General features: G+C 71.6%; 187 protein-coding genes, 6 pseudogenes and 1 riboswitch. Of the genes and pseudogenes, 109 read left to right on the top strand and 84 right to left on the bottom strand.

From position 1 onward, the window contains the following. Positions 1-66: 66 nt before the first annotated feature. The 4 genes from ACFWPQ_RS21480 to ACFWPQ_RS21465 all read left to right on the top strand — a co-directional run bounded on the left by ACFWPQ_RS21480 (position 67) and on the right by ACFWPQ_RS21465 (position 7,680). Positions 67-1,881, top strand: a complete 1,815-nt coding sequence (locus ACFWPQ_RS21480; protein WP_384036860.1) for a fatty acyl-AMP ligase — start codon at positions 67-69, stop codon at positions 1,879-1,881. Beyond that, positions 1,878-5,351 carry an alpha/beta fold hydrolase gene (locus ACFWPQ_RS21475; RefSeq protein ID WP_384036857.1) on the top strand — a complete coding sequence of 1,158 codons (3,474 nt, stop codon included), beginning with the start codon at positions 1,878-1,880 and terminating at the stop codon, positions 5,349-5,351. Before ACFWPQ_RS21480 ends, ACFWPQ_RS21475 begins: the two co-directional genes overlap by 4 nt. Then, the gene (locus ACFWPQ_RS21470; RefSeq protein ID WP_384036855.1) at positions 5,348-6,577 is read left to right on the top strand and encodes a cytochrome P450; all 1,230 of its coding nucleotides are present in this window, start codon (positions 5,348-5,350) and stop codon (positions 6,575-6,577) included. The genes ACFWPQ_RS21475 and ACFWPQ_RS21470 overlap by 4 nt, the downstream gene beginning before the upstream one ends. 266 nt (positions 6,578-6,843) lie before the next feature. After that, positions 6,844-7,680 carry a LuxR C-terminal-related transcriptional regulator gene (locus tag ACFWPQ_RS21465; protein WP_384036852.1) on the top strand — a complete coding sequence of 279 codons (837 nt, stop codon included), beginning with the start codon at positions 6,844-6,846 and terminating at the stop codon, positions 7,678-7,680. A 20-nt stretch (positions 7,681-7,700) separates the two neighbouring features. On the opposite strand, the gene ACFWPQ_RS21460 is transcribed toward ACFWPQ_RS21465, so the two are convergent. Together ACFWPQ_RS21460 and ACFWPQ_RS21455 are read right to left on the bottom strand one after the other, a co-directional pair. Continuing rightward, the gene (locus tag ACFWPQ_RS21460) at positions 7,701-8,576 is read right to left on the bottom strand and encodes an amidohydrolase family protein (protein WP_384036849.1); all 876 of its coding nucleotides are present in this window, start codon (positions 8,574-8,576) and stop codon (positions 7,701-7,703) included. Continuing rightward, positions 8,573-9,529, bottom strand: a complete 957-nt coding sequence (locus ACFWPQ_RS21455) for a hypothetical protein (protein WP_384036846.1) — start codon at positions 9,527-9,529, stop codon at positions 8,573-8,575. Before ACFWPQ_RS21455 ends, ACFWPQ_RS21460 begins: the two co-directional genes overlap by 4 nt. Positions 9,530-9,761: 232 nt before the next feature. Between ACFWPQ_RS21455 and ACFWPQ_RS21450 the strand changes: the two genes are divergently transcribed. From ACFWPQ_RS21450 to ACFWPQ_RS21440, 3 genes are all read left to right on the top strand, one after another. Beyond that, positions 9,762-10,625: a DUF1932 domain-containing protein gene (locus ACFWPQ_RS21450; protein ID WP_384036843.1), complete on the top strand. Its 864-nt coding sequence runs from the start codon at positions 9,762-9,764 to the stop codon at positions 10,623-10,625. Next, on the top strand, positions 10,622-12,550 hold the full coding sequence (locus ACFWPQ_RS21445; RefSeq protein ID WP_384036841.1) for an NAD(P)/FAD-dependent oxidoreductase: 1,929 nt from the start codon (positions 10,622-10,624) through the stop codon (positions 12,548-12,550). Before ACFWPQ_RS21450 ends, ACFWPQ_RS21445 begins: the two co-directional genes overlap by 4 nt. Before the next feature lie 76 nt (positions 12,551-12,626). Next, the gene (locus tag ACFWPQ_RS21440) at positions 12,627-14,006 is read left to right on the top strand and encodes a cation:proton antiporter (protein ID WP_384036838.1); all 1,380 of its coding nucleotides are present in this window, start codon (positions 12,627-12,629) and stop codon (positions 14,004-14,006) included. Positions 14,007-14,088: 82 nt separating this feature from the next. On the opposite strand, the gene ACFWPQ_RS21435 is transcribed toward ACFWPQ_RS21440, so the two are convergent. After that, on the bottom strand, positions 14,089-16,614 hold the full coding sequence (locus ACFWPQ_RS21435) for a zinc-binding dehydrogenase (protein WP_384036835.1): 2,526 nt from the start codon (positions 16,612-16,614) through the stop codon (positions 14,089-14,091). Between the two features lie 83 nt (positions 16,615-16,697). Between ACFWPQ_RS21435 and ACFWPQ_RS21430 the strand changes: the two genes are divergently transcribed. After that, positions 16,698-17,072, top strand: coding sequence for a helix-turn-helix transcriptional regulator (locus ACFWPQ_RS21430; protein WP_384036833.1), 375 nt, complete (start codon positions 16,698-16,700; stop codon positions 17,070-17,072). On the opposite strand, the gene ACFWPQ_RS21425 is transcribed toward ACFWPQ_RS21430, so the two are convergent. Genes ACFWPQ_RS21425 through ACFWPQ_RS21415 form a run of 3 tightly spaced genes read right to left on the bottom strand, consistent with a single transcriptional unit; the run spans position 17,021 to position 20,734 of the window. Then, positions 17,021-17,800, bottom strand: a complete 780-nt coding sequence (locus tag ACFWPQ_RS21425) for an SDR family NAD(P)-dependent oxidoreductase (RefSeq protein ID WP_384036830.1) — start codon at positions 17,798-17,800, stop codon at positions 17,021-17,023. The two genes, ACFWPQ_RS21430 and ACFWPQ_RS21425, sit on opposite strands and share 52 nt — an antisense overlap. A 32-nt stretch (positions 17,801-17,832) precedes the next feature. Further along, entirely contained in the window at positions 17,833-19,197 is a 1,365-nt protein-coding gene (locus ACFWPQ_RS21420) for a cytochrome P450 (protein ID WP_384036827.1), read from the bottom strand. 1 nt (position 19,198) lies between these two features. Beyond that, entirely contained in the window at positions 19,199-20,734 is a 1,536-nt protein-coding gene (locus ACFWPQ_RS21415) for a prenyltransferase/squalene oxidase repeat-containing protein (RefSeq protein ID WP_384036824.1), read from the bottom strand. 1,055 nt (positions 20,735-21,789) lie between these two features. Between ACFWPQ_RS21415 and ACFWPQ_RS21410 the strand changes: the two genes are divergently transcribed. Further along, positions 21,790-23,121 (top strand): MFS transporter, encoded by a 1,332-nt coding sequence (locus ACFWPQ_RS21410; protein WP_384036821.1) that lies wholly within the window; start codon positions 21,790-21,792, stop codon positions 23,119-23,121. Positions 23,122-23,248: 127 nt separating this feature from the next. Here the strand turns inward: ACFWPQ_RS21410 and ACFWPQ_RS21405 are convergent, their stop codons facing one another. Further along, a complete protein-coding gene (locus tag ACFWPQ_RS21405; RefSeq protein WP_384036818.1) occupies positions 23,249-24,244 on the bottom strand; it encodes a LysR family transcriptional regulator in 996 nt (331 codons plus the stop codon). Positions 24,245-24,366: 122 nt separating this feature from the next. On the opposite strand from ACFWPQ_RS21405, the gene ACFWPQ_RS21400 reads away from it, so the two are divergent. The 6 genes from ACFWPQ_RS21400 (at position 24,367) to ACFWPQ_RS21375 (ending at position 30,642) form a co-directional block, all read left to right on the top strand. Continuing rightward, a complete protein-coding gene (locus tag ACFWPQ_RS21400) occupies positions 24,367-25,350 on the top strand; it encodes a fumarylacetoacetate hydrolase family protein (RefSeq protein ID WP_384036815.1) in 984 nt (327 codons plus the stop codon). Next, positions 25,347-26,309: a cyclase family protein gene (locus ACFWPQ_RS21395; RefSeq protein ID WP_384036812.1), complete on the top strand. Its 963-nt coding sequence runs from the start codon at positions 25,347-25,349 to the stop codon at positions 26,307-26,309. The genes ACFWPQ_RS21400 and ACFWPQ_RS21395 overlap by 4 nt, the downstream gene beginning before the upstream one ends. Before the next feature lie 180 nt (positions 26,310-26,489). Next, on the top strand, positions 26,490-27,653 hold the full coding sequence (locus tag ACFWPQ_RS21390; protein WP_384036809.1) for an FAD-dependent oxidoreductase: 1,164 nt from the start codon (positions 26,490-26,492) through the stop codon (positions 27,651-27,653). Further along, positions 27,650-28,669: an amidohydrolase family protein gene (locus tag ACFWPQ_RS21385; protein ID WP_384036806.1), complete on the top strand. Its 1,020-nt coding sequence runs from the start codon at positions 27,650-27,652 to the stop codon at positions 28,667-28,669. Before ACFWPQ_RS21390 ends, ACFWPQ_RS21385 begins: the two co-directional genes overlap by 4 nt. Positions 28,670-28,684: 15 nt before the next feature. Further along, entirely contained in the window at positions 28,685-29,623 is a 939-nt protein-coding gene (locus ACFWPQ_RS21380; RefSeq protein WP_384036802.1) for a VOC family protein, read from the top strand. A 47-nt stretch (positions 29,624-29,670) separates the two neighbouring features. Further along, positions 29,671-30,642: a fumarylacetoacetate hydrolase family protein gene (locus ACFWPQ_RS21375; protein ID WP_384036799.1), complete on the top strand. Its 972-nt coding sequence runs from the start codon at positions 29,671-29,673 to the stop codon at positions 30,640-30,642. A gap of 68 nt (positions 30,643-30,710) precedes the next feature. Here the strand turns inward: ACFWPQ_RS21375 and ACFWPQ_RS21370 are convergent, their stop codons facing one another. Next, positions 30,711-31,661 carry a helix-turn-helix transcriptional regulator gene (locus ACFWPQ_RS21370; RefSeq protein ID WP_384036796.1) on the bottom strand — a complete coding sequence of 317 codons (951 nt, stop codon included), beginning with the start codon at positions 31,659-31,661 and terminating at the stop codon, positions 30,711-30,713. Between the two features lie 273 nt (positions 31,662-31,934). Here ACFWPQ_RS21370 and ACFWPQ_RS21365 point away from each other — a divergent pair, with 273 nt between their 5' ends. Beyond that, positions 31,935-32,963 (top strand): MBL fold metallo-hydrolase, encoded by a 1,029-nt coding sequence (locus ACFWPQ_RS21365; protein ID WP_384036793.1) that lies wholly within the window; start codon positions 31,935-31,937, stop codon positions 32,961-32,963. 92 nt (positions 32,964-33,055) lie between these two features. Beyond that, positions 33,056-33,469, top strand: coding sequence for a DUF6069 family protein (locus ACFWPQ_RS21360; protein ID WP_384036790.1), 414 nt, complete (start codon positions 33,056-33,058; stop codon positions 33,467-33,469). Between the two features lie 249 nt (positions 33,470-33,718). Here the strand turns inward: ACFWPQ_RS21360 and ACFWPQ_RS21355 are convergent, their stop codons facing one another. Beyond that, complete coding sequence (locus tag ACFWPQ_RS21355) at positions 33,719-34,207, bottom strand: winged helix-turn-helix transcriptional regulator (RefSeq protein WP_384036787.1); 489 nt, start codon at positions 34,205-34,207, stop codon at positions 33,719-33,721. Between the two features lie 63 nt (positions 34,208-34,270). Between ACFWPQ_RS21355 and ACFWPQ_RS21350 the strand changes: the two genes are divergently transcribed. Further along, positions 34,271-34,849, top strand: a complete 579-nt coding sequence (locus ACFWPQ_RS21350; protein WP_384036784.1) for a nuclear transport factor 2 family protein — start codon at positions 34,271-34,273, stop codon at positions 34,847-34,849. A gap of 131 nt (positions 34,850-34,980) precedes the next feature. Here the strand turns inward: ACFWPQ_RS21350 and ACFWPQ_RS21345 are convergent, their stop codons facing one another. Beyond that, positions 34,981-36,054, bottom strand: a complete 1,074-nt coding sequence (locus ACFWPQ_RS21345; RefSeq protein WP_384036781.1) for a hypothetical protein — start codon at positions 36,052-36,054, stop codon at positions 34,981-34,983. A 627-nt stretch (positions 36,055-36,681) separates the two neighbouring features. Between ACFWPQ_RS21345 and ACFWPQ_RS21340 the strand changes: the two genes are divergently transcribed. Both ACFWPQ_RS21340 and ACFWPQ_RS21335 read left to right on the top strand, forming a co-directional pair. After that, entirely contained in the window at positions 36,682-37,647 is a 966-nt protein-coding gene (locus ACFWPQ_RS21340) for a DUF1152 domain-containing protein (protein WP_384036778.1), read from the top strand. A gap of 93 nt (positions 37,648-37,740) precedes the next feature. Then, positions 37,741-37,995: a Smr/MutS family protein gene (locus ACFWPQ_RS21335; RefSeq protein WP_384036776.1), complete on the top strand. Its 255-nt coding sequence runs from the start codon at positions 37,741-37,743 to the stop codon at positions 37,993-37,995. Between the two features lie 74 nt (positions 37,996-38,069). On the opposite strand, the gene ACFWPQ_RS21330 is transcribed toward ACFWPQ_RS21335, so the two are convergent. Continuing rightward, on the bottom strand, positions 38,070-39,575 hold the full coding sequence (locus ACFWPQ_RS21330; RefSeq protein ID WP_384036773.1) for a subtype B tannase: 1,506 nt from the start codon (positions 39,573-39,575) through the stop codon (positions 38,070-38,072). Positions 39,576-40,122: 547 nt separating this feature from the next. Here ACFWPQ_RS21330 and ACFWPQ_RS21325 point away from each other — a divergent pair. Continuing rightward, the gene (locus ACFWPQ_RS21325) at positions 40,123-41,325 is read left to right on the top strand and encodes a sensor histidine kinase (RefSeq protein WP_384036770.1); all 1,203 of its coding nucleotides are present in this window, start codon (positions 40,123-40,125) and stop codon (positions 41,323-41,325) included. A 35-nt stretch (positions 41,326-41,360) separates the two neighbouring features. Here ACFWPQ_RS21325 and ACFWPQ_RS21320 read toward each other — a convergent pair whose 3' ends face one another. The 5 genes from ACFWPQ_RS21320 to ACFWPQ_RS21300 form a co-directional block, all read right to left on the bottom strand. Continuing rightward, positions 41,361-42,047 carry a response regulator gene (locus tag ACFWPQ_RS21320; RefSeq protein WP_384036767.1) on the bottom strand — a complete coding sequence of 229 codons (687 nt, stop codon included), beginning with the start codon at positions 42,045-42,047 and terminating at the stop codon, positions 41,361-41,363. A gap of 448 nt (positions 42,048-42,495) precedes the next feature. Then, on the bottom strand, positions 42,496-43,332 hold the full coding sequence (locus ACFWPQ_RS21315) for an ABC transporter ATP-binding protein (RefSeq protein WP_384036763.1): 837 nt from the start codon (positions 43,330-43,332) through the stop codon (positions 42,496-42,498). A 25-nt stretch (positions 43,333-43,357) separates the two neighbouring features. After that, positions 43,358-44,167 (bottom strand): ABC transporter permease, encoded by an 810-nt coding sequence (locus tag ACFWPQ_RS21310; RefSeq protein WP_384036761.1) that lies wholly within the window; start codon positions 44,165-44,167, stop codon positions 43,358-43,360. Continuing rightward, positions 44,131-44,904, bottom strand: coding sequence for an ABC transporter permease (locus ACFWPQ_RS21305; protein WP_384036757.1), 774 nt, complete (start codon positions 44,902-44,904; stop codon positions 44,131-44,133). The genes ACFWPQ_RS21310 and ACFWPQ_RS21305 overlap by 37 nt, the downstream gene beginning before the upstream one ends. After that, on the bottom strand, positions 44,901-45,866 hold the full coding sequence (locus ACFWPQ_RS21300) for an ABC transporter substrate-binding protein (RefSeq protein ID WP_384036753.1): 966 nt from the start codon (positions 45,864-45,866) through the stop codon (positions 44,901-44,903). The genes ACFWPQ_RS21305 and ACFWPQ_RS21300 overlap by 4 nt, the downstream gene beginning before the upstream one ends. A 241-nt stretch (positions 45,867-46,107) precedes the next feature. Between ACFWPQ_RS21300 and ACFWPQ_RS21295 the strand changes: the two are divergent. The 4 genes and pseudogenes from ACFWPQ_RS21295 to ACFWPQ_RS21280 all read left to right on the top strand — a co-directional run. Beyond that, positions 46,108-46,653 (top strand): annotated as a pseudogene (locus ACFWPQ_RS21295) (SMI1/KNR4 family protein); the annotation flags it as partial. A gap of 84 nt (positions 46,654-46,737) precedes the next feature. Then, a complete protein-coding gene (locus tag ACFWPQ_RS21290; protein ID WP_384036913.1) occupies positions 46,738-46,863 on the top strand; it encodes a histone-like nucleoid-structuring protein Lsr2 in 126 nt (41 codons plus the stop codon). A gap of 136 nt (positions 46,864-46,999) precedes the next feature. Next, complete coding sequence (locus ACFWPQ_RS21285; RefSeq protein WP_384036911.1) at positions 47,000-47,575, top strand: RNA polymerase sigma factor; 576 nt, start codon at positions 47,000-47,002, stop codon at positions 47,573-47,575. Positions 47,576-47,670: 95 nt separating this feature from the next. Beyond that, positions 47,671-48,195, top strand: a complete 525-nt coding sequence (locus ACFWPQ_RS21280) for a hypothetical protein (RefSeq protein ID WP_384036750.1) — start codon at positions 47,671-47,673, stop codon at positions 48,193-48,195. Between the two features lie 195 nt (positions 48,196-48,390). On the opposite strand, the gene ACFWPQ_RS21275 is transcribed toward ACFWPQ_RS21280, so the two are convergent. After that, positions 48,391-49,788, bottom strand: coding sequence for an MFS transporter (locus ACFWPQ_RS21275; RefSeq protein ID WP_384036747.1), 1,398 nt, complete (start codon positions 49,786-49,788; stop codon positions 48,391-48,393). Between the two features lie 167 nt (positions 49,789-49,955). After that, on the bottom strand, positions 49,956-50,693 hold the full coding sequence (locus tag ACFWPQ_RS21270; RefSeq protein WP_384036744.1) for a TetR/AcrR family transcriptional regulator: 738 nt from the start codon (positions 50,691-50,693) through the stop codon (positions 49,956-49,958). Positions 50,694-51,138: 445 nt separating this feature from the next. Between ACFWPQ_RS21270 and ACFWPQ_RS21265 the strand changes: the two genes are divergently transcribed. After that, positions 51,139-52,197 (top strand): prolyl oligopeptidase family serine peptidase, encoded by a 1,059-nt coding sequence (locus ACFWPQ_RS21265; protein ID WP_384036741.1) that lies wholly within the window; start codon positions 51,139-51,141, stop codon positions 52,195-52,197. A 95-nt stretch (positions 52,198-52,292) separates the two neighbouring features. Here the strand turns inward: ACFWPQ_RS21265 and ACFWPQ_RS21260 are convergent, their stop codons facing one another. The 3 genes from ACFWPQ_RS21260 to ACFWPQ_RS21250 all read right to left on the bottom strand — a co-directional run bounded on the left by ACFWPQ_RS21260 (position 52,293) and on the right by ACFWPQ_RS21250 (position 56,478). Continuing rightward, positions 52,293-53,183 carry an NAD(P)/FAD-dependent oxidoreductase gene (locus tag ACFWPQ_RS21260; protein WP_384036739.1) on the bottom strand — a complete coding sequence of 297 codons (891 nt, stop codon included), beginning with the start codon at positions 53,181-53,183 and terminating at the stop codon, positions 52,293-52,295. 29 nt (positions 53,184-53,212) lie between these two features. Beyond that, on the bottom strand, positions 53,213-53,644 hold the full coding sequence (locus ACFWPQ_RS21255) for a hypothetical protein (protein WP_384036736.1): 432 nt from the start codon (positions 53,642-53,644) through the stop codon (positions 53,213-53,215). Positions 53,645-53,808: 164 nt separating this feature from the next. Continuing rightward, the gene (locus ACFWPQ_RS21250; RefSeq protein WP_384036734.1) at positions 53,809-56,478 is read right to left on the bottom strand and encodes an Ig-like domain-containing protein; all 2,670 of its coding nucleotides are present in this window, start codon (positions 56,476-56,478) and stop codon (positions 53,809-53,811) included. A 277-nt stretch (positions 56,479-56,755) separates the two neighbouring features. Here ACFWPQ_RS21250 and ACFWPQ_RS21245 point away from each other — a divergent pair, with 277 nt between their 5' ends. Then, the gene (locus ACFWPQ_RS21245; RefSeq protein ID WP_384036731.1) at positions 56,756-57,097 is read left to right on the top strand and encodes an acetyl-CoA synthetase; all 342 of its coding nucleotides are present in this window, start codon (positions 56,756-56,758) and stop codon (positions 57,095-57,097) included. A gap of 38 nt (positions 57,098-57,135) precedes the next feature. Here the strand turns inward: ACFWPQ_RS21245 and ACFWPQ_RS21240 are convergent, their stop codons facing one another. Beyond that, positions 57,136-59,781 carry a glycosyl hydrolase gene (locus tag ACFWPQ_RS21240; protein WP_384036728.1) on the bottom strand — a complete coding sequence of 882 codons (2,646 nt, stop codon included), beginning with the start codon at positions 59,779-59,781 and terminating at the stop codon, positions 57,136-57,138. 219 nt (positions 59,782-60,000) lie between these two features. Between ACFWPQ_RS21240 and ACFWPQ_RS21235 the strand changes: the two genes are divergently transcribed. Next, the gene (locus ACFWPQ_RS21235; protein ID WP_384036725.1) at positions 60,001-61,218 is read left to right on the top strand and encodes an MFS transporter; all 1,218 of its coding nucleotides are present in this window, start codon (positions 60,001-60,003) and stop codon (positions 61,216-61,218) included. Positions 61,219-61,225: 7 nt separating this feature from the next. Here the strand turns inward: ACFWPQ_RS21235 and ACFWPQ_RS21230 are convergent, their stop codons facing one another. Next, on the bottom strand, positions 61,226-61,585 hold the full coding sequence (locus ACFWPQ_RS21230) for an ArsR/SmtB family transcription factor (protein ID WP_384036722.1): 360 nt from the start codon (positions 61,583-61,585) through the stop codon (positions 61,226-61,228). Positions 61,586-61,665: 80 nt separating this feature from the next. Next, positions 61,666-61,884: riboswitch (cobalamin riboswitch) on the top strand. A gap of 27 nt (positions 61,885-61,911) precedes the next feature. Between ACFWPQ_RS21230 and ACFWPQ_RS21225 the strand changes: the two genes are divergently transcribed. The 20 genes from ACFWPQ_RS21225 to ACFWPQ_RS21130 all read left to right on the top strand — a co-directional run bounded on the left by ACFWPQ_RS21225 (position 61,912) and on the right by ACFWPQ_RS21130 (position 85,742). Then, positions 61,912-63,006, top strand: coding sequence for a HoxN/HupN/NixA family nickel/cobalt transporter (locus ACFWPQ_RS21225; RefSeq protein ID WP_384036719.1), 1,095 nt, complete (start codon positions 61,912-61,914; stop codon positions 63,004-63,006). Positions 63,007-63,147: 141 nt separating this feature from the next. After that, positions 63,148-63,423 carry a hypothetical protein gene (locus tag ACFWPQ_RS21220; protein WP_384036717.1) on the top strand — a complete coding sequence of 92 codons (276 nt, stop codon included), beginning with the start codon at positions 63,148-63,150 and terminating at the stop codon, positions 63,421-63,423. A gap of 53 nt (positions 63,424-63,476) precedes the next feature. Next, a complete protein-coding gene (locus ACFWPQ_RS21215; RefSeq protein WP_384036909.1) occupies positions 63,477-65,738 on the top strand; it encodes a heavy metal translocating P-type ATPase in 2,262 nt (753 codons plus the stop codon). Then, entirely contained in the window at positions 65,735-66,256 is a 522-nt protein-coding gene (locus tag ACFWPQ_RS21210; protein ID WP_384036714.1) for a copper chaperone PCu(A)C, read from the top strand. Before ACFWPQ_RS21215 ends, ACFWPQ_RS21210 begins: the two co-directional genes overlap by 4 nt. Positions 66,257-66,520: 264 nt before the next feature. Beyond that, positions 66,521-67,273 (top strand): aspartyl/asparaginyl beta-hydroxylase domain-containing protein, encoded by a 753-nt coding sequence (locus ACFWPQ_RS21205; protein WP_384036711.1) that lies wholly within the window; start codon positions 66,521-66,523, stop codon positions 67,271-67,273. Between the two features lie 233 nt (positions 67,274-67,506). Beyond that, entirely contained in the window at positions 67,507-68,871 is a 1,365-nt protein-coding gene (locus ACFWPQ_RS21200; protein ID WP_384036708.1) for an MFS transporter, read from the top strand. 88 nt (positions 68,872-68,959) lie between these two features. Continuing rightward, positions 68,960-70,009 (top strand): beta-ketoacyl-ACP synthase III, encoded by a 1,050-nt coding sequence (locus ACFWPQ_RS21195; RefSeq protein WP_384036705.1) that lies wholly within the window; start codon positions 68,960-68,962, stop codon positions 70,007-70,009. Beyond that, complete coding sequence (locus ACFWPQ_RS21190; RefSeq protein ID WP_384036702.1) at positions 70,006-70,248, top strand: acyl carrier protein; 243 nt, start codon at positions 70,006-70,008, stop codon at positions 70,246-70,248. Before ACFWPQ_RS21195 ends, ACFWPQ_RS21190 begins: the two co-directional genes overlap by 4 nt. A 47-nt stretch (positions 70,249-70,295) precedes the next feature. After that, positions 70,296-71,186, top strand: coding sequence for a TauD/TfdA dioxygenase family protein (locus tag ACFWPQ_RS21185; protein ID WP_384036699.1), 891 nt, complete (start codon positions 70,296-70,298; stop codon positions 71,184-71,186). Continuing rightward, complete coding sequence (locus ACFWPQ_RS21180) at positions 71,183-71,680, top strand: FcoT family thioesterase (RefSeq protein WP_384036696.1); 498 nt, start codon at positions 71,183-71,185, stop codon at positions 71,678-71,680. Before ACFWPQ_RS21185 ends, ACFWPQ_RS21180 begins: the two co-directional genes overlap by 4 nt. A gap of 15 nt (positions 71,681-71,695) precedes the next feature. Beyond that, a complete protein-coding gene (locus ACFWPQ_RS21175; protein ID WP_384036693.1) occupies positions 71,696-73,261 on the top strand; it encodes a long-chain-fatty-acid--CoA ligase in 1,566 nt (521 codons plus the stop codon). Between the two features lie 36 nt (positions 73,262-73,297). After that, a complete protein-coding gene (locus ACFWPQ_RS21170) occupies positions 73,298-73,543 on the top strand; it encodes a phosphopantetheine-binding protein (protein WP_384036690.1) in 246 nt (81 codons plus the stop codon). After that, positions 73,540-77,784, top strand: a complete 4,245-nt coding sequence (locus ACFWPQ_RS21165) for an amino acid adenylation domain-containing protein (RefSeq protein ID WP_384036688.1) — start codon at positions 73,540-73,542, stop codon at positions 77,782-77,784. The genes ACFWPQ_RS21170 and ACFWPQ_RS21165 overlap by 4 nt, the downstream gene beginning before the upstream one ends. Positions 77,785-77,874: 90 nt before the next feature. Continuing rightward, positions 77,875-78,915, top strand: a complete 1,041-nt coding sequence (locus ACFWPQ_RS21160; RefSeq protein ID WP_384036685.1) for an ABC transporter substrate-binding protein — start codon at positions 77,875-77,877, stop codon at positions 78,913-78,915. A gap of 62 nt (positions 78,916-78,977) precedes the next feature. Continuing rightward, a complete protein-coding gene (locus ACFWPQ_RS21155) occupies positions 78,978-79,952 on the top strand; it encodes a FecCD family ABC transporter permease (RefSeq protein ID WP_384036906.1) in 975 nt (324 codons plus the stop codon). A gap of 13 nt (positions 79,953-79,965) precedes the next feature. Continuing rightward, complete coding sequence (locus ACFWPQ_RS21150) at positions 79,966-80,760, top strand: ABC transporter ATP-binding protein (protein ID WP_384036682.1); 795 nt, start codon at positions 79,966-79,968, stop codon at positions 80,758-80,760. Between the two features lie 174 nt (positions 80,761-80,934). After that, positions 80,935-82,281, top strand: coding sequence for a flavin-containing monooxygenase (locus tag ACFWPQ_RS21145; RefSeq protein WP_384036680.1), 1,347 nt, complete (start codon positions 80,935-80,937; stop codon positions 82,279-82,281). Beyond that, entirely contained in the window at positions 82,278-83,156 is an 879-nt protein-coding gene (locus tag ACFWPQ_RS21140; protein WP_384036677.1) for an SDR family NAD(P)-dependent oxidoreductase, read from the top strand. Before ACFWPQ_RS21145 ends, ACFWPQ_RS21140 begins: the two co-directional genes overlap by 4 nt. Before the next feature lie 20 nt (positions 83,157-83,176). Further along, on the top strand, positions 83,177-84,604 hold the full coding sequence (locus ACFWPQ_RS21135; protein WP_384036674.1) for an aldehyde dehydrogenase family protein: 1,428 nt from the start codon (positions 83,177-83,179) through the stop codon (positions 84,602-84,604). A 61-nt stretch (positions 84,605-84,665) separates the two neighbouring features. Then, positions 84,666-85,742 carry an AraC family transcriptional regulator gene (locus tag ACFWPQ_RS21130; protein WP_384036672.1) on the top strand — a complete coding sequence of 359 codons (1,077 nt, stop codon included), beginning with the start codon at positions 84,666-84,668 and terminating at the stop codon, positions 85,740-85,742. 36 nt (positions 85,743-85,778) lie between these two features. Here the strand turns inward: ACFWPQ_RS21130 and ACFWPQ_RS21125 are convergent, their stop codons facing one another. From ACFWPQ_RS21125 to ACFWPQ_RS21110, 4 genes are all read right to left on the bottom strand, one after another. Further along, complete coding sequence (locus ACFWPQ_RS21125) at positions 85,779-86,414, bottom strand: hypothetical protein (RefSeq protein ID WP_384036669.1); 636 nt, start codon at positions 86,412-86,414, stop codon at positions 85,779-85,781. A gap of 243 nt (positions 86,415-86,657) precedes the next feature. Further along, complete coding sequence (dacB, locus tag ACFWPQ_RS21120; RefSeq protein WP_384036666.1) at positions 86,658-87,986, bottom strand: D-alanyl-D-alanine carboxypeptidase/D-alanyl-D-alanine-endopeptidase; 1,329 nt, start codon at positions 87,984-87,986, stop codon at positions 86,658-86,660. A 205-nt stretch (positions 87,987-88,191) separates the two neighbouring features. Then, on the bottom strand, positions 88,192-88,947 hold the full coding sequence (locus ACFWPQ_RS21115; RefSeq protein ID WP_384036663.1) for an SDR family oxidoreductase: 756 nt from the start codon (positions 88,945-88,947) through the stop codon (positions 88,192-88,194). 13 nt (positions 88,948-88,960) lie between these two features. After that, positions 88,961-90,439, bottom strand: coding sequence for an FAD-dependent monooxygenase (locus ACFWPQ_RS21110; RefSeq protein ID WP_384036661.1), 1,479 nt, complete (start codon positions 90,437-90,439; stop codon positions 88,961-88,963). Positions 90,440-90,534: 95 nt separating this feature from the next. Here ACFWPQ_RS21110 and ACFWPQ_RS21105 point away from each other — a divergent pair, with 95 nt between their 5' ends. From ACFWPQ_RS21105 to ACFWPQ_RS21095, 3 genes are all read left to right on the top strand, one after another. Next, positions 90,535-91,161 (top strand): TetR/AcrR family transcriptional regulator C-terminal domain-containing protein, encoded by a 627-nt coding sequence (locus ACFWPQ_RS21105; protein ID WP_384036659.1) that lies wholly within the window; start codon positions 90,535-90,537, stop codon positions 91,159-91,161. A gap of 254 nt (positions 91,162-91,415) precedes the next feature. Further along, a complete protein-coding gene (locus ACFWPQ_RS21100) occupies positions 91,416-92,111 on the top strand; it encodes an alpha/beta fold hydrolase (RefSeq protein ID WP_384036656.1) in 696 nt (231 codons plus the stop codon). A 92-nt stretch (positions 92,112-92,203) separates the two neighbouring features. After that, positions 92,204-92,806, top strand: coding sequence for a helix-turn-helix domain-containing protein (locus tag ACFWPQ_RS21095; RefSeq protein ID WP_384036654.1), 603 nt, complete (start codon positions 92,204-92,206; stop codon positions 92,804-92,806). On the opposite strand, the gene ACFWPQ_RS21090 is transcribed toward ACFWPQ_RS21095, so the two are convergent. The 4 genes from ACFWPQ_RS21090 to ACFWPQ_RS21075 form a co-directional block, all read right to left on the bottom strand. Next, the gene (locus ACFWPQ_RS21090; protein ID WP_384036651.1) at positions 92,758-93,108 is read right to left on the bottom strand and encodes an alpha/beta hydrolase; all 351 of its coding nucleotides are present in this window, start codon (positions 93,106-93,108) and stop codon (positions 92,758-92,760) included. The two genes, ACFWPQ_RS21095 and ACFWPQ_RS21090, sit on opposite strands and share 49 nt — an antisense overlap. Then, the gene (locus ACFWPQ_RS21085; protein WP_384036648.1) at positions 93,069-93,476 is read right to left on the bottom strand and encodes a RidA family protein; all 408 of its coding nucleotides are present in this window, start codon (positions 93,474-93,476) and stop codon (positions 93,069-93,071) included. The genes ACFWPQ_RS21090 and ACFWPQ_RS21085 overlap by 40 nt, the downstream gene beginning before the upstream one ends. 49 nt (positions 93,477-93,525) lie before the next feature. Next, positions 93,526-94,335, bottom strand: a complete 810-nt coding sequence (locus ACFWPQ_RS21080) for a class II aldolase/adducin family protein (RefSeq protein WP_384036646.1) — start codon at positions 94,333-94,335, stop codon at positions 93,526-93,528. Between the two features lie 117 nt (positions 94,336-94,452). After that, positions 94,453-94,902, bottom strand: coding sequence for an Lrp/AsnC family transcriptional regulator (locus ACFWPQ_RS21075; RefSeq protein WP_384036643.1), 450 nt, complete (start codon positions 94,900-94,902; stop codon positions 94,453-94,455). 174 nt (positions 94,903-95,076) lie between these two features. Between ACFWPQ_RS21075 and ACFWPQ_RS21070 the strand changes: the two genes are divergently transcribed. The 6 genes from ACFWPQ_RS21070 to ACFWPQ_RS21045 all read left to right on the top strand — a co-directional run bounded on the left by ACFWPQ_RS21070 (position 95,077) and on the right by ACFWPQ_RS21045 (position 100,976). Then, a complete protein-coding gene (locus ACFWPQ_RS21070; protein WP_384036640.1) occupies positions 95,077-96,228 on the top strand; it encodes an acyl-CoA dehydrogenase family protein in 1,152 nt (383 codons plus the stop codon). Positions 96,229-96,292: 64 nt separating this feature from the next. Then, a complete protein-coding gene (locus ACFWPQ_RS21065) occupies positions 96,293-97,489 on the top strand; it encodes a thiamine pyrophosphate-dependent enzyme (protein ID WP_384036638.1) in 1,197 nt (398 codons plus the stop codon). Then, positions 97,486-98,463 (top strand): alpha-ketoacid dehydrogenase subunit beta, encoded by a 978-nt coding sequence (locus ACFWPQ_RS21060; protein ID WP_384036635.1) that lies wholly within the window; start codon positions 97,486-97,488, stop codon positions 98,461-98,463. The genes ACFWPQ_RS21065 and ACFWPQ_RS21060 overlap by 4 nt, the downstream gene beginning before the upstream one ends. 11 nt (positions 98,464-98,474) lie before the next feature. Continuing rightward, positions 98,475-99,878: a dihydrolipoamide acetyltransferase family protein gene (locus ACFWPQ_RS21055; RefSeq protein ID WP_384036633.1), complete on the top strand. Its 1,404-nt coding sequence runs from the start codon at positions 98,475-98,477 to the stop codon at positions 99,876-99,878. A 78-nt stretch (positions 99,879-99,956) separates the two neighbouring features. Then, entirely contained in the window at positions 99,957-100,613 is a 657-nt protein-coding gene (locus ACFWPQ_RS21050) for a maleylpyruvate isomerase N-terminal domain-containing protein (protein WP_384036630.1), read from the top strand. A gap of 183 nt (positions 100,614-100,796) precedes the next feature. Then, positions 100,797-100,976, top strand: coding sequence for a hypothetical protein (locus ACFWPQ_RS21045; RefSeq protein ID WP_384036628.1), 180 nt, complete (start codon positions 100,797-100,799; stop codon positions 100,974-100,976). Between the two features lie 28 nt (positions 100,977-101,004). On the opposite strand, the gene ACFWPQ_RS21040 is transcribed toward ACFWPQ_RS21045, so the two are convergent. Both ACFWPQ_RS21040 and ACFWPQ_RS21035 read right to left on the bottom strand, forming a co-directional pair. Next, a complete protein-coding gene (locus tag ACFWPQ_RS21040) occupies positions 101,005-102,261 on the bottom strand; it encodes a glucuronyl hydrolase (protein ID WP_384036625.1) in 1,257 nt (418 codons plus the stop codon). Positions 102,262-102,429: 168 nt separating this feature from the next. After that, entirely contained in the window at positions 102,430-103,215 is a 786-nt protein-coding gene (locus tag ACFWPQ_RS21035) for a DUF1932 domain-containing protein (protein WP_384036622.1), read from the bottom strand. A 113-nt stretch (positions 103,216-103,328) separates the two neighbouring features. Between ACFWPQ_RS21035 and ACFWPQ_RS21030 the strand changes: the two genes are divergently transcribed. From ACFWPQ_RS21030 to ACFWPQ_RS21005, 6 genes are all read left to right on the top strand, one after another. Then, positions 103,329-104,000 carry a GntR family transcriptional regulator gene (locus ACFWPQ_RS21030; protein WP_384036620.1) on the top strand — a complete coding sequence of 224 codons (672 nt, stop codon included), beginning with the start codon at positions 103,329-103,331 and terminating at the stop codon, positions 103,998-104,000. Between the two features lie 135 nt (positions 104,001-104,135). Continuing rightward, positions 104,136-105,077, top strand: coding sequence for a DUF6282 family protein (locus ACFWPQ_RS21025; RefSeq protein WP_384036618.1), 942 nt, complete (start codon positions 104,136-104,138; stop codon positions 105,075-105,077). After that, a complete protein-coding gene (locus ACFWPQ_RS21020) occupies positions 105,074-105,835 on the top strand; it encodes an ABC transporter ATP-binding protein (RefSeq protein WP_384036616.1) in 762 nt (253 codons plus the stop codon). The genes ACFWPQ_RS21025 and ACFWPQ_RS21020 overlap by 4 nt, the downstream gene beginning before the upstream one ends. Next, entirely contained in the window at positions 105,832-106,698 is an 867-nt protein-coding gene (locus ACFWPQ_RS21015) for an ABC transporter permease (protein ID WP_384036614.1), read from the top strand. The genes ACFWPQ_RS21020 and ACFWPQ_RS21015 overlap by 4 nt, the downstream gene beginning before the upstream one ends. Further along, positions 106,695-107,738: an ABC transporter substrate-binding protein gene (locus ACFWPQ_RS21010; RefSeq protein ID WP_384036611.1), complete on the top strand. Its 1,044-nt coding sequence runs from the start codon at positions 106,695-106,697 to the stop codon at positions 107,736-107,738. Before ACFWPQ_RS21015 ends, ACFWPQ_RS21010 begins: the two co-directional genes overlap by 4 nt. Before the next feature lie 71 nt (positions 107,739-107,809). After that, a complete protein-coding gene (locus ACFWPQ_RS21005) occupies positions 107,810-109,399 on the top strand; it encodes a thiamine pyrophosphate-binding protein (protein WP_384036608.1) in 1,590 nt (529 codons plus the stop codon). A gap of 60 nt (positions 109,400-109,459) precedes the next feature. On the opposite strand, the gene ACFWPQ_RS21000 is transcribed toward ACFWPQ_RS21005, so the two are convergent. Further along, positions 109,460-111,226, bottom strand: coding sequence for a tannase/feruloyl esterase family alpha/beta hydrolase (locus tag ACFWPQ_RS21000; RefSeq protein WP_384036605.1), 1,767 nt, complete (start codon positions 111,224-111,226; stop codon positions 109,460-109,462). 463 nt (positions 111,227-111,689) lie between these two features. Between ACFWPQ_RS21000 and ACFWPQ_RS20995 the strand changes: the two genes are divergently transcribed. The 5 genes from ACFWPQ_RS20995 (at position 111,690) to ACFWPQ_RS20975 (ending at position 116,339) form a co-directional block, all read left to right on the top strand. After that, complete coding sequence (locus tag ACFWPQ_RS20995) at positions 111,690-112,766, top strand: DUF3500 domain-containing protein (RefSeq protein WP_384036603.1); 1,077 nt, start codon at positions 111,690-111,692, stop codon at positions 112,764-112,766. A gap of 30 nt (positions 112,767-112,796) precedes the next feature. After that, positions 112,797-113,132, top strand: a complete 336-nt coding sequence (locus ACFWPQ_RS20990) for a hypothetical protein (RefSeq protein ID WP_384036916.1) — start codon at positions 112,797-112,799, stop codon at positions 113,130-113,132. Beyond that, complete coding sequence (locus ACFWPQ_RS20985; protein WP_384036903.1) at positions 113,099-113,581, top strand: HupE/UreJ family protein; 483 nt, start codon at positions 113,099-113,101, stop codon at positions 113,579-113,581. The genes ACFWPQ_RS20990 and ACFWPQ_RS20985 overlap by 34 nt, the downstream gene beginning before the upstream one ends. 86 nt (positions 113,582-113,667) lie before the next feature. Next, the gene (locus ACFWPQ_RS20980; RefSeq protein WP_384036601.1) at positions 113,668-115,086 is read left to right on the top strand and encodes a lamin tail domain-containing protein; all 1,419 of its coding nucleotides are present in this window, start codon (positions 113,668-113,670) and stop codon (positions 115,084-115,086) included. Positions 115,087-115,253: 167 nt separating this feature from the next. Continuing rightward, positions 115,254-116,339 carry a hypothetical protein gene (locus ACFWPQ_RS20975; protein ID WP_384036598.1) on the top strand — a complete coding sequence of 362 codons (1,086 nt, stop codon included), beginning with the start codon at positions 115,254-115,256 and terminating at the stop codon, positions 116,337-116,339. Here the strand turns inward: ACFWPQ_RS20975 and ACFWPQ_RS20970 are convergent, their stop codons facing one another. Beyond that, the gene (locus ACFWPQ_RS20970) at positions 116,340-116,957 is read right to left on the bottom strand and encodes a helix-turn-helix domain-containing protein (protein ID WP_384036596.1); all 618 of its coding nucleotides are present in this window, start codon (positions 116,955-116,957) and stop codon (positions 116,340-116,342) included. 111 nt (positions 116,958-117,068) lie between these two features. Between ACFWPQ_RS20970 and ACFWPQ_RS20965 the strand changes: the two genes are divergently transcribed. Further along, entirely contained in the window at positions 117,069-117,860 is a 792-nt protein-coding gene (locus ACFWPQ_RS20965) for an IclR family transcriptional regulator (protein WP_384036593.1), read from the top strand. Positions 117,861-117,933: 73 nt separating this feature from the next. On the opposite strand, the gene ACFWPQ_RS20960 is transcribed toward ACFWPQ_RS20965, so the two are convergent. Together ACFWPQ_RS20960 and ACFWPQ_RS20955 are read right to left on the bottom strand one after the other, a co-directional pair. Beyond that, positions 117,934-118,872 (bottom strand): 3-carboxyethylcatechol 2,3-dioxygenase, encoded by a 939-nt coding sequence (locus ACFWPQ_RS20960; protein WP_384036591.1) that lies wholly within the window; start codon positions 118,870-118,872, stop codon positions 117,934-117,936. Further along, on the bottom strand, positions 118,869-119,852 hold the full coding sequence (locus ACFWPQ_RS20955; protein WP_384036588.1) for a zinc-binding dehydrogenase: 984 nt from the start codon (positions 119,850-119,852) through the stop codon (positions 118,869-118,871). The genes ACFWPQ_RS20960 and ACFWPQ_RS20955 overlap by 4 nt, the downstream gene beginning before the upstream one ends. Positions 119,853-119,953: 101 nt before the next feature. On the opposite strand from ACFWPQ_RS20955, the gene ACFWPQ_RS20950 reads away from it, so the two are divergent. The 9 genes from ACFWPQ_RS20950 (at position 119,954) to ACFWPQ_RS20910 (ending at position 128,379) form a co-directional block, all read left to right on the top strand. Then, positions 119,954-121,306 carry an SRPBCC family protein gene (locus tag ACFWPQ_RS20950; RefSeq protein ID WP_384036586.1) on the top strand — a complete coding sequence of 451 codons (1,353 nt, stop codon included), beginning with the start codon at positions 119,954-119,956 and terminating at the stop codon, positions 121,304-121,306. Further along, a complete protein-coding gene (locus ACFWPQ_RS20945; RefSeq protein ID WP_384036584.1) occupies positions 121,303-121,644 on the top strand; it encodes a non-heme iron oxygenase ferredoxin subunit in 342 nt (113 codons plus the stop codon). Before ACFWPQ_RS20950 ends, ACFWPQ_RS20945 begins: the two co-directional genes overlap by 4 nt. Next, positions 121,641-122,843 carry an NAD(P)/FAD-dependent oxidoreductase gene (locus ACFWPQ_RS20940; RefSeq protein WP_384036582.1) on the top strand — a complete coding sequence of 401 codons (1,203 nt, stop codon included), beginning with the start codon at positions 121,641-121,643 and terminating at the stop codon, positions 122,841-122,843. Before ACFWPQ_RS20945 ends, ACFWPQ_RS20940 begins: the two co-directional genes overlap by 4 nt. A 4-nt stretch (positions 122,844-122,847) precedes the next feature. Then, the gene (locus ACFWPQ_RS20935; RefSeq protein WP_384036579.1) at positions 122,848-123,399 is read left to right on the top strand and encodes an aromatic-ring-hydroxylating dioxygenase subunit beta; all 552 of its coding nucleotides are present in this window, start codon (positions 122,848-122,850) and stop codon (positions 123,397-123,399) included. A 17-nt stretch (positions 123,400-123,416) separates the two neighbouring features. Continuing rightward, positions 123,417-124,265: an alpha/beta fold hydrolase gene (locus tag ACFWPQ_RS20930; RefSeq protein ID WP_384036576.1), complete on the top strand. Its 849-nt coding sequence runs from the start codon at positions 123,417-123,419 to the stop codon at positions 124,263-124,265. Beyond that, complete coding sequence (hcaB, locus tag ACFWPQ_RS20925; protein ID WP_384036573.1) at positions 124,265-125,086, top strand: 3-(cis-5,6-dihydroxycyclohexa-1,3-dien-1-yl)propanoate dehydrogenase; 822 nt, start codon at positions 124,265-124,267, stop codon at positions 125,084-125,086. The genes ACFWPQ_RS20930 and hcaB overlap by 1 nt, the downstream gene beginning before the upstream one ends. A gap of 78 nt (positions 125,087-125,164) precedes the next feature. Further along, positions 125,165-126,757, top strand: a complete 1,593-nt coding sequence (locus ACFWPQ_RS20920) for a long-chain-fatty-acid--CoA ligase (RefSeq protein WP_384036571.1) — start codon at positions 125,165-125,167, stop codon at positions 126,755-126,757. 1 nt (position 126,758) lies between these two features. Continuing rightward, a complete protein-coding gene (locus tag ACFWPQ_RS20915; RefSeq protein ID WP_384036568.1) occupies positions 126,759-127,220 on the top strand; it encodes a hypothetical protein in 462 nt (153 codons plus the stop codon). 133 nt (positions 127,221-127,353) lie between these two features. Then, positions 127,354-128,379, top strand: coding sequence for an alcohol dehydrogenase (locus ACFWPQ_RS20910; RefSeq protein ID WP_384036565.1), 1,026 nt, complete (start codon positions 127,354-127,356; stop codon positions 128,377-128,379). A 121-nt stretch (positions 128,380-128,500) separates the two neighbouring features. On the opposite strand, the gene ACFWPQ_RS20905 is transcribed toward ACFWPQ_RS20910, so the two are convergent. Both ACFWPQ_RS20905 and ACFWPQ_RS20900 read right to left on the bottom strand, forming a co-directional pair. Next, positions 128,501-129,445 carry a polyprenyl synthetase family protein gene (locus tag ACFWPQ_RS20905; RefSeq protein ID WP_384036562.1) on the bottom strand — a complete coding sequence of 315 codons (945 nt, stop codon included), beginning with the start codon at positions 129,443-129,445 and terminating at the stop codon, positions 128,501-128,503. A gap of 112 nt (positions 129,446-129,557) precedes the next feature. Continuing rightward, a complete protein-coding gene (locus ACFWPQ_RS20900) occupies positions 129,558-131,225 on the bottom strand; it encodes a SpoIIE family protein phosphatase (RefSeq protein WP_384036559.1) in 1,668 nt (555 codons plus the stop codon). A gap of 571 nt (positions 131,226-131,796) precedes the next feature. Between ACFWPQ_RS20900 and ACFWPQ_RS20895 the strand changes: the two genes are divergently transcribed. Beyond that, positions 131,797-135,879 carry a molybdopterin-dependent oxidoreductase gene (locus ACFWPQ_RS20895; RefSeq protein WP_384036900.1) on the top strand — a complete coding sequence of 1,361 codons (4,083 nt, stop codon included), beginning with the start codon at positions 131,797-131,799 and terminating at the stop codon, positions 135,877-135,879. Between the two features lie 37 nt (positions 135,880-135,916). Here the strand turns inward: ACFWPQ_RS20895 and ACFWPQ_RS20890 are convergent, their stop codons facing one another. After that, positions 135,917-136,933, bottom strand: coding sequence for a helix-turn-helix domain-containing protein (locus ACFWPQ_RS20890; protein ID WP_384036556.1), 1,017 nt, complete (start codon positions 136,931-136,933; stop codon positions 135,917-135,919). A 231-nt stretch (positions 136,934-137,164) separates the two neighbouring features. Here ACFWPQ_RS20890 and ACFWPQ_RS20885 point away from each other — a divergent pair, with 231 nt between their 5' ends. From ACFWPQ_RS20885 to ACFWPQ_RS20875, 3 genes are all read left to right on the top strand, one after another. Then, entirely contained in the window at positions 137,165-139,219 is a 2,055-nt protein-coding gene (locus tag ACFWPQ_RS20885) for a molybdopterin cofactor-binding domain-containing protein (RefSeq protein ID WP_384036897.1), read from the top strand. A gap of 32 nt (positions 139,220-139,251) precedes the next feature. Then, complete coding sequence (locus ACFWPQ_RS20880; RefSeq protein ID WP_384036553.1) at positions 139,252-139,710, top strand: (2Fe-2S)-binding protein; 459 nt, start codon at positions 139,252-139,254, stop codon at positions 139,708-139,710. Positions 139,711-139,914: 204 nt separating this feature from the next. Then, positions 139,915-141,945 carry a TerD family protein gene (locus ACFWPQ_RS20875; RefSeq protein ID WP_384036550.1) on the top strand — a complete coding sequence of 677 codons (2,031 nt, stop codon included), beginning with the start codon at positions 139,915-139,917 and terminating at the stop codon, positions 141,943-141,945. A gap of 7 nt (positions 141,946-141,952) precedes the next feature. Here the strand turns inward: ACFWPQ_RS20875 and ACFWPQ_RS20870 are convergent, their stop codons facing one another. Continuing rightward, positions 141,953-142,927, bottom strand: a complete 975-nt coding sequence (locus tag ACFWPQ_RS20870) for an alpha/beta hydrolase (RefSeq protein ID WP_384036547.1) — start codon at positions 142,925-142,927, stop codon at positions 141,953-141,955. A gap of 248 nt (positions 142,928-143,175) precedes the next feature. On the opposite strand from ACFWPQ_RS20870, the gene ACFWPQ_RS20865 reads away from it, so the two are divergent. Continuing rightward, positions 143,176-144,057 (top strand): LLM class F420-dependent oxidoreductase, encoded by an 882-nt coding sequence (locus ACFWPQ_RS20865; protein WP_384036545.1) that lies wholly within the window; start codon positions 143,176-143,178, stop codon positions 144,055-144,057. A 121-nt stretch (positions 144,058-144,178) separates the two neighbouring features. Here ACFWPQ_RS20865 and ACFWPQ_RS20860 read toward each other — a convergent pair whose 3' ends face one another. Next, on the bottom strand, positions 144,179-144,736 hold the full coding sequence (locus tag ACFWPQ_RS20860; protein ID WP_361292488.1) for an NADPH-dependent FMN reductase: 558 nt from the start codon (positions 144,734-144,736) through the stop codon (positions 144,179-144,181). A gap of 101 nt (positions 144,737-144,837) precedes the next feature. Here ACFWPQ_RS20860 and ACFWPQ_RS20855 point away from each other — a divergent pair, with 101 nt between their 5' ends. Next, a complete protein-coding gene (locus ACFWPQ_RS20855; protein WP_384036542.1) occupies positions 144,838-145,518 on the top strand; it encodes a TetR/AcrR family transcriptional regulator in 681 nt (226 codons plus the stop codon). A 1-nt stretch (position 145,519) separates the two neighbouring features. Here ACFWPQ_RS20855 and ACFWPQ_RS20850 read toward each other — a convergent pair whose 3' ends face one another. Together ACFWPQ_RS20850 and ACFWPQ_RS20845 are read right to left on the bottom strand one after the other, a co-directional pair. Then, positions 145,520-146,695 carry an FAD-dependent oxidoreductase gene (locus ACFWPQ_RS20850; protein ID WP_384036894.1) on the bottom strand — a complete coding sequence of 392 codons (1,176 nt, stop codon included), beginning with the start codon at positions 146,693-146,695 and terminating at the stop codon, positions 145,520-145,522. 18 nt (positions 146,696-146,713) lie between these two features. Then, positions 146,714-147,385, bottom strand: coding sequence for a TetR/AcrR family transcriptional regulator (locus ACFWPQ_RS20845; protein ID WP_384036539.1), 672 nt, complete (start codon positions 147,383-147,385; stop codon positions 146,714-146,716). 225 nt (positions 147,386-147,610) lie between these two features. Here ACFWPQ_RS20845 and ACFWPQ_RS20840 point away from each other — a divergent pair, with 225 nt between their 5' ends. Further along, the gene (locus ACFWPQ_RS20840) at positions 147,611-148,657 is read left to right on the top strand and encodes a LacI family DNA-binding transcriptional regulator (protein WP_384036536.1); all 1,047 of its coding nucleotides are present in this window, start codon (positions 147,611-147,613) and stop codon (positions 148,655-148,657) included. A gap of 125 nt (positions 148,658-148,782) precedes the next feature. Continuing rightward, positions 148,783-150,219: an aldehyde dehydrogenase family protein gene (locus ACFWPQ_RS20835; protein ID WP_384036533.1), complete on the top strand. Its 1,437-nt coding sequence runs from the start codon at positions 148,783-148,785 to the stop codon at positions 150,217-150,219. A 52-nt stretch (positions 150,220-150,271) separates the two neighbouring features. Here ACFWPQ_RS20835 and trxA read toward each other — a convergent pair whose 3' ends face one another. Further along, on the bottom strand, positions 150,272-150,652 hold the full coding sequence (gene trxA / locus ACFWPQ_RS20830; protein WP_384036530.1) for a thioredoxin: 381 nt from the start codon (positions 150,650-150,652) through the stop codon (positions 150,272-150,274). 134 nt (positions 150,653-150,786) lie between these two features. Between trxA and ACFWPQ_RS20825 the strand changes: the two genes are divergently transcribed. Then, positions 150,787-152,214 (top strand): dihydrolipoyl dehydrogenase family protein, encoded by a 1,428-nt coding sequence (locus ACFWPQ_RS20825; RefSeq protein WP_384036527.1) that lies wholly within the window; start codon positions 150,787-150,789, stop codon positions 152,212-152,214. Between the two features lie 94 nt (positions 152,215-152,308). On the opposite strand, the gene ACFWPQ_RS20820 is transcribed toward ACFWPQ_RS20825, so the two are convergent. After that, on the bottom strand, positions 152,309-152,953 hold the full coding sequence (locus tag ACFWPQ_RS20820) for a peptide deformylase (RefSeq protein WP_384036524.1): 645 nt from the start codon (positions 152,951-152,953) through the stop codon (positions 152,309-152,311). A gap of 124 nt (positions 152,954-153,077) precedes the next feature. Between ACFWPQ_RS20820 and ACFWPQ_RS20815 the strand changes: the two genes are divergently transcribed. From ACFWPQ_RS20815 to ACFWPQ_RS20805, 3 genes are read left to right on the top strand one after another with little or no spacing between them, the layout of a single operon-like run. After that, the gene (locus ACFWPQ_RS20815; protein ID WP_384036521.1) at positions 153,078-154,529 is read left to right on the top strand and encodes a PepSY-associated TM helix domain-containing protein; all 1,452 of its coding nucleotides are present in this window, start codon (positions 153,078-153,080) and stop codon (positions 154,527-154,529) included. A 39-nt stretch (positions 154,530-154,568) separates the two neighbouring features. After that, positions 154,569-154,985 (top strand): BlaI/MecI/CopY family transcriptional regulator, encoded by a 417-nt coding sequence (locus tag ACFWPQ_RS20810; RefSeq protein ID WP_384036518.1) that lies wholly within the window; start codon positions 154,569-154,571, stop codon positions 154,983-154,985. A 50-nt stretch (positions 154,986-155,035) separates the two neighbouring features. After that, positions 155,036-155,191, top strand: a complete 156-nt coding sequence (locus ACFWPQ_RS20805) for a hypothetical protein (protein ID WP_384036516.1) — start codon at positions 155,036-155,038, stop codon at positions 155,189-155,191. Positions 155,192-155,237: 46 nt separating this feature from the next. On the opposite strand, the gene ACFWPQ_RS20800 is transcribed toward ACFWPQ_RS20805, so the two are convergent. After that, positions 155,238-155,609, bottom strand: a complete 372-nt coding sequence (locus ACFWPQ_RS20800) for a tetratricopeptide repeat protein (protein ID WP_384036513.1) — start codon at positions 155,607-155,609, stop codon at positions 155,238-155,240. Between the two features lie 168 nt (positions 155,610-155,777). On the opposite strand from ACFWPQ_RS20800, the gene ACFWPQ_RS20795 reads away from it, so the two are divergent. After that, positions 155,778-156,350 carry a dihydrofolate reductase family protein gene (locus ACFWPQ_RS20795; protein ID WP_384036510.1) on the top strand — a complete coding sequence of 191 codons (573 nt, stop codon included), beginning with the start codon at positions 155,778-155,780 and terminating at the stop codon, positions 156,348-156,350. An 18-nt stretch (positions 156,351-156,368) separates the two neighbouring features. Here ACFWPQ_RS20795 and ACFWPQ_RS20790 read toward each other — a convergent pair whose 3' ends face one another. From ACFWPQ_RS20790 to ACFWPQ_RS20750, 9 genes are all read right to left on the bottom strand, one after another. Beyond that, positions 156,369-157,202: an endo alpha-1,4 polygalactosaminidase gene (locus tag ACFWPQ_RS20790; RefSeq protein WP_384036508.1), complete on the bottom strand. Its 834-nt coding sequence runs from the start codon at positions 157,200-157,202 to the stop codon at positions 156,369-156,371. Beyond that, positions 157,199-157,867 (bottom strand): spherulation-specific family 4 protein, encoded by a 669-nt coding sequence (locus ACFWPQ_RS20785; RefSeq protein WP_384036505.1) that lies wholly within the window; start codon positions 157,865-157,867, stop codon positions 157,199-157,201. The genes ACFWPQ_RS20790 and ACFWPQ_RS20785 overlap by 4 nt, the downstream gene beginning before the upstream one ends. Continuing rightward, positions 157,864-158,769, bottom strand: coding sequence for an NAD-dependent epimerase/dehydratase family protein (locus tag ACFWPQ_RS20780; protein ID WP_384036502.1), 906 nt, complete (start codon positions 158,767-158,769; stop codon positions 157,864-157,866). The genes ACFWPQ_RS20785 and ACFWPQ_RS20780 overlap by 4 nt, the downstream gene beginning before the upstream one ends. A gap of 7 nt (positions 158,770-158,776) precedes the next feature. Next, a complete protein-coding gene (locus ACFWPQ_RS20775; RefSeq protein WP_384036500.1) occupies positions 158,777-159,490 on the bottom strand; it encodes an NDP-sugar synthase in 714 nt (237 codons plus the stop codon). A 43-nt stretch (positions 159,491-159,533) separates the two neighbouring features. Next, positions 159,534-160,535: a GDP-mannose 4,6-dehydratase gene (locus tag ACFWPQ_RS20770; protein WP_384036497.1), complete on the bottom strand. Its 1,002-nt coding sequence runs from the start codon at positions 160,533-160,535 to the stop codon at positions 159,534-159,536. Positions 160,536-160,575: 40 nt separating this feature from the next. Continuing rightward, complete coding sequence (locus tag ACFWPQ_RS20765) at positions 160,576-162,003, bottom strand: hypothetical protein (RefSeq protein ID WP_384036495.1); 1,428 nt, start codon at positions 162,001-162,003, stop codon at positions 160,576-160,578. Further along, positions 162,000-163,514 carry a GT4 family glycosyltransferase PelF gene (gene pelF, locus ACFWPQ_RS20760; protein ID WP_384036492.1) on the bottom strand — a complete coding sequence of 505 codons (1,515 nt, stop codon included), beginning with the start codon at positions 163,512-163,514 and terminating at the stop codon, positions 162,000-162,002. The genes ACFWPQ_RS20765 and pelF overlap by 4 nt, the downstream gene beginning before the upstream one ends. A gap of 114 nt (positions 163,515-163,628) precedes the next feature. Beyond that, positions 163,629-165,773 carry a hypothetical protein gene (locus ACFWPQ_RS20755; RefSeq protein WP_384036490.1) on the bottom strand — a complete coding sequence of 715 codons (2,145 nt, stop codon included), beginning with the start codon at positions 165,771-165,773 and terminating at the stop codon, positions 163,629-163,631. Between the two features lie 316 nt (positions 165,774-166,089). Then, on the bottom strand, positions 166,090-166,617 hold the full coding sequence (locus ACFWPQ_RS20750) for a hypothetical protein (RefSeq protein ID WP_384036487.1): 528 nt from the start codon (positions 166,615-166,617) through the stop codon (positions 166,090-166,092). Positions 166,618-167,031: 414 nt separating this feature from the next. Between ACFWPQ_RS20750 and ACFWPQ_RS20745 the strand changes: the two genes are divergently transcribed. Further along, positions 167,032-167,232 (top strand): hypothetical protein, encoded by a 201-nt coding sequence (locus tag ACFWPQ_RS20745; protein WP_150135979.1) that lies wholly within the window; start codon positions 167,032-167,034, stop codon positions 167,230-167,232. Positions 167,233-167,370: 138 nt separating this feature from the next. After that, positions 167,371-168,228, top strand: a complete 858-nt coding sequence (locus ACFWPQ_RS20740; protein ID WP_384036484.1) for a chitosanase — start codon at positions 167,371-167,373, stop codon at positions 168,226-168,228. Positions 168,229-168,301: 73 nt separating this feature from the next. Here ACFWPQ_RS20740 and ACFWPQ_RS20735 read toward each other — a convergent pair whose 3' ends face one another. From ACFWPQ_RS20735 to ACFWPQ_RS20725, 3 genes are read right to left on the bottom strand one after another with little or no spacing between them, the layout of a single operon-like run. Continuing rightward, a complete protein-coding gene (locus tag ACFWPQ_RS20735) occupies positions 168,302-169,108 on the bottom strand; it encodes an SAM-dependent methyltransferase (RefSeq protein WP_384036481.1) in 807 nt (268 codons plus the stop codon). Between the two features lie 35 nt (positions 169,109-169,143). Continuing rightward, positions 169,144-169,428 (bottom strand): DUF397 domain-containing protein, encoded by a 285-nt coding sequence (locus ACFWPQ_RS20730; protein ID WP_384036478.1) that lies wholly within the window; start codon positions 169,426-169,428, stop codon positions 169,144-169,146. Next, on the bottom strand, positions 169,425-170,300 hold the full coding sequence (locus ACFWPQ_RS20725; protein WP_384036475.1) for a helix-turn-helix domain-containing protein: 876 nt from the start codon (positions 170,298-170,300) through the stop codon (positions 169,425-169,427). Before ACFWPQ_RS20725 ends, ACFWPQ_RS20730 begins: the two co-directional genes overlap by 4 nt. 267 nt (positions 170,301-170,567) lie before the next feature. Between ACFWPQ_RS20725 and ACFWPQ_RS20720 the strand changes: the two genes are divergently transcribed. The 7 genes from ACFWPQ_RS20720 (at position 170,568) to sbnA (ending at position 180,788) form a co-directional block, all read left to right on the top strand. Further along, positions 170,568-171,008: an ATP-binding protein gene (locus ACFWPQ_RS20720; protein WP_384036472.1), complete on the top strand. Its 441-nt coding sequence runs from the start codon at positions 170,568-170,570 to the stop codon at positions 171,006-171,008. 91 nt (positions 171,009-171,099) lie between these two features. Beyond that, positions 171,100-171,378 carry a hypothetical protein gene (locus tag ACFWPQ_RS20715; protein ID WP_384036469.1) on the top strand — a complete coding sequence of 93 codons (279 nt, stop codon included), beginning with the start codon at positions 171,100-171,102 and terminating at the stop codon, positions 171,376-171,378. 287 nt (positions 171,379-171,665) lie between these two features. Continuing rightward, the gene (locus ACFWPQ_RS20710) at positions 171,666-174,245 is read left to right on the top strand and encodes a Pls/PosA family non-ribosomal peptide synthetase (RefSeq protein ID WP_384036467.1); all 2,580 of its coding nucleotides are present in this window, start codon (positions 171,666-171,668) and stop codon (positions 174,243-174,245) included. A gap of 13 nt (positions 174,246-174,258) precedes the next feature. Then, positions 174,259-177,543, top strand: a complete 3,285-nt coding sequence (locus tag ACFWPQ_RS20705) for an amino acid adenylation domain-containing protein (RefSeq protein WP_384036464.1) — start codon at positions 174,259-174,261, stop codon at positions 177,541-177,543. A gap of 39 nt (positions 177,544-177,582) precedes the next feature. Further along, positions 177,583-178,587, top strand: coding sequence for a TauD/TfdA family dioxygenase (locus ACFWPQ_RS20700; protein ID WP_384036461.1), 1,005 nt, complete (start codon positions 177,583-177,585; stop codon positions 178,585-178,587). Next, on the top strand, positions 178,584-179,654 hold the full coding sequence (gene sbnB, locus ACFWPQ_RS20695; protein WP_384036458.1) for a 2,3-diaminopropionate biosynthesis protein SbnB: 1,071 nt from the start codon (positions 178,584-178,586) through the stop codon (positions 179,652-179,654). Before ACFWPQ_RS20700 ends, sbnB begins: the two co-directional genes overlap by 4 nt. A gap of 36 nt (positions 179,655-179,690) precedes the next feature. Next, positions 179,691-180,788 (top strand): 2,3-diaminopropionate biosynthesis protein SbnA, encoded by a 1,098-nt coding sequence (sbnA, locus tag ACFWPQ_RS20690; RefSeq protein ID WP_361292445.1) that lies wholly within the window; start codon positions 179,691-179,693, stop codon positions 180,786-180,788. Between the two features lie 86 nt (positions 180,789-180,874). On the opposite strand, the gene ACFWPQ_RS20685 is transcribed toward sbnA, so the two are convergent. The 4 genes and pseudogenes from ACFWPQ_RS20685 to ACFWPQ_RS20670 form a co-directional block, all read right to left on the bottom strand. Next, positions 180,875-182,080 carry a cytochrome P450 gene (locus tag ACFWPQ_RS20685; protein ID WP_384036455.1) on the bottom strand — a complete coding sequence of 402 codons (1,206 nt, stop codon included), beginning with the start codon at positions 182,078-182,080 and terminating at the stop codon, positions 180,875-180,877. Positions 182,081-182,119: 39 nt separating this feature from the next. Next, positions 182,120-182,887, bottom strand: coding sequence for a hypothetical protein (locus ACFWPQ_RS20680; protein ID WP_384036452.1), 768 nt, complete (start codon positions 182,885-182,887; stop codon positions 182,120-182,122). A gap of 86 nt (positions 182,888-182,973) precedes the next feature. After that, positions 182,974-183,228 (bottom strand): annotated as a pseudogene (locus ACFWPQ_RS20675) (hypothetical protein); the annotation flags it as partial. 105 nt (positions 183,229-183,333) lie between these two features. Further along, positions 183,334-183,696 carry a winged helix-turn-helix transcriptional regulator gene (locus tag ACFWPQ_RS20670; protein WP_384036449.1) on the bottom strand — a complete coding sequence of 121 codons (363 nt, stop codon included), beginning with the start codon at positions 183,694-183,696 and terminating at the stop codon, positions 183,334-183,336. Between the two features lie 228 nt (positions 183,697-183,924). Here ACFWPQ_RS20670 and ACFWPQ_RS20665 point away from each other — a divergent pair, with 228 nt between their 5' ends. From ACFWPQ_RS20665 to ACFWPQ_RS20650, 4 genes are all read left to right on the top strand, one after another. Beyond that, positions 183,925-184,935 (top strand): zinc-binding alcohol dehydrogenase family protein, encoded by a 1,011-nt coding sequence (locus ACFWPQ_RS20665; protein ID WP_384036891.1) that lies wholly within the window; start codon positions 183,925-183,927, stop codon positions 184,933-184,935. 167 nt (positions 184,936-185,102) lie between these two features. Beyond that, on the top strand, positions 185,103-185,306 hold the full coding sequence (locus ACFWPQ_RS20660) for a hypothetical protein (protein ID WP_384036447.1): 204 nt from the start codon (positions 185,103-185,105) through the stop codon (positions 185,304-185,306). A 247-nt stretch (positions 185,307-185,553) separates the two neighbouring features. Then, positions 185,554-186,471, top strand: a complete 918-nt coding sequence (locus tag ACFWPQ_RS20655; protein ID WP_384036444.1) for an SGNH/GDSL hydrolase family protein — start codon at positions 185,554-185,556, stop codon at positions 186,469-186,471. A gap of 400 nt (positions 186,472-186,871) precedes the next feature. Next, a complete protein-coding gene (locus ACFWPQ_RS20650) occupies positions 186,872-187,972 on the top strand; it encodes an MBL fold metallo-hydrolase (RefSeq protein ID WP_384036441.1) in 1,101 nt (366 codons plus the stop codon). Positions 187,973-188,070: 98 nt separating this feature from the next. Here ACFWPQ_RS20650 and ACFWPQ_RS20645 read toward each other — a convergent pair whose 3' ends face one another. From ACFWPQ_RS20645 to ACFWPQ_RS20605, 9 genes are all read right to left on the bottom strand, one after another. Further along, the gene (locus tag ACFWPQ_RS20645) at positions 188,071-188,970 is read right to left on the bottom strand and encodes a hypothetical protein (RefSeq protein WP_384036438.1); all 900 of its coding nucleotides are present in this window, start codon (positions 188,968-188,970) and stop codon (positions 188,071-188,073) included. 143 nt (positions 188,971-189,113) lie between these two features. Next, a complete protein-coding gene (locus ACFWPQ_RS20640; protein WP_384036435.1) occupies positions 189,114-189,566 on the bottom strand; it encodes a peptidoglycan-binding protein in 453 nt (150 codons plus the stop codon). A 175-nt stretch (positions 189,567-189,741) separates the two neighbouring features. Further along, entirely contained in the window at positions 189,742-190,644 is a 903-nt protein-coding gene (locus ACFWPQ_RS20635; protein ID WP_384036433.1) for a carbohydrate ABC transporter permease, read from the bottom strand. Further along, positions 190,641-191,564 carry a carbohydrate ABC transporter permease gene (locus ACFWPQ_RS20630; RefSeq protein ID WP_384036430.1) on the bottom strand — a complete coding sequence of 308 codons (924 nt, stop codon included), beginning with the start codon at positions 191,562-191,564 and terminating at the stop codon, positions 190,641-190,643. Before ACFWPQ_RS20630 ends, ACFWPQ_RS20635 begins: the two co-directional genes overlap by 4 nt. A 164-nt stretch (positions 191,565-191,728) precedes the next feature. Next, a complete protein-coding gene (locus tag ACFWPQ_RS20625; protein ID WP_384036427.1) occupies positions 191,729-193,036 on the bottom strand; it encodes an ABC transporter substrate-binding protein in 1,308 nt (435 codons plus the stop codon). 526 nt (positions 193,037-193,562) lie between these two features. Then, entirely contained in the window at positions 193,563-194,225 is a 663-nt protein-coding gene (locus ACFWPQ_RS20620; RefSeq protein WP_384036424.1) for a ThuA domain-containing protein, read from the bottom strand. After that, positions 194,225-195,661, bottom strand: a complete 1,437-nt coding sequence (locus ACFWPQ_RS20615) for an aldehyde dehydrogenase family protein (protein WP_384036422.1) — start codon at positions 195,659-195,661, stop codon at positions 194,225-194,227. The genes ACFWPQ_RS20620 and ACFWPQ_RS20615 overlap by 1 nt, the downstream gene beginning before the upstream one ends. 128 nt (positions 195,662-195,789) lie before the next feature. Then, the gene (locus tag ACFWPQ_RS20610; RefSeq protein WP_384036419.1) at positions 195,790-197,085 is read right to left on the bottom strand and encodes an ROK family protein; all 1,296 of its coding nucleotides are present in this window, start codon (positions 197,083-197,085) and stop codon (positions 195,790-195,792) included. A 230-nt stretch (positions 197,086-197,315) separates the two neighbouring features. Next, positions 197,316-198,041: an alpha/beta fold hydrolase gene (locus tag ACFWPQ_RS20605; protein WP_384036416.1), complete on the bottom strand. Its 726-nt coding sequence runs from the start codon at positions 198,039-198,041 to the stop codon at positions 197,316-197,318. Positions 198,042-198,195: 154 nt separating this feature from the next. Between ACFWPQ_RS20605 and ACFWPQ_RS20600 the strand changes: the two genes are divergently transcribed. The 3 genes from ACFWPQ_RS20600 to ACFWPQ_RS20590 all read left to right on the top strand — a co-directional run bounded on the left by ACFWPQ_RS20600 (position 198,196) and on the right by ACFWPQ_RS20590 (position 201,085). Beyond that, on the top strand, positions 198,196-199,170 hold the full coding sequence (locus tag ACFWPQ_RS20600; RefSeq protein WP_384036414.1) for an AraC family transcriptional regulator: 975 nt from the start codon (positions 198,196-198,198) through the stop codon (positions 199,168-199,170). 161 nt (positions 199,171-199,331) lie between these two features. Next, positions 199,332-200,126: a maleylpyruvate isomerase N-terminal domain-containing protein gene (locus ACFWPQ_RS20595; protein ID WP_384036411.1), complete on the top strand. Its 795-nt coding sequence runs from the start codon at positions 199,332-199,334 to the stop codon at positions 200,124-200,126. Positions 200,127-200,221: 95 nt separating this feature from the next. Then, positions 200,222-201,085 (top strand): menaquinone biosynthetic enzyme MqnA/MqnD family protein, encoded by an 864-nt coding sequence (locus ACFWPQ_RS20590; protein ID WP_384036888.1) that lies wholly within the window; start codon positions 200,222-200,224, stop codon positions 201,083-201,085. A gap of 130 nt (positions 201,086-201,215) precedes the next feature. On the opposite strand, the pseudogene ACFWPQ_RS20585 reads toward ACFWPQ_RS20590, so the two are convergent. The 3 genes and pseudogenes from ACFWPQ_RS20585 to ACFWPQ_RS20575 form a co-directional block, all read right to left on the bottom strand. Continuing rightward, positions 201,216-201,959: pseudogene (locus tag ACFWPQ_RS20585) on the bottom strand (aldo/keto reductase); the annotation flags it as partial. Between the two features lie 3 nt (positions 201,960-201,962). Further along, the gene (locus tag ACFWPQ_RS20580; protein ID WP_384036408.1) at positions 201,963-202,412 is read right to left on the bottom strand and encodes a pyridoxamine 5'-phosphate oxidase family protein; all 450 of its coding nucleotides are present in this window, start codon (positions 202,410-202,412) and stop codon (positions 201,963-201,965) included. 4 nt (positions 202,413-202,416) lie between these two features. After that, positions 202,417-202,865, bottom strand: a pseudogene (locus tag ACFWPQ_RS20575) (PP2C family protein-serine/threonine phosphatase). A 385-nt stretch (positions 202,866-203,250) separates the two neighbouring features. Here ACFWPQ_RS20575 and ACFWPQ_RS20570 point away from each other — a divergent pair. After that, complete coding sequence (locus ACFWPQ_RS20570; RefSeq protein WP_384036405.1) at positions 203,251-204,081, top strand: universal stress protein; 831 nt, start codon at positions 203,251-203,253, stop codon at positions 204,079-204,081. A 122-nt stretch (positions 204,082-204,203) separates the two neighbouring features. On the opposite strand, the gene ACFWPQ_RS20565 is transcribed toward ACFWPQ_RS20570, so the two are convergent. The 6 genes from ACFWPQ_RS20565 to ACFWPQ_RS20540 all read right to left on the bottom strand — a co-directional run bounded on the left by ACFWPQ_RS20565 (position 204,204) and on the right by ACFWPQ_RS20540 (position 212,843). After that, a complete protein-coding gene (locus ACFWPQ_RS20565; protein ID WP_384036402.1) occupies positions 204,204-204,626 on the bottom strand; it encodes a hypothetical protein in 423 nt (140 codons plus the stop codon). Between the two features lie 70 nt (positions 204,627-204,696). Continuing rightward, a complete protein-coding gene (locus tag ACFWPQ_RS20560) occupies positions 204,697-205,911 on the bottom strand; it encodes a globin domain-containing protein (RefSeq protein ID WP_384036399.1) in 1,215 nt (404 codons plus the stop codon). A gap of 96 nt (positions 205,912-206,007) precedes the next feature. Then, the gene (gene adhE / locus ACFWPQ_RS20555) at positions 206,008-208,695 is read right to left on the bottom strand and encodes a bifunctional acetaldehyde-CoA/alcohol dehydrogenase (protein WP_384036397.1); all 2,688 of its coding nucleotides are present in this window, start codon (positions 208,693-208,695) and stop codon (positions 206,008-206,010) included. 194 nt (positions 208,696-208,889) lie between these two features. After that, positions 208,890-209,600, bottom strand: coding sequence for a CBS domain-containing protein (locus tag ACFWPQ_RS20550; RefSeq protein WP_384036394.1), 711 nt, complete (start codon positions 209,598-209,600; stop codon positions 208,890-208,892). Between the two features lie 59 nt (positions 209,601-209,659). After that, positions 209,660-212,344, bottom strand: coding sequence for a pyruvate, phosphate dikinase (gene ppdK, locus ACFWPQ_RS20545; protein ID WP_384036391.1), 2,685 nt, complete (start codon positions 212,342-212,344; stop codon positions 209,660-209,662). Positions 212,345-212,603: 259 nt separating this feature from the next. Further along, positions 212,604-212,843 (bottom strand): hypothetical protein, encoded by a 240-nt coding sequence (locus ACFWPQ_RS20540; protein ID WP_384036389.1) that lies wholly within the window; start codon positions 212,841-212,843, stop codon positions 212,604-212,606. A gap of 135 nt (positions 212,844-212,978) precedes the next feature. Between ACFWPQ_RS20540 and ACFWPQ_RS20535 the strand changes: the two genes are divergently transcribed. Beyond that, positions 212,979-213,125: a hypothetical protein gene (locus tag ACFWPQ_RS20535; RefSeq protein ID WP_384036387.1), complete on the top strand. Its 147-nt coding sequence runs from the start codon at positions 212,979-212,981 to the stop codon at positions 213,123-213,125. A 145-nt stretch (positions 213,126-213,270) separates the two neighbouring features. On the opposite strand, the gene ACFWPQ_RS20530 is transcribed toward ACFWPQ_RS20535, so the two are convergent. The 3 genes and pseudogenes from ACFWPQ_RS20530 to ACFWPQ_RS20520 form a co-directional block, all read right to left on the bottom strand. Next, positions 213,271-213,432: an SHOCT domain-containing protein gene (locus tag ACFWPQ_RS20530; protein WP_384036384.1), complete on the bottom strand. Its 162-nt coding sequence runs from the start codon at positions 213,430-213,432 to the stop codon at positions 213,271-213,273. A 355-nt stretch (positions 213,433-213,787) separates the two neighbouring features. Further along, positions 213,788-215,374 (bottom strand): annotated as a pseudogene (locus tag ACFWPQ_RS20525) (oleate hydratase); the annotation flags it as partial. A gap of 583 nt (positions 215,375-215,957) precedes the next feature. Then, positions 215,958-216,076: pseudogene (locus ACFWPQ_RS20520) on the bottom strand (DNA-binding response regulator); the annotation flags it as partial.

Genomic DNA, 216,076 nt, shown 5'->3' with positions numbered 1-216,076 from the left:
TGGGTGTTCTACGTGGTTTTGTTTTTTAATAATTATTTTTTGTGCGCCGTATTCTCAGCACTTTGGGTGACGACAGGGGGTGTCGGCCTCCCCCTCCGGGCCTCGGAACTCGCCGAAGCGGTCGACGACGTCGCCCGCTCCCTGTCCTTATGGGGACTGGCCCCCGGAGACCGGGCGGTGCTGGTCTATCCGCCCTCGCTCGACTTCGTGAAGGCCTTCATGGGCTGCCTCGCGGCCGGCGTGCTGCCCGTGCCCGTCTACCCCCCGAACCCCTTCCGGCTCAGCCGGGATCTGGCCGGCTTCACCGCGATCGCCGAGAGCTCCGGTGCCAAGGCCGCCCTCACCAACGGCCTCTTCGACCGCACCCGCCGGACCGCCTCGGTCGGCCGCCTGCTCGGCCGCTCCGAGCAGGCCTGGCCCGGCATCCCCTGGTACCGCACCGACCGCCGCCCCGCCCGCCGGAACCGCGCCGCCTGCGACCCCGACGCCTGGTACCGGCCCGCCGACCCGGGCGAGACCGCCTTCCTCCAGTACACCTCCGGCTCCACCGGCACCCCCAAGGGCGTGATGGTCACCCACGGCAACCTCGTCCACGAGATCGCCGCCAACGTCACCGACCTGCGTCTCGACGACGACACCAGGGGCGTGTTCTGGCTCCCCCAGTACCACGACATGGGCCTGATCAACGTCATCCTCAGCACCGCCGTCGGCAACTCGGCGACCCACATCCTGTCGCCGCTCACCTTCCTCCAGCGGCCCTGGATCTGGCTCGACGTCATGTCCCGGGTCCGCGCCACGATCACCTCGGCGCCGAACTTCGCCTACGAACTGGCGGTCCGGAAGACCACCCCCGAGATGCGCGCCGGCTGGGACCTCTCCGCCCTGGAGATGGCCGTCACCGCAGCCGAGCCGATCCGCACCCGCACCGTCCGCGCCTTCCTCGACGCCTTCGCCGTCACCGGGATCCGTCCCGACGTCTTCTACGGCGCCTACGGCCTGGCCGAGAACACGGCGAGCGTCACCAACCGCGGCCAGGGCGTGCTGCGGCTCGACAAACAGGCCCTCGCCCGGGGCGACGTGGTTCCAGTCGAGAGCGGTATGGTCCCGGTCGAGGGCGACGTGGTCCCCGTCGAGGAGAGTCCGTACGACCCCGGGCGGTCCGTCGAGTACTACGGCTGCGGCTTCTCCAGCAAGCCGGGGGACCGGATCCGGATCGTCGACCCCGAGACCGGCGCCCCCTGCCCGCCCGCGCGGGTCGGCGAGATCTGGGTGCGGTCCTCGACCACCGCCGCCGGTTACTGGAACCGGCCCGAGGCGACCCGCGAGACCTTCCACGCCACCGTCACCGGCGACGACGACCCGACCGGGTACCTGCGCACCGGCGACCTCGGCTTCCTGTGCGAAGGCCAGCTGTTCATGACCGGCCGGATCAAGGACCTCATCATCATCCGGGGCCGCAACGTCTACCCCTCCGACATAGAGGACAGCGTCCGGGAGTGCCATCCGGACGTGCGTCCCGGCGGCGTCGTGGCCTTCGCCCTCGCCCCGGACGAGACCTTCCCCGGGGACGTCCCCGGCGACGGCGTCACCGAACGCCTCGTCGTGTTCGCCGAGACCGGCCGCAAGCGGATCGACGCCGACCTCGCCGCCGAGATCTGCGCCACCGTCCGCAAGTTCGTGTACGCCGACCACCAACTCGACTGCCACACCGTCGTGCTGGGCCGCCCCGGCCTGGTCCGCAAGACCACCAGCGGCAAGGTACGCCGCCGGGTGTGCAAGGCGGCCCTGCTGAGCGGCGAGATCGACCGCGAGACCGGCACCCTCCTGGTGTCGGTACAGGAGGCCGGCACCGCCGGCCGGCCCACCGAGGAACCCTCATGAACCCCGAGCGCGGCCTGGTCCTCGCGACCGGCCCCCACGACCCGCGCCTGTACGACGTCGACGACGACTTCCGGCGCGTCCTGATCGACCTGTCCGCGCTCACCGTGGCCTCCGCCGGCCGCCGCGACCGCTTCTTCCACGCCACGTCGACCGCGGCCCGCGGCACCCTCACCGTGCTCGACGCCCCCCGCCTGCCCGCCCACGGCTTCCTCCGTCCCGGCCGCCGCTTCCCGGTACTCGCCCGCTACAGCAACTCCGTCGGCACCGACGACGTGAAGCCGACCGTCCGGGGCCTCACCCTCCGCCTCCTGGAGGACGGCACCGGCCACACCGGACTCCTCGACCTCACCTTCAACACCGGCCCCACCTTCTTCGCCTCCACCGCCGAGATCTTCCGCCGCACCTTCGGCACCCCCGAGGAACGCGCCGCCGTCATCGGCGAGCGGCCCGCGGTCCGCTCGGTCATCTGGAACAACATCCGCACGGCTCAGTGCTATGTCACATACGACTTCTACTCCCAGGTGCCGCAGGGCTTCGTCGCCGCGGACGGCCGTCAGTGGCTCATCCGCTTCCGGGTGCACCCGGTCCAGGAGCCCCTGGCGCGGGGCGACTTCGACCACGGCGACCTGTGGTGGCCGCCGGACGCCCCGAACGAGATCCCCCGCCCGGCCGGCGACACCCGCGAACCCGCCCTCCTTCGTGACGAGCTGCAGACGCGCCTGCGCACCACCGGCGTCCGCAACGTCGTCCAGGCCCAGCTCCACCCCCTGGACGGCGACCCCGGCACCACGGAGACCGCCCTCGACCCGGCCCGCGCCTGGCCCGAGGACCGCTGCCCCTGGTTCGACCTCGCCGACCTGCGCCTGGACACCCCCGCCGACGCCGAGGACGTCGACCGGACCGCCTTCGACCCCGCCCTGGCCCCGCCCGACCTGGGCATCGCCCTCGCCCGCTCCCCGCACACCACCGCCTCCCTGAACCACCTGCGCGCGCTGGTCTACCGGGCCGCCTCCCACGCCCGCCGCGGCGAACCACAACCACCTGAGCTGGCAGCGCTGTTGAGGCCTGTCCGGCCGAACCCCACGGGCCCCCGCCGGGTCGTGGTGGTGGGCGCCGGACCGAGCGGCCTGACCGTCGCCCGCGAACTGGAGCGGGCCGGACACCGGGTCACCGTCCTGGAGGCCGCCGACGCGGTGGCCGGAAAGTGCGAGAGCGTGGCGATCGACGGCCACGCCTACGACCTCGGCGGCCACATCTGCACCAACCGGTACGAGCGGGTCGCCGAACTCGTCACAGAACTGGGCGTGGCCACCGAACCGACCACGCCCTACCGGATCCTCGACGTCCCCAGCGCCACGACCACCCCGCAGGACACCTCCTTCTTCCGCAGGGACACCTTCCGCCGCTACCAGGCGCTGCGCGCCCGCGAGTTCCCGCACATCGGCGAACCCGGCCTCGCGCACTCCGCGAAGGCCCTCGCCGCCCCCGTGCGGGAGTGGCTCGCCGAACACGGTCTGGAAGCCATGGCCGCGTCCTTCGGCACCGGCTGCACGGCGGCCGGCTACGGCTACCTCGACGACGACCTGCCCGCCCTCTACTTCGTCAAGTACGCCGAGATGACCGGGCTGCTCGGCAACAAGCCCGAACTCCTCGGCCACCCGGGCGCGTTCACCGTCAAGGGCGGCTTCGCCACCCTGTGGCGGCGGGCCGCCGAGGAACTGCGGGACCTGCGGCTCGGGGCGCGCGTCGAGTCCGTCCAACGGCATCCGGGCGGTGTACGGGTGTGCACGGCAACGGAGTCGATCGAGGCGGACGACCTGGTGCTCACCGTCTCCCTGGACCGGGCCCTGCCGTTCCTGGACGCCACCGACGAGGAGCGCGCGCTCGCCGCCCGGATCCGGGACCGCGCGTACCACACCACCGTCGCCACCGCCTCCGGCCTGCCCGACGCAGCCTTCCACTTCCTGAAACAGCACAACGACAGCCGTGCCGCCACCGGCCACTGCGTCGCCTACCACCACCGCCACGAGGACAGCGACATCCGCACCTTCTACTCCTACGGCCGCCCCGACGACGTAGCCGCACTGCTGCGCGAGGACGTCGCGGCCCTGGGCGGCCGCCTGGAGGAGGTGCACCTGCGGCGTGCGTGGGCGTTCATGCCGTACTTCGGTACCGACGACCTGCGGGACGGCGCCCTGGACCGCCTGGAGGCGCTGCAGGGCCGTCACCACACCTACTACGCGGGCGGCCTGCCCTCCTTCGAACTGGTCGAGTGCGTGGTCGCCCAGGCCCAGGAGCTGGCCCGCCGGCACTTCGCGGCCCCGGCCCGCACCCGCACCGCCCCCGACAGCGCCGCGACCGCCGCCGAGTCCGCCGCCGGGCCGTCCGTGACCGCCGTACGCGACTGGCTGGTCACCCACATCGCAGCCGAACTTCGAGTGAGCGCAGCCGAGTTGGACGCCAGTCGGCCGCTGGAGGAGTACGCCCTGGCATCGCTGTCCGTGGCGGCCCTGCAGGCCCGGCTCTCCGACTGGCTGGGCTACCGCATCCCGCACACCCTCTTCCTGGAGGTTCCCACCATCGACGCCGCGGCCCGGTTCCTCGCGGAACCCGAACCCCACACAGCGGACGACATCCCGCCCGCCACCCACCTCGTCCCCCTCAACACCCCCCGGCCCTTCTTCTGCGTCGGCGGACTCGGCGGCTCCTCGCTCTACCTGACCTCGCTGGCCCGCGCGCTCGGCGACGGCCGTGCCTGCCACGCCTTCGAGATCCCGGGCCTGGACGGCAAGGAGGAGCCCCTGGACGACATGGAGGAACTCGCGGCCCTCTTCGCCGACGAGATCCAGCGCGTCCAGCCGCACGGCCCGTACCTCCTCGGCGGGCACTCCTTCGGCGGGATGGTCGCCTACGAAGCGGCCCGGCTGCTGCGCGAACGCGGCGAGCCGGTCCACCGGGTCGTCCTCTACGACACCTACGTCCCGCTGCCCGGCCGGGGCGCCCCCGCCGACGACGACCTGCGGGCCGTCGAGGAACTCCTCGCCCTGCGGCACATGGTCTGCCTCGCCCTGGACACCTGCGGATGCGGCGTCGACCGGTCCCGGCCGCTCGGCGACCAGGGCGCGCGGATCGCCCGCGCACTCGGCGCCCGCGACCCGGAGACGTACGAGTCGCACCTCGTCAACCTGGTCGCCACCTACCAGGCCGGCCTGCGCGCCTTCGCCCTGTACGAGCCCGGGCCCTCGGACCTCTCGGTGGTCCTGGTGAAACCGGAGGCCGGATTCGCCCCGCTGGCCCGGGAGGACCACCGCGTCCCGATGCACTTCGAGGCGCCGAACGGCTGGGACACCGTCGAACTCGGCGACCTGAGCGTCATCACGGTCACCGGCAACCACTTCACCCTCTTCATGCGCCCGCACCTGGCGGCCGTCGCCGAGGCCACCCGGATCGGTCTGGGGCGGGCCGGATGAGCACGGGACAGCGGACGGCCACCGTCCTCCACTACGACCCGAGCGACCCCGCCGTCCAGGCCGACCCGTATCCGCTCTACCGCGCCCTGCGCGAGACCGATCCCCTGCACTGGAACCCACCGGGCTTCTGGTTCCTCACCCGCCACCGGGACGTGCACGCACTGCTGCGCGATCCCCGGCTCGGCGCGGACGACGGGACCGGCGGTGGGGCGGAGGAGAGCGGGAGAACGGGCGGGGCGCAGACCGAGCGGATGGCCGGCGGCGACACCCCCTCCATGATCCTCATGGACCCGCCCGGCCACACCAGGCTGCGCGCGCTGGTCAACAAGGTCTTCACCCCGCGTTCCATCGCCCACCTCCACGGTCGGATCGAGCGGATCACCGACCGGCTCCTCGACCGGTGGGCGCCGGGGGAGGAGGGCGACTTCGTCGCGGACTTCGCCTATCCGCTGCCCCTGGAGGTCATCTGCGAGATGCTCGGCGTGCCCGAGGACGACCGCGACGACGTCCGGGACTGGTCGGAGGACATGGCCCACCTCGTCGACCCCGTCGTCACCCCGCAGACGGTGGCGAGGGGACTGCGCGGGCGGCGGCGGATCGTGGAGTACTTCAGCGGCCTGGCCGCCGAGCGCCGGCGCGCCCCGGGCGACGACATCCTCAGCGGGCTGATCCGCGCCGAGGCCGAGGGCGACCGACTGACCTCCGACGAACTGCTCTCCACCGCCGCCCTCCTGGTGGTCGCCGGACACGAGACCACCGCCAACATGATCGCCAACGGCATGCTCGCGCTGCTGCGCCACCCCGGCCAGCTGGAGTTGCTGCGGTCCTCCTCCGGGACCGCCCTGGTGCCGTCGGCGGTCGAGGAGATGCTGCGCTACGACGGCCCCGCCCAGGCCGTGGGCAGGCGTGCGCTGACCGAACTGGAAGTACACGGGGTACGGGTGCCGCGCGGCAGCCGCCTGGTGCTGAGCCTGGGCGCGGCGAACCGGGACCCGGAGAGGTTCCCGGACCCGGACCGGTTCGACGTCACGCGCCGGGACAACCGGCATCTGGCGCTGAGCGGCGGCGCGCACTTCTGCGTCGGCGCACCGCTCGCCCGTATGGAAGCGACCATCGCCTTCACCGCCCTGCTGCGCCGCCACCGACGCCCCGAACTCGCCGCAGAGCCCCGCTGGCGTCGGCGCACGGGCCTGCGTGGCATGCGTGAACTGCGCGTCCGGGTCTGAGCCGTGACCGGGAGAAGGGCCGCCGACGGCAGACTGACGCCGGCCCAGAACGCCCACCACGCGGACCGGGGGCGGAAATCGTGCCCTTCCGACCGAACCGATCTCGTGTTCCGGCCGTGTCGACAGCGGGACCCGCATCGGGCGGTGCCCCGGTGATCACGATGTCCGTGACCCACGCATCGAGGTACGTCCCGTTCGAGCGGGCAGAGACCGGCAGCGCCGCCGGGAGCGCTGTCCGGCGCACCATGCGTTCGTGAGGAGTCGACATGGCACAACCTCTGCCCCGGACCGAGTGGCCGTTCAGCCCGGTCAACGTCACGAGGCCGGCCACCGTCCGGGACGTCCGGACCACCGCCCCCGCCGCTCGGCGGGCGGCGCCGTCCCCCGGCGTACCGGCCGACGGCATCGTCCCGGGCGCCGAAGCCGCAGTCGTGGTCGGTATAGCCGACCACGAGGTCCTGGTACGCGGCGGCATCCGGGCGGCGCTCGAACGGGCCCACGGAATCAACGTCGTCGCGGACACGGGTGACGCGGGCGCCGTGATCGAGATGACACTGCGCCACCAGCTCGGCGTGCTGCTCATCGACAGCGGCATGGCGGGCACGCACGGGGCCCGGGTCACGCGCGCCGTGCGCCGGCTCTCCCCTTCGACGGCCGTGGTGGTGCTCGCGTCCTCGCCCGGCGGCAGCCACCTCGACCGCATCCTGCGGGCCGGAGTCGCAGGCTGCCTGCTCAAGAGCGGCAACCCGCAGGACCTGGTCGCAGCGGTACGGGTGGCGGCGACGGGCGGAGCGGTCCTGTACCCGGAGGCCGCCAAGCGCGTCCTCGACAGCGTCGCCCGAATCGACACCGAGCGGGTCGAGCGGGCGCGTGAACTCATCCGTGGCCTCACCCACCGGGAGTGCGAGGTCCTGGCGCTGGTGGCCCAGGGGATGGCGAACAGTGAGATCGGACGCGCGCTGCACCTGAGCGAAGGGGGCGTGAAGGCTCACATCAGCCGTCTGCTGACCAAGCTCGACTGCGGGAACCGGGTGCGTGCCGCTCTCATCGCCCAGGACGCCGGACTCACCCAGGGCCTCGCGGCCGACCCGGTCTGCCCATGAGCCATGCGGCTCCATCCCCGTCAAGCCCGGTCTTCCGGCGCGGGCGGCGCACTCCCGAGCGGACCGGCCGGCCAGTCCAGCCATTCCAGGACCGCGTCTCCCATGACCCATCGGAGGTCGGCCGTGCTCAGGAACGGCAGGGCGTCGGTGAACAGCTCGATGTTCTCGCGGTAGGGGCACGGCAGGCGGGTCCAGTCGCTGCCCCAGAACACCCGGCGCGGGCCGAACGCGTCGAACACCCGCTCCAAGGGCGCGTGGAGGTCGCGGAACGGGAACGGCAGCCGGGAATGGCAGGGCACCGCCGTCGCCTTGACCGCGACCCGCGGATGCCGCGCGAGCGCGATCAGGTCCGTCAGGTGTGCGAACGCCTCGGGGGCTTTGGCGTCCACCGGCACGGCCAGATGGTCGACGACCAGGCGCAGGTCCGGGAAGCGCCGGGCGACCTCGCCCAGCGCGGTGCTCATGCCGGGCGCGTAGACCATGACCGGCAGCGCGGCGGCGTTCGCGGCGGTCCAGAACCAGTCCAGGTCGCCGGCCCGGAACCGGGTCCGCCACGGGTCGCGGTGCAGCGTGAGGCGGATGCCCAGACTGCCCGGGCGGTCCCGCCAGCGGGCCAGCGCCGCCGCGTTCGCGGGGCCGGTCAGTGGGATCCGGCCCATCACCGCCAGCCGGTCGGGATGCCGCTCCGCGGCCGCCCAGGCCAGATCGTTGCGGTCGCCTTCCCAGGACGGCGGCACGAGAACCGCACGGTGGATCCCGGCGGCGTCCAGCACCGCGAGGGTCTCGCGTACCGTGACCGGAGTGGCGCGGTGGGCGGCCGCCGCACCACCGGCCGGCCACGGCCGGGTTGGTGTGTCGGCGCCCCAGATGTGGACCTGCGCGTCGACCAGCCTCATACCGGTGCGGGCACGCAGCGCTGCGGTGACAGGTCGCTGATGTACTTCGCCTCGATCCCCGACTTGGCCAGGTACTCCAGGCACAGCGCGACGCGCTGGACGCGCTGGCGGATGGTGTTCTCGTTGACCGGGTCGTGCGGGTGGGACTGGGCGCTCGCCCCGATCTTCAGCATCATCGGCGAGCAGATCTGCACCAGTTCGGGCACCTCGTAGAAGCGGATGAAGCCGCCCTTGCTGCCGTAGACGTCCGTCGGCAGATCGATGGTCAGCCGCGGGGAGCCCTGCCGGATCTCCTGGAGCACCCCGAGCCCGAGGTCATGGGTCGTGGTGACGCTGTCCGCGCCGTTCTCCGCGTATATCCGCGAGGTCATGGGGTTCGACACGATGCAGTGCGAGGACGCCTTGAGCATGAGGTCGGCGGGCAGTTCACCGGCGGCGCGCATGTCCGACAGCAGCCTGATGACCCCGAGGTCGTACGCGATCAGGCCTCGGCAGCCCAGCTCGGTCAGCCGGTACGCCTCCTCGACGCTCTGCGCGATCGCGTCGTTGTTGTTGATCCGCCGGCCCTGGGAGGCACCGAATCCGCCGCGGTAGAAGGCCGCCTTGCGGTCGTACTCCGGGCGCGGGCCGAGCGCGAACAGCATCCCGACGCCGTTCTCCCGGCACAGGTCGAGCATGTCCGTGACCTCGGAGTCGGACAGCAGCATCGCGCCGAGCGTCTCGTTGAACCGGGTGACCGGCAACTCCTCGGCCTGCAGCATGCGGAGCGTCGCGTCGAGCACCTTGAAACTGTTGACGACAGGGATCTCGACGCCGTAGTGCCCGCCGTCCGCGAACTCCACTCCGGACGCCTTGAGTTCGATCTCGTCGCTGTAAGGCAGGCCGTTGTCGACGAGGTACCGGCGGGCCCGTGACGCACCGCGGGTGAGGGTGGATCCGAAGTCGTTCGACATGTTCTCCCCTTCTGAATCCTGGAGTAACTCGAGCTGCTGTCACGTTCGTGGGCAGCTGACGCGATTCGAGGCTAGCGGCGGCGTCGGGCCCGGCCAGGGATCCCCCGAATCTGTGGCCGAATTTCCGGTCCGCGCGCGCTTTCGGGTATCCGAAAGTTGCAGTTTCTCGAATTCTGTATTCACGTCATGTACAGCTGGCTGCAAGGGATTTCAGCCCCGAAGGAGGTCACGGATGAGCCATGCCGAAGCCGCGACGGTCGGCCTGCTGCACCCCGGCCGGATGGGCGGCGGGTTCGGTGGCGCGCTGGCCGGAGCGGGCCACCAGGTGCTCTGGTGCCGAGCGGGCCGAAGCGCCGCCACGGCGCGGCGGGCCGAGGAGTTCGGCCTGGCAGCGGTGGACGACCTCGCGCAGCTCACGGCCCGGAGTGACGTGATCGTCTCGATCTGCCCGCCGCACGGTGCGCAGCAGGTCGCCGCGGCGGTCGCCGAGTCCGGATTCCGGGGACTGTTCCTGGACGCCAACGGCACGACCCGCGCGGTGCTGCTCGAACTGGCCGGAAAACTCTCGGCGGCGGACATCCGCGTCGTGGACGGCAGCGTCATCGGCCCCTGCCTCCAGGACGCTCCGGGCGCCCGGCTGCACCTCGCCGGCGAAAGGGACGATGTCACGCGGATCATCTCGCTTTTCGACGGAACAGGGATTCGAGTGCTGGACACCGGCGGTTCGCTCGGTGCCGCCTCGGCCCTCAAGACGTCCTATGCCACGTATCAGAAAGTCGCATACGTGTTGGCAGGTATCGCATTCGCATACGCAGACGCCCACGGCGTCATCGAACCCCTTGTCAGGGAGGCATCGTTGATAACCCGTTCACCTCTGACCGAAGTACTCGAAGACGGAATGCTGTCCAGCGTCGCGTCCCGCGCCTGGCGGTGGGGGCCCGAGCTCACGCAGTGTGCCGACGCCCTGCGCGAGGAAGGTCTCCCGGGCGACCTCGCCGACGCCGCGGTGCGCGCGCTGGAGCGCTGGTTGCCGGTCCGTGACGCCTTCGACGGGGACACCCGCCGTGCCCTCGACCTCCTGGGCGGTCGGCTGTGAGCGCGCCGCAGGCGCCCGAGCGGGCGGAGGCCGTGGTCGTCGGGGCCGGGCTGATCGGCATGTTCACCGCCCTGTCACTGGCCCAACGCGGCATCGACGTCGTGCTGATCGACGACATCGTCCACCAGAAACGCAGCTTCAAGGTCGGCGAGTCGTTCCTGGTCTCCACGGCGCTGCCACGCACCATCGGCCGGCTCGACACCTTCCTCGACGAGGAGTGCTTCGTCAAACTCGGCGTCTGGTTCACCGAGGGCATGGAAGGCGCCGAGACCTTCGCCCCGCGCAGCGAATGGAGCATCGCGCCCCTCAGCGAGCACACCCTCACCCGGCAGTCGGAGGACCACCGGGACCACTACCTCTTCCAGAGCGCCGAGGACAAGCTGTGGTTCCGCTGCCTGGCCGTGGACCAGCAGATCGTCCGGCCCGAAGCCGAGGACGAGATCCGCGCCACGGTACGTGCGCACCCGCACATCCGCTTCCTCGACAGCGCGCGCGTCGTGGACGTACACGTCGAGGCCGATGCTCCGAACACCGTGTCCTGGGCCGACCACGACGCCTCGAACACCGGGGAGGTCGTCGCCGACTGGATCGTGGACTGCTCGGGACGCAACCGGATGCTCGCCCGCAAGTTCGGCCACGCCGTCGAGAAGGAGGTCATCGCCGCGGACGGATTCCAGACCACCTCGATCTGGGGCCAGTTCAACGACATCACCGACGAGCAGTTCGCACCGGTCTGGGAGTACCGAGACCCGAACGGCGGATCGACCCCGCGTGACAAGTACACCGTCCACCTCTGGGGCGAGGGCTACTGGATCTGGGTCATCCGCCTCTCCAAGGACCGCATCAGCGTCGGCGTGATCTTCGACCAGCGCACCCCGCTGCCGGGCGGGACGCCCCGCGAGAAGTTCTTCGGCCTGATCGACCGCTACCCGGTGCTGCGCGAGGTGCTCACCGAGGAGCGGCTGCTGGAGTTCCGGATGTACCGCAACACCCAGTACCTGACCGACACGTTCGTCCACCCGCACGGCTACGGCATGGTGGGGGACTCCTCCTCGATCATCGACGCCTACTACAGCCAGGGCATCGGCCTGTCCTGCCAGCAGCTGTGGCACCTCACGAACGTCATCGAGGCGGACGTGCACGACGGCACACTCGATCACGCGTACATCGACCGGATCAACCGCAACGCGCGGCAGGACTGGCTGATGATCCGCAACATGCTGCGTGAGAAGTTCACGCCCGCCATCCAGGACCCGCGCTACTTCCTGCTCACGCATCTGATGGACCTGGTCGTGCTCTGGTCGACCGGAACCGCGCGCTCGGACTTCGCGACCTGGCTCGTGCGCACCGACGGCGAGACGAAGCGCGAGGGCCCGCGCGAACGGCGGTTGCGCCAGCGGCTGAGCAAGCGCCTCTTCTACAGCAGGTCCCAGCCGTGGGCCTGGCTGCCGCCGGAGACGGTGCAACGCGTCCAGTCACACCTGCAACGGAAGATCGCCGAGCGGGCGCGGTGGCGGCTGGAGCACGGCAGCGAGGTCCCCGGCTTCCACTGCCAGATCTCGATCGCGCGTCCGCTGCCGCGGCTGTGGCGCGTTTTCACGGCCGGTGCGAAAGGCGTCGTGGACGTCTCCCCGCTCGACCAGATCGCGCCCGCGGCGCTGCGGCGCCCCTCGGCCCGGCGCCCCCTCGTGCACCGGATCCCGATGAGCGTCAACACCCGCCTCAAGTGGGTGCTCAACCTGCGTACGCACGGGGTCATCGGCATTCTCGCGTACGGATACGCACTGGACGCGGCGGACACGGCGGTACGCAAGGTCCGCCACCGTTTCTCAGGCCGCCGCCCGGTGCCGGTGCCGGTCCCCGACGGCGGCGCGGCCGAGGTATCCGCCGAGGCACTCCCGCCCACCGCCACCACGCCGTCATGACGGACTGACCCCACCGGTTCCGGCGGCCGGGCCGGCGACGACATGCGCGGTACCCACCGAAGGAGGCAGGACCAGGATGCCCGACGACTCGACGACTGCCGCTGTTCTCGCCGCGATCGCCGTGGCGGCGTTCACGTGCGCGCTGTTCGGCGCGGCGGCACGCGCACTGCGGCAGCCCCCGGTGATCGGACAGATCCTGGCCGGGATCGCGCTCGGCCCGAGCCTGCTGGGCCGACTGCCCGGTGATCCGGCCGCGAGCCTGTTCCCGGCGCACGTCCTGCCGTTCCTCGCCATGCTCGGGCAGGTCGCGGTGACGGTCTTCATGTTCTCCGTCGGACACGAACTGACCGCGCATCGCCGCCAGGCGGCCGGCCGCGCCGTGGTCACGGTCACGGTCGGCGCACTGGCGGTGCCGATGGGCCTCGGCGCCGCCACGGCCGTGCTGGGGCGCACCGGGTTCGGCTCCGCCGGGGAAACGGCTGCCGGCAGTGGCACGTTCGTCCTCTTCATGGCGCTGGCCGTCGCCATCACCGCGCTTCCGGTGCTCGCCGCGATCGTCCGGGACCGCGGTCTCGACGGCACGCGCGCGGGCACCGTGGCGCTGGCCTCGGCGGGCCTGATGGACGCGGTGGCCTGGTTCGCCCTCGCGGCGATCACGCTCGGCGCCGGAACCACGGCCGGCCGGCACTCGGGCGCAAAGGAGGTGGGCCTGCGGATCGTCCTGCTGCTCGCGCTCGCCGCTGCGCTGCTCGGCGTCGTCCGGCCCCTGCTGCGCCGTTGGATGCGCAGCTCCGTCACGGTGCCGTATCACCTGCCCGTCGCGTTCGCCCTCGCCGCGGGGGCGGCAGCGGCTACCACGGCCCTCGGGCTGCACGCCGTCTTCGGCGGCCTGCTCGCCGGTGCCGCCATGCCCCACCTGCACGAAGGCCCCGAGCCGGACTCGGTTCCGAGCTCCGGTCGCGCCCCCGTCCCCTTCCTGACCGCCGCCATCCACGCGGTCGAACACCTCTTCCTCCCCCTGTTCTTCGTCACCACCGGCCTCGCCCTCGACGTCGGATCACTGCGCCTCGACGACTTCGTGCTCCTCGCCGTGCTCTGCGCCGTCGCCTGCGCGGGCAAGCTCGGCGGCGGATACCTCGGTGCCCGCGTCGGCGGCCTGCCCAGGCAGGCGAGCGCGACCGTCGCCGTCCTGCTCAACACGCGCGGCCTGACCGAACTCATCGCCCTCAACCTCGGCCTGGCCTCGGGCATCATCCACAAGCGCCTGTTCACCGTCCTGGTGCTGATGGCCGTCATCACGACGCTGATGACCAGTCCGCTTCTGTCCGCCCTCGGCCACCGCGCGAACTCCCGGCGAAGCCGCGGGTCAGGCCCCGGCGAGCCCGCCACCGCGTCGGCGTCCACGGACGCGGATCCGGCGGCGGTCCGGAGAGTTCAGGCTCGGCAGGTGTCCTGACACCACGCTCGCGCTCCCTGGCTCACGGGTGAACAGGATCGAGTCCGAGTTCGCCACGCCGCGCCACGGCGTGCTGTTCGCCCTAGGGGACCAGGACGGGCTTGACGACCCGGCCCGCCAGCATGTCCTGCTCGGCTTCGTCGATCCTGCTCAGTGGGTAGGTCCTGATCAGCCGGTCGAACGGGAAGCGGCCCTGCTGCCAGAGGGCGATCAGCTCGGGGACGAAGTCCTGCGGCACCGAGTCGCCCTCGACGATGCCCATCAGCGTCTTGCCGGTGCCGAGCGCCAGGGCGTCGAGTTCCAGGAGGCCGTTCAGCACGCCGACCAGCCCCATGGTGCCGGTGGTCCGCAGGGCGGCGATCCCGGCGGAGATGACCGACGGGACCCCGGTGGTGTCCAGGCCGAACTGGACGCCGCCGCCGGCCGCCTTCTGGATCTGCTCGGTCAGGTCCGGCACGTCGCCGCGCACGGTGTCGGTGGCGCCGAACTCGCGGGCCAGGGAAAGCCGTTCGTCGTTGAGGTCGACGGCGATGACCCTCGCGGCGCCCGCCACCCGGGCCGCCATCACCGCGGACAGACCGACCGACCCGACGCCGAGCACCACGAGGCCCGACCCCGCCCCGACCCGCAGTGCGCGCAGCACCGCGCCCGCGCCGGTCTGCACGCCGCACGCCAGAGGTCCGAGCTTCTCCAGCGGCAGCGCGGGATCGACGACGACCGTGTTGCGGGCCGTGGCGATGGCGTGCGTGGCGAGGGAGGACTGGCCGAACCAGCGTGCGGCGATCGGCTTCCCCTCGCTGTCGCGCATCGTCGTGGAGCCGTCCGGACGGGCCCCGAGCATGTTGCGCGCAGTGAAGGTGTCACAGCAGGACGGGTGCCCCGCACGGCAGTTGGCGCAGGCGCCGCAGGAGTCGAAGGAGAGCACCACGTGGTCGCCGGGCCTGATGCCGGTCACTCCCTCGCCGACCTCCTCCACCACTCCGGCGCCCTCGTGCCCGAGCACCATCGGCAGCACCGCCGCGTACATCTCGGAGCGGGCCATCTGCTCCGTGTGGCACAGCCCCACCCCGGCGATCTTCACCCGCAGTTCGCCGGGGCCGGGCTCGGCCAGTCGGACCTCCTCCAGCGAGTAGTCGCCGTCGGCGGAGCGGAGCACCGCGGCGGTCGCGGTGGTCCCGGTGGTCGCGGCGGTCGCGTCACCGGTGGGGTCGGGGACCCGGGTGAGGTGGAAGTAGAAGTCCGTCGGATCCCCCTTCTTGTCCATGACCGCGAGCATCACGTCGTCGGTGAGCCGGCGGAAGTGGTCCACGATCGGCAGCTGGTCGTAGACCATCGCCGCCGACGGCTCGCCGCGGAAGACGACCTGACGGATGGTCGCGAGCCCCATCTCCTCGAAGGAGTAGACGGTCCCGTCCTCGCGGGTGCACAGCAGGGGCTCCACGTGCTCCTCGCTCACGAAGCGCTTCCCGTACCACCGCATCTGCTCCATGAGACCGGCGTTCTCCGTGCCCCGCTCGAACCAGCCGCCTTTCCATGTTCCCCTGAGGAAGCCCGCGTCGACCGGCTGCAGCCGGTCGAAGATCCGTTCCAGGGTGGCGTTGTCGCACTCACCGCCGGCGGCGATGACGTCCAGGATCTGCTCTTCTGCAACCATCTCTCGGGTTCTCCTCGTTGTGGGCTTCTCTGCCGTGAGCGACTCGGTGCCCTCCTGCCGTGGGCGGACCGGGTCGAAGTGCTCGTACATGCGGGTGTGCCAGAGCAGCACCCGTTCCAGTGCCACGGCCGGGCCGTACGCGGTCGCGGTGAGCGGGGCCAGTTCCAGGCGGCAGTCCTCGAAGCTCTCGGCGGCGGCGCGGCGCGCCTGGTCCTCGCTGAGGCCGATGGCCAGGGCGTCCACCTGCCCGTCGGCCCGCTCGCGCCGGTGGCCGCGGAGATCGTTGACGAGCCGGACGGCCTTCGCGGCGTGCCGCAGCGCGCCGCGCAGGACGGGGAGCCGCCGGGGCAGGTCGGGCTCGTCCATCAGCGCCCACATAGCGGCCAGTTGCTGCTCCACGCCGATGGACCAGGAGCCGTAGAGCAGGTAGCTGTCGAGCCGCGGGAGTTCACCGCGGCCGGCCGCCTCGGCGGCCTCTCGTTCGAGCCACATGCCGGTCAGGGTCTGGTGCATGCTGTCCCGCCAGAACGCCAGCAGGTCGGGGCGCCCGGCGCGATGCAGGTTCGCGCTGATCTCCGTCAGGGCGACCTCCATCGGATCCCCCGAACCGGCGGGACCGCCCTCGACGATCCGGCGCCAGTCGTCGACCCGGGAGGCGAGTCGGCCGGGGTCCGCGCCGGGATCGTCCAGCACGTTGTCCAACGCCATGAGCCACATGGTGAGTTGGGAGACCTGGTAGCAGTGTCCGGTGGGCAGCCACGGGGTGAAGAACGCGGTCTGGAGGCACATCAACGGCACGAGAGCCGGATCCACCGGCAGTTCGAGTCCGCGTACCCAGGTGTCGAGAACGGTCATGTTCCGCATGGCGGCGGAGCAGTTGTCCGCGATGCGAAGGATCTCCTGCGGCGGATGGCCGGCGGCGGCGCCCACCCGGGGCGAGGTCCCGGTGCTCATCCGGCCACGTGCTCGGCGCCGATGACGAGGACGCCGGGAAGGTCGGGTGTCGATCCCACGGGCTGGTCTCCCTTGCTGCGGACATGGTGTGTGTCATCGGCGGGCGGTCTTCTCCCCGGACGTACGGGACGGTGACGGGTGGCCCGGCCCCGCGGGAGCGGGAGGTGCCGGCGGTCGTCGCGCAGGGTCTGACGAACATCGAGATCGGGCGTGCCCTGCATCTGAGCGAGGGAGGGGGCCGAGCCCACATCGGTCGGCTGCTCACCGAGCTCGCCTGCGGCGACCGGGTGCGTGCCGTACGTCCGGCCGTCGCCGCCCGTCCCGCCGCTGAGTCCCACTTCGCGTCTCCCGTCCACTCCTGCTGCGGTCTCTCGTTTCCGTCTCCTGCGGCCAGGCAGCCGCCTTCTCACTTGGCCAGGTATCCGCCGTCGATGACGTGGTCGCTCCCGGTGAGGTAGGCGGCTTCGTCGGAGGCCAGGTAGGCGATCAGGCGGGCGACCTCGTCGGGTCGTGCCGGCCGCCGCAGCGGGACGGCGTCGAGCAGGCCGTCCGTGGCCCCCGCGGGGAGGGCGGCCACCAGCGGTGTCTCCACCAGGCCCGGAGAGACGGAGAGCACCCGGATGCCCGAGCCGGCGTACTCCCGTGCCGCGGTGCGGGTCAGCGCGAGGACGCCCTGCTTGGCGGCGGAGTACGCCCCGTGACCGCGGAACCCCGAGTGGGCGGCGATCGACGCCAGGTTGACGATCACACCGCCGCCCGCCGCGGCCATCGCCGGGAGCTGGTGGCGCAGCGCGTGGAAGACGCCGTGGAGGTTCACCTTGAGTACGGCGTCGAACTCCGCGAGGGGGTATTCCGCGAGCGGTCTGAGCGCGCCGTTGATGCCCGCGCTGTTGACGGCGATCCGCAGTCCGCCGCCCAGGTCCGTCGCCTCGGAGACCGCCTGCCCCACCGCGTCGGGGTCGGTGACGTCCAGTCGCCGTGCCCGTGCCCGGCCGCCGGCGGCGGTGATCTCCTCGGCGACCCGGACCGCACCCTTCTCGTCCAGATCGGTGACCAGGACCGGGGCGCCCCGTGCGGCCAGCAGCCGGGCGCAGGCGGCCCCGATGCCCGAAGCCCCTCCCGTCACCATGGCCACGCGGCCGTGGAGGGGGACGTCGCCCGTCGCTTCGTCCACGCTGTCCCTCATCCCTGCCGGTCCTTCCTTCGCGTGGGTCGGATTCACGGCCGGCCGGCCCGGCGCGGGGTGAGCGTCACGAGGACCCGGTCCGGGCGGATCACGGTGCCGACCAGGGTCCGCACGGGTTGCCCGGGGGCCGGTGCCCACTGCCAGCGGCTCGCGAAGCAGGCCAGGGCGATGGTGAGTTCGGCCCAGGCGAACTCCTCGCCGACGCAGAGGCGGTTGCCCGCGCCGAAGGGCAGGTAGGTACCGCGTGCCGGTCTGGGGGCGCCGCCCGTCCAGCGCTCGGGGGCGAAGCGGTCGGGGTCCTCGTACAGTTCGGCGTCGCGGTGCAGTGCGTAGGGGGAGAAGAACACGTCCGTTCCGGCGGGCAGTTGCGCGCCGCCGAGGGTGAGCGGCTGGATCGTGCGGCGCATGGAGAGCCAGGAGACCGGGTACAGGCGCAGCGTCTCCGTGAGGATCTGCCGGGTGTACGGCAAGGAGCGCAGATCCTTGAAGCCGGGTGGGCGTTCCCCCAGAACGGTGTCCACCTCGTCCTGCAGCCGGGTCTGGACCTCGGGACGGCGCGAGACCTCGTGGGCCGCGTAGGCCATGGCGGCGCTGATCGTGCCGGTGCCGCTGAGGAAGAGGGTGATCAGCTCGTCGGCGACCTGGGCGTCGGTCATGGAGCCGTCCGGGCCGTCCGCCAGCAGCAGCATCGACAGCAGGTCGCCCCGGTCGTCGCCGTCGGCCCGGTAGTCGTCGATGATCCGTTGCTGGGCGGCCCGCAGCCGGTCGAGCGGCCCGCCGTCCGGCGGACGCCAGCGCGGCAGCAGGGGGATGCGTTCCGCCCACGCCTGCAACGGTGAGAGGGCCAGCTTCATCGACCGGTACTTGACGGAGAGCCAGTCCTTGACGGCGGCGTGCAGTTCGGGTCCGGGGTCGGCGGCGAACAGGGTGCGCAGCAGGATGTCCATGGTGAGGCGGTTGATCTCCGGCACCAGATCGAGGACCGTGCCGGGTCGCCAGGCGGCGGCCCGTACGGCGGACCGCTCGGACATGATGTCCGTGTAGCGCTCGATCCGTTCGTGGTGGAAGCCGGGCTGGATCAGCCGGCGCTGGCGGCGGTGGAAGTCCGCGGCGGAGGTGGTGAGCCCGTCGCCGAGCGGCCCCCGTAGGGTGTCGAACATCGCCCCTTTGTCGAATCCCCGGGCCTGGGTGGCGAGCACCTCGCGGATGAGTTCGGGCGAGTTGACCACGTAGACCGGGCGCGGACCGACGGAGATCCGCACCATGGGGCCGTACGCGCGCAGGTGCCGCATGAAGGTGAGTGCGTCGGAGTTGAGCTGTCGGCCGTGGCCGGTCAGCGGACGGTGGCCGCGCGCCACGGGCACGACCAACGCGGCGTTCGGGGAGGCGAGGCCCATCTCAGATGTCTCCCTGGGTGCGCAGGTAGCGGCGGCCGGCGAACAGACCCATGGCGGCGAACGCCTGGGTGTGGGTCTGGTAGTGGGTGAGCAGCGGCCGGGGACCGTACATCATCGGCTGCCCCGGCCAGGTCCCGTCGGGGCGCTGCGAGGTGGTGAGGTGGTCGAGACCGGCCGCCCAGCGCTCCCTGTCCAGGACGCCCCCGGTCTCCAGAGCGGCCAGCGCCAGACCGGTCGCGGCCGGGGAACTGGTCTCGCCGGCCTCGGCAGGCCAGCCGCCGTCCGGGTTCTGTGTCTCGGCCAGTGCCAGGGCCGCGTCGTGCGGATCGTCGCCCTGGGGCGCGAGTGCGGCCAGCACCTCGGCGGTGGCGTAGGGCAATCCGTGGTACCAGGAGGCGTGCCAGCGTCCGTCGCGCCGGTATCTCTCCTCCAGCCAGCCGCGGGCCTCGTCCCGGGCGATGACATGCCTGTCCGCGTGCAGGTCCAGGGCGGTGACCACATGGGCGACGACATCCTCGACGGGCGGGTCTCCGGCGGACTGCCAAGTGCGCCACAGCCCGTCGGCCAGTCGCTGTTCGGCCAGGTGGTTCAGGCCGCCACCGAGTGTCTTCGCGGGGACGGCGGTGTTCCGCAGCGCGATCAGGGCCGCGCTGGTGGTGTCGTTGTCGGACTCGACACGGGCGCGGAACGGCCAGCCGCCGTCGGGATTCTGCGCCGCGACGAGGAAGGCCACCGCGCGCGGCAGGGCATGGCGGTCGAAGACCGGCTCGCCCCGGAAGACCCGCATCATCAGGGTGGTGTCCCAGACGTCGCTGGAGGCGAAGCGCCAGGTGCCGTCGGGGAACTGGCTGTTCAGCAGGTACTCGGTGCAGCGCCGGGCCGCCGCGCCCTCGGGATCACCCGCCCGCAGGGCCAGCAGGGCGAGCCCGGTACTGACCGGGTTGCCGAAGAAGTCGCCGGCGGGTGACTGTTCCCCGGCGATGCGGTGGGCCGCCTGCCTGGCCCGTTCCCCGTTGTCGAAGTGGGCCTCCACCAGGGCGTGCGCGGACCAGAGTTCCACTCGGGTCCAGCGCTTGAGGCGGCCGGTGTGCGCCCAGCCGTCGTTCAGTGACGCCCGCAGCCGGGCCGGGGCACCGCCGACGGTTTCCCGGCCGGTGTGCAGGGCCACCACCTCCAGCAGGCGGGCCCGCGCCGCGTGCGCGGGCTGGGCGAAGGAGGGGTGACGCAGGTCGACGGGGGCTCCGTCGCCCAGTGCCAGCGACCGCAGGGCGGTTTCGACCGCCAGGGCGGCGGGGTGGTGCGCCTGGGGTTCGGCACCGCGCAGCCAGCCGAGGGCCGCGGTCGTGGCGTCGGGGGCGCCGGGGTGCGCGGCGCGGGCGAGCGAGAGGGCCACGAGCGCGGTCTCGGTGATCCGGGGGTCCGGGTCCGAGACCCAGGAACCGTCGCCCCGCTGGGAGGAGAGGGCCTGCCAGGCGGCGAGGACCACTGCCCTGTTGACCCGTTCGGAGGTGAGTGCTGTTGCGAGCCCTGAGGTCATGACTGCTCTCTCCGTGAACGCAGCCGATGCTGCCGGTTGACGGTGATCAGGAGGGTGGCCGCTGCGGGTTCGTGCACCTGTCGCCCGGTGGCCAAGGGCCGTTCCGCCGCGCCGCGGGCCCGGGCTCCGTACCGCGCCATGCTGAGGAACCAGGCGCAGCAGGCGTGCGTCCACCGACCGATGACCCGGGCCCGGACCACGTGCGGGCAGTCGCAGTCGCAGTCGCCGTCGAGGCGGCCGGCAGCGCGTCGTGCCGGCACGCAGGGAGGCCGGCGACGCCGGTACGACGGGAACGGCGTCGTACGGGGCGATGCCGTACCCGTCCGCCGGCACCCGGCAGGCGTTGGGCGCGCGGGCCCACGCGCAGGACGATGGCCGGGCCCCTGGCACCGGCGCCGTGGACTGTCGGCACGTCCCGCTCCGGAATGCGTCGCCACCCGCGCGGCGAAGGCCTCGCGGAGGCTGAAGGTGCGAACAGGTTGCTGTTCACGATCGTCCTTCCGGGCGTTACGTCAGGAAGAGCAGGCAGAGCAGAGCGAAGGGGGACATGCGGGGGAGGCGGCGGTCCCGTCCAGGCCATGGGCCCGTGCCCGAGCGCAGGCCTGGCCGGGTGGCCGGCTGCCGCTTCGTCTCGGCGACGCCGGGTGCCGCGGGGGCGTTCACCGTCATCGTGGAGATCCGCCGGACGCCACGCCAACGATCCGGGCGAGATGCGGATGGTCGATTCCCCCAGGCCCGGCTGAGCGTGGCCGATCGGCCCGGTGCCCCGGTGCCGCATGTGACCGATCGGCCAGGATGACCGGTACCGGGTTGACCGAGTACCTGCTGCCGGTCGGGGATCGGGTCGGCGGCTCATCCATGCCGTGGATGAGCCGGATACGTGATTCGGATCGCGTGGAGGATGGCGAGCGGGCCTCCCGGCCGCCCATAGTCGTCCCTACCCGCACGCCGCTGTCCGGACCAGCCGCCGACGTGCGGTCGTCCGCGGCATGCTGTGCGCCACAGGCGCCCGTGAACGGTATGCCCGCTCCCTCGCACCGTCCCCTGGAGTCGCCATGCCTGGTTCCGTTCCCTCGCCCTCGCCGTCGCCGTCGCCGTCGCCGTCGCCCTCGCCGTCGCCGTCGTCGCCCTCGCCGACCGCGATCGACGACACCCTCCAGTCGTCCGTGGCCGTCTCGGGCCCCGCGCACGTGCTGCGTGTGACCCTGCTGATGGCGGGCAGCTGTCTGCCGATCCTGGGGGCCGTGCTGATCGCCCCGGTGCTGCCGAAGATGCAGGACCATTTCGCGTCGGTGCCCGGGGCCAAGGCGCTGGTGCCCCTAGCGCTGACCGTTCCGGCCCTCTCACTGGCGCTGCTGGCCCCGTTCGCGGGTGCGCTCGTGGACCGGCTGGGACGCAAACGCCTGCTGATAGCGGCGACCCTGTTGTACGCCGTGTTCGGCACCGCTCCGCTCTGGCTGGATTCGCTGGTGGCCGTCATCGCCGGCCGGGCCCTGGTCGGGGTCACCGAAGCCGTGATCATGACATGCTGCACCACGTTGATCGGCGACTACTACAGCGGTGCTCGGCGGGTGAAGTACCTCGCCCTGCAGACGATGTGCGCGTCCGCGTCCGCCACCGTCTTCTTCGTGGTCGGCGGCGCCGCGGGATCGGCGGGCTGGCGGGTGCCCTTCTGGATCTATGCCGTGAGCCTGGTGCTCGCCCCCCTGATGGCCGCTTCCCTGGCCGACCCGGCGACGGGCGCGGCGGCCGCCGGGACGTCGGCCGCCGGGACGTCGGTCGCCGAGGTGCGACGCCCCTTTCCCTGGCGGCAGATGAGCGGTGTCTGCGCTCTCACTTTCTTCGGGGCGGTGGTCTTCTACACCGTGCCGGTCGAGATGTCCTACCTGCTCGACGACCTCGGGGTGAAGAACTCCGGAGTGATCGGTCTGGCCGCCGCGGTCGCCAGTGCCGCCACCGTGGGCGGGGCGGTCACCTTCGCCCGTCTCAAGCGCTCTCCGGACCCGTTGCTGCCCGTCGCGCTCGGGCTCGGCGCGATCGGTTTCGGAGTGATCTTCCTTGCCGGGAACGCTCCGCTGCTGGTCGTCGGCGCGGTCGTGAACTGCCTGGGCACCGGCATGCTGCTGCCCGCCCTGCTCACGAGCGCCATGTCCCGGCTGGCGTTCGAGGACCGCGGCCGTGGCACGGGACTGTGGATGGCGGCCTTCTTCGGCGGTGAGTTCGTCTGCCCGCTCGTGCTGCTCGCCGGGGAGTCGGCGGTCGGCACGCTCGCGGGTGCGGTGGGGGCGCTGGGGCTGGCTGCCGCGGCCGCCGCGGCAGGGCTGTGGGCGGCCCGCCGCCGGGTGGGCGCCGTGGATCCGCGGCCGCTGCCGGAGCAACTGGTCTGAGGCCGCTGAAGTCCACGGGCCGGGAGTGCGAGGCGTCCCGGCCCGTTCGGCGGGGATGCCGTCGTGTCGGACGGCGACACCATCGTCGCGGGGCGGACACTGCGTGCCGTGTGCGGTGTCCTGCCGGTCATCGGCCGACGTGGGGTGCGTGGGGCCGGGACGGCGGGACACCCGGCCCCTCGCCCGACGCGGTGGCGGACCCGGGTACCCCGGGGCCGTTGCCCGTCAGGGTCGCGCCCACCTCGGCGGCCTTGCGCCGCAGCCAGATGTGGGCCGCGTCCTGCGTGTGCACGGGGTGCCACCACATCGCCTCCCGGACCGGTACCGCCTCGAACGGGCAGGGCAGGACGCGTACCCCGGCGGACAGAACCGCTCTGCGGGCCAGCCGCTCCTGGATCATCGCGACCCGGCGGGTGCCCTCGACCATGTGCGGCAGCAGCTGGAAGGTCTGCACCGAGACCTCCACCCGGGGACTGATGCCGATCATGCTCAGCTGACGGGCGACCGGGGCGTCGTAGGGGCGCTGGTAGACGACCCAGGGCAGGCCGGCCAGCTGGTCGAGGGTGAGTGCGTCACCCACCTCCGGGTGGTCGTCGGCGATCATGCACAGCCAGCGGTCCGTGTAGAGGTCGACGGCGGGGAAACCGTCGATGACACCGTGCGGCATCAGGAGGCCGTCGACGGTGCTCAGGAGCGCCGCAGTGTTCTCCTGGACGGAAGGCGCCGGGTGCTGGAAGGTGAGCCGGATGCCGGGCGCCTCGTGGTGCAGGGCACGGGCGAGGGCGGCACCGAAGACGGCCGCGCCGTAGTCCGACGCGAGCAGGGTGAACTCGCGGATCTCGGCGGCCGGATCGAAGTCGGCCTGGCTGGCGAAGACACGCTCCAGCAGGTCGCAGGCGGTGGCGCTGCGGTCGCGCAGGGCGACGCCGAGCGGGGTCAGTTCGTAGGTGTTGCCGGTGCGGGCGAGCAGTTCGTCGTCGAAATGGCGGCGCAGCCGGGACAGCGCCGCGCTCATCGCGGGCTGGCTCAGTCCGACGCGCTCGCCGGCCCGGGTCACGTTGCGCTCCTCGAGCAGTGCGCGCAGGGCGAGGACCAGATTGAGATCGAGTCGGGACAGGTTCACCGAGCACCATCCAAGGCAAGGGAAAGCCATCCACGCCATGGATGAGGCGCATCCACAGGATTGATTTCCATGATTGACGGATCGAGGTCAGAGTAGACCCCATCCCAGCGGGAGGACATCTGATGGCAACACTCGTGCAACCTGCCGGCCCGTTCGGGCTCGGCACGTTCTCTGCTCCGGACGGACGGCCGTTCCCCGGCATCCTGGCGAAGGGCCGTGTACTCGATCTCGGCCGAGCGCTCGCCTGGGCACCGTCCGAGGTGCGGGACGTGGTGGAGCGCTGGGCGGAATCCCTCCCCGTCCTGCACGTCCTGGCAGACGAGGACGCCCTCGACTGGCAGCCCCTGGAGAGCCTCCGGGTGCACGCCCCGCTGCAGCCGCGACAGATCTTCCAGTCGGGTGCCAACTACCGGCAGCACGTCATCGACCTGGAGGTCGCCCACCGCGCCTCCGACGACCCGCGCACGGTCGAGGAGGCACGGGCGGAGATCGCCGCGGTGATGGACCGGCGGGCGGCGGAGGACCTGCCGTACGTGTTCGTCGGTCTGCCGAGCACGGTCACCGGGCCCTACGACGACGTCGAACTTCCGTCCTGGGCCGAACAGCCGGACTGGGAACTGGAGTTGGCGGCCGTCATCGGCAGGACGGCCCATCGGGTGTCCGTCGAGGAGGCCCTGGACCACGTGGCCGGGTACACGATCGCCAACGACCTCACCGACCGGGCCACCGTCTTCCGGCGGGACATGAAGGCGATCGGCACGGACTGGCTGCGCTGCAAGAACGCGCCCGGTTTCACCCCGCTCGGCCCGTGGCTCGTCCCGGCCGGGTCGGTCGCCGACCCGGGTGACCTGCGGGTCACCCTGAAGCTCAACGGCGAGACCATGCAGGACGAGTCCACCAAGGACATGCTCTTCGGCGTGGCACGGTTGGTGTCGTACATCTCGCAGACGGCCCGGCTCCTGCCGGGCGACCTGGTGCTGACGGGCAGTCCGGCGGGCAACGGCATCCACTGGGGGCGGCTGCTGCGGGAGGGCGATGTCATGGAAGGGGCCATCACCGGTCTGGGCGTGCAGCGCACCCGCTGTGTGGCGGAGACGTCGGCATGAGCCTGGACCGTCACGATCCCGAGGGCGCCGTCGCCGAGGCCGCCAAGTCGTACTCCAACTGGGGGCGTTGGGGCGCGGACGACGTGCTCGGCACCCTCAACTTCCTGGACGAGGCCAAGCGGCGCGAGGGCGCTGCGCTCGTCCGGCGCGGGGTGAGCTTCTCGCTGTCGCAGCGGTTCGACATGGAGGGGCCGCAGAAGGGCTGGCGGCGCCGGACCAACCCCGTGCACACCATGCTGGACACCGGCACCGACGCGGCCCTCGGCAACCAGGGCTTCCCGCACGGCATCGGCGGCGCCGACGACGTGATCGCGATGCCCCTGCAGTGCTCCACCCAGTGGGACGGGCTCGGGCACATCTTCGACCACGGCAAGGCGTGGAACGGCCGGGACGCCGCGACCACGGTGACCTCCGACGGCGACCTGGTCACCGGCATCGAGCACATGGCGCCGTACGTCGCCGGGCGCGGGGTGCTCCTCGACGTCGGCCATGTCATCGGTGCGGACGGCGAGTTGCCGGACGGCTTCGCCATCACCGAGGAGCACCTGACCGCGACCGCCGAGGCCCACGGCGTGAGCGTCGGACGCGGTGACATCGTCGCGGTACGCACCGGACGGCTCGCCCGTGCCCGCCGCGACGGCTGGGGCGACTACGCCGGCGGCGACTCGCCCGGGCTGTCCTTCACCGCCGCCGGCTGGCTGCACCGCACCGAGATCGCCGCGATCGCCACCGACACCTGGGGCTTCGAGGTGCGGCCCAACGAGTTCGAGCACGCCTTCCAGCCGCTGCACCAGGTCGCCATCCCGCATCTGGGCCTGCTCATCGGTGAGATGTGGGACCTCGACGCCCTCGCCGCGGACTGCGCCGCCGACGGTGTGTACGAGTTCTGGCTCACCGCGGCGCCGCTGCCCATCACCGGAGCCGTCGGCTCACCCGTCAACCCGATCGCCGTCAAGTAGCCCGCCCAGGACGCCGGTTCGGTCGTCGGACGCGCCGTATCCGGACAGCGACGGCACCTCCGGCCGGCACCTCCGGCCCGCACCGCCGTCCCCACTCCTGGCCCGCGTTCGCAGCGGGCGAGCCAGCCGCACCCCAGCCGCCCGAAGCCGCGCGGCCCGACCCCGGGAGGTATCCCCGACATGGCCGACAGCCGCACTCCTGCCCAGCCGCCGACCCGCAGGACCCCCACCGTCCTGGTCATCGGCGGCGGCGCCTCGGGCAACGCCGTCACCGTCCTGCTGCGCCGCGCCGGGATCGCCGTCGACCTGGTCGAGGCCCGTCCCGACTGGAACGCCGGCACCGGCTCCGGCATCACCCTCCAGGGCAACGCCCTGCGGGTCCTGCGCGAACTGGGCGTGTGGGACCAGGTGGCGGCCTCCGGATACGCCTTCGGCTCGCTCGGCGTGACCGCCCCGGACGGCACCGTCCTGTTCGTCGCCGAGGACCTCCGGACCGGCGGCGAAGACCTGCCCGCCACCCTCGGCATGCAGCGCCCCCGGTTGCAGCAGATCCTCATCGACGCCGTCCGGGCCTCCGGTGCCGGCGTACGCCTGGGCACCACCGCCGAGACCCTCGACCAGGACGCCGACGGTGTCTCGGTGCGCTTCAGCGACGGCACCACCGGCCGCTACGACCTGGTGATCGGCGCCGACGGCCTGAACTCGGCCACCCGCGCCGCGATCGGGATCACGGACAAGCCGGAGCCCACCGGCATGGCCATCTGGCGCATCGCCGCCCCACGGCCCGCGAGCGTGACACGTACCGACCTGGCGTACGGCGGCCCCGCCTACATCGCCGGCTACTGCCCCACCAGCGAGAACACCCTCTACGCCTACGTCGTCGAGGCGTGCCGGGACCGCGCGGCCATCGAGCCTGCCGCCTACGCCGACGAGATGCGCCGCCTGGCGCAGGGTTACGGCGGCGCCTGGCCGGAGATCACCGAGCACATCACCGACCCGGAGAGGGTCAACTACACCTGGTTCGACCGCCTGCTGGTCGAAGGTTCCTGGCACCGCGGCCGGGTCGTGCTCGTCGGCGACGCCGCCCACTGCTGTCCGCCGACCATGGCCCAGGGCGCGGCGATGTCCCTGGAGGACGCCCTCGTCCTCGCCGAACTGCTCACCGGCGGACGGGACTGGGACGACGAACTGCTGCAGAGCTACCACGACCGCCGCATCCCCCGGGTACGCACTGTGGTCGAGGCCTCCGTGCAGATCGGCCGGTGGCAGCTGGACGGCGTGCGCGACGCCGACATGGCCGGGCTGGTCGGCCGCACCATGAACCTCCTCAAGGAACTCCCGTGACCGCCACCGCGTCCACGGCGTCCATCGCGCCGACGATCGACGTCCACGCCCACCTCCTGCTGCCGGAGGTCGAGGACGCCGTCGCCGGCCGGCCCGGCCTCGCCGAGGCCCGCGAACTCGACGCCCGCCGCAACGGCCCGGCGGCCCTCACCGTCAACGGTCCGATGGTCGGGGCGCGCGTGCCGAGGCTGACGGACGCCGCCGTACGCCTGGCGGCCATGGACGCGCAGGGCGTGGACGTCCAGCTGGTCAGCCCGTCCCCGTCGCACTACCACTACTGGGCCGGGTCCCGACTGGCCGAGAACGTCTGCCGGTTGGCCAACGAGGGCACCGCCGCACACTGTGCGAAGGCTCCCGACCGGCTGCACGGGCTCGGCCTGGTCCCTCTCCAATGCCCCGACCTCACCGTGGAGTTGCTCGACCACGCACTGGACCAGGGCCTCAAGGGCGTGGAGATCTCCTCGCACGCCCCCGGCCGCGAGTTGTCGGATCCCGGGTACGAACCCTTCTGGACCCGCGCCGAGGAAACGGGCGCCCTGGTCTTCCTGCACCCGTTCGGCTGCACCCTCGACGAGCGTCTGGACCAGTGGTACCTGTCCAACACCGTCGGCCAGCCCGTCGAGAACGCCGTCGCCCTCTCCCACCTCGTCTTCTCCGGTGTCCTGGACCGCCACCCGGACCTGAAGCTGATCGCGGCACACGGCGGCGGCTACCTGCCCACCCACCTCGGCCGCTCCGACCACGCCTGGCGGGTCCGTCCGGACGCGCGGAGCTGTGCACGGGAGCCGAGCAGCTACCTGAAGCAGCTGTACTTCGACTCCCTCGTCCACGACCCGTTCGTACTGAGGGAGTTGCTGCGCGCCGCGGGCGCGCGGCGGGTCCTGCTCGGCTCCGACTTCCCCTTCGACATGGGCACCGAGGACCCGCTGTCCGCGCTGCGCGCGGCGGACCTGCCCGACGACGACTTCCACGCGGTGCGGGGCGGCAACGCGGCCGCCCTGCTCGACCTCGACTGAGAAGGAACCCCCACGATGAGCGACCGTCTGCTCACCCATCTGCGCCACGTCGACCTCGCCGTGCCCGACTACGACAGGCAGCTCGACTTCTACTCCGGTGTCTGGGGCCTGACCAAGGTCGCCGAGGACACCGGGCTCTCGTTCCTCGCCGCCGAGGGCAGCCCCGAGCAGTACGTCGTACGGCTGCGGAAGGCCGACGAGAAGCGCCTCGACCTGGTCTCGTACGGTGCCGCCTCGGCCGCCGATGTCGACACCCTCGCCGAGCAACTGTCGTCCGGTGGTGTTCAGTTGATCTCCCAGCCGGGCAAGGTCGACACCCCCGGCGGCGGCTACGGCTTCCGCTTCTTCGACATCGACGGCCGCACCGTCGAGGTCTCGGCCGACGTCGAGGTCCGCCGGCACCGCCGGATCGAGGAGAAGGAGTCGATTCCGGTCAAGCTGTCGCACGTCGTCCTCAACTCACCGGACCTCGACAGGACCCGCGCGTGGTACGAACGCCACCTCGGCTTCCGGCTGTCCGACACGCTCGGCCACCCGCACATTGGCGACGTCATGCACTTCATGCGGATCAGCAGCCAGCACCACTCCATGGCCATCGCGAAGGGCCCGCACACCTCCCTGCACCATGTCTCCTTCGAGATGCGGGGCATCGACGAGTACATGCGCGGCTCCGGCCGTGTCATACGGGCCGGCTTCAAGAAGATCTGGGGTCCGGGCCGGCACATGGCGGGCGACAACACCTTCACCTACTTCCTGGACCCGCACGGCAACACCGTCGAGTACACGACCGAACTGGAAGTCCTCGACGAGGACACCTGGCACCCTCATGTCTACGACTTCTCCCGGCCCGAGGTCACCGACCAGTGGGGCACCGCCAACCCCATGAACGAACTGGTCACCAAGGAGTCCTTCAACGACGTGGACCGCGGCTGCTTCGTCGCCCCGCCGGTCTGATCCCCGGTCCTGTACTCCCTCCTCCTCCCGTCGACAGGACCTCCAGCATGCGTTTCGCCACGTACGAACACCGCGATCGACGCCAGGTGGCCGTCGTCGAAGAGGACGGCACGCTCTACCCCCTGCCCGGCGTCAGCTCGCTGACCGGCCTGCTCGCCGAGGGCGGCGGTCTGCCCGGACTGCTCGACGCGGGCTCCGTCACCCTCGACGTCCCGGCCGGCCCCCACGTCTCCGACGTACGGCTGCTGCCGCCGCTCCAGCCGCCCACCGTGCGGGACTTCGTCACCTTCGAGGAGCATGTCGAGGGCGTACGGCGGTCCGTGGACGGTGCTTCCGGCGTGCCGGAGCAGTGGTATGCGGCTCCGACGTTCTACTTCACCAACCCCTACGCGGTGTACGGCCCTTACGACGACGTCCCGGTGCCGCCGGGGTCGGGACTGCTCGACTTCGAGCTGGAGGTCGCCGCCGTGATCGGGAAGGAGGGCCGTGACCTCACCGTGCGGCAGGCCCGTGACCACATCGTCGGCTACACCGTCCTCAACGACTGGTCCGCCCGCGATCTGCAGTCCGCCGAGATGAGGGTGGGCCTCGGTCCGTGCAAGGGCAAGGACACCGCCACCACCCTGGGCCCGTACCTGGTCACCGCCGATGAACTGGACGAGTACCGCGACCCGGACGGCTTCCTGCGCCTGGCACTGACCGCCGAGATCAACGGCGAGGTGGTCGGCAGGGACCTGCTGTCCAACATGAGCTGGACCTTCGAGGAGATGGTCGCCTACGCCTCGCGCGGTACCGTCGTCCGTCCCGGCGACGTCCTCGGCTCCGGAACCTGCGGCAACGGCGGTTGCCTGGCCGAGCTGTGGGGCCTGCGAGGCAGGCAGGATCCGGCGCCGCTCAAGCCCGGCGACACGGTCGCCCTCACCGTCGAGGGCATCGGTACCGTCTCCAACACCGTGGTGGCCGGTCCCGACCCCGTCCCGGTCGCCGCCGCTCGCCGTCGCCTCCGAGCGAGGCCGTGACCGAGCGGCTGCCGGGCAAGGTGGTCGTGGTCACGCCGACCCGGGCCGGTGACGAGCACATCGAGAAGTCACCAGGCCGTGTCGGACGCCTGAGGGTCCTTGAGCAGGGTCGGGCTCTCGCGCGTGTGCTGCCGGTAGTCGAGGGGAGGCTCGCCGTACTGCCGCTTGAACGCGCGGGAGAGGTAGAGGCGGTCGTCGATGCCGACACGGGTGGCGATCTCGCCGACGGTGAGGTCGGTGAAGCGCAGCAGTCGCGCTGCCTCGGTCATGACCCGTTCGGTGATGAGAGCGCGGGTGGAGCGGCCGGTCACCCGTGACAACACCCGCCACAACGTGGCCGGTGACACGTTGAGCTGCCGCGCGTAGTGGCTCACGTCGCGATGGCGTGCGAAGTCACGTTCGAGCAGTTCACCGAAGCGCCTCGACAACTGGAGATCGGTCTGCCCCTGCCCGTGCGGCGTGTCACGGTCGTGCCAGCGAGCTGTCCAGGACAGCAGTGTCATGAGCAGATGACGTTGGATGTCGACGCTGTGGACCTCGGGAGACCTTCCCGCCTCCGCGGCGAGCGTCCTCACGACGGCGTCGACCCGAGCCGTGTCGCCGTCCGGCACCTCGGCCGACATCACGCCGGTACCGGCGAGCAGCGTGCCGACGACCGAGCGTGCCGCCGGCTCGTCGTGCAGCAGCTCGTCACCGAATCGGACGACCGCCCCGGACAGCTCCTGTCCGCGCTCCAGCTGGTGGACACCGCGACGGCCGATCAACAGCAGCGTGTTCGCGCTCTGCAGCCGGCGCTCGTCGTCGATCAGATGCGAGCAGTCGCCCTCGCGCGCCCAGACCAACTCGTAGAACTCGTGCCGGTGCGGGCCGCTCACGGGGCACTGCGGGTCGCCGAACGTCTCGTTCTCGAAGAGGTGGACGAAGACCGCGGACCGGGCCTCCGGGAGGCGTACGACGGCCAGATCGCCGATGCGTGGGCCCGGGGCCGTCGGGAAGGTCACCAGCCGGGTGTCGGACATGGACTCTCTTCGCTCGGCAGCACACATGCGTGACAAGAACCGTGACAAGAACATCGTAGGCGGCATCTCGCACGGTCGTCACACGAGAACCCCCGAACCCTCGAACCCTCGAACTGGCCGATGGGGAACGTCCATACATCGGAGAGGTGCGTCCATACCGAGCCCGGGTGGTCCTGGACAACATTTGAGGCGAGCGCTTCCGCGGTGTCACCCGAGTACCTCGCGGAGTGGCGCCGTCCACGTGACCCATGGTCAGCAAACTCAGGAGCCACCGTGATCAACCGTCGTCATGTCCTGCGCGGCAGCGGTATCGCTGCCGGTGCCGCCGCCCTCGGCCTCGCCGGCGCCGGCATCTCCCCTGCGAGTGCCGCCGGACAACCCTCGCCGCCGACCTTCCTGCCGCTGCCCGACAGCGTGAAGCCCCTGCCGGTCAACGCGGACGGCTACCGTCTGGAACGGGTGGGCCGCAACGGGTACGTCCTGATCTACCAGTACGTCCAGTCCGTGTTCGTGGTGACCCGTACCGGTGTCGTACTCGTCGACGCACCGCCTCTGACCAGTGAGGTCCTCCCGGCCGCCATAGCGTCCGTGACCAACAAGCCGGTCACGCACTTCTTCTACACCCACAGCCACGCCGACCATGTCGCCGGCGTCACCAACTACCCCAGGGCGACCCGGATCGCGCACCGTGACACCGCGACACTGCTGACCCTGCACAACGATCCCTCCCGGCCGAAGCCGCAAGTCGTGATCAACGAGGATCACAAGGTGCTGTACATCGGCGGTGAGGAGATCCACGTGGTCTACCCGGGAGCCAATCACGAGTCCGGGAACATCCTCGTGCACTTCCCCGCGCAGGGGCTGACGGCGATGTCCGACGTCGTCATGCCGGGCTGGGCGCCGTACCGGGCCTGGGGCAACGCCGACTACCTGCCCGGCATCCTCGCCGCGCACGACGCGATTCTCGGCACCGACTTCACCACCTATGTCGGCGGCCACATCTACCGCACCGGCACCCGCGCGGAGGTCAAGCAGTCACGTGAGTTCTTCCTGGACTTCTGGACCACGACACAGAAGACCCTGGGGAACATCTCGCTGCCGGAGATCCAGGCGAGCCTGGCCGAGCCCCTGAACGGATGGGCGGCCCAGAAGGTCTGGATCGACAGGATCGCGCAGTCCGTGATGTCCGAGATGATCGACCGCTGGGGCACGAAGATCGCCGCGGTGGACACCTTCACGGCCGACTGCGCCGGTGCCGCCGCCGTCTCCATCCTCACGGACGCTCCGGTCGACTTTCCCTGAGCCGCCCGGAATAACGCTTGAAATCTCAAGCAAACAGCGAGACGCTTGGGTTTGATATTTCAAACCGATCTCCGACGTCCCTGGGAGCTGTCGTGTCCGTCACCTCACCCGTAGTCGCTGTCCGCCGTGGTCCGCTCGTCGTCGCGGGAGGGGTGCTCGGCGCGATCGTCGTCTCCTCCGTCGCGAACACGTTGATCGCGCTCGTCGCCCATGCCGCCGGGGCGCCCGACGACTTCCAGCCGTTGAAGGCGTCCTCGTACGTCTTCCTGACGGCGGTCGGGGTCGTGCTCGGCTCAGCCGGATGGGCCGTCGTACGCAAGGCGGCGAAGGACCCCGGGGCGCTGGTGCGCCGGCTGGTGCCGACGGTCGTGGTGGTCTCCTTCGTGCCGGATTTCCTGCTCTTCGGGGACGGCGGAGCCATGGGTGTCCTCGCCCTGCTCCTGATGCACGTGATCGTCGCGGTGATCGCGGTGTTCGCCTACCGCAGGGTGATGCCTCTGTCGTGACGGGGGTGGCGAGGGCGAAGTGCTCCGAGTCCGTGGTGTACCACTTGCCGCCCAAGTGGACCCGGAGGTCCAGGCGCTCCTTGCGGCCCTTGCCGTCCCGGCGCCGGTCGGGCTCGGTCGGAGGTCGGACACCTGGGGCGGGCCGGTGAGCGAAGGCCGGGTCGGAGCTCTGACATCCCGCGCGGCGCCCTCGGTTCTGTGCGGGCAGGCACCTGCCTCCGCCTTCGGGGCCAGAGAGCCCCAGGCCCTCTATTCGGCGACTTCGGCAGCTTCGGTGACTCCGGCGATGACGGGTGGATGGGTTCCGCCCGTGACGGTGAGGTCTTCGAACCGGACGATCTCGCCGCAGGAGGCGCAGGTGCTGTCGACGTGCAGGAGGGAGCCGCACACATGGGTGAACTCGGCGGTCTGCGCGCCGTCGCGACTCCAACGGTCGCCCCACTGCTTGAGTGCGAGCAGTACGGGAGCGAGGTCGCGCCCCGCGGGAGTGAGGAGGTACTCCTCGCGCGGCGGGCGCTCGCTGTACTGGCGCCGTGACACGACGCCGGCGTCGACGAGTCTGGTGAGTCGAGCGGAGAGCACGCTGCGGGGCGCGCCGAGCTGTGCCGCCAGGTCGACGAACCGGTGGTTTCCGTAGAAGAGCTCGCGGACCAGCTCAAGGGTGTAGCGATCGCCGACGACGGTGAGGGCGTCGGTGACCGAGCACTCGCGGGGGGTTGGTTTGACTTTTGGACTCACGTGGCTAGGGTACCTGCAGGAGTCGGTCCAGATTTCATACCAACTATCCTGACGGAGGCGTCCATGTCCACTGAGACCTCCCACCGCATCGTGCGCCGGGTGCTGGCAGAGGGCGACTTCGTCGTCAACCATTCGATCGTGGTCGGTGACTCCGGACCCGCCGCGGTCCGCTTCGACCTGTGGCGAAACCCCGAGGGCGGAACGGTCGAACACTGGTCCGACGAGGAGGCCTGGGTGCCGGCGACGGTCAACGGGTACTCGCAGATCGACGGCGTCACGGCCGTCGACCACTCCGCAGACCCCGAGGAGACGCGGCGCATCGCCACCGAGACGGTCCAGAACATCCTGGTCGAGGGCAAGACGGCCGTGCTGGGTGACTACCTCGCCGGGGAGGACTACGTCCAGCACAACCCCCGTTTCGCCGACGGAGTCAGCGGGTTGGTCGCGGCGCTCACGGCGCTGGCCGAGCAGGGCGTCACCATGTCGTACGACGGGATCCGCCAGGTCGTCGTCGAGGGCGACTTCGCCTACCTGCGCTCGGAGGGTTCGTTCGCCGGGACGCCGTTCGTGTTCCACGACCTGTTCCGGGTCGCCGGCGGCAAGTGCGTCGAGCACTGGGACGTCATGGTTCCCCGCTCCTGACTCTTCCGTGGCCTCGGCTCCCGCGGGAGGAGTCCGAAGAGCCGCATGTCCCGGCTCTGCAGCCCCGCTGCCCCCTGGTCCGCTCGTGCCGGAGCAGCCGACGGGCGAACCCGCTGCCCGGGCAGGCGGCCTCAGCTGGGCAGTTGCTCGACCCCGGTCCGCAGTGCCTCCCCCCAGGGGGCGATGAAGGTGTGGGGGTTGGCCTGGGTGAGCACGCCGCGCAGCCAGTCGCCGCAGTCGCCGGCGAGCCGGGTGTGGCCGGCGCGGAGGGCGTCTTTGCCCAGGGCGAGCAGGAGACCGCCCCAGTATTCGGCGTGGTCGCCGAGGATGTAGCGCAGTTCGCCGCGGCCGGAGGCCACCGAGTAGCACATGTGGATCTCGCGGCCGGTCAGGCGCCAGCCGTCCGCGGCCGTGCCCGTGGCATCGCCGAGGGCGCGGGTGACGGCCTCGGCGGCGCCGGGCAGGAAGACGAGATGGCTACCGCGCAGGGTGGGCGACCAGTCCTCAACCTTGCTGCCGCCGTCCACGGTCAGCGCGTCGGCGAGATGGATCGCCCAACCCTGCTTCTCGGCACCGGTGGCGCGCAGGGCCTCGGCCAGGGTGTGCGGGCCCGGGGGCTCCAGGTACTCCGCCACGGCCCAGGTGGCTTCGCGCAGGGTGTCCTGCGGGGGCAGCAGGGAAAGGACCCCGGGGTCCAGCACATCGTCGGTGGGCTGTCCGGTGCGCTGCAGGACTGCGACCCGGCGGCCGAGGAGCTGGGAGGCGGAGGAGGTCAGTCTGTTGTGGGCGAGGAACTCGGCGAAGAGGCGTCCCACGTCGAAGGCGGAGTCCGCCAGCCTGCCGCGGCCCTGGCGGTGGTGGAGCAGCATGGCCCGCCCCGCGCAGTCCACCAGGGTGGCGAGCCCCGTGACGGCATCGGCGCCGTGGCCCATGTTGCGGGAGTTGTCGTTGTACAGACGGACCGCCTGGTCGTAGGCGGCGACGGCGAGTTCGGCGTCGCCGCTCTTCTCCTGGGTCCGGCCGAGGACGGCGGCGCTCCTGGCGAGGGCGTACCAGTCGTCGTACGCGGCGTCCACCGCGTCATTGGCCTGGTCCACTGCGCTGAGCAGGGCCCCGCTCCGCAGAGTGGCGAGTGGTTCGGTGCCGGGCTGCCCTTCGAGCGGGTCGTAGGTGGAGCCGGACTGCGGGGCAGAGGACCCGGGCAACGGCGTCCCCGGTAAGTGCGGTCGCGCGGTGCCCGATGCGCCGTCGTGCTGGTTTCTGTGCCGCCAGAACGCCATCCCGTGTTCCCCTTCCGAGACCTCTCGCGAGCAACAAGCCTGCGCTGAACGAATGTTCGCAGCGTGGTACGACCCCGACAAGGCCCGGTCGGTCCTCTCGCGCTGCGTTCGCTGGGGCCACGTCAACCGGATCAAGCTGCTCAAGCGCCAGGTGCGTCCGGCCGTGCCGACTTCGCGCTGTCGACGAGGAGAGTCCTGCTGCCGTGACGCACGCGGAACATCAGCAAGCGGGCAGATCGGCCGGACGGCCCACGGCATAGACCGTGACAGGCCCTTCGGCCGGAGGGCCGGGGACTCGGCCGGGCCCCAGCCGTAGCCCCAGCCGCGGGCCGTGGCGAGATCCAGGGCGCCGTAGTCGGTGCTGACCGCGGTGGCGACGACGGGGTCGCCGGGGTGGCGGGGGTCGAGCGGGAAGTTCCGGTGGCCGTCACGACACCCAGTCGCCACCCCCGCCTTGTCATGCGAGGGATGCCAGTGGGCGGCGCGTAGCGGTGTTCGATCAGGCGGCATCGGTCGGCCCATGCCGGCTCGCCTTCCTGCTAGCGTCCTGCGGTGATCTCTCTGGGGGAACCCGCGTTCTTCACCTGCCTGCGCGACGCGCGACGGGTGCTCGTCGCCGGTGCGGGCGGCGGCTTCGACGTGTACGCCGGGCTGCCGCTCGCACTCGCGTTGCGGTCGGCCGGCAAGGAGGTGCACCTCGCCAACCTGTCCTTCGCCGACCTGTACGGCCTGGACCTCGATGTGTGGGTGGACCAGGACGTCGCGGCCGTCGGGCCCGACACCCCCCTGCGCGGCGACTACTTCCCCGAACGGACGCTCGCCCAGTGGCTCGCGACGCAGGATCTGCCGTCGACCGTGTACGCGTTCCCGAGCATCGGGGTCGCTCCGCTGCGGGCGGCCTACCGGACGCTGATCACGCATCTCGGCGGTGTCGACGCGGTCGTGCTGGTGGACGGCGGGACCGACATCCTGATGCGCGGCGACGAACACGGTCTCGGCACCCCGGAGGAGGACATGGCGAGCCTGGCCGCCGTGAGCGGGCTCGACGAGGTCCCGCACCGGCTGGTGGCCTGCCTCGGCTTCGGGGTGGACGCGTATCACGGCGTGAACCACTCGCTCGTACTGGAGAACCTGGCCGCCCTGGACCGGGACGGCGCCTATCTCGGGGCGTTCTCGCTGCTGGGGGCGGCGCGGGAGGGCGCGCTGTATCTCGACGCGGTGGCGCACGCCCAGCGCCACACCGCGAGCCACCCGAGCATCGTGCACGGATCCGTCGCCGCCGCAGTGCGCGGTGACTTCGGCGACGTCCGGTTCACGGAGCGGACCAAGGGCGGCGAGTTGTTCGTCAACCCGCTGATGGCACTGTACTTCTGTGTGGACCTGCCCGGACTGGCCCGCCGCAACCTCTACCTCGGTCTGCTGGAACGGACTTCGCTGATGCGGCAGGTGAGTTCCGTGATCGAGGAGTTCCGCACCACGCTGCCCCGCCAGCGTCCGCCGCGGGCATTCCCGCACTGAGCCGTCCCCCGGTGCGGGCCGGGGTCCTGGCAGGGGCTCGCATGACACACTCGGTCCGGGTCGTCACAGGTGGCGGCGACGGGAGGTAGCACCTTGCTGACATTGGATTTGCACCCGATCTTCCGGAACAACCGCGACATCGAACTCGCGCTGCGGCAGATCGTCTTCCAGGCGAAAAGCACGGGGGAGCCCGTCGTGCAGATCATTCACGGAAAGGGCACCGGGCAGCTCAAGGGGCGCGTCCTCGCGTTCCTCGGCCAGAAGCACATCAGGAAGCTGTACGACCGCGTGGAGATCGACACGGTCAACACGGGGCGGATCCTGGTCCACTTCACGGCACGCCCCTGAGCTCTCTCCCGCCGGCGAAAGGGCCCGGCGAGCAGCAGTACGCTCGCCGGGCCCTCGGAGTCGAGGCGTCGGTGCTACCCGATGCCGTAGCCGGTGATCTCGCCCATCCACTTGATCAGGTCGCCCGGGTCCTCGTTGGCGCCGTGGCCGCCGTCCCAGTACATCTTGAGATTGACGTCGTCGCCGAGGTTCTGTGTCCTGAGGGCGAGGTTGGTGATCGCGGTCAGGGAGTGCGTGGTGTCACTGGTGCCGATCCGCAGCCACCAGTGCCTGGCCCGCCGGGGGTTGCGCTTCTCCAGGTAGTGCATCGGGTTGGCCAGCATGACCTTGTGCGGGATGTCGCTGTCGACCGTGGCGGTCCTGTCACCGGTCGCGTACCGAAGGCCGAAGTCGGTGAAGTGCCGGGCGTTGTGGGTCTCGTCGCCGAAGTAACCCGGCTCCGGCTCCGACAGGGCCTTGTCGTCGAAGGCGGGCACGGGACGGGACCGGCCGATGTGTGCGATGTAGCCGTCCCAGGAGAAGGACGCCTCGTCGCCCGACCACGTGATGAAGGGGTTGGCGGTCAGGTACGTCGTCCGGTCGGTGTCCGAGAGGGCCCGCAGGTGGCTGGTCGCGGCCGGCCGCACGTAGTTCTCCAGCAGGTAGCGGTCGTAGTTGGCGGCCGTCACCCGGCCGAACCCGCCCACGCCATGGAGACCGAGGGACGTCTGATAGGACGCGAACTGCGAGGTCAGCTCCTTCGAAGCCGTCTGGTCGACCAGCTCGCCGTCCAGCTCGGCCGAGCCGAACATCCACTCGTAGGCCTTGTCGGCGTTGCCGAGGTCGATGATGGGGCAGAAGACGGCGGAGGCGAACACCGCGTCGCTCGCCTCGGCCGCGCCGATCTCCCGGAGATAGGGCTCGAACAGCGAGCTGCCCACCGAGGCGCCCATCATCGAGGAGAAGTTGCCGCCGGCGCTGCCGCCGTTGGTGATGATCCTGCTGGGATCGCCCGGCAGCACGCCCCTGTTCTTGTGGACGTACCGCAGGGCCGCCTTCAGGTCGACGAGGGCGGCGGGGGCCTTGCCGTAGTACTTGCCGTCCTTGACGTTCTCCCGGCCGCGGGCACCCGAAGTCACCACGACATAGCCGGCGGCGAGGGCCAGCGCCGAGTTGTCGCCCTGGTCGCCCGCCCCGGGCGGCAGCGGGGCCGCGGACGTGGAGGTCGTGGTCGGAGCGGTGCTGGGGAAACCGCCGCCGGGGTTCGTGCCGCCGGTGGGTGTGCCGGAGAGGAAACCACCGAGCGGGATGGAGAAGAAGATCGGAGCACGGGAGGCGTCGAGGGCCCTCCCGTCGATCTCGACCGGCTCCTCGACGTTGAGGCACTGGTACGTCGCGTCCACGGGGTCGGCGACGTAGACGATGTTCTCCCAGAACCGGTAGGTGACGGTCTTGTCGGTGCCGTCGGCCGTCGTGACGGTCTTGGTCTCCGTCGTGTAGGAGTCCCTGGGAAACGTCAGCGAGTTTCCGGTCGACGCCGCAGCGCCCTGCGTTCCGCCGTAGTACCAGGCGGTTGCCGCGCCCGCCGCGGTGGCTGCCATACCGGAAAGGAAAATTCGGCGCTTCACATCATCACCTTTGTCGGAGTGCGGGTTCGGGATGACCTTTCGACCGCGGGCGACGCTCCTTGGCACGGTCGAGCGGTTGATGCTGTGCCTTTCCTGCGAAGGAGAGTCGCGCCGGGTCGATATCGGGTCATTCGGTCGCGCTTCCCCGGCACGGTCGGGTGAGACCGAAGTGGACACGAGGGCCGCGTCGTGTGGGGGGTGCGACGTGTTCAAACTGCCTTCTGAAAACCGGTTCGCGCGTCCCCTGAATGCCGTCTCTCGCGCATACGGTGAGCGCCGTATCGTGCCCCGCGGCATACGTGGGCCGGCGTAGGGCGAACCGGTGCCCGAACCCCTGGGCGACCGCACCGAGACCGCGAAGGTGCAGGTCGCGCCGTGTGTGCGGGCGGCCGCCGCCGGAAAGGCGGCAGCGGTGCGGCGCGACGGGCGGGGTGTCCCCGCCGGTTGCGGCGCGTACCGTGAACGGCGTGAACCGTGTGTGCGCACGCTGTTGCGAGAAAAGACCGGCCGGAGTCCGGCGATGGTGAGTGTGCCGGACGGAATCCGGAGCCGGGCGCTCGCCGACCCGTTCCTCGTCGACGGCTCGCTCGCCGTTCTCTGTGCGGCCCTCGTTTTCCCGGGGTTCCTGGGGAAGGGCGCCCCGGTGTGGCTCGCGATGCTGCTCGCCCTGTTCTCGGCCGGGCCCCTGACGGCGCGACGGAGCATGCCGCTGGCCGTGCTCGCGGCGACGACCGTCGTCTTTCTGGCGGCCCTCCTGTGGATGCGGGAGCCGGGCCCGGGAATGGTGTGCTGTCTCGTGGCCCTGTACTCCGCGGCCGTGGCGGCCCCCCGCACCCGTGCTCTCATCATCGGCGCGGTCACCGCGGTCGTGGTCCCGGTCATCACGCTTCTTGTGACAGGGCGTCACCTCCTCGACCCGGGCAACCTCGTGCTGATCGCCCTGCTCGGCGCGACCACCGCCATCGGGGATGCCACCAGGAACCGCCGCGCCTACATCCAGGCCATCAAGGACCGCGCCCTGCGCGCCGAGCGAACCCGGGAGGTGGAGGCACGCCGACGGGTGGCCGAGGAGCGTCTGCGCCTCGCCCGCGACCTGCACGACATCGTGGCCCACAGCATCACGGTGATCAACTTCCAGGCCGGGGCGGCCGTCCACCTGCTGCGCCGGCAGCCCGAAGCGGCCGAAGCGGCCATCGAGCACGTCATCGCGGCGAGCGGCAGCACGCTGGCCGAACTCGGCACCATGCTGACCGTCCTGCGCCAGCCCGACGGCGAACCGCTCCCTCCGGAGCCCATGCCCACCCTCGACCGCCTCGACGATCTCCTCGACGGCTTCCGGGCCGCCGGCCTGACGATCGACATCCAGCGCGGCGGACGGAACCTCGGCCTGAGCCCGGCCGTCAGCATGGCCGGCTACCGCATCATCCAGGAGTCGCTGACCAACGCACTCAAGTACGCCACGCCCCGGACCGCGACGGTCCGCCTGTCCTTCGCCGCGCATCGGCTGCGGATCACGGTGGTCAACCCGGTGGCCCGCGACGAGGTCCGGCCGAGCTCCTCCGCCACGCCCGCGGTACCGTCCGCGGCGCGCTGGGGCACCGGTCGTGGCCTGCTGGGCCTGCGCGAGCGGGCCGCCTCCGTCGGCGGTCGCCTCGACGTCGAGGCGGGCCCCGAGGAGTTCAGCGTGGACGCCTTCCTTCCCGCATCCCGGACGAAGCCCTGAGCCGCGGGCTCCGGCTTCCGGCTTCCGGTTTCCCGCTACCGGTCCGCGGCCGCGGGGCGCACCAGGCCCGTCTGGTACGCGATCACCACGAGCTGTGCCCGGTCCCGGGCCCGGAGTTTGGCCATGGCGCGATGGACATGGGTGCGGACGGTCTGGCGGGAGATGATCAGGTGGTCGGCGATCGCCTCGTTGGACAGCCCCTCGGCCACCAGCGCCACGATCTCCCGCTCACGGTCGGTGAGTCCGGACAGTTCCCCGGACCGGACGGGCGGCGGTCCGTCGGGGAGCGCGAGGTACCTCGTGATCAACGTCTGCGTGGCCCTGGGCGACAGCAGAGCCTCGCCGCGCGCCGCGACCCGGATGGCCTCCGGCAGTTCCGCGGGGCGCATTCCCTTCCCCAGAAAGCCGCACGCCCCGGCCCGCAGTGCCTGCAGGACGTACTCGTCCACCTCGTAGGTGGTGAGGATGACGATGCGGACGTCGTCCAGGTCGGGATCCGCGGCGATCTCCCGCGTGGCCGCCAGGCCGTCCAGCTCCGGCATGCGGATGTCCATCAGCACGACGTCAGGTGTGGTGCGGCGGACGATCTCGATGGCCTCGCGGCCGGTCTCGGCCTCTCCCACCACCTCCAGATCGTCGGCCGAGTCGATCAGAATGCGGAACCCGCCCCGCAACAGAGCTTGGTCGTCGGCGATGACCACCCGGATCGAGGCGTCGTTCATGCCGTCACCCTACGGCAAAACGGAGACTTCGTCTCCGGCTACGAAGGGGGCGGTCACGGCGGTGCCCCACAGGGCGGGCGTCGGCCCGTGGGACGCGCGGGTGGCGTGGCGTGGCGGGGCGGGGCGTGGCGAGGCGAGGCGTGGCGTGGCGTGGCGGGGCGCGGCACGGCCAGGTACGGCGCGGGGTGCAGCGAGGTGCGGCGCCTCCTGCCGCCCGCGGTCCGCAGGCCGCCTCGCCACGTGGACCGTCGCACGCAGCCGCGCTCCGGTCTGCCGACCCGCGCCGCCTCCGCCCGCCCCGGTGCCGGGACGGTGACGGGGGCAGCGACCGGGAGGGGCATCGGCCGGGCCCGGCCACGCAACCATGGCCGCAGCCGCAGCCGCAGCCGCAGCCGCAGCCGGATGGCCGTCCGCCGGGCTCAACCGTCCGGATGGCCGCCCGCCGGGCTCAGCCGTCCGGATGGCCGCCGGCGGCCGATGTGGCCGACGCATCCGGCACCGTGGACGTGTCCGCCCGGACGGCTCGCTTCGCCGCCTGGATCTGCTCGTAGACATGCGTCCGCAGTTCGGTGAAACGGGGCGCGACCCGGGTGTGCAGTTGATCCCGTTCGTCGGGCAGATCGATCCGGAGCTCGTCCTGCACGACGGTCGGCGAGGCGGAGAGGACGATCACCCGCTCGCCGAGGTAGACCGCCTCGTCGATGTCGTGCGTGACGAACAGGACGGTGATCCCGCGCTCCCGCCACAGCGCCCGCACCAGGTCCTCCAGGTCGGCGCGGGTCTGCGCGTCGACCGCCGCGAACGGCTCGTCCATCAGCAGGACCTGGGGCTCGTAGGCCAGCGCCCGGGCGATCGCCACGCGCTGCTGCATCCCCCCGGACAACTGCCAGGGATACGCGTCGGCGGCGTCCGGCAGCCCCACCGACCGCAGGGCGTCGGTGACCAGTTCCCGGCGTCTAGCCTTCGGTGTCCCCTTCTCCTTCAGGGGGAGTTCGACATTGTCGGCGACCCTCATCCAGGGGAAAAGGCTGCGCCCGTACTCCTGGAAGACGATCGCCATGCCGCGCGGCGGGCCGGTCACCGGCACGCCGTCGAGGAGCACCTGTCCCGCCGACGGACTGAGCAGTCCGCCCATGCACTTCAGCAAGGTCGTCTTGCCGCAGCCCGACGGGCCCACCAGACAGACGAGTTCACCGGCCTTCACCGTGAAGGTGAGATCGCGGACCGCCTCCACCTGCCGGCCGGACCCCTGATAGATCTTCCTCAGGCCACGTACGTCGAGCATGGTTTCGCCCTTTCGGAATGTTCACTCATGACCGCCGGGTGGACGCGCGCAGCCCGTGGTACCAGCCGAGCACCCGGCGCTCGACGACCTGGAAGGCGAGGGAGAGCAGGAATCCGAGCAGGCCCAGGAGCAGGATTCCGGTCCACATGTCGGGGATGGCGAAACTGCGCTGGAACTGCACGACGGTGAAGCCGATGCCGTTGTTCGCAGCGAACATCTCGCTGATGACCATGAGGATGATGCCGACGGAGAGGGCCTGGCGCAGACCGGCGACGATCTGCGGACTCGCCGCGCGCAGCACCAGGTGGCGCAGCCGTCCGACGCCATGGATGTGATACGAGCGCGCCGTCTCCAGCATGACCGAGTCGACCGCGCGCACGCCCTCCACCGTGTTGAGCAGGATCGGCCAGACACAGCCGCTCGCGATCACCAGGATCTTCATCGTGTCGCCGATGCCCGCGAACAGCATGAGCACCGGCACCAGTACCGGGGGCGGCACGGCACGCAGGAACTCCAGCACGGGCTCGCAGAAGGCCCGCACCCCACGGTGGGAACCGATGAGCGTGCCCAGGCCGACGCCCACGACACCCGCGAGCGCGCAGCCGGCGGCCAGCCGCAGCAGGCTGGGCACCAGGTCGGTGCGCAGACGCTCGCCGGTCCACACCGAGGGAAAGGTCCGGAAGATCGTGCGCAGCGGCGGCCAGAACGGGTCGGTGCTGCCGCTCGACGCGACCCACCACAGCGCCAGCAGCACCGCGGGCAGGCCGACCGCGAACAGCACCTGCCGGGTCAGCGCCCTCACAGGACGGCCTCCCCGCGTACGGACTGGTGCCATGCCAGCGCCCGCCGCTCCACCGCCCGGGCCCCCAGGTTGATCAGGAGCCCCAGGACTCCGGTCACCGTGATCAGCGCGTACATGTCGGGCACGGCCTGCGACGCCTGGGCCACCGCGATCAGCGAACCCAACCCCGGTGCCCCGATGACCAGTTCGGCCGTGATGGCCAGCACCAGGGCGACCGCCGCGGCGAGCCGGATCCCGGTCATGACGTAGGGCAGGGCCGTCGGCCAGATCACGTGCCGGATGCGCGCCCGGGTCCCGAGTCCGTACGACCGTGCCGTCTCGTCGGCGACGGGGTCGACGTCCTGGACGCCGTACAGCACCTGGACGAGCACCTGCCAGAACGACGCGTACACCACCAGCAGGAGCACCGAGCGCAGTTCGGTGCCGTACAGCAGCACCGCCAGCGGGATCAGTGCCACGGACGGGATGGGACGCAGGAACTCGATCGTCGACGCCGTCACCTGGCGGAGAAACGGCACGACGGTGATGAGTAGGCCGCAGAGGACGGCCGCGCCCGCCGCGATCGCCAGGCCGATCACCCAGCCGGTCAGCGTGTCCCCGAGCGCCGACCAGAAGGCGCCGTCGCCGAGTTCCCCGCCCAGCGCGCCGGCGATCCTGCTCGGCGGCGCGAAGTAGTCGGCGTCGACCAGGCCGAGCCGTGGCACGGCCTCGCCGAGGGCGAGGAAGGTCGCGAGCCCCGCCGCTCCGAGTGCGATGTCCGGACTTCTCACGGCAGCAGCTCGTCCAGGTCCGGGGCGGTCTTGAACAGGCCGTCCTGCTCGCCGAGTTGCTCCAGCGTCTCCACCGAGGACCGGCTGATGTCCTGCGGCCACTTCGGCAGGGTCATCTTCGAGACGACGGAGGACGGGATCTGCGTGTACGTGGAGACCACGTCGCGGACCTCGTCCGGGTGGCCGTTCGCGTAGGCCAGCGCCTCCGCCGTGGCCTTCTGGAACTTGCTCACCACCTGGGGGTTCTGCTTCGCGTACTTCTGCGAGGTGAAGTACATGGCGACGGTGAGATCCTTGGCCACGTCCACGTAAGGTGACGCGATCTCCACGCCTCCCTGGTTCAGTACGGTGGTCAGCGCGGGCTCGACCGTCATCGCGGCGTCCACCTGTCCCTTCTCCAGGGCTGCGGGCATCTGGTCGAAGGCCAGCTCCACGAACTTCACCTTCGACGCGTCACCTCCGGCCTTGCGCACGGACTCGCGGACCGAGGTGTCGAGGATGTTGTTCAGCGTGTTGACGGCGACCGTCCTGCCCTCCAGGTCCTTCGCGGACTTGAGGGAGCTGCCCTTCTTCACGACCAGCGCGCCGTAGTCGTGGCCCTCCACACCGGTGGATGCCGCGCCGTTGGAGACCGCCTTCACCTGGACGTCGTTGCTCTGCGCGATCATCAGCGAAGTCGTGTTGCTGAAACCGAACTGGAACTGGCCGCTGACCACGCCCGGCACGATGGCCGAGCCGCCCTGCGCCGTGGTCATCGAGACGCTGAGACCGTATTTCTTGTAGATCCCCTTCTTCTGGCCGAGATAGACGGGGGCCACATCGACGATCGGAATGACTCCGACCTTGACGTTGGTGATACCGCCGCTGTCCGACGCGGAGCCGTCGGAATTGCCGGACGAACCACAGGCCGTGGCCCCGAGCAGAAGCGAGGCGGCGACGATGCCGACGAATAGGCGTTGCATTTTCTGTCCTCCCGCGGCCGCATCGGAAATGTTCCGGCCGGTCCGCGCGCAATGAGATGTGGCAGGGAGAAAGACGAAGGGTCAGGACATGGCGTCGAGTTCGACGTGCCAAAGGTGTCGCCCGCGGCTCACCCGCACATCCCCCGGACACCGTCACTGGCCCGTACGACGTCTGCCGTACGACGGGTGAGGGATACGTTCACAGCCGTAGCGAGCCCATTGTCAGTGGCCCCGCATACGGTTGCCCCATGGATCGACAGCGGTCGTCGCCTCGCCGAGAGGACAACAGCGGAACCCCGACGCACGGGGCAGGAGCGGTCGAGAGGCATGGGGCCGGGTAATCGCCTGGCTTGAACGGAACGACCCTGAAACTCTGGCCGCGCTCGGCGGCCCGGGGAGCCACGCCGCCATCAGAGAAGCCGAACTGCGCATGGGCCTGGACCTGCCGGCCGATATGCGGCAGTGGCTGCTGGCGAACGACATCGACGCCGGCAGGCAACCCGAAGATCAGTCCTGTCTGGTGGCGCTGGGGTGCCAGATGGACATCCCCGGCGGCCATCTCCTTCTCGGGCTGACGGACATTCAGCGGGTCTACCTCAGCCGCACGGGCTTGGAGGAGATGCAGCCGTCCGCAGACCCCGACCACCCGTTCTGGCGTCGTGAGTGGGTGCCCATCGCCGCGGAGAGCGACGGTCTCTACGGGACGTTCCTGGACACGCTCAGCGGAACCATCGGTACCTGGGACGAGGCATACGGTCCCGAGGAGGGCGTGTACGCCTCGTTGTCCGCCTTCTTCCAGGAGACGGCGGACCGACTGGAGGGGGTGTCCTCGGGAGACTGGAGAGGCCCTGGCGGGTCTGCCAGGCACCGTATGCTCGATCCCCGTCCCGAGGACGAACCGGTACGCCTGTGGGCACGCGCCAACGGTTATCTCGTCAATGATCGTGGACGTGTCCCCGCGTCCGTCCGCGAGGCCTACGAGATGTCACAGAGGTGAGTACCGGCTCCGGCCGCGCCGGCCGACGACCAGCGGTTGGGCCGCCCTGCCCGCCGTCACCGCCTGGTTCGTACGGCTGACACGGTGCTGATGAAAGGAACGGGGCGCTGCCGGACACGGACAGGTCGTGGAATCCATGACGGAACAGGAGACGCGTCGGCAGCGGCGCGCGCGCTTCGAAAGTCTGGCGCACGTGGTGACGGAACCCCTGCACCGGTATCTGTTGCGGCGAACTGCCCCTGACATGGTCGAGGACGTCCTGTCCGAGACGATGCTGGTGCTGTGGCGTCGCATCGACCATGTACCCGGGCTGGGAACCGGTTCCCTGCCCGACCGCGATGACGTGCTCCCCTGGTGTTACGGGGTGGCACGGGGCTGCCTGGCCAACGCCCGCCGGGCGGACGGCCGCAGGCTCCGCCTGGTGGAACGGCTGACGCACGCTCAGCAGGCGCCCGCGGAAGCGGCCGCCGACCACAGCGACCTGCACTCCGCGCTGAACGCGCTCGGGGAGCTGGATCGTGAGGTGGTGCGGCTGTGGGCGTGGGAGGGGCTGGCACCGCGGCAGATCGCGGAGGTGACCGGGCTGACGTCCAATGCGGTGAGCATGCGGCTTCACCGGGCGAAAAAGAAACTCGCCGATCGGCTGCAGCCGGGGCGAAAGAATTCCGAGCGCCCCGGACACAAGGTGAATGAAGAAAGGAGCAGTCAGTGAATGACGACGAGTTGCTGGCCCTGTTGAGGGCCGGGGATCCGGCACTGACCTCACGAGCTCCGCTGCCCGACATCGATCGCCTTGTGGAGGCTGCCTTGAACACCGATTCCGCGCTCCGACCGGAGAACACCGCCACCGACACCACGCCCACGGCAAAGGCCACCGCGCGAAGGGGACGCCGGAGTCTCCTCGGGCTCGCAGCGGCTGCCGCACTGCTTCTCGGAGGTGGAATCACCGCGGGAATTGCGGCGAATTCCGGCAACGGCCACTCGACCACGGCCGGCGCCTCGCTGAACCTGACCCTCCCCGGCAGCAGCGCCCAGGGCAAGTGCCAGGCGCCGGTCCCCGACCAGCTGGCCGGATACCCGACGCTCTTCTACGGGACGGCCACCTCCGTGAAGGGCCCCCTGGTCACCTTCCACGTCGATCACTGGCTGCGCGGGGGCGGCACGCACACGGTCGTGGTGAGCAGCGACCCCGACTTCCCGGAGAGTCTGACCTTCACGGTCGGGGAGCACTACATCGTGGCCGCCGACAAGGACGGCACCATTCCCTCGTGCGGCGCGAACTGGGCCTCGGACGAGACCTGGAAGGAATTCCGCCAGGCCTTGGCGAACTGATGGCGAACTGAGGCCACGACCTCGGATCTCTCCTGCGCCGAAGTAACGAGGCGACGAGGGCGTTCCCGGGCACCGCGACGAGATGGTCGTGGTGCCCGGGAACACCTGCCGAGCGATGCGGGCCGGGCCGGGCCGTGAAAGCTTCGACGTGCCCTCGCCGCCGGTCGGTGTCGGCCTGGGCGGCGGCGGCCGGACCTAGCTCCGGTCGTCGGCCTCCAGTACCGGCCGGCTCACTGTCCCGGTGACCGGGGGAGCGGGGGCGAGGCCGGCTCCCCGGGTCGCTCGTCGGGCGAGCGGTACGAGGGAGACGGCGATCGCGCCGCCCACTCCGGCCAGGGCGAAGACGGTGAAGCCCCAGCTGTCGTGGCCGTTGTCGGCCAGCGCGCCGACCAGCCAGGGGCCGAGCACCGCGCCGCTGCGGCCGACCCCGGTCACCCAGCCCAGCCCGGTGGCCCGTGCCCTCTCCGGGTAGACGGTGCTGGTGGCGGCGTAGACCATGACCTGCGCGCTGAAGAGCCAGATCCCGGTGACGGCCACCACGACATAGGTGACGGCCAGCGACAAGTGCGTCTGGAGCAGCAGTGCGCCGACCGCCGTGAGGACGAACCAGATCGCCGAGACCCGTACCGCGCCGTAGCGGTCGGCGGTGCGGCCGGCGATCAGCATGCCGACGATTCCGCCCGCGTTGATCACGAGCAGGAAGCTGACCGAGGAGGTCATGCCGTAGCCGGAGGCCAGCATCATCTGCGGCAGCCAGGTGCTGACGCCGTAGACCAGGAGCAGACCGCAGAAGGACGCGAGCCACAGGAGCGGCGTCGCGAAGCGGGACTCGGGGGCGAACAGGGCGCGTACCGCATCCAGGCGACCCTTCGCACCCGCAACCGGTGCTGTGGCCGGGACGGCCCGCGGCAGCCCGTACCGGTCGGTGATCGCGTCGGCACGGTCCCGCCGTCCCTGCGCGAGCAGGACCCCGGGCGACTCCGGCATCAGCTTCAGCAGCAGCGGTACGGCGATCACGGCGGGGATCACGCCGGCCCAGAACACCCAGCGCCAGCCCGCCGCCGGGGCGAGCGTCAGACCGAGGCCGGTGGCGGCCATTCCGCCCACGTGGTAACTGGTCATCAGCAGGCCGGTTGCCAGGGCGATTCGGCGGGGCGGGGCGAACTCCATGACGATGGCGAGGCACAGCGGCATCAGCCCGCCGAGCCCGAGGCCGGCCAGGAACCGGCCGGTGCCGAACAGCGCGGGGTCCGCGGCCGCGGCGCACACGGCCGAGCCGGCGGAGAAGAGGCTCACGCTGGCCACGAGCACGGGCCTGCGTCCGACCCAGTCGGTGATGTTTCCGGCGGTGAGCGCTCCCACGAGCATGCCGAACGTGGTCCAGCTGCCGATGGTTCCGGCGGTGGCTTTGCTGAGGCCGAGATTGCTGTCCTCGAGCAAATGCGGCAGGACGGCGCCGTAGATGTTGACGTCCATGCCGTCGAAGAAGACGGCGAGCCAGCACAGGGCGAGGACCGGGGCGACGGTACGCAGGGTGCGGGCGGCCCGGGGAGGCGTGTCGGGCGGAGACATGGCTGTGCCGAAGGCGGGCATGGAGGCTCCAGAGGGGGTTCGTGCGCGGCTCGGTCGCAGCCTTCGGGCGGACCTGCCCACGGCTGCCGGCGCGAATGTTCGGACAGTGAAGATTTCTTCAGCGACCGGGCCCTGAGTGTGTGGGGGTCGATCGAGCCGCGTCAAGAGCCGGAGCCGTGGATTTTCCTTCAGTCGCGTGGTGCGCCCGAGGCGTCCGGATCCGGCGACGGCGGGTCGATCCAGTGCGATCCCCGCAGGTCGAAGCGCCTGCCGTAGTCCTCTCCGGGGAGCGGTTCCGTGTGCTCGGGACCGGCTCGCAGGCCGTCCAGCAACAGCCGCAGATAGCGGCGCCACAGATCCGGCTGCCCGGTCCGTTCGGTCACCGCGGCCAGCATCTGCTGGATCACGACCAGGTCCCAGGGCTCCGCGTCCGCACGCAGCGCGCCCTGCTCCTTGGCCCGTTCGACCGCGAGGTCGACATTGCGCCTGATCTGCTCCTGGTGCCGCAGTCCCGCCGGCATCGCGCGGTCACTGTGGAGCACGACCTCGCGCAGGCCGCGGTCGAGCGCCTGCAGTGCGGCCACCCGCTCCAGGCTGACCGTCAGCCCGCGCCAGGCGTCGGCGTCCTCCGCCCCCTCCCGGGTGGCCTCCTCGACGCGCGCGAACATGTCGTCGACCAGCTCGTCGATCAGGGCCTGCTTGTTGGCGAAATGGCGATAGGCCGTGCCCACCCCCAGCCCGGCATGGCGGGCGACGTCGTCCAGGGTCGCCTTCAGGCCGTGATCGCGGAACACCTCGCGGGCGGCGGCGAGGAGCTTGCGCCGGTTCAGTTCACGGTCGCGCCGCGGCCTGGACGCACGCGCCCCGCCGGAACCGCCGGAACCGCCGGAACCGCCGGCCTCGCCGGATGCGGAGTGTGCCGCCATGCAGAGGTCTCACTTTCGGGGCGCGCGATCGTCCTGGCACATCGTACGACCGCGCCCTCCACGCCTCTGGCAGCGCGGACAGGCGGCCGGCCCATGCACCCGGATGAAATGGAGATTGAATCTCCGTTTCGTGTTACGGTGGCGGCGCAACGAAACGGAGATTCAATCTCCGGATGTGTTTCCGTCCGATACGGCAGGAGAAGGCGCGATGGATCGACACGATGCGGTTGCAGGCCACGGTGCGCGGGGGCAGTGGCGATGGCCTGGGCGCCCGGGGCGGATCGCCGCCCTGGTGGCGGTCACCGGCGTGATGTGTGTCGGTCTGGCCGGATGCGGGGGCGACGACTCCTCGGCCGGATCGTCCGCCGCGTCGGCATCGGCATCGGCCTCCGCATGTCCGACCGCCGCCTCGGGAACGTCGGCAGGGGGCGGCGCACCCGCGGGGATGCCCAGCGGCGTACCGTCCGGAGCCTCGGGCGGCGGGGGTGCGGGCTTCGTTCAGGCGAAGACGATCAAGAAGACCGACAACAGCACCAGCACGGTCATCAACCCCACGGGCCCGGAGATCACCTGCGACACGTCGGCGGTCACGGCGACCGACGACATCACCTACTCCTCGCCGACCACCCAGGGCAAGAAGACCGACCTGAAGCTCGACATCCAGGTGCCCAAGTCCGCCGGCAAGAAGCCGCTGGTGGTCTACGTCACCGGCGGTGGCTGGATGCTGTCGGACCGGACCGCCAACCTCGATCAGCGCACCTACGTCGCCGACCAGGGCTATGTGGTCGCCAGCATCCAGTACCGCACCACGACCAGCGGCGCCACCTACAAGGACGCCCTCGCCGATGTGAAGTCCGCGATCCGCTACCTGCGGGCCAACGCCGACACGTACGGCATCGACACCGACCACGTCTTCGTGTGGGGTCAGTCGGCCGGGGGCTATCTGGCGGCCATGACCGGTGTCACCAACGGCGACAAGACGTACGACGCCGGCGACCACCTCGACCAGAGCAGCCAGGTCCAGGGCGTGGTCGACGAGTTCGGCCCGGCCGACCTGTCGGAGCTCGCCGCCGACTACGACCAGGCCGCCAAGGACTTCAACTACGCCGCGGGCAACGCGGCCGCGCAGTGGGTCTACGGCCCCGGGACCACCAAGTCCATCAAGCAGTACACCAGCCAGATGGCCGCCGCCTCCCCGGCCACCCACATCTCCTCCTCGACGCCCCCCTTCCTCCTCCTCCACGGCACCGCCGACCCCCTGGTCTCGCCCAGCCAGACGCTGAATCTGTTCACCGCCCTCAAGGACAAGGGCGTCGACGCCAAGCGCGTGGTGCTCACGGGGGCCGGCCACGGCGACACCACCGTCACGGCGGCGATCTCCCAGAGCTCGTCGAGCACCCCTTCCGGGTCGGCCGGTTCGTCCGCCGACGGCGGAGCGAAGCCGTGGTCCACGAAGAAGACGATGAGCTACATCACGGACTTCCTGGCCGGGCACGCCGACTAGTCCGTCACCGCAAGCGGGACGGAAGGTGCTGATGCGCCGGTGCCGGGACTGCGCCGGCGCATCACCGGCGCGCCGCGCCTCGCGCTCCCGGAAGGTCAGCCCCGGGGGGCGAGTGCGGTGGACAGGACCTTCAGGGCCACGGCGGGGTGGAACAGCACCGCGGGGGAGGCCACCATGTTCACCACCCGCACGAACCTCGACCAGACGGCCGGGTCCTGCACGGCGACCTGGAAGAGCCTCGTGTTGTACCAGTGCGCGAACCGCGCCCCCAGGGGCTGGGGGTCCGGGTTCCACATCAGGTCCGAGTTGGTGGAGAGCGTCCACGGGCCGAGCAGCAGCCGGCCCACCCGCTTCTGGTAGCCGCCGGCCAGCCCGTCCAGCTGCTTGCCGGACGCGCTGCGGTGGGCCAGCAGCCGCTGCAGCAGCTCCGCCTCCATCGCGGCCACGGTCAGCCCCTGGCCGTAGACCGGGTTGAAGACGCACACCGCGTCCCCGACGGCGATGAGCCGGTCCGGCCAGTTCCTGACGGCGTGATAGGGCCGCCACTGGTTGTCGACGTTGGTGTAGCGATGGGTCGGCTCCTGGACCGTACGGCGCCCGATCTGCCGGGCGAGGTGCGGGTTGTCCAGGCTCTCGGCGAACCGCAGGTAGCCCGTGTCGTCGGCCGGCGGCGGGTCCTGGAAGCCCAGCAGGGAGCACGTCCACCGGTTCCGTTCCACGGCCAGCAGGACCCCGGCCCGGGGCACGCGGGGAGCGAACAGCATCTGGTAGGCGATGTAGAAGTCCGGGTGGCCCGGGTCGCCCTCCGCGGGCCGGTCGAAGTTCATCGACGTGTAGGTGACCTTCGCCTTCACGGTCCGCTTCGGGGGGACCGCGACACCGGCCGCGCCCAGCCAGTCCTCCAGTGAGCTGGACCGCCCGGAGGCGTCGACGACCAGATCGGCGGTGAGGTCGACCGCTTCCGCGTCCTGCTGTCGGCACGTCACACCGGTCACCCGTCCCGAGGCGTCCCGGGTCAGCCCCGAGCACTGCGTGGCGGCCAGCAGGTGACCTCGGAGCGGGCGAGCACCTTGCGCCGCAGCCGGCGCTCCAGCTCGTCGCGGGTGAACGTCTGGATCTGCACCCCCGTCCGGGCCCGGGGTGCGAGTCCGGTCGGCAGCAGGAAGTCGATCCCCTGCCCGTAGTCGAACACCGGCGCACCGGCTTCCCGCAGCTCGTCCCGGAGCCCGGGAAACAGCCGCTCCAGGATCTCGCCGCCCTTGGCCAGCATCGCGTGCGCGTGATAGCCCTGCGGCGCACCCTGGTGAGCACCGGTGTCCTCGTCCACGGCGTCCCGCTCCACGAGGACGACTTCCGCGAAGAAGTCGGCGAGCACCCGCGCGGTCACCAGCCCCGCGTAACTCCCGCCGATGACAACGGCTTTGCCCCAGGTGCGGTTCGTCTGCATGTCGTCTCCCACGCTTGCCGGTGCCGGGCGCATCACGCGGATCAACGACGGCACTGATCAGTGCGACACGGCCGGCCGACCTCCCCCAAGTGCTCGGCCCGGTCCCCGGGATGGACCGGGGCCGGGCCGAACACCGTTGGCGGAGGACTCACTTCACCCGATGCCTACCGGGGATGCGGGAGCAGACGGTGACAGCCACCTGAGCGACAGTGGTGAGCGGGTTTCGGGCGGTGCGCGTCGGCATGAGCCGGGGACTTGGCGATCTCCACCTTGAGGACCGGTGATGCCGGGCTCACATTGCCCGCGAGGTCTTCGAGGCGTACCGCGAAGCCGTACTTCCCCAGATCGAGCGGGGCGCTGACGACTTCGTAGGAGCCGCCCGAGGTGACGGTGTCCTTGCCGACCACGGCCGGGCCGACGGGTCCCTTCGGATCGGCGGTCAGCCGCACCAGCGCGTTGGACTCGACGGACCGGCCCTGGAAGGCGGGTTTGGTGATCGACGTGATGTCGTCCCTGCGGTTGCCGGTGTCGCTCGACGGCAGCAGGTCCGGGGCGGCCGGACGCCTCGGTGCGGTGGTGTCGAGTGTGATCAACAGCCGGTGCGCGCTCTCCCTGCCCGAACCGACGACGTGGGACACCCCGGGGATGCCCGGGTCGTCGGACCGGTCGACGATCACCACCTCCGCGGTGATCTGGTTCTCGCCCTCCACCAGGACGGGGTTCAGACGGATCCGGTACAGCCCCGGTCTGGCGACCGGGTCCACCGGCTGGGCGAAGCCGACGCGCCGTCCGTCGCGTTCCACGGCCACCTTGTAGCCGGGGATGTCGTCCGCGAGCGTGGCCGTGGAGTTCTGCGGCGACAGCGGGATGCCCGCGGCCCGCAGTTCCGAGTCGTCGACCCGCAGGAAGAGCTGCGGACCGCGGATCCTGGTGACGTCGTCGTTGTCGTACCGGCCCGAGTCCGACTTGTGCGCGAGGTCGAGGCCGTAGGGCTCGGGGGCCGCGCGGTTGAGGACGGTGAGGTCGTAGGTGGCCTGCGGCGGGTCGGTCGGCGAGGCGTCACCCGGTCTGGTCGGGTCGGCGATGCCGGCGTCGCTCACCGCGACGAAGTACGGCTGGTCCGCGACGACCGGGATGGCGAGTCTGCTGGTCGAACTGCCCGGCCTGGTCGTGGCGGTGGTCCCGGTGGCCACCTGGTTGCCGAACTTGTCGTACGCGCGGACCTGGAGCCGGGAGATCACCTCGTTGAAGGCGATCTCGGCCCGCAGGTGCCCGGTGTGCCGGGGCTCGACCCTGAAGAAATCGACGTCGGTCGCGCTGTGCAGGGTGAGGCGCGGCCTGGTGACCCTGTTCCTCGTGCCGAGCGCGGTGGCGACGGCGGTGTCGATCGACTCGTTCGGTTCGAAGGCGTCCGGGAAGGCGCCGAGCATCGAGAACACGTCGAAGTAGGTGGTCTGACTGCCCTGGGCCGACGCGGTGGCCGTCGGCGGGGTGGTGTTGCCGGTCCAGGTCGCGTAACCGATCCCGTCGGCCGACCACAGTCCGTTGTACTCCCCGATGCGCAGGGTCTGCTGGGTGGAGCCGGCGCCGCAGGCGAAACGGCAGGGGGCGTTGCGGTCGGGGTCGAAGGGGGAGTCGCTGACCCGGAAGTCCTGCGCCCAGGTCTGCCCGCCGTCGCGGCTCGTCGTGCCGTAGAGCTCCAGCAGGAAGTTGTTGGTGCCGTTCGGCCCGGTGCCGAAGTTGCGTCGGCCGCTGCGGTTGTCGTACCAGGTGACGACCGCGTTGCCGTCCTGGTCGATGTGGGCGGTGGGCATCACGGCGAAGGTGTGGCCCGGCCCGTGGTCGACCCGGCCCCGGGTGAACGTCTGCCCGTTGTCCGTGGAGCGGGCGATGACGACGTCGGCGTCGTCTCCGTTCCCGAAGACGTTGTTCGGGTCGTCGTTGGCGACGACGTAGACGTTCCCCGGCCGTGCCGGGTCGGGCAGGATCCACGGCTGCATGCTGCCCTGGAGCCAGAAGTCGGTCCCGGGGATGTCACCGCCCGGGGTGTTCACCACGTTGCAGGTGATGGTGGCCTGTCCCGGTCCGAACGCCGCTGTCTTCTGCTCGACCGTGCCGGCGGCGAAGTCGGCGCCCCCGGAGCCGTCGCGGAGGAGCTGTGTGGTGCCCAGGCCGGGCAGTCCGTCGGCTCCCTCGTTGCAGCCGTTGGCGTGGTAGGCGACGTAGAGGTCGCCGTTCGGGCCGACCGCCGCGTGGGAAGGCCACACGTTCCCCTCGCCGGCCGCGGAGAGAACCCTCGGCGTCGACCATGTCGTGCTCCCGCTCACGAGGCGGGAGAACTGGATCTGCCACGGGGTGCCGAGGTGCGACCAGACGATGTAGAGGTTGTCCCGGTACGGGCTGGTGGGGTTGGTGTCGGCCACCAGCCAGGGCTTGTCGTCGTTGACGGCACTGTTCGCGCTCACCTGGGTCGCCGTGTACGTCTGGGTCCCCGGCGTCGTCAGGTCGTTGATCCGGGCGACGCCCACCCCGAAGCTGGGGGCGGTGTTGAAACTCGTGGAGAGATGGGCGACGAACAGACGCCCCTGCGAGTCGAAGGCGAGGGACGGGTCCCCCGAGCAGGGGAGGGTCGACGTCCGCGTGATCGGGAAGCCGTCCTTGCCGAAGTTGTTGTCGATCCGGACGGTGCATCCCTGCATGACGGCTACCTGGCTCGGCCTGCGGGGATTGACGGTGGCGTTGTGCGGCTCGTTGCCGTTGGTGGCGAGACTCCGGTCGTCGCCCGCCCACGCGGGTGCGGCGGCGGGACCCATGACCACGAGTGACTGCAGCATGAGAAGAGTGCTGCCGACAACGGTGAGGACGCGCCGTTGAATGTGGCTGTTCAACGTCGTTCCCCCTCTCTGATCCTGCTCATCCCTCTCCTTCTGGTCCGGCCGGGGTACGGTCATCCTGAAGATCTGTTCATCGGGCCAGATGACTGTGACACCGCGTTACTGCTCACCCCGTGAGCGCCCGACCGGGACACGCTGAATTCACCAAGACCCCCACCACGACCATCCGTACGGAGCACCTCGCCCGCCCGCGCGCGCCCGGACCCCGTCGGCCGGGGTGGGGACGGTCGCCGGACACGCGGAGGTCGCCGTGGCGCCGGGGGACGCGCCCCGGCGGGAGCTGTGCGTGCGGCCCGGAACCGTGGTGTCGCTCCTCCTGGAGCCCCGTGTCGACGACAAGCGCTGGACAGGTGTGCGGAGTTCGGCGCCCGCCTTCGCCGTGGCCTCCGGATGGCGGCTGGACGCGGACGGCACCGCCCATGCCTCGCTGCGCTGCGCCGGCACCCGGGGCGGCAGGACCGTGGTCACCGTGACGGCGAAGGCGCCGGACGTGGCGGGCGCGGCGCGGGTCGCCTTCACGCTCGACGTGAACGTGGTGCCGTACCCGGAGCGGGGGTGACCCGGAGGAGTCCGGGTCACCCCCGTCGTGCCGCTGCGTCAGCCGCGGCCGCGCATCTTGATCGTGTAGATGCCGCGGCCGTGGGTGGCGGCGTACAGGGTGCTGCCGTCGGGGCCCGGCTTCAGCTGGAGCACGGCGACCGCGGGGAGCGAACCGACGCGCTCCCACTGCGTGCGCCCCGGGGCGCGGTAGACGACGCCGAGGTCGGTGGCGACGGCGAGGCCGCCGTTCGGGGTGACGACCGCGGAGTTCGCCGGTACGTCGGGGAGGTTCTCGGAGATGTCCTTCCAGGTGGTGCCGCCGTCGGTGGACTCGAAGACATGGCCGACGCCCGCGCCGGGGCCCTCCGTCCAGTGCCGGGAGAAGCCGTTGACGGCGAGGTAGACGTGGTCGGCGTTCTTCGGGTCGATCGCGAAGCCGCTCAGGTAGCGGTTCGGTACCGTCCCGTCCACGGGGAGGGTGATGTCGTGCCAGCCGCTCCCGTCCGCATTACCCACTGAGATGCCGCGGGCGAAGCCCTGGTTGTTGCAGGGGCCGCACCAGGCCGCGTAGACCTTGCCGCCCGAGGCCGCGACGGCGGTGGCGGTGCGGCCGGCACCGAGGTCGTACACGCTCTTCCACTCGTCACCGCTGCGGATGGCATAGCCATGGGTCTGCACCCAGATGTGCCGGCCGCCGGCGACCCAGGTCGCGGGGTTCTTCGCGTCGGCCGCGAGCGGGGCGATGAAGCGGGCCTCGCCGGTGGCGTTGTCCGCGGGGGCGACGTCGTAGGAGGTGGCCTTGGTGGCATCCGTGATCCAACTGCCGTCGTTGACCGCGCAGTTCTGGGTCACCTGGATCGCCAGGTAGACGTACTCCTCCGCGAGGTTGCAGCCGTTGGCCGGGTCGGTGAGGGTGTCGCCGCCGTCGCCGCCGAAGTCGGAGCCCATCACGGTGTCGTTGCTGCGCAGGATCGACTGGCCGTTGTCCTGCAGGCCGCCGGTGACCGAGACACCGCCGTAGGTCAGGTCCTTGCCGACGCCCACCGAGTAGTACTGGAGCGTGTCGATCGTGCCGTCGTTCAGGGAGGTCCAGTCGGTGGCGTGTCCCGAGGCGTCCTGGGAGCCGTCGACCGGGCGCTTGTAGACGCCGCCGTCGTTGCCGACGTAGACGAAGCTCCTGCCGTGGTAGCTGCCGATCGCCACGCCGTGCTGGTCGGAGTGGGTGGTCTGGCTGCAGTCGCCGGTCTGCTTCGCCGGGTCGATGGACCAGCAGGGGAAGGAGAAGTTCCAGTACGGGCCGACGGTGGACCAGGTGGAGCCGCCGTCCTTGGTCTCGTAGACCTCCTCCAGGCCCGCGTAGACGTGGTCGGCGTTCGCCGGGTCGACGGTGAGGAACTGGTTGTACCAGGCCTGCACGCCCGGCATGTAGCCACTGGTCGTCAGCGCCGAGCCGTCGGCGGCCAGGCCCTGGTAGTCGGCGATCTTCGTCCAGGGGCCGGTGGGGGAGCCGGACTTGGAGACGTAGATGCCCTCCAGGCCGCTGTCCGGGTTGGTGTTCAGCTGCTCCGGCGACTGGTCGACGGCGTAATAGCGCGAGCCGTCGGCGGAGCGGGCGAAGGTGACGTTGCCGACGTCGTCCGGGTCGGCCGGCAGGTCGCCCAGTCCGCTGGTGATACGCGTCCAGGTGCCGCCGGCGTCCTTGGTGTAGAAGCCGTTGTAGTCGTCACCGCTGCGCCAGCCGACCGCGAGGACCACCCTGCCCGGGTCCTTCGGGTCGATCGCGATGTCGTTGGCGATGTTCTTGTACGCGGCCGAGGGGTCGCTCGCGAGCGAACCGCCCGGCAGATAGTCGGGGTTGGGCGCGAACTCCAGCTTCCAGGCGCCCTTGAGCGTCTTCGTGGAGTGGCTCCAGACCCCCTCGCTGGTCGCCGCCCACACCTTGCCGCCGCCGAAGCGCAGCTCGTGGACGGTGGTGGACTCCAGCTCGTCGCCGCCGACCCGGCTGCGGGCGGAGAAGGTGCCGTGGTGCGGGTCGGACAGGACGTAGACGCCGCTGCCGAGGTAGGCGTCCGCGTTGGTGGTGGCCTCGCCGGTGCCCAGCCACAGCCGGCCGGCCCCGTCCAGCGCCAGCGCGCCGGTGGACTGGGAGGACAGCCGGTCGCTGATCGGCTGCCAGTGCCCGCCGCCGGACCGGGACCGCCACACGCCGCCGCCCGCGCTGCCCGCGTAGACGTATCCGTGGTCGTCCGCGGCCATGGCCGCCATCCGGCCCGTGACCTTGCCCGAGCCCCCGCTGGAGTTGGAGTCGATGTCGCGGTAGCGGGCGTCGTCGGAGTTGTACGGCAGGTCCGTGATGTTCCGCCAACTGCCGCCCGTGCTGGGCAGGTTGCTCAGATCCGTCCAGGCGGCGCCGTAGGCGCCGGGGGCGACGATGCCGGGCGAGGTGCGGGCCTCGGCGTACTGGTCCGCGCCTTCGGCTATCTCGTCGGCCTCGTTGCCGTCGTCATCGTCCTCGGCTGTCACCTTGGGGGCGACGGACCCCACCGACTGCGTGCGTTCGGCGGCGAGCCGGGCGAGTGCGCGGGCGCCGAACGGGGTGTTGTTCTGGCCGGACGCGGCGCCTGCGGGGAGCGCGACGAGTGCGGCGGTTGCGGTGATGGCACAGGTCGTGAGCCATCGTCTTCTTCGGGTTGGTGCTGACACCGGATCCTCCCAAACGGGCTTTCGTACGGCCGTCGCTGGGACCCGATCACGGGCGGGAGGGCGTGTCCGGAACTTGGGCAGGCCTTGACTGGAACCTGTCATTTCAGGTCCCCGGGGGGGGGGAGGAGGGCCGGCCGCCGCCGGGAAACGGGTCGGAGGATGATGGGCGGCACGGACGTACCGGAACCGGTGGCGTCCGCGACGAGGAGACGTACGCCCATGACAGCCCCGAAGCCCCCGGCGGCCCACCCGGCAGCACCGGCCCGGATGCGGCCCTGGCGGTTCGTGGTGTGGTTCGGCACGGTCAGTCTGCTCGCGGACTTCGTGTACGAGGGCGCCCGCTCGATCACCGGACCGCTGTTGGCCTCGCTGGGGGCGTCGGCACTGGTGGTGGGTGTGGTGACGGGTGCGGGCGAGGCGGCGGCGCTCGGACTGCGGCTGGTCTCGGGGCCGTTGGCGGACCGCACGCACCGCTTCTGGGGGCTGACGATCGCCGGGTACGCGCTGACGGTGATCTCCGTACCGCTGCTGGGCGCGGTCGGTGTGCTCTGGGCCGCCTGCGCGCTGGTGATCGCCGAGAGGGTGGGCAAGGCGGTGCGCTCACCCGCCAAGGACACCCTGCTGTCGCACGCGACCGCCGCCACCGGGCGCGGGCGCGGCTTCGCCGTCCACGAGGCGATGGACCAGGTCGGCGCACTGATCGGCCCGCTCGTCGTGGCCGGCGTGCTCGCGCTCACCGGCGACGACTACGGGCCGGCGCTCGGCGTGCTCGCCGTCCCGGGAGTCGCGGTGCTGGGTGTGCTGGTGTGGCTGCGGGCCCGCGTGCCCGATCCGGCGGCGTACGAGCGGGAGGCCGCCGTCTCCGCGGACGAGCCCGCGCCCCAGGGCCGCCTGCCCCGCGCGTTCTGGACGTACGCGGCGTTCACCGCCGCCACCACCGCCGGCTTCGCCACCTTCGGCGTGCTCTCCTACCACCTCGTCCAGCACCACCTGATGACGGCGGCCTGGGTACCCGTGCTGTACGCCGCCGCGATGGCCGTCGACGCCCTCGCCGCGCTGGCGACCGGCTGGCTGTACGACCGGGTCGGCGCGCGGGTGCTGGTCGCCCTGCCGGTGCTGGCCGCCGCCGTCCCGATGCTGGCGTTCGCGGACACCGTGACGGTGGCCGTGCTCGGCTCCCTGGTGTGGGGCGCGGCCATGGGCATCCAGGAGTCCACGCTGCGGGCGACGGTCGCCGACCTGGTGCCGCCCGGGCGTCGCGCGACGGCCTACGGCGTCTTCGCGGGGGTGGTCGGCGCGGCGAGCCTCGCGGGTGGCGCGCTGATCGGCGCCCTCTACGGGGTGTCGATCCCGGCGCTGATCGCGGTGGTCGTGACGGTTCAGGTGCTGGCCCTCGTCCTGCTGACGGTCGGCGGGCCGGCGAAGGCGCGACCCTGATCGTGGCTCAGCCGGGGTCGGGGGCGCAGTGCTTGAGCAGGTCGGCGGCGACCGGGTCGACGAGGCGATACCGCACGACCCGGCCCTCCTTCTCGCCCGCGACGACGCCGGCGGCGCGCAGCAGGCGCAGGGCCTGGGAGACGGCCGGGTCGTTCATGCCGGTCGCGACGGCGAGGTCCGAGACGGCCAGGGGGCCGGTCCCGTGCAGGGCCAGCAGGAGGGCGAGGCGTCCGGGGTCGGCCAGCAGGGAGAACCGCTCGGCCCACGCGTGGACGTGGCTCGGTTCGCCGATGGCGGCGATCGCGTCGCAGACCCGGTGGCCGTCGATGGTGCGGCGGTCGGCGCGCTCGGCGGGGACGAGGTGCATGGGGTCATCCTCGCAGGTGACCGGATGTGATCTTGGATACCTGCGCGGCTGCGCAGCTTTGCAGGGACGGGCGGGCGCACCTACGGTGGGCAGGCCGTGGTGTTCGGGAAGACCGGTGACGGCCCTCGCAGTTCAGGGGGGCTCAGGCCGGAGCGGCCCTCGCCACTGTGATCGGGGAGTCTCCGTCCCAGCTGGGCACGTTGTGCACGGTCACTGTCCGCCCACGGGCGGATGGGAAGGCCGGACGGACACGCACCACCCCGTAAGCCAGGAGACCGGCCACGGCATCTCACGAAGTGATCCACGAGGTGCTGGAGCGTGACCGTATGACCCTGCCCGAGACCAGGCCTGCCGCCTTCCGCTGGCGGCGGGAGGACACCCTGAGGACCGCCGGGCTGATGGCGGTGATCGCCGCCCTGCACGTCGCCGCCTTCGGCATCCTCTTCCTGCTCGTCGTCCCCGGGCACTACGAGATCGGCTCCAAGGCGTTCGGCATCGGGCTCGGCGTCACCGCCTACACGCTCGGCATGCGGCACGCCTTCGACGCCGACCACATCGCCGCGATCGACAACACCACCCGCAAGCTGATGGCGGACGGCAGGCGGCCGGTGTCGGTGGGGTTCTGGTTCGCCCTCGGGCACTCCAGCGTGGTCGTCGCGATGGCCGCGCTGGTGGCGGGCGGCGCCCAGGTCGCCGGCACCCTCATGAACGACGACTCCCGAACGCACCAGACGCTCGGGGTCATCGGTACGACCGTCTCCGGCTCCTTCCTCTACGTCATCGCCGCACTCAACCTCGTGGCCCTGGCGGGCATCCTGAGGGTGTTCCGGGCGATGCGGGCCGGGACGTACGACGAGCGGGCGCTCGAACAGCACCTGGACTCCCGGGGGTTCATGAACCGCATCCTCGGGCGCCTCACCAGGTCCATCACCCGCCCGGGGCAGATGTACCCGCTCGGCTTCCTCTTCGGCCTCGGCTTCGACACGGCCACCGAGGTCACGCTGATGGTGATGGCCGGCTCGGGGGCGGCGGCCGGGCTGCCCTGGTACGCCGTGCTCTGCCTGCCGCTGCTGTTCGCGGCCGGGATGAGCCTGTTCGACACCCTCGACGGCACCTTCATGAACTTCGCCTACCAGTGGGCGTTCTCCAACCCGGTCCGCAAGGTGTTCTACAACCTCACCATCACCGGTCTGTCCATCGCCGTCGCCTTCCTGATCGGCACCATCGAGCTCGTGGGCGTGCTGCACGAGAAGCTGGACCTGACCGACGCCGTGACCGGCTGGATCGCCGGGCTCGACCTGGACAACGTGGGCTATCTCATCGTCGGCCTGTTCGTGGCGGTGTGGGCGGCGGCGGTCGCGTACTGGCGGCTGGCCAAGGTGGAGCAGCGGTGGGCGGCCCGGCCGGCCGAGGGCGGCTGACGCCCGGCCGCGTGAACCGGTGACGTGCGTCACGGCACGGCCTCGTCCGTTCCGGGAACTCACCTCCCGTCCCGACCGACCTCTGATGCAGCACGGCTCGATTCGGCCGAAGCCGTGCCCTGCGACCTGGAGACACGGTTGATGAACGAGTCCCGGCAATCCCCCTCAGGGGCAGGTGCGGTGGTGCGAAGGTCCGCGCCACCGCCCGCGCTCTGCGGCTTCCTTCTGCTGCTGGCGCTGATGTTCACGGTGTCGTACGCCGTCGGAACGGCCTCCGGCCCGGTGGCGCCCGGTATGCACGGCACCGGAGCGGGCGCCGGCGGAACGGACGGCGTCGGTGGTGGCGGTGGCGACGGGGGAGACGGCACGGGCATGGACGACATGAACATGGGCGGCGGACACGGGAGCGGTCGGTGACGGGCGCGGAGTCCGTCACCGTTCTGGTGACCACGGACCTGGCCGTCGGCGGCATGACCTGCGCGGCCTGTGTGAGGCGCGTCGAGAAGAAGCTGGGCGGGCTGGACGGCGTCACGGCGACCGTCAATCTCGCCACCGGGCGCGCCCGGGTGAGCCACCCGGTGGAGATCAGCCCGCAGGAGCTGGTGGCGACGGTCGAGAAGGCCGGGTACACCGCTGCCCTGCCCGAGCGGCCGAAGGAGCGACGGCGCGCGGAGACGGGTGGCGGGGAGGCGGCGGATCTGGGGGCGGGGGACGCAGAGGCCGCGGGCGGGGAGGCCGCGGACGCCCGGCGGGAGCGGGAGCGGCTGCTGATCACGGCGCTGCTCGCCGTGCCCGTCCTGGTGCTGTCGATGGTCCCGGCATGGCAGTTCCGCAACTGGCAGTGGCTGTGCTTCGTGCTGGCCGCGCCGGTCGCGGTGTGGGGCGCGTGGCCGTTCCACACGAGGGCGGTGCGAGGGCTGCGGCACTCCGCGGCGACCATGGACACCCTGGTGTCGCTGGGGGTGGTGGCCTCCTTCTCGTGGTCGGCGTACGCGCTGTTCTTCGGTGGCGCCGGCGATCCGGGGATGCGGATGCCGTTCAGTCTCGTGCCCGCCGCCTCGGACGGCGTCGCGCACATCTACCTCGAAGCGGCTGTCGGCGTACCGCTGTTCGTCCTGGCCGGCCGGTACCTGGAGGCACGGGCCCGGCGCGGGACCGGGGCGGCGCTGCGGTCGCTGGCCCGGCTGGCCGCCAGGGAGGTGGCGGTGCGCACGGACGACGGCACCGAACTGCTCGTCCCCGTGGAGCAGTTGGGGGTGGGGCAGGTCTTCGTCGTACGGCCGGGCGAGCGGGTGGCGACCGACGGCCTGGTGGTGGAGGGCAGTTCGGCGGTGGATCTGTCCCTGGTCACCGGGGAGAGCGAACCGGTCGAGGTCGGGCCGGGCTCGGCGGTGGTCGGCGGGGCCGTCAACGCCGGCGGGCTGCTGCTCGTACGGGCCACCGCCGTCGGGGCGGACACCCAACTCGCGCGCATCACGCGGCTGGTGACCGAGGCGCAGGCCGGGAAGGCGAAGGCGCAGCGGCTGGCCGACTCGGTCGCGGGCGTCTTCGTGCCGGTCGTGCTCGCGCTGGCCGTCACGGTGCTGGGGTTCTGGCTCGGTGCCGGGGCCGATCCGCAGTCCGCGATCACGGCGTGCGTGGCCGTCCTCGTCGTCGCCTGCCCGTGCGCGCTGGGACTGGCGACGCCGACCGCGCTCATGGCCGCCACCGGGCGCGGCGCCCAACTGGGCGTCCTGGTCCGGGGGCCGCAGGCCCTGGAGGGGCTGCAGCACCTGGACGTCGTCGTCCTCGACAAGACCGGCACCCTCACCTCCGGCCGCATGACCGTCGCCCGGGTCACCGCCGTACCGGGCGGGCTGGGCCGGGACGCGGTGCTGCGGCTGGCGGGGGCGGTCGAGCGGGGGTCGGAGCATCCGCTGGGGCGGGCCGTCGCCGCGTACGCCCGGCGGGAGCTGCCCGAGGTCCCGCTCCCCGCCGCCGACGGCTTCCGTGCCCTGCCGGGAACCGGGGTGCGTGGCCGGGTCGAGGGGCAGCTGGTCGAAGTCCTCGCCCCGGACGAGGAGTTGCCCGCCGCTCTGGCGGAGGCGCTGGCGGTCGCGGAGGCCGCCGCGCACACGCCGGTCCTGGTCCGCGTGGACGGCGTCGCGGAGGCGCTGATCGAGGTCGGTGACGTCGTACGACCCGGTGGCCACCGGGCCGTGGACCAGCTGCGGCGCCTGGGCGTACGGCCCGTGCTCGCCACCGGTGACCGGGAGGCGCCCGCCCGGGCCGTGGCCGCCGTCCTGGGCATCGACGAGGTGCACGCCCGCCGCACCCCCGAGGACAAGGCAGCCCTCGTGCGCGACCTCCAGGAGGCGGGCCACCGGGTCGCGGTGATCGGCGACGGAGTGAACGACGCCGCGGCCCTGGCCGGTGCCGACCTCGGCATCGCCATGGGCAGCGGCACCGACGTGGCCATCGGCGCCGCCGACGTGACCCTCGTCCGCGGGGACATCGAGGCCCTGGCCGACGCGGTACGGCTGGCCCGCCGCACGCTGGGCACCATCCGGGCCAATCTCGTCTGGGCGTTCGGCTACAACCTCGTCACCGTGCCGCTCGCCATGGTCGGCCTGCTCAACCCCATGCTCGCCGCCGCCGCGATGTCGGCCAGCTCGGTGCTGGTCGTCGCCAACAGCCTGCGGCTGCGCGGATGGCAACCCGCGCCCGCGGCCCGAAGGAGGTCCACCCGATGACCACGGCCGACGGCCTCTGGCGGCCGACCCGGCGCCGGCTCACCGACACCCTGCTCGCCGCGCTCGCGCCCGTGGCCGTGTGCGTCCTCGCCCTGGCGGGGCTGAGCGCGTGGACCGTCCACGGCAACGCCGGCAGCCCGGCCCGGATCACGGTCGCCGAAGGGCGCGTCCAGCTGCCGTCCGCCGGTGCCGCGGAGACGGCGGCCTTCTTCCGGATCACCAACAGCGGGGGCTCCGCGGACCGGTTGGTGAAGGTGGCGTCCGCCGAGGTCGACGGAGCCGTCACCCTCAGCCGGCACCGCATGACCGGCAGCCGCTCGGCCTACGCGCAGACGGTGGGGTCGGTGGCCGTCGAGGCCGGCGACAGCCTCGCGATGTCCCCGGACGGCCTTGACGTGATCGTTCCGGCGAACACGGACTGGCAGCCGGGCGACCTCGTGCCGTTCACCCTGTACTTCGAGCACAGCGGGGCCGTGCGGACGCTCACGGTGGTGGTCGGCCCCGGACAGAGCGGATAGCCCGGGAGAGCCGGCGCCGAGCGGGTCACCCGCCCCGCCGGGAGGCACCCGACTTCGGCCGCGCAGAAGGAAATTGACCGAACGGCCGGGAACTCGACGCCGTCCGCGTCCGACTACTGGTTCGACAGCGCAGCCCGGCACCTGCCGACCACCGTGTGGGGTCGGCGGGCCGGGGCGCGGAACTTCGGGCGAAGGTGGTTCGGCACACGTGGAACGCAGAGACACGTCCTGGACGCAGCCGGCCGACCGTCTCCGGCGGCCCGCATGACACCGGAGATGGCGAACGCCTTCGCCGCGATCAGGGCCGAGTACGGCGCGGACTCGCTTGCCCGGGTCGAGCGGATGCTGGAGCCGGGCGGGAGCGAACGGCACCCGTCGCAGAAGGCCGCCAAGTGGATCCTGCCGGGGCTCTCGCCCACACCCTGGCACGATCCGTACGTCCACGCCGAACTCGCTCCGGTCGTCTCAGCGCTCGAGGCGGACCATCGGGCGATCAAGGAGGAACTGAATTTCGCATGGGCGGAGCGCCGGGAGGTCTTCTCGGACTACGAGCACTATCTGACCCGCCAGGACAACTGGCAGGCCCTCTACCTCTTTCGCGGCGGAGGTCTCGTGGCGGAGTCCGCCACCACCGCTCCCACCGCTTATCGCGTGGTGAAGGAAACCGCTGTCGACACGGATAAGATATGCCCCCTCCTTGAATGCCATTTCTCCACCCTGTTGCCAGGTGCCGTCATCGACCCGCACTGCGATCTGTGGAACTTCAGCATCAACCTGCATCTCGCGGTGGACATCCCCGACGGGTGCAGCATCACGGTCGCCGGACAGACCCGTTCCTGGGAAGAGGGAAAGTGCCTGCTCTTCGACTACTCCTTCGAGCATGAGGCCCGCAACCTGGGCATTCGCCCACGGACCTGCCTGCTCATCGACCTCTGGCATCCGGAGACCACCCTTCCGGAGCGCCGGGCGCTGGTCGCGCTGATCACCGGGATCCGGCGGTCGATGGGGGAGGGCTGAATCGGATTCTGGAATTCCGTCCGGTAATTCCTTTGTCTGGCGTACCCGGCAGTCGTCGACTGTCGGTTCCCAGCGCTGCCCCGATAATCCGGAAGAGGGAATCTCTCATAGAAAAGTCGGGGATTCACAAGCCGGATCCGGGCTGCTAGGTTACGGACCGAAAATGATCGGCCCAGTGGAATTCCCGGCCGTGGGAATTTCATTGTTTCCGTCTCCCGAGGAGGTGATCGGCGATGGCCCTGCTGGTTCTCGCACTGGCGCAGCTCGTCATCTCCCTCGACTACAACATCGTGTACGTCGCCCTGCCCGGCATCGGCGCCGGCCTCGGTTTCTCCGACCACGACCTGCAATGGGTGGTCAGTGCCTATGTCGTGGCCACGGGAGGCTTCCTGCTGCTGGGCGGCCGGGCCGCGGATCTGCTCGGCCGGCGCCGGACGTTCGTCGCCGGGGCGCTGCTGTACGCGAGCTCGTCCCTCGTGGGCGGTCTGTCCGGGACGCCCGGCGTCCTGGTCGCCGTCCGGGCGGTCCAGGGCATCGGCGGCTCCCTGCTCTTTCCGGCGACCCTGTCCCTGATCAACACCCTCTACGACGAGGGGCCCGCCCGGAACCGGGCCCTGGCGGTGTGGGGCGCGGCGGGAGCAGGCGGACTCTGCTTCGGCTCCCTCCTCGGCGGAGTCCTGGTCGAGGCGTTCGGCTGGCCCTCGGTGTTCTTCGTCAACGTGCCGGTGGCAGCGGCCCTCGCGGTGGCGGCCGTGCCGCTCTTCCCGGCGGACGGACCGCGGGACCGCGCCCGGCGCTTCGACGTGGCGGGCGCGCTCACCGCCACCGGTGGAGTCACCCTCGTGGTGTTCCTCCTGGTGCACGCGCCGGCGGAGGGCTGGGACACGCCCACGGCCGTGGCGAGCGCGGTGCTGTCCGCCGTGCTGCTGACCCTCTTCTCCTTCGTGGAGCGGCGGGCACGTGATCCGCTCGTGCCGGCACGGCTGTTCGCCCACCGCGGCCTGCTCGGGGCGATGGGGGTGACCGCTCTGTTCAGCGCGACGTTCAGCTCCGTGCCGTACTTCCTGACGCTGTACTTCCAGACGGTCCACGGTTACAGCGCCGTCGCGACCGGGTTCGCGTTCCTCGTGCCCGCCGTCGTGGTGGCTGTCGGTACCCAGGCCGGAGAGCGGGCCGTGGCCGTGTTCGGCATGCGCCGCATGCTGCTGGGCGGCATGGCGTCGGGGGCGGCCGGAGCCGCGGCTCTCGCCCTGGCGTTCACCTCGGACGGCTCGTACGCCCGGCTCCTGCCCGGGATCGTGCTGCTGGGGCTCGGCCAGGGGGCGGCATGGACCGGGATGTGGATCGCCGCGGCCGCCGGGGTGGCCCCCGGCGACCAGGGCGTGGCCTCCGGCATGGCGTCGACCACCCTCCAGGTGGGCGGCGCGGTGGGCCTCGCCGTACTGGTCGCGGTCGCGGGCGGCGTCGGGCAGAGCGCCTCCGGCCCAGGGCTCCTCGACGGCCTCCGAACCGCCGTCCTCGTCATAGCGGGCGGGATCGGATGCGGTGCGCTGGCGCTGCTCGCTCTGCACAGAACCAGCAGGCCCAGTAGTTCCTAGGCCTCTGCCCCCAGGTTCCCCTCGCAGTTCCCTTCCTCTCCGCGTCCGGGTCGCCCGGCCCGTCCTCTGCCATGCCAGGAGAATCCCCATGTCCCCCACCGCCGCCGGTTCCTGCGCCCCTCCGGCCGCCGTCCTGTGCGGGCTCGCCGGTCTGGTGCCGTCCCGTGTGGTCACCAACGAGCACCTCGCACGGCGGCTCGACACCTCCGACGCATGGATTCGCACCCGGACCGGGATCCGGCAACGGCACGTCATCGACCCGGGACAGGCCACCTCCGACCTGGCCGTCGAAGCCGGCCGCCGGGCCCTCGCCTCGGCCTCGGCCGCGGTCGACGGCGTCGACGCCGTCGTCGTCGCCACCACGACCCCGGACCACATCTGCCCGGCCACCGCGCCCGCGGTCGCCGCACGTCTGGGGCTGGCGGGGGCCGCCGCCTTCGACGTCGGTGCTGTGTGCACCGGCTTCGTCTACGGCCTCGCCTCGGCCGCCGGTCTGATCGCGGCCCGCGTCGCCGAACGGGTCCTGCTCATCGGCGCGGACACCTACTCCACGATCGTGGACCCGCTGGACCGTGCCAACGCGATCATCTTCGGGGACGGCGCCGGGGCCGTCGTGCTGCGCGCCGGGCATCCCGACGAGCCCGGCGCGGTCGGGCACTTCGACCTCGGCAGCGACGGCGGTCAGGAGGACCTGATCAGGGTCGCGGCCGGCGGCTCCAGACAGCGGTCCAGCCCGGGCCAACCCGGCCGCGGGGAACGGCACTTCGCCATGCGCGGCAAGGAGGTCTACCGGCACGCGGTGACCCGGATGGCGGAGTCGGCGCGCGCCACGCTGTCCCGGGCCGGCTGGAAGACCGACGACGTCGACCACTTCGTACCCCACCAGGCCAATCTGCGGATCCTGCACTCGGTGGCCGACGACCTCGGGCTGCCCCGGGAGCGCTGCGTGACCCACGTCGAGTCCGTCGGCAACACGGGTGCCGCGTCCATACCGCTCGCCCTCGCCGACGCTGCCGACAGTCAGGTGCTCAAGCCCGGTGACCGGCTCCTGCTCACCGCCTTCGGAGGCGGTCTCACCTGGGGTTCCTGCCTCCTGACCTGGCCCATGCTCCCCCGACCAGAACGGACCACGCCATGAGCGACACGACCTACGGGCGACTCGTCGAGATCCTGCGCAAGGTGCATGACGCTCCCGCCGACCGGATCCGGCCCGGGGCGACCCTCGGTGCGTTGGACGTCGACTCGCTGACGACGGTCGAGATCAGCATCCGCATCGAACGCGACCTCGGAGTGCCGGTCGGCGACGACGAACTCCAGCCCGACCGCACGCTCGCCGACATCGCCGGACTCATCGACGCCCGGCAGGCGGCTGTCTGAACCCGTTCCACGAAGGACCGCCCCGCCCCACGAAAGGAAGCACAGCCGTGCAGATCAAGGAACAACTCGGCAAGTCCATCGGTGCCACGGTCGAGGGTTTCGACCACACGACCGCCTCGGCCGCCGACATCGACGCGCTCAAGAACACCGTCTACACGAAGAAGATCGCCGTACTGAAGGGCCAGGACCTCTCTCCCCAGGAGTTCCTCGAACTCGGCAAGCTGCTGGGCCGCCCGGAGACCTACTACGAGCCGATGTACAAGCATCCGGAGGTCCCGGAGATATTCGTCTCCTCCAACGTGCCGGAGAACGGCAGGCAGATAGGCGTACCGAAGACCGGGAAATTCTGGCACGCCGACTACCAGTTCATGCCGGACCCCTTCGGCATCACCCTGATCCACCCCCAGGTCATTCCGGAGAAGAACCGCGGCACGTACTTCATCGACATGGGCCGGGCGTACGAGCAGCTGCCCGGGGAACTGAGGAAGGAGATCGTCGGCACGTACTGCCGGCACTCCGTGCGCAAGTACTTCAAGATCCGGCCGCACGACGTCTACCGCCCCCTCTCCGAGGTCATCGACGAGGTCGAGCGCAAGACCCCGGCCGTCCGCCAGCCGACCACCTTCACCCACCCCATGACCGGCGAGACCGTCCTCTACGTCAGCGAGGGGTTCACCGTCGGCATCGAGGACGAGGACGGCCATCCGCTCGACGAGGAGCTGCTCAAGCGACTGTTCGACGCCACCGGCCAGCTCGACGAGACCTTCGAGCACGACAACATCCACCTGCAGGGCTTCGAGCAGGGCGACCTGCTGGTCTGGGACAACCGCAGTCTCATCCACCGGGCCCGGCACACCACCACACCCGAGCCGACCGTCTCGTTCCGCGTCACCGTGCACGACGAACGCAGGCTGCACGACGGGATCAGGGCGGCATGACGGACGAACCTCTGCTGGCGCAGGTACTGGCGCCGTACAAGGACCACTGCAAGTACCTGCGTTCCGCCCTCGTGACGGAGACGGACGACCGGGCCTCCGCCCGCTGCGAGTTCGCGATTCCCGAGTCGTGCTACATCGACGACACCGGCCACCTGAATTCCGTCGAGGTGAACATCTGCTACAACCAGATGATGTATTACCTCGTCGCCAAGTCCGTGAAAGACGGGCTGGGCACGGGATTCGCCGACTGGACGCTGGACGACTTCTTCGGGCACCAGCTGCCGGACATTCTCATCGCGCGCTTCGCCTCGAACTTCCGGCGGCCCGTCAACCCCCGGGCATTCTCGGGGGAGATGGAGTTCCGGTCCGTCACCCGGCGCGCCCCGGCCGGCGGCAGCCCCTTCCTGCGCGCCGAGACCGTCTTCCGCTACTGGGACGCGGAATCGGGCCGCTGTGACGGCGAGGCGACTCTGGCGATCGTCAACATCCCCTGACCTGAGGCGAGTTACATGACCACGGACCGGCTCTACCACCCGGAGCTCCGGACACTCGTCCAGACCACGGGTTTCCACGCCGCACACCGGCCCACCACCCCCGCGGTCCGCTGCGAGGGCCGCACCCTGACGTACGCGCAACTGCACCACGAGAGCAACCGCATCGCCCACGCCCTCCAGGCCGCCGGACTCGTGCCGGGCGACCGGGTCGCCTACCTCGGCAAGGAGTCCGAGCACTACTACGAGATCCTCTTCGGCTGCGCCAAGAGCGGCACCGTCCTCGTACCCGTGAACTGGCGGCTCACCGCACCCGAGGTCAGCCACATCCTCCAGGACTCCGGCACCCGACTGCTGTTCCTGGAGGACGAGTTCGCGCCGATCGTCGAGAAGATGCCGACCGCGCCTCCGAAGACGATCGTCACGCTCGGGGAGTCCTTCGCCGCCTGGAAGGCACCTCACCCGGAGACGGACCTGCCGGACGGCGTCGCCACCCCGGACACCCCCGTCGCCCAGCTCTACACCAGCGGCACCACCGGCCTGCCCAAGGGCGTCGTCCTCGCCCACCGCAGCTTCTTCGCGATCCGCGACGCCCTGGCGAGCGAGAACCTGGACTGGATCGACTGGCGGGTCGGCGACATCGCGCTCGTCGGCATCCCCGGCTTCCACATCGGCGGCCTGTGGTGGGCCACCCAGAACCTCAACGCCGGCACCACCGTCGTCGCGATGCGCGCCTTCGCCGCCCGTCAGGCCGTCGACCTCATCCGCGACCTCGGCATCACCACCGCCTGCGTCGTCCCGGCCATGCTCCGCATGATGCTGACCGAACCCGGGGTCACCGCCGAGGACTTCACCACCCTCCGCAAGACGGTCTACGGCGGCTCCCCGATCTCCGAGGCCCTGCTGGAGGAGAGCCTCGCCGTCCTGGACTGCGAGTTCGCCCAGATCTACGGCCTCACCGAGACCGGCAACACCGCCGTCTGTCTGCCCCCGGCCGCCCACGTTCCCGGCGGGCCCCTCATGCAGGCCGCGGGGCACCCGTATCCGGGCGTGCGCAGCAAGGTGATCGACGCCGAGGGGCACGAACTGCCGCCCGGCGCGGTCGGTGAGGTCTGCCTGGCCACGCCCGCCCGCATGGTCGAGTACTGGGGGCTGCCCGAGAGGACCGCCGAGACCCTCGTCGACGGCTGGATCCACACCGGAGACGCCGGTTTCGTCGACGAGGACGGCTATGTCTTCATCCGCGACCGCATCAAGGACGCCATCCTCGTCGCCGGGGAGAACGTCTACCCGGCCGAGATCGAGAACGTACTCGAAGGCCATCCCGGCGTCGCGGAGGCCGTCGTCGTCGGCGCCCCCGACGAACGCTGGGGCGAGTACGTGCACGCCTTCGTCGTCCCGGACCCCGGACAGCGGCCCAGCCCCCGGGACCTGCACACCTACCTCGTGCCACGGCTCGCGGGCTTCAAGCTGCCCGCCCGCTACGAGTTCATCGACAGCGTCCCGCGCAACCCCAGCGGAAAGATCCTGCGCCGCGAACTGCGCGACTGCTTCTGGAGCGACACCGCGCGCAAGGTCAACTGACCGCCCCCACCGGAGAGATACCGGAGAGATGACGACATGACCGCTCCCCTCACGCTGGAGGGCTTCCGCGCGGACCTGGCGGAGTTCCTGTACCAGCAGCCCCACGAAGTCGACCTCGAAGAGCACCCCCTCCACGCGGGACTGGACTCCCTGCGCGTCACCACCCTCGTGGAACGCTGGCGGGCGGCCGGCGTGGACGTGACCTTCCTCGAGCTCGCCGAGTGCACCTCGTTCGCCCAGTGGTGGCGGCTCCTCTCCGCAGGGCAGGAGGCGACCCCGTGACCGTGCGCCGTCCGCTGCTGGCCGCCCAGGAGGGCATCTGGACCGGCCAGCTGCTCGACCCGGACAGCCCCGCCTACAACACGGCCGAGTACGTCCACATCGACGGGCCGGTGGACACCGCCGTCTTCGCCGCCGCCCTGCACCGGGTGGTCGCGGAGACGGAGGCCCTGAACGTCGCCTACGTCGTGGACGCGGAGGGCCGCCCCTGGGAGACGCCCGCCCCGGCCGACGGCCGGCACCCGCACCTCGCGGACCTCACCTCCCGACCCGACCCGCGCGCGGCGGCCCTGGCCTGGATGGACCAGGACCTCGCCCGCCCGGTCGACCTCACCCGCGACCCCGTCTTCGGCCACGCCCTGCTGCGCATCGCACCGCAGGAGTACCTCTGGTACCACCGCGTCCACCACATCGCCCTCGACGGCTTCGGCCTGTCGCTGGTCGCCCACCGGGTCGCGCAGGTCTACACGGCCCTGGCGGAAGGGGAACCGGTACCGGGACACGGCTTCGGCACCCTGGCCTCCGTCCGGGAGGAGGAACGCGCCTACCGGGAGTCGCCCCGCTTCGCCGAGGACCGCGCCCACTGGGCCGACCGGTACGCGGACCGGCCGCCGGTGGCGACCCCGGCCGGTCGAACCGCCCTGCCCGCGCGCACCTCTCACCGGCGGGTGGTCGACCTGGACCCGGCGGAGACCGAGTCCCTGCGCGCGGTCGCCCATGAACTCAGGGCCACCTGGTCCGAGGTCGTCCTCGCCGTCACCGCCGCCCGTCTGCACCACCTGACCGGCGCACCGGAGATCGTCCTCAGCCTGCCCGCGATGGGCCGCCTCGGCTCGGTCTCCCTGCGCGTCCCCTGCATGGTCCGCAACATCCTGCCCCTGCGCGTCGGTGTCACCGCGTCGGACACCCCGCGCACCCTCACGGCCCGGGTCTCGGCCGAGCTCCGCGCCGGGCTGCCCCACCAGCGCTACCGCTACGAGCAACTGCGCCGGGACCTCAGGCTCCTCGGCGGACAGCGACGCCTGTCCGGACCCGGCGTCAACATCATGCCGTTCGCGTACGACCTGCGGTTCGCCGGACACCGCAGTACCGTCCACAACGTCTCCGCCGGACCCGTCGACGACCTGGCCGTCAACGTCTACGACCGCTCCGAGGGCGCGGGACTGCGCATCGCCGTGGACGCCAACCCCGACCTCTACGACGAGGCCGACGTCGGTGAGTTCCAGGAGGGGCTCCTCGCCCTGCTCCGGGCGGCCGTCGCGGCACCCGACCGCCCGCTCGGCGACCTGCGTGCGCGTGCGACCGTGCCGGTCCTGGACGGAGGACCGCTGCCGCGCCCCGCCCGCCCGGTCCTCGACCTGATCGCCGCCCAGGCCGCCCGGCGCGGCGGATCCGTGGCCGTCGAACACGACGGGCGCAGCGTGACGTACGCCGAACTCCTCGGCTCGGCACGCCACCTCGCCCGCCGACTGGCCGCCCGAGGAGCCGGTCCCGGGGACCTGGTGGCCGTGGACCTGCCCCGCGGCATCGAAGCGGTCACCATCGTCCTCGGCGTCCTGCTCTCCGGCGCCGCCTACTGCCCGCTCGACCCGACGGCACCCCCGGCACGCAGGTCGGAGCTGCTGGCGGACGCCCGGCCCTCGCTCGTCCTCACGCCCGCCGACCTCCACACCCCTGACCCCGGACCGGACACCGTCCACCCGGCCTCACCGGCACCCGGCGACCTCGCCTACGTCCTGTACACCTCGGGCTCCACCGGACGCCCCAAGGGCGTCGAGATCGACCACCGCGCCCTCGCCCACTTCGTCGCCGCCGCCACCCACCGCTACGGCCTCCAACAGGCCGACCGAGTCCTGCAGTTCGCCCCCCTGCACTTCGACACCAGCGTCGAGGAGATCTTCCTCACGCTGTGCGCGGGCGCCACGCTGGTCGTCCGCACCGACGACATGACCGACTCCGTCCCCGCCTTCCTGGACGCCTGCGCACGGCTGCGGATCAGCCTCCTCGACCTTCCCACCGCCTACTGGCACGAACTGGCCTACGCCGTCTCGACCGGCACCGCCACCCTGCCGACGCGAGTGCGGACCGTCGTGATCGGAGGCGAGGCGGCCCTCCCGGAACGCGTCGACCGCTGGCGCGGGTCCGTCGGCACCTCGGTGCGGCTGCTGAACACCTACGGCCCGACCGAGGCCACCGTGGTCGCCACCGTCGCCGACCTCCACGACCCCGCCCTCGCGCCGGGAGACGTCCCGATCGGCCTGCCCCTCCCCGGCACCCGCGCCGCCGTCGTCGACGGCGAACTCCACCTCCTGGGCGACAACCTGGCCGTCGGCTACCGGGGCCCCGACCTCCCGGACACCGCCCGCTTCGCCCCCCTCGACGCACTCCCCGGAGCACCCCGCGCCTACCGCACCGGCGACCTCGTACGCATCGGTGACGACGGGCAACTGCGCCACCTCGGGCGCTCGGACACCGAGTTCAAGATCAGCGGGCATCGGGTGCATCCGGCCGAGGTCGAGAGCGCGCTGCTGGCCCATCCGGGGATCGGCGCCGCCGCCGTCGTAGGACAGGTATTGGAGGACGGGACGCGGCGGCTGGCCGCATACGTCGTCCCGGCCGAGGCCACCCCTGCCGTGGCCTTGATCAGGGAGCACCTCCGGTCGACGCTTCCGGCCGCGATGATCCCGGCGGCCGTCGAGTTCCTGGACCGGCTGCCCCTGACCAGCTCGGGCAAGACCGACAGGAAGGCGCTCGCCGTTCTTGCGCCCCGTGCGGAGACGACGACCGGTCCGACGTCCGACGGCGGGCTGGAGCGCACCATCGCCGCCGTCTGGCGACAGGTGCTCGGCGTGCCCGCCGTCTCCGCCCGCGACGACGTCTTCGACCTGGGCGCCCAGTCCCTCCAGGCCATCCAGGTCGCCAACCGCCTCGGCGTGGAACTGCGCCGTGACGTGAAGGTCGCCTGGCTCTTCCAGCACCCGACGCCGGCCGGGCTGGCCCGCCACCTGGAGCAGCAGGACGACCCGGCCGCCCCCGGTCTCCCGGCCGCCCTGATCGCCGACTCCGTCCTCGACCCCGACATCCGCCCCGGCGACGGCCCCCGCGCGACCGGGGCACCGGACAGGATCCTGCTCACCGGTGCCACCGGCTTCGTCGGCGTCCACCTGCTGGCCGAACTCCTCACGACCACCGACGCGGAGGTCGTCTGCCCGGTCCGGGCCGCGAGCCCCGCCGAGGCCGCCGCACGCCTCGACCGGGCCCTGTACACACACCTGATCGACCTTCCGGCCACGGCACGTACTCGCGTCAAGGCGCTCCCCGCCGACCTCGCCCGCCCCCGACTCGGCCTGGACGAGGCGCGGTTCACGGACCTCGCCCGCACCTGCGGTGCGATCCTCCACAACGGCGCGACGGTCAGCATCATGCGCGAGTACGCCACCCTCCGCGCCGCCAACACCGAGTCCACCAGGACCCTGCTGCGCATGGCGGCCGTACGGTCGACGCCCCTGCACCTCGTGTCGACCCTGTCCGTGGCCCAACCGCTCACCCTCGGCCCCGAGGTACCGGAGGCGTTCCTGCCGCCCCACCCGGGACTGCGGTTCGGCTACCAGCAGTCCAAGTGGGCCGCCGAACGCCTGCTGGAACAGGCCGCCGAGCGGGGCCTGCCGGTCACCGTGCACCGGCTCGGCCGGATCGTCGGCCCGGCCGCCACCGGATACGTCAACGAGCGGGACTTCCTGTGGAGCGTGCTGCGCGCCGGGATCCCCGCCGGCATCGTCCCCGAGCTGCTCGAGGAGGAGATCTGGACGCCGGTCGACCACGTCGCCCGGGCCCTGGTCCACCTCTGCCTCGGCAGGCGGCCCACGGGCGCCACCGTCTTCAACCACGCGGCCACCGCCCCGGTGCGGCTGAGCGACGTGTACGACTGGCTCGGGGAGTACGGCTACGAGCTGCGTCGCCTGCCGCTGGCCCGGTGGCGGACCGAACTACCGCGCTCGGGCCCCTCCGACGCGGCACGGAGCATCCTCGCCTTCTTCGAGGCCTGGGACACGACGACCGACGTCGACCTTCGTCTGGGACACATCCGTGCCGAGCACGTCGCCGACGGCCTGCGCGGCAGCGGCATCAGCTGCCCGCCCGCCGACCGGGACCTCGTCTTCCGCTACCTCGACCACTGCGTCAGCAGCGGGGCGCTCCCCGCGCCCGCCCGGGGACATGACCATCTCGCCGTCCACGCACCGTAGTCGGGAATCTCAGGGAACTCGCCGACGGCGCCCTCCGACTACTGCAACAGAACCCGACACCTCACGAACGCCCCGCAACAAGGAGTCTGCATGTCGAAGAAACGGCCGGCCGCGATCGCCCTGGCCGGCGCCCTCTGTCTGGTCACCGCGGCATGCGGCTCCTCGACCGGCACAGCGGACGGCGCCGTGGGCGACGCGTCCGCCGCGGCCGCCGAGTCCGGCTATCCGGTGACCCTCACGAACTGCGGCGAGTCCGAGAAGTTCAGCAAGGAACCCGGCCGCGTCGTCGTCATGAACGGCGCCTCCGTCGCCGAGGTCTCCACCCTGCTCGCCCTCGGCCTCGGCGACCGCATCGTCGCCAACCAGCAGAGCTACGGGATGTCCGAGGTCGCGGGCCGCGCCGCCGCCATCAAGAAGCTGCCCACCGGCGACGTGAAGCTCAACGACGCCTACGACATCCCCCGCGAGGCGATGATCGGGCTGCGCCCGGACCTGGTCCTGTCGACGACGTCGTACGGCTTCGACGAGAAGAACGGCTTCGCCACCCGGGACCAGCTCCAGCAGGTCGGCGCCAACACTTATGTCTCGCCGCAGGGTTGCGACCAGGACACCTCGAAGATGACCATCGCGGACAGCTACACGCTGCTGCGCGACATGGGGAAGGTCTTCGACCGGAGCGCCCGGGCCGAGAAGCTCGTCGCCGCGTCGGAGAAGCACATCGACGAGGTCGCCGCCAAGGTCGCGGGCGAGAGGCAGCCCAAGGTCATGGTCCTGTTCTCCAACATGGCCATGGGCGGCAACGACTTCAGCTCGGTCGTCGCCAAGGGCATCTACAACGACATCCTCGCCAAGGCCGGCGGCACCAACGCCTTCGAGAACGCCTCCACGACCTCCTTCGCCGACCTGAGCAAGGAGAAGGCGGCCGCCACCGACGTCGACGCGCTCGTCGTCATCGGCTACAACGACCCCGACCCGGCGGCCTACGCCAGGAAACTGCTGAAGGAGTTCCCCCAGTGGCCGGCCGCGAAGAACAACACGTACGCAGCGCTCTCGGACTCGATGTACCTCGGCCCGAGCAACGACCTGGCCGTGCAGAAGATCGCCGAGATGCTGCACCCCGACAAGTTCTGAAGGCGCCGAAGGTCCTGAGCGGGCTGGGACTCGCCGTCCTGCCGGTCGTGCTCGTCGCCGTCATGGTGGTGGCGGTGAGCATCGGCGCGGTGAACATCCCGGTCGGTGATGTGTGGGGCATCCTCCTGCACCACGTCACCGGACGGGGCGCCACCGGCGATCCCGCCCTGGACCAGATCGTGTGGACCTTCCGGGCACCCCGCGTCGCCCTGGCCGCCCTCGTCGGCGCGGGCCTCGCCGTCGCCGGGGCCGTGCTGCAGACCCTGGTCTCCAACCCCCTCGCCGACCCCGTCGTCCTCGGCTTCTCCTACGGCGCCTCGCTCGGCGCCGTCCTGGTCATCACCCTCGGCGGTGCCGCGCTCGCCGGGCTGGGCGGACTCGGCGTCTCGGGTGCGGCGTTCGTGGGCGCGCTCGCCGCCGGGGCGCTGGTCTTCGCCCTGGGACAGCGGGGCGGCCGGCTCGCCCCGACCCGGCTGGTGCTGGCCGGCGTGGCGGTCGGCTACGTCCTGCTGTCGATGACCAGCTTCGTCCAGTTGCTCGCCACCCCCACCGAGCTGCGGACGGTGATGTTCTGGATGCTCGGCAGCGTCGCGGGCGCCCAGTGGAGCCAACTGCCCGCCGTCACGGTCGTCGTCCTGACCAGCACGGTCCTGCTGACCCTGTTCGGCCGGCGCCTCAACGCCCTGCTGGCCGGCGACGAGTCCGCGACCGCGCTCGGCGTGGACGTCCACCGGCTCCGGGCCGTCCTGCTCGTCATCAGCGCACTGCTCACCGGCACCGTCATCGCCGTCGCGGGCGGGGTCGGCTTCGTCGGCCTGATGATTCCCCACCTGATCCGGCTGACCGTGGGCGCCGACCACCGCCGCCTGCTGCCCCTGACCGCCCTGCTGGGCGCGATCTACCTGGTCCTGGTGGACCTCCTCTCCCGCACCCTCACCCGCCCCGACGAACTCCCGCTCGGCATCCTCACCGCCCTTCTGGGCGCCCCCTTCTTCCTGTGGCTGCTGCGCCGCAACAAGGGCCTGGACACCATATGAAACAGACCACCGCATGAAACTGACCGTCGACCAGCTGGCCGTGACACTTGACCGCAAGCCGATCCTCCGCGACGTCACCCTGGAAGCCGCCGAGGGAGACGTCGTCGGACTCGTCGGCCCCAACGGCAGCGGAAAGTCCACCCTGCTCCGCACGGTCTACCGCTCCCTGCGCCCGGCCGGGGGAGTGGTCCGGGTGGGCGGCGACGACGTGTGGGACCTCTCCGCGCGCACCGCCGCCCGCCGCACCGCGGCCGTCCTCCAGGACGCTGGTACGACGACCGGTCTGAGCGTCACCGAGATCGTCGCCCTCGGCCGCACTCCCCACCACGGCCTGATGGGCCGGGACGGCACCGAGGACCGCGAGGCCGTGGCCGAGGCGGTCACCCGCTGCGGAGTCGGCCCGTTCGCGGACCGCGACTACACCACCCTCTCCGGCGGCGAACGCCAACGCGTCCTGCTCGCCCGCGCCCTGGCCCAACGGCCCCGGCTCCTCGTCCTCGACGAACTCACCAACCACCTCGACATCCGCGCCCGGTTCGAGCTCCTGGCCCTGATCCGCAGCACGGGCATCACCACCCTGGCGGTCCTCCACGACCTCGACCTGGCCGCCCGGCTCTGCGACCACCTGGTCGTCCTCCACGAGGGCGCGGTGGCGGCGGCCGGTCCCGTCCTGGACGTCCTGACCCCGGATCTCCTCCGCGACGTCTTCGGCGTCCGAGGCGGTACGGAACGCCATGCGGACGGTGTCGTGCGCATCACCTACGCGGCCGAGCCGCTGGCCCGGGAGCGAGCACCGGTGGAGGCGTGACGCACGGGGGCGGGCGCCGGGCGGCCAGGAGCCGACGGCCCGGGCCGCGCCCCAGGAGGTCAGCGGGCTGGCCGCTGCGGCCCCCTATGTGGCCGCACGGGCCAGTCCGCCGGTGCCCGCCCGCTGCCTAAGTTCCTCCCACGCCGAAACGTGGCGACGAGAGGAGGTGGACTCGTGACGGAGTCCGAATTCGACATATGTGTCATCGGTGCGGGTCCCGCGGGGCTGGCAGTGGCACGGGCGCTCGGTGAGCGACGGCTTCCCTACACGCACATCGAGCGTCACACGGGGCCGGGAGGTCTGTGGGACATCGACAACCCGGGCAGCCCGATGTACGAGTCGGCGCATTTCATCTCCAGCAGGACCCTCTCGGGTTTCGGCGGCCGGCCGATGCCCGACCACTTCGCCGACTACCCCTCGCGGCGGCAGATCCTGTCGTACCTGACGTCCTTCGCCGACGCGTACGGGCTGACGGAGCGGATCGAGTTCGGCACCGAGGTCCGTGACGTGGCCAAGAACCCGGACGGCACCTGGACGGTCACCCGGTCCGACGGACGGACCAGCCGGCACGGGCAGGTCGTGGTCTGCACCGGCGCGCAGTGGCACCCCAACATCCCCGAGATCCCGGGTGACTTCAGCGGCGAGATCCGGCACACGGTCGGCTACCGCAGCAGCGACGAACTGCGCGGCAAGCGGGTCCTGGTGGTGGGCGCCGGCAACTCCGGCTGCGACATCGCCTGCGACGCGGCCCGGGCCGCCGACCACGCGGAGATCAGCATGCGCCGCGGCTACTGGTTCATCCCCAAGCACGTGTTCGGCAGGCCCGTGGACACCCTCGAAGGCGTCGGTCCCCGGATGCCGAAGTGGCTGGAGCAGAAGCTGTTCGGCGCACTCCTGCGGATCATCAACGGCGATCCGCGCCGCCTCGGCCTGCAGAAACCGGACCACAAGCTCTTCGAGACCCATCCGACGGTCAACTCGATGCTGCTCCACCACCTGCAGCACGGCGACATCACCGCACGACCGGGCATCGCACGGGCCGAGGGCCGTACCGTCCACTTCACCGACGGCACCAGCAACGACTTCGACCTGATCCTGCTGGCCACCGGCTACGTCCACAAAGTGCCCGTCGCGCAGCGCTACTTCGGCGACGAGCAGCACCCCGACCTGTACCTGTCGTCGTTCTCCCGCGAGCACGAAGGGCTGTTCGGCGTCGGCTTCATCGAGACCAACTCCGGCGCCTACCAACTGTTCGACACGCAAGCGCAGTTGATCGCGGGCTTCGTCCAGGACACCCGCCGCGGCCTGCCGAACGCCGAGCGGTTCGCCCGCATGATCCGGGATGACCGCCCCGACCTGACCGGCGGCCTGAGGTTCGTGGACTCCCCGCGCCACACCGGCTATGTCGACAGCGCCGCGTACACCAAGTACCTCAAGAAGGTCGCAGCCGCCATGGGCTGGCCCACCGAGGGGCGCCCCCCGGCCGTGCCGACCCTCCGCAGCAGGGAGACGGTGGCATGAGCGGCTACGACTGCACCGGCAAGGTGATGCTGGTGACCGGCGGCGCGGGCGGCATCGGCAGCGCGCTGTGCCGGCGGTTCGCGACCGGCGGCGCCGTGTGCGTTGTCGTCGACATCGACGGTGAGCGCGCGCGGCGGGTCGCGGACGCCCTGCCCGGCGCCGGTCACCTGGGCCTCGGCTGCGACCTGCTGGACCGGGCCGGGGTGGCGGCCCTCTTCGAGCACGTCGCCTCCGCCTTCGGCCGCCTCGACGTACTGGTCAACAACGTCGGCATGACCAGCACCGAGCGCTTCGACGTGCGGGCGGTGGAGAGCATCGAGCGGGAGATCGACCTCAACATGATCTCGCCGCTGGTGGCGACCCGGCTCGCCATTCCCCTGCTCAGGGCCTCCGCCGACCCGCGCATCATCACCACCGTGTCACTCGCCGGGATCTTCCCCCAGGGGGAGACCCCCATCTACGCGGCGTCGAAGTTCGGGCTGCGCGGCGCAATGCTGTCCATCGCCCTCGACCTGGGTGCCAAAGGCATCCACGTCGGCTCGGTCCTGCCGTCGGCCACCGACACCCCGATGCTGCGCCGGGAGGCCGTCGACGGCGGCAACTCCCTCCAGTTCCAGGACCCGCCGCAGCAGCCGTCCGACGTCGTCGCCGCCGTGGTCAGCCTGCTCGACCGGCCGCGCTTCGAGGCGTATCCACGCGTCGGCGAATCGCTCCTGGTCCGCTTCTCCATGCTTGCCCCGAACCTCCTCCCCCGGCTGCTCCCGCTCTTCCGCAGGCGCGGCGAACGCGGCCTGGCCCGCTATCTGGAGGACCTGCGGCGCAGGGGGCTGGCCCGTCAGGTCGACGGCCACTGGGAACTGGTGAGGGACGCATGACCGGGACTGGTGAAAGAGAGATGACCGTGATCACCGAAACGAACGTCCGTCTGCTCAGGATCGTCAACCCGGCGACCGGAGAGACCCTGGACACCCTGCCCGCCGCCACCCCGGGCGAGGTGGACGCAGCCGTGGAGCGGGCCCACCGTGTCTTCGACAGCGGGGTCTGGTCGGGCCGACCGCCCCGGGAGCGGGCCACCGTACTCCTGCGCCTCGCGGACCTGATGGAACGCGACGCCGAGATCCTGGCCCGCCTGGACTGCGAGGACGCGGGCAAACCGATCACGGACTGCCGTACGGGCGACGTGCCCGGCGCGATCGAGTCGATCCGCTGGTTCGCGGAGGCCGCCGACAAGGTCTTCGGGCGCGTCGCGCCCACCGGCCACGACCACCTCGGCCTGATGAGCCGGGAACCCGTCGGAGTGGCCGCCGCGGTCCTCCCGTGGAACTACCCCCTCGCCATGGCCGCCTGGAAGGTCGGGCCCGCCCTCGCCGCGGGCAACAGCCTGCTGCTCAAGCCGGCCGAGGCGACACCCCGCTCGGCCCTCCACCTGGCCCGACTGGCCGCCGAAGCGGGGCTGCCGGACGGGACGCTCACCGTCCTGCCCGGCCACGGGGCGGAGGCCGGCCGGGCGCTCGCCCGCCATCCCGGGGTGGACGCCCTGTCCTTCACCGGCTCGACGGCGACCGGACGGAGGATCCTGGCGGATGCCGCGGAGACCAACTTCAAACGGGTCTCCCTGGAGATGGGCGGCAAGAGCCCCCAGGTCCTGATGCCGGACGCGCTCGACTTCGGTGCCGAACTCGTCGACGACATGATCGAGGCCGCGTTCCTGACGGCGGGCCAGAACTGCACGGCCGGCTCCCGCGTCCTGGTCCACGAGGACATCGCCGCCGAGGTCGTCGCCCGGTTCACGGCCGCCGCCGGGGCGCTGGCCGTCGGGGACCCCGCCGACCCGGACACCCGCATGGGACCGCTCATCAGCGCTGCCGCGCGGGACCGGGTCGCCGGCGCCGTGGCCGAGGCGGTCGCCGCCGGCGCCGTGGCGCACGCACCCCGGCTGCCGGAAGGCCTCCACCCACGCGGCGCCTACTACCCGCCCACCGTCGTGGTCGGCGCCCCCGCCGGGAGCAGGGTCCTCACCGAGGAACTGTTCGGTCCCGTGGTCACCGTCCAGAGCTTCACCTCCGAGCAGGAGGCGATCCGGACGGCGAACGGGACCGACTACGGCCTCGCCGCCTCCGTATGGACCCGCGACCTCGACACCGCCGTCCGTCTCGCCCGCGGCATCCAGGCCGGAGTGGTCTCCGTCAACGCCTACAGCGAGGGCGACATCACCTCCCCCTTCGGCGGCTGGAAGCAGTCCGGATTCGGCGGGGCGGAGCGGTCCACCAACGCCTTCGACCAGTGGACCAGGGAGAAGACGGTGTGGATCCGCACGCGCTGACAAGGCGGAAAGCGGACGCGACTGCCTAAAGTGGTCGCCAGTACGGCCCTGGAGAGAAGCCATGCCCGAGCCACCCCGTCCGGAGAACGGCACCACGCGCAGCACGTCGGCGACGATCTCGCCGAACATCCTGCGCTATCTCGGCCAGATCACCGGGGAGTACGGCGTCGACCTGCGCCCGGAGCTGACCCAGGTGGGCCTCACCGAGGCCCTGCTGGGATCGGCGGCCCTGCGGGTCTCCTACCGCCAGGGCAGTGCCGTCATCCGGCGCGCCATCGAACTCACCGGGGACGAGAACCTGGGCCTGCGAGTGGGAGCGGCGCAGCACCTCACCGCCTGGGGGCTGCTGGGCTTCGCCATGCTCGCCAGTGACACCCTCCGGGCGGCCATCGACGCGGGCGTGCGCTTCCAGAACGTGTCAGGGGCCATGACGGTCTGGTCGGCCGGCCCGGAAGGCCCCGACTACGTGGTGCGGGCCGACCTGCCGGATCCGGAGGTCGACCCGCTCGTCGCCGTCTTCCTCGTCGAGGAGGCGTTCTCCAGCGTCGTCACGCTGGGCCGCCTCGCCGCCGGCGCCGGCCTCACACCGCAGGACATCCACTTCGCCTTCCCCGCCCCACAGGACGTCCAGCCGTTCCGCGACCTCTTCCGCTGCCCCCTCCACTTCGGCGCGTCCCGCAACCGCCTGGTGGTACCGCAGACATGGATCAACCGACCCATGCCGGGCCGTGATCCGGTCACCTACGCCGCGACCCTCGAACTCCTCGAAGCACAGATGGCCTCACGTCGCCGCCAGCAGGACCTCCTGGAGGTACTGGAGATCTCCGTCGCGCAGAGCCTTCCGGAGGTCCCCTCCTTCGCCGAACAGGCCCGCCGACACGCGTCGAGCGAACGCACGCTGCGCCGCCGCCTGGCCGGCTGCGGGACCTCCTACGAGGCGATCGTCGAGGGGGTACGGCGTGAACGCGTCGAACACCTCCTGCACCGCCCCCACCTCACCCTCCGCGAGGTGGCCCGCCAGGCGGGCTTCTCCGACGAACGTGCCCTCCGCCGAGCGGTCCACCGCTGGCACGGCATGGCGCCGCTGCAACTCCGCGCGGCGTTCCTCTCGGACACCGGCGGAGACAGCGCCCCGTGAGGCGATCCGGGAGACCGCGGTGCCGGTCCGGGCGGTTCACCGCTGGATGAAGACGGTGATCCACTCCGCTTCCCGGGGCCGGTACCCGTAGCGGTCCCACAGTCCCGACACGATCGCCGGGACGTGGCCTGCCCCGTAGACGACGGCCACCCGGATCGCCTCGTGGCCGCGCTCCGCGTGGATCCGGCCGAGCGCGTCGAGCAACCGCTGGTCCCGCCGGCCGGTCATCGCCTGCTCCACGGGATTGTCGGCCAGCATCTCCGCCCGCAGTGTCGACGGCAGGTCCTCGACCGCCAGGTCCTCGTCGAGGAAGGCGCTCGGACCGCGCAGCGCGAACACCAGGCCCATCACCGGGGCCGCGATCATGAGCAGCAGGTACATCCACCGCGGCAGTGTCTTGAGGTCCTCGATCGCCTCGGCCGCGGTCACGTCCGGGTTGATGACCGGCACGTCCTTGGGAAGGAGGGTGTCTGCGCGCTGTTCCTGAAGGCCGTTGCGCCTTCGGCGGGGAGCGAACCGGTAGGCCAGCGTGAGGGCGCTCACTCCGGCCGACTTCCCCCGGATTCCCTCGAGCACGATGAGGTCGCATTCCTTGAGCCTGAGGCGGACCTGGGAGTAGAACGTGGGCGAGGCCACGTGCAGCATCGGGAAGATCACGAATTCCAGTGGCATCCCCGTCCGCCTCATCGTGATCGCGGCAGATCTGACGGAGTATCCGGTCACCTCGATGATCTGCATGATTCCCCCGCGGACTTCGTCTGGTTCGCCTTCCTTCTGTACCTGGACACGAACCTGGCCGGAGCGGCGGTTCCCTCTGACACGGCGGTGGCCGACGCTCGGGCCCGGGCGGCAGCGGCTCCGTCGCCGCCCGCGGCTCGGCGTCGACCACCGCGGAGATCATTTCCTGGGGATCGGTTACGCCCAGCAGCCGTTGACCGTGGCCGCCAGCCCGTCCAGGGCGTCCTTGATGGCGGCCGGGTCGGCGGTGGAGTTGTTCTCGATGAAGGAGAAGATCTTCCAGCGGCCGTCCCCGGCCTTGGTCAGCCCGCTCAGCGCGATCGCACCGGTGAGGGTGCCCGTCTTCGCCATGACCTTGCCGACGGCGCACTGCGAGTCCGCCGTGTCGAACCGGCCCCACTCGGGACCCAGGGTGGAGCCGGCCTCTCCCGCCACGGGCAGGCCGTCGATGATGGAGCCGAGGATCTGCGCGTTGCTGGGGGCGTCGGCCACGTCGAGGATGTCGGCGATGGTCTGTGCCGGGATGCGGTTGGCACGGGACAGACCGCTGCCGTCGTGGATCTCGTAGTTGTCGAGCGAGACGCCGTACCGGGCGAGCACCTCGCGTACGACGGCCGTGCCGTCCTCGAAGGTGGGCGGGCGGTCGGCGCCGATCGCGGTCATCCGCAGCAGTGTCTCGGCGATATCGTTGTCACTCACCTTGAGCATGTGCTTCACGATGGTGGACAGTGCGTCGGACTGGTGCTGGGCGACCGGCACGTCACCCGTGCCGGCGGTCCCGTGGGCGACGGTGCCCGTGACGGTGACGCCCTGCGCGGCGAGGAGCTTGGCGAAGGTCTGGCCCGCGTCGAGGGACGTGTCCGTGACGTGGTGACCGTCGACCACCAACGCCCGTACCGGCGCGACGGAGTCCGGGTAGTAGCCGTCGTTCCAGCCGGTCGCGAGCGTGGGCGCGGGGAAGAGGCTGTCGTCCACCTTCACCGCGACCGAGGTGAGACCCGCGCTCTTGAGGCCCGCGACGGCGCTCTTCGCCATCGTGGCGAGGTCGGCGCTGGTCAGGGTGCGGTCGCCGCCGCCGACGAGGGTGAGCGTGCCGTTGCCGTAGACCGCCCTGGTGGTGAACCGGTGGTCGGGGCCGAGCACCGTCAACGCGGCGGTGGCGGTGCCGAGTTTGGTGTTGGACGCGGGCATCAGCGCGGTGGCCGCGTCGTGGCCCCAGACGACCTTCTGGGACTCGGCGTCGATGACGACTCCGCTGAGGGTGGTGCCGAGACGGGTGTCCTGGACGCGGGTGCCGAGATCGTCCGCGATCTTCTGCTCGGCGGGGTCGAGTGCCGTGGCCGTGGAGACGGTGTTGCCGGCGGCGAAGGCGGTCGTACCGAAGAGGATCGTCCCGGCGACGGGGACGGTCACCGCGACGACGGCGACGCGGCGCAGTGCGGGGTGCAGGGTCTTCGCCTTGCGGTGACGAGCGGTCGTCAGAGCGGGGGATGGGGGGTTGGACATACCGGCCTCTCGGCGAAGTGCTGCGGCGGAAAGGGGAGTTGACAGGGAGAACCTGGGTTCTCAAGAGTGAAAGTTACAGGCATGATCCCGATTCCTGGGCGGTTCCTGTGGACGTTCACACCCGCGCCGCCGGCGAGGTGCTCCCGACCGAGGCCGAGGAACACCTCCCCGCATCGCCGCACACGCCGTGCGCCGCCGCGCACCGTCAGAAGCCGTGCCGCGCGCCGCCGTCCACCTGGAGCATGAGCCCCGTCAGGTACGAGGCCGCCGGGGACAGCAGGAACGCGCCCGCGCGTCCGAACTCCTCCGGTGTGCCGTACCGCCGCAGCGGGATCCGGGACTCGTTGGCGGCCCGCGTGGCCTCGGGGTCGGCGGACAGCCCGTCCAGCTCACGCATGCGATCGGTGCCGATCCGTCCCGGCAGCAGTCCGAAGACGCGGATGCCGCGCGGCCCCAGCTCGTCCGCGAGCGACTTGGCCAGACCGGCGAGGCCGGGCCGCAGCCCGTTGGAGAGAATCATCCCGGGGGCCGGCTCGTACGCCGTGATCGACAGGACGAACCCGATGGAGCCCCCGGTCGACAGCTCCGCGGCGGCCGTGCGAGCGAGCCGCACCGTACCCAGGAACACCGACTCGAAGGCCGCCTGCCACTGTGCGTCGGTGTGGTCCGCGATGCGGCCGGCGGGCGGTCCGCCGACGCTGACGAGGATGCCGTCGAAGCCGCCGAACCGCTCCCGTGCGGTGGCGATCAGCTGTTCCGGTGCCCGCGGGTCCGCGTTGTCGACGCCGACGCCGGCCGCGTTCGGACCGAGCTCCGCCGCCGCCTCGGCCGCACGCTTCCCGTCGCGGCCGGCGACGACCACCCGGGCCCCGTCGGCGACCAGTTCGCGGGCGACGGCGAAGCCCAGACCGCGGGTGGCACCGGTGAGGACGTACACCCTGTCCTTGAGTTCGAGATCCATGGTCCGCCTCCCCTCAGTGACCCAGAGCTGCGGCGATGCCGTCGTCCACGGCCGCGCCGAGCTTGGCGTCGTCCTGTTCCGTCCAGGCGCGGGCGACATGCCCGTCGGGCCGGATCAGGGCGGCGCGCACATCGTCCCAGCCGTCGTGGGCCCGGTCCGGCGACCCGCCGTGCACGGTGATCCGCTCCTGCGCGCGATCGGCGAGGACGCCGTCGGCGGTCAGGTCGAGGAGGAGGTACGCGTTCGCCCGCAGCAGGCCGAAGAGGGTGAAGTCGGTGCCGGTGAAGGTGAGTCCGGGGGTGCGGGTGCCCGTCAGCGGGTGGGCCGCCGGGTCGTCACTGGGGTAGCCGATGCCGATCGCGCTGATCTTTCCGGCCAGAATCCGGCCGAACTCCGGTACAGCGGCGATCAGTTGGGCGGTGAGGGAGCGCATGGCGAGCGCCTCGGGGGTGAAGGTGGTCAGCAGGAGGGTCTGGGCGCGGCTGTGCTCCTCCAACTGGGCCCCGACCAGGTGCCGTTCGGTGTGGTAGGTGTCCAGCAGGCCTTCGGAGGCCCAGCCGTCGATGGTGGCGGCGAGCTTCCAGCCCAGGTTGTGGGCGTCCTGCATGCCGTAGTTCATGCCGACGCCGCCGGTGGGGAAGTGCTGGTGGGCGGCGTCGCCCGCGAGCAGGACACGTCCGCGTCGGTACTCGGTGGCCAGCCTGGTCGTGTTGCTGTACCGGGAGAGCCAGGACGGGTCGCGCATGCCGAAGTCGTCACCGGTGATGGCGACGGTCTTCTGCCGCAGCTCGTCCATGGTGAGATCGCCGGGCCACTCCGTCGTGCCCCCGTCGGGGCTGGTGCCGGCGAGCCGCCACCGGTTGCCGGGCAGCGGTGCGACCAGTACACCGCCGTGCTCGTTGAACCGGTTGAAGGCGAGCGGGGGCGGGTTGTCGAGTGCCACGTCGCCCAGCCAGCCGAGGAAGTTGAACGGGGTGCCCGGGAAGTCGATTCCGGCGCTCTCGCGCACGGTGCTGCGGGTGCCGTCGCAGCCGACGAGGTAGCCGGCCTCGATCGCGTAGGACCCCTCTTCCCCCGCCACCTGCACGGTCACCGAGTCCGCCTGCTCGGTGAAGCCGGTGACACGGTGGCCGCGCCGTACGGTGGCGCCGAGCCCGCGGGCGTACTCCTCGAAGAGCTCCTCGGTGCGGGCCTGCGGCAGGAAGATCGTGTACGGGAACGGGGTGTCCAGCAGCGAGAAGTCCAGCCGGCTGTGCAGGTTGGCGAAGTGGCCGGTGGGGATCTTCGGTGCCTCGTCGTGGAACCGCTGGTGGATCCCGCGGGAGGCCAGCAGTTCGATGCTCCGCGGGTGCATGGTGAGCGCCTTGGAGCGCTGGTCGATCTCGGTGCGCTCCTCCAGGACCATGACGGAGATGTCGTTCAGCCGCAGCTCGGCGGCGAGCCAGAGCCCGACGGGCCCGCCGCCGGCGATGACGACCTGCTGCTTCTCCATGCGATCACCTTTCCTTGGGTCTGTGGCCAGGTTCTGAGACCGCCAACTTTCTTGGTCGATGACCAAGAGTCTGGCGCGGTCAGTAAACTAGGTCAATGACCAACAGGCAACAAGGCGACCGCCTGGATCCGGCCGCCGTGATCGGTGCGGCACTGGAGCTGCTGGACGAGAACGGCCTGGACGCGCTGTCCACCCGGGCGGTCGCCGACCGTCTCGGCGTCCGCATGAACACCGTGCTGTGGCATGTGAAGACCAAGGCCCGGATGCTGGAGCTGATGGCGGACGCCGTGCTCGGCGAGATCCGGCTGGACGAGCTGCCGTCGGCCCCCGACGAACGCGCCCGCGAACTGGCCCGCCGCTACCGCCGTGCGCTCCTCGCCCACCGTGACGGCGCCGCGCTCGTCGTCGGCACGTACGGCGTCGAACCGCACACCCTGCGCTTCGCGGACACCCTGGTGGGAGCACTGATCGAGTGCGGCCTCGAAGACCGCGAGGTCGCCTGGACCGCGTGGGCGCTCATCTACTTCACCCTGGGCCTCGCCCAGGAGCAGCAGGCGGCCGGAGACCGCCCCCTCGGGGAGGCGCTGGCGAACGCGGTCTCCGGGACGACCCACCCTTCACTGCACCGTGTGGCCGCCCATCTCGCGCCGGGGTCCTTCGACGGGAGATTCGAGTTCGGCGTGGTCGCGATCCTCACCGGTCGGCCGTCTCCCCCACTTTGAGCCGGAGGCGTCCGGGATCGCTCGGGTCGATGGCGGCCGACTCGTTCCGGCGGCCGTCCAGGTTGTCGAGGCTGTTGCGGACGGGGTTCGCCGCACCTCAGGTCCGGATGACGCCGGAGGGAGGTGACCTAGGAGGCAATTTTATGTGCCAGGTAGGTTGACTGTCGCGTGATGGTTGCTGACCCTGTGGGGGAGGGCCACGGGGTCCTCGCGGACGTGGGGCCTCGGGGCCCGGACCCTCCTGGGAGCGGCAAATGCCAACCTTCGTACTCGTGCACGGTTCTTGGGGCGGCGGCTGGGTCTGGGACCGGTTGCGCCCCCTGCTGGAGGATGCCGGGCACCGCGTCCTGACTCCGACCCTGACCGGTCTCGCCGAGCGTCGGCACCTCTCCGCGCCGGACGTCGGACTGGGCGCGCACGTGCGGGATGTCGTCGAACTGCTTGAGTTCGAGCGGGTCGAGGATGCGGTCCTCGTCGGGCACAGCTACGGCGGGATGGTGATCACCGGCGTGGCCGCGCTCGCGGGTGACCGCATCGCGCAGGTGGCGTACGCCGACGCCTTCGCCCCCGTGACCGGCGAGTCGGCGTTCAGCCTGCTGCCGTGGCTGGAGCCGGCGTTCGCCGATGCGCCGGGGCCCTCGGAATGGGAGGTCGCTCCGCTGAACCCGGACTCGCTCGGCGCCGACGAGGAGGGTGCCGCATGGCTGTCGGGCAGGCTGACGCCGATGCCGCGGCGCACCCATGAGGAACCGCTGGGCCCGGGCAGCGAGGAGGTGCTGGCCGGCAAGGCGGTCACGTACCTCTACTGCGCCGACCAGGCCATCTTCAAGGACATGGCCGGCTCCGCTGAGAAACGGGGGTTCCGGGTCGTCGCACTGTCCGGCGTCACCCATGTCGACCTGCTGACGCAACCGCAGGTGCTCGCGCGGGAACTGCTGAACCTCGTGTAGGCGCGACGGGTGCGGTCGAGTGGGTCCGGCCGCGGTAGCCGCATGCCTGTCAGGTGATGTCTCTTGCCTGACAGGCATGCTATCTTGCCGAAATGTCGATCGAAGACACCGATCTCTGGGTGGCCCAACGCCTCAAGGACATGCGCAGTGAGCGCGGTATCACCCTGACCACCCTGGCCGAACAGACCGGCATCTCCTCGGCGCATCTGTCGCGTCTGGAGAAGGGTGTCCGTAAGCCCTCCATCGGGAGCCTGCTGCAGATCGCCCGCGTCTACGGCGTGTCCATCAGCGAGTTGGTGCAGGAACCGGACGAGAACGACTTCCATCTGGTGCGCGCCGACACGGCGATGACCCGGGACGGCCAGGACGGCCGCTACACCGTACTCAGCGGCCCGCGCGAGACGATGTCCGTCATCCGGGTCGACCTGACGCCCGGCAAGCACAGCAAGACCGCCCGGCATGTCGGCGAGGAATGGCTGCATGTGCTGACCGGGACGGTCACGCTCCACATCTCCGGGACGTCGCTGCAGCTCGGAGCCGGTGATTCGGTGCACTTCGACTCGTCGAAGGAGCATCGCCTGGTCAACGACGAGGATGCCGAGGCCACCGTACTGATCGCCTCGACCGCGGCGACCGTTCCCATGCGTCACCCCATCCCCGCGTCCCGCCGCGGCGCCGCGGCCCCACGAGGCTGACACCCGACCCCGCACTGGGGCAGGCCTCGGGCCAGGGTCCCACCGATCGCGGCGCCGGCGGAGTGGCCGCCCAGGGCCAGGCGTGAGGCGTCGAAGCCCAGGGGCTCGGCCTTGTCGGTGCCCCAGGCCACCGCGGCGTGACAGTCGTCGAAGGCGGCGGGGCAGGGGTTTTCCGGGGTGAGCCGGTAGTCCGGGGCGACGACGGCGATGCCCAGCCGCGCTGTTCGCCGACACGGCGATCCAGGTTCTTCTGGCGGCTTTCCTACGGGAGGACCGCGAACCCGTCCACTTCGATGAGCCATTCCGGCATGCCGAGCGTCTGCACTCCGAGGAAGGTGCTCGCGGAGACGGGCCACTTGCCGTCGAAGGCGCGACCGCCCGCGGCGAAGATGGGTCCGACCAGCTCGGGCCGGTGGCCGACGACGTGGATCGTGTTCTTGATCAGGTCGTCCGGGGTGGCACCCGCGGCCTCCAGGGCGATTCGGAAGTTGCGGAAGGCCTGTTCGGCCTGTGCCTCGTGGTCGCCGGGACCGACGAGGTTGCCGTCTTTGTCCAGGGCGATCTGGCCGGCGATGGCGATGAAGCGGGTGCCGGTGCCCGTCACCGCGTGGCTGTAGAGGTCTTGGACCGGGGGCGCGAGAGCGTCCGGGTTGACGCGTTGAATCGGCATCGGTTCTCCAGAATCGTCGTCGATCGTCGTCGGGCAGGTGTCGTCCTCGCTAGTCCAGGACGTCGGGTTCCTCGTCCGTCACGAGTCCGGCGAGCAGGTTGAAGTTGTGCCGGGCCATGTTGGCGTTGCTGAACTGCCGGTGCGCCAGGGTCACTTCCTCGTCGCTCATGATCCGGGGCCGTCCCGCCGCGTCGGCCAGGAGCTGCATCTGGCAGGCCCGGTCCATGGTGATGAACCACCAGGCCGCCTCCTCCACCGACCCGCCCACCGTGAGCAGTCCGTGATGGCGCAGGATCGCGGCCCTGCTGTCCCCGAGCCGCTCGGCGATGCGCTCGCCCTCCGCCTTCTCCAGGACGAGCCCCTTGTACTCGTCGAAGAGCACGTGGTCGCCGGTGAAGGCGCAGGACTCCTGGACGATCGGGTCGAGCAGCTTGTCGAGCGAGGCGAACGCCCGGCCGTGGATCGTGTGGGCGTGCGCGACGGCGACCACGTCGGGGCGTGCCTGGTGGATCGAGGAGTGGATCCAGAACGCCGCCTTGTTGGTGCGGCGGTCGCCCTCGATCACGCGCCCCTGCTCGTCGATGAGCAGGAGATCGCTCACCCGGATCTTCGAGAAGTGGACGGCGTAGGGGTTGACCCAGAAGCGGTCCGGGAACTCCGGGTCGCGCGCCGTGATGTGCCCCGCGATGCCTTCGTCGAACCCGTGGCGGGCGAAGACCCGGAAGGCGATCGCGAGCTGTTCCTTGCGGTGCCGGCGTTCCGACTCCACGGAGTCCCTGGCCTCCGAGAGCTGGGGTATGTCGAGCTCGCCGATGTTCTCCAGCTCCGCTGCGCCGGCGCTGTCGGTCGACACGGACATGCGGTGATGCCTCCCTCGGTTGGTGCGGTCGGGCCTCCTTCAGAGTGGGGGCGACGGACGCGCGAAGTCAACCTGACAGGCAAATCAATGTGCCCAGTGGGCAAATTCCGGTGCTCCTCACCCGTCCCGCCGCCACGCCCCCAGCACCATCAGCGTCTTCGTCCCGATCACCGGCCCCGAACGGCGCAGCCGGTCGATGACGTCCCGCAGATGCTGGACGCCGGACACCCGGACCCGGACCAGCGCGTCGGGGTCCCCGGCCACCGTGAAGACCTCCAGGACCTCCGGGACGCTGGTGGCCGCCATGGTGATCATCTCGACCTTCACGTCCCCGGCGAACCTGAGCTCGACGAAGGCCTCGAAGCCGGAGCCGAGCTTGTTGTGGTCGAGGATGACCGTGTAGCCCGCGATGACCCCGATCCGCTCCAGTCGGTCGATGCGCCGCTTCACGGCGGAGGGCGACAGGCTGACATGGTCCGCGATCTCGGTGACCGTTCGCCGGCCGTCCTGCACCAGCAGGTCGATGATCATGCTGTCCACGCTGTCGACATGCTCGGTACCGGACATCTCCACACCTCACTCGGAAGCAGGTTCCTTGCGTGGAACCCGGGTCGCTCATAGGGAATTTTGTGCGCACCGCAAGAACTCGGCAGGTTTATTGCACCACGGGTCGAGCGCTGCCGACTGTGGTCCCCCACCGGGAGACGACCCCGGGAGACGACCGCAGGAGGGGGCACAGCAGTGCAAGTCGAACGCGAACTGCCATCCCGTGAGGCCTATGACCTGCTGGAACTGGTCACGGACATCGCGGACAGGGAACTGGCACCGCGGGCCGCCGAGTTCGAGGACGAGGGAAGGTTCCCGCGCAAGGTCTTCGAGCTCCTGGGCGAGGTCGGGCTGCTGACCCTGCCGTTCGGCGAGGACGTCGGCGGCGGGGGACAGCCGTACACGGTCTACCTCCAGGTCCTGGAGGAGATCGCCGCGCGCTGGGCCGCGGTGGCCGTGGGCATCAGCGTGCACACCCTGGCCTGTCTGCCCCTGGCCACGTTCGGCACCGAGGCCCAACGGGCCGAACTCCTCCCGCGGATGCTGAGCGGAAGACTGCTGGGCGCGTACTCCCTGTCCGAGGCCCACGCGGGATCCGATCCCGCGGCGCTGCGCGCGTCCGCGTCCGAAGGCCCGCGGGGCTGGACGGCCCGCGGTACCAAGTCCTGGGTCACGCACGGCGGCGAGGCCGACTTCTACACCGTCTTCCTGCGGACCTCTCCCGACCCGCGCTCGGGCATCTCCTGCTTCCACGTCGACGCCGGCACGGCGGGGCTGGTCGCGGGGGCACCGGAGCGCAAGATGGGGCTGCGCAGCTCGACGACCGCCGAGATGCACTTCGAGGACGCGGTCCTCCCCGCCGACCGGATCGTCGGAACTCCGGGTCAGGGACTGCCGATCGCGCTGGCCGCGCTCGACGCCGGCCGGCTCGGGATCGCCGCGGTCGCCGTCGGCATCGCGCGGGCCGCGCTGGACTACGCCGTCGGCTACGCCCGGGACCGGCAGACGTTCGGGCGCCCCGTCATCGAGCACCAGGGCGTCGGATTCCTGCTGGCCGACATGGCGGCGCGGACCGAGGCGGCCCGCGCGACCTACCTGGTGGCCGCCCGTCGCAAGGACTCCGGCAAGCCGTACACCCGGCAGGCCAGTGTGGCCAAGCTGATCGCCACCGACACGGCGATGGCGGTCACGACCGACGCCGTCCAGGTCCTCGGCGGCGCGGGATACGTGCTCGACCACCCCGTGGAACGGCTCATGAGGGAAGCCAAGATCACCCAGATCTTCGAGGGCACCAACCAGATCCAGCGCCTGGTGATCAGCCGTCAACTTGCCGCTGCCACATGGTAGTCGGTGCCTGTCCACCCCACATCCGCCGGTGCCCTCCCGGGCGCCCCCGAGAACGAGAGCCGTGATGCCACGAAAGCCGTCCACACCGACCGCGGACGCCCGACGCTCCGACGCACCCGTCCAGTTCCTCACACCCGAGGGGGTGTTGGAGACCGACAGCCGGCTCGGCCTGCCCGCCGTCCTCGATCTGCCCGCGCTCTACCGGGACATGGCCCTGGTACGCCGCCTGGACACCGAGGCGATCGCGCTCCAGCGCCAGGGAGAGCTGGGCCTGTGGCCCTCGCTGCGCGGGCAGGAGGCCGCCCAGGTCGGGGCCGCCCACGCGCTGAGCGCCCAGGACATGGTGTTCCCCACCTACCGCGAACACGGTGTGGCCTGGTGCCGCGGACTGGACCCGGTGTCGCTCCTCGGCCTCTTCCGCGGTACGACGCTGGGCGGCTGGAACCCGTACGAGAGCCGTTTCCACCTGTACACGCTGGTCATCGGCGCACAGACGCTGCACGCCGTCGGCTACGCCATGGGACTGGTCCGGGACGACGCGATCGGCTCGGGGGACGACAGCCGTGACACCGCGGTGCTGGTCTTCCTCGGTGACGGCGCGCTGAGCGAGGGCGAGACCAACGAGGCGTTCGTCTGGGCCGCCGCCCAGAACCTGCCCGTGGTCTTCTTCTGCCAGAACAACCAGTGGGCCATCTCCGCCCCCTACAGCGTGCAGAGCCGCGTCCCCGTCGCGCGGCGCGCGTCCGGCTTCGGCTTCCCCGGCGTCGCCGTGGACGGCAACGACGTGCTGGCCTGTCTCGCGGCGACCGGTGACGCCCTCGCCCGGGCCCGGTCCGGCGGCGGGCCCACCCTGATCGAGGCGGTCACCTACCGCGTCAACGCGCACACCACCGCCGACGACGCCGGCCGCTACCGGCCCGCCGCCGTGACCGACGAGTGGATCGCCAGGGACCCCCTGGAGCGGCTGCGCCGCCACCTCACCGCGAGCGGGGCGGTCGACGCGGAGTACTTCGCCGACATCGAGCGGCGGGAACGGGAACTGGCCGACCGCCTGAGGACCGGCTGCCGGTCGCTCCCCGTGCCGGACCCCGCCTCGTCCTTCGAGCACACCTACACCACGATGCCCGCCGACCTCGGGCACCAGCTGTCCGAGCACCTGCAGTCCGTCGCCGCCGGCCAGGAGAGCGCCGGCCAGGAGAGCGCCGGTCAGGAGAACGCCGGCCTGGCGAACTCAGTCCACGAGAAGGGGGCCACGCGATGAGCAGCTCGAGCATCTCCATGGTCAGGGCCCTCAACAACGGTCTGCGCAGAGCCCTCCAGGACGATCCCAAGGTCCTGCTGATGGGCGAGGACATCGGACGCCTGGGCGGGGTCTTCCGCGTCACCGACGGCCTGCAGGAGGAGTTCGGAAGCCTGCGGGTCGTCGACACCCCGCTCGGCGAGGCCGGCATCGTCGGCGCCGCCATCGGGCTCGCACTGCGCGGCTACCGCCCGGTCTGCGAGATCCAGTTCGACGGCTTCGTCTACCCCGCCGCCAACCAGATCATCAGCCAGCTCGCGAAGCTCCGGCACCGCTCGGCCGGTGCGATCACCCTGCCGGTCGTCATCCGCATCCCCTACGGCGGCGGCATCGGCTCCATCGAGCACCACTCGGAGTCACCCGAGGTCTACTTCGCCCACACGGCCGGACTGAAGGTGGTCACCTGCTCCAACCCGCAGGACGCCTACGACATGATCCGCCAGGCCGTCGCCGACGACGATCCCGTGATCTTCCTCGAACCCAAGCGGCACTACTGGAGCAAGGGCGACGTCACCGACGGGCGCCCGGCACCGATCGAGCGGGCGCGCGTCACGCGCCCCGGCACCGACGCCACCCTCATCGCCTACGGCCCGACGGTCCCCGTCGCCCTGGAGGCGGCCGAGGTCGCCGCCGAGGAGGGCCGCAGCGTCGAGGTCGTCGACCTGCGCAGTCTGTCGCCGCTGGACATGGGCACCGTACGGGAGTCCGTCCACCGGACCGGCCGCGCCCTCGTCGCCCACGAGGCCTCCCTGTCCCACGGGTTCGGGGCCGAACTCGCCGCGAGGATCCAGCAGGAGGAGTTCCACTTCCTCGAAGCGCCGGTCCTCCGCGTCACCGGATACGACACCCCCTACCCGCCGAGCCGCCTCGAGTCGGACTGGCTGCCGGGTGTCGACCGGATCCTCGATGCCCTCGACCGCAGCATGAGCTACTGAGAGGGGGCACCGTGTCACAAGAGCACGTCTTCCTGCTGCCCGACGTCGGCGAAGGGCTCACCGAGGCCGAGATCCTCCAGTGGGCGGTGAAGGCCGGCGACACCGTGGAGATCAACCAGATCCTGGTCGAGGTCGAGACGGCCAAGGCCGCGGTCGAACTCCCCTCTCCCTACGCGGGTGTCGTCGGGACCCTGCACGCAGGGGAGGGGGAGACCCTGCCGGTGGGTCAGCCCCTCATCACCATCCTCAGTGATGCCGATGCCGATGCCGATGCCGGTGCCGGTGCCGGTGCCGGTGCCGGTGCCGGTGCCGGTGCCGGTGCCGGTGCCGGTGTCGGTGCGAGTCCCGAGGCGACCGGCGAGACCGTGGAGGCTTCCGGCAAGGCGGCCCTCCTGGTGGGATACGGGCCGCAGGAGTCCGTCGGCCGTCGCCGACGCCGTCGCACCCCCGCCGTGTCCGCTGTCCGGCCGGTCGCGGAACCGGCGACGACAGCCGAACCGCCGGCCCCGGCCATCGAGCGGACGGCTGCGAAACCGCCCGTCCGGAAACTCGCCAAGGACCTGGGCGTCGACATCACCACCGTCACGCCGACGGGACCCGGGTCCACCGTCACCCGTGACGACGTCCGCAGGGCAGCGGGCACGAGTCCCGTCGCGGTGAAGGAAGGTACCCCGGAGACCGTCCCGGTGACTGCTCCCGAGCCCGCCGCCGAGACCCGGATCCCGATCCGCGGCGTACGCAAGCACACCGCCGCCGCCATGGTCGCCTCGGCGTTCACCGCGCCGCACGTCACCGAGTTCACGACGGTGGACGTCACGGCGACCATGCGGTTGCGGGACAAGGTGGCCGCCCGCCGCGAGTTCCGCGACCTGCGCGTCACGCCGCTGCTCTTCGTGGCCCGGGCGCTCCTGCTGGCCCTGCGCAGGACCCCTGAGGCGAACGCCAGTTGGGACGAGGCCGGCCAGGAGATCGTGCTCAAGCACTACGTCCACCTCGGCATCGCCGCCGCGACCGGACGCGGGCTCATCGTCCCCAACATCAAGCACGCCGACCGGATGTCGCTGCGGGAGCTCGCCGAGGCGCTCGCCGAACTCACCGGCACGGCCCGGGCCGGGAGGACGACGCCGCAGTCGATGACCGGCGGGACCGTCACCATCACCAACGTCGGCGTGTTCGGAGTGGACACCGGGACACCGATCCTGAATCCGGGGGAGGCGGCCATCCTCGCCGTGGGTGCCATCCGGCGCATGCCCTGGGTCGTGACGGACGCGTCGGGAGCGGAGGCGATCGAGCCCCGCTGGGTCACCCAGCTGGCCCTGTCCTTCGACCACCGGCTCATCGACGGCCAACAGGGCTCCGAGCTGCTGGCCGACATCGCGGCCGTCCTGCACGATCCCGGGCTGGCGATGCTCTGACGGGGCCCACCACCGGCCGCCGGGCCGGTGATCGAAAAGGGAGGGGCGGTTCCTGCGGGGCACGGGTACGGTCCTGCCATGTCTGGATCAACCGCTGGTGACCGCTCCCAGCCCTCTGTCACCGCCGACGACCTCGACCTTGCCGTGCAGCTCTCGGTGGCCGTCCTGCGCGAAGCGCCGCCGGCCGCCTGGGAAGGCAAGGCGGGTTCGCTGGAATGGGACTGCTGGGAGACCGTGGAGCACCTCAGCGACGACCTCTTCGCCTATGCCGCCCAACTGGGCCCGAAGACACCGCCCTTGGACAGGGAGGTGCCCTTCGCGTGGGAGAGGCGGCGGCCCGGCGGTCCGGCGAACGCCATTCACGCGGACCGCACGGCGGGGCCCGCCGGCCTGCTGCAGGTCCTGGAGGCGAGCGGCGCGCTGCTCGTCGCCATGGTGCGCACGACGCCTCCGCGGACCCGCGCCCACCACGTCTTCGGCGCCTCGGACCCCGAGGGATTCGCCGCGATGGGAATCGTGGAGACCCTGGTGCACACGTACGACCTGGCGGACGGGCTCGGACTCGCATGGGATCCGCCTGCCGATCTGTGCTCCCGGGTGCTCGTCCGGCTGTTTCCGGACGCCCCGTCGTCCACTGACCCGTGGCCCACCCTCCTGTGGGCCACGGGACGCGCCGAACTTCCCGGACACCCTCGTCTCACCACCTGGCGCTGGGACGGCACGCCCCGGGCATAGGCCGGGAAGGGCTCACCGGGTCGATTGCCTCGCAGATTCCCCAATTCGGCGCGACAGCCGTGAAAGGCGGCCAGAATGTGGCGGTGAGGCCGGTGGTGATGTGGGGCGCCGGTCGTCGAGTGCTGTGAAAAGAGAGTTCCGTCCTCGGGCAACGGCGTACGCTCCGCAGCGAAGGAGGGTGCCATGGCCGCTCACGCGAGAGCGATCGGGATCTGGTGGCTGGTCACCATGGCTGCCCTGACCACTGCGGTCATCGCGGTCGTCCTCGTCGTCCAGGCCGACTCGGGGGAGGCGTCCCCGCCGCCGTCGTCCCCCCTCACCGCACCGGCGGACGCGCCCGCGACGACGGACTCCGCCCCGTAGGACGCCACGCCGTAGGGGCCGGGTGGCGTCAGACCGTCGACAGATCGATCGCCCGGTCCAGGTCGTGCGGTCGCAGGACGCGCAGGATCGCCTCGAGGAGGTAGTAGTCGGCGTAGGGGAGGGAGATCTCGATGCCGTCCTCGGCGGGGCGGTTGCGGGTACAGCGGGCGACCACGGCCTCGGCGCGGGTGGAGTGGGTGGTGAGGCAGGTCCGGCAGAGCGCGTCGAGGATGCGCAGGGCGGTGGTGCGGTACGTCCTGCTGCCCGTGGCGGCGGCCAGGTCGAGCAGCCCGCAGGCCATGACGGTCCCGGCCGAGGCGTCCTTGATGTCGTACGGCTGCTGCGGTGCGCGGTAGTCCCAGACGGGTATGTGGTCCGGGCCGAGGGCCTGGACGGCGAAGTCGGCGAGCGTGCGGGCGGTGTCGAGGAACTGGTGGTCGCCGGTGCGCCGGTACATGGTGGTGAAGCCGTAGATGCCCCAGGCCTGGCCGCGGGCCCAGCAGGAGGTCGGGCTGTAGCCCTGGACGGTGTTGGGGCCGATGGGGGTGCCGGTGGCGGGGTCGACGTCGTAGACGTGCGGGGTGGACCCGTCCGGTCGCGGGAAGAGGCGGCCCGCGGTCTGCGCGTGTCCCACGGCCGCGTCCATGAAGGCGCCCTCACCGGTCTCCCGGGCGGCGAAGACGAGCAGGTCGAGGTTCATCATCGTGTCGATGATCAAGCGCCCGGCGTTGTCGGAGGTGTTGAGCGCGCCCCAGGCCCGCAGGTAGCGGCCGCGGGGGTTGTAGCGCTGGAGCAGTGAGCGTGCGGCCTGCACGGCGCCGTCCCGCCAGGACGTGTCGCCGGTCAGCCGCCAGGCGGTGACCCAGGACGGGGTGAACAGGAAGCCCAGGTCGTGGGTGCCGGTGTCGTACCGGCGGGGGGCGAGTTTCGCGGCCGACGCGAGGGCGAGGCCGCGCAGGTTGTCGTCGCCGCTGTGGAGCCAGCTCATCCAGAGGACGCCCGGCCAGAATCCGCCGACCCAGTCGCCGCTCTGGGAGTAGACCCACTTCTCGAACTTCGTCCCGACGGGGAAGGCGCTCACCCCGGGCGCGACGGCTCGCACTTTCGCCACCGCGTAGTCGGCCGCGTCACGCAGCACCGCCTCCGTGGCCGCCGACACCTGGCCGGCGAGCGGCCGGTCGGCGCGCGGCCGGCCAGCGAGCGCCTGCGCGGACTGAGGTACGGCGGCGTACGCCACCGCGGCGCCGCCTGCGGTGGCCAGCACGGCCCTGCGGGACATGTGCATGGGTGCCTTCCTCTCTAACTGGGGTGATTCGTGGGGGAGTTGAAGGAGTCTCGCATGCAGGGAAGCGTGCGTATACACATGTGCGCAAAGTTCAAGTACATGAACGAATGGATGGGTGAGCATGGATGGGTGAAGTGGTCGGGTGAAGTGGACGGGCGATCGGTGCGCCTACCGCGAGGACAGCCGGTGCAGCAGATCCCGGCTCGCCGAGGTGATCAGCGGGGGTACGTCGAGGTCGGCGAGCATGTCGGCGGCGGCCTGCATCTCCGCCGTGCGGCGTACCGCGTGCCGGTGGCTGCCGTCGACCAGCCGGTCCAGCGTGGCCGCGTCCGCGTGCGTCAGCTCGTCGGTGATGTGCTGCCGCAGCCACTCCTCGCAGCCGGCCGCGCGCGCCGCCTCCAGTGCCTCGACGACGGCCGCCGCCCACCCCTTGTAGAAGACGCTGCGCAGCAGCTTGCGCTCGGCGGCCAGCCCGGCCGGGCCGTCGAGGACGTCCACCCGCGCGCCGAGCGGACGGAGGAGGCCGGCGTAGCGCCCGGCGGCCGCCCCGGATGCGAGCATCGGCGTGCGCAGGCCCCGGCCGGGCACGGTGGCCATCAGGGCCACGTCGACGAGGTCGATGCCCGCGTCCGCCGCGACCTCGCCGAGGTGTCGTTTCGCCGCGGGCGACGCGGTGTTGAGGTCGGCCCACAGGCAGCCGGGCGCGGTGCCGGCGAGGCCGGCGCGCAGCGCGTCGGGGGCGGCCGAGGCGCTGTTGACGCTCAGGACCAGAGAGCTGCCGGCGGCCGCCTCCGCCTCGCTGTCGGTGCTCACGACACCCGGCGGCGCCGCGACCTTCGGGTCGTACCCGCGCACCAGCGCGCCCGCGGCGACCAGGTCACCCGCGATCGCGCCGCCCGCCTCGCCCAGCCCCAGTACAGCGACACGAAGACCCGTCACGGCGGTGGAGTTCACAGGTGCCTCCCAGTTCGTGTTCATCGTCCCTGGCCGGAGGCCGTCACGGCAGGGCAGGATTGGCGACAATATCGTTGCCATTCTGATCGTTCCGTCGCGGAAAGGGGAACCACGTGTCGGCAGCACCCAACATCCCGTCCGGGTCCGACCCGGTCGTCGAGGTCATCCGCGCGGCGATCGTGCGCGGCGACTACGTACCGGACCAACGGCTCGTGGAGGTCGACCTGGCGGAGCGGTTCTCGGCCAGCCGCGGAGCCGTGCGCTCGGCCCTGCTCCAGCTGGGCAACGAGGGGCTGGTGGAGCGCATCCCCAACCGGGGCGCCCGGGTGCGCGCGGTGCCGCTGGCCGAGGCGATCGAGATCACCGAGGTCCGGATGGTGGTCGAGGGCCTGTGCGCCGCCAAGGCCGCGCAGCGGGTGACCGACGCGGAGATCGCCGAACTGCGCGAGATCCGCGCGGGGATGATCGGAGCGGTCGAGGCCGGGGAGGTCATGGTCTACTCCCGGTTGAACAACCGGCTGCACCGCCGCCTCATGGAGCTGAGCGGTCAGGCCACGGCCGAGGGCGTGCTGGAGCGGCTGCGCGGCCAGTCCGTGCGTCACCAGTTCCGGCTCGCCCTGCAGCCGGGCCGGCCGGCCGTCTCGCTCCCCGAACACCTCGCGATCATCGATGCCGTCTGCGGCCGTGACCCCGTCGCCGCCGAACAGGCCGCCCGGGGGCACCTCGGCAGTGTCATCCACGCACTGCGGAAGTCCGCCAACTCGCCCTCTTCGAAGGTGAGTTAAGGCTGCAGTCGGCTCGTGGCGGCCGGCTCGCGGCGGGCGCGGGCGACGGTCGGTATCGCTTTCTGCGCAACCCATTGACGCCTTCCCAGTGATTGTTAACAATCTGGGTCACCAAATTGGTGACAGGGAGGCGGTATGACCGACCGACCAGGCACGCACCCCATCCCCTCGGACGAGGCCCGCGAACTCGTCGCGGGGGCCTACGACATCCATCTGCACATCGCACCCGACCTGATGACGCGCCGCGTCGACGACCTCACCCTGGCGTCCCGCTTCGCCGAGGTCGGATTATCAGGCTTCGTCCTTAAATCGCACTACGTGCCCACGGCGGAACGGGCCGCGGTGGTCCGCAGGGCGGTCCCCGGCTTCGGAGCGGTCGGGGCGATCACCCTGAACGGCTCGGTGGGCGGAATGAACCCGATCGCCGTGGAGATCGCCGGCCGCGGCGGCGCCCAGGTCGTCTGGCTGCCCACCGTGGACAGCGCCAACGAACGGGCCTGTACGGCGAGCGGTCCCGAGGGCGCGACGCCGCCCATGTGGATGCAGTTGCAGAACGAACTCCGCGACGCCGGAATGACGGCCGACCCGGTCGACGTGGTCGGACCGGACGGCAAGGTCCTGGAGATCACCCGCCAGGTGCTCCGGGTGATCGCGGCCCACGACATGACCCTCGCCACCGGACACCTCGGCACCGAGGAGATCACCGCCGTGGTGGACGCGGCGGTCGAGGAGGGCGTCCGCCGGATCGTCGTCACTCACCCGGAGTTCACCTCGCAACGGGTGGGCGTCGAAAGGCAACGCGAACTCGCTGCCAAGGGCGCCCTGTTGGAGCGGTGCTTCACCACCCCGTACACCGGCAAGGTCTCCTGGGAGCTGTGGCTGGAGAACATCAGGGCCGTCGGCCCGGAGCACTCCGTGCTCTCCAGCGACCTCGGCCAGCCCTTCAACCCGCCGGTGGAGGACGGACTCCCGCTGCTCGCCGAGCGGTTGCTCGCCGCCGGCTTCACCCGGGACGAGGTCCGGGTCATGGCCGTGGACAACAGCCGCCGGCTGGCCGGAGCGGTGGACGACCGATGACCGCCGTCCTGGAACTCCGCGGACTGAGCAAGCAGTTCGTGAAGGACGACACCGGGATCGTGGCACTGCGCGACCTGACCCTCGGCATCGAGGAGGGCTGCTTCGTCAGCGTCCTCGGCCGCAGCGGCTGCGGCAAGTCGACCATGCTGAACATGATGTCGGGACTGATGTCCCCGACCTCGGGCCGGGTGACGTACCGGGACATGCGGGTGTCCGGACCGCGCACCGAGGTCGGCTACCTCACCCAGTCCGACACCCTCATGCCCTGGCGCGACGTCCGCCGCAACGTCGAAATGCCCATGGAGATCAAGAGGGTTGCCGCCGGGGAACGCCGGGACCGCGCGGCGGACCTCATCGAGCGGGTCGGACTCACCGGCTTCGAACGGCACTACCCGCGCGAACTCTCCGGCGGCATGCGGCGCCGCGCCAGCCTCGCCCGGATGCTCGCCGGCGACCCCGAAGTGCTGCTGCTCGACGAGCCGTTCGGCGCCCTCGACGCCCAGCTCCGCTCCGTGCTCCAGGCCGAACTGCTCCGGCTGTGGCAGGGCAGCGGCCAGACCGTCGTCTTCGTGACCCACGACATCGAGGAGGCCCTGCTGCTCGGCGACCGGGTCGTGGTGCTCGGCCGGATCGGCCGGGTCGTCCTGGACAAGGAGATCGACCTCCCCAGACCGCGCGACGCCGACGGACTGCGCGTGGACCCGCACTTCGTCGCCCTGCACAAGGAGATGTCGGCGGCGCTGCGGGAGGCACGGTGAACACGGTCGACGCGAAAACCCCGGCGGACCCGGAGACGGAGACGACGATCGGGCAGTCGGTCACCGTTCCCCTGCACCGCAGCTGGTGGGAGCGGCACGGCGGCACCGTCGTCATCTGGGGCGGCCGGCTGGTCCTCGCCGCCGTCCTGCTGGTGGCCTGGCAGCTGTGCGCCGGGCGGGTCTTCGACCTCACCTTCACCAGCAGGCCCCTCGACGTCGTGCACCGGCTGGCCGACTGGCAGCGCCAGGGACTGCTCTGGTCCAACACCTGGGTCACCCTGAAGGAGGTCGTCCTGGGCTTCCTGCTCGGCGCCGCCTCCGGCGCGGTCACCGGGTTCGTCCTCGCCTCGCTGCCGACCTTCTACCGCATGGTCGACCCGTTCATCGTCGCCCTGTACTCGCTGCCCAAGGTCGCCCTCGCCCCGCTGTTCATCGTCTGGTTCGGCATCGGCATGCAGATGAAGGTGCTGCTCGCCGCCGTCACCGTGTTCTTCCTGGTCTTCCTCAACACCGCCGTCGGCGTACGGGAGGTCGACCGGGGACTGATCGACGCGGTACGGCTGATGGGCGGCCGCCGCCGGGACATCGTCCTCAAGGTCGTCCTGCCCGCATCCATGACCGGTCTGCTCACCGGCCTCAAGGTCGCCGTCCCGTACTCGCTGATCGGCGCCGTGATCGGGGAACTCGTCGCCTCCAACCGGGGGCTGGGCTATCTGATCAGCGACGCCGCGGCCAACTTCGACACGGCCGGGGTCTTCGCGACGCTCGTCGTCCTCTCGGCCATCGCCACCGTCCTCAACCTGATCGTCAGCCTCATCGACCGCAGGGCCAACCGCTGGAAGCCACTGGAGGGCAGGAAATGAGAGAGCAGCCGCGTATGGACCGCCGGCACCTCGTGAAAGGCCTGCTCGCCACCGGAGCCGTCACCCTCACCGGCGCGGGCTGCGCCGAGTCCGGCGCCTCCACCGGGACCGGGAAGATCTCGGTCGGGCAGGTCAGCCAGTCCATCGCCTTCTTCCCGCTGTTCATCGCCACCGAGAAGGGCTACTTCAAGGACGAGGGCGTCACCTTCGGCGACCCGCCGATCCTCGGCACCGGCGCCAAGGTCGCCGCCGCGCTGAAGTCCGGCAGCATCGAACTCGGCGGCTCCGTCATGACCGACGTCCTCAAACTCTCCGCGATCCAGAGCGACATCCGTCTGGTCGCCGACCTGGTGGACCGCTACTACATCGACATCATCACCGGGAAGGACTTCAAGGGCGCCGCGGCCGACGCCACCCTCGACGAACGCATCAAGTCCCTGCAAGGGCAGAAGATCGGCATCACCGGGCCCGGCAGCGGGACCGAGGCGCTCGTCATCTACCTCTTCGACAAGGTGGGACTGGACTCCAAGAAGGACGCCCAGCTGGTCAACCTCGGCAGCGAGCCCAGCGCGGCGCTCGGCGCACTCAAGGGCGGCCAGGTCGACGCCCTGTCCTTCGCCCAGCCGCTCGGCCAGCAGGCGGAGGGAACCGGCGTCGGAACCCTCTACATCTCCCCGGCCCGCGGCGACATCCCCGGGCTGGTCGAGGTGTCCCACGGCGTCATCTTCACCACCCAGGGCATCCTCAAGGACAAGGCCAAGGAGATCGCGGCCTTCCAGCGGGCGCTCGTCCGGGCGAAGAAGGACATCCACGGCAACGACACCGCGGGCGTCAAGAAGCTGCTCGCCGAGTACCGCAGCGGCCTCCCCGACACCACCCTCGACGCCCTGATCCCGCTGCTGAAGAGCGAGATCCCGACGACGAACGCCTTCAAACGGTCCTCCTTCGACACCGCGGTCGCCTTCCACAGGTCCGCCGGCCTCATCACCGAGGACCCCGACTACGACCAGCTCGTACCGGCGAACCTGCGCGCGACGTGACCGCGGCCGGCGGACCCGGGGAACTCCTTGCGGGAGTGACGGGAGGGAGCGGTACGGGCAGGACGGCCGCAGTGGTCGCCGAGTACGTCCGGGCCACGGGGACGCGGTGGGTGTTCGCCTACCCCGGTGACCCGATCATCGAACTGATGGAGGCGTTCCGGGCCGCCGGCGTCGAGGTCCTGGCCGGTACCCGTGAGGGCACGGCGGTGTTCATGGCCGAGGCGCAGGCCATGGTGACCGGGCGGCCCGGTGTCTGCCTGTCGACGCTGGGGCCCGGTTCGACGTCGATCGTCAACGGGGTGGCCGCCGCCACCTGGGACCGGGTTCCGCTGCTGGCGATCTCGGGCCAGATCGACCCCGGCCGCGAGGACCTGGTCACCCACCAGGTGGTGGACCACAAGCTGCTCTTCTCACCCGTGGCCAAGTGGGCCGGCCGGATCGACCCCCGGTCGGCCGACGCGGTGCTGCGCAAGGCGCTGCGGCTGGCCGTCGCCGAGCGGCCCGGCGCCGTCCATCTCACCGGCTCCGCCGAGGCGTTCGCCGCTCCCGCACCCCGCACCGCCGTCGCGCCGCCGCCCTTGGACGGCGCCGCCGGCGGGGTCCGGGTGCAGCGGGCCCCCGGCGGCCCGGACCCCGCGGTGCTGTTGCGGTCGGCCCGGCGCCCTGTGGTGCTGGCCGGTACCGCCGCGACCCGGTGCGGAGCCTCCGCAGCCCTGGTCCGGCTGGCGGAGACGGCAGGCGCCCCGGTGGTGGTGTCAGCGATGGCCAAGGGCGTCTTCCCGGAGGACCATCCGCTCTTCGCCGGAGTCCTCGACATGGCCTGCCATCGGGTGGTGTGGGACCTCCTGGCCGGCAGTGACCTGGTCGTCGCCGCCGGCTTCGACCCCGTCGAGCTCCTCAGACCGTGGTCCCTGCACACGCCCGTCCTGCATGTCGACACCACACCCAACGTCGACCAGGTCTATCCCAGCGACTGCGAACTGGTCGGAGACGTCGCCGCGAGCCTGGACTGGCTCGCCGACGGCCGGCGGGGCGAGCCCCGCTGGACCGAGGCGGACGTCGCCGTCCACCGCACCCGGCTCCGCACGGCCTACTACGCGGGCCGGGTCGGAGGACGTCTCAACCCCACCGACGTCATCGACGTCGTCCGTGCCCACACCCCGCCCGACACCGTCGTCACCTGTGATGTCGGCTCGCACAAACTCCTCGTCGGCCAGGGCTGGCAGACCCGCGCACCGCGGGGTGTCCTCATGAGCAACGGCCTGTCCTCGATGGGCTTCGGGCTCCCCGCGGCGATCGCCGCCCAGCTGACCCTGGGCGAGGTCCCGGTCGTCGCGCTGATCGGCGACGGCGGCTTCGCCATGACGGCGACCGAACTGCGGACGGCCGTCGCCCGCCGGCTGCGGCTGACGGTGGTGGTCTTCTGCGACGGCAGCCTCAACCGCATCGAGCTCAAACAGCGGGCCCTCGGCTACGGCGGCACGGCGACCCGGCTGGACGACATGGACCTGGTCGCGCTCGCGGGCGCCATGGGCTGCGACGGCGTACGCGTGACCTCGGTGGCCGAACTGGAGAAGGCCATGACCGGCCTCGCGACCCGCACCGGCCCCCTGCTCGTGGAGGCCCGCATCGACCCCGCCCAGTACGAGGCACAGTTCTGAGGAGCGGACCGTCCTGATCGGGCACCGGCTACCGCAGGGTGCCCGATCACCGGCCGGGGTTCAGCTCTTCCCGGGGCGGGTCACCCACCTGCCGTCGACCCAGCTGCTGACCGTCTCGTATCCGGAGCGGAACGAGCCCAGGTAGTCCACCTTCAGGTTCTTCTCGGCGGTGGACAGCCGCGCCGTGTAACTGGCGGGGTCGTCGGCGGATCCGCCGGTGGTGTCGACCGCGATGTAGGGGAACGCGTACACGGGGCGGGCGCCCGTCACGGTGCCGCTGCTGTTGATCTTCTGGCTGAGCAGGCTGTCGGGTGCCTGGTCCGCGGTGACCCAGTCGACGACCGCGGTGAGCGCGTCGATGCTGTCCGGGCCCTGACCGCCGCCGCAGTGCGCCACGCCGGGCAGCAGGAACAGCCGGGCGAAGTCCTTGGTGGCACTCTCACCGCCCATCGTCTTCTCCACCGCCTTGTAGTAGGCCATGCCGGCGACGGAGGAGATGTTCGGGTCGGCCAGCCCCTGCCAGATGATCAGCTTGCCGCCGGCCGCCTTGAACGCGGACAGGTCGGGGTCGGTCGCGTCCATCGTCCCCTCGTTGAGCTTCATCAGCTTCCGGTAAGCGGCATCCGTGAACTCGACGTCCTTCCAGGACAGTTCGGGGTGCGCCTCGGGGTAGAGGAGGTAGCGGACGCGTTCGTTGACGTTGGTCTGGTTGGCCGTGGAGCCGGTGGCGGTCGTCGGGACGATGACCCCGGCCCAGTTCAGCTCGTTGCCGCGCAACTGCCAGCCCGGGTAGAGGAGTTTGCCGGCCTTGTCGACCGGGCCCGAGTACAGCTTGCGTACGGTGGTGACCTGGGCGGCGGTCAGGCAGAAGTCGTCGGAGGTCGAGGTCTGCCCGCTCGCGCAGGCGATGCTGCCCGGGTCCCAGGTGCAGCTCAACGGGTCCTCGTTGATCCCGTCGCCGCTCTCGCCGCACCCCTTGAGCACCGCGTTGTGCAGCGGGGTGAGGTCGGCCGTGGTCAGGGTGGCCGTGCCGGCCGTCCCGGAGAACACGGCCTGGGCGTTCCAGGCGTGCTGGAAGGTGTGCGCGGTCCAGTTGTTGGCGGGGGCCCCGGCGACGATGCCGTTGAAGTCGGTCGGGTAGCGCTGGGCCTCGGTGAGGGCCTCGTGGCCGCCCTGCGAGCAGCCGTCGTAGTAGGCCCCGGTGGCGGAGGTGCCGTAGAAGCGCTTGATGATGTCCTTGGCCACGACGGCGAGCTGGTGCTCGGACTTGTAGCCGAAGTCGGCCTTGAGGGTGGGGTCGGTGCCGAAGAGCCCGGAGCTCATGCTGGTGCCGTAGTGGCCCTGGTTGTCCGAGGCCACGGCGAACGCGCCGTCGGTCAGCGGCACGCAGCCGGTCGCGGCCGGGGCGCTGCCGCTGCTCACCACACCGCAGTTGCCGCCGCAGCCGACCTGGAGATAGCTGCCCTGCCAGGTCGTCATCGGCAGCCGCAGGTCGAACTGGAGCTGCGGGGCGATCAGGCCCTTCACCTCGCAGGCCGCCCAGTTGCCGAGGGTGTTGCCGCCGGCGGCCAGCACGGTCGCCGAGGCGATCTGGGTGGGGGCGCCGGAGATGCCGCTCAGATCGAGCGCCGCGACGGCGGAGCAGTCGATGGCGGGAGCCGTGGCGGAGGCGGTGGCCGCGGTGGTGGCCGCAGCGGTGGTCGTGCTGTCGGCCTGCGCCGAACTTCCGGTCAGCGCGCCGACGGTGCCGATCGTCAGCGCCAGCACGGCGGCCAGGACCACGGCGACACGTCGCAGGCGGATGCGTTTCCAGGGAGGTGGCTGCACGGGGGCTCCAGGGTCTTCGAGCGTGCGGGAACACTCGGACTGCGGGGGACGGGTGAGGAGTGAAGCAGCGCGGGCGGGAGCCGGAGAAGGAGCCGGTGCCTGTGAATCCTCGCTCTGGTCATCGACGACCGGGATACGAGCCATCGCCTTGTGAACTTGATGCGGACTGCGGGGTCATGACGCCATATCAGGCGCGAACGGGACCGACCGCGGCCGGCGCGGAAACTGAAAATCTTGACCATGTCCCACAGTAAGACACAGGTAAATCCGAGTACCGCTCGATGGCATCCATAGCGGCGACTGGTGGAATTTATCTCCTTCACACATCGGGCAGGGAGATCTGGTCGCTGCGTTTACGGGAACCGTTTTCCGGAATTCCTGCACATCATCTTCCGAAGGGACCGGCAAGATGCCAGAAACCAAAACCCACCGCAGGTTAAAGAGCAGGTGGAAGCGCGCGGGCGTGGCTTTCGCCGCGGGGACGGCCCTGCTCCTCGGGGGGATCTACGTCAACGCCGACGCCGCGACCACCCCGAGCGACTCCTCGGCCGGTGACTCCTCGGCCGCCGGGACCACGGCCACCACCGACGCCTCGTCGTCCGTCTCGGACGTGGTCGACGCCGCCGACGCGTTCCTGGACACCCTGGACAGCGACCAGCAGTCCGACGTGCTCCTCGACTTCACCGAGGCGAACGCCACCGCCTGGTCGAACCTCCCGTGCGGCTCGACCTGCCGGGTCGGCATCGAGTTCAGCACCCTCAGCGACGAACAGCTGACCGCCGCCGAGGCGGTGATCGAGACGGCCACCGGTACCGGCAGCGGCACCGGGTACGACCAGATCACCCAGATCCTGGCGGCCGACGACAAGCTCGGCGAGACCGCCAGCGGCTACGGCAGCGGCAACTACTACCTGGCGTTCCTCGGCACCCCGAGCACCGACGGCACCTGGCAGCTGCACTTCGGCGGCCACCACCTCGCCCTGAACCTCACCTACAAGGACGGCGCGGTCGAGGGCACCACCCCGTTCTTCATCGGGGTGGAACCGACCAGCTGGACCGGCGACGACGGCACCACGTACGCACCCCTGTCAGGTATGCGCGACGGGATGCTGGACATGATCGGCAGTCTCAGCAGCAGCGAACTGTCGGAGGCGAAGCTCTCCGAGTCGTTCAGCGACGTGCTGCTCGGTCCGGGCGAGGACGGCGACTTCCCGGAGACCAAGGAAGGCCTCGCGGTCGGCGAACTCACCGACGACCAGCAGGAACTGGTCCTCGACGCCATCGAGCCCTGGGTCGACGTGGCGGACGACACGACCGCCGCCTCCGCGCTGAGCGACTACGAGTCGGAACTCGACGAGACCTACATCTCGTACTCCGGCAGCACCGACCTGGACACCACGGGCGACTACGTGCGCATCGACGGCCCGGGCGTCTGGATCGAGTTCATCTGCCAGAACGGGCTGGTCTACCAGAACCAGGTCCACTACCACACCGTCTACCGTGACCACGACACCGACTACGGGGGAGAGTTCTCGTTCTGACGGACTGAGGGACCGCCCGCCGATCTCGCCGTGGCATGCGCTGCGCATGCCGGCCGGGATCGCGACGGTGGTCACGGCGGCGCCGCTGCCGGCGCCGCCCGCCGCCGCGCACCCAGTGCCGCTCGGCGCGGGAAGCCGCGATCCGCCGCTACCTCGCGGACCGAGCAGACCTCCACCGGTCCCTACCGCGAACTGACCGTCCGGGCCACGCTCACCCCGCCCGCCGGCGGGGACCCGCGCCGGTTCGTCCTCGACTACGACGTCGTCGTCCACCACATTCTCGAAGGCACCGACCATCTGCTGTTCCTGCTCATTCTCCTGCTGCCCGCCCCCTGCGGGCCGCCGGAAACCGCCGGCGCGGACTGACGAGCACAGGAACCGCCGCCGGCCGCATCGGCCGCACCACACTGGCATTCACCGTCGGGCATTCCGTCGCTCTCGCCATGAGCGCCTTGGCCCGCCTCGACATACCGGCCCAACCGGTCGAGACATTCATCGCCTTCAGTGTTCTCGTCGGCGCCGTCCATGCAAATCGACCGCTTTTCCCGGGACATGAGGCCGTGGTCGCCGAGGTCTTCGGCCTGGGGCACGGACTCGCCTTTTCCCTCACCCTCGCCGAGATGCACCTCCTGGTGCTGCTGGACCGCCTCGGCCTGGCCAACCCCGTCGCCCGCGCGGCGGACAGTGCCGGGACCCACACCTCCCAGCTGCTCCTCGTCCAGGTCACCTGCGCGGTGCTCGCCACGCTCTGGACACTCGCCCCGCCCGGGCGCGGCAACCCCCGGCGATCTTGGCGGTTCGCTCACCGTTCATAACGTCCTCACCTGCGCGAAGACGTCCGTTCGAGCCACGCAGGAAAGGTCCTGGCGGCCTGTCACAACGAAACCCCAGGACGGACTTGGTGACCGAATCACGCGTTCGCCGGTGGCGCCGCAGCCTCCGTGTCCTGCTCGTCGCCGTCGCCGGACCGACGCTCGCCGTCGGCGCGCTGACGGCGTCCCCCGCCCACGCGGCGGCCGCCGACGACATCCGGATCAACGAGGTGGTGACCACCGGGGACGTCAACGACTCCGTGGAGCTCTACAACAAGGGCACCGCCACGGTGGATCTCTCCGGCTGGATCCTCCGGGACGACAACGACAGCTCCAAGTACGCGATAGCCTCCGGGACCACCCTTGCGCCCGGCGGCTACGTGGCCTTCGACGTGCACAACTCCTTCGGCCTGGGCTCCGACGACGAGGCACGCCTCTACCTCGCCGACGGCACCACCCTGGTCGACAGCTTCAGCTGGACCCAGCACTCCGACCCCTCGTGGTCGCGCTGCCCGGACGGCACCGGTGCCTTCGGCTCGGCCGCGCTGACCCTCGGCGCCGCCAACGACTGTGGCTCCGGCGGTGTTTCGGCGACCGCGTGGCCGGGCGGCAGCTCGGTCGCCACCGCCGACACCAAGAACGCCTTCGGCTCCGACATGAGCGGCCTCTACCAGGAGGGGAGCGTGCTGTGGGCGGCACAGAACAGCGGCAGGCTGTGGCGGCTGGTGCCCAACGGCTCCACCGCCTGGAAGGCCGACACCAGCAACGGCTGGACGTCCGGCAAGACGCTCAAGTTCCCCGGCGGATCGGGCACGCCCGACGACGAGGGCGTCACGCTCACCGGCTCCGGCGCCGGCGGCGGTGTGTACGTGTCGAGTGAGCGCAACGCCGACTCGTCCGGCACCAGCCGGCTCTCCGTCCTCAAGTACGACGTCAGCGGCACCGCCACCACCATCACCGCCGCCACCGAGTGGAACCTGACCTCCGACCTGCCGTCGGTGGGCTCCAACCTCGGCCTGGAGGGCATCACCTGGGTCCCCGACGCCACCCTGACCGCCGCCGGGTTCAAGGACGCCTCGACCGGTGCCGCCTACAACCCGGCGAACTACGGCTCGCACACCGGCGGTGTGTTCTTCGTCGGCGTCGAGGGCACCGGCATGATCTACGGCTACGTCCTCAAGGACGGCGGCACCTTCACCCGGGTCGCGGCCGTCAGCAGCGGCATGGCCGGCGTCATGGAACTCCAGTGGGAACCGCAGGCGTCCCGTCTCTGGGTGGTCTGCGACGACACCTGCTCCGGCCAGCACCGCACCCTGCAGATCAACTCCTCCGGGGTCTTCGCCACCACCGCGATCCACAACCGCCCGACCGGCATGGACAACCTGAACAACGAGGGCTTCGCCGTCTCCGGCTCCGACGCGTGCAGCGGCGGCAGCAAGCCCGTGTGGTGGTCCGACGACAGCAACGACAGCGGTCACGCGCTGCGCAGGGGCACCATCACCTGCTGAGGTCTGCCGGGCCGCCGGTGCCGCGCTGTATCGTACGCGCGGCATCACCCGCACCACCCGGAACGCCCGCCAACTCCCTTACCGGCACGTCGACTTCACCGACGTGCCGGTTCCTTTCGCCGCCCCCCGGAGGAACCGTGGCAACCCCCCGCACCCACCGTCTCCGTATGTCCCTGCCCAGACGCAGATCCCTCGCCGTGACGGCCGCCCTCGCCGCCGTCTGCGGTGCCGGCCTCACCCAGCCGACCCCGGCCCGCGCGGACGCCGCCGCCGACCGCGCCGCCCTCGCCCAGTGGTGGGCCCCGGTCAACTTCCAGGATGTCGACTCCACCGGCGAGACCGCTCTCGGCGGCAAGTCCGACTACATCACGTCGTACGACTACGACGGTGACCTCAACGGCCGCAACAACTGGGAGAACACCAGCCAGTTCCCGCTCGCGGCGCACGTCTACTACTCGGTCGTCCAGACCCCGTCCTTCTCGTACCTGCTGTACACGTACTTCCACCCGCGCGACTGGTCGGACGGAGTCCTCGACAACTACCAGGAGGATCTCACCGAGCACGAGAACGACGCCGAGGGCGTCCTGGTCGTCGTCGCCAACGACGGCTCCGCGCACGGGCAGTTGAAGGCCGCCATCACGGTCGCGCACAGCAACTTCTACTCCTGGGTGCCCTCCGGCAGCGACTTCACCAGCGGGCAGGAGAGCGTCGACGGCACGCTGAAACTGCAGGGCGACCCGCACGACGACGGCCACGGACGCCCGTTCACGACCCAGCAGCCCAACACCCATGCCGCGTGGGCCGAGGGCTACCTGTCCCAGGAGCGCAGCCAGTACGCGAGCGGCGACGGCATCGTCTACTACCCCGGCTCCACCGCCGAGGTGCCGGACGGGTCCAACGACCGCGACGTCCAGTACACGCTGACCGACGTCTTCGCCTCGAACGGCATGTGGGCCAACCGCACCCTGACCTCGTTGTTCGCGACCACGAACAACTTCGCCGGTGACGACAGCTCCAACCCCTACGGCGCCAAGTGCGGGGCGGGCGGGGTCCTCGGCCCGGCCAACGGGGCGTGCGACACCGACGCGGCCAACCCGCCCTGGGCCTGGGACGACTCGAACGACCTGCCCGGCCGGGGCTACCTCGCCACCAACCCCGCCGAACTCGTCTGGGACTACTTCAACTGGTCCGGCAAGCCCTCCGCGCCGGACCTCGCCTACACCTGGGACCAGTACAACGGCATCACCTCCTGATCAGGCGCCGGGCCCGCCCTGCAGCACCGTGGGGCTGATCTGCCGTACCTGAGGCAGCGTGGTGACCATGTGGGCGACCACGCGTTCGCTGAGGCAGACATGGCGGTGGGGGATGTCCCCGGGAAACCGGGCGAAGTCCCCCGCCGCCAGGTCGACCGGTTCGGTGAGCGGGCCGGTGCGCAGCTTGCCGGTGATCACGTAGATGTGGTGGAGCGTGCCGGCCGCGTGCGGGACGACGGGCTCGGGCTGCCTGCCGCTGCGTTCGAGACGCAGCACCAGGGTCCTGACATACCCCGAGCCGTACACCTCGTCGAGCAGCCGCTCCGACCAGTTGCCCGCCTCCGACCACTCGCCCTCGTCGTGGCGCTGGACATAGACCGGCGTGCCCCACTCGGTGAGGAGCCGGCGGGCCGGTACGTCCAGGGCCGCGCCGAGCAGCGAGAGCGTCTCCACGGTCGGGTTGCCGGCGCCCTGCTCGATCTTCGACAGCGTCTGCTTCGAGAGACCGGAACGGCGGGCCAGCTCGCCCAGTGACATGGCGCGTTCGAGCCGGAACCGGCGGACGTTGCGGGCCACCAGCTCGTTCTCATGGGCCAGGTCGTCACTTTTAATGTGCATCCCGTCATTGTTGACGGACGGTCGGCGGTCTGGCCATGCTTGTCACGTAAAAGTTTCCGGACGGTCTACTGAAAATGACACCGGACCCCCTCGAAGCTGAGGTGAACCGCCATGACCACCGCCTCCCTGGACTACCCGGCCCGTGACGACCGGGCCGCCGTCGACAAGGCCATCAGCCTGCTGGTCGCCTTCGGTGACAGGGCGAGCAGCGGGGTCGGCGTCAGCGAGCTGGCCCGCCGGGCCCGGCTGAGCAAGTCGACCGCGCACCGGGTGCTGGGCATGCTGGAGCGCAACGGCGTGGTGGAACGGGTCGGCACGGACTACCGGCTCGGCGAGCGCCTCCACCAGCTGGGCCGCTCCGTCTACGCGGCCGGCCACGAGAATCTGCGCGACCTGCTCCTCCCGTACCTGACCGACCTCTACGAGCTCACCCGGCACACCGCCCACCTCGCCGTCCTGCACGGCACCGATGTGGTCTACCTCGGCAAACTCCACGGCCACCGCCCGGCCCCCGTCCCGTCCCGCATCGGCGGCCGGCTCCCCGCACACGCCACCGCCGTCGGCAAGGTCATGCTCGCCTACGACGCGGAGGCCGCCGCCCAGGCGATCGCCGGGCCGCTGCACCGCTTCACGGCCCGGACCATCGCCGACCCGGCGGCACTCGCCGAGGAACTGGACCGCATCCGCCGGACCGGCCTCGCCTACGACGACGAGGAGAGCCAGCCCGGGCTGAGCTGCGTCGCCGCGCCCGTCCTGGGCCGCTCGGGGCGTGCGGTGGCCGCGCTGTCCATCGCCGGACGGCGCGGCCGGATCGACACCACGCGGCTCGGCGCGGACGTACGCCGGGTCGCGGCGGCGGCCTCCCAGGCACAGCAGCGGACGGGCCGGCCGCCGCGGCCGTGACCTCGGCGCCTGCCGCGGCCGTGACTTCGGAGCCTGCCGCGCCCGTGACCTCGGAGCCTGCCGCGCCCGCGACTCACACGCTCTGTGCCGTGGCCACCGCGAAGCCCGCGATCCACTCCGGGATCGGCGCATAGAAGCGCGAGGTCATCCGGTAGTCGCCGGTGGTGGCCGCGAGGGACGCGAAGGCGGCGATCCAGGTGCGGACCTCGTGGGCCGAGCCGCCGCCCTCGGCGCCCATCCACTCCACGGTCCAGGAGTCGACGTCCGCCAGCCGTCCGCTTTCGAACACGTCCAGGACCTGGTTGTCCCAGGCGGGGTTGATGGGGATCATCCGAGTCGAGCCGGCCGCGTAGTCCCGCCCCGCCCGGACGACCCGCTCCTCACCCCGCGCCCGCTGCTCGGGCGTCGGCGGGTGACCCTCGATCAGGGCATCGGCCACCCGGGGCGGGGCGCCGTCCAGGACCGGGACGGGCGGGTCGTGGGAGAGCCCGCCGGAGCCGAGGAACAGCACCCTGCGGTCCAGCCGGGCACAGGCCTGGCCCACGGCCGTACCCAGGGCCCGGATCCGGCTCACCGGGCCGAGCGGGGTCGCGACCCCGTTGACGAAGACCGGTACGACCGGCACCTGGTCGATCCCGCCGAACAGCACCTCCAGCGGCTGGACGAAGCCGTGGTCGACCGTCATCCGCGCCGACACGGTCAGGTCGATGCCGCGGTCGAGGACCCCGCGCGCGATCGATCCGGCCGCTTCCGTGTCGACCGACAGCGGACCCGCCGCCGAACCGAAGTCACCGACCGCGTGGGCGGCGGTGGCCAGGCAGAAGGGCGGCATCTCCTTGTAGAAGAAGCCGTTGTAGTGGTCGGGAGCGTAGAGGACGACGAGTTCGGGGTCGAAGGCGCGAACGAAGGATCTCGCGTGTCCGACCGCTTCCGCCACGGCGGCCAGAACCTCGGGCCCGGGGTCGTTCCTGCCGATCAAGGGGGAGTGGGAAAGCCCTACGGCGGTGTTCATGCGACGTCTCCCTGGGGGCGGACGACGAGCTTGCCGGTCAGCCGCCCGTCGATCATGAGCTGGAACCCCTGGTGGATCTCGGCCAGGGGCAGGGTGCGGTCGATGACCGGACGCAGACCGGTGGCGTCCATCAGCTTCAGCAGGGCGACCAGTTCGGCCCGGGTGCAGCCGGTGGAGCCGAGGATGCGCTGCTGGAGGTAGAAGACCCGGCCGAGGTCGGCCGGCGGGTTGGTGCCGCTGGTCGCGCCGGCGACGACGACCGTGCCGCCGGGGCGCAGCGACTTCAGCGAGTGCGACCAGGTCGCCTCGCCGACCGTCTCGACCACCACGTCCACCCGCTCGGGCAGCCGTTCCCCGGTCGCCACGGCCCGGCGCGCGCCCCAGGACTCGGCCTGGGCCCGCTTCTCCGCGCTGCGGCTGGTGGCGTAGACGACCGCCCCGGCGGCGACCGCGAGCTTGATCGCGGCCGAGGCGACCCCGCCCCCGGCGCCCTGCACCAGCACCCGGTCGCCCGCCCGGATCCCCGCCTGCGTGAAGAGCATCCGGTACGCGGTGCCCCAGGCGACCGGCAGACAGGCGGCCTCGTCGAAGGTGAGCCACTCCGGCTTGGGGATCAGATTGCGGGCGGGCACGGACAGGTACTCGGCGAAGGCGCCGTCGTGCCGCTCCGACAGCAGTGCCCGCCCCGGGTCCAGCGTCTCGTCGCCCAGACCGGCGTCCGCGTCGGCGATCACCGGGTGGACGAGGACCTCGTTGCCGTCCTCGTCGTACCCCGCCGCGTCACAGCCGAGGACGACCGGCAGCCGTTCGGGCGGATGGCCCACCCCGCGCAGGGTCCACAGGTCGTGCATGTTCAGCGACGACGACACCACACGGACGGTGGACCAGCCGGGGCGCGGCCCGGGTTCGGGAACGTCTCCGACGACGAGGCCGGCCAACGGGTCGGTCGCGCTCTGGGAGACGGCGGTTGCGGCAAGCATGGGAGCACGCTCTCCCGCCGCCCCGGGACGCCGACAGCCCGCGTGCCGCCGTACGGAACGGCCGATGGCACCCGTCCGGCCCGCTGCTGTTCGCTGAGGCCATGACCTCGACGAACGAACCCAAGGGCGCTGCCACGGCGGCACCGCGCGGAGCGCTCAGTCGCCCCGCGGACCTGGCACGGAACATCGACGTCTCCGGGCTCGTCGACACCGAGGGCGGACTGCTGGACCGCGTGGTCTTCACCGACGAGGAGCTGTACCGGCAGGAGTTGCGCAGGGTCTACGCGCCGAGCTGGCTGTTCCTCGCGCACACCGACCAGTTCCACCGGCCCGGCGACTTCTTCACCACGTACATGGGCGAGGACCCGGTCATCGTCACCCTGGACCGCGACCGCCGGATCCGCGCCCACCTCAACTCCTGCCGCCACCGGGGCGCCCGCGTCTGCCGCGCCGACTCCGGCACCACCCGCAACTTCACCTGCACGTACCACGGTTGGTCCTACAACCTGGACGGCTCGCTGGTGAGCGTCCCCAACAAGGACGGCTACCCCGGCGGGTTCGAGGAACGCGACTGGGGCCTGGTCGAGGTCCCGCACGTGGAGACCTACCACGGGCTGGTCTTCGGCACCTGGAACCCGGACCCGGTCCCGCTGCGCGAGTCGCTCGGGGACATGGCCTGGTACATGGACGCCATGCTCGACCACGACGACGAGGGCACGGTCGTGGTCGGCGGGGTCCACAAGTGGGTCCTGGAGGGCAACTGGAAGCTGGCGGCGGAGCAGTTCGCCACCGACTGGTACCACGTGAACATGAGCCACGCCTCGGCACTCATGCTGCTCGCACCGGCCGGCCGCAAGCCCAAGGACGAGGTCGTGCACCGCACCGGCCGCCAGTACGCCGGCCCGAACGGCCACGGCGCCGGCTTCCCGGTCCACCCCAGGAACCGGTTCGACGCGCAGACCGTGCACCAGTGGACGGACTACGACGCCCTGCGCGAACGCCTCGGCGAGGCCCGCGTCGAGGGCCCGCTCACGAACGGGCACGCCACGGTCTTCCCCAACTTCTCCTACCTGCCCGTCAACGGCTCCATCCGCGTCTGGCACCCCAAGGGCCCGGACAAGATGGAGGTCTGGGCCTGGACGATCGTCGACAAGTCCATGCCGGAGGAGGTCCGCGAGGCCCAACGCCTGTACAACCTGCGCACCTTCGGCCCCAGCGGCATCTTCGAGCAGGACGACGGCGAGAACTGGAGCGAGGTGCAGGCCATCTCGCACGGCTTCATCACCAACGGAGTCGCCCTCAACTACCAGATGGGGATCGGCTCGGAACGCGAGGACGGCCGCCACCCCGGCCGGACCGGCGAACTGTACAGCGACGCCGCCGGACGGGCCTTCTACGGCCGCTGGCGCGAGCTGATGAACACCCCCGCATGGCACGAGGAGGGCAAGGCATGAGCAACGGCAGCGGCATTCGAGTAGCAGCCCTGGCGGACATCCCCGAGGGCGAGGGCATCGCCATCGACAAGTCCGTCACGGGCACGGCCGACGACATCGCCCTGCTGCGCGACACCGACGACACCGTGTACGCCCTGGACGACACCTGCACCCACGAGGACGCCTCCCTGGCCGACGGCTGGGTCGAGGACGGCTACGTCGAATGCCCCCTGCACGCCAGCAGGTTCTGCCTGAAGAACGGCGAGGTCCAGGGGCTGCCCGCGACCCGGAACGCCTGCCCGCACCGGGTCGAGGTCCGCGACGGCGAGGTCTGGCTCTTCCCAGGGGAGACGCCGTGAACGTGGTCGTCGTCGGCGGCGGCATCGCCGGCGTCAGCACCGTCGCCGCACTGCGCTCCCAGGGCTTCGACGGCGAGCTCACCCTCGTCGACGCCGGCGAATTCCCCTACGACCGGCCGCCGTTGTCGAAGGACTACCTCGCCGGGAACAGGACCGCTCCGCAGCTCGCCCTCCAGCAGCCGTCCTGGTACGACGACCAGCGCGTCCGGCTGGTCAACCGCACCACGGTCACCGCGCTGCGCCCGGCCGAGGGCAAGCTCGAACTCTCCGACGGTACCCTGCTGCCCGCCGACCGGGTCGTCCTCGCCACCGGAGGCAGCGCGGCCCGCCCGCCGATCCTTGGCATCGACGGCGAGCGCGTGCACGTCCTGCGCACGGTCGAGGACGCCGACCGGCTGCGCCCGGCACTGGCCCCCGGCGCCCGCATCCTCGTCGTCGGCGCCGGACTGATCGGCGCCGAGACCGCCTCGACCGCGGTACGCCTGGGCTGCGAGGTCGGCCTGGTCGACCCGTTGGCCACCCCGCTGTCCGCCGTGCTCGGCCCGGAGCTCGCCACCTGGCTGCACGACATGCACACCTGGCACGGCATCACCACCGTCCAGGCGGCGGTGGAGTCGTTCACGGATCGCGGCGACCACATCGAGGTCCGGCTGACCGGCAAGACCGGATCGCGGTCGTACGACGCCGTCGTCGTCGGCGTCGGCATGGTCCCGCACACCGGGCTCGCCGAGCAGGCGGGCCTCGACGTGGACAGGGGCATCCTGGTCGACGCCGGTCGGGTGACCTCGAACCCGGCCGTGCTCGCGGTCGGCGACCCGGCCCGGCCGCGCGGGCAGGCCCGTGCCGAGCACTGGGAGGCCGCCCAGCAGGATGCCGCCCGGGCCGCCGCCACCCTCCTCGGCACCCCGGCCCCCGCCCCGACGGCGCCCTGGTTCTGGACGGACCGGCACGGCCGTCACATCGAGGCGGTCGGGCAACTGGGCTCCGCCGCCGAGACCGTCGTACGCGGCTCCTTCGCCGAGGCGCCCTTCGCCGTCTTCGGCCTGCGCGACGGGCGGCTGGTGGCCGCTGCCGCCGTCGACGACTCCGCCGCCGTACGCGCCGCCCGCCGGATGATCGACCGCCGGACACCGGTCGACGCCGCACGGCTGGCGGACCCCGACGTGAGCCTGCGCGCCCTGCTGCGCCCCGAAAGGTGACCCCGTGACATCCACCGCCCGACGTGCCGACCGAGACACGCACTTCGAGGTCGAGCAGTTCTACTACGAGGAGGCCGCCCTCCTCGACGACGGCCGCTACACCGACTGGCTGGAGCTGCTCGCCGACGACCTCGACTACTGGGTGCCCACCCGCACCAACCGGCTGCGCCGGCAGCAGACGCTGGCGGTGGCCGCGCGGGGCGAGGCCGCGTTCTTCGACGAGACCAAGGAGAGCCTGGCCTGGCGCATCCGCCGGTTCGACTCGGGCATGGCCTGGGCCGAGGACCCGCCGTCCCGCACCCGCCACCTGGTGACCAACGTGATGGTGCGGCACCACGACCCCGCCGAGAACCCGGAGTTCACGGCCGCCGACCTGCAGGTGCGCTCCGCGTTCCTGGTCTACCGCAACCGCCTGGAACGCGAGGAGAACGTGTTCGCCGGCAGCCGCGCGGACGTGCTGCGCAGAGGCGAGGACGGCGGCCTGCGGGTGGCCCGGCGGACCGTCCTCCTCGACCAGAACGTCCTGCTGGCGAAGAACATCTCGACCTTCTTCTGACTTCCGAGGGAACTGCCTTGACCGAACTCAAGCACCATCGCGTCGCCACCTCGCTCGGCGAGATCGCCGTCGCCGAGACCGGCGAGGGACCGGTCCTGGTGATGCTGCACGGCGGCGGCCCCGGCGCCTCCGGCGTCGGCAACTACCAGCAGAACCTCGCCGCGTTGGCCCGGCACTTCCGGATCGTCCTGCCCGACCAGCCCGGTTTCGGGGGCAGTTACCGCCCGACGGACGAGGACCTCACCGAACGGTCGATCACCGGGATCACCGTCGACGCCCTCTTCCAGGCCCTCGACTCCCTCGGCATCGACCGCTTCCACCTGCTCGGCAACAGCCTCGGCGGAGCGGCCGCGATCGCCATGGCCCAGCAACGCCCCGAGCGGGTCACCCGGTTGGTGCTGATGGCACCCGGCGGCGGCTGGCTGCCGTCCGGGCCGACGCCCACCGAGGGACAGAAGGAGATGTTCCGCTACTACAACGGCGGCGGGCCCAGCGAGAAGAAGATGGCCGCGTTCATCCGCACCATGGTCCACGACCACAAGCAGTTCGGCGCGGACGTGGTGAAGGCCCGCTACGAGGCCTCCCTCGACGAGAGCCACATAGCCTTCTACCACCGCTACAACGCGGCCTTCGCCCGGCGCGGCGGGATGGACCCGCTCTGGCGCGACCTGCACCGGATCAAGGCGCCCACGCTGCTGCTCTGGGGCCGCGACGACCGTACGATCACCCTGGACGGCGCGCAACTGATGCTCCGCCAGATCCAGGACGTGCAGCTCCACGTGTTCGGTCGGTGCGGGCACTGGGTGCAGCTGGAACGGCAGCCGGAGTTCGAGGAGTTGGTCGCCGGCTTCCTCGGGGAGCGGTGATGGGCTGGCTGGACGGGTACGTCGCGCTCGTCACCGGCGGGGGCGCGGGCATCGGCCGCGCGGTCACCGAGCGGTTCGTGGCCGAGGGCGCCTCGGTCACCGTCTTCGGGCGGGACCAGGGCCAGTTGGACGAGGTCGTCGCCGTCGCACCCGACCGGATCCACGCCGTCCCCGGCGACGTCCGTGACTCCGGGCGGCTGCACATCGCCGTCGCCGAGACCGTAGAGCGCTTCGGCAGGCTGGACACCCTCGTCGCCAACGCCGGTGTCTGGGACTACCAGCGGCAGCTCACCCGGCTCGGCGCCGCCGAACTCGACGCCGCCTTCGACGAGATCTTCGCCGTGAACGTCAAGGGCTGTCTGCTGGCGGCCGAGGCGTCCTGGCGGGAGCTGGTGAAGAGCCGCGGCAGCATCGTCATGACCCTCTCCAACGCCTCCTTCTACGTCAACGGCGGTGGCCCCCTCTACACCGCCAGCAAACACGCCTGCCTGGGCCTCATGCGCGAACTCGCCTACGAACTCGCGCCCAAGGTCCGCGTCAACGGCGTCGCCTGCGGCGGCATGAACACCGACCTGCGCGGCCCCGAGGCGCTGGCGCTCGGCGACCGCTCGATCTCCGCGTCCTTCGCGAAGAAGAACCCGGACGCCCCGGCGCTCGTGCCGCTGCACGACTCCAGCACCGACCCGCGCGACTTCACCGGACCGTACGTGCTGCTCGCCGCCCGCGAGCAGAGCGGCCCGATCACCGGGCACGCGATCTCCGCCGACGGCGGCATCGGCGTCCGCGGCTTCGCGCACGCGGCCGGCGGCGACCACCTCTGACGACCCTGATCACCCTGACGACTCCGACGCCCTCGACGACCCCGACCTCCCATGACCACTCGACGAGGAGTGCTGACTGTGCCCAGCCCCCACCCCCGCAACTCCGGACTCCGGGTCGACCTCAACCCGGCCGCGGCGGTGGCCCGCCACGCCCGCCACCAGGCCGACGAGGTGGTCGTCCGCTACCCGGGCGGCGACCTCACCTACGCCGAACTCGACGACAGGGCGGCCCGGTTGGCAAGCGCCCTGGCGGGCGGCGGTGTCGTCGACGGCACCCGTGTCGCCTATCTCGGCCTGAACAGCCCGGCGTTCCTGGTCACCATGCTCGCCGCGTTCCGGCTGGGTGCCGTGTTCGTCCCGGTCAACTTCCGGCTCGCCGAGCCCGAGCTGCAGCGGATCCTGGCGGACAGCGGCGCCGAGGTGATCGTCTGCGAGGAGGGCCACCGCCTCCCGGTCGAAGCGGTGCGCCCGGCCACGGAGCTGCGGCGCCTCCTGCTGGTGGACGACGACCCCGAGACACCGGCCGCCGACGGCGCCGCCGACTGGGAGCCCTGGTCACCACTGATCGCGGCCGCGCCGCCGACGACCGTCCTCACCCCGAAGTACGCCGACGACCCGGCGATCCTCATGTTCACCTCCGGCACCACCGGAACGCCCAAGGGAGTCGTACTCACCCACGGCAACGCCTGGTGGAACTCCGTCAACGTCGACCTGCGCCTGGACACGCGCCGCGGTGACGTCACCTACGCGGCCGCCCCGCTCTTCCACATCGGCGCCCTCAACAGCTTCGCCCTGCGCACCCTCGTACGCGGCGGCACGGTCGTCGTACGCCGTTCCTTCGACCCGCAGACGTGCCTCGACGACCTGGTCGCCCACCGGGTCAACTCCATGTTCGGCGTCCCGCAGATGTTCGCCGCGCTGGCCCGCGTCCCGGGCTTCTTCCAGCAGGATCTGGGCGCGCTGCGCGCCGTGGTGGTCGCCGGCGCACCGGTGCCGCCGTCCCTGGTCGAGCTCTACGCGGGGCGCGAGGTGCTGCTGCAGCAGGCGTGGGGCCTGACCGAGACCGCGCCGTTCGCCACCCACCTGCCCGCCGAGCGCACCCTGGAGAAGCTGGGGTCGGCGGGGATCGCCATGCCCTACACGGAGGTCCGGGTCGTGGACGCCGTCAGCAACGAGCCGGTGAAGGCGGGGGAGCCCGGTGAGGTCGTGGTGCGCGGCCCCAACGTCACCGCGGGCTACTGGAACAACCCGCGGGCCACGGCCGCCGCGTTCGACGCGGAGGGCTGGTTCCACTCCGGGGACATCGGCTATCTCGACGAGGACGGCTGCCTCTTCATCGTCGACCGTCTCAAGGACATGATCATCAGCGGCGGGGAGAACGTCTACCCGGCCGAGGTGGAGCGGGTCCTGGCGGCCATGCCGGGCGTGGTGGACGTCGCCGTGGTCGGGGTGGCCGACGAACAGTGGGGCGAGGCCGTCGCGGCGGTGGTCACCGTCACCGACGGCACCGGCATCGACCTGGAGGACATCCGCGCGTACGCGGCCGGCCGGCTGGCCCGCTACAAACTCCCGCGCCGGCTCACCCTCGTGCCGGCGGTGCCGAGGAACGCCTCCGGGAAGCTGGACAAGGCCGTCATCCGGCGGCTGGCGATCGCGGCCGAGGAGAGCTGACATGATCACGGTGCCCGCGGTCCCGGCGGACCTCGCCCCGGACCCCGCCTGGGAGACCGAGCCGATCGCCGGCAGCCGCACAGCGGCCGGCTTCCGCCTGCGCCGGGACGGGGTGACGGTGGACGTACGCCTGGAACGGTGTGCCGCGGGACGGCTGCGGGACGCGTATCCCGCCGGCGCCCACGACCTCGAGCTACGGGTGGCCGCCGGATGCCCGGACCACCTGCTCCCGGCGCTGCTGCGGAGCCTCACGGCGGCGGTCCGGGACGCCGATCCGCACTGCCGTCGGGTCGTCCTCGCGATACCCGTCGCCGACCGGGGCGGGATCACGGCCGCCGGCTCGGCCGGTTACCGGCACGCCGTGGACGTCGACCTCGGGCAGGAGGAACTGGCCCTGCTGGTGGCGGAACCCGACTGGGTCACCGCCACCGACATCGACCTGGAGCGCGTCCCGGGCGCCTGAGAGCGGGGCACAGCACATGACCGCAGCGACCCGGTGCCGTGCGGGGGCTCGACGCGCGGGATCGGCCCGGAGCTGGTGTGCTGGACGAGGGGGCTCCGGACCGTACCCGTCGTACCCGTTACGGGAGAGACGCATGAGTAGCTACCGAGTCGCGCAGGTGTCCGCCCTGGGCGGGCCGTTCGAGATCGTCGAGCGGGAGGTGCCGAGGCCCGGCCCGCGCCAGGTGCGGATCGCCGTGGAGGCCTGCGGCATCTGCCACAGCGACACGTTCTTCGTCACCGCCGCCCTGCCGGGTGTCACGTTCCCGGTGGTACCCGGCCACGAGATCGCCGGACGGATCGAGGAGCTCGGCGAGGGCATCGAGGACTGGGGCTGGCAGATCGGCGACCGGGTGGCGGTCGGCTGGTTCGGCGGCAGCTGCGGCCACTGCAAGCCCTGCCGCCAGGGCGACTTCATCGTCTGCGAGAACATGAAGACGCCCGGCTGGCGCTACGACGGCGGCTTCGGCGAGCAGGTGATCGCACCGGTCGACGCCCTGGCCCGCATCCCCGACGGGCTGACCTCGGCCGACGCGGCCCCGATGGGCTGCGCGGGCGTGACCACCTTCAACGGCCTGCGGCGCAGCCCGGCCGAGCCCGGCGACCTGGTCGCCGTCGTCGGTCTCGGCGGTCTCGGCCACCTCGGGGTGAAGTACGCGGTGGCCATGGGCTTCGAGACGGTGGCCGTCGCCCGCGGCGCCGAGAAGGCCGACTTCGCCAAGCAGCTCGGCGCCCACCACTACGTCGACTCCACGTCCGCGACCCCGGTCGCGGAGGCCCTCCAGTCGCTCGGCGGCGCCAAGGCCGTGCTCGCCACCGCCGGCAACTCCCAGGCGATCTCGGCTGCCATGGACGGGCTGGGCCCCCGCGGCGAGCTGGTGGTGATCGGCATCGACCCCGAGCCGCTCGGGATCAGCCCGTTCCAGCTGGTCGGGACCGCGCGCGTGGTCCGCGGCCACCCGTCCGGCACCGCGCAGGACGTGCAGGACACCATGGAGTTCAGCGCCCTGCACGGGATCCGCCCGACGATCGAGACCGTACCGCTGGAGCAGGCGGACGAGGCCTACCAGAAGATGCTCACCGGGGCCGCGCGCTTCCGGATGGTCCTCACCTACGACTGAGCTACGACTCAGCCACGACTGAACGTCACGCACTCACCGCGCCGCCCGAGCGCGGTGAAGACCGGGGTGACCACCGGGTCTTACGGGCGCAGCGTCTCCCGACGGCCGGACAGCCGGGTCCTCACCGGGCACCGCCCGTGTGCCACGGTCCGGGTGCCAGCGCGTCGGCCGTCCGGTACAGCGCGGCCCGGTGCGGGCCCTGCGGCAGCCGGTCCAGCTCCCGGCGGGCCCGTTCCGCATACGTGCGTGCCAGCCGCGTGGACTCCTCCAGCGCGCCCGTCTCCACCAGCAGCCGCGCCACCTTCTCCGGATCCTTCGAGACCGGCCCGGCCAGCAGCAGGGGCAGGCTGGGCCGGTCGTTGCGCAGATCGCTGTCGGCGGGCTTGCCCTCCCGCCCGGCCTCCGGCCCGTACGGCAGCAGGTCGTCGCGGATCTGGAACGCCACCCCGAGCGCCTCGCCGTACCCGGCCAGCGCCCGCGCCTGTTCCGGCGAGCCGCCGCCCAGCACCGCACCCGTCTCGCAGCACGCGCTCAGCAGCGCCCCGGTCTTCAGCCGGACCATCTCCAGGTACCCGCCGATCGCGTCCGGCGCCCGGACCGGGTCCAGCTCCCGGGCCACCCCCTGCGCCATCCGCCGTCCGGCCCGCGCCAGTGTGCCCACGGCCCGGGTCACGGCCGCGTCCGGCACCCCGCGCCGACCGCACTCCACCACCTGCTCGAACAGCGCGAACATCAGCGCGTCACCGCCCAGGACGGCCGCGCCGGACCCGAACCTGGCGTGCCCCGACGGCTTGCCGCGGCGCAGCTGGTCGTCGTCGAGGATGTCGTCGTGCAACAGGCTCGCCACATGCACCAGTTCCACCCCGACCGCCGCGGGCATCACCCGCTCGTACGACCCGCCCACGGCCGCCGCCGACTCCAGCAGCAGCACCGGCCGCAGCAGCTTGCCCGGCGGGTGCAGCGCCCAGCGGTGCACCTCCGTGAGCGGATCCCCGGCGGCCCGGGACAGCCAGTCCCGCAGTGCCTGCTCCACGGCCGCCGCCGCGCCGTTCTCCTCGTGCCGCATCTCCGGTCCTCACTGCTGATCGTTTTCCTGGCGGTGAACGAGCCCTGCCTCGGCGGCGTCACCCGGCGGCCGGTGGCGCGGCGGGCGCGCGCCCTGGTGGACGGACGTGCGCTCAGCTCCGCACCGCGCGGGCCGCGAGCAGTGCGATGTCGTCCTCGGAGCCGGTGGCGAGGTGCGCGAGCACCGTGTCGAGGATCTTGTCGAGCGGGTCGGTGGGGCACAGCGAGAGTCCCGTGAGCCGTGCCAGGCCGCAGTCGATGTCCTCGCCGCGCCGCTCCACCAGCCCGTCCGTGTACAGCAGCAGCACACCGCCGCGTTCCGGGGTGACGCGCTGCTCGTACCGGCCGAGCCCGCTGCCCAGCGGCGGGCCGACCGGCACCGGGACCAGCTGTATGTCGCCCTCCGGGGTGAGCCAGACCGGCGGCAGATGGCCGGCGCTGGCATAGGTGAGCGTGGCGACGTCCGCGTCGCCGAGCGCGAGGAAACAGGTGGCCACCCGCTCGAAGCCGGAGTCGGCGACCATCCGGTCCGCGTGCTGGAGGATCCGGCGCGGCGAGAGCCCCGCGAGGGCCAGGGCGCGCAGCGTCGAACGGTAGTGGCTCATCGCCACCGCCGCGTCCACACCGTGACCCATCACGTCCCCGATGACCAGCATCGTGCGGCCGTCGGGCAACGCCAGGACGTCGTACCAGTCGCCGCCGATCATCGAGCCGTCGTCGGCGGGGCGGTAGCGGGCGGTGGTCTCCACACCGGCGTGCTGCTGCAGCTGGCCGGGCTCGGCCAGCAGGGCCCGCTGCAGTTCCAGGGCCATGGTGTGCTCGCGTTCGAAGCGGACCGCGCGGTCCAGGGCGCGGGCGGCGCGGGCGGCGAGTTCGCGGGCGACCGTGGCGTCCTCGTTCGAGAACGTCCCGGAGTCCCCGGCCCGGGCCAGCATCAGGATGCCGAGCACCCGGCCGTCCGAGACCAGGGGGGCGAGGAGCACCGAGTGGACCCGGGCGGTCAGACACGCCCGGGCCGGCGGCCAGCGGGGGATCAACGACCGCCACTGCGCCGCGGTGATCGCGTCGCGCCGCCAGATCCGGCCCGCCGCCAGGTTCCGCCGGGTCCCGGTGCCCCGCGGCCAGCCGACCAGCTCACCGCGCGCGTCGAGGGCCGCGAGGCCGGTCACGAGCCCCGGCCGGGTGGCGTACGCCGCGAGCCGGGTCGGCGCCCGCCGCGCCGACGCGGTGTCCGGGGGACTGAGCTCCACCCCGGCCGCGTCCGCCAGCTCCGGTACGACGAACTCCGCCAGCTCCCGGCAGGTCCCGGCGACATCGGTGCCGGTGCCGATCCGGGACGCGGCCGAGTCCAGCAGCGCGAGGCGCCGGTGGGCGCGCTCCAGCTCGTACACGTACTGCTGCGGCTCACTGATCTCCAGGCCCACCGCGGCGACGCCCACGACCTTGCCCGTACTGTCCACGAGCCGGTGGTACACGCACCGCCACTCCCGGACCTGGTACGGCGAGTCCACCCAGGTGCGACCGGTCACGATGGCCTCGCGCGGCCGTCCGTCGTGGATGACGTCCAGCAGCACCTGGTCGGGCCGCTGGATGTGCGGGAGCACCTCGTGCTGGGTGCGGCCGAGGTACGCGGCGGCGGGCAGGCCCGTCATCCGGGCCATGTGCGGATTGACGTAGACGTAGCGCAGACGGGTGTCGAGGACCGCGAAACCGACGGCAGCGCCCTCGACGATGCCGCGCAGCATGTCGATGTAGCCGATGTCGGTGGGGGGCGCGCCCACTGCCGCCGGTGCCGCTGCCGGTGCCGCTCCCCGTTCCGCTGCCTGTGCCTGTGCCTGTGCCTGTGCCGCAGAGGGTGTCGACGCGCCTCGGGCGACCGGTGGAGCCGGTGCGGCCGGGGGCCCCGGAGCGGGCGGCGGAGCCGGGGTGGCCGGTCGTCGTGAGGAGGTGTCCCTGTCCACCCGGTCCTCCTCGCCTGCCCCTCCCTCGGCCGCCCTCATCGTGCAACAGGTCCCGGCACGGCGCATCCCGGGACCGGGCAGGCTGCCGTACGGGGGGTCCCGGGGCCGGTCAGGGCGGCCGCGCGTGGCATCCGCCAGGCATCCTGGGACCGTACCGGCCGGCATCCCGGACGCCTCCGCTCACATCGCCCGGAGCGGGTCTGTGCGGCGGCCTTAACGCCCGTTGATCGGGAGCGGTGACGCCGGCGTAATCAGCCGTACATACCGTCGGGGTCGAATGGAAGAGGCTGACCAGCAGGAACAGGGGGCGCCCGTGGCCGCGCCGGACTCGCGCAGCACCGACACCGGCAGGGTGCGGACCGTCTGCTCGTACTGCGGGGTCGGCTGCGGCATGGTCCTGGACATCGGCAGGGGCCCGGACGGCCGCCGTACCGTCCTGAAGGCCTCCGGCGACAAGGAGCACCCGGCGAACTTCGGCAGGCTGTGCACGAAGGGCGCCACCACCGCCGACATGCTCGCCGCGCCCGGCCGGCTGACCACCGCCCTGCTGCGGCCCGAGCGGGGCGAGGAGGCGGTGCCGTCGTCCGTGGACGCGGCGGTCGCCGAGACCGCGCGGCGGCTGCGCGCGATCGTCGACGAGCACGGCCCGGACGCGGTCGCCCTCTACGTCTCCGGCCAGATGAGCCTGGAGGCCCAGTACCTCGCCAACAAGCTCACCAAGGGCTGGCTGCGCACCAACAACATCGAGTCCAACTCCCGGCTCTGCATGGCCAGCGCGGGCACCGGCTACAAGCTCTCCCTCGGCGCCGACGGCCCGCCCGGCTCGTACGAGGACCTCGACAAGGCGGACGTGTTCCTGGTCATCGGCGCCAACATGGCCGACTGCCACCCGATCCTCTTCCTGCGCCTGATGGACCGGGTCAAGGCGGGCGCCAAGCTGATCGTCGTCGACCCGCGCCGCACCGCCACCGCCGCGAAGGCCGACCTGTTCCTCCAGGTCAAACCCGGTACCGACCTCGCCCTCCTCAACGGCCTGCTCCACCTCCTGCACGAGAACGGGCACACCGACCCCGACTTCATCGCCGCGTACACCGAGGGCTGGGAGGCGATGCCGGAGTTCCTCGCCGACTACCCGCCCGCCGTCGTCGCCGACATCACCGGCATCCCCGAGGCCGACCTGCGCGCGGCCGCCCGGCTGATCGGCGAGGCGGGGGAGTGGACCAGCTGCTGGACCATGGGCCTCAACCAGTCCACGCACGGCACCTGGAACACCAACGCCCTGGTCAACCTGCACCTCGCGACCGGCAGGATCTGCCGCCTGGGCAGCGGCCCGCTCTCCCTCACCGGCCAGCCCAACGCCATGGGCGGCCGGGAGATGGGCTACATGGGACCGGGCCTGCCCGGCCAGCGGTCGGTCCTCGTCGACGCCGACCGCGCCTTCGTCGAGGAGCGGTGGGGACTGGAACCCGGCACGATCCGCGCCGACGGCGTCGGCAAGGGCACGGTGGAGATGTTCCAGAAGATGGCCGACGGCGAGATCAGGGCCTGCTGGATCATCTGCACCAACCCGGTCGCCTCCGTCGCCAACCGCAAGACGGTCATCGAGGGTCTTGAGGCCGCCGAGTTCGTCGTCACCCAGGACGTCTTCACCGACACCGAGACCAACGCCTACGCCGACGTCGTCCTGCCCGCCGCCCTGTGGACCGAGACCGAGGGCGTCCTCATCAACAGCGAGCGCAACCTCACCCTCGCCCGCCCCGCCGCCGACCCGCCCGGCGAGGCCACCGCCGACTGGCGGCTGATCGCCGGCGTCGCCCGAGCGATGGGCTTCGAGGACGGCTTCTCCTACGACAGCGCGGAGGAGATCTTCGAGGAGATCAAGCGCTTCCACAACCCGCAGACCGGCTACGACCTGCGGGGCGTGACCTACGACCGGCTGCGCACCACGCCCGTGCAGTGGCCGGCCGCCACCGCCGACGGCCCCGACCGCAACCCCGTCCGGTACGTCGGCGCCGACGGTTCCCTCACCTTCGCCACCGCCTCCGGACGCGCCGTCTTCCACGCCCGGCCGCACGTGGACCCCGCCGAGATGCCGGACGACGACTACCCGTTCGTCCTGAACACCGGCCGTCTCCAGCACCAGTGGCACACCCTGACCAAGACCGCGAAGGTCGCCAAGCTGAACAAGCTCAACCCCGGCCCCTTCGTCGAGGTCCACCCCGAGGACGCGGCCGCGCTCGGGATCGCCGACGGCGACTCCGTGGAGGTCGCCTCGCGGCGCGGCCGGGCGGTGCTGCCGGCGGTCGTCACGGACCGGGTGCTGCCGGGGTCCTGCTTCGCGCCGTTCCACTGGAACGACCTGTTCGGCGAGTACCTCAGTGTCAACGCGGTGACCAGCGACGCGGTCGACCCGCTGTCCTTCCAGCCCGAGCTGAAGGTGTGCGCGGTGTCGCTGACCAGGGTGGCCACACCGGTGAGCGTGCAGGTGCCGGGGACCGAGCGGACCCCGGCCGCCGCGTCCGTCGTACCCGCTGCCGACACCGTCGTACCCGCCGCCACCTCCGTCGTACCCGCCGCCGTCGCGCCCACGGCCGTGCTGCCCTCCGCGGCCGCCGTGTTCGGCCTCGACCCGGCGCCCCCGCCGGTCCTGACCGACCGCGAACGGCAGTACCTGGTCGGTTTCCTCGCCGGTATCCCGGTCGGTGCCCCGGGCGTCCCTGTGCTGCCGCCGGACGCGCCCTTCAGCCCCGAGCACGCCCTGTGGGTCAACGGCACCCTCGCCGGCATGTACTCCCGCACCTCCGCCGCCCCGGTCACCGCGTCGGTGACGCCGACCCGGCAGGTGGTCGTCCTCTGGGCCTCGCAGACCGGCAACGCCGAGGACTTCGCCGTCACCACCGCCGAGCGCCTCACCGCGGGCGGCCACGCGGCGTCCCTCGTCGCCATGGACGAGGCCGACCCGGCCGCCCTGCCCACGGGCGCCGACCTGCTCCTGATCACCAGCACCTTCGGCGACGGCGACGCCCCCGACAACGGCGCCGGCTTCTGGGACGGGCTCGCCGCCCTCGACGCCGGGCGCCTCGAAGGCCGCAGGTACGCCGTGCTGGCCTTCGGCGACTCCAGCTACGACGACTTCTGCGGACACGGGCGGCGTCTGGACAGCCGGCTGGACGAGCTCGGCGCGGTCCGGCTCGCGCCGCGCACCGACTGCGAACCGGACTACGAGCCCCGGGCGGAGGCCTGGCTCGACCAGGTGCTCACCGCTCTCAAGGACGGAAAGGACGGAAAGGGCGGATCCGCGGCCACCCCCACCCCCGCGCCGGCGCCCGCCCCCGCCCCCGCCCCGTCCCGGCGTCCCGCCCCCGTCACCGCCCGGCTCGTCGGCAACCAGTTGCTCAGCCTGCCCGGCGCGGGCAAGGAGGTCCGCCGCTTCACCTTCGACAGCCGCGACAGCGAGACCCCGCTGGTCTACGAGGCGGGCGACGCGCTCGGCGTCCGTCCTCTCAACTCCCGCGATCTGGTGGCGGAGTGGCTGACCGTCACCGGTCTCGACGCCACAACCGGGGTGGAGATCGGCGGAGTCGGTGAAGTCCCCCTCGCCGAGGCCCTCTCACGCCATCTGGACATCACCCGCGTCACCCCGGACCTGCTCCGCTTCGCCGCCGAACGCACCCGTGACCCGCGTGAGTTGCGGAAACTGCTGCGCCCCGACAACAAGGACGAGCTGGCCAAGTGGTCCTGGGGCCGGCAGGCGGTCGACGTCGTCGCCGAGTTCGGGATCCGCGCCGACGCCGGCGCGTGGGCGGGCGTCCTCGGCAGGCTGCAGCCGCGCCTCTACTCGATCTCGTCCAGTCCGCTCACCGACCCCCACCAGGTCTCGCTCACCGTCTCCGTCGTCCGCTACGAGAACCTGCGCGGCCGGCCCCGGCAGGGTGTCTGCTCGCCGTTCCTCGCCGACGCCGAACCCGGCACCCCGGTCCCGGTGCACGTCCAGCGCTCCCCGCACTTCCGCCCGCCGGCCGACCCGGCGACCCCCATGGTCATGGTCGGCCCCGGCACCGGCGTGGCGCCGTTCGTCGGCTTCCTGCAGGAGCGCCGCGCCCGCGGCCACCGCGCCCCCAACTGGCTGTTCTTCGGCGAACAGCACCGGGCCACCGACTTCTACTACGAGGAGGAGCTCACCGCCCTGCTCGCCGAGGGCACCCTGAGCCGCCTCGACACCGCCTTCTCCCGCGACCAGCGCGCCAAGGTCTACGTCCAGGACCGGATGCGCGAACACGGCCCGCTGCTGTGGTCCTGGCTCCAGGACGGCGCCCACTTCTACGTCTGTGGCGACGCCTCCCGGATGGCCAAGGACGTCGACCGGGCCCTGAAGGACATCGCCACCGTGCACGGCGGACTGACCGGGGACGAGGCGACGGTGTACGTCAAGCAGCTGGCCGCGGACCGGCGTTACGTCCGGGACGTCTACTGATCGCCTACCGAGCACCTGCTGATCGGCTGGTGATCGATTACTGACTTTCCATCAGGTGGTGCATGGTGAGGGCGAGTTGGAGCCGGAACCGGCCCTGTGGGGTGCGCACCGACCAGCCCAGCAGATGCTCGGCGTGCGTCAACCGGTCCTGGAGCGTGGAGTGATGGACGCTGATCTCGGCGGCCGCCGCCCGCAGGCTGGCCGTCGACGCGATCGCGTGCAGCGTGCGCAGCATCCAGGGCGCGTCCGCCGCGGCGGCCCGCACGGCACGGACGTCCGGCGCCGGTTCCGCACCGGGTACGACGAGATCGGCGAGCAGCGCGACCCCGCCGAGCTCGTCGGCGTGCACGACGGGCGGGCCGCCGGGCTCCCGCGCGCCGCCGTCGGAGGCGAACCGCAGCGCGGTGCGGGCCGCCGACCAGGACTCGGGGAGGTCCCCGGCGGCCACCGCCGTCCCCACGCCCGCACGTCCCGCAGGCAGGACGGGCGGCGGTCCGTCGGCCACGATCCGGGGCGGTCCGCCGGCCACCGCCACCGCACGGAACCGCGCCGCCGGGTCGGCGGTGTCCAGACCGAGCCGACGGGCCGCGTGCAACCGGGCCGGTAGCGGGGCGCCCGCGTCCAGAACCGTCTCGACCAGCGCGGGGTCGTCCGGCCGTGGCCCCGGAGCCCGCCCCCGGGTGCGGTCGAGCACGGACCGCACGGCCGCCGAGGCCCGCTCCAGGATCACCGCGTCGACGACACTGGGACCGTCCGCCCCGGCCCGCTCCAGCCACAGTGCCGGCGGCCCGTCCGGCAGCAGCGACGCGCACGGCCACCCGGGCTCGGGCGCGCCCACCACGTCCGTCCGACGTCCGTCCGGCTCCACCCGCAGCCGGACCCGCCGCTCCTCGTCGGCCAGCCGCGCCGGACACCCCGCGAGCACGGCGGCCCCGCGCACCAGCGCCTCCAGACCGGCCCGGGTCTCGGCCAGCCGGTCGAAGTAGGCGATGACCGCGACGGCGGCCCCGGCATCCGGGTCCACCGCGGCCAGCCGCCCCGCCAGCTCTTTCATACGGCCATGATGCGCCATCCGGCCGTACGACGAGGAGAGCCCGGCACGGCAGGCAACCCCCGCGCCCGCCCGCCCCTCCTAGCTGTCGAGGCACAGCACCGACACAGAGCCCCTGGGACGACCGACACAGAGCCCCCTGGGCAACCCGCACAGTGACCCTGGACAAGGAGCCCCCGCTTGGACCGCAACGAGCCCCCGCGGCCCGCCGCCGGACCGTCCCGCCGGAGATTCATGGTCTACACGGTGGCCGCGGCCACCCTCACAGTCGCCGCCCCGCTCGGCTGCGACACCCCGCGGGCCGACGGCGCCACCCCGCCGTCCGACGTCCTGGTCACCGGGACCGACGAGGAGATGCTCGTCCTGGAGGTCACCGCCGACAACGAGGTCGTCGTACGGCTGCCCCGGGTCGAGGTCGGCCAGGGCATCACCACCGCCGTCGCCATGATGATCGCCGAGGAACTGGACGCCCGCCTCGCCGACGTCCGGATCCCGCTCGCCGACGCCCGCAGCAAGGGCAACCAGTACACCGGTGGCTCCAGTTCGGTCAGTTCGCTGTACGGCCCGGCCCGGCAGCTCGCCGCCACGGCGCGCGCCCGGCTGGTGACCGCGGCCGCCCGCCGCTGGCGGCTCCCCGCGCGCATCCTGCGCACCTGGAACACCATGGTCGTGGCCCCCGACGGCCGGACCGCCACCTTCGGCTCCCTCACCGCGAGCGCCGCCCGGATCCGCACCCCGGACGTGTCGAGCAAGCCCAAGCCGGCCTCCCGGCACCGGGTGATCGGGAAGCCGACGACCAGGATCGACGCCCGGGACATCGTCACCGGCGCCGCGAAGTACGCCGGCGACCTGGCGGTGGCGGGCGCGCAGCCGACCGTGGTGGCCCGGCCGCCGACCCTGCGGGGCAAGCTCGTCTCCCTCGACGACACGGCGGCCCGCGCCCTGCCCGGCGTCCACGCGGTCGTGAGGATCCCGGGCGGGGTCGCCGTCGTCGCCGAGACCTTCCACCACGCCTTCCAGGCCCGCGACGCGCTCCGGATCACCTGGGCCGACGGCCCGCTGGTGGCCCTGTCCGACAAGGAGATCCGCGCCCGGCTGCGGGCCGCGGTGCCCCGGCTCGGCACCCCGCCGCACGGAACGACCCAGATCGAGGGCGAGTTCGCGTTCGCGTTCGTCAGCCATGCCCCGATGGAGGTGCTCACGGCCGTCGCCGACGTCCGCGCCGACCGGGCCGAGCTGTGGTTCGCCACCCAGACCCCCATGGAGGCCCGCGAGACCGTCGCCGGCCTGCTGGGGCTCTCGAAGACCGCCGTACGGGTCCATGTGATGCGCGGCGGCGGCTCGTTCGGGCGGCGGCTCAACTTCGACCAGGCGACCGAGGCGGCCCTCATCTCCAAGGCGGCCCGTCGGCCGGTGAAGCTGATGTGGAGCCGCAACGACGACATCCGGCACGGCAGGATGCGCCCCGCCGACCACCACCGGATCCGGGCCAGTGTCGCCGGCGGCCGGGTGGTGGCCTTCCAGCACATGTCGGCCTCGGTGGGGGAGTCCTCCGACGAGCAGGGCCTGACCGCGAAGTCCGGTGCGGTACGGCCGCTGCCCAGCGACAGCGGGCTGTACAACTTCGGCCGGGTGGGCGGCGATTCGGGCGGCATCGAACTGCCGATACCGCTCGGCGCCTGGCGCTCGGTGGATTCCGGGACCATGCGCACGGCGGAGGAGATCGTCGTCGACGACATCGCCCGCGCGCTGGGCCGGGACCCGGTCGCCTTCCGCCGTACCACCCTGCGCAGCAGGACGGTGAAGGCCGTCCTCGCCAAGGCGGCCGCCGCCGGGCACTGGGGGCGCCGGATGCCCGCGGGCACCGCCCAGGGTGTCGCCGTCCACGAGGAGTACGGGTCCGCCGTGGCCTGCCTGGCCGAGATCGACGCCACCGACCCGAAGAACCCCCGGGTCACCAAGGTGGTGATGGCCGCCGACGTCGGTACGGCCGTCAACCCGCGCGGCCTTCAGGCGCAGCTCATGGGCACCGCCGTCGACGGCATCTCCACCGTGCTGCGCGCCGGGTTGCACATCGACCGGGGCGCGGTCCGCGAGGGCAGCTTCGCCGACTTCCACTACGCCCGCCAGCGGCACGCCCCGCTGGAGTTCGAGGCGCACGTCATCCCGTCCGGCGGGGAACCGGGCGGCGCCGGCGAACTCGGCGTCCCCGCGGCGGCGGGCGCGGTCGCCAACGCCTACGCCCGCGCCACCGGCCGCAAACCCCGCAGCTTCCCCCTCGACTTCTGACCCACCGCCTCCCCAACTCCCAGAAGGCACCCATGCGTTCGTATTCGTTCGTCCTCAACGGCAAACCGGTGACGGTCGAGGCCCCCGCCGACATGCCCCTCCTGTGGGTCCTGCGCGACCTGCTCGGCGTCACCGGCCCCAAGTACGGCTGCGGGGTGGGTGTCTGCCGCGCCTGCACCAGCCACCTGGACGGGGAGGAGATCCAGCCGTGCACGGTCCCGGTCGCCGACTGCGCGGACCGGGCGGTCACCACCATCGAGGGCCTCGCCGACGGCGACACCCTGCACCCCGTCCAACAGGCCTGGCTGGACTGCGACGTGGCCCAGTGCGGCTTCTGCCAGCCCGGCCAGATCATGGCGACCGCCGCCCTCCTGAAACGCACCCCGCACCCGACGGACGCCGACATCGACGCCATCGAGAACGTCTGCCGTTGCGGCACCTACTCCAGGATCAGGGAGGCGATCAAGAAGGCTGCGGCGAACGGGGGTTGAGTCCCGGCCCCGCTCCTCCCACCCCGATGCGCGAACGGCGACCGAAGACACCCGGGCATGGACGATCGGCCGACGCCCCCGCAACCGCCCTCGCCCGATCGGTCAGGATCGCAAAAAATCGGTCGATTTCGTACCGAAGTCACCGCCGAGCTCGGTGCGCACTACAGTTGGCCGCGCTCAACGGTGGGGTTTCTGGGGGGATTCATGCAGGAAATGGCGAAGGGGTCGAATGTCACGTTGTCGGCCCTGAGCGAGAACGTGGGCTCGGTTGTCGTCAGCCTGGGCTGGGTCAGCCCGAGCGGCGAGGGTGACGCGGACGTGTCGGTCCTGCTCGTCGGCTCGAACGGCACCGTGCGCGGGGACTGCGACTTCTACTTCTACAACAACCCGGTGGCAGCCGACGGCAGCGTGCAACTGCTCGGCAAGACGCCCACGGAGACGGGGGACGAGGACCGGATCGGCTTCGACCTGACCGCCGTACCGCAGGACGTCGACCGGATGGTCGTCGCGGCGAGCCGCTACCAGGACGCGCGCTTCGGCGAACTGGAGAACCTCACGGTCACACTGGCCGACGCGGCAGGCGATCCGCTGCTCCGGTTCACGGTCGAGGACGCCGACGCGGTGAGCGCCGTCATCTTCGGGGAGCTGTACCGGCGATCGGGCGAGTGGAAGTTCCGGGCCGTCGGCCAGGGGTACGCCGCCGGACTCGCCGGTCTCGCCACCGACTTCGGCGTGGACATCGACGACGACGCCGAACCTCAGGACGCGCCGCCCGACCCCGCCGACGACGAACACGCAGACCCCGTACCGGAGGTCGAGCAGCCGGCCCCGAACCTGGACGGCGTCCCGGCGCCGCGTCCGCCCGCGGACGAGGCCGCGGTGAAGAAGCCGGCCGCCCGTCCCCGCACGGCGAAGAAGAAGGTCACCCTGCCGAAGACGGCCAGGAAGTCCCTCGCGGAGAACGAGTCCTGGCGGGAGGCCCGGCTCTTCCCCGTCTCCGCCCTCAAGAGCGACCGGGACCGCGAGACACGCGCCACCTCGGTCCTGCTGTCGGTGATGGCCCAGGTACCCGAGTTCGGCCGGCGGCTCACCGCGGGCTTCGGCGCACCCGCCGGACGCATGGAGACGTACACCGAGGTGTCCCTGCCGCACGGCGACACCCCGCGGCGGCCCGACGGGGTCGTGCGCGTCGAGCGGGCCGGCAAGCTGTGGACGGCGCTGGTCGAGACGAAGACCAACGGCAACGCCCTGAAGGCCGACCAGGTGCAGGCGTACATGGACATCGCGGCCCGGCGCGGCTACGAAGCCGTGATCACGCTGTCGAACGATGTCGCCCTCGACGGCAGCCCGCTCGTGGACGTCAGGATCGACGGCCGGCGCAAGCACAAGGTGGCGCTGCGGCACCTCTCCTGGGCCGAAGCAGCCCACCAGGCCCGGATGCTGCTCCGGCACGAGGGCGTCGGCAACAGGGCGCACGCCTGGCTCCTCCAGGAACTCCTGCACTACCTCCAGCACGAGAACTCCGGCTGCCACGGCTTCCAGAACATGGGCCCCGCGTGGGTCCCGGTGCGCAACGGCATCGAGGACGAGACCCTGTGCGAGGGAGATCCGCGCGCGCTCGACGTGGTGGAGAGCTGGGAACGGCTCATCCGCCAGGTCTGTCTGGGCCTGGGCGGCGAACTCGGCCAGAAGGTGCTCCCGGTCCGCGGTTCCCGAGGCGGCCGGGACCCACGGGAGCGCCGCAGCCTCCTCGCCGACCGGCTGTGCAGCCAGGGAAGGCTCCAGGCCGAGCTGCGCATCGAGGGGGCGCCCGGCGTCCTCGCGGTCACCGCCGATCTGCGCACCGGCAGGCTCCGTACCTCCCTGGAGGTGCCGGCCCCCGAGCAGGGCTACCCGCTGAGCTGGGCCAAGCGGCTCGTGCGGTCCCTCGCGGAGGCGCCGGCCGACCTGCACATCGAGACCCTGGTCGAGGGCGACACCGCCGGACCGCGCGGCACGCTCGAACGGCTCCGGCCCGAACCGGGGGACCTGCTGCCCAAGGCGGACGGTGCCCGGATCACCGGCTTCCGGCTCTCGTTGCTCAAGAGCATGGGCAGTGGCCGGGGGAGCGCCGAGACCGGGTTCATCCGCAGCGTCGACGACGCCGTACGGCGGTTCTACGGCACGGTGGCGGTCCACCTCGACCGGGTGACGGACCGCCGGACCCCCGCACGTCAGCCCGTGTCCACCGGCTGACCCCCGCTCAGCGCGCCAGCAGCCGGCGCAGCCAGTCCACGTGGGCCGCCCTGGCCGACTGGGACAGGGCGGCCTGCGGGGCGAAGCCGTCGAAGCCGTGGAAGCCGCCGGGCCAGACGTGGAGTTCGGCGATGCCGCCGGACTGCCAGATGCGGGAGGCGTAGGCGACGGTCTCGTCGCGGAAGGTCTCCGCCGAGCCGACGTCCAGGAAGGCCGGGGGGAGGTTCGTGAGATCGGTGGCGCGGGCCGGGGCCGCGTAGGGGGAGACGTCGGGGCCGCCGCGGTCCGCGCCCAGCAGGGCGGTCCAGCCGGTGTCGTTGGACGTGCGGTCCCAGACGCCGAGGCCCTTCATCTGGTGGCTGGACGGGGTGTCGTTGCGGTCGTCGAGCATCGGGCACAGGAGCATCTGGCCTATCACGGACGGGCCCTGACGGTCCCTCAGGAGCAGGGCCAGGGCGGCGGTGAGTCCGCCGCCCGCGCTGGCGCCGACGATCACGATCCGTTCCGGGTCGCCGCCGATCTCCTTCGCGTGCTCCGCCGTCCACAGCAGGCCGGCGTACACGTCCTCCACCGGCGCCGGATGCGGATGCTCGGGCGCCAGCCGGTACTCCACCGACACCACCACCGCGCCCAGCTCCTTCGCCCAGGCCAGCGGGACGTCCAGCCCCACCCGGTTGTTGCCGAGCACCATGCCGCCGCCGTGCACGTGGTAGATCACCGGCAGCGGACCGGGCGCGGAGGCGGCCACCGGGCGGCAGATCAGGAGGGAGATCTCGGGGGCGTCCACGGGGCCGGGCATCGTGCGCTCCGCCACCTCGAACGCCCCGTCCATGGTGAGATCCAGCTCGGCGAGCAGCCGGATCCCCTCGCCCTCCCGGATCGCGGTGATGTCCGCCATCGTGAACGCCGGAGAGATCACGTCCTTGATCAGCTCCAGGGCGGCGGAGAGCTCGGGGTCGAACGGGGGCGGTACGGCGGTCATGGCGGCTCCTCGCGGTGGTGCGCTGCGGCTCGTACGCACATGATCCGCGTGGACGGGTGATGCCCGGGGGCCGCCGGACGGCGGAAGCTCCCCGCCATCCGGCGGGTGCCGGTCCGGGAGGGGGCCGCGACATGGCGGACCGCCGGCGCCGGGGCTTGACTTCGAGCGCGCTCCAAGGCCTAGCGTCGAGGAGGCAGAAGGCGATCCGGGCAGAACGCGGAACGCGCAACGCGGAACGGAGAACGGGCATGCGTGTGGGTGTGCACATCAACCGGTTCAACCACCCCGGGGGCGGACCCGCCCTCGGCGCCGAGCTCGCCGCCGCCGGTGCCGCGGCCGAGGCGGCGGGCGTGAGCTGGGTCTCGGTGATGGACCACTACTTCCAGATGGAGTTCAACGGCGGCGCCGAGGACCCCATGCTGGAGGCCTATACTACCCTCGGCTACCTCGCCGGCCGCACCTCCACCGTGCGGCTCGGCGCCCTGGTGACCGGGGTGACGTACCGGCACCCCGGACTCCTCGCCAAGATCGCCACCACCTTGGACGTGGTGTCGGGCGGCCGCGCCACCCTGGGTATCGGCGCCGCCTGGTACGACCGTGAGCACCACGGACTCGGCGTGCCCTACCCGCCGATCTCGGAGCGCTTCGAGCGCCTGGAGGAGACGCTCAGGATCTGCCTGCAGATGTGGGACCCGGAGAACAACGGCCCGTTCGAGGGCCGGTACTACCAGCTCGCCGAGACGCTCTGCGTTCCCGCGCCGGTGAGCACCCCGCACCCCGAGATCATGATCGGCGGCCAGGGGGAGAAGAAGACCCTGCGCCTGGTCGCCCAGTACGCCGACGCGTGCAACCTCATCCCCTCCTCCCCGGAGGAGCTGCGGCACAAGCTCGAGGTGCTGCGCGGCCACTGCGACACCGTCGGGCGGGACTACGACACCATCCGCAAGACCATCGTCTACGGCGCCGAGCCGGTCACCGCGGGCGACCTGGACGCCTTCACCAGGGACATCGAGGGCTACGCCAAGCTCGGCGTCGACACCGTCATCCTGTCCCCGCGCCTGGGCGAGACCTCGGGGTGGATGGAGACCTTCGCCGCTCCGGCCGTCCAGCGGCTCGCCGGGATCGAGTGACGGGGCGGGAGCGACGAGACAGGACCGACGAGACAGGACCGACGAGGCCGGACCCGGGAGACGCGGAAGGGGCCGGCGAAGTGCCGGCCCCTTCCGGATGGTGCCTTGGGCAGGTGGTGCCTCAGGCGGCCACGCCCACGTTGCCGTGCAGGCGGGCGACGACCTCGGTCAGCTGGGCGGCGACCTCGGTGTCGTCGGCCGGGTGGGTCTCGGCGAAGCGGACCACGGAGCCGGGGATGGAGAGCTTGATGTCCTCGATCACCTTGCCGCCGGCGATGCCGACGGCCTTGCGGGCCTCGTCCTGCGCCCACACGCCGCCGTACTGGCCGTAGGCGGTGCCGATGACGGCGACCGGCTTGCCACCGAAGGTGCTGGCGCCGTACGGGCGGGACAGCCAGTCGATGGCGTTCTTCAGCACGGCCGGGATGGTGCCGTTGTACTCGGGGGAGAAGAGCAGGAAGGCGTCGGCGGCCTGGGCGGCCTCGCGCAGCTTCGCGGCGGCGGCCGGGAGGCTGTCCGCGACGTCGATGTCCTCGTTGTAGAACGGGATGTCGGCCAGGCCCTCGAAGACCTCGACCACGGCACCCTCGGGGGCGAGCTTGACGGCCGCCTCGGCGAGCTGGCGGTTGTGCGAACCGGCACGAAGGCTGCCGACGAGGGCAAGGATGCGGACAGACATGGGGAACTCCAGGGGGGCTGAAACACTGCTGTTACGAATCCGGACCGAGGTCCGCTTAATTTCTAACACCATAAGCGGACTCCGGTCCAGTTCTGTTCCCGATGCTTTACGCTGTCTTCATGTCCAGCGTCCTGCCGCCCTTCCCGCAGCCCCAGGAGCCCTTCGACGCCCCGCAGTTGCTCGAAGTCGGGCCGGCTCCCGAGGAGCCGTGCCTGCGTGCCGACGCGGCCCGCAACCGCGCCCGGCTGCTGGAGGCCGCCGCTCGGCTGATCGCCGAGCACGGGGTGGCCGGCGTGACCATGGAGGCGGTGGCCGCGGCCGCCGAGGTGGGCAAGGGCACGGTCTTCCGCCGCTTCGGCGACCGCACCGGACTGCTGATGGCGCTGCTCGACCACTCCTCGCGGCAGCTCCAGGCGGACTTCCTGGGCGGCCCGCCGCCCCTTGGCCCCGGCGCCCCGCCGGCCGACCGGCTCCGGGCGTTCGGCGTCGCGGTGCTCTACCGCTCGGCGGACCAGCTGGACCTCCAGCTCGCCGCCCAGCCCGAGCCCACCCGGCGCTATGCCAATCCGCCGATCCAGGCGCTGCGCACGCACATCACCATGCTGCTGCGGCAGATCGAGCCCGGCGCCGACTGCGAACTGCTGGCCCAGACGCTCCTCGCGTATCTCGACCCCGCCCAGATCCACCATCTGACCAGGCAGTGCGGGATGCCGATGGAGCGCCTGGAGACCGGCTGGACCGACCTGGTCGACCGCGTCACGCGGACGGGCCCGACCCGCTGAGTCACGCGGACGGAGCCGACCCGCCGTCCTCCGCCTGGCCGCCGGTGAACATGCCGACCAGGCCCCGCGGCGCGTCGGCACGGAACAGCACGTCCCCGCCCTGGGCGGAGTCCGCCGCGGACCGTGCGGCACGCGCGAACATCTTCTCCTCGTAGGCGGCCAGGGCGGCCTCGGGGTCGTCCGGGTGTGCCACGAGCGCGAGGCCCAGGTCGGCGCCGTCGATCAGCGCCAGGTTGGCGCCCTCGCCGGCGAACGGCGACATCAGGTGCGCGGCGTCGCCGAGCAGCGTGACCCCGGGTGTCCGGTCCCAGCGGTGACCGATCGGCAGGGCGTGGATCCGCCGGGGCACCAGGGTGCCCTCGGCGTCCGCGACCAGGGCCCGCAGGCTCTTGTCCCAGCCGTCGAAATGATCGAGCACGGCCCGCCTGGCCGCATCGGCGTCGGTGAAGTCGATCCCGTCCAGCCACTCCTCGGGCGCCTCCACCGCCGTGTAGACGTGCAGGCTGCCGTCGCTCTCCCGGTGGGCGAGAAAACCCCGGCCCGCGCCGAGTGCGAACAGCATGCCGCCGCCGACCACCTGGGCGCTCACCGGATGCCGTACGTCCGCGTCCGGCAGGTCCGTCTCCACGAACGAGATCCCGGTGTACGCGGGCACCGCGTCCGAGACCAGCGGGCGGATCCGGGACCAGGCGCCGTCCGCGCCGACCAGCAGATCCGTCGTGAAGGAGCCGCCGTCCTCGAGGGCCACCTCGTGCCGGCCGCCGCCGAGCGGGCGGGCGCCGGCGACCTTCGCACCCCAGCGGATCACGCCCTCGGGCAGGGAGCCGAGCAGCAGCCGGCGCAGCTCGCCCCGGTCGATCTCCGGCCGTCCGCCGGTGCCGTCGTCGGGCAGGTCCAGCAGGACCCGGGCGTCCTTGTCCAGCACCCGCGTCGCCTCGCCGCCCGCGTGGACGTGGGCCAGGAACGCGTCGTGCAGCCCGGCCGCGCGCAGTGCCACCTGGCCGGTGTCGTCGTGGATGTCGAGCATGCCGCCCTGGGTGCGGGCCGCGGGGGAGGCGTCGAGGTCGAAGACGGCCGCCTCGACACCGTGCACCCGCAGCACCCGGGCGAGCGTGAGCCCGCCGAGACCGGCTCCGACGATCGCTATGGGGTGGTGGGGAGTGGACTCCGGGGTCATGGGGGTCATGCGGGTTTCCTAGTCATGGGGTTCGGGTACGGCGGTGTGCTCGATGCCGTTGATCAGGGCCTGGAACGCCCAGGACACGCGGGCCTCGGGCGCGCCCGACAGAAGCGCGCCGGAGGCGGCGGCGATGTGCGGATGGGTACGGGACGACACCTCGCCCAGCGCCCGGCCGAGGGCGTCCCAGTCCTCCTGGGGCGCCCCGCCCGCGTGCTCGGCGGCGGTCGCGGTGGCGCGCTGGAGCAGCAGGTCGACGCCCCAGGCGGCGCGCTCGCGCGGCACCCCGCCCTCGTCGAGCAGGCCCAGCAGGGTCTCGATCAGGTTCAGGTAGTGCGGGCCGCTCGGCCAGGAGGTCAGCGCGGACCGGGCCAGGCTCGGATGCTCCAGGAGCATCGTGGTGTAGGCGACGAGCACCTGCTCCAGCCGCTCCCGCCAGCCGCCCTCCGCCGGGGCCGGGCCCACGGTGCCGAGCAGCTCGTCCAGGACCGCCGCGTGCAGCTCGGCGGTGTTGCGGACGTAGACGTACAGCGAGGCCGGGCCGGTGTCGAGCTCCTGGGCCAGGCGCCGCATGGTGACCTTCTGCAGACCCTCGGCGCGCAGGATCTCCACGGCGGCGGCGACGATGCCCTCTCTGGTCAGGGCGGGCTTGGCGGGACGCTCCCGACGGGAACGGGGAGTTGCTGGCATGCGTCCACCATAACGAACATGTTCGTTGCGAACAAGTTCGGGACGAACACGTTCGTCCATGCATGCGTGATTCCGATGGTGTGACGAGCCTGCTGATCAGATGGTGTGACGAGGCGGTGGATCAGGTGGTGCGACGAGCCCGCGCGTCGGATGATCTAGGGTCCAACTCGTCGAACCCTCAACCACCTTGCCCCGCCGGTCCCCCCTCCCCGGGCTTCTGCCAAGATGCCGTACGTCATGGTGCACATCCCGAAACCGCCCTCGGCAGCGTCGCCGGTCCCGCGCTCGGTCCCCACGAGCGCCGATGTGGCCCGCCTGGCGGGCGTCTCCCGCGCGACCGTCTCCTACGTCCTGAACAACACCAGTGCCGTCCGGATCAGCGAGCCCACCCGCCGCCGGGTCCACGAGGCCGCGAAGGAGCTCGGCTACGTCCCCCACGCGGCCGCCCGCAGCCTGCGCGCCGGCCACAGCCGGATGGTGCTGATGCCCGCCCCGGCCATCCCGATGGGCCCGCTGTACGGGCAGTTCATCAACGAACTCCAGTGGGCCCTGAGCCGCCTCGACTACACGGTCGTCCAGTACGGCACCGCTGGCCTGCGCGGTGACGAGGCCGCCCGCGCCTGGGCCGAGCTCAGGCCGGTCGCCGTGCTGGTTCCCGACGCCGAACTCGGCCCCGAGGGCGTCGCGATCCTCAAGCGGGCCGGTGCCCGCGCCGTGGTCACCTTCGGCCCCGAACGCGTCGAGGGCGCCCACGCCCTGCTCATGGACAACGACGCCGTCGGCCGCTGCGCCGGCAGCCACCTGTATGCCCGCGGCAGGCGCCGGATCGGCGTGATCGTCCCCGAGGCGGCCGGCCTGGAGACGTATTCGCGGCCACGCCTCGAAGGCGTACGCCAGGCCCTGCGCGGCACCGACGCCGAGGTGACCGGGCTGCCGCTCGGCTACACCGAGCAGTCCGCTGCCGAACTCGCCGCCCGCTGGCGCGAGTCGGGGATCGACGCGGTGTTCGCGTACAACGACGAGTACGCGATGCTCTTCATGCGCGCCCTCCAGGACGCGGGCGTCCGCATCCCCGAGGACACCGCGGTCCTCGGCGCCGACGACCTCATGCTCGGCCGGCTGCTGCGGCCCCGGCTCTCCACGATCCACATCGACCTGCCCTCCGGCCGCGACCTCGCCGAACTGGTCGACCGCGTGGTGCGCGACCCCGGCGGCGAACCGGAGATCCACCCGGCGCTCGGCGCCTCGGTGGTCCAGCGCGAGTCCAGCTGATGGGCGACCCTGGTCGGGGGCGGTGCTTTTCCGGGCCCCCTGACTAGGATGTTGCGCGCTCAACCAAAACGGCTCATGGGCGTGCCGTGGGCCGCGCAATCCCGGTGATCGATCGGAGAGCCGTCATGCCGTTGCCCGACCCGAAGACCTGGCAGGCCAGCGCCCTGTCCGGCGCGCAGTACGAAGTCACCGAGCCCGCCACCGGCGACACGCTCGGCACGGTCGCCCTGGCCGCCCCCGCGGACGTCGCCAAGGCCGCCGGGGCCGCCCGCGCCGCGCAGCGCGACTGGGCCCGCACACCGCACTTCGTCCGGGCCCAAGTCCTGCGCAAGGCGGGCGACTTGTTCACGGAGCACGCCGACGAACTGCGCGAGTGGATCGTCCGTGAGTCCGGCTCCATACCCGGCAAGGCGGACTTCGAACTGCACGTCGCCGCCCAGGAGTGCTACGAGGCCGCCGCCCTCGCCTCCCGCCCGGCCGGCCAGGTACTGCCCAGCGAGGCGCCCCGGCTGTCGTACACCCGCCGGGTCCCGGTCGGTGTCGTCGGGGTGATCTCGCCGTTCAACGCGCCGCTGATCCTGTCCATCCGCTCGGTCGCGCCCGCCCTCGCCCTCGGCAACGGGGTCCTTCTGAAGCCCGATCCGCGCACCGCCGTCTGCGGCGGGCTCGCGCTCGCCGCGGTCTTCGCGGAGGCCGGACTGCCCGAGGGGCTGCTGCACGTGCTGCCCGGCGGGGCCGACGTCGGCGCGGCGCTGGTCGAGGACCCGCTGGTGCCGGTCATCTCCTTCACCGGCTCGACCGCCGCGGGCCGCGCGGTCGGCGAGGCGGCGGGCCGCCTTCTCAAGCGCGCCCATCTCGAACTCGGCGGCAACTCCGCCCTGATCGTCCTGGAGGACGCCGACCTCGACGCGGTGATCTCCACGGCCGCCTGGGGGTCCTTCTTCCACCAGGGCCAGATCTGCATGACCACCGGACGGCACCTGGTGCACGCCTCGCTGGTCGAGGAGTACGTCGAACGCCTGGCCGCCAAGGCCGACTCGCTCGCCGTCGGCGACCCGTACCGCGAACAGGTCCACCTCGGCCCGATCATCGACGCCGGCCAACTCGCCAAGATCCACGGCCTGGTGGAGTCCAGCACCGCCCGGGGCGCACGGCTCGCCGCCGGCGGCACCCACGAGGACCTCTTCTACCGGCCGACGGTCCTGACCGGGGTCGACGACCGCACCCCCGCCTACGCCGAGGAGGTCTTCGGCCCGGTCGCGCCCGTCCGGGCCTTCGCCGACGCCGACGAGGCGGCCGCCCTGGCGGCCGACAGCTCCTACGGCCTCTCGCTCGGCATCGTCACCCGGGACGCCGCTCGCGGCCTGGACCTCGCCGAACGCATCCCGACCGGCATCGTCCACATCAACGACCAGACCGTGAACGACGAGGCCGTGGCCCCCTTCGGCGGAGTCGCCGCCTCCGGCACCGGAGCCCGGTTCGGCGGCGAGTCCAACCTGGAGGCCTTCACGGACGTGCGGTGGACGACCGTACGCGGGGACGTGGCACCGTACCCCTTCTGACGCCCGTCAGGCTCTCATGCCCGTCAGGACCCCTGACTTCCGTCAGGGGGTCTCACTCGGCCTGAGCGCTGCCCTGCTGCGCGGCGATGCTCTTGCGGACCTCGTCCATGTCCAGCTTGCGGGCCTGGCCGATGACGTCCGTCAGGGCGGCCTCCGGCAGGGCACCCGGCTGCGCGAAGACGGCGACCTGGTCGCGCACGATCATCAGGGTCGGGATCGACTGGATGCCGAAGGCCTGGGCCAGCTCCGGCTGCGCCTCCGTGTCCACCTTGCCGAACACCAGGTCGGGGTTGTCCTGCGCGGCCTTCTCGTAGACCGGGGCGAACATCCGGCACGGGCCGCACCAGGCCGCCCAGAAGTCGATGAGAACGAACTCGTTCTCGCTGACCATCTGGTCGAAGTTCTCCTTGGTGAGTTCCACGGTGCTGCTCATGCGTGCTTCCCTCTTCCTGACGTGGGGGGCGCCCCGGGACGGGACGGAACCGTCCGCACAACATGTCCGGCCGGGCAGGTATTCCGCCCCCTACCCGTGTGGCCCGGGCGCACGCCACCGGCAAGACTGACCCCATGACGGAAACGGAATCCATCGCTTACGACGTCGTGGTGCTCGGGGCCGGGCCCGTGGGGGAGAACGTCGCCGACCGCACCCGTGCGGCCGGCCTCACCACCGCGGTCGTGGAGAGCGAACTCGTCGGCGGCGAATGCTCGTACTGGGCGTGCATGCCCAGCAAGGCCCTGCTGCGCCCGGTCATCGCCCAGGCCGACGCCCGGCGCCTGCCCGGCCTCGCCCAGGCGGTCCAGGGCCCCCTCGACACCCCGGCGGTCCTCGCCCGCCGCAACTACTTCACCTCGAACTGGAAGGACGACGGCCAGGTCGCGTGGCTGGACGGCATCAGCGCCGACCTGTACCGCGGCCACGGCCGGCTCGCCGGACCCCGCACGGTCACCGTGACCGGCCCCGACGGCACCCTCACCACCCTAACGGCCCGGCACGCGGTGGCCGTCGCCACCGGCACCCGCGCCCAGCTGCCCGACCTGCCCGGCCTCGCCGAGGTGAAGCCCTGGACCAGCCGCGAGGCCACCAGCGCCCAGGAGGCGCCCGGCCGGCTGGTCGTCGTCGGCGGCGGTGTCGTCGCCACCGAGATGGCGACCGCCTGGCAGGCCCTCGGCTCCCGGGTCACCCTCCTCGTCCGCGGCAAGGGCCTGCTCAACCGCATGGAGCCGTTCGCCGGCGAACTCGTCGCCGAGGCACTCAAGGAGGCCGGCGTCGACGTCCGTATCGGCACCTCCGTGGAGTCGGTGACCCGCGAGAACGGCACGGTGGTGGCCGTGACCAACGCCGGTGACCGCATCGAGGCCGACGAGATCCTCTTCGCCACGGGGCGCGTCCCGCACACCGACGACATCGGCCTCGACACGATCGGTCTGGAACCGGGGTCCTGGCTGTCGGCCGACGACACGCTCCTGGTCGAGGACACCGACTGGCTCTACGCCGTCGGGGACGTCAACCACCGGGCGCTCCTCACCCACCAGGGCAAGTACCAGGCCAGGATCGCGGGCGCGGCGATCGCGGCGCGCGCCGCGGGCACGCCGCTCCTGGACGGGCCGTGGGGTGCGCACGCGGCCACCGCCGACCACGGCGCCGTACCGCAGGTCGTCTTCACCGAACCGGAGGCGGCGGCCGTCGGGCTCTCCTTCGCGGAGGCCGAGCAGGCGGGGCACCGCGTGCGCGCCGTCGACGTCGAGTTCTCCTCCGTCGCCGGGGCGGGGCTGTACGCCGACGGCTACAAGGGGCGGGCCCGGATGGTCGTCGACCTGGATTCGGAGATCCTGCGCGGGGTCACTTTCGTGGGGCCGGGGGTGGGCGAGCTGATCCACTCGGCGACGATCGCCGTCGCCGGGCAGGTGCCGATCAGCCGGCTGTGGCATGCGGTGCCGTCTTATCCGACGTTGAGCGAGGTCTGGCTGCGTCTGCTGGAGGCGTACCGGGGGTAGGGCGGAAGGGGCGCGCCTGGGGATGTCCGTCGGCTGCGTCGTCGTCGTGGCTGGTCGCGCAGTTCCCCGCGCCCCTTTGGGGGCGCGATTGCGCTCAGGGGATTGTGAAGCCCAGCTCGTCTGCGGCAGTCGCCGGGGTCGGCTGGGTCCAGCGGCTCGCCATCGCCTCGTTCGACGACAGTGAGCGCAGTTCCGCCCGGTCCAGGTACAGCATGCCGTCGAGGTGGTCGGTCTCGTGCTGGACGATGCGGGCCGGCCAGCCCGTGAACTCCTCGTCGACCGGGCGGCCTTGCTCGTCCTGGCCGCGCAGCCGTACCCCGGCGTGCCGGGCCACCACCGCCTGCCAGCCCGGCACGCTCAGGCAGCCCTCGAAGAACGCGGCGCGGGCGGTGCCGACGGGCTCGTAGGCCGGGTTGACCAGGACCCGGAACGGCTGCGGGACCCGGCCCCGGGCCGCCGCGACCTCCGCGGGCACCGTTGCCGGGTCCTCGATCACGGCGATCCGGAGCGGGACGCCGACCTGGGGCGCGGCCAGGCCCACGCCCGGGGCCGCGTGCATGGTGACGCGCAGTGCCTCGACGAACCGGGCCAGCAGGGCCGGGGCCAACTGGCCGTCGTACGGCTCGGTTCCGCGCCGCAGGACCGGGTCGCCGGCCGCGACGATGGGCAACGGGCCGCCCAGGCCGAGGAGTTCCTCGACCCGTTCGGCAAGGGGTGCGCGATCACGGGGAGATGCCATCGCGCCAGCATGCCATGGAGGCGAGTGTGACACGGGTCACTTCGAATGCCGGGAACTCGGGCCCCACGCCCTCCGACTACTGGACCGTCACCGCTCAGCCACGAGTCCCCGGAGAAGCCCGCCGATGCCCACCGCTTCCTCGACCTCCCCCAATCCCGGCTCCGCTCGACCGGGGGGACCTCCATCGGACGAGGCCCCGCAACCCACCGTGCCGGCCGCGTCCCCGAGCCGCTGGGCCCCGCTGCGCCCCCTAGTCCTGCGCCTGCACTTCTACGCCGGCGTCCTGGTCGCCCCCTTCCTGCTCGTCGCCGCCACCACCGGCCTGCTGTACGCCTTCTCCTTCCAGGCCGAGAAGCTGGTGTACGCCCATGAACTGACCGTCCCGGTGGGCGAGACCAAGCTGCCGGTCTCCGAGCAGGTCGCCGCCGCCCGCAAGGCCCACCCCGAGGGCACGGTCTCCGCGATACGCCCGGCGCCCGAGGCGGACGCGACCACCAGGGTGCTGCTCTCGGGCGTCGCGGGCGTGAACCCGGACCACACCCTCGCGGTGTTCGTCGACCCGTACACCGGCAAGGTGCGCGGCGCGCTCGAACAGTACGGCTCGACGGGCGCACTCCCGCTTCGTACCTGGATCGACGAACTCCACCGCGACCTCCACCTCGGCGACACCGGGCGGCTCTACAGCGAGTTCGCGGCGAGCTGGCTGTGGGTGATCGCGGGCGGCGGCCTGGTGCTGTGGTTCTCCCGGCGACGGGCGCTGCGCAAGGTGCGCGGCACCAGCGGGCGGCGGCGCACGCTGGGCCTGCACGGCACCGTCGGCGTCTGGGCCGCCGCCGGTTTCGTCTTCCTCTCGGCGACCGGCCTGACCTGGTCCACCTACGCCGGCGCCAACATCGACGAACTGCGCACCTCCCTGGGCCAGGCCACCCCGTCCGTCTCGGCGGCGGCCGCGAGCGGCGGCGAGCACGCGGGCCACGGCACGGCGGCCGGGACCGGCGGTGACGCCGAGCACGGCGTCGGCCTGGACAAGGTGCTCGCCGCCGCCCGCGCCGAAGGGCTCGGCGACCCCGTCGAGATCGTCCCGCCCGCCGACGCGAACAGCGCCTACGTGGTCAGGCAGGTCCAGCGCAGCTGGCCCGAGAAGCAGGACTCCGTCGCCGTCGACCCGAGCACCGGCGAGGTGACCGACGTCCTGCGGTTCGCCGACTACCCGGTGCTCGCCAAACTCACCCGCTGGGGCATCGACCTGCACACCGGCATCCTCTTCGGCCTCGTCAACCAGCTCGCCCTGGCCCTGCTCGCGCTCTCCCTGATCCTGCTGATCCTGTGGGGCTACCGCATGTGGTGGCAGCGCGGCCGCGGCTCGTCCTTCGGCCGGCCGATCCCGCGCGGGGCCTGGGCGGAGGTCCCGCCGTACCTGCTCGTCCCGGCGATGGCGGTGATCGCGGTCCTCGGCTACTTCGTGCCGCTCCTCGGGATCCCGCTGGCCGCCTTCCTCGCCGTGGACATCGTCCTCGGCGAGATCGCGCACCGTGGCGGGCAGCGGTCCTACGGGCGGGGCGCCGGCGTGAAGTAGCGTGGACAGACACGCTGACGCCGGAGGGAGACGGGGACCATGGCGCGGGCCCGGCGGGGGCAGGGGGAGCTCGAGGGCCAGGTGCTGGGCGCGCTGCGCGAGGCCGGCGGGCCCGTCACCGCCGCCTGGGTGCAGGAGCGGCTCGGCGGCGACCTCGCCTACACCACCGTCGTGACGATCCTGACCCGGCTGCTCGCCAAGGACGTCGTCGCCCGCGAGCGGCAGGGCCGCTCCTTCCTGTGGACGCCCACCGCCGACGTGGCCCGGCTCGCCGCCCTGCGGATGCGCCGGCTCCTCGACGGCGAACGGGACCGCGAGGCCGTGCTCACCAGCTTCGTCACCGCCCTGCCGCCCGGTGACGAGCAGGTGCTGCGGGCCCTGCTGGAGGCCGCCGGACCGGGCCCGCGGAACACTCGGAACGTCTCGCCCGCGGACCACGGCGGTACGGAAGACTGACCGCCCATGGGGGTCTTCGTCCTCCTGCCGCTGGTCCTGCCGCTGACCGCGTGACCCGGCGGCCGGCCGGCGGCCGGCCCGCCACGTTCACCGCGGTCGGCCTCGCTGTCCGGGGCGCCGCCGCGGGCACCCTCGTATCGGCGATGTCCTCGGCGGACTTGGCGGTGACCCTGTTCCTGGTCCTGCAAGCCGCCACCCCGCTGTGACAGCCGGAGGGCCCCCGGATATCCAGGGGCCCTCTTCGATCGCTGCTCATTCCTCCGGGAAGTCCCCGGCCAGCGCCGAGGCGATCCGCAGATGCGGTTCCGCCTCCTCGTGCCGGGCCTGCCGCTGGAGCGTTCGGCCCAGCATCAGCCGGGCGTAGTGCTCCACCGGGTCGCGCTCGACGATCTCGCGCAACTCGGCCTCCGCGCGGCGCAGTTGGGCCGAGTGGTAGTAGGACCGCGCCAGCAGCAGCCGCGGTCCGGTCTGCTCCGGAGCCTCCTCGACCAGCCCGGCCAGCACCCGGGCCGCGCCCGCGTAGTCGTTGGCGTCGAAGAACAGCTGGGCCCGCGCCCACCGTTCGGCGGCGGTTCCCTGGTCGTAGTACGGCGTGTCGTATGCCGTGTCGTACGTCGTGTCCACTCTGACCTCCTTCGGCGCTGACAACAGACCGAGGTGGTTGAAAATTCCACCAATCCCGCAGGGGGGGTGATCGACCGACAAGATGAGTTTCCTTGACAATTTTATTTGTCGGTTGGAGGCTGGTACCGCGGAGAACCGCACCAGACCCGAGACGGCGAGGAAACCGGGATGCGTACCCTGATCAGCACTGCCTTCATCTCTCTCGACGGTGTCGTCGAGGGCCCGGGCGGCGAGCCCGGCTACCGGAACTCCGGGTGGACCTTCAAGGACGTCGAGTTCGCCCCCGAGGCCTTCGAGATCAAGGAGCGGGAGCAGAAGGAGTCGGCCGCGGTCCTGCTGGGCCGGGTCAGCTACCAGGCGTTCAGCCCGGTGTGGCCGGACATGGCGGAGTTCGCGCACTACCGGACGCTGCCGAAGTACGTCGTCTCCACCACCCTCGCCGAGGGGGACCTGGTGTCGAACTGGGGCGAGACCACGATCCTGCGCTCGCTCGACGAGGTCGCCGCCCTCAAGGAGACCGAGGGCGGCCCGGTCATCGTCCACGGCAGCGCCGCGCTCAACCACGCCCTGTCCGACGCGGGCCTGATCGACCGCTACCACCTGCTCGTCTACCCGCTGCTGCTCGGTGCGGGAAAGCGGCTGTTCAGCGCCTCGGACAAGGACACCCAGAAGCTGAAGCTGGTCGAGCACGAGGTCTACGCCAACGGCGTGCAGAAGAACGTCTTCGACGTCGTCCGCTGACCCGGCCCCGCGCCGCCGTCAGCAGGGCTCGCGCCACACCCCCAGGTCGAGCTTCTTCCGCATGGACGACAGACCCAGCCGCCGGGACTCGGCGCAGAAGGCGCTGGTCGGTTCCCTGTACTCCACGTGGAAGACCGCCTTGCCCGCCTTGACGAACGGGGTCAGGCGCGCGCACTCGTCGTACTGGGCGCACTCCTCGTTCACCGCGAAGTCGAAGTCGGCGAGCAGCCGGGGGATCTGCGCCAGGTCGTTCTTGAGGCCCACGGAAAGGCCGCGGTCATGGGCGATGTCCGCGATCACGCGGTTGTAGCGGAGCTGGTCGGCCGCGGTGAGCCGGAAACCGGTCTCGTTGGCGTAACCCTCCACCAGGTCGGGCTCGACCGCGTCGAAGCCCTTGTCGCGGCACATGTCGAAGCGCCGCTCCATGATCGGCCGCAGCACGGACACCTTGCGGATGTCCAGCCAGCGTTCACCCGCCCAGCCGTTGCTCCTCCCGAGCACCGAGCGGGGGAAGTCGTCCTTGTCGGGCCGGAAGTTCTCCCAGGCGCCGACGTTGACGTAACAGACGACCTTGCGGCCGGCGCGGTGCAGCGCGGCCACGTCCGCCCTGGAGTTCTCGAAGCCGTCGATGTCGTAGACGGGCACGTCGACCGTCGGTTCGACCTCCCCGTCCAGCTGCCACTGCCAGGCCAGGCCCGGCCGGGGTCTCCAGACGGCCTTGGCGGGGCTCGCCTCGGGGGAGTGCGACGGGGCGGGGGAGTCCGAGGGTGCTGTGGAGCAGCCCGCCAGGAGCGCCGCGGTCAGGGCGGCCGGCAGCAGGATCCGGGCCCGCGGCCGGGCGCGGATCCTCATCGCTCCGCCTCCGCCCCGGTCAGGGCCGGTGTCAACTCGGCCCAGGGATTGGGCGGTTCGCCCGTCACCGGGCCGCAGACCGCCGCGCCCCGCCGGTGTGCGGTGCGCACGGCGAGCGGGACCAGGGCCTCGGGCACGCCGTAGACGAGATGGCACAGTCGCCCCGGCGGCTGCCGGCCGGCCCACGCCGGCCGGGCGAACGCCGAGACGTACGTCGACCAGTGGCCCTCGAAGGTGACGGTCAGGTCGGCGAGCCGGAGGTATCCCGGCGCCGGGTGGACGCCCGGGTTGAGGACCACCCTCCCGGCGCCCGCCCTGCGTACGGCGCGCACCAGCCGGCGGCAGGCGGGCAGGCCCTGCGGGGTCGCCGTCACCCGGTCGAGGAAGCAGCCGTCGGCCGCGTACCACTCCTCGTGCCGGCGCAGGTCCTCGGCGACCTCGGCCGGTCCGCGCATGCCGTAGTCGGTGTCGACGTACCCGAGGAGGAGCGCCCCGGCCGTGCGGAGCGCGTCGGCCGCCGCGGCGAACGCCGGGTCGGGGCGGTCGCCAGGGCCGTCCGCCGGGTTGATGACCACGCCGTAGGTGCGGTGCGCGGCGGTGATCAGGCGGTGCCAGGCGCCCGGGTCCTCGGCCGGGTGCACGTACAGCGGAACCAGCAGGCTCACCGGGTACCGTCGCTCTCCCACAGGGCGGTGACCGCGTCGTCCAGAGTGTGGGCGGGGCGCCAGCCCAGGGCCCGCCCGGCGGCGGAGATGTCGGAGCACTGCCACGACACCCGTGCCGAGCGCACCGAGCCGGTCGTGCTCTCCTCGACACGGCCCCGGAAGCCGGCCCGGCCGGCCAGGGCGTGCACCAGTTCGCGCACCGGTACGGCCCGGCCGCCGCCGATGTTGAGGACGGGCGGCAGCGGTCCGGGCGCGGTGGCCGCCAGGACCACCGCACGGGTCACGTCCCGCACGTCCACGAAGTCGCGGTACGCCGACAGGTCGCCGAGGCGCAGCACCGCCGCCGGGTCCCGACCCGCCTCGCGGAGCAGTGCGGTGATGCGGCCGGGGAGCGAGGTGGCCGGCGCCCCGGGCCCCACCGGGTTGCCCACCCGCAGCACCACCGCGTCCAGCCCGGCCGCGGTCACCGCGGCCGTGCCCGCCAGCTTGGTCGCACCGTACGGGCCCACCGGGCTGGTGGGCGCCGCCTCGGTCACCGGGGCGTCCGGGGTGCCGGGGCCGTACTCGGCGGCCGAACCCAGGTGTACCAGGCGGGCCGCAGGGGCGGCGTCGCGCAGCGCGGCGCACAGCACCGCCGGACCACGGGCGTTGACCTCGGCGAGCGTGACCGCGTCGCCGCCGGTCGCGCCCGCGCAGTTGACCACGGCGTCGGGCGCGACCGCCGCCAGGGTCTTGGCCAGCTGTTCGGGGCGGGCGGTGGCGAGGTCGACGCGATGCGCCACGCCGTGCTCCACGCCGGCCGAGCGGCCGGCGCCGAGGACCTGCGCGCCGGGCACGGCCCGCAGACCCGCGGCGACATGGATGCCCAGATGGCCGGTGCGGCCCAGGACGAGAATGCGCATGACGTGCTCAGGCTCCCTTGAGCAGAAGCGACTTGCGGGTGGTGAACTCGGCGTTGGCCCGGTCGTAGTCGTCCGGGCGGCCGATGTCCAGCCAGTACCCGTCGAACTCGTAGGCGTGCGGCGGGGTTTCGGCCGCCAGCAGATCGATCACCAACTCGTCGAAGCCGAGCGGGAGTCCGGGCGTGTAGGGGGCGAGGGCGGCGCGGGACAGCCCGTAGACGCCCATCGACACGCGGTAGTCCACGCTCGGCTTCTCGGTGAACGCGACGACCTTGCCGTCGTCGGTGGTCAGCACCCCGAAGTCGATGTGGACCTGGCGGGCGTAGGTGGCGATGGTCAGCGGCGCACCGGAGGCTCTGTGCCGGGCGAGGACGTCGGCGTAGTCGAGGTCGGTGAGGATGTCGCCGTTCATCACCAGGAAGGTCTCGGGCAGCCGTTGGCGCAGGTTGAGCAGCGGGCCCATGGTGCCCAGCGGGCTCTCCTCGGTGGCGTAGTCCACGCTCACGCCCCACTGGGAGCCGTCGCCGACGTAGGCGCGGATGATCCCGCCGAGATGGCCGATGGCGAGGGTGACGCTGGTGAAGCCGGCCGTGGAGAGCTGGCGCAGCACGATCTCCAGGATCGCGTGCTGGTCGCCGATGGGGACGAGCGGCTTGGGCAGCGCGGTCGTGTAGGGGCGCAGCCGGACGCCCTTGCCTCCGGCCAGGATCACTGCGTGCATGGGACTCCTCCTTCGTGGACGTGCGCGGACGTGCCGGACGAGGTCAGATGTTGTAGACGGCGGTCTTGTAGCGGGCGAGGTTGGCCGGGTCGCGGAAGAACCCGACGGTCTGCGCCAGGCCCTCCTCCAGGGAGTGCGCGGGCCGCCAGCCGGTGGCCGCGGTGAGCCTGCTCGCGTCGGCGACGAGCCGCATCACCTCCGAGCCCGCCGGCCGGATCCGGGCCTCGTCCGCGCGGACGTCGACGGCGGTGTCCATGACCTTTCCGATCAGCGCGACCAGGTCGCCGACCGAGATCTCCGCGCCGGTACCGGCGTTGAAGGTGCGGCCCACCACCCGTTCGGAGGGCGCGGTGCCGACCGTCAGGAACGCCTGGGCGGTGTCCTTGACGAACAGGAAGTCCCGGGTGGGACGCAGGTCGCCGAGGGTGATCGTCCGTTGCCCGGCGGCGAGTTGACCGATGACCGTGGGGATCACCGCGCGCATCGACTGCCGCGGCCCGAACGTGTTGAACGGCCGCAGCGTCACCACCGGGGTGTCGAAGCTGGCGTGGTAGCTGTCGGCGAGCCGGTCCCCGCCGGCCTTCGAAGCGGCGTACGGGGACTGGGTGTTGATCGGGTGGTCCTCGGTGATCGGCACGGTCTGCGCGGTGCCGTACGTCTCGCTGGTCGAGGTGTGCACCAGCCGGGGCGTGCCGAGCGCGCGGATCGCCTCCAGGACGTTCAGGGTGCCGGTGACGTTGGTGTCCACATAGCTGTGCGGGGCCCGGTAGGAGTACGGGATCGCGATCAGCGCGGCCAGGTGGTAGGCGGTGTCGGCGCCGTCGAGCAGGCCGCGGACCGAGCCGGGGTCGCGGACGTCGCCGAGGACGATCTCCACCTGGTCCAGGACGTCCGGGGCGAGGGTCTCCAGCCAGCCGTAGGAGGAGAAGGAGTTGTACTGGGCCATGGCCCGTACCCGGTGTCCGGAGGCGACCAGCGCCTCGGTGAGGTGCGAGCCGATGAAGCCCTCGGCCCCGGTGACGGCTGCGAGCGGTTGGGAGGTCAACTGTGGTGTCCTTCCGATCGGTCGTGCGTGGGGGGAGTGACTATCCGTGCGGGGCGGGGCGGCCGAGCAGCGCAAGCGCGCAGGCCGCCAGACAGAGCGCGGCGGCACCGCAGCACAGCGGCAGGGCGAGGCCGGCCCCGGGGATTCCGAGCAGGGTGACCGCGCCGGCGACGGCGGCGGCCGTGAGGCAGAGCGCGGCCGACGGCCAGGCCGCGCCGAACGCCTGGAGCAGCAGCGCGGTCCACAGGGTGGCCGCGAGCAGCAGCAGGGCGGCCGGGTCGGCGCCCGTGACCAGGGCGGCCGGCAGCAGCGGCAGCAGGTACACGAGCAGGCAGAGGGCGAGGATGCCGGCCGAGCGCAGCAGGAACGCGGCGGGGGTGGCGGTGGCGCGCAGCGCGGCGACGGACAGCCCCCGGTAGCGGTACAGCAGCCACTCCGCCGGGCCCATGCTCACCGTGAGCACGATCACCGCGTACGGCGCGTGCGGCTCCCGGAGTCCCTCCAGCAGCACCAGCACCCCGGCGGCCAGGCCGAACAGACCGTACGGCAGCGACCACAGCGCCTTGGGCCGGCCCGCCGCGGGGACGGCCGGGACGGCGAGGGTCCGCCACAGGACCCAGCCGGTGACCGCGACCGTGGCGGCCAGGGCCAGCAGCGGCAGACCCGCCCGCAGCGGACGGCCCGGCTCCCACCGGGGCAGCACGAGCGCACCGGCGATCAGGGGGCTCAGCGCGGCCAGCAGCAGCCGTTCCCGGGCCAGTACGAGGAGCACGCCCGCCGCGGCCAGGTAGAGCGACTGGGCCGCCGCGGCCAGGACGACCGGGCCGCCCCCGGCGGCCACGGCGGCCGCCCCCGTGGCCAGCACCGCCCCGGCCGGGGCACCGCGCAGGAGGGTACGGCCGGCCTCGCGCCGTCCGCTCGCCATCCGCAGGTGGGCGCGGTGGCCGAGGGCCTGCCCCCACGCCCAGGACACCAGCCCCGCGACGATCAGCGCCGAGGCGTGCCCGGCCGCGTTCCACAGCGGCGCGGTCAGCAGGTAGGCAAGTCCGGGCAGCGCGAACAGCACCCCGCGCAGCAGACAGCGCACGGTGTCCGGGCGCCACGGGTCGGCCGCGGGCGCGGGTTCCGGGAAGGTCCTGGGCACCCGTTCGTAGAGCGCGGCGGCGAGCGAGAACAGGTTCGGGTGGCCGTACCGCTCGTTGATCACGGCGGCCGACAGGCCCTCCGACTCCAGCAGGGCGGCCACCTCGTAGGGGTGGACGGCGGGGCCGACGCGGTCGGCGAGTTCGGCGGCGAGCTCGCTGACCGCGTCCTCGTCCGGGCCGCGCCGGGGCAGCCGGATGGCCGGCGTGGTGTCGTCCAGGGCCCAGCGCGGCCGGCGGCGGCGCGGCGGCCGGGGCTCGGCCAGGCGCAGGGCCAGGGTCTCCTGCTCGGCGCCGCCGGGTTCGAGGGACATCGGTCCGCTCACCGGGCCACGCTCCCGGTGACGGCCGCGGCAGGCGGCTCGGCCGGGACCGGCGCGGGCGCCGACTCCCGTGCCCGACGGGGCAGTTCGAGGTAGATGGCCCGGAAGGTGTCGATGGTCTGGCGGAGCGTGAACTGCTCGATCACCCGCAGCCGGGCCGCCTCGCCCATCGCCCGGCGGCGCGCCGGATCGCCCAGCAGCTCCAGGGCGGCCGCGGCCATCGCCGCCGGATCCCTGGGCGCGACGACCAGCCCGGTGTCGCCGACCGCCTCCCGGACCCCGCCGACGTCGGTGGAGACGGTGGCCCGCCCGCAGGACATGGCCTCGATCAGGGTGAACGGGAAGCCCTCGCTGATGCTGGAGAGCATCACGACGTTGCCGGCCGCGTAGGCGTCCTTGATGTCGTCGACGCGACCCTCGAAGGTGACGGCGTCGCCGTGCCCCAGTTCGGCGGCCAGCGTCTGGCAGCGCCCCCGGTAGGCCTCGCCGCCCCGGGGCGTCCCGCCGAACAACCGCAGCCGCGCGTCCGGGAGTCGGGCGCGGACCAGGGCGAAGGCCCGGATCAGCGTCTCCAGGTCCTTGATGGGGTCCACCCGGCCCGCCCAGCTCAGGGTGGGCACCTCCGGCTCCGGTCCGGCCGCCGGGAACGCGGCCGGGTCGACGCCGTTGTACACGGTGCGTATGGACTCCGGGTCCGCGCCGCCCTCCTCCTCCCAGAGCCGGTTGTAGCGGTTGCCCGGGGTGATCAGCGCCGCCCTGCGGTACGACTCGCGAGCGAGCAGCCGGAAGAAGCCGAGCACGACCGCCTTCACCGGCCAGCGGTAGGGCGCGGTGCGATAGCCGAGATAGCGTTCCCGCAGGTAGACGCCGTGTTCGGTGAGCAGCAGCGGGACCCCGTGCTGTTCCAGCGCGGCCAGCCCCGGCAGCGCGGCGACGCCCCCGCTCACCGCGTGCGCGACGCCGTGCTCCGGCAGCGGAGCGGTCAGCGGGCGCAGCGCGTGCTCCAGGAGCGCGGTCGCGGTGAGCGCGTCGTGCAGGGTGGGCCGGGCCTCGCGCACGGCGACGCCGGGCCGGTTCCACAGCGAGGCCAGGACGGTGATCGCCGGGTCGGTGCGCAGGAACGGGCTGAGCGTGCCGTCGGCCGCGGCGCGTGCCAGGGCGTACAGGGCGGCCGGGAAGCCGTCCTCCTCCCGCGGGTCCAGCAGCGCGGCGAGGAACCGGCCGTAGGCGTCGGCGAGTTCACGTCGGACCCGGCCCCGGGGCGCGCGGCCCGCGGGCGGGTCGCCCCACATCGGCACGGACCACACGTTCGAGACGTGCGGGGGCAGTTCCCAGACGACGGGTTCGCGTCCGGTGCCGGTGACGGCGACCACGTCGAATTCCATGTCGGGCATGCCCTGCACCAGTTGGTCGCACCAGACGCTGACGCCACCGTGACTGTGCGGGTAGGTGCCTTCGGTGAGCAGGGTGACGCGCGTAGTGCGAGTCGCGGGCGCGCCCTGGGGAAGGGACATCGGTTTGCTCCACGGCCGAGTTGTGGGGGGTGGTCGTGCCGGTTCCGGCCGCCGGCGGGCGGCCGGAACCGCGGAACGTTTCCTGCTTCGGTCGTCGGTGCGGCGGAGCGCTGTTCAGTCGGTGACGGTGGCGGTGACGGTGGCGGTGACCGGTTCGGCCACCCCCGCGGGGACCCGGGTGCGGGGCGCGGGATCCGCGGCCGGGGCGGTGCCGGCGGATGCCGTGACGGCCGGGGTCGCCGTGCCGGCGGGCAGGGTGAGGCCGACCGGACCGCCCGTCGACGGGGTCCAGCCGGAGACCGCGCCCGCGTACGCCGAGCCGAACGCGGCGCCGCCCACCGTGGTCCCGGTCGGCAGGGTCGCGGTGACCTCAAGGCCGGCCGGTGCCTCGACGGTGACGGCGTCGCCGATGCGGTAGGCGGTGATCTGGCCGGCCTGGAGGGCGGCCTGCCAGTCCGCCCGGCGTTTCAGCTCGGTGCCGATGTCCTTCATCCGCAGGTTCACCACGGGGGTGTTGTCCGCGAACAGGGCCTGGTAGCCGTCGAGCACGCCGTTGAGCACCGGGTAGGCGATGCGGTCCTCGGTCAGGTTCGACTGGTGGATGTAGTGCGGCCGGGGATCGTTGGACAGCACGTGCCCGAGGTCGATCCGGGTCTCCAGCGGGACGATCTCGTCGGTGTAACCGGTGCTGGTGTCCAGCGGCGCGGACAGACAGGTCGTGGTGGTCGGGTTGTCCTCGCAGATGCCGCTGCCGCCCTGGGCGCGGCTGGTGTACAGCCAGTTGTACTCGTCGACCTCCTCGGCGGCCTTGGCCGCGTTGTAGAAGACGTTCATCGGGTAGCGGGGCACCGTCTCGGCCGCGCCGACCTGACGCTGCTGCGGGTCACGGGAGTTGTCGGAGCCCAGCCAGTCGATGCCATTGGCGGCGAGGGCGGGCGCCAGGTTCGGGTTGTCGTCGGGCTGCTGCGGCAGGATCGCCATGCCGGAATGCTCGCCGGTGACCAACTCGTCGTTCTCCAGGGGGAGTCCGTTGGTCTCGGCCCAGACCCGGTTGTTCGCGATCTCGTCGGAGATGTCGTTCTGACTCACCCACTGGGTGCTGCCGTCGGCGTCGGTCTCGCACACCCAGGGCACCACGGTGGTGTTCTGCACGCAGCCGAGGAAGGCGTGCGTGTAGGTGTGGTTGATCCAGCGGAAGTCGTTCTTGTCCGCGATCAGCCTGTCGGCGAGCTCGTCGACGCCGTTGTCGTCGTTGCGCCGGTCGACGCTGCCGGAGCCGTTGAAGGCGAGGTCGAAGGTGAAGTTCCTGCTCTGCTCCCAGGCCACCGTGTTGTCGACGTCGGCGGACGTCATCCGGATCGGGTCGGCCGTGGCGCCGGAGTCGGTGCAGTCGACGTCGCCGGGCGTGCAGTTGAGCTCGCTGTTCCAGCGGTCGTCCTCGGCGAACACGTCGTCCACGTGCACCGCGAAGTAGTTGCGGGAGGCGCCGAGGTGCACCCCGCCGGTCATCCACTCGACGATGCCGCGGGCCAGCAGCCGGAACTGTTCCTGGTACTGGTTGTAGACGAAGGTCACGACGAGCTCACGCCGGTTGTCGTGCCGGTACTCGCCGACCAGGGAGCCCTTGGTGGACGACCCCGGGATCGTCGCCTCGACGTAGGGCGTGAAGTCGGCGCCGGCCGCCGGCTGCGCGAGGTAGGCGTAACTCTCGGCGACGGAGGGGTCGTTGTCCTCGAAGGGGACGGTGCCGTCGAGGTAGCCGAAGGGGCCCGCCCGGCCGGCGGCGGTCACGTCGGCCTGGGTGCCGTCGATGCTGCCGGAGTAGCCCGCGCTGCCCACCGGGTACTGCAGACCGGCTTCTGGACGCGCATAGGTATAGGCATCGACCTGGGGGATCTGGTAAACCTGTTCGTACGCTGTGAGTGCCGCCATTTCGCTCGAACCGGTGGCGAACGGGTTGTCGTTGGGCAGCACCACGGCCTGGAACTTGGCGCGGGCCCGTCCGTCGACGGTGTCCGCGAGGAAGCCGGAGTCGATGACCTGCCGTCCGGACCGGGTCAGGTCGATCTCGGTGAACGGCGTGCCGTCGTCGGTGAGTTCGGCGGCGATGGCGGCGGTCGACGGTCCGCCGTCGCTGACCAGCAGCACCCGTAGATCGACTCTGGGTGCGTCCTCTGCATGGGCCGTGCCGGCCGGAAGGCCGAGCGCGGCGATGAGCGCACCGACCGTGAGCGCGGTCGTGCGTATGGTCCGCTTCATGCGGTGAAGTTCCCTCCCCGGACGGGGGTCGGCACGGCTCCGCAGAGCGGACGCACCCCCTTGCCCCGACGCCGGCTCCCCCTGAGAAGCCGGTCGTTGACGCATCCGTCGCGTCACATAGTGGTGTCTGTGTGTAGCTTTCGCGGTCGTGCCGCGAAACGTGACGGAAAAAGGCAGGCGACCAACAGGCCTGAGATGGAACCGAGTTGGGCTTTTTTCCGTCCACGGTGCAGGCCGGGTCCGCAACGGCGGCGGGAGTGCCCGGCCCCGGGTCGCCGGCGGATCGCAGACCTTTCAGGTCATCCCCGACAGGCCGTCAGGCGCACAGGACCCGCGTCTCGGGCGTGTAGACCGGGCCGCCGCTCGTGTTCGTCGAGTCGCTGAACTCGGCGTAGTAGTACGAGTAGAAGCCGATGTTGCCGTTGCAGCCGGAGTCGGCGGCCACGCTGAGCGTCAGGGTGACGGTGCGGCTCTGACCGGGTGGGACGGTGGCGCCGTAGTCGGTGCCGAGGTTGGTGGGCCCGGTGCCGGAGCAGGCGGTGGCGGTGCCGTCGGAGGCGGCCAGGCTGCAGCCGGTGAAGCTGTACTTCAGGTCGGGGCGCTGGGTGGTCAGGTAGGTCGGGTCGATCGTCTGGTACACGAACCAGATGTCGTAGGTCTTGTTGTTGGTGATCGTCATCGACAGGTTCACCGTGCCGCCGGGCGTGGTGGTCGCGGCATCGGTGGCGAAGGTGAGCTCGGCCGGCGCCGGGTCGGCGTTCGCGGTGGGGGCCAGCCCGAACAGGGCCAGGGCGAGGGCGAGGACGGCGCCGAGGCCGAAGCGTCTCATCAGTGGTGATCGCATGGCGGGGAGGCTAGGCAGCCCCCCGCGCGGGCGTCTGCCCCGGGCGATCGGGCCGACACGCCGGGTGACCGAAAGCGCACGAGCTGTGAAGATCTCGTAACCGGCAGGTGAAGGCGTAATCGACCGGCAAAACCCGCAAGTGCCCGGCGATCCGCCCGGACCGCCCCGCGGACGCGGTCGCGGACGCCGTCCCGTCGCCCCGTGCGGCGGTTATTGGCGCGTATCGGATGCACCGAACCGCCGTTCCGTCACTCCGCCCCCGAAACTCTCGGCCAACCACCGAATTCAGGCCCCACCCGCCGGAGCGGCCTCCCGGAGGGCCTCGTCACCGTTCGCGGGCATCCGCCGGGTGGCCCTGTTCGCGGCATGATCCGTGCCGTCAGGGGGCATGCGGTCACTATGGAAGGCGCGCCTGTGATCGTGCAGCCGCCGGGCCCCGACGGCGGCCGGCGGGTCACCATCCGCGGAGAGTACGTCGGCATCGCGTACCACCTGCTCGACGTCGTCGAGTTCCTGCGTCGCGCCGGGCTGCCCGAGGCCAGTACGACGGTCGACGACCCCGAGCTGATCGAGTGGCGCGGCATCGGGCCGAAGGCCTGGACCGCCACCGGCTGACCCGCGCCGGACGCCCCGGACCGCACCGCGGACTTGTTCGACTCTACGAAGTTTCTGTGTGACGGGTACACATCAGCGTCCGCTACTGATAGGAAACCTTCCTAACGGAACTCTCCCCAACCCCCCACTGGAGCCCCTGTGCGGAATCCGAACGACACCACCGCCACGAACCCCGTCCTGACCTCCCGCCGTACCCTGCTCGCCCTGCTGGGCGCGTCCGCCGTCGGTGCCGGAGCCGTGCTGCTGCGGCCGGCGCACGCCTCCGCCGCCGCCCCGGCCGCGAGCTGTGTGGGCCTCGACGACCCGGCGAAGAAGGAGATCGCCATGAAGCTGGTGTCGAGCGCGGAGAACTCCTCGCTCGACTGGAAGGCGCAGTACAAGTACATCGAGGACATCGGCGACGGCCGCGGCTACACCGCCGGGATCATCGGCTTCTGTTCCGGCACCGGCGACATGCTCGACCTCGTGCAGCTCTACACCGACCGCAAGCCCTCCAACGTGCTCGCCAAGTACCTGCCGGCGCTGCGCCGGGTCAACGGCACCGACTCGCACAGCGGCCTCGACCCGAACTTCCCGTCCGACTGGCGCAAGGCCGCCACGGACACCGCCTTCCAGCAGGCCCAGAACGACGAACGCGACCGCGTCTACTTCAACCCGGCCGTACAGCAGGGCAAGACGGACGGGCTGGGCACGCTGGGGCAGTTCACCTACTACGACGCCATCGTCATGCACGGCGACGGCGACGACGCCACCAGCTTCCGCAACATACGCAAGCGCGCCCTCGCCAAGGCCAAGCCGCCGGCCCAGGGCGGCAACGAGACGACGTACCTCAACGCCTTCCTCGACGCCCGGGTGTGGGCCATGAAGCAGGAGGAGGCGCACAGCGACACCACCCGGGTCGACACCGAGCAGCGGGTCTTCCTGAACAAGGGCAACCTGTGCCTGAACACCCCACTGGACTGGAAGGTGTACGGCGACAGCTACCACATCGGCTGACGGCCCCCGGGCTGTCGTACCGCACCCCCATGCGGTACGACAGCCCAGAGGCGCTTCCCCCCTCGCAGTGGTCCTACGGCTTGATGCCCACCCCGGTCCACAGGCTGACCTCCGCGTCGGTGGCGGTCGGCTCGGTGTCCGGGCGCCAGCGGTGGCCGACGGACACGCCGGGGTCGAGCAGTTCCAGCCCGTCGAAGAACCGACCCACGTCCGCTCGCGAGCGGAACTGGACCGGCGTTCCGGCGTTGTTGTAGATGTCAGTGACCTTCTGCCAGGTGTCCGGGTCGAAGTCGGGCGTGCAGTGGCTCAGGGCGAGCGCGCTGCCCGAAGGAAGCACGTCGAGCAGCCGGCCGACGATGCCGTACGGGTCCTGCGCGTCTGTCACGAAGTGCATCAGGGCGTTGAGGGAGAGCGCCACCGGCCGGTCGAGGTCCAGGACCTCCGCCAGTTCGGAGGCGTCGAGCAGTGCCTGCGGATCGTTGACGTCCGCCTCGATGTAGGTGGTACGGCCCTCCGCCGTGCTGCGCATCAGACGCTCGGCGTACTTGAGCACCAGCGGATCGTTGTCGGCGTACACCACCCGGGCGTCCGGGACCACGGACTGGGCCACCTGGTGCAGGTTCGGCTCGGTGGGGATGCCGGTGCCGATGTCGAGCCACTGCCGGATGCCGTGCTCGCGCGCGAGGACACGGGTGGCCCGGTGCATGAAGGCACGGTTCTCCCGCGCGCACACGAAGATGCCCGGGTAGGCGGACGCCACGGTCTCGGCGGCCTCCGTGTCGACCTCGAAGTGGTCCTTGCCGCCCAGGTAGTAGTCGTACATGCGGGCGGAGTGCGGCCTGCTGGTGTCGATGTCCCGGGCCACGGGCGAGTTGGTCATCCTGAACCTTTCAGAGGGGGAGCGTGGGGGAGGGGTCAGCCGGTGGTCAGGTGGTCGGCGAGGCCGCGTTTGACCCCCGCGACGAACGCGTTGATCTCCTCCGGGGTGTAGATCAGCGCGGGGCCGGCCGGATCCGTCGACTGGCGCAGCGCGATCCTGCCGTCGGCGAGCTGCTTCGTCTGCACGCACTGACCGCCGTTGGGGCCGCTCCAGGGCGACTCCCAGCCCTGTTCCCCCAGGTCCGATGCGGGCATGCCGTTGTACACGTCGCGAGCACCGCCGTCGAAGGAGGTGTCGAAGGAGGTGTCGAAGGTGGTCATGAGTACTCCTTGCGCATGCGGTTCAGGAGCGCCCTGCTCTGCGCGTCGGAAGTGAGCAGGGACATGCGGTTGTGCGCCTCCAGGTGGGCGACGACGTCGGAGCGCTGGTCCAGGTACATCGCGCCGGAGAGGACCTCGGTGTAGACGACGTCCGGCAGTTCGGGCTCCGCGAATCGGAAGTAGGTGAACGGGGCGCACACGCCCACATGCGCACCGGCGGTGAACGGCACGACGTCGACGCTGACGTGGTCCAGCTCCGAGGCCTCCAGCAGCTGTTCGATCTGCTCGCGCATCACCTCGGGCCCGCCGACCACCCGGTGCAGGACGGCCTCCTCCATCACCACCCACAGCGTCGGCGCGTCGGAGCGCTCCAGCAGGACCTGACGGCGCAGCCGCAGGTTCACCCGCCGCTCCAGGTCCTCGTCGCTGTCGTTCGGGAAACCGCCGCTGAGCACGTGACGCGCGTACTCCCGGGTCTGCAGCAGCCCCGTGGCGTAGTGCGGCTCGTAGGTGCGCAGGGTCTTCGCACCGGTCTCCAGGCTCACATAGGCGCTGAACCAGGTGGGCAGCACATCCCGGTACGTGTGCCACCAGCCGGGCTCGTTGGCCCGCTCGGCGAAGGCGACGAACTCCTCCCGCTCCTGCCGGTCGGCACCGTAGGTCTCGAGGAGTTTCTCCACGTAGAGAGGCTTGAGCGTCACCTCCGCCTTCTCCAGCCGGCGGATGGTCAGGGGGGTGACCCGAAGCGCCCGTGCCGCGTCCTCCAGTGACACGCCCGCGCCCAGCCGCCGCTCCTGGAGCCTGCGGCCCAGGATCATGCGGAGAACGGTGGGCGCACTGGTGGTGCCCGCGCTCGAACGGCCTTCGCTCACGCCCTACCTCCTGAGGGACTGTCACCCGGACGAGTGTGACAGGCACTTGATGAAGCGACCAGACCGATACCGGCATCCTGAAATTATCAGGGAGTCGGTTGCAGCATGAACTTGCCTGCGCGCATGATTACTTGAGTAAATCGCGGTCACGGCCACGGGCGATGCCCCGCTCCCCGTGCGGTCGTTGCCGCTCCGCCTGCTCGGTTTTGCCCGCTCCGCCTGTTCCGCCCGCTCTCCGCCGCGCCCGCCTTACGGAAGGCAGCCATCGTGTCCCCCCACGTGACCTCCCCCCGCGACCTGTTAGACGTAGACGCGCCCGACCGGGCGCACTGGATCGAGCTGCCCTCGCACCGCTCCAGCGTCAGAGTCGCCCGTCGCTCCGTGAAAGCCCGGCTCGGCGAGTGGGGGCTCTCCCGCGAACTGTGCGAGGACGCGGTGCTGTTGGTGTCCGAGCTGGCCACCAATGCCGTCATCCACACGCTGAGCGTGCGGATCCTGTGCGGCATGGGCCTCATCGCGGACGGATGCCTGCGGCTGGAGGTCCACGACCACGACTACTCCGGCCGCGGCCTGCCCCGGCGCGAGCCGGGCCCCGACGACGAGGGCGGCCGGGGGCTGCTGCTCGTCGAGCAGCTCGCCGACTCCTGGGGCGTCGACCGGTCGAGGCTCACCAGCGGCCATGCGGTGTGGGCGACCCTGACGGCCTGATCCCGGAGCCCTCAAGGGGTGCGAACAGGGCTGCGGTGGGCGGAAGTTGCCGATTTCACGCGGGCGCGCGCGCCTGCATATGATCTTGCTCGTGACTGTGCAGAACTCTGACAAAACACCTTCTCGCAAGCAGCGACTCCAGGAGAAGCAGCGCCGCCAGCTGGCGGTGGTCGACACGGTGGACAAGGCCGAGGTCAAGGTCCGCAAGGCGGAAGCCGAACTGGCGGTGGCCGTCGCCGAAGCAGTACAGGTGTTCGGTGACGAGCGCGCGGCCTCCGAGGGGCTCGACATGCCCGTGGAGGCCGTACGCCGTTTCGTCGGCATGGCGGCACACGAGACCGCCGCGGCGGCGGACGGTGCCGACGACTGACCTGCCCCGAGGTTCCGGGCCCCGCGCCGCCGGTGAGGGCTCCCGCCGGCGCGGGACGGATCCCGGTACGGCCGCCGCGCCGGGATTCCGGCTGCCGGCCGGGGGGCCGCCGTTCGGGTGATTCGCGCACCCCCCTTCCCGGCGCGAAACCAAGGAAATACGGGCCTGACGGCTCGTGACGGGTGCTGGGCCCGATCAATGGGACAAGTGGCAGCCAGTGCCCTTATCCGGACAAACTGAATCCGCCGGTTCGTGATCAGGAACATCCACGTTCTCCAGGAGATCGCATGGTGGAGCAGTCCTCCGAGGTCGTTTCGGAGCCGGATGAACCTGTCGTCGCCGTGGCCGGCACCGGCCCCAGGGGGGCGGATACGGAGCGGAGGCTCGCGCAGGCACTGGCCGACCTCCTCGACGCCGAGTCCGTCCCGGTCGACGGCCACTTCTTCGCCGACCTCGGCGCCAACTCCCTGGTCATGGCCCAGTTCTGCGCACGAATACGCAAGACGGCCGATCTGCCGTCGCCGTCCATGCGGGACGTCTACCGGTACCCCACCATCCAGAGCCTGGCGGCGGCCCTCGGCGAGACCGCCCCCGCTCCCGCCGACCCGGCGCACACCCCGCAGCCGCCCGCAGCGACGCCGGCCCCGGGCCCGGTCGGGAACCGGTGGAGCCATCTGCTCTGCGGAACCCTCCAGTTGCTGGTCTTCCTGGGCTACTCCCTGGTCTCCGGATTCGTCACCGCCGCGGGATACGAGTGGATCGCCTCCGGCAAGGGCCTGGCCGACGTCTATCTGCGTTCGCTGCTCTTCGGCGGCGCCGCGTTCGTGGCGCTGTGCGCGTTCCCCGTCGCCGCGAAATGGATCCTCGTCGGACGCTGGCGCCCCCGCGAGTTCCCCGTCTGGGGCCCCACGTACCTGCGCTTCTGGCTCGTCAAGGTGCTGCTGCACGCGAACCCGATGGTCTTCCTCACCGGGACCCCGCTGTACGTGCTGTACCTGCGGGCCCTCGGCGCGCGGATCGGCAAGGGCGTCACGATCCTCTCCCACTCGGTCCCCGTCTGCACCGACCTGCTGACGATCGGCGCGGGCACGGTGATCCGCAAGGACTCCTTCTTCCTCGGCTACCGGGCGTACGCCGGACACATCCAGACCGGCCGCATCACCCTCGGCGCGGACGCCTTCGTCGGCGAGAAGACCGTCCTGGACATCGACACGTCCCTGGGCCACGGCTCGCAGCTCGGCCACTCCTCCGCCCTGCACCGCGGCCAGGCCGTCCCCGACGGCGAGCACTGGCACGGATCCCCGGCGGAGCCCACCCGGACCGACTACGTCCGGATCGCCCCGGCGAACTGCGGCACCCTGCGCCGCGCCTGGTTCGGCCTCGGCACGCTGCTCCAGCTGATCCTCCTGTACGTCCCGCTGGCCGTCGGCGGTGTCTACATGCTGTTCACCGAGGTACCCGCGATCGGCAAGCGACTCGACCCGACCACGGCCGCGCTCGGCTGGTCGGAACTGCTCCCCGACGCGCTGCTGCTCTCCCTCGTCCTGTTCTTCGGGTTCCTCGTCCTGGGGCTGGCGGCCCTGTGCACCCTGCCGCGTCTGGTGGGCCTCGTGGTCAAGCCCGACAAGGTCTACCCGCTCTACGGGTTCCACTACGCGCTGCAGCGGACCACGGCCCGCATGACGAACGTGAAGTTCTTCGCCTGGCTCTTCGGCGACAGCTCCTACATCGTGGGCTACCTCCGCGGTATCGGGTACGACCTGTCGAAGGTGGAGCAGACCGGGTCGAACTTCGGCACCGAAGTGCAGCACGAGACACCGCTGCTGGTCAGCGTCGGCAGCGGGACGATGGTGGCCGACGGCCTCTCCGTCCTCAACGCCGACTTCTCCAGCACGTCCTTCCGGCTCTCCCGGGCCTCGATCGGGGCGCACAACTTCCTCGGCAACAACATCGCCTATCCGGCGGGTGCCAGGACCGGCGAGAACTGCCTGCTCGCGACGAAGGTGATGGTTCCCCTCGACGGCGAGGTCCGCGAAGGTGTGGGCCTCCTCGGCTCACCGTGCTTCGAGATCCCCCGCTCGGTGGAGCGCGATACCCGGTTCGACCATCTCCGCACTGGAGAAACGTTCCGTCATCGGCTGGCCGCGAAGAACCGCTACAACCTCCGCTCCATGGCGCTCATGCTGGGCGTGCGCTGGCTGCACACCTTCGCGCTCACCCTGTTCGGCCTCGCCTCCGTGGACCTGTACGGCGTGCTCGGACACGTGGTGATCGGCGGCTACCTCGCACTCACCCTCGCCTTCTCCGCCGGGTACTTCATCCTGGTGGAGCGCTGCCTCGGCTCCTTCCGCGCGCTGCGCCCCCGGCTGTGCTCCATCTACGACCCGTACTTCTGGTGGCACGAACGGCTGTGGAAGGTGCCGGACCACTTCCTCAACCTCTTCAACGGAACCCCGTTCAAGAGCCTGGTCTGGCGGCTGCTGGGCGTACGCATCGGCCGCAGGGTGTTCGACGACGGCTGCTACCTGACCGAGCGGACCCTCGGCGTCATCGGCGACGACTGCACCCTCAACGCCGGCAGCAAGATCCAGTGCCACTCGCAGGAGGACGGCACCTTCAAGTCCGACGTCACCACACTCGGCGCCGCCTGCACGCTCGGCATCGCCGCCCATGTGCACTACGGCGTGACCATGGGCGACGGCTCCGTGCTGGCGCCCGACTCCTTCCTCATGAAGGGCGAGGAAGTCCCCCCGAACGCCCAGTGGGGCGGCAATCCCGCGGTGGACACACCCGATCGCGGGGGCCGGTCCGCCGGCACCGGCCGGGTCGCCACAGCGGTCGACGCCGCCACGGCGACCGCGAGTTGAGGAAGGCCATTCGATGGGAACGCGCGTGGAGACGGACCGGGAGTACTGGACCCGGACACTGACCGCCGGCGGCGCCACCACCGTGCCCCGGTGGGTCCGGGAACCGGGGCCGGGAACGGCCGGGCACGCAGGACACGGGACACCGGTGCCCGACGACGTGACCCGCGCGGTGCGTGAACTGGCCGCGCGGCAGGGCCTGCCGGCCGGCACCCTCCTGCTGGCCGCCCACCTCAAGGTGCTGGCCGTGCTCTCCGGCGAGCCGGAGGTGGTCACGGGCCACACCACCGGTACGGACGGCGAACCGCTGCCGTGCCGGGTGCCCGTCCTCCCGGGGAGCTGGACGGCCCTGCTCGCGGCCACCGGGCACGCCGAGGCGGAGCTGCTCGCCCACCGGGACCACCCGGTGGCGGAGCTGCGCCGCCGACTCGGCCTCACGGAGCCGCCGTACGAGGTCGTCTGGGGTCCCCTCGGAACCGAGGAGCCGCACCCCGACGACGGCGTCCTGCACGTGCGCTGGTCCGACCGGGACGGCCGGCTGACCCTCCACCTCCGGTACCGCACGGACGTCCTGGACGCCGACGCTGCGGCCCGGCTCGGCGGCTACCACCTGACGGCGCTGCGGCTGATGACGACGGACCCCGACGCCGACCACAGCCGGCAGAGTCTGCTGTCGGCCGAGGAGCAGCGCGAGCAGCTGGAGGATCTGGCCGGGCCGCACCGCCCGCTGCCGGACGCCCGGGCGCACGAACTCTTCGAACAGCGGGTGCGGGCCCATCCGACGGCCGTGGCGGCCGTGCACGGCACGCGGGAGTGGACGTACGACGAACTCAACCGGCGCGCCAACCGGCTGGCACGCGCCCTGCTGGCCCGGGGAGTGGGCCGGGAGGACGTGGTCGCCGTCGTCTCCGAGCGCACCCTCGACTGGCTGGCCGCGGTGCTGGCGGTGTTCAAGGCGGGCGGCGTGTACCTGCCGATCGAACCGCACTTCCCGGCCGGACGCATCGAGGCCACCCTGTCCCGGGCCGGCTGCCGGCTGGCCCTGACCGAGCCCGGCAGCACGGACACCCTGGACAAGGCGCTGGCCGCCCTGCCGGACGTCGGGAAGCTGCCGTTCGACACGGCGTACGGCGAACCCCATGCGGACGACGACCCCGGGATCGGCGTCGACCCCGGCCAGCTCGCCTACATCTACTTCACCTCCGGCTCCACGGGCGAGCCGAAGGGCGCGATGTGCGAGCACGCGGGCATGCTCAACCACCTCCACGCCAAGATCGACGACCTGGAGATCGGCGCCGGGACCGTGGTCGCCCAGACCGCCCCGCAGTGCTTCGACATCTCCCTGTGGCAGCTCGTCGCCCCGCTGCTGGTGGGCGGGCGGACCCTGCTGGTCGAGCAGGACGTGATCACGGACGTGGCCCGGTTCACCGACACCCTGGAACGCGCCCGGGTCGGCGTGGCCCAGCTCGTGCCGTCGTACCTGGAGGTCGTGGTCTCCTACCTCGAACAGCACCCGCGCACCCTGCCCGACCTGCGGTGCGTGTCGGTGACCGGCGAGGCGCTGAAACGGGAGCTGACGCAGCGCTGGTTCGCGGTCCAGCCGGGCATCGCGCTGCTCAACGCCTACGGACTGACCGAGACGTCGGACGACACCAACCACGAACTCCTCCGGGAGGTGCCGGAGCGGATCCTGCTCGGCCGGGCCGTCAGCAACGTCCGCGTCCACGTCGTCGACGAGCACCTGACGCCGGTACCGCTGGGCGCCCCCGGACTGATCGCCTTCTCCGGTGTCTGCGTGGGCCGCGGCTACGTCAACGATCCCGAGCGCACCCGGGAGGCGTACCGCACCGACCCGCGCCGGCCCGGCGAACGGTTCTACCTGGGCGGCGACTGGGGCCGCTGGCACCCCGGCGGCAAGCTGGAGTTCCTGGGCCGCCGGGACAGCCAGGTCAAGATCCGCGGCTTCCGCATCGAGATCGGCGAGATCGAGAACTGCCTGCTGCGGGTGGCCGGCGTACGGGACGGCGCGGTGGTCGTCGCCGAGCGGCCCGGCGGCGGCAAGCAGCTCATCGCCTTCTACTCCGGCGGCCCGCAGGAACCCGAGACCTTGCGCGAGGCGCTCGGCGCCGCGTTGCCCGCCTACATGGTCCCCTCCGCCTTCCACTGGCAGGACAGCCTTCCGCTGACCGCCAATGGCAAGATCGACAAGAAGGCGCTGACCGGGCTGGCCGAGACCGCGCCGGCAGGCGACCCGCACCGGGCGGCCTGCGCCGCGGACCGGGCGGCGGGGGACGAACTCGGGCCGACCGAGCGGAGACTGGCCGCGGCCTGGGCCGAGCTGCTGGGGGTGCCCGAGGAACGCATCGGCCGCACCGACCACTTCTTCGACTCCGGCGGCACCTCCCTGACCGCGGTCAAGCTCAGCCTCGCCCTCGACCGCGCGGTGTCCCTGAAGGACATCACCCGCCACCCGGTCCTCGCCGACCTGGCCGCCCTCCTCGACGGCCCGGCGGCCCGGCAGCGCCCGGAGCTGCTGCTCACCCTGGCGGACGGAAGCGGCACGACCGGGTGCGCCCTGGTGTGCTTCCCGTACGCGGGCGGCAACGCGGTCAACTTCCAGCCGATGGCGACCGCCCTGGCGGACAGCGGCCTCACCGTCCTCGCCGTCGACCTGCCCGGCCACAACCTGGCCGCGCCCCCCGAGCCGTTCGCTGCCGTCGAGGAGGTGGCCGAACAGGTCGCCGCCGAGATCACCGCACGCGGACTGACCCGGGTCATGCTGTGGGGCCACTCCTCCGGCGCCGCACCGGCCGTGGAGACGGCGCGACGGCTCCAGCAGCGCGGCGTACGGGTGGAACGGCTCTTCGTCGGCGCGCACCTGCCCGGCACCGCGCCCGAACGGCACGCCGCCGTCACCGAACTGTCGCACCTGAGCGACGCCGACATCGCGGCGCTGCTGACCGCCGACGGCGGCCACACCGAACTCGCGGAACTGAACCCGCAGAACGCCGCCCACATCGGCGCCGCCTACCGGCACGACTGCCTCGCGGCACACCGTTACTTCGCCGCGGCCCTGGAAGCCACGCCACCCGGCAAGGTGGCCGCGCCGGTCACGGTGGTCGTCGCCGCCGACGATCCGCACACCGCCGGCCACGCCCACCGCCACCGGGACTGGCTGTTCCTGGCCGACCGCGTCGAGCTGCACGAACTCGCCGACGGCGGCCACCACTTCCTGCGCACCCGCCCGGCCGAGGCGGCGCAGGCCGTCCTGACCACCGTCCTCCCCCTCGCCTCCTCCTGACCCGTCACACCCCAGGCGGTCGACCGAAAGGAACCCGAGATGCCGTTCTCATCCCTGGCATCACCGCTCGACGTGGAGCTGCGGCCGGACAAGCCGGCACTGCTGTGCGTCGATCCCCCCGACGACCCACCGAAGTGGGCGGCCGAGCACCGCGAGGCGCTGCGCGCACAGGTCACCGAGCACGGCGCACTGGTCGTCCGCGGCCTCGGACTGCGCGAACCCGACCAGGTCGGCGCCGTCTTCGGACATCTGGCCGGGGAACTCATGACGGAGCAGGAGGCCTTCGCGCCCCGCGAGACCCACCGCCCCGGCGTGTACGCGTCCACACCCTGGCCGGCGAACCAGCCCATGTGCATGCACCACGAGCTGAGTTACCGGCTCCAGGCGCCCGGCCTGATGCTGTTCGCCTGCCTCACCGCACCCGAACAGGGCGGCGCGACCGCGGTGGCCGACGCCGAGGAGGTCCTGCGGGCGCTGCCCGGCGGGCTCGTCGAACGGTTCGAGCGGGAGGGCTGGATCCTGACCCGCACCTACAACGACGAGATCGGCGCGAGCCTCACGGAGTCCTTCGGCACCGCCGACCACGCCGAGATCGAGCGCTACTGCCGGGCCAACGCCATCGACTTCACCTGGCAGCCCGACGGCACCCTGCGCACCGAACAGCGCCGCAACGCCGTCGTACGGCACCCGCTCACCGGCCGGCGCTGCTGGTTCAACCAGATCGCCTTCCTCAACGAGTGGACCCTCGCACCCGAGGTGCGCGAGTACCTGGTGGACGTCTACGGCGCGGACGGACTGCCGTTCAACACCCGCCACGGCGACGGCAGCCCGATCGGCGAGGACGTCGTCCAGCTGATCAACGGCACCTACGAGGCACACACCCGGCGTGAACCCTGGCTCCGCGGCGACCTGCTGCTGGTGGACAACATCCGCACCGCGCACAGCAGAGAGGCGTTCACCGGCGATCGGCAGGTGCTGGTCGGCATGGGCGCCCCCGTCCGGCCGGCCGAGGACTGCCCGGCCCTGGAGGCGAGCGAGCGATGACCGACGTACTGTCCTCCGCCGCCCGGGCGGCCGTGCCCGAGCGGGGATCCGTGCCGAGCTTCGCGGTGATCACCGGCGCGCAGGTGCAGCGCGCGCTGAGCGGGCGCGAGAAACAGCTCGTGGAGCTGGTCGAGACCGTCTACCGGCTGCACGACGCCGGGGACTCGGTCAACCCGCCGTCGTACTTCCTGCGGTTCGAGGACCGGCCGACCTCGCGGATCATCGCGCTGCCGGCCTCGCTCGGCGGGACGGTCCAGGTGGACGGCCTGAAGTGGGTCTCCAGCTTCCCGGAGAACGTGGCCGCCGGGCTGCCGCGGGCCTCGGCGGTGCTCGTCCTCAACGACCACGACACCGGCTACCCGTTCGCCTGCCTGGAGAGCTCGATCATCAGCGCCACCAGGACCGCGGCCTCCGCGGCCCTGGCCGCCGACTGGCTCAGTCGGGGCCGCACCCGCCCCACCCGGGTCGGGTTCTTCGGCACCGGCCTGATCGCCCGCTACATCCACACCTTCCTGGCCGGCTCCGGCTGGGACTTCGACGAGATCGGCGTGCACGACCTGTCCGCCGACAGCGCCGGCGGCTTCCGCGGTTACCTGGAACAGACCGGTACCGGTGCGCGGATCACCGTCCACGACAGCGCCGAGGACCTGGTCCGCGGCAGCGACCTCGTGGTCTTCGCCACCATCGCCGGCCGGCCCCACGTCACGGACCCGGCCTGGTTCACCCACAACCCGTTGGTCCTGCACGTGTCCCTGCGCGACCTCGCCCCCGAGGTCCTGCTGGGCTCGGCCAACTTCGTCGACGACGTCGAGCACTGCCTCAAGGCCGACACGTCACCCCACCTGGCCGAACAGCTCACCGGCAGCCGCGACTTCCTGAACGGAACCCTCGGCGACGTCATGTGCGGCCGGGCCGCACCACCCCCCGACCGCCCGGTGGTCTTCTCGCCCTTCGGACTCGGCGTTCTCGACCTCGCCGTCGGCAAGTACGTCTACGACGAGGTGTCCCGGGCCGGGGACCTCTGTCTCATCGATGACTTCTTCCACGAACTGCGCCGGTACGGCTGAGGCCGTCGTCCTCGGCCCGGCACCAGGAGGCCCGCCGTGCCTGTCATCTCCGCTCCCTACGCCTTCAACGAGGGCGATCTCTACGTCGACCTGGAGTCGATCTGCGGACACCCGCTCTATCTGAAGTGCGAGGCCTTCAACTTCGCCGGATCCATCAAGCTGAAGGCCGCCAACGAGATGGTGGAGAACGCCGAACGGGACGGAATCCTGAAAGCGGACTCCGTCCTCGTAGAGTCCTCCTCCGGCAACCTCGGCGTCGCACTCAGCATGATCGCCGCGAGCAAGGGTTACCGGTTCCTGTGTGTGACGGACTCCCGTTGCAACCTGTCGACCCGACTCCTGATGGAGGCGCTCGGCAGCGAGGTGCACATCGTGGCCGACCAGGACTCCAATGGCGGCTTCCTGGGCACCCGGATCGAGTACGTCCGCTCGCTGTGCGAGAAGGACGACCGGTACGTCTGGCTCAGCCAGTACACCAACGCCGGCAACTGGACCGCGCACTACCGTACGACCGCCCCGGAGATCGCCCGGCGCTTCCCCGAACTGGACGTTCTGTTCGTCGGCGCCGGCACCACCGGAACCCTGATGGGCTGCGCCCGCTACTTCCGCGAGTGGCACCGGCCGGTGCGGATCGTCGCCGTGGACGCGGCGGGCTCGGTGGCCTTCGGCGGCGAACCGGGCCGCCGGATGATCCCGGGCCTCGGCATGAGCATGCGTCCGCCACTGCTCGACGAGTCCTTCGTCGACGAGGTGATCCGGGTGGAGGAGCCGGACACCATCCGGATGTGCCACCGCATGGCCCGGCACGGCTTCCTGTTCGGCGGCTCCACCGGGACCGTGGTCAGCGGCGCGACGGACTGGCTGTCCCGGCACGACGCCGGTGACCTCACCGCGGTGGCCGTCGCACCGGACCTCGGCGAGCGCTACCTCGACACCATCTACCAGACCAACTGGCTGCAGGACCTGTACGGCGACCAGGTGCTCGCCGGCGAGGACGGCGACCTGGTGTCCGACGCCGATGCCGGGGACGAGGCCCAGGTGTCCGACGCCGGGGACACCGAACCGGCGAAGCCGCTGCCCCGGGAGCCCAAGTCCGCCTCCCGCGCACCGGCCCGCCGGCGCAGCAGCACCTGACGGCAGGTCACGCCGGAGCGCAGCCCCTCGGAGATGCCCGCGCGGCAGCACCGGGGGGCCGCGGCGTGCCCGCGGTCCCGGCCCGCTCAGTAACGCACGGGCAGGGCGCGCAGCCCGCGGGTGCGCATCGACGGACGCCACTCCAACCGGTCCGCCGGCACGTCGAGTTCGAGGCGGGGGAAGCGGTCCAGCAGCGCGCCGAGGGCGATCTCGGTCTCCAGACGGGCCAGCGGTGCGCCCAGGCAGTAGTGGATGCCGTGGCCGAGGGCCAGGTGCCCGGTGGCATCGCGGCCGATGTCGAGCCGGTCGGGCTCGGCGAAGCGGCGCGGGTCGCGGTGGGCCGCCGCCAGGGACAGCAGCACCGTCTCGCCCGCCGGGACGGTGACCCCGCCGATGGTGACGTCCTCGGTCGGGAACCGGCGGATGGCGAGCGGCGCGGGCCCGTCGTAGCGGGCCAGCTCCTCCACGGCCGGGCCGAGCCGGTCCGGATCCGCGCGCAACGCGGCCAGCTGGGCCGGGTTCTGCAGCAGCGCCAGGGTGGCGTTGCCGATCAGGTGGACGGTGTTCTCGTACCCGGCGAACAGGATGAGGAAGGCCAGTGACATCAACTCGTCCTCGGTGAGCCGGTCCTCCTCGTCCCGTACGGCGATCATGGCGGAGAGCAGGTCGTCGGCGGGCTCGGCACGCTTGCGGGCGAGCAGCCGCGCGAAGAAGGCCAGCAACGCCCCGACGGCCTCCTTCGCCCGCTCGGGCCGGGCGGGGTCCGGGACGACGAGGGCGTCCGTCCAGGACCGGAAGTCCGGCCGGTCCTCCTCGGCCACGCCGAGCAGTTCGCAGATCACGGCGATGGGCAGCGGCGCCGCGAAGGCGGCGATCAGGTCGGCACGGCCGAGGGGCGCCATGGCGTCGAGCAGCGCGTCGGCGGTCCGCCGGACGGGCTCGCGCAGCAGGGCGACACGGCGGGGTGTGAACGCCCGGGACACCAGGCGCCGGACGCGGGTGTGGTCCGGCGGGTCCATGTTCAGCAGGTTGGCGTCGAGCGCGGGCGGCAGCGCGAGGCCGCGGTAGCCGCCGGGTTTGGCGTTGGCCTTGTCGAGGGAGAACCGCGGGTCGGCCAGGGCCTGCCGCACGTCCTCGTAGCGCGTCACCAGCCAGGCCGGCAGCCCGTCGGTGCCGGCGACCCGGTGCACGGGCCCGGCCTCCCGCAGCCGGGCGTACCCGGCGTACGGGTCGGCGAGCAGCTCCGCGGGGTCAACGGCGGCCGGGGCGGGGGGTGTTGTACTGGCGTCCATGCTCCAACCCTAGACAGTGCGGGCGCCGGCGGCGGCCGGTCACCCGGCGGCCGGGGTGCTGTCGGTCGCGTCCGCGGAGTGCAGCAGCCGCAGGAACGCCTTGACGCCCGCGATGATCTCCTGGTTGTCGGTGAGCCGGTTCACCGTGGACTCGAACTGCCTGCCCAGCGCGGCGATCCTGCGGTCCGCCGCCTCGGCCCGCTCGTACGAGCTCATGGCCAACGCGTCGACGGTGCGCCGCAGTTCGGCGAGGGCCCGGTACTGCTCCTCGGCCTTCTCCTCCAGGACCCGGGTCCCGGCCTCGGCGCGGTTCAGCCGGGCCTGCACCTCGACGACGTCGTCCCGGGGATACGTGACGTCCTTCAGGAGGGTGCCCAGGCGCCTGCGGAGCTGGCCGAAGTACGCGCCGGCCGGCCGGAAGAAGGTGCTCAGCAGGAAGAACGCGGCGAACCAGTACCCCGTGAACTCGCCCGTCGCCCAGGTGACCGCGACGACGACCGCCGCCGTCAGGACGTGCCCCGCGACCGCCGCCCGGAGCATCGCCCGGGCGATGCGCGCGGCCTCGGCGTCCCGGGCCGCCGGGACCTCTATGCCCTTCTCCCGGCTGACCGCGATCTCGGCGAGTACCGCGTGCGCCCGGAAGTACAGGTTCCAGGGCAGGGTCAGCAGGAGCAGCAGCCACAGCAGGCTCAGCACCCCCGCCCCCACGGCGAACACCACCGCGGGCGGCGCCCCCGCCGCATACGCGAGAACCAACGCCACAGCCGCCGCCCCGACCGCCGCCACCGCCCCGAGAAACCTGCCCATGCCCCGTCTCCCCCCCCACTTCCTGCCCGCGCCCCGACACACCCCATCGTCCCGGCCGCGGCGCGGCGCGGCATGAGTAGCCGTACTCAGGGGACCGCAGGACAGCGTCCCCGGAACCGACCCGGCCGGTGCTGGAGCGCGGCCCGGATCCGGCCGAGCCACTCCGCGGCGAGCCGGCGCCCGCCGGGGAGCTGGTCGGCGCGGTCCCAGCGCCCTGCGGTGATCATCGCCGGCACGAGGATCCGGCACTCGCGCAGCAGGTCCCGGTCGACACCCGGATGGTGTGCGCCGATCTCTTCGGGCGCATGGGCGAGGCCGAACTCGACGGGCCCGCGGCAGCACGCCGGCATCGTGCTGCTTTCGATACCCACCGGATGGCTGCTCTCCGACGATGGGAAGCCGGTACTCCGAGCGACGGCACTGTGCCAGGCACTGGAGCCGTTGTGTCAGCGGGACGCCGGGAACCGTTCGATGTTGTCCTCCACCCAGGTGCGCAGGTGGGCCAGGGGCCGGCAGGCGTCCTCGCCGAGCGGGGTCAGGCTGTACTCGACGCGGGGCGGGACCTCCGGGTAGATCTCGCGGTGGACGAGGCCGTGGTCCTCCAGGCGGCGCAGCGTCTGGGTGAGCACCTTGGGGCTCACCCCTTGCAGGCGTGCGCGCAGTGCCCCGAAGCGCTGGGGCCCGTCCTCCAGAGCGCCCAGGGCGAGGGCGCTCCACTTGTTGGCGAGCAGATCCAGCATGTCACGGCAGGGACAGGCGGCCAGGTAGACGCTCTTCGGGTCGTCGCACAGGTGTGCTGTCGTCGTCATGCGGCAATAGTACCCAACGGGAACTATAGGCCCTTGCGGGTAACCACCATCCCTTTCGTACTGTCGCTGACGTGGTCGAAGTCGCGGACCCCGCCTGCGTGTCCGGTCGGCGCGACCACGTCTTCTCGATGTATCCCGAGCCGAGCGGGCACCGTCCGCAGCCCTCGGATCACGCACACGTGGAAAGGCCGGACCACCATGAACGACACGTACGACATCCCCGCGACGATGCCCGCGGTCGCGTACCGCAAGTCGCTGCCCGTCGACGATGCCGAGAGCCTGGTCGACGTCACGCTGCCCACCCCGAAGCCGGGCCCCCGTGACGTACTGGTGCGGGTCGAGGCGATCGCCGTCAACCCGGTGGACCACAAGATCCGGCAGAACGTCGATCCGGGCGGGGAGGCGAAGGTGCTCGGCTGGGACGCCGCGGGGACCGTCGTCGCCGTGGGCGGCGAGGTGGAACTCTTCGCGGTGGGCGACGAGGTGTACTACGCCGGTGAGTTGGACCGCCCCGGCGCCAACTCCCGCTACCACGTGGTCGACGAGCGCATCGTCGCCCGCAAGCCCGCCACCCTCTCCTTCGCCGAGGCCGCCGCCCTGCCGCTGACCTCGCTCACGGCGTGGGAGGGGCTCTTCGAGCGGCTGGGGCTGCACACCGGTGCCCTGGAGCAGACCGGTGCCCTGCTGATCACCGCGGCCGCCGGCGGCGTGGGCTCGATCACCGCGCAGCTGGCCCGCGCCCTGACCAGCCTCACCGTCATCGGTACGGCGTCGCGCCCCGAGAGCGTCGACTACGCGCGCCGGATGGGTGTCCACCACGTCGTCGACCACCGCAGGCCCCTTGCGGCGCAGCTGGCCGAAGTGGCCCCGGAGGGCATCGACTTCGTGTTCAGCACCACGGCGACCGACCACAACCTGGCCGCGTACGCCGACGCGCTCACCCCCTTCGGCCGGATCGTCGCCATCGACGACTTCGACTCGCTGCCGCTCGGAGTGCTCAAGGCGAAGAGCATCTCCTTCCACTGGGAGTTCATGTACACGCGGTCCATGTTCCGTACGGCCGACCTGAGCACGCAGCACCACATCCTCACCCAGGTCGCCCGCCTCGTCGACGCCGGCATCCTCACCACCACGGCCACCCGCGACCTGGGCCCGGTCAACGCCGCCAACCTCCGTGAGGCGCACCGCGTCCAGGAGACCGGCGCCGCCATCGGCAAGACCACGCTCACCGGTTTCTGACCGGGCGGCCTGCTTCCACGCGGGACGGGACGCGGTTCTCGCTCTCGACAACTGCGAGCATGTGCTCGATGCGGTCGCTTCACTACCGTGGACCTGTTCGCCGCGTGTGCCGTGATGATCGACCCATTGGTTCTCCCTGACGAGGCAAGGGCGCGGGACATCCGCTCATGTCCCGTCGGGCGGACGGCCCGCCGCCGGCGGTCGAACTGGCCACCACCCACGTGCGGTTGCTGTCGGCGCCGGAGATCGAGGCCCGTCTGGATCGGACCTCCCACCTCCTCGGCATGCCCCGGGGCACCGTCAAGTCCCGCACCCACCTCGCCCTCAGAGCCTTGCTGACCGCGCTGGCCGAGCGCGGCTACACCCACTGACGACCCCGTCCTCGCCTTCCGCGCACACGCCTACGCAGAGTCCCACCTCCGGCGCAGTCACCACCGGTAGAGCTCCACCCATGCCGCACCCGTTCCGCGCCGCATCCGTGGGTGAACCACCTCGGCGCGCCGTCGAGTGAACCTCTACGGCACGGGTGTCGTTTGATCTCACGTCAGCACACCGCCCCACGGCTGACGACTGTTGTCGGAGCGGCTCGGCCGAGCGCTCCCGGAGCCTGACGAATGGATGGACTTGAACAACCAGACCAAGAGATCCCCCGTGCGGCGGGGCCTGCTGCGAGGCGCCGTGGTGGCGTGCTGCGCGATGGCCCTGTCCACCGCGGGCGCGATATCGGCGAGCGCCGCGGCACCCACCGCGCGCACCGTGGACCACGTGGCGCTCGGCGACTCGTACGCCTCCGGCCCCGGCATCCCGACCCAGGTCGACACCGCGTGCGCGCGCTCCGACCAGAACTATCCGTCCCTCCTCGCGGCAGCGACGCACGCGCGGCTGACCGACGTCAGCTGTGCGGGCGCCACGACGACCGCCCTGGCCGGACCCCAGGGCGCGCAGCGGCCTCAACTGGACGCGCTGGACGCGGACACGGACGTGGTCACCCTGACCATCGGCGGCAACGACATCGGTTTCTCCAGCGACCTGGCCACCTGCGCCGGGCTCGCCGCCAAGGACCCGACGGGCAACCCGTGCCAGACCTTCTTCACGAGCGACGGCACCGACCGGCTGGAACAGCGCGTCGACGAAACCGCCCCCAAGATCGCCGCGGCGCTCGACGCCGTACGGCAGCGGGCGCCCCGCGCCAAGGTCCTGGTGGTCGGCTATCCCGACCTGTTCCCGGACGACGGTGTCGGCTGCACCAGCTCCGTGATGCCACTGGCCGCCGGTGACTTCGGCTATCTGCGGGACACCGAGAAGAAGCTCAACGCGATGCTCGCCGGCCAGGTGTCCGCGCACGGCGCGCGTTATGTCGACACCTACACCCCGACCGTGGGACACGACATGTGCCGGCCGGCCGGGGAACGCTGGATCGAATCCCTGGTCGCGGCGGCTCCGGCGGCGCCGGCCCACCCCAACGCCCAGGGCCAGCAGGCCATGGCCGCGGCGGTGGAGCAAGCCCTCCTCCGCTGCGGCGCACACCGCCGCTGACCCAGTGCAGACGGGGCGCCGGCAGTCCTGACGGAGCGTCGGCGCCCCGGCCCGTGAGTCACGGCAGACGGATGGCGATCATGTCGATCTCGAAGTTCACGCCGGACCAGAAGATCCACCATCTGGTGGCATGGGCCACGGAGTGGAAAGGAGAAGGGAGGGGGCGGAGCATGTGGGCCTATTCCCTGAGTCTGGGCGGATCTCATGCCCTCATGAACGACTGGTTCAAGAACGAGAAGCTGCTCCGGCTGCTCACCCAGGAAGAGAAGAACCTGATCCGGGCGGCACGCGAGCGGGCGGCACGTGCCTGGGAGGACAGGGACTGATCGGCCGTCACATATTGGTTTACGGTTCAACGAGAATCGTTTATGGTTCAACCAAGTTGATCCGAGGAGGACCCATGACGTCCGAGCCCACCGCATCCGGTTCCACCGGCGCGAACCGGCGTACCTTCCTGAGGCGTGCGTCCGCCGTCGCGGCAGTCCCCGTCGGTGTCGGTGCCGGCGTGTTCGGTTCGCAGGCCGGCACCGCACATGCGGCCGACGCGGCCGGGCTGCCCGGCTTCGAGCCCGTGCCCGCGGGCTCCTTGGGCCCGGCGCTCAACGCGGACGGCTACCACGTCGGCCGGATCGAGGGGAACCTGTACTGGGTGACCGACGCCTACTACCAGGCCATGTTCCTCAGTACCCGGCACGGCGTGGTGCTCGTCGACGCTCCGCCGACCATCGGGACCAACCTCCTGCGTGCCATCGAGGACGTCACCAGGGCCAACGGGAGACCGGGCAAGGTGACCCACCTCGTCCACTCGCACGCGCACGCCGACCACATAGGCGCCTCCGTCCTGTTCGGGGACGACGTCGTGCGCATCGGGCACAGGCTGAACCGCGAGCTGCTGCTGCGTGCCGACGACCCCAACCGGCCGGCGCCGAAGGTGACCTTCGACAGCCGGTACACCCTCTCCGTCGGCGGAGAGCACCTGGAGCTGGCATACCACGGGCCGAATCACGCGCCGGACAACATCTACGTCTACGCCCCCGCCTACCGGACCCTGATGCTCGTGGACGTGCTCTTCCCCGGCTGGGTCCCGTTCAAGAGCCTCGCCGTCTCCCAGGACATACCCGCGTGGATCAAGGCGCACGACGTGGCGCTGTCCTACCCCTGGACCACCTTGGTCGCGGGCCATCTCGGCCGCCTCGGGATCCGGGCCGACGGTGAGCTGCAGAAGGAGTACATGGCCGACCTGGAGGCCGGCGTCCGAGCCGCCGTCAAGTCGGTGGACCCCACGCCGTACTTCCAGGAATACGGGCCGGGCGGGAACGCCTGGGCCATCTTCAGGACCTACCTCGACGCGGTGGCACGGACGGCGGCCGATCCGGTCGCCGGAAAGTACCTCGGAAGACTGGCGGCCGCCGACGTCTTCACGTTCGACAACGCGGCCACCCTGCTGGAGTCGCTGCGCATCGACTCCGGCGTGCTGGGACCCTTCGGCATCCGGCCGTGACACGCGGGTGCCCGGCCGGGAGAAATCCCGCCGGGCACCCTTCCACGATCACTGGTCCGGTGTTCCGGACTGCCGGGCGAAGGGGCGGGCCCACCGCCTCATCGCGACGTCAGCCCGGCGATCCGCCACAGACCGTCCTGGCCGCTGCCGGCGGTGTACGCGTCCCCGGACGCCGCCAGTGAGAAGCTGAAGGAGTTGATCCCGAGGATGTCGGTGACGTGGGACTGCACCCTGGTCGTGGCGTTCACGCGCTTCACCTCGTCGCCGACCTGGAAGTAGACCAGGCCGTCGCCGCCGACCGAGATCGACGTGGGTTCGTAGGTCTCGTCGGCCAGTACACGCGTCGCACCGGTGGCCACGTTCGTCTGCAGGATGCGGCCGAGGCCCATGTCCGCGGTGTAGGCGAGTCCCGCGCTGTCGAACGCGAGGCCGTAGGAGAAGCCGAGACCCGTGGCAACCACGCGTGCCGTCCCGCCGTCCGGCACGGCGACGATCTCTCCGTTGGTGTCGGTGACATAGGTGGTGGTACCGAAGCGGGCCACGCCGAAGAGCGCGGGCAGGCCGGCGGCCAGGGTACGGCGGCTGCCTGTCGCGAGGGTGACCTGCTGAAGCGTGCCGTCGAAGCCGGTGATGTACGCGCTGCCGTCGGCGACGGCCACCCCGCGGAGGTTGCCCAGACCGGTGGTGACCGTGGAGAGCGCTCCGGTGGCCAGGTCGAGCTTGAGCAGATCGCCTCCGGAGTACGCCAGATACACCGAGCCGGCGTTGTCGGGGGCGATGGCGACCGGAGCGCCGGCCGCCGGTGCGATCTGCACGCAGTCCGTGGACGGGCACCTGACGTCACCCACCGCGGCAACTGCCGGGGCGGCGAGGGTCATTGTCGCGCCCGACGCCAGTAACGCGCCGAGGGCCAGTGCCGCGCCCAGCGCGCGCCCGCGTCTCGCGAGCGAGCGGGCGGGACGGTCGAGCGGGAGTCGAATCGCTGTCCTGGATCTCATCGTTGAGTCCATCCGTTCCTGTCCGTCGACGGTGGGTGGCCTGTGGGATCGCCGCAGGCACTGCACTGGCTACGTACAGGGGTACGGAGAGGTTCACCTCGGACGTGGATCGCGGAAGACGACCCGCGGGATGCGGAGTCGGTTCAGCAGCCCGTGGCGTTGTAGTTCCAGAAGGCGGCCCTGGTCTGCGGGCCGGCGATCCCGTCGGGGGTGCCGGCGTTCTCGCCGACGGCGTTCAGGAACTTCTGCAGCGCCGTGATCGTGTTGGTCCCGACGATCCCGTCGACGGTACCGGCGTTGTAGCCCCAGGCGTTGAGCATCCTCTGTGCCGCCATCCAGCTGTTGGTGCCCAGCTGTCCGTCCTCGGCACCGGCGTTGAAGCCCCAGACGTTCAGGCAACTCTGCCAGTTCTTGGCCCGGGTCGTGTTCAGGCCGAGGTTGTTCACCGCGAGCGGGGAGACCTGCCGGCTGCTGACCGCGGGCCCGGCGGCCTGCTGGGGGGCCGCCACGCCGGCACCCGCACCCGCGAGCCCTGCACCGGCGATGCCGACGACGGCACTTGCGGTGACGAGTGCCCTGGCCAGAGAAGATCGCATGGTTTCCTCATTCCGGTCGACTGCGAAGGCTGTGACGCGACCGCTCGCACGGTCCGTCCGCGTCGCCCCAAGCGTGCCAGGGGAGTTCGCCTAAATCTTCCGAAATTGCGGCCCAATTTCTCGTATGACCCGCTTCAGGCCATATCTGGACGGGGTTGTGACCTGCGTGGTCGGACTACTTCAGGCCCCCGGTCACCAGGTCGATACGCCAGTACCGCTGCAGGGACAGGAAGAGCGCGATGACGGGGACGACGGAGAGCAGGGTGCCGGTGATCACCAGTGAGTACAGGGACGCCTGGTTGGCGCCGTGGCGCAGGAGGCTGTACAGGCCGACCGTCAGCGGGAACTTGTCGTCGCTCGTCACCATGACGAAGGGCAGCAGGAAGTTGTTCCAGATGACGATGAACTGGAGCAGGAAGACGGTGATCAGACCGGGTGCCATCAGCCGCAGCCCGATCGCGGAGAACATCCGCCACTCGCTCGCCCCGTCCATCCGCCCTGCGTCGAGCAGCGAGTCGGGCACGGAGGCGGCCGCGTAGATCCGGCACAGGTAGATGCCGTACGGGTTGAACAGCTGGGGCAGGATCACCGCCGGGTAGCTGTCGGTGATGCCGACGCGGGCCAGCAGCAGGTACTGCGGCACGGCCAGCACGACCTGCGGCAGCAGGACGCCCGCCAGGATGGTGTTGAAGAGCAGGGTGCGGCCGCGGAACCGGTACTTGGCGATGGCGTAGCCGGTCGCCGCCGAGACGGCGGTGGCGGCGAGCCCGCCGACCCCCGCGTACAGGAAGCTGTTGAGCATCCAGTGCCAGAACACGCCGGAGTCGTACGAGGAGAGGTCGGCGACGTTGTCCACCAGCCCCGAGCCGAACGACGGCAGATAGGTCGCGGTGGAGAACAGCTCGCTGCGCGACTTGGTGGACGCGATCAGGATCCACAGCGTCGGCACCAGGCAGTAGACGGCGCCGAGCAGCAGCACCGCGGTGGGCAGGACGGCGAAGCGCCGGCGGCGGGGCGGCTCGGTCCGGGCGGCGGTCACCGGGGACACGACGGGACGGGCGGGCGAGTCGATCGTCATCGGTGCTCCTTGCCTACGGCTCCGGCGCCGCCCCACCGGGCCTGCGCGAGGCGGCCGACGAGCAGGGAGACGGTGAGGATTCCGGCCGCGAAGACGATGGAGGTGGCGGCCGCGAGATGGATGTCGGAGTCGACGAAGGCGTCGGTGTAGATCTTCATCAGGGGGACCCAGGTGAGGGAGATGGCGTTCGACAGCGGCTGCAGCGTGTTGGGCTCGTTGAACAGCTGCAGGGCGGCGAGCACGGTGAACAGGGTGCACATGGCGATGGCGGGACGGACCAGCGGGACCTTCACCCGCAGCGCGATCTGCAGCTCCGAGGCACCGTCGATCCTGGCCGCCTCGTAGATCTCCGGCGGCAGTCCGCGCAGGGACGTGTACATCACCACCATGTTGAAGCCCACCGCGCCCCACACGGCGATGTTGGCGACCGAGACATAGACCATCGAGCTGCCGAAGAAGTCGACGTGCCGGCCGCCGATGGGGCTGGTCGCGGGCAGGTAGAGGAAGCCCCACAGGAGGGTGGCGATGACACCGGGCACCGCGTACGGCAGGAAGATGGCCAGCCGCGCGAACCGCGTGAGCCGGGCCCGCGCCGTGTCCAGGAGGAGCGCGAACAGCAGGGCGAGGAGCACGGTCGCCGGTACGGTGATCGCGCCGACCAGGAGCATCCGGAGCAGGCTGTGCCAGAGCTCGGCGTCGTGGATCACGGCGGAGTAGTTGTCCAGACCCGCGAAGACCGTCCGGCTGCCCGTTCCCAGCAGGCCCCCGTTGACCTTGCGTTGCTGGAAGCTGAGGAGCAGTGCGTAGCCCCCGGGGGCGGCCACGAACAGCAGGAGGAGCAGGGTCGCGGGCAGAACCAGTAGATAGGGCAGCCGGCTGTGACCGGCCCGTCGGCCCCGCCGCGAGATGCTTGTCGCCATCGACGTGTGTCCCCATCGGATGAGTGGCTGGTGGTGCCAGGACTGGATGCGAAGGTCGGTGGGGCGCCACCGGTGGTGCCGGTCGCGCTACCGGTGGTGCCGGTGCGGTCGCCCGGCCGGGGGTCAGGTGCCGCGGCCGGGCGACCGGGTCGGGGTCGCCGGGGTCAGTCGAGGGTGAACCCGAGCTTCTTCATGCCGGCCGTGGTGTCGTTCTGCATGGTGTCGAGCGCCCCGCTGAACGAGCTCCCGGACTGCAGCGCCGCGCCGAAGCTGTCCCGGTACGCGGAGAAGGTCACTGTGACATTCGGGCCCCACATCGAGAAGCTGCGGGCGCTCGGTGCGACCTTCTTCACCTCGGTGTAGAAGTCCGGCTGGTTCGGGAAGAAGGCCGGCGGCTGGTCGAGGACCGGCAGGGCGCGCCCCGAGGTCGAGGCCGGGTAGATGTTGATGTTCTTGACCTGGGCCGTCACCGCCGCGGAGTCGGTGTTGAGCCAGCTCGCGAACTCCGCGGCCTCGGCGGGGTGCTGGGAGTCCGTGGTGACCGTGATGGCCGAGCCGCCCCAGATGCCGGTGGTGGAGTCGCCCGCCGTCCAGGCCGGCAGCGGCGCGGCGGTCCACTTCCCCTTGGTCGACGGGGCGATGCCGCCGATCTGGGCGGGGGCCCAGGCCCCGGAGATCCAGGTGAGGAGGGTGCCGTTGTTCATCTCCTTGTTCCACTGCGGGGAGAAGGAGGGGTTCTTCTTGACCAGTCCCTTGTCGACCAGGCCCTGCCAGTACCCGGCGACCTTGTCGCTGGCCGTGCCGTTGATGTCCACGTGCCAGGAGTCGCCCTGGGTGGTCCACCAGTCCGCCCCCGCCTGCTGGGTGAGGCCGGTGAACCAGCCCGGGTCGGCGGCGTCGAAGTTGGTCAGGTAGGCGCCGGGCGCCTTCTTGCGCAGCTTCGCGGCCTCCTGCTGGAACTCCTGCCAGGTGGTCGGCACCTGCAGGCCGTACTTCTTGAACAGGTCCGACCGGTAGAACATCATCAGCGGGGCGAAGTCCTGCGGGACGCCGTAGACCTTGCCCTGGAAACGGGTCTGGGCCAGCGTCGCCGCGTCGAAGTCCGTGACCGCCTTCTTCGTCTCGGCGGTGATGTCGCGGACCACGCCGTTCGCCACCAGGCCGGGCAGCGACTGGTACTCGACCTTCGCGATGTCGGGGGCGGTCTTCGCCTGATGCGCGGTGATCATCTTGCTGACGAGCTGGTCACCGCCCGCCGGGTTGCTGAGGGCGACCTGGATGTCCGGGTGCGTCGAGTTCCACAGGGCGACGACCTTGTCCATGTCAGGGTCCCAGTCCCACATGGTGAGGCGGACCTTGCCGCCCTTCGGCTCCGATCCGCTGCCGGAGCCCCCGTTCCCGCCGCCACAGGCGCCGAGAACCAGGGTTGCGGCCAGTGTGGCGCCTGCGACTGCGGCGAATCTGGTCTTCATTGGCCAGTGCTCACTTTCGTGTCAGAAGAGGGCCTGCTGCGGTGGTCCCGTCAGTGAGGCCGTCGCCCGGTGGTCCCACGGGGACCCGAACCCTTGGCCGACCACGAGCCGACCTGTTCCGACTTTGACTGCGACTTAAGCTAAGTCGCGGCAGAGGTGAGGTCAATATGTCCGGCGTACTGATTCGCCGGGTGTCGGTTTCTCCGGTCGATTTCTTTGCGGGAGGAGCCCGGAACGGGCGGCGGACGCAGGGGCCGGCTCTTGTGGCAGGGCGCCTGACTTCCGCACGGTACGCGCCGGGGCGCGTCGACGGGAGTCCCTGCAGGCTGCTGATCAGGGCGATACGGAGAGCGCGCCGCATTCCACGGGGTGGCGAGGGCGGTCCCGCGGCCACCCGCGGAACCTCGTCCACGGCGGCGGCGCCCGGCTGCGGGAGTTCTCCTCCGGGCGACCGGGCGTCCACCGTCGCGCGGGTCGCCCCGGCCGGCGGGGCGTGCGGCGAACAGGGGGTCGCCCCGCCGGTTCGTTACCGGGCTGCCCAGAGCAGTCCGCGTGTGGTGAGCGCTCGTACGGTGGGCTCGCGCAGGTCGTCCGGTCGGTGTCCCACGGCGGAGAAGAAGACACGCCCCCGCCCCCATCGCCTGGTCCACGCGACGGGCATGACGACAGGCTGCTCGCCCTGCCCCGCGGCGCCCGGAGCGACGGTGGTGGACGCGAGTACCGTGCTCAACGCGTCGGTCAGCATCCAGTACTGCTCGGTGACCACCGTCACGTCGGGCAGCCCGGCGACGATCGGATGCTCCCGGTGCTCCGGCTCCATGCGGACCCGGTACTCCAGGTGCTCCTCGGGATGGTGCAGGAACAGGCCGCCGACCATGCGCAGGTATGCGGGACTGTCGTAGAACGTCGCCACCACGCCGCCGTGCCAGCCGGCGAAGCCGGTGCCGGCCTCGACGGCCGACACGAGCCCCGCGCACTGCGCGTCGGTCAGCCGGCCCTCGCTCCAGCACTGGACGACGAGATCGGTCCGCGCCATCAGGTCCGCGTCCGCGTAGGCATCCAGGTCCTCCCGCACCGTCACCGCGAAGCCGGCGTCGGCCAGCGCGGGCAGGAACAGGTCGGTGCACTCCCGTGGCGCGTGGCCCTCCCAGCCGCCGCGGACCACCAGCGCCGAACGTGCCGCGGCCATCAACGGGTCGCGGGGTCGGCGGTCCAGGCCGGGAGGGTGAGCGGTGTGCGCTGGACACCGATCCACTGCCGTTTCGTGAAGCCGGCCATCTGGTCGTCCGCGCCGTGTCGCGCATGGGCGTCGTTCACGTGCACCTCGCCGGCGTCCAGCCGCTCGGCCACCGACAGGCCCCGGATGAGGTCGGCGGAGAACACCGAGTTCATCAGCATGGGAAGCCCGTTGGCCACGGCCACCGCCTCCTCCTGGTCGTCCACGACGGTGACCGGGAGGACCGGGCCGAAGATCTCCTCGGTGAAGGCGGGCATCTCGGGCGTCACCTTGGCCAGCACGGTGGGCCGGTAGAACAGCCCGTCGAACCCGTCGAACGTGCCGCCGGTGAGCACCTCCGCCCCCATCTCGACCGACGCCGCCACGAGGGCGTGCACCCGCTCGCGCTGTCGGGTGCTGATCAGGGGGCCCAGATCCGCCGTCCCGCTCATGGGATCGCCGACCCGCAGGGCGGCGGCACGGCGGGTGAGGGCGTCGAGGTAGCGGTCCGCCACCGCCCGGGTGACGATGTGGCGGCTGGCGCTGATGCAGGTCTGGCCCTGGAACTCCAGCGAGGCGACCATCGCGCAGGAGGCCGCGAGGTCGATGTCGGCGTCGTCCAGGACCACGAAGGCGTTGCTGCCGCCCAGTTCGAGCCGGATCGGCCGCAGGGTGGCCGCGGCGGAGGCCGCGATGGCGAGGCCGACCTCGCGGGAGCCGGTGAAGTCCAGCAGGTCCAGGCCGGTGTGCTCGGCGAGCGCGTGCCCCGCGTCGAGGCCGTCGCCGGTCACCACGTTGAAGACGCCCGGCGGCAGTCCGGCGGCCCGGGCCGCCTCGGCGAGGACCTGGCCGCCGATGATCGGGGTGAGCTCGGCGGGCTTGAGCACCACGGTGTTGCCGAAGGCCAGCGCCGGTGCGACTGCCCGCATGGCCAGGTTGACCGGGTAGTTCCAGGGGGTGATCACGCCGATCACCCCGAGCGGGACCGCCCGGGACATCGAGAGCTTTCCCGCCTTGTACGGCGGCAGCAGGTCGCCGGCGTTCTCGCTCGCCTGGATCATGGAGATCCGCAGCTGGCGGATGCCGGTGGACACCTCGTCCTCGGCCTTGGCCCGCACCCCGCCGGTCTCGCGCATGCTCTGCTCGACCAGCTCGGTGTGGTGCGCCTGGAGGAAGTCGGCCATCCGCCCGAGGCGGGCCGCGCGCTCGGGGGCGCCGAGTGCCGCCCAGCCGGGCTGGGCGGCGCGGGCCGCGGTCACCGCCCGCCCGACGTCCACGGCCCCGCCGAGGGCGTATGTGCCGATCACGGCACCCGTCGCCTTCTCCACGACGTCGGCGGTGCGCCCTGAGGAGGCCGGGCGGAACGCTCCGTCGATGTAGAGCTGGGCCACGGGGAACTGAGACGTCATGAAGACTCCACGGAGGTCAGGAGACTTTGGCTTCGACTTAAACTAAGAGGCGACAGTCTTTGGCGTCAACCGGTCCTCAACCGATCCCGCCGCACAACGGCCCTCCGGGCGGCGGGATCGCCGCGGAACTACGCCCAGGCCTGCGCCGTGGATGCACCGGATCCGCCGGACGCACCGGACCCGCCGGATCCGCCGGACGTACCGGACATGACCGCCGGCCGTCGGCCGCCCGTCTCCAGCAAGTGCGCCACCGGCAGCGTGGCGGCCCCCATCGCCACCGCCTCCTGGCCCAGTCGCCCGACCTCGATCCGGGTACGCCCGCGCAGATACGACAGTGCGTGCCGCTCGGCCGTCTCGCGCACGGTGGGCAGGACCACCCCGCCCATCACCGAGCCCGCCCATCCGGAGAGCACCACGAGATCCGGGTGGAGCAGGTTGATCAGGTTGCCGATCCCGATGCCGATGTACTCCCCGACCCTCTCCAGGGTCTCGGTCGCCACCGGATCGGCGGCCGCCCGTGCGGTCAGCTCCGCGAGCCGGCTCTCGGTCCCGGAAGCACGGAACGGCTGGCTGCCCAGCGTGGCCTGGTATCGGTGGAGGATGGCCTCGGCCCCGACGTATGCCTCCAGGCAGCCCCGCGAACCGCAGCGGCAGGGCAGCCCCCCGGCGTAGATCACGGTATGACCCCACTCGATCGTGGCAGGGGTCAGGCCCGCGACGCCCCCCTCCGCGCCCGGCGCGAGGGCCGCGCCCACCCCGACCCCGATCAGCGCGGTGACCACGCGGTCGGCGCCCCGCCCCACGCCGCGCCACATCTCCGCCTGGCCCAGGGTGCGGGCACAGTTGTCCAGCATGAGCGGTGCGGGGATGCCCGGGGCGAGCATCTCCCCGAGCGGGACGCCGGACCAGCCGAGCGTCGGCGAGTGCACCAGCGTGCGCCCGGGAATCCGCAGGTCGGGCTGGACCGCGCCGGGTACGCCGACGCCGACGCCGAGCAGGTCCGCGGGGTCGACGCCCGCGGCCCGGGTCACTTCGGAGATGCCCCGGAGCACCAGTGCGGCCACCGATTCGGCGTCGAGCCGGGTGTCGGCGATCGGGTAGACCTCGGAGTTGATCACTGACAGGGTCCAGTCGAACAGCCCGATCCTGACGTGCGTCTCGCCGATGTCCACGCCGATCACGGTGCCGTAGTCCGGGCGGATCTCGAGCACCGAGCGCGGCCTGCCCCCGTCGGAGTCCTCCGAACCGCCCTCCGCGATCAGTCCCTCGGCGATGAGCTGGGAGACGACATTGCTCACCGTCGCGGAGCTGAGGCCGGAGGTACGGGTCAGGTTGTTCCGGCTGGTGGGTCCCTGGACATACAGCGCGGACAGGAGGAGGGACCGGTTGTGCCGCCGCAAGTCGCTCGTCGTTCGCTTCACCACGGGTTTCACACGACAAAGTCTGCCAGCCCGTGGCTCCCGCCCGAGCCTGCTGCTCCTTGTCCGGTCGCGCACCACCCGCCGCCGAGCGGTGGCCGGCCCTGTACGGCCAGGCCAGGTTGCCGACCGTGCCCCTGCCTCTGCCCACCCGCACCCGGCGGACCCCCCAGCCGCACCCGGACCCGCACCGGCACCCGCACCCGGCGTCCGGTGTGCACGCCGGACGCCGGGGATCAGGGCCGTCCGGCCTCGGCGATCTTCTCGGCGAGGAGCACCGGGTTGCTGAGCATCACCTCGTGGCTGCCGGGCATCTGGACCAGGCGGTACATCCCGAGACGGCCGGACATGCGCGGGTGCCAGCCCCACTCCCCGGGCGGCAGGGCGATGTCCTCGGTGGCGTTCAGATAGGACCTCGGCGTCGGGAGGGCATAGAACCGGGTCAGGTCGAGCTTGTCCACGAACGGCTGGAACGGCTCCGACGACAGCTGCTCGTACGTGCTCCGGGCGGTGTCGAGGTCGACGTCCTGGATGAACGCCTCCCGCCAGATCGGGAACGGCAGCGTCACGGTGTTGTCGCCGGACTCCGCGGCCAACTGCTCGAACAGGGTGCGGTAGTGGGGAGGCACCTCGTCGAGCAGGCTGTTGCCGGGCTGCGGCACGAACGCGTTCCAGAAGATCAGCCTGCTGATCAGCTCGGGTATCTCCTCCGCGACCCGGGCGATCACGGTCCCGCCGACGGAGTGGCCGAGCAGGACGACGTCGCCGAGGTCGCGTCCCCTGACGAAGTCGACGATCGAGGCCACGCAGTCGTCGTGGTCCACGGCCTTGTCGACGCCCTTTCCGTGTCCCGCGACCGTGGGGCCGTACGCGGTGTGCCCCAGCTCCTGAAGCCTGTCGATCACCGGCTTCCACAGTGCGCCGTCGTGCCACGATCCGTGGACCAGGACGAAGGTGGTCATTCCAGCTCCTCTCCTTGCGCGCGAGCCTTTCGGGTCCGCGGTGCCGCGGACCGGTCGCGCGGTGGTGTTGCGCCACTGTGGAGCAGGCATGCCTGGTGCTCCAGCCGGAATCCGCGGACACTGGCCGTCGAACGCGGGTGAGGAAAGGACGCGCATGACCGCTCGGGCGATCCCCCAGCCACGGACCCTCCTCGACACCCGTGACCTCGACGAGGCCCGGACGCGTGTCGGAGCCAGCTACTGCCCGCACGAACTCACCGTGACCCGGCGACCGGTGGAGTTCCACGCCGTGCAGACGGAGGCACTCCTCGGCGACGTCGCCGTCCACCAGCTGTCCTACGGCGCCGCCGTCGAGGTCGAGCCGACCCCGCTCGGGAACTGGGTCCTGGTCTCCACACCCCTGAGCGGTGCGATGACGATCAGGTCGGGGCGGACGGAGCGGACCCTGGTGGCAGGGGATTCGGTGGCCATCGACTCGTACCGCCCGTTCTCCCTGAGCTGGGAGACCGGGTGCCGGCTGCAAACGATCAGGCTCTCCCGTCGTCTCGTGGACGAAGCCGCGGCGGCGGCCGGGGTGGCCTGCGGCGGCACCGTCCGGTTCGGTCTGGGCGGACCGGTGACTCCGGTGACTGCCCGGAGCTGGCTTTCGGTCGTCGGCCTGATCCGGCGCGAGGTGACCGAGCGGGGCGAGTTCACCCGCTCCCCGCTGCTGACCTCGCAGCTCACGAGGCTGCTGGCAGCAGCGCTCGTGGGCGTCTACCCCGTGGTCGACGCGGACGAAGGGGGCCGTCCCGGCAGCGTGCTGCCGCGGGGACTGCGCAAGGCGATGGAACTCGTGGAACGGCAGCCCGAGTCCGACCTGACCGTCGCGGCGCTGGCGGCGTGCGCCTCCCTCAGCCCTCGTGCCCTTCAGGAGGGATTCCGCCGGCATCTGGACATGACGCCGATGGAGTTCGTCCGCAGCGTCCGCCTGGCCCGCGCCCACGAAGCCCTCACCCAGGCCGACCCGCACAGCGGAACCAATGTGGCCGACATCGCCCACCAGTGGGGTTTCGGCAACCTGGGCCGTTTCGCCCGCGACTACCAGCGCCGCTACGGCCGACTGCCGTCGAGGACACTGCGGACCTGAACGGAGGATCCCCTCGTAGACGGAGGATCCCCTCGTAGTCTGATCGGCCCTCTCCCACGTCCTCACTACGCACAGCACGGGATGCCGCGGCGACACCCCGGCGAGAGAATCTGTGCAGCCGTCACCGTGTATGCGTCGTGCTCGCCCGAGGAGCAGATCAGATGAGTGTGGAAGGCATGGCCGGCCTGCGGGCGACCATCGAGGATGTCCGGACCGTGCTCCTGTCGCTGAGCGGCGACGAATGGGCCGCTCAGAGTGCTGCCACCGGCTGGTCGGTCAAGGACGTCGCCACTCACATGGCCGATCTGCTGGGCGTCCTGACGTCTGCGGTGAAGGGCGAACTGGACACCGACCTCGGTATCGAGCGGCTCAACGACGCGCATGTGTCCGAGAAGACCGGTTGGACGTCCGACGACGTGATCAAGGACTTCGCAGGCCAGTCCGACGAAGCCCTGACGGTCTTCGACACGTTGCAGAACGAGCCGTACGCCTCCACCCAGGCGCCGTACCTCGACTTGGGAACGTACCCCCTGCACAACATGGCCGACCTCTGCGCGTTCGACTTCTACACCCATCTGCGCTGGGACATGCTCGCTCCCCGCGGCCCGCTGCGGCATCAACCGCCCCCGCCGGACGAGGCCCGGTTGCGGCCCGCGATCGGATGGCTCCTGGCCGGTCTGCCGAACATGCAGCCAGGCCTCGTCGACAGCCTGACCGAGCCCGTCCGGCTGACCTTGTCCGGGCCGGGCGGGGGCGGGTGGATGCTCGATCCGGCGGAGGGGCAGATCAACGTGACACCGGTGACCGCCCTTTCCCGCCCGGCTGCCACCGTGGAGTCGACGGCACACGACTTCACGGCCTGGGCCACGACCCGGTTGCCCTGGCGTGACTGTACGACCGTGACCGGCGACAACAAGGTGGCGGGCCGCTTCCTGGACGCGCTGAACCTCGTCTGAGCCCGACTCATTGATCCCGCGCGGCGTGCCCCCCGGCACCGGGCAGGCAGCGGCAGATTCCGAAGTACTAGCCTGTGGACGTGGATCTCTCACACATGAACAGCGTCCCGCACGAGCATGGGAAGCGTCCCCGGGTCGGGCACATCCAGTTCCTCAACTGTCTGCCGATCTACTGGGGACTGGCCCGCACAGGCACTCTGCTCGACCTGGAGTTGACCAAGGACACTCCGGACCGGCTGAGCGGTCTGCTGGTCGACGGGACCCTGGACATCGGTCCGATCGCCTGCATGGAGTACCTCAAGCATGCCGACGACCTGGTGCTGCTCCCGGACATCGCGGTGGGCAGCGACGGCGCGGTGACCTCCTGCCTGATCGTCAGTCAGGTCCCGCTGCGCGAACTGGACGGGCGCCGGGTCGCCCTGGGCTCCACCTCGCGCTCGTCGGTACGGCTGGCCCGGCTGCTGTTGGAGGAGCGGGAAGGGGTCCGCCCGGAGTACTTCACCTGCCCGCCGGACCTGCCGGAGATGATGCAGGACGCGGATGCCGCGGTCGTCATCGGCGACGCCGCGCTACGCGCCTACCTTCATCAGGCCGCAGATCTGGGACTGCTGGTGTACGACCTGGGCGAGATGTGGAAGGCGTGGACCGGTCTGCCGTTCGTCTTCGCGGCCTGGGCCGTCCGCAAGGACTACTTGGAGCAGAACCCTCGTGTCGTGCGCGAGGTGCACCGGGCCTTCCTGGAGTCCCGGGACCTCTCGATGGCCGAAGTCGACAAGGTGTGCGAACAGGCCGCCCGGTGGGAGGCGTTCGACGCACAGGCGTTGCGCCGCTACTACACCGAGGCCCTGGACTTCTCCTTCGGCGAACGCCAGCTGGCGGGTGTTCGCGAGTTCGCTCGCAGGGTTGCCTCGGACTCCGGATTCGATCCCGAGCTGGAGATCTCGATCCTCCAGCCGTAGCGGCTGCCTCGGTACGCCACCGGCCGTCGGGCCCCGTTGCCGGTGCGAACCGCGGCCGGCTGACCGTCCTGTTCCGAGCGGGCACGGGCGAGTGGGCACGGCCGGGCGGGCACAGTCGAGCGGGCGCGGGTCAGAAGCCGGAGGCGGGGCGGGTGGTGCAGTGCTCCTCCAGCCGGGTCAGTTCCTCGCTGCCGAGCTAGAGCTCGGTGGCGGCGACGGCATCGGTGAGGTGGTGCGGCTTCGTGGTGCCGACGATCGGCGCGGTGACGGCCGGTTGGTGCATCACCCAGGCCAGCGCCACCTGGGCGCGGCTGACGCCGCGCTCCCTGGCGATGGCGGCGACCGCGTCGACGATTCCCCGGTCGGCCTCGGCGGTCCGGCCGTAGAGGATCTCCTCGGCGCCGTCGGTGCTGTTGCGCGTGGTCTGCTCGTCCAGGTCGCGGGTCAGCCGGCCGCGCGCCAGCGGGCTCCAGGGGATCACGCCGATGCCCTGGTCCAGGCAGTACGGCAGCATCTCCCGCTCCTCCTCGCGCTGAAGCAGGTTGTACTGGTCCTGCATGGACACGAACCGGGTCCAGCCGTGCAGGTCCGCGGTGTGCTGGAGCCTGGCGAACTGCCAGGTCCACATCGAGGACGCGCCGATGTAGCGGGCCTTGCCGGCCTTCACCACGTCGTGCAGCGCCTCCATGGTCTCCTCGGCCGGCACATTCGGGTCGAGCCGGTGGATCTGGTAGAGGTCGTTGTAGTCGGTGCCCAGCCGGCGCAGACTCTCGTCCACCTGGGTGAGGATGGCCGCCCGGGACAGGCCGGCGCCCTTCGGTCCGGGGCCCATCGTGGCGTTCACCTTGGTGGCGATGACCAACCTGCGCCGCCGGTGTCAGCCGCCCGGCGGCTGCTCCGGTGGGGCCTCGGGACGCTCCGGACGCCCCAGTTCGCGTCCGGTGATCATCTCGGAATCGATCCGGACGAACACCGGCTCCGGTGTCGGCATCCATGATCGGGGGCCGGCCTGTGACAGCCGCGCGCGTTCCGCGGAGCCGCTGACCACGGTGGCCCGTCCGGTGACGACCACACTCCAGCCGGTCCTGTTCCCGGCATCGAAGTCATCCGCCTCGAAGGCGACCACGACGCCTTCGATGGCACGGACCAGTTCCGAATTCGAGTCGGTGCACAGCAGCACCGAGGAGTCCGCGTCCAGCGAGAAGTTGACCGGGAGGACTGCGGGGAGCGCCTGCCGGGTGTAGACCACGCGGCCGACCGGCACCTTGGCAAGCAGGCGCAGGCACTCCTGGCGATCGAGTACGCGAAAGTCGTCATCCCGGGGCATCTGGTCATCCTTCCTCGTACTGCGGGCATGGATGTAGGGCCGACCGGCCCTTTCGCCGGAGCTGCTCGGCGCCCTGGAGCAGGCCGTCGGTGTACAGCGCCAGGAGGCTGACCGGGGACAGTTCCCGCTCGGCGGTCTCGAAGGGCAGCCCTCCCACACCCAGCGGTGGGCCGGGCTGCATGTTGACGAGCTCCGCCGGCCGTCCGGCTGGGCGACGGCGGGTGGCGGGTGGCCCGCGCCGGCGGCCGTGCACCGGCGGGAGACCGGGTCGTAGACCACGTACAGACAGGTGGCGATGACATCGGCGGCGATGGCGAGGTCGGACTCGTGGTCAGCGGTGCTCTCCTCCTCGGCGGCCAGGAGGGTGACCAGGCCGTCGAGGTGGGTGAGCAGTTCGTCGGCGGGCTGGTCGACGTCGGCCAGGGCGCGCACCGCGGTCCGCAGCCGGCCCATGGCGGCCGACGCCCGCAGTCCGTGGCCCACCACGTCGCCCGCCACCGCCGCAACCACTTCCTCGCCTACTCGGCACCGGGCATCGGTCCGCACCTCCTTCAGGCCGTCGTGGTGACATTCCTGAAGGTGACAGCCAGTGCTGCGGTGGTGCATGAGCCGACCAGGTGTTGCCACAGGGCCACACGGCACCAACTCCGCGTCTGCCCGCGCCGGGGTCGTGCCGACTGAACGGCCATTGACGCAAGGGCCGTTCGGCGGATGCCGGGGTTCGACCGGCATCTGACCGGGGCGACGGCGTACGAGGAGCATCGTCCGAGGAATCCGCCGTGCGGTGTCGAGTGGCGCTGCCTCCGAACTGCCGGCCGAGGGAAGGAGAGGTACGACCATGACCCTGCATCACATCGTCGTCGGAGTCGACGGCTCCGTAGCCTCCGTGCGCGCTCTGGACTGGGCCGCGGCTGAGGCCGTACGCCATGGCGGCGCGCTGCGCGTGCTGTATGCGGTTCCCGACCGTGACGAGGCCGCACCGGTCCTGGCCTACGCCACCTCGCGCACACGAGAGCGGTATCCGGGGCTGCTCGTCGAGAGCGTCGCGGTCGAGGGAGGCGTGGTGCATGCGCTGGCCCGCGAGAGCGAGGACGCGGTCCTCACCGTGGTGGGAACACGCGGCATGGGCACCGTGGCGGGTTCGGCGTTGGGCTCGGTGAGCCTGAGGCTGGCCTCCGTCGCACAGGGACCGCTCCTGGTCGTCCGCGGGGACCACCCCTGCGACGAGGGCCGGCCCGTGCTGCTGGGCCTTGCCGACGACTCGGACCTGCAGGCGGCGGAGTACGCCATCCAGGAGGCCGAGCGGCGCGGCGTGAGCCTCCGTGTCCTGCATTCCTGGAGCCGTCGGCACATCACCCCCGAACTGCCCTCCCTCACGGCTGTGCGCAGCCCGGGTCAGGAGCGGACGGCCAGGGAGAGCCGGGCCGAGGAGGCCGTGGCCCCCTACGCACTCACCCACCTGCGGGACCGGCATCCTGGTGTCGTCGTCGAGTCCCACGCGGTCCGTACCGCTCCCGCTCCCGCACTGCTGGCGGCGTCGCAGGAAGCCGCAGTGGTGGTCGTCGGCGCCCACCGCCGGACGGGTGTGTTCGGACCACGGCTGGGTCCGGTCGCGCACACGCTGTTGCACCGGTCGCACTGCCCCCTGATCGTCGTACCGGAGAGGTGACGGCCCGTTCCCACGACTGGCGTCGTTCACCACGCGACCGGAGCGGCACCGTGAGGAAACGGTGCCGCTCCGGTCGTTCGTCTCTCCCGGGTCACTGCTGCGGGCGGTCCGGGGCGGTGATGTCAGGCCGGGCGAGAGCTCTCGTCGGTGCTGTCGGTGTCCGTACCACGGGACTGTGCGGGTCCACCGCGCCATGGCGGGGTGGACGTACGACGTCCGTCGTGCCAGGCCTGGGCGGCCCTGTCCGTCTGGCGGCGCAGCCGGTCCTGGAGCCGGTCGACGGCCTCCGCGCCCGTGGCCTCCTCGGCCACCGTGACGACCACCTGGCGGCCGCCGATGTGCAGATCCGCCGTGGCCGACCACGGGTGGCCGGCGTGGTGGGCGACCGCACGCAGGATGCGCACCTCGCCGGTGACGGCGGGTACTCCCGCCCTGCCCAGCACGGCGTCGATCTTCGTGCGGGCGTATGCCAGGGTCTCGTCGTCCACGGCGCCGCCGGAGCGCAGCTCGACCGCGGGCGTCGCCTGGGAGTTGTCGGTGGTCATACGGGTTTCTCCTCGGAGATCAGGAACTCAGGAGCTGACGGACTCGGGAAAGGCGGAACAGCGGGGCGGTTCAGACCGGGGAGCCCGGCAGCCACAGGTCGGGGCCGAACACCTCGTAGCGGATGCGTCGTGCGGGCACGCCGGCGCTCAGCAGCTGTCCTCGTACGTCCCGCATGAAGGGGAGCGGGCCGCACAGGAACACCGTGGCGTTGTCGGGGAGTTCGGTGTCGCTCAGGTCCATCCGACCTGTGCGGGCGGCGGGTTCCTCCGCTCCGGGATGCTCGTACCAGAAGACAGACCGGGCGTTGCGCAGTTGATCGACGAGGTCGTGCGTCTCGGTGCGCAGGGCGTGGTCGCCGGGGGAGCGGTCGGCGTGCAGGACCAGGACCCGGCGGATCGAGCGGAGGCCGGCCAGGTGGGCGAGGATGCCGGTCATGGGGGTGCAGCCGATGCCCGCCGAGACCAGCACGACGGGGGTGGTGGTGTCCACCGGGTCGTCGAGGAAGACGTCGCCGAACGGTGCGGACAGCAGCAGCTCGTCCCCCTCGCGGACGGTGTCGTGCAGCAGGTTGGAGACCTCGCCGTCCGGCCCGGCGGGGTCACCGGCGACGCGCTTCACGGTGATCCGCCGCAGCCCGGCGCCCGGGTCCGAGGAGAGGCTGTACTGGCGCAGCTGGTGCACCCCGTCCGCCATGCACACGCGGACGCTCACGTACTGGCCCGCGCGGGCCCGTGGAAGGCGTTCGCCGTCCGCCGGGCGGAGCAGGAAGGAGACGGTGTCGGGGGTCTCGGTACGACGTTCGACGACCGTCCAGGGCCGCCAGATCCCGCCGGGCTGGACGCCCGCGTCCTGGTAGAGGAGCGCCTCCCGGCTGATCAGGGCGCCGGCCATGAGCCAGTAGACCTCGTCCCAGGCGGCCGCCACCTCAGGGGTGACCGCGTCCCCGAGGACCTCGGCGATCGCGCTGAACAGGTACTTGTGCACGATCGTGTACTGGTCGTCGGTGACGCCGACGGCGGCGTGCTTGTGCGCGATCCGGGACAGCAACTGGTCCGGCCGTGTTCCGGGATTCTCCAGCAGCGCGCCGGCGAAGGCGGCGATCGCACCGGCCAGCGCGCGGCGCTGGTCCCCGCTGGCCTGGTTGCCGCGGTTGAACATCCCGTCGAGCAGCTCCGGCCGGTCGTGGAACATCGTGGCGTAGAAACGGGTGGTGATCTCGTCGAGCGCTCCGGCCACAGCGGGCAGGGTGGCGCGTACGAGGGCGGTGGATTCGGCGGACAGCATGGGATCTCCCTGACGGGGCGGACGATGGAGGAGGAGCCGGCCGCATCGCCGTGGGACGGCGGCCTTCTGCGCGGCGGTCAGGCACCGCCGGGCGGGCTATGCGCCGCGCCCGTAGTAGGCCGCGCGCATGAGCTGCCGCATGTCGTCGAGCATGGGCATGCGCGGGTTGGCGGGTGCGCACTGGTCCTCGAAGGCGTTCAGGGCCTGCTGGGGCAGTGCGTCGAGGAAGGACCGCTCGTCGACGCCGAGGGCCTGGAACGACGGCTCGATGCCCAGGGCCTCACGGAGCCGCTCCACGGCCGAGGCCAGTGACTCGACGCCCTCCGCCGTGGTGGCGGCCGGCAGGCCGAGGGTGCGGGCGATGTCCTGGAAGCGCTCGGGGGCACGGTAGTGCTCGTACTTCGGCCAGCCGGTGAGCTTGGTGGGGACGGTGCCGTTGTAGCGGATGACGTGCGGCAGCAGGACCGCGTTGGTGCGGCCGTGCGCGATGCGGAAGGTGGCGCCGAGCGTGTGGGACATGGCGTGGACGATGCCGAGGAAGGCGTTGCCGAACGCCATGCCGGCGATGGTGCCGGCGTTGTGCATCTTCTCCTGCGCCCCGGGCCGGGCCGCGCGGTCGTTCACCGCCGCCTCGATGTTCTCGAAGATCAGCCGGATCGCGTGCAGGGCGAGACCGTCGGTGAAGTCGTTGGCGTAGACGGACACATACGCCTCGATGGCGTGGGTGAGGGCGTCGAAGCCGCTGTCGGCCGCCAGGGAGCGCGGGAGTTCGGCGGCGAGCAGCGGGTCGACGATGGCCACGCTGGGGGTGAGGGCGTAGTCGGCCAGCGGGTACTTCTTGCCGGTGGCCGGGTCGGAGATCACCGCGAAGGGGGTGACCTCGGCGCCCGTCCCCGACGTCGTGGGGATGCACACCAGGCGGGCGAGCCTGCCCAGCACGGGGAAGCGGAAGGCGCGCTTACGGATGTCGGAGAACTTGTGCCGCATGTCGGCGAAGTCGACGTCCTTGCCCTCGGCCTGCTGCTCGTACAGCAGCCACATCACCTTGGCCGCGTCCATCGGGGAGCCGCCGCCGAGGGCGATGATGGTGTCCGGGCGGAAGTCGCCCATGAGGCGGGCGCCGCGCCGGACGGAGTCGATGCTGGGCTCGGGTTCGACGGTGTCGATGACCTGGATGGTGACCGGCTCCCGGCGCCGCCGCAGCACGCGCTCGACCCGGTCGACGAGCCCGAGGCGGGTCATCGTCGCGTCGGTGACGACGGTGACACGGTGGACGTCCGGCATGGAGGTCAGGTAGCGGACGGACTGCGGCTCGAAGTAGATCTTCGGCGGGACCTTGAACCACTGGAGGTTGTTGCGGCGCACGGACACCCGCTTGACGTTGAGCAGTTGGGCGGCGGAGACGTTGTCGGACACCGAGGTGCTGCCCCAGGAGCCGCAGCCGAGTGTCAGGGATGGCAGCAGGCTGTTGTAGATGCCGCCGATCGCGCCCTGCGAGGAAGGGGCGTTGACGATGATCCGTACCGTCTTCATACGACGGCCGTACGCTTCGGCGAGTTCGAGGTCGCCGGTGTGGATGACGGCGCTGTGGCCCTGCCCGTGGAAGGCGACCATGTCGGCGGCCAGGCCGAAGCCCTGCTCCTCGGAACCTGCCCGCAGGACGGCGAGGACCGGGCAGAGCTTCTCGCGGGTGAGCGGCTCCAGCGGACCGACCTGACCGGCCTCGACGAGGATGAGCGAGGTGCCCTCGGGCACGGAGAACCCGGCCTGTTCGGCGATCCACGTCGGACTCTGCCCGACGGCCGCGGAGTTGACCTTGGGCTCGCAGCCCGTGCCCGTGCCCGCGCCCGTGCCCGTGCCCGCGGCCTTGCCGGCCGGGAACAGGAACGCCTCCAGCTTCGCCTTCTCGTCGGCGGTGGCCAAGTGGGCGTGCAGGGCGCGGAATTCGGCGAGGACCGCGTCGTAGATCCGCTCGTCCAGGATGACGGCCTGTTCGGAGGCGCAGATCATGCCGTTGTCGAACGACTTCGACAGCACCAGGTCGTTCACGGCCCGGCGTACGTCGGCGCTGTGGTGGACGTAGGCGGGTACGTTGCCGGCCCCCACGCCGAGCGCGGGCTTGCCGGCCGAGTACGCGGCCTTGACCATGGCGTTGCCGCCGGTGGCGAGGATCAGCGAGACGCCCGGGTGGCGCATCAGAGCGTCGGTGGCCTCGACGGACGGGGTCTCGATCCACTGCACGCAGTGCTCCGGCGCGCCCGCCGCGACGGCCGCGTCCCGCACGACGCGGGCCGCCTCCGCGCTGCAGCGCTGGGCGGAGGGGTGGAAGGCGAACACGACCGGGTTGCGGGTCTTGAGCGCCATCAGGGCCTTGAAGACGGTGGTGGAAGTCGGGTTGGTGACGGGGGTGACGGCGCACACCACGCCGACCGGCTCGGCGACCTCGATCATGTCGTCGATGTCGTCGCGGGCGATGACCCCGACCGTCTTCATCGGGCCCATGCTGTGCGTGACGTACTCGCAGGCGAACATGTTCTTCGCGGCCTTGTCCTCGAAGACTCCGCGTCGGGTCTCTTCCACGGCGAGTCGTGCCAGCCCGGTGTGCTGGTCGAGGGCGGCGACCGAGGCCTTCTTCACGATGTGGTCGACCTGTTCCTGGTCGAGCCCCTCGTAGTCGGCGAGCGCCTTGAGCCCGTTGGTCACCAGGCGGTCCACCGCGACGGCGATGTCGGACGGCGCGTCGGCGGCTTCGGTGGTCGCGCTGCGGTCGTCGTGGCGGGTCATGTCGGCAGGCCTCCGTGGTGGAGAGGGCGGCAACCGCACCGATGGCGGCGCGGGAGGGAGCGGCACCTCGGGGGATGGGCACCGCTCCCATCAGCAGCGTCTCTCGTCAGCGGTGGCGCTCCCAGGTCCCGTTGGTCCCGGTGAGGGACTGATCGGCCCCGGGGTGCCGGGGCCAGGTGTCCCATGTGGCGGGACTAGTCAGAGGGCACGGCGGAGGAGGGGGCGCTGTGCGACCGGCGGGTGCCGTCGGCGCGGAGGGCCAGGCTGTTGACGACGCCGACCACTCCGTCCACCCGGTACGTCAGCCGGATCGCGGTCGGGATGTCGCCGTGGTGCGGTACGACCCCTGCCAGCGTGACCATGCCGTCCCTGACCGAGACGGTCACACTGCCGGCCGGGAGACCGAGCGCAAGGTCCAGCACCTCCTCGCGGACCTCCCGGCCGATCTCCTCGTCCGTGCGCAGGAAGACCCGCAGCAGGTCCCGCCGGGTGGCGATGCCGATCAGCCGGTCCTCCTCGTCCACGACGGGCAGGCGCTCGACGCCGTGACGCTCCATGACCCGTGCGGCATCCGCTATCCGCTGTTCCGGATGCACGGTGATCGCAGGCGTCGACATCAGCTCCCGAGCCGTGACGGCGCGGGCGACGGCACCGGGGCGAGGACGCCTGAGGCGGCTCGACGGGTGTCGCCGCGACCGCCGCGCCCGGTCGTCCGGGGACCGGGCCGCCTGACGGCGGACCAGATCCGTCTGCGAGACGACGCCCACGACCTTGTCGTCGTGGTCCACGACGGGCAGGCCGCTGATCCGGTGCTGGTCCAGCAGCCGCACGACGTCCTTGAACGAGGTCTCCGGGTGAGCCTCGACGACGTCGGAGGTCATCACTTCACCGACGATTCGGGCCATGACGGCCACCTCCTTTCCGGCCGGGCCCGGGCTCGGGGACGCGAGCCCGGGCCCGGTGCTCACCTGCTGTCGCTCGATCCCGTCCCGGACAGGGCGGCCCGTCCGGCCTCCAGCCGGGCGACCGGGACGCGGAACGGCGAGCAGGAGACGTAGTCCAGTCCGGCCTCGTGGAAGAAGTGGACGGACTCGGGGTCGCCGCCGTGTTCGCCGCACACGCCGATCTTCAGGTCGGGGCGTGCGGCGCGGCCCTCGTCGACGGCGATGCGGACCAGCCGGCCCACACCGTCACGGTCGAGGGTCTCGAACGGCGAGGTGGCGAAGATGCCCTTGTCGAGGTAGGCGGAGAAGAACGCCGCCTCGACGTCGTCGCGGGAGAAGCCCCAGGTGGTCTGGGTCAGGTCGTTCGTGCCGAAGGAGAAGAACTCCGCCTCCTCGGCGATCCGGTCCGCGGTGAGCGCGGCCCTGGGCAGCTCGATCATGGTGCCGACCGGGCAGTGCACGGGCACGCCGGTCTCCTCGGACACCTCGGCCAGGACCCGCTCCACTTCCGCCCGCTCGATGCGCAGTTCCTCGACGGCGCCGACCAGCGGCACCATGATCTCCGCCTCGGGGGAGCCCCCGGCCCTCCTACGCGCCACGACCGCCTCGGCGATCGCCCGGACCTGCATGGCGACCAGACCGGGCACCACCAGGCCGAGGCGTACGCCCCGCAGCCCGAGCATCGGGTTCTCCTCGTGCATGCGATCGACCGCGTCGAGCAGTTCGGTGTCGTGCGGGTCCGGGCGCTCCCCCCGGGCCTCGGCGGCGGCGACCCGCACGGCGAGGTCGGTGCGGTCGGGCAGGAACTCGTGCAGGGGCGGGTCGATGAGCCGGATGGTGACCGGCAGACCGTCCATCGCCTCCAGGATGCCGATGAAGTCCTCGCGCTGGAGCGGCAGCAGTGCGCCCAGCGCATCCTTGCGTTCGGACTCGTCGCGAGCCAGGATCATCGCCTCGACCAGCTTGCGCCGCTCGCCGAGGAACATGTGCTCGGTACGGCACAGCCCGATGCCGCGTGCGCCGAACCGCCGGGCGCGGGCGGCGTCCGCCGGGGTGTCGGCGTTCGCACGCACCTCCAGCCGGGCTGCGCTGTCGGCCTGTTCCATGGTGCGGGCCACGGAACCGACCAGCCCGGCCGACCGCTCGCCTGTCTCGAAGTACCGCATCACCGCGGAGTCGACCAGTGGTGCCGCGCCCAGGTACACGGCCCCCTCGGAGCCGTCGACGGAGACGACGGTGCCCTCTTCGACGACGGTGTCACCCACGGCGAAGCGACGGGCCGTGGTGTCCACGACGATCTCCTCGGCGCCGCAGACGCACACCGTGCCCATGCCGCGGGCGACCACGGCGGCGTGGCTGGTCTTGCCGCCGCGGCTGGTCAGCACCGCCTGCGCGGCGAGCATGCCCGGCAGGTCGTCGGGGGTGGTCTCCTGGCGGACGAGGACGACCTGCTCGCCGGCGGCGGCCCGGCGGACGGCCTCGGCGGAGTCGAACACCGCGGCGCCCACGGCCGCGCCCGGTGAGGCGGGAAGGCCGTGCGCGAGCGCCTCGCCGACGGCGGAGGTGTCGAAACGGGGGAACATCAGCCGGGCCAGCCCGTCCCCGGTGACCCGGCCCAGCGCCTCGGCGGGACTGATCAGCCCCTCGTCCACCAACTCGGCGGCAATGGCGAACGAGGCTTCGGCGGTACGCTTGCCGACCCTGGTCTGCAGCATCCACAGCCGGCCGCGCTCGATGGTGAACTCGATGTCGCACAGATCCCGGTAGTGCGTCTCCAAGGTCTCCATGTGACCGCGCAGCTGAGCGTAGGAGACAGGGTCGAGTTCTTCCAGGTCGGCCAGCGACACGGTGTTGCGGATGCCGGCCACGACGTCCTCGCCCTGAGCGTTCGGCAGATAGTCGCCGTACAGGCCGGGGCGACCGGTGGCGGGGTCGCGCGTGAAGGCGACGCCGCTGCCCGAGTCGGCGCCGAGGTTGCCGAAGACCATGGTCTGCACGTTCACCGCGGTGCCGAGGTCGTCGGCGATGCGTTCGCGGCGCCGGTAGATCCGGGCCCGCTCGCCGTTCCAGGACTCGAAGACGGCGAGGACGGCCCGGCGCAGCTGCTCGTCCGGGGACTGCGGGAAGTCCTCGCCGCTCTCCTGGCGGATCAGGGCCTTGTACGTCTCGACGAGCCCGGCCAGGTCCGTGGCGTCCAGGCCCAGATCGTCGGCCGCACCGCGGACGCGCTTGAGGTCGGACAGGGCGCTCTCGAACAGTCCGCTGTCGACACCCATGACGGTACTGCCGAACATCTGCACGAGGCGGCGATAGGAGTCCCAGGCGAAGCGCTCGTTCCCGGACACCTTCGCGAGGCCGAGCACGGAGTCGTCACCCAGACCGATGTCGAGGATCGTCTCCATCATGCCGGGCATGGAGAAGCGTGCCCCGGAGCGGACGGACAGCAGCAGCGGATCGTCGGGCTGACCCAGCCTCCGCCCGGCCGTCTTCTCCAGAGCCGTCAGATGCCCGGAGATCTCTTCGGCCAGCCCGTCCGGCTCGCTGTCGGCGCCGAAGTAGGCCCGGCAGGCCTCGGTCGTCACGGTGAATCCCGGCGGCACCGGCAGCCCCAGCCGGGTCATCTCGGCCAGGTTCGCCCCCTTGCCGCCGAGCAGGCCGGCCAGCTCACGGCCGCCCTCCGCGAAGTCGTACACGTATCGGACCATGATCTCGGTCTCCTCCGTCGGGCTTCGGCTGGATGCTCCCTCCAGCGTCTGCCTGCCGGTGCCGGAGGGAGCAGGTGCTGTCGGTCCCCTCCGGGGGGCCGGTCGGCCCAGGCGCATGTGTCGCTGCCCGGCTTCCGGCGGCCAAGCGCTCCGCTGGAAGTGCCGCGATGTGCACTGCCGACCAAGGACAGCGTGCCCGGCAAGGTCAGCGCGAGGAGCCAGACGCCGGCCAGTCAGGGGCGGTAGCCGTAGCCGACGGTCACGTCGAGCAGGTGCCCCCAGGCACGTGCTGGGCCACGGAGTTCCGCCGCCGCACTGCCTCCCGACCGTCACCCACCTCGCCCGACTTGATGGAGCCGTGGACGAAGCCGTCCAACTCCGCGCTCTCGGGCCTGCTGCGCTTGTTGTCGTGCAGGTACGACACCTGTGCCCCCTGTAGGTCCACGGTGCCGGACGGCGGTGCGGCGAGGGTGAAGTCGAAGTCGACGGCTTGCGTCAACGGGGCCGAAAGGGAGGGGACGTCGCCGTCGGACGGCCTGTTCAGGACGGCTCCCGCGAAGCTCAGGCCGCCGAGATCCGGGCGCCCCGCAGCCCTACGGTCCCGTTCGCCACGAACCCGTCGGAGAAGAAGACCGTGGAGGTCACGGAGTTCCCCAGGTCGAGTGCCAGGCCACGCGGGCTGGGTGTCGTGAACCCCGCGCTGCGCCTGCCGAGACACCAGCTCGAGGACACCATCACGGAGACCGCCGAGAGCCTCCTCGCCCACGGCATCGGGCAATGACCGGCTCGTGACAGCGATGGAGATCACCGCATTCGCGTACCCGCTCACCTGCCACGGCGTGGCTGGAGACCGGTTGGAGAACCGCTCTCGTTACCCCACTTGGTCAGCGCAACATCGGAGTCCTGCCCGACGGCAGACGAAGCGGTCAGCTCTTGCCCGGTCCCGACGGCGCAACCCGCAGGATGTCCAAGCGGCGCAGGTACTCCTCCTCGTCGATCTCACCGCGTGCGTACCGTTCGGCGAGGATCTGCTCGGCGCCCGGGCTGCCGGGCGCAGGAGGCGCACTCCAGCCAGGATGTCCGCCCACGTGCGTACGCAGGCGGACGACAGGGCCCGGACGGCCCTCCTGAGGACCGGTAGACCCTGGTTCACCGCAGTCACCGGGCGCCCGCCGCCCGGTGCCGGACCGATGCGAACCAGTCGGCTTTCGGGCCGGTCCGGCGGACAGCCCGAGGCCCATGCGGCTCGCGAACGCCGAGCGTGCCGGCTCCCGCAGCATCCGTCCGGTCGCACCACCCACGCGGCCGGCCGGATCCGGCGCCCCGCCCAGCGAGCCGAGTACCCGGTCGGACACCTGGTGCGGCAGCCCGTACGGTGCCGGCGCCGGGGCAGGTACCGAACCTCCCTGGGAGGGTCCGAGCGGTCCTCCCAGGGCGCGTGCGTCACCGGCGGTGCATGGTCTCCAGCGCGGCCGCCAGCACGTGGGGGTCGTGGTGGCCCTTGTAGACGGGAGGCGGTTGCCTGTCGAGGTGGAGAAGCTCGGACACCGCCGTCCACGCCGTGCGTACGGAGTACTCGACCGTGAAGACGACGTCGTCCGGCACCTCGGCGAACTGCCCGATGAAGGCGAGGTTGACCGAGCCCTCGGGCACGACCTCGGGGCGGTCGTCGCGGCGGCGGCTCAGGAACTGGCTGGTGATGTAGGGCATCACGCAGGGAATGACGGTCGAGGTCTCCAGGACGCGAGCGCTGGTCGGGCCGTCGAAGTGCAGGTGGTGCAGGACCTCTTCCAGGATCTCCCGGCCGGAGCACATGGTCATCGGTTTGGGCGTGTGGTTGCCTGCGCGGCCGGGGAAGAGGCCGTAGCCCCACCAGACCGAGACGTCGTCCGGCTGGTCGCGGTAGACGGGCTGGCGGTTGGCGACGATGGTGAGCAGCCAGTTGGAGTCGGTGAAGGTCATCAGGCCGCCCTTGCCGGTCTCCCGGCCGCTGAACTCGGCCAGTGCGTCGAGGAAGACGGGGTCCTTGGCCGTGACGGTGAAGGACTCCCAGCGGGACTCCTTCACATGCTTGTCGAAGGCGTCCGGGTTCCCGAAGTTCTCGTGTCCCCGGGCCAGTCGGTGCCAGAGCAGCCAGGCGTCCGAGCGCTGGGGAGGCGGGGGCGGGGGAGAGGTGTGCGTGCCCCGGCTGGAGGCGTCGGTCATGGAGCCGTTGGTCACCAGGACCAGGTCCTCGGGGGCGACGGCGATCCTCTCCTCCCGGCCGGCCCGGAGCAGGCGGATGGTCTGCACCGTCCTGCCGTCCTTTCCGGGGGCGAAGTCGAGGTCGGTGACCTTGCAGCCGGGGTGGACGGTCACGCCGCGCTCGCGCAGCCAGGAGGCCAGGGGGCGCACGATCGAGTCGTACTGGTTGTACCGGGTCCGATGGATGCCGGACATGGAGCCGAACTCCGGGAACAGGTGGATGAAGCGGCGGAGGTAGCGGCGGAACTCGATGGCGCTGTGCCAGGGCTGGAAGGCGAACGTGGTGCACCACATGAACCAGAAGTTCGTGGTGAAGAAGTGCTCGCCGAAGCAGTCGGTGATCCGCTTGTCGTCCAGGTGGCTCTCGGGGGTCGCCAGACACCGGACCAGCTCCAGCCGGTCGCGCTCGGAGAAGCCCATCGAGGGGGAGTCGACGATCTTTCCGTCCGCGTCGACCAGCCGGGCGATGTCGTCCCAGGCGAACTCCTCGTGCCCGGCCAGGATCTCCTGGGTCACGGTCACCGAGGGATCGTCCAGCGTGGGAATGCCGGACAGGAGGTCGTACGTGCAACGGAACTCGGCCTCGAACATCCGACCGCCGCGCATGGTGTAGCCGGCCTCCGCGCTGCCGCCCGCGTCGAGACTGCCCCCGATGCCCATCTGCTCCTCGAAGAGGTGGATGTCCGCGCCGTCGAACCCGCCGTCGCGGATCAGGAAAGCCGCCGCGGCGAGCGCCGCGATCCCGCTGCCCACCAGATATGCCTTCGCCATCACAACGCTCCTCGTCGCTCGCGTCTGCGGATCGGAACCGCACCTCCTACGTTTTCCTGCGCGGGCGGCGCCGTCAGTGGGCCGTTGGTCACCGGTCGGGTCCGGACGGCCCTGGCGGACAGGCGAGGGCGTCGGCTCGGGAGCTGTGCCATGGTGCCAGTACCGGCAGGCGCGGAGACGGAGGTCCGTCGGGGCCGTATCCGGCGCGTATCACCATCTGCGGGCCCGGCTGTCGTGGTCCGTCGCCGGCACGAAGAGACGGGGTTGGCGTTCGAAGGGGACGGCGGCGGCTCTCCACCGCTCGGTCGACGTCGGTGTTGTTGCGGTGTTCCGCCTGACCGATCAACCGGAGCAGGGGGTCCGCGCCGGAGGGCGGCACAAGGGGGAGGTGGGCGCCGTCGGCGCGGGCGGCGTCCCGGAACTCCGTGAGCACGGCGGTCGGCAGTACGCGCTCCGAGAAGGGGAAACGGCTACTGCGGCGCCGCCCACCGCCTCGCAGAGGGCTGTGGGCACGTATGTCCTGGCTGCACCGGCCACGCGTACCGCGGCGAGCAGGCGCGGAGGAGACTGACCCCGCAGACCAGGCTCCGCGCACGGCTCACCTCGTCGGCCGGCCCCCGGGCTCCGGCTGTTCCAGGTGGGAGGCGAGGACCGCGGCCTGGACGCGGCGCTGGACGCCCAGCTTGGCGAGGAGGCGGGAGATGTGGTTCTTGACGG

Source organism: Streptomyces sp. NPDC058464 (genome assembly GCF_042721035.1).
Lineage (GTDB): Bacteria > Actinomycetota > Actinomycetes > Streptomycetales > Streptomycetaceae > Streptomyces.
Note: the sequence above shows the minus strand (reverse complement) of the source record. Positions and strands in the feature narration are given on the sequence as shown.

Excerpts from the sequence above, each read along its gene's own strand:
- ACFWPQ_RS20860 (WP_361292488.1), bottom strand. The coding sequence starts at position 144,736 with ATGTCTGTCCGCATCCTTGCCCTCGTCGGCAGCCTTCGTGCCGGTTCG.
- pelF (WP_384036492.1), bottom strand. The coding sequence starts at position 163,514 with ATGTCCCTTCCCCAGGGCGCGCCCGCGACTCGCACTACGCGCGTCACC.
- ACFWPQ_RS20975 (WP_384036598.1), top strand. The coding sequence starts at position 115,254 with ATGTCCCTGCCCAGACGCAGATCCCTCGCCGTGACGGCCGCCCTCGCC.
- ACFWPQ_RS21085 (WP_384036648.1), bottom strand. The coding sequence starts at position 93,476 with ATGCCGATTCAACGCGTCAACCCGGACGCTCTCGCGCCCCCGGTCCAA.
- ACFWPQ_RS21475 (WP_384036857.1), top strand. The coding sequence starts at position 1,878 with ATGAACCCCGAGCGCGGCCTGGTCCTCGCGACCGGCCCCCACGACCCG.
- adhE (WP_384036397.1), bottom strand. The coding sequence starts at position 208,695 with ATGACCCGCCACGACGACCGCAGCGCGACCACCGAAGCCGCCGACGCG.
- ACFWPQ_RS21210 (WP_384036714.1), top strand. The coding sequence starts at position 65,735 with ATGACCACGGCCGACGGCCTCTGGCGGCCGACCCGGCGCCGGCTCACC.
- ACFWPQ_RS21425 (WP_384036830.1), bottom strand. The coding sequence starts at position 17,800 with ATGAGGGACAGCGTGGACGAAGCGACGGGCGACGTCCCCCTCCACGGC.
- ACFWPQ_RS20955 (WP_384036588.1), bottom strand. The coding sequence starts at position 119,852 with ATGCTTGCCGCAACCGCCGTCTCCCAGAGCGCGACCGACCCGTTGGCC.
- ACFWPQ_RS21465 (WP_384036852.1), top strand. The coding sequence starts at position 6,844 with ATGGCACAACCTCTGCCCCGGACCGAGTGGCCGTTCAGCCCGGTCAAC.
- ACFWPQ_RS21200 (WP_384036708.1), top strand. The coding sequence starts at position 67,507 with ATGGCCCTGCTGGTTCTCGCACTGGCGCAGCTCGTCATCTCCCTCGAC.
- ACFWPQ_RS20845 (WP_384036539.1), bottom strand. The coding sequence starts at position 147,385 with ATGCCAGCAACTCCCCGTTCCCGTCGGGAGCGTCCCGCCAAGCCCGCC.
- ACFWPQ_RS20810 (WP_384036518.1), top strand. The coding sequence starts at position 154,569 with ATGGCGCGGGCCCGGCGGGGGCAGGGGGAGCTCGAGGGCCAGGTGCTG.
- ACFWPQ_RS20790 (WP_384036508.1), bottom strand. The coding sequence starts at position 157,202 with ATGAGGATCCGCGCCCGGCCGCGGGCCCGGATCCTGCTGCCGGCCGCC.
- ACFWPQ_RS21050 (WP_384036630.1), top strand. The coding sequence starts at position 99,957 with ATGTCTGGATCAACCGCTGGTGACCGCTCCCAGCCCTCTGTCACCGCC.
- ACFWPQ_RS20615 (WP_384036422.1), bottom strand. The coding sequence starts at position 195,661 with ATGACGTCTCAGTTCCCCGTGGCCCAGCTCTACATCGACGGAGCGTTC.
- ppdK (WP_384036391.1), bottom strand. The coding sequence starts at position 212,344 with ATGGTCCGATACGTGTACGACTTCGCGGAGGGCGGCCGTGAGCTGGCC.
- ACFWPQ_RS20870 (WP_384036547.1), bottom strand. The coding sequence starts at position 142,927 with ATGACCGCCGTACCGCCCCCGTTCGACCCCGAGCTCTCCGCCGCCCTG.
- ACFWPQ_RS21300 (WP_384036753.1), bottom strand. The coding sequence starts at position 45,866 with ATGCAACGCCTATTCGTCGGCATCGTCGCCGCCTCGCTTCTGCTCGGG.
- ACFWPQ_RS21320 (WP_384036767.1), bottom strand. The coding sequence starts at position 42,047 with ATGAACGACGCCTCGATCCGGGTGGTCATCGCCGACGACCAAGCTCTG.
- ACFWPQ_RS21090 (WP_384036651.1), bottom strand. The coding sequence starts at position 93,108 with ATGGCTCATCGAAGTGGACGGGTTCGCGGTCCTCCCGTAGGAAAGCCG.
- ACFWPQ_RS21115 (WP_384036663.1), bottom strand. The coding sequence starts at position 88,947 with ATGGATCTCGAACTCAAGGACAGGGTGTACGTCCTCACCGGTGCCACC.
- ACFWPQ_RS21080 (WP_384036646.1), bottom strand. The coding sequence starts at position 94,335 with ATGTCCGTGTCGACCGACAGCGCCGGCGCAGCGGAGCTGGAGAACATC.
- ACFWPQ_RS21215 (WP_384036909.1), top strand. The coding sequence starts at position 63,477 with ATGACCTGCGCGGCCTGTGTGAGGCGCGTCGAGAAGAAGCTGGGCGGG.
- ACFWPQ_RS21450 (WP_384036843.1), top strand. The coding sequence starts at position 9,762 with ATGAGCCATGCCGAAGCCGCGACGGTCGGCCTGCTGCACCCCGGCCGG.
- ACFWPQ_RS21350 (WP_384036784.1), top strand. The coding sequence starts at position 34,271 with ATGTCCACTGAGACCTCCCACCGCATCGTGCGCCGGGTGCTGGCAGAG.
- ACFWPQ_RS21075 (WP_384036643.1), bottom strand. The coding sequence starts at position 94,902 with ATGTCCGGTACCGAGCATGTCGACAGCGTGGACAGCATGATCATCGAC.
- ACFWPQ_RS21410 (WP_384036821.1), top strand. The coding sequence starts at position 21,790 with ATGCCTGGTTCCGTTCCCTCGCCCTCGCCGTCGCCGTCGCCGTCGCCG.
- ACFWPQ_RS20885 (WP_384036897.1), top strand. The coding sequence starts at position 137,165 with ATGGTCTACACGGTGGCCGCGGCCACCCTCACAGTCGCCGCCCCGCTC.
- ACFWPQ_RS20680 (WP_384036452.1), bottom strand. The coding sequence starts at position 182,887 with ATGGGCAGGTTTCTCGGGGCGGTGGCGGCGGTCGGGGCGGCGGCTGTG.
- ACFWPQ_RS20605 (WP_384036416.1), bottom strand. The coding sequence starts at position 198,041 with ATGACCACCTTCGTCCTGGTCCACGGATCGTGGCACGACGGCGCACTG.
- ACFWPQ_RS21230 (WP_384036722.1), bottom strand. The coding sequence starts at position 61,585 with ATGCACCTCGTCCCCGCCGAGCGCGCCGACCGCCGCACCATCGACGGC.
- ACFWPQ_RS21435 (WP_384036835.1), bottom strand. The coding sequence starts at position 16,614 with ATGAGCACCGGGACCTCGCCCCGGGTGGGCGCCGCCGCCGGCCATCCG.
- sbnB (WP_384036458.1), top strand. The coding sequence starts at position 178,584 with ATGACCGACGTACTGTCCTCCGCCGCCCGGGCGGCCGTGCCCGAGCGG.
- ACFWPQ_RS20915 (WP_384036568.1), top strand. The coding sequence starts at position 126,759 with ATGATCACGGTGCCCGCGGTCCCGGCGGACCTCGCCCCGGACCCCGCC.
- ACFWPQ_RS21140 (WP_384036677.1), top strand. The coding sequence starts at position 82,278 with ATGAGCGGCTACGACTGCACCGGCAAGGTGATGCTGGTGACCGGCGGC.
- ACFWPQ_RS21380 (WP_384036802.1), top strand. The coding sequence starts at position 28,685 with ATGAGCGACCGTCTGCTCACCCATCTGCGCCACGTCGACCTCGCCGTG.
- ACFWPQ_RS21205 (WP_384036711.1), top strand. The coding sequence starts at position 66,521 with ATGACACCGGAGATGGCGAACGCCTTCGCCGCGATCAGGGCCGAGTAC.
- ACFWPQ_RS21325 (WP_384036770.1), top strand. The coding sequence starts at position 40,123 with ATGGTGAGTGTGCCGGACGGAATCCGGAGCCGGGCGCTCGCCGACCCG.
- ACFWPQ_RS20710 (WP_384036467.1), top strand. The coding sequence starts at position 171,666 with ATGGTGGAGCAGTCCTCCGAGGTCGTTTCGGAGCCGGATGAACCTGTC.
- ACFWPQ_RS20910 (WP_384036565.1), top strand. The coding sequence starts at position 127,354 with ATGAGTAGCTACCGAGTCGCGCAGGTGTCCGCCCTGGGCGGGCCGTTC.
- ACFWPQ_RS20560 (WP_384036399.1), bottom strand. The coding sequence starts at position 205,911 with ATGCTGTCCGCCGAATCCACCGCCCTCGTACGCGCCACCCTGCCCGCT.
- ACFWPQ_RS20835 (WP_384036533.1), top strand. The coding sequence starts at position 148,783 with ATGCCGTTGCCCGACCCGAAGACCTGGCAGGCCAGCGCCCTGTCCGGC.
- ACFWPQ_RS21330 (WP_384036773.1), bottom strand. The coding sequence starts at position 39,575 with ATGGCAGCCACCGCGGCGGGCGCGGCAACCGCCTGGTACTACGGCGGA.
- ACFWPQ_RS21395 (WP_384036812.1), top strand. The coding sequence starts at position 25,347 with ATGAGCCTGGACCGTCACGATCCCGAGGGCGCCGTCGCCGAGGCCGCC.
- ACFWPQ_RS21370 (WP_384036796.1), bottom strand. The coding sequence starts at position 31,661 with ATGTCCGACACCCGGCTGGTGACCTTCCCGACGGCCCCGGGCCCACGC.
- ACFWPQ_RS21250 (WP_384036734.1), bottom strand. The coding sequence starts at position 56,478 with ATGCTGCAGTCACTCGTGGTCATGGGTCCCGCCGCCGCACCCGCGTGG.
- ACFWPQ_RS20960 (WP_384036591.1), bottom strand. The coding sequence starts at position 118,872 with ATGAACACCGCCGTAGGGCTTTCCCACTCCCCCTTGATCGGCAGGAAC.
- ACFWPQ_RS21065 (WP_384036638.1), top strand. The coding sequence starts at position 96,293 with ATGCCACGAAAGCCGTCCACACCGACCGCGGACGCCCGACGCTCCGAC.
- ACFWPQ_RS21255 (WP_384036736.1), bottom strand. The coding sequence starts at position 53,644 with ATGCAGACGAACCGCACCTGGGGCAAAGCCGTTGTCATCGGCGGGAGT.
- ACFWPQ_RS21060 (WP_384036635.1), top strand. The coding sequence starts at position 97,486 with ATGAGCAGCTCGAGCATCTCCATGGTCAGGGCCCTCAACAACGGTCTG.
- ACFWPQ_RS20820 (WP_384036524.1), bottom strand. The coding sequence starts at position 152,953 with ATGGCATCTCCCCGTGATCGCGCACCCCTTGCCGAACGGGTCGAGGAA.
- ACFWPQ_RS21315 (WP_384036763.1), bottom strand. The coding sequence starts at position 43,332 with ATGCTCGACGTACGTGGCCTGAGGAAGATCTATCAGGGGTCCGGCCGG.
- ACFWPQ_RS20905 (WP_384036562.1), bottom strand. The coding sequence starts at position 129,445 with ATGCGGCACGAGGAGAACGGCGCGGCGGCGGCCGTGGAGCAGGCACTG.
- ACFWPQ_RS20945 (WP_384036584.1), top strand. The coding sequence starts at position 121,303 with ATGAGCAACGGCAGCGGCATTCGAGTAGCAGCCCTGGCGGACATCCCC.
- ACFWPQ_RS21430 (WP_384036833.1), top strand. The coding sequence starts at position 16,698 with ATGGTGTGTGTCATCGGCGGGCGGTCTTCTCCCCGGACGTACGGGACG.
- ACFWPQ_RS21125 (WP_384036669.1), bottom strand. The coding sequence starts at position 86,414 with ATGCCACTGGAATTCGTGATCTTCCCGATGCTGCACGTGGCCTCGCCC.
- ACFWPQ_RS20635 (WP_384036433.1), bottom strand. The coding sequence starts at position 190,644 with ATGACGATCGACTCGCCCGCCCGTCCCGTCGTGTCCCCGGTGACCGCC.
- ACFWPQ_RS20620 (WP_384036424.1), bottom strand. The coding sequence starts at position 194,225 with ATGGCCGCGGCACGTTCGGCGCTGGTGGTCCGCGGCGGCTGGGAGGGC.
- ACFWPQ_RS20685 (WP_384036455.1), bottom strand. The coding sequence starts at position 182,080 with ATGGACGCCAGTACAACACCCCCCGCCCCGGCCGCCGTTGACCCCGCG.
- ACFWPQ_RS20850 (WP_384036894.1), bottom strand. The coding sequence starts at position 146,695 with ATGACCCCGGAGTCCACTCCCCACCACCCCATAGCGATCGTCGGAGCC.
- ACFWPQ_RS21375 (WP_384036799.1), top strand. The coding sequence starts at position 29,671 with ATGCGTTTCGCCACGTACGAACACCGCGATCGACGCCAGGTGGCCGTC.
- ACFWPQ_RS20565 (WP_384036402.1), bottom strand. The coding sequence starts at position 204,626 with ATGACCACCGACAACTCCCAGGCGACGCCCGCGGTCGAGCTGCGCTCC.
- ACFWPQ_RS20645 (WP_384036438.1), bottom strand. The coding sequence starts at position 188,970 with ATGAGATCCAGGACAGCGATTCGACTCCCGCTCGACCGTCCCGCCCGC.
- ACFWPQ_RS21010 (WP_384036611.1), top strand. The coding sequence starts at position 106,695 with ATGAGAGAGCAGCCGCGTATGGACCGCCGGCACCTCGTGAAAGGCCTG.
- ACFWPQ_RS21310 (WP_384036761.1), bottom strand. The coding sequence starts at position 44,167 with ATGGCACCAGTCCGTACGCGGGGAGGCCGTCCTGTGAGGGCGCTGACC.
- ACFWPQ_RS21180 (WP_384036696.1), top strand. The coding sequence starts at position 71,183 with ATGACGGACGAACCTCTGCTGGCGCAGGTACTGGCGCCGTACAAGGAC.
- ACFWPQ_RS21415 (WP_384036824.1), bottom strand. The coding sequence starts at position 20,734 with ATGACCTCAGGGCTCGCAACAGCACTCACCTCCGAACGGGTCAACAGG.
- ACFWPQ_RS21235 (WP_384036725.1), top strand. The coding sequence starts at position 60,001 with ATGACAGCCCCGAAGCCCCCGGCGGCCCACCCGGCAGCACCGGCCCGG.
- ACFWPQ_RS20815 (WP_384036521.1), top strand. The coding sequence starts at position 153,078 with ATGCCCACCGCTTCCTCGACCTCCCCCAATCCCGGCTCCGCTCGACCG.
- ACFWPQ_RS20780 (WP_384036502.1), bottom strand. The coding sequence starts at position 158,769 with ATGCGCATTCTCGTCCTGGGCCGCACCGGCCATCTGGGCATCCATGTC.
- ACFWPQ_RS20650 (WP_384036441.1), top strand. The coding sequence starts at position 186,872 with ATGACGTCCGAGCCCACCGCATCCGGTTCCACCGGCGCGAACCGGCGT.
- ACFWPQ_RS21195 (WP_384036705.1), top strand. The coding sequence starts at position 68,960 with ATGTCCCCCACCGCCGCCGGTTCCTGCGCCCCTCCGGCCGCCGTCCTG.
- ACFWPQ_RS20795 (WP_384036510.1), top strand. The coding sequence starts at position 155,778 with ATGCGTACCCTGATCAGCACTGCCTTCATCTCTCTCGACGGTGTCGTC.
- ACFWPQ_RS20735 (WP_384036481.1), bottom strand. The coding sequence starts at position 169,108 with ATGACCAACTCGCCCGTGGCCCGGGACATCGACACCAGCAGGCCGCAC.
- ACFWPQ_RS20655 (WP_384036444.1), top strand. The coding sequence starts at position 185,554 with ATGGACTTGAACAACCAGACCAAGAGATCCCCCGTGCGGCGGGGCCTG.
- hcaB (WP_384036573.1), top strand. The coding sequence starts at position 124,265 with ATGGGCTGGCTGGACGGGTACGTCGCGCTCGTCACCGGCGGGGGCGCG.
- ACFWPQ_RS21270 (WP_384036744.1), bottom strand. The coding sequence starts at position 50,693 with ATGGCGGCACACTCCGCATCCGGCGAGGCCGGCGGTTCCGGCGGTTCC.
- ACFWPQ_RS21460 (WP_384036849.1), bottom strand. The coding sequence starts at position 8,576 with ATGAGGCTGGTCGACGCGCAGGTCCACATCTGGGGCGCCGACACACCA.
- ACFWPQ_RS20670 (WP_384036449.1), bottom strand. The coding sequence starts at position 183,696 with ATGACGACGACAGCACACCTGTGCGACGACCCGAAGAGCGTCTACCTG.
- ACFWPQ_RS21100 (WP_384036656.1), top strand. The coding sequence starts at position 91,416 with ATGCCAACCTTCGTACTCGTGCACGGTTCTTGGGGCGGCGGCTGGGTC.
- ACFWPQ_RS20950 (WP_384036586.1), top strand. The coding sequence starts at position 119,954 with ATGACCTCGACGAACGAACCCAAGGGCGCTGCCACGGCGGCACCGCGC.
- trxA (WP_384036530.1), bottom strand. The coding sequence starts at position 150,652 with ATGAGCAGCACCGTGGAACTCACCAAGGAGAACTTCGACCAGATGGTC.
- ACFWPQ_RS20595 (WP_384036411.1), top strand. The coding sequence starts at position 199,332 with ATGAGTGTGGAAGGCATGGCCGGCCTGCGGGCGACCATCGAGGATGTC.
- ACFWPQ_RS20840 (WP_384036536.1), top strand. The coding sequence starts at position 147,611 with ATGCCGTACGTCATGGTGCACATCCCGAAACCGCCCTCGGCAGCGTCG.
- ACFWPQ_RS21440 (WP_384036838.1), top strand. The coding sequence starts at position 12,627 with ATGCCCGACGACTCGACGACTGCCGCTGTTCTCGCCGCGATCGCCGTG.
- dacB (WP_384036666.1), bottom strand. The coding sequence starts at position 87,986 with ATGTCCAACCCCCCATCCCCCGCTCTGACGACCGCTCGTCACCGCAAG.
- ACFWPQ_RS21275 (WP_384036747.1), bottom strand. The coding sequence starts at position 49,788 with ATGCCCGCCTTCGGCACAGCCATGTCTCCGCCCGACACGCCTCCCCGG.
- ACFWPQ_RS20970 (WP_384036596.1), bottom strand. The coding sequence starts at position 116,957 with ATGCACATTAAAAGTGACGACCTGGCCCATGAGAACGAGCTGGTGGCC.
- ACFWPQ_RS21150 (WP_384036682.1), top strand. The coding sequence starts at position 79,966 with ATGAAACTGACCGTCGACCAGCTGGCCGTGACACTTGACCGCAAGCCG.
- ACFWPQ_RS20890 (WP_384036556.1), bottom strand. The coding sequence starts at position 136,933 with ATGAAAGAGCTGGCGGGGCGGCTGGCCGCGGTGGACCCGGATGCCGGG.
- ACFWPQ_RS20590 (WP_384036888.1), top strand. The coding sequence starts at position 200,222 with ATGAACAGCGTCCCGCACGAGCATGGGAAGCGTCCCCGGGTCGGGCAC.
- ACFWPQ_RS20855 (WP_384036542.1), top strand. The coding sequence starts at position 144,838 with ATGCTTTACGCTGTCTTCATGTCCAGCGTCCTGCCGCCCTTCCCGCAG.
- ACFWPQ_RS20965 (WP_384036593.1), top strand. The coding sequence starts at position 117,069 with ATGACCACCGCCTCCCTGGACTACCCGGCCCGTGACGACCGGGCCGCC.
- ACFWPQ_RS21420 (WP_384036827.1), bottom strand. The coding sequence starts at position 19,197 with ATGGGCCTCGCCTCCCCGAACGCCGCGTTGGTCGTGCCCGTGGCGCGC.
- ACFWPQ_RS20570 (WP_384036405.1), top strand. The coding sequence starts at position 203,251 with ATGACCCTGCATCACATCGTCGTCGGAGTCGACGGCTCCGTAGCCTCC.
- ACFWPQ_RS21110 (WP_384036661.1), bottom strand. The coding sequence starts at position 90,439 with ATGGAGAAGCAGCAGGTCGTCATCGCCGGCGGCGGGCCCGTCGGGCTC.
- ACFWPQ_RS20825 (WP_384036527.1), top strand. The coding sequence starts at position 150,787 with ATGACGGAAACGGAATCCATCGCTTACGACGTCGTGGTGCTCGGGGCC.
- ACFWPQ_RS21455 (WP_384036846.1), bottom strand. The coding sequence starts at position 9,529 with ATGTCGAACGACTTCGGATCCACCCTCACCCGCGGTGCGTCACGGGCC.
- ACFWPQ_RS20665 (WP_384036891.1), top strand. The coding sequence starts at position 183,925 with ATGCCCGCGGTCGCGTACCGCAAGTCGCTGCCCGTCGACGATGCCGAG.
- ACFWPQ_RS20750 (WP_384036487.1), bottom strand. The coding sequence starts at position 166,617 with ATGCGATCACCACTGATGAGACGCTTCGGCCTCGGCGCCGTCCTCGCC.
- ACFWPQ_RS21390 (WP_384036809.1), top strand. The coding sequence starts at position 26,490 with ATGGCCGACAGCCGCACTCCTGCCCAGCCGCCGACCCGCAGGACCCCC.
- ACFWPQ_RS20730 (WP_384036478.1), bottom strand. The coding sequence starts at position 169,428 with ATGACCACCTTCGACACCTCCTTCGACACCTCCTTCGACGGCGGTGCT.
- ACFWPQ_RS21160 (WP_384036685.1), top strand. The coding sequence starts at position 77,875 with ATGTCGAAGAAACGGCCGGCCGCGATCGCCCTGGCCGGCGCCCTCTGT.
- ACFWPQ_RS21105 (WP_384036659.1), top strand. The coding sequence starts at position 90,535 with ATGACCAACAGGCAACAAGGCGACCGCCTGGATCCGGCCGCCGTGATC.
- ACFWPQ_RS21175 (WP_384036693.1), top strand. The coding sequence starts at position 71,696 with ATGACCACGGACCGGCTCTACCACCCGGAGCTCCGGACACTCGTCCAG.
- ACFWPQ_RS21470 (WP_384036855.1), top strand. The coding sequence starts at position 5,348 with ATGAGCACGGGACAGCGGACGGCCACCGTCCTCCACTACGACCCGAGC.
- ACFWPQ_RS20755 (WP_384036490.1), bottom strand. The coding sequence starts at position 165,773 with ATGAAGCGGACCATACGCACGACCGCGCTCACGGTCGGTGCGCTCATC.
- ACFWPQ_RS21220 (WP_384036717.1), top strand. The coding sequence starts at position 63,148 with ATGAACGAGTCCCGGCAATCCCCCTCAGGGGCAGGTGCGGTGGTGCGA.
- ACFWPQ_RS20875 (WP_384036550.1), top strand. The coding sequence starts at position 139,915 with ATGCAGGAAATGGCGAAGGGGTCGAATGTCACGTTGTCGGCCCTGAGC.
- ACFWPQ_RS21040 (WP_384036625.1), bottom strand. The coding sequence starts at position 102,261 with ATGCACATGTCCCGCAGGGCCGTGCTGGCCACCGCAGGCGGCGCCGCG.
- ACFWPQ_RS21400 (WP_384036815.1), top strand. The coding sequence starts at position 24,367 with ATGGCAACACTCGTGCAACCTGCCGGCCCGTTCGGGCTCGGCACGTTC.
- ACFWPQ_RS20660 (WP_384036447.1), top strand. The coding sequence starts at position 185,103 with ATGTCCCGTCGGGCGGACGGCCCGCCGCCGGCGGTCGAACTGGCCACC.
- ACFWPQ_RS20895 (WP_384036900.1), top strand. The coding sequence starts at position 131,797 with ATGGTCCTGGACATCGGCAGGGGCCCGGACGGCCGCCGTACCGTCCTG.
- ACFWPQ_RS20865 (WP_384036545.1), top strand. The coding sequence starts at position 143,176 with ATGCGTGTGGGTGTGCACATCAACCGGTTCAACCACCCCGGGGGCGGA.
- ACFWPQ_RS20550 (WP_384036394.1), bottom strand. The coding sequence starts at position 209,600 with ATGGCCCGAATCGTCGGTGAAGTGATGACCTCCGACGTCGTCGAGGCT.
- ACFWPQ_RS20700 (WP_384036461.1), top strand. The coding sequence starts at position 177,583 with ATGCCGTTCTCATCCCTGGCATCACCGCTCGACGTGGAGCTGCGGCCG.
- ACFWPQ_RS21095 (WP_384036654.1), top strand. The coding sequence starts at position 92,204 with ATGTCGATCGAAGACACCGATCTCTGGGTGGCCCAACGCCTCAAGGAC.
- ACFWPQ_RS20600 (WP_384036414.1), top strand. The coding sequence starts at position 198,196 with ATGACCGCTCGGGCGATCCCCCAGCCACGGACCCTCCTCGACACCCGT.
- ACFWPQ_RS21170 (WP_384036690.1), top strand. The coding sequence starts at position 73,298 with ATGACCGCTCCCCTCACGCTGGAGGGCTTCCGCGCGGACCTGGCGGAG.
- ACFWPQ_RS21285 (WP_384036911.1), top strand. The coding sequence starts at position 47,000 with ATGACGGAACAGGAGACGCGTCGGCAGCGGCGCGCGCGCTTCGAAAGT.
- ACFWPQ_RS20580 (WP_384036408.1), bottom strand. The coding sequence starts at position 202,412 with ATGCCCCGGGATGACGACTTTCGCGTACTCGATCGCCAGGAGTGCCTG.
- ACFWPQ_RS20625 (WP_384036427.1), bottom strand. The coding sequence starts at position 193,036 with ATGAAGACCAGATTCGCCGCAGTCGCAGGCGCCACACTGGCCGCAACC.
- ACFWPQ_RS20880 (WP_384036553.1), top strand. The coding sequence starts at position 139,252 with ATGCGTTCGTATTCGTTCGTCCTCAACGGCAAACCGGTGACGGTCGAG.
- ACFWPQ_RS21155 (WP_384036906.1), top strand. The coding sequence starts at position 78,978 with ATGGTGGTGGCGGTGAGCATCGGCGCGGTGAACATCCCGGTCGGTGAT.
- ACFWPQ_RS20640 (WP_384036435.1), bottom strand. The coding sequence starts at position 189,566 with ATGCGATCTTCTCTGGCCAGGGCACTCGTCACCGCAAGTGCCGTCGTC.
- ACFWPQ_RS21265 (WP_384036741.1), top strand. The coding sequence starts at position 51,139 with ATGCCCAGCGGCGTACCGTCCGGAGCCTCGGGCGGCGGGGGTGCGGGC.
- ACFWPQ_RS21290 (WP_384036913.1), top strand. The coding sequence starts at position 46,738 with ATGCTCGATCCCCGTCCCGAGGACGAACCGGTACGCCTGTGGGCACGC.
- ACFWPQ_RS21045 (WP_384036628.1), top strand. The coding sequence starts at position 100,797 with ATGGCCGCTCACGCGAGAGCGATCGGGATCTGGTGGCTGGTCACCATG.
- ACFWPQ_RS20630 (WP_384036430.1), bottom strand. The coding sequence starts at position 191,564 with ATGGCGACAAGCATCTCGCGGCGGGGCCGACGGGCCGGTCACAGCCGG.
- ACFWPQ_RS20775 (WP_384036500.1), bottom strand. The coding sequence starts at position 159,490 with ATGCACGCAGTGATCCTGGCCGGAGGCAAGGGCGTCCGGCTGCGCCCC.
- ACFWPQ_RS21225 (WP_384036719.1), top strand. The coding sequence starts at position 61,912 with ATGACCCTGCCCGAGACCAGGCCTGCCGCCTTCCGCTGGCGGCGGGAG.
- ACFWPQ_RS21020 (WP_384036616.1), top strand. The coding sequence starts at position 105,074 with ATGACCGCCGTCCTGGAACTCCGCGGACTGAGCAAGCAGTTCGTGAAG.
- ACFWPQ_RS21130 (WP_384036672.1), top strand. The coding sequence starts at position 84,666 with ATGCCCGAGCCACCCCGTCCGGAGAACGGCACCACGCGCAGCACGTCG.
- ACFWPQ_RS21190 (WP_384036702.1), top strand. The coding sequence starts at position 70,006 with ATGAGCGACACGACCTACGGGCGACTCGTCGAGATCCTGCGCAAGGTG.
- ACFWPQ_RS20705 (WP_384036464.1), top strand. The coding sequence starts at position 174,259 with ATGGGAACGCGCGTGGAGACGGACCGGGAGTACTGGACCCGGACACTG.
- ACFWPQ_RS21135 (WP_384036674.1), top strand. The coding sequence starts at position 83,177 with ATGACCGTGATCACCGAAACGAACGTCCGTCTGCTCAGGATCGTCAAC.
- ACFWPQ_RS21025 (WP_384036618.1), top strand. The coding sequence starts at position 104,136 with ATGACCGACCGACCAGGCACGCACCCCATCCCCTCGGACGAGGCCCGC.